The sequence below is a fragment of the Streptomyces sp. NPDC006743 genome (assembly GCF_040703815.1).
In the GTDB taxonomy this organism is placed as follows: domain Bacteria; phylum Actinomycetota; class Actinomycetes; order Streptomycetales; family Streptomycetaceae; genus Streptomyces.
This window is the reverse complement of the sequence record NZ_JBEYJA010000003.1, coordinates 112273-338732: the sequence shown is the minus strand read 5'-3', so window position 1 is coordinate 338732 and position 226460 is coordinate 112273. Positions and strand designations below refer to the sequence as shown.

210 protein-coding genes, 3 tRNA genes, 2 pseudogenes and 1 riboswitch (2 of these 216 only partly in view) are annotated in these 226460 nt (G+C 72.1%); of the genes and pseudogenes, 152 read left to right on the top strand and 63 right to left on the bottom strand.

The genetic code is table 11. The annotated features are described in order from the left end of the window. Both ABZ719_RS04650 and ABZ719_RS04645 read left to right on the top strand, forming a co-directional pair. On the top strand, nucleotides 1-34 hold the end of the coding sequence (locus ABZ719_RS04650) for a hypothetical protein (RefSeq protein ID WP_366723741.1). 479 nt of this gene lie to the left of the window's left edge; the window shows 34 of its 513 coding nt (coding positions 480-513); its start codon lies off the left edge, out of view; the stop codon is at nucleotides 32-34. A 96-nt stretch (nucleotides 35-130) separates the two neighbouring features. Next, the gene (locus ABZ719_RS04645; RefSeq protein WP_366723740.1) at nucleotides 131-349 is read left to right on the top strand and encodes a hypothetical protein; all 219 of its coding nucleotides are present in this window, start codon (nucleotides 131-133) and stop codon (nucleotides 347-349) included. A gap of 35 nt (nucleotides 350-384) precedes the next feature. Here ABZ719_RS04645 and ABZ719_RS04640 read toward each other — a convergent pair whose 3' ends face one another. Beyond that, nucleotides 385-1041, bottom strand: coding sequence for an SDR family oxidoreductase (locus ABZ719_RS04640; RefSeq protein WP_366723739.1), 657 nt, complete (start codon nucleotides 1039-1041; stop codon nucleotides 385-387). Nucleotides 1042-1495: 454 nt separating this feature from the next. Continuing rightward, complete coding sequence (locus ABZ719_RS04635) at nucleotides 1496-2851, bottom strand: amidohydrolase family protein (protein ID WP_366723738.1); 1356 nt, start codon at nucleotides 2849-2851, stop codon at nucleotides 1496-1498. Nucleotides 2852-3084: 233 nt separating this feature from the next. On the opposite strand from ABZ719_RS04635, the gene ABZ719_RS04630 reads away from it, so the two are divergent. The 7 genes from ABZ719_RS04630 to ABZ719_RS04600 all read left to right on the top strand — a co-directional run bounded on the left by ABZ719_RS04630 (nucleotide 3085) and on the right by ABZ719_RS04600 (nucleotide 6518). Beyond that, nucleotides 3085-3157 (top strand) — tRNA-Thr (locus tag ABZ719_RS04630). A gap of 46 nt (nucleotides 3158-3203) precedes the next feature. Continuing rightward, nucleotides 3204-3276: transfer RNA gene (locus ABZ719_RS04625), tRNA-Met, on the top strand. A 91-nt stretch (nucleotides 3277-3367) separates the two neighbouring features. Beyond that, a complete protein-coding gene (gene rpmG, locus ABZ719_RS04620; protein ID WP_003948671.1) occupies nucleotides 3368-3532 on the top strand; it encodes a 50S ribosomal protein L33 in 165 nt (54 codons plus the stop codon). A gap of 156 nt (nucleotides 3533-3688) precedes the next feature. Further along, complete coding sequence (locus tag ABZ719_RS04615) at nucleotides 3689-4141, top strand: MaoC family dehydratase N-terminal domain-containing protein (protein ID WP_037863549.1); 453 nt, start codon at nucleotides 3689-3691, stop codon at nucleotides 4139-4141. Nucleotides 4142-4148: 7 nt separating this feature from the next. Beyond that, complete coding sequence (locus tag ABZ719_RS04610) at nucleotides 4149-4577, top strand: MaoC family dehydratase (RefSeq protein ID WP_366723737.1); 429 nt, start codon at nucleotides 4149-4151, stop codon at nucleotides 4575-4577. A gap of 81 nt (nucleotides 4578-4658) precedes the next feature. Continuing rightward, a complete protein-coding gene (locus ABZ719_RS04605) occupies nucleotides 4659-5714 on the top strand; it encodes a UDP-N-acetylmuramate dehydrogenase (RefSeq protein WP_366723736.1) in 1056 nt (351 codons plus the stop codon). 54 nt (nucleotides 5715-5768) lie between these two features. After that, nucleotides 5769-6518: a thioredoxin domain-containing protein gene (locus tag ABZ719_RS04600; RefSeq protein ID WP_366723735.1), complete on the top strand. Its 750-nt coding sequence runs from the start codon at nucleotides 5769-5771 to the stop codon at nucleotides 6516-6518. A gap of 51 nt (nucleotides 6519-6569) precedes the next feature. On the opposite strand, the gene ABZ719_RS04595 is transcribed toward ABZ719_RS04600, so the two are convergent. Beyond that, nucleotides 6570-7601, bottom strand: a complete 1032-nt coding sequence (locus ABZ719_RS04595; RefSeq protein WP_366723734.1) for an adenosine deaminase — start codon at nucleotides 7599-7601, stop codon at nucleotides 6570-6572. Nucleotides 7602-7733: 132 nt separating this feature from the next. Beyond that, nucleotides 7734-8960, bottom strand: coding sequence for a pyridoxal phosphate-dependent aminotransferase (locus ABZ719_RS04590; RefSeq protein WP_366723733.1), 1227 nt, complete (start codon nucleotides 8958-8960; stop codon nucleotides 7734-7736). Between the two features lie 272 nt (nucleotides 8961-9232). On the opposite strand from ABZ719_RS04590, the gene ABZ719_RS04585 reads away from it, so the two are divergent. The 11 genes from ABZ719_RS04585 (at nucleotide 9233) to ABZ719_RS04535 (ending at nucleotide 23771) form a co-directional block, all read left to right on the top strand. Continuing rightward, nucleotides 9233-9305 (top strand) — tRNA-Trp (locus tag ABZ719_RS04585). A gap of 107 nt (nucleotides 9306-9412) precedes the next feature. After that, the gene (gene secE / locus ABZ719_RS04580; RefSeq protein ID WP_037858369.1) at nucleotides 9413-9700 is read left to right on the top strand and encodes a preprotein translocase subunit SecE; all 288 of its coding nucleotides are present in this window, start codon (nucleotides 9413-9415) and stop codon (nucleotides 9698-9700) included. A gap of 81 nt (nucleotides 9701-9781) precedes the next feature. Further along, the gene (gene nusG, locus ABZ719_RS04575) at nucleotides 9782-10678 is read left to right on the top strand and encodes a transcription termination/antitermination protein NusG (RefSeq protein WP_037858371.1); all 897 of its coding nucleotides are present in this window, start codon (nucleotides 9782-9784) and stop codon (nucleotides 10676-10678) included. A 168-nt stretch (nucleotides 10679-10846) separates the two neighbouring features. Further along, complete coding sequence (gene rplK / locus ABZ719_RS04570; RefSeq protein WP_037858373.1) at nucleotides 10847-11281, top strand: 50S ribosomal protein L11; 435 nt, start codon at nucleotides 10847-10849, stop codon at nucleotides 11279-11281. 88 nt (nucleotides 11282-11369) lie between these two features. After that, nucleotides 11370-12095 carry a 50S ribosomal protein L1 gene (gene rplA, locus ABZ719_RS04565; RefSeq protein ID WP_037858376.1) on the top strand — a complete coding sequence of 242 codons (726 nt, stop codon included), beginning with the start codon at nucleotides 11370-11372 and terminating at the stop codon, nucleotides 12093-12095. Nucleotides 12096-12356: 261 nt separating this feature from the next. Next, nucleotides 12357-13277, top strand: a complete 921-nt coding sequence (locus ABZ719_RS04560; protein ID WP_366723732.1) for a hypothetical protein — start codon at nucleotides 12357-12359, stop codon at nucleotides 13275-13277. A gap of 89 nt (nucleotides 13278-13366) precedes the next feature. Continuing rightward, on the top strand, nucleotides 13367-14317 hold the full coding sequence (locus ABZ719_RS04555) for an LppX_LprAFG lipoprotein (protein WP_366723731.1): 951 nt from the start codon (nucleotides 13367-13369) through the stop codon (nucleotides 14315-14317). A gap of 325 nt (nucleotides 14318-14642) precedes the next feature. Beyond that, nucleotides 14643-15173 (top strand): 50S ribosomal protein L10, encoded by a 531-nt coding sequence (gene rplJ / locus ABZ719_RS04550; RefSeq protein ID WP_018564784.1) that lies wholly within the window; start codon nucleotides 14643-14645, stop codon nucleotides 15171-15173. Between the two features lie 116 nt (nucleotides 15174-15289). Further along, nucleotides 15290-15676, top strand: coding sequence for a 50S ribosomal protein L7/L12 (rplL, locus tag ABZ719_RS04545; protein ID WP_366723730.1), 387 nt, complete (start codon nucleotides 15290-15292; stop codon nucleotides 15674-15676). A 607-nt stretch (nucleotides 15677-16283) separates the two neighbouring features. Continuing rightward, a complete protein-coding gene (rpoB, locus tag ABZ719_RS04540; protein WP_366723729.1) occupies nucleotides 16284-19769 on the top strand; it encodes a DNA-directed RNA polymerase subunit beta in 3486 nt (1161 codons plus the stop codon). Nucleotides 19770-19871: 102 nt separating this feature from the next. Then, nucleotides 19872-23771, top strand: a complete 3900-nt coding sequence (locus ABZ719_RS04535) for a DNA-directed RNA polymerase subunit beta' (RefSeq protein WP_366723728.1) — start codon at nucleotides 19872-19874, stop codon at nucleotides 23769-23771. Between the two features lie 234 nt (nucleotides 23772-24005). Here the strand turns inward: ABZ719_RS04535 and ABZ719_RS04530 are convergent, their stop codons facing one another. Next, complete coding sequence (locus ABZ719_RS04530; protein ID WP_366723727.1) at nucleotides 24006-25349, bottom strand: glycosyltransferase family 39 protein; 1344 nt, start codon at nucleotides 25347-25349, stop codon at nucleotides 24006-24008. A 134-nt stretch (nucleotides 25350-25483) separates the two neighbouring features. On the opposite strand from ABZ719_RS04530, the gene ABZ719_RS04525 reads away from it, so the two are divergent. From ABZ719_RS04525 to tuf, 5 genes are all read left to right on the top strand, one after another. Further along, on the top strand, nucleotides 25484-26614 hold the full coding sequence (locus ABZ719_RS04525; RefSeq protein WP_366723726.1) for a glycosyltransferase family 2 protein: 1131 nt from the start codon (nucleotides 25484-25486) through the stop codon (nucleotides 26612-26614). A 291-nt stretch (nucleotides 26615-26905) separates the two neighbouring features. Then, nucleotides 26906-27277, top strand: a complete 372-nt coding sequence (rpsL, locus tag ABZ719_RS04520; RefSeq protein WP_003948652.1) for a 30S ribosomal protein S12 — start codon at nucleotides 26906-26908, stop codon at nucleotides 27275-27277. A gap of 2 nt (nucleotides 27278-27279) precedes the next feature. Then, a complete protein-coding gene (gene rpsG, locus ABZ719_RS04515; protein WP_003992340.1) occupies nucleotides 27280-27750 on the top strand; it encodes a 30S ribosomal protein S7 in 471 nt (156 codons plus the stop codon). Between the two features lie 39 nt (nucleotides 27751-27789). Then, a complete protein-coding gene (gene fusA, locus ABZ719_RS04510) occupies nucleotides 27790-29916 on the top strand; it encodes an elongation factor G (RefSeq protein WP_037858394.1) in 2127 nt (708 codons plus the stop codon). 166 nt (nucleotides 29917-30082) lie between these two features. After that, entirely contained in the window at nucleotides 30083-31276 is a 1194-nt protein-coding gene (tuf, locus tag ABZ719_RS04505; protein WP_037858396.1) for an elongation factor Tu, read from the top strand. Nucleotides 31277-31551: 275 nt separating this feature from the next. Here tuf and ABZ719_RS04500 read toward each other — a convergent pair whose 3' ends face one another. Together ABZ719_RS04500 and ABZ719_RS04495 are read right to left on the bottom strand one after the other, a co-directional pair. Beyond that, the gene (locus ABZ719_RS04500; RefSeq protein ID WP_366723725.1) at nucleotides 31552-32925 is read right to left on the bottom strand and encodes an alpha-lytic protease prodomain-containing protein; all 1374 of its coding nucleotides are present in this window, start codon (nucleotides 32923-32925) and stop codon (nucleotides 31552-31554) included. Nucleotides 32926-33200: 275 nt separating this feature from the next. Next, entirely contained in the window at nucleotides 33201-34172 is a 972-nt protein-coding gene (locus ABZ719_RS04495) for a LysR family transcriptional regulator (protein ID WP_366723724.1), read from the bottom strand. Nucleotides 34173-34592: 420 nt separating this feature from the next. Here ABZ719_RS04495 and ABZ719_RS04490 point away from each other — a divergent pair, with 420 nt between their 5' ends. From ABZ719_RS04490 to gdhA, 3 genes are all read left to right on the top strand, one after another. After that, on the top strand, nucleotides 34593-35153 hold the full coding sequence (locus ABZ719_RS04490; protein WP_366723723.1) for a hypothetical protein: 561 nt from the start codon (nucleotides 34593-34595) through the stop codon (nucleotides 35151-35153). 1682 nt (nucleotides 35154-36835) lie between these two features. Next, complete coding sequence (gene mycP / locus ABZ719_RS04485; protein ID WP_366723722.1) at nucleotides 36836-38341, top strand: type VII secretion-associated serine protease mycosin; 1506 nt, start codon at nucleotides 36836-36838, stop codon at nucleotides 38339-38341. A 196-nt stretch (nucleotides 38342-38537) separates the two neighbouring features. Further along, nucleotides 38538-39896, top strand: coding sequence for an NADP-specific glutamate dehydrogenase (gene gdhA, locus ABZ719_RS04480; RefSeq protein ID WP_366723721.1), 1359 nt, complete (start codon nucleotides 38538-38540; stop codon nucleotides 39894-39896). A gap of 189 nt (nucleotides 39897-40085) precedes the next feature. Here gdhA and ABZ719_RS04475 read toward each other — a convergent pair whose 3' ends face one another. After that, nucleotides 40086-41615: an MFS transporter gene (locus ABZ719_RS04475; protein WP_366723720.1), complete on the bottom strand. Its 1530-nt coding sequence runs from the start codon at nucleotides 41613-41615 to the stop codon at nucleotides 40086-40088. A gap of 309 nt (nucleotides 41616-41924) precedes the next feature. On the opposite strand from ABZ719_RS04475, the gene ABZ719_RS04470 reads away from it, so the two are divergent. The 38 genes from ABZ719_RS04470 (at nucleotide 41925) to ABZ719_RS04285 (ending at nucleotide 66287) form a co-directional block, all read left to right on the top strand. Beyond that, complete coding sequence (locus ABZ719_RS04470) at nucleotides 41925-42440, top strand: MarR family winged helix-turn-helix transcriptional regulator (RefSeq protein ID WP_366723719.1); 516 nt, start codon at nucleotides 41925-41927, stop codon at nucleotides 42438-42440. Nucleotides 42441-42715: 275 nt separating this feature from the next. Further along, nucleotides 42716-43156 carry a hypothetical protein gene (locus ABZ719_RS04465; protein WP_366723718.1) on the top strand — a complete coding sequence of 147 codons (441 nt, stop codon included), beginning with the start codon at nucleotides 42716-42718 and terminating at the stop codon, nucleotides 43154-43156. A gap of 7 nt (nucleotides 43157-43163) precedes the next feature. Continuing rightward, nucleotides 43164-44954 (top strand): alpha/beta hydrolase, encoded by a 1791-nt coding sequence (locus ABZ719_RS04460; protein ID WP_366723717.1) that lies wholly within the window; start codon nucleotides 43164-43166, stop codon nucleotides 44952-44954. 109 nt (nucleotides 44955-45063) lie between these two features. After that, nucleotides 45064-45576 carry a hypothetical protein gene (locus ABZ719_RS04455; protein WP_366723716.1) on the top strand — a complete coding sequence of 171 codons (513 nt, stop codon included), beginning with the start codon at nucleotides 45064-45066 and terminating at the stop codon, nucleotides 45574-45576. A 23-nt stretch (nucleotides 45577-45599) separates the two neighbouring features. Further along, nucleotides 45600-46064, top strand: a complete 465-nt coding sequence (locus ABZ719_RS04450; RefSeq protein ID WP_366723715.1) for a hypothetical protein — start codon at nucleotides 45600-45602, stop codon at nucleotides 46062-46064. 499 nt (nucleotides 46065-46563) lie between these two features. Beyond that, a complete protein-coding gene (gene rpsJ / locus ABZ719_RS04445) occupies nucleotides 46564-46872 on the top strand; it encodes a 30S ribosomal protein S10 (RefSeq protein WP_003948644.1) in 309 nt (102 codons plus the stop codon). 17 nt (nucleotides 46873-46889) lie between these two features. Then, nucleotides 46890-47534, top strand: coding sequence for a 50S ribosomal protein L3 (gene rplC / locus ABZ719_RS04440; RefSeq protein WP_366723714.1), 645 nt, complete (start codon nucleotides 46890-46892; stop codon nucleotides 47532-47534). A gap of 8 nt (nucleotides 47535-47542) precedes the next feature. Continuing rightward, entirely contained in the window at nucleotides 47543-48202 is a 660-nt protein-coding gene (gene rplD, locus ABZ719_RS04435; RefSeq protein WP_037858415.1) for a 50S ribosomal protein L4, read from the top strand. Beyond that, nucleotides 48202-48621: a 50S ribosomal protein L23 gene (gene rplW, locus ABZ719_RS04430; protein ID WP_037858416.1), complete on the top strand. Its 420-nt coding sequence runs from the start codon at nucleotides 48202-48204 to the stop codon at nucleotides 48619-48621. The genes rplD and rplW overlap by 1 nt, the downstream gene beginning before the upstream one ends. Nucleotides 48622-48661: 40 nt before the next feature. Next, nucleotides 48662-49498: a 50S ribosomal protein L2 gene (gene rplB, locus ABZ719_RS04425; protein ID WP_018564806.1), complete on the top strand. Its 837-nt coding sequence runs from the start codon at nucleotides 48662-48664 to the stop codon at nucleotides 49496-49498. A 12-nt stretch (nucleotides 49499-49510) separates the two neighbouring features. After that, complete coding sequence (gene rpsS / locus ABZ719_RS04420) at nucleotides 49511-49792, top strand: 30S ribosomal protein S19 (protein ID WP_003948639.1); 282 nt, start codon at nucleotides 49511-49513, stop codon at nucleotides 49790-49792. A 44-nt stretch (nucleotides 49793-49836) separates the two neighbouring features. Further along, nucleotides 49837-50184, top strand: coding sequence for a 50S ribosomal protein L22 (gene rplV / locus ABZ719_RS04415; protein ID WP_037858419.1), 348 nt, complete (start codon nucleotides 49837-49839; stop codon nucleotides 50182-50184). Further along, on the top strand, nucleotides 50184-51014 hold the full coding sequence (rpsC, locus tag ABZ719_RS04410; RefSeq protein WP_028420771.1) for a 30S ribosomal protein S3: 831 nt from the start codon (nucleotides 50184-50186) through the stop codon (nucleotides 51012-51014). Before rplV ends, rpsC begins: the two co-directional genes overlap by 1 nt. 5 nt (nucleotides 51015-51019) lie before the next feature. After that, entirely contained in the window at nucleotides 51020-51439 is a 420-nt protein-coding gene (rplP, locus tag ABZ719_RS04405) for a 50S ribosomal protein L16 (protein ID WP_004927269.1), read from the top strand. Further along, a complete protein-coding gene (rpmC, locus tag ABZ719_RS04400) occupies nucleotides 51439-51663 on the top strand; it encodes a 50S ribosomal protein L29 (RefSeq protein ID WP_018564811.1) in 225 nt (74 codons plus the stop codon). The genes rplP and rpmC overlap by 1 nt, the downstream gene beginning before the upstream one ends. Continuing rightward, a complete protein-coding gene (gene rpsQ, locus ABZ719_RS04395) occupies nucleotides 51660-51947 on the top strand; it encodes a 30S ribosomal protein S17 (RefSeq protein ID WP_037858420.1) in 288 nt (95 codons plus the stop codon). The genes rpmC and rpsQ overlap by 4 nt, the downstream gene beginning before the upstream one ends. A 97-nt stretch (nucleotides 51948-52044) precedes the next feature. Beyond that, a complete protein-coding gene (rplN, locus tag ABZ719_RS04390) occupies nucleotides 52045-52413 on the top strand; it encodes a 50S ribosomal protein L14 (protein ID WP_003998823.1) in 369 nt (122 codons plus the stop codon). 2 nt (nucleotides 52414-52415) lie between these two features. Beyond that, complete coding sequence (gene rplX, locus ABZ719_RS04385; RefSeq protein ID WP_020941676.1) at nucleotides 52416-52739, top strand: 50S ribosomal protein L24; 324 nt, start codon at nucleotides 52416-52418, stop codon at nucleotides 52737-52739. Beyond that, the gene (gene rplE, locus ABZ719_RS04380) at nucleotides 52739-53296 is read left to right on the top strand and encodes a 50S ribosomal protein L5 (protein WP_366723713.1); all 558 of its coding nucleotides are present in this window, start codon (nucleotides 52739-52741) and stop codon (nucleotides 53294-53296) included. The genes rplX and rplE overlap by 1 nt, the downstream gene beginning before the upstream one ends. A gap of 5 nt (nucleotides 53297-53301) precedes the next feature. Further along, complete coding sequence (locus ABZ719_RS04375) at nucleotides 53302-53487, top strand: type Z 30S ribosomal protein S14 (RefSeq protein ID WP_003948630.1); 186 nt, start codon at nucleotides 53302-53304, stop codon at nucleotides 53485-53487. A 213-nt stretch (nucleotides 53488-53700) separates the two neighbouring features. Next, nucleotides 53701-54099 carry a 30S ribosomal protein S8 gene (gene rpsH / locus ABZ719_RS04370; protein ID WP_366723712.1) on the top strand — a complete coding sequence of 133 codons (399 nt, stop codon included), beginning with the start codon at nucleotides 53701-53703 and terminating at the stop codon, nucleotides 54097-54099. Nucleotides 54100-54123: 24 nt separating this feature from the next. After that, the gene (rplF, locus tag ABZ719_RS04365) at nucleotides 54124-54663 is read left to right on the top strand and encodes a 50S ribosomal protein L6 (RefSeq protein WP_366723711.1); all 540 of its coding nucleotides are present in this window, start codon (nucleotides 54124-54126) and stop codon (nucleotides 54661-54663) included. Between the two features lie 3 nt (nucleotides 54664-54666). Next, nucleotides 54667-55050 carry a 50S ribosomal protein L18 gene (gene rplR, locus ABZ719_RS04360; protein WP_030174556.1) on the top strand — a complete coding sequence of 128 codons (384 nt, stop codon included), beginning with the start codon at nucleotides 54667-54669 and terminating at the stop codon, nucleotides 55048-55050. Between the two features lie 40 nt (nucleotides 55051-55090). Continuing rightward, nucleotides 55091-55696 (top strand): 30S ribosomal protein S5, encoded by a 606-nt coding sequence (gene rpsE / locus ABZ719_RS04355; protein ID WP_009190144.1) that lies wholly within the window; start codon nucleotides 55091-55093, stop codon nucleotides 55694-55696. Nucleotides 55697-55698: 2 nt separating this feature from the next. Continuing rightward, nucleotides 55699-55881, top strand: a complete 183-nt coding sequence (gene rpmD / locus ABZ719_RS04350; protein ID WP_009190145.1) for a 50S ribosomal protein L30 — start codon at nucleotides 55699-55701, stop codon at nucleotides 55879-55881. Nucleotides 55882-55883: 2 nt separating this feature from the next. Continuing rightward, nucleotides 55884-56339 carry a 50S ribosomal protein L15 gene (gene rplO, locus ABZ719_RS04345; RefSeq protein ID WP_018564817.1) on the top strand — a complete coding sequence of 152 codons (456 nt, stop codon included), beginning with the start codon at nucleotides 55884-55886 and terminating at the stop codon, nucleotides 56337-56339. A 242-nt stretch (nucleotides 56340-56581) separates the two neighbouring features. After that, nucleotides 56582-57895: a preprotein translocase subunit SecY gene (secY, locus tag ABZ719_RS04340; RefSeq protein ID WP_366723710.1), complete on the top strand. Its 1314-nt coding sequence runs from the start codon at nucleotides 56582-56584 to the stop codon at nucleotides 57893-57895. Further along, nucleotides 57895-58557: an adenylate kinase gene (locus ABZ719_RS04335; RefSeq protein ID WP_366723709.1), complete on the top strand. Its 663-nt coding sequence runs from the start codon at nucleotides 57895-57897 to the stop codon at nucleotides 58555-58557. The genes secY and ABZ719_RS04335 overlap by 1 nt, the downstream gene beginning before the upstream one ends. Before the next feature lie 114 nt (nucleotides 58558-58671). Next, the gene (gene map, locus ABZ719_RS04330; RefSeq protein WP_366723708.1) at nucleotides 58672-59508 is read left to right on the top strand and encodes a type I methionyl aminopeptidase; all 837 of its coding nucleotides are present in this window, start codon (nucleotides 58672-58674) and stop codon (nucleotides 59506-59508) included. 271 nt (nucleotides 59509-59779) lie between these two features. Beyond that, nucleotides 59780-60001 carry a translation initiation factor IF-1 gene (gene infA / locus ABZ719_RS04325; protein WP_003948620.1) on the top strand — a complete coding sequence of 74 codons (222 nt, stop codon included), beginning with the start codon at nucleotides 59780-59782 and terminating at the stop codon, nucleotides 59999-60001. Between the two features lie 70 nt (nucleotides 60002-60071). Next, entirely contained in the window at nucleotides 60072-60185 is a 114-nt protein-coding gene (gene rpmJ / locus ABZ719_RS04320) for a 50S ribosomal protein L36 (protein WP_003998809.1), read from the top strand. 201 nt (nucleotides 60186-60386) lie between these two features. After that, complete coding sequence (gene rpsM / locus ABZ719_RS04315; protein ID WP_037858429.1) at nucleotides 60387-60767, top strand: 30S ribosomal protein S13; 381 nt, start codon at nucleotides 60387-60389, stop codon at nucleotides 60765-60767. 65 nt (nucleotides 60768-60832) lie between these two features. Next, nucleotides 60833-61237 (top strand): 30S ribosomal protein S11, encoded by a 405-nt coding sequence (gene rpsK, locus ABZ719_RS04310; protein WP_003956432.1) that lies wholly within the window; start codon nucleotides 60833-60835, stop codon nucleotides 61235-61237. A gap of 143 nt (nucleotides 61238-61380) precedes the next feature. After that, complete coding sequence (locus tag ABZ719_RS04305; protein ID WP_003966937.1) at nucleotides 61381-62403, top strand: DNA-directed RNA polymerase subunit alpha; 1023 nt, start codon at nucleotides 61381-61383, stop codon at nucleotides 62401-62403. 203 nt (nucleotides 62404-62606) lie between these two features. Then, nucleotides 62607-63092: a 50S ribosomal protein L17 gene (rplQ, locus tag ABZ719_RS04300; protein ID WP_037858430.1), complete on the top strand. Its 486-nt coding sequence runs from the start codon at nucleotides 62607-62609 to the stop codon at nucleotides 63090-63092. A 141-nt stretch (nucleotides 63093-63233) separates the two neighbouring features. After that, complete coding sequence (truA, locus tag ABZ719_RS04295) at nucleotides 63234-64088, top strand: tRNA pseudouridine(38-40) synthase TruA (RefSeq protein ID WP_366723707.1); 855 nt, start codon at nucleotides 63234-63236, stop codon at nucleotides 64086-64088. 112 nt (nucleotides 64089-64200) lie between these two features. Beyond that, nucleotides 64201-65511, top strand: coding sequence for a UDP-glucose/GDP-mannose dehydrogenase family protein (locus ABZ719_RS04290; protein ID WP_366723706.1), 1311 nt, complete (start codon nucleotides 64201-64203; stop codon nucleotides 65509-65511). After that, nucleotides 65508-66287, top strand: a complete 780-nt coding sequence (locus tag ABZ719_RS04285; RefSeq protein WP_366723705.1) for a polyprenol monophosphomannose synthase — start codon at nucleotides 65508-65510, stop codon at nucleotides 66285-66287. Before ABZ719_RS04290 ends, ABZ719_RS04285 begins: the two co-directional genes overlap by 4 nt. A 77-nt stretch (nucleotides 66288-66364) precedes the next feature. Here the strand turns inward: ABZ719_RS04285 and ABZ719_RS04280 are convergent, their stop codons facing one another. Then, on the bottom strand, nucleotides 66365-67234 hold the full coding sequence (locus ABZ719_RS04280) for a hypothetical protein (protein WP_366723704.1): 870 nt from the start codon (nucleotides 67232-67234) through the stop codon (nucleotides 66365-66367). 352 nt (nucleotides 67235-67586) lie between these two features. On the opposite strand from ABZ719_RS04280, the gene rplM reads away from it, so the two are divergent. The 3 genes from rplM (at nucleotide 67587) to glmM (ending at nucleotide 70220) form a co-directional block, all read left to right on the top strand. Next, nucleotides 67587-68030 (top strand): 50S ribosomal protein L13, encoded by a 444-nt coding sequence (rplM, locus tag ABZ719_RS04275; RefSeq protein WP_037858438.1) that lies wholly within the window; start codon nucleotides 67587-67589, stop codon nucleotides 68028-68030. A gap of 42 nt (nucleotides 68031-68072) precedes the next feature. After that, nucleotides 68073-68585, top strand: a complete 513-nt coding sequence (rpsI, locus tag ABZ719_RS04270) for a 30S ribosomal protein S9 (RefSeq protein WP_360972035.1) — start codon at nucleotides 68073-68075, stop codon at nucleotides 68583-68585. Nucleotides 68586-68861: 276 nt separating this feature from the next. Beyond that, nucleotides 68862-70220 carry a phosphoglucosamine mutase gene (glmM, locus tag ABZ719_RS04265; RefSeq protein ID WP_366723703.1) on the top strand — a complete coding sequence of 453 codons (1359 nt, stop codon included), beginning with the start codon at nucleotides 68862-68864 and terminating at the stop codon, nucleotides 70218-70220. A gap of 140 nt (nucleotides 70221-70360) precedes the next feature. Here the strand turns inward: glmM and ABZ719_RS04260 are convergent, their stop codons facing one another. Both ABZ719_RS04260 and coaA read right to left on the bottom strand, forming a co-directional pair. Beyond that, complete coding sequence (locus tag ABZ719_RS04260) at nucleotides 70361-71305, bottom strand: DUF389 domain-containing protein (protein WP_366723702.1); 945 nt, start codon at nucleotides 71303-71305, stop codon at nucleotides 70361-70363. A gap of 28 nt (nucleotides 71306-71333) precedes the next feature. Continuing rightward, the gene (gene coaA, locus ABZ719_RS04255) at nucleotides 71334-72302 is read right to left on the bottom strand and encodes a type I pantothenate kinase (protein WP_366723765.1); all 969 of its coding nucleotides are present in this window, start codon (nucleotides 72300-72302) and stop codon (nucleotides 71334-71336) included. Between the two features lie 311 nt (nucleotides 72303-72613). On the opposite strand from coaA, the gene glmS reads away from it, so the two are divergent. The 3 genes from glmS (at nucleotide 72614) to ABZ719_RS04240 (ending at nucleotide 75217) form a co-directional block, all read left to right on the top strand. Beyond that, nucleotides 72614-74461, top strand: coding sequence for a glutamine--fructose-6-phosphate transaminase (isomerizing) (glmS, locus tag ABZ719_RS04250; protein ID WP_366723701.1), 1848 nt, complete (start codon nucleotides 72614-72616; stop codon nucleotides 74459-74461). A gap of 137 nt (nucleotides 74462-74598) precedes the next feature. After that, complete coding sequence (locus ABZ719_RS04245; RefSeq protein ID WP_366723700.1) at nucleotides 74599-74811, top strand: DUF4287 domain-containing protein; 213 nt, start codon at nucleotides 74599-74601, stop codon at nucleotides 74809-74811. A 34-nt stretch (nucleotides 74812-74845) separates the two neighbouring features. Beyond that, complete coding sequence (locus ABZ719_RS04240; RefSeq protein ID WP_366723699.1) at nucleotides 74846-75217, top strand: holo-ACP synthase; 372 nt, start codon at nucleotides 74846-74848, stop codon at nucleotides 75215-75217. 178 nt (nucleotides 75218-75395) lie between these two features. Here the strand turns inward: ABZ719_RS04240 and ABZ719_RS04235 are convergent, their stop codons facing one another. Continuing rightward, nucleotides 75396-77363 (bottom strand): SpoIIE family protein phosphatase, encoded by a 1968-nt coding sequence (locus ABZ719_RS04235; RefSeq protein ID WP_366723698.1) that lies wholly within the window; start codon nucleotides 77361-77363, stop codon nucleotides 75396-75398. A 122-nt stretch (nucleotides 77364-77485) separates the two neighbouring features. Between ABZ719_RS04235 and ABZ719_RS04230 the strand changes: the two genes are divergently transcribed. The 5 genes from ABZ719_RS04230 (at nucleotide 77486) to ABZ719_RS04210 (ending at nucleotide 82633) form a co-directional block, all read left to right on the top strand. Beyond that, nucleotides 77486-78946, top strand: coding sequence for an NAD(P)H-hydrate dehydratase (locus ABZ719_RS04230; RefSeq protein WP_366723697.1), 1461 nt, complete (start codon nucleotides 77486-77488; stop codon nucleotides 78944-78946). Between the two features lie 44 nt (nucleotides 78947-78990). Continuing rightward, on the top strand, nucleotides 78991-80193 hold the full coding sequence (gene alr, locus ABZ719_RS04225) for an alanine racemase (protein WP_366723696.1): 1203 nt from the start codon (nucleotides 78991-78993) through the stop codon (nucleotides 80191-80193). Between the two features lie 134 nt (nucleotides 80194-80327). Continuing rightward, nucleotides 80328-81554: an alpha/beta hydrolase gene (locus tag ABZ719_RS04220; RefSeq protein ID WP_366723695.1), complete on the top strand. Its 1227-nt coding sequence runs from the start codon at nucleotides 80328-80330 to the stop codon at nucleotides 81552-81554. Beyond that, nucleotides 81520-82110 carry a tRNA (adenosine(37)-N6)-threonylcarbamoyltransferase complex ATPase subunit type 1 TsaE gene (gene tsaE / locus ABZ719_RS04215; RefSeq protein ID WP_366723694.1) on the top strand — a complete coding sequence of 197 codons (591 nt, stop codon included), beginning with the start codon at nucleotides 81520-81522 and terminating at the stop codon, nucleotides 82108-82110. Before ABZ719_RS04220 ends, tsaE begins: the two co-directional genes overlap by 35 nt. 349 nt (nucleotides 82111-82459) lie before the next feature. Further along, complete coding sequence (locus ABZ719_RS04210; RefSeq protein ID WP_366723693.1) at nucleotides 82460-82633, top strand: hypothetical protein; 174 nt, start codon at nucleotides 82460-82462, stop codon at nucleotides 82631-82633. A gap of 19 nt (nucleotides 82634-82652) precedes the next feature. Here the strand turns inward: ABZ719_RS04210 and ABZ719_RS04205 are convergent, their stop codons facing one another. Beyond that, nucleotides 82653-83213, bottom strand: coding sequence for a hypothetical protein (locus tag ABZ719_RS04205; RefSeq protein WP_366723692.1), 561 nt, complete (start codon nucleotides 83211-83213; stop codon nucleotides 82653-82655). A gap of 183 nt (nucleotides 83214-83396) precedes the next feature. Here ABZ719_RS04205 and tsaB point away from each other — a divergent pair, with 183 nt between their 5' ends. From tsaB to ABZ719_RS04185, 4 genes are read left to right on the top strand one after another with little or no spacing between them, the layout of a single operon-like run. Next, nucleotides 83397-84050 carry a tRNA (adenosine(37)-N6)-threonylcarbamoyltransferase complex dimerization subunit type 1 TsaB gene (gene tsaB / locus ABZ719_RS04200; protein WP_366723691.1) on the top strand — a complete coding sequence of 218 codons (654 nt, stop codon included), beginning with the start codon at nucleotides 83397-83399 and terminating at the stop codon, nucleotides 84048-84050. 44 nt (nucleotides 84051-84094) lie between these two features. Then, on the top strand, nucleotides 84095-84556 hold the full coding sequence (gene rimI, locus ABZ719_RS04195) for a ribosomal protein S18-alanine N-acetyltransferase (protein ID WP_366723764.1): 462 nt from the start codon (nucleotides 84095-84097) through the stop codon (nucleotides 84554-84556). Nucleotides 84557-84562: 6 nt separating this feature from the next. Next, nucleotides 84563-85684 carry a tRNA (adenosine(37)-N6)-threonylcarbamoyltransferase complex transferase subunit TsaD gene (gene tsaD / locus ABZ719_RS04190; RefSeq protein ID WP_366723690.1) on the top strand — a complete coding sequence of 374 codons (1122 nt, stop codon included), beginning with the start codon at nucleotides 84563-84565 and terminating at the stop codon, nucleotides 85682-85684. Next, nucleotides 85681-85950 carry a hypothetical protein gene (locus ABZ719_RS04185; protein ID WP_366723689.1) on the top strand — a complete coding sequence of 90 codons (270 nt, stop codon included), beginning with the start codon at nucleotides 85681-85683 and terminating at the stop codon, nucleotides 85948-85950. The genes tsaD and ABZ719_RS04185 overlap by 4 nt, the downstream gene beginning before the upstream one ends. Before the next feature lie 291 nt (nucleotides 85951-86241). Here ABZ719_RS04185 and ABZ719_RS04180 read toward each other — a convergent pair whose 3' ends face one another. The 4 genes from ABZ719_RS04180 to ABZ719_RS04165 are packed head-to-tail and all read right to left on the bottom strand — an operon-like array spanning nucleotide 86242 to nucleotide 91706. Beyond that, on the bottom strand, nucleotides 86242-88554 hold the full coding sequence (locus tag ABZ719_RS04180) for a glycoside hydrolase family 3 N-terminal domain-containing protein (RefSeq protein WP_366723688.1): 2313 nt from the start codon (nucleotides 88552-88554) through the stop codon (nucleotides 86242-86244). Between the two features lie 35 nt (nucleotides 88555-88589). Next, nucleotides 88590-89462, bottom strand: coding sequence for a carbohydrate ABC transporter permease (locus ABZ719_RS04175; protein ID WP_366723763.1), 873 nt, complete (start codon nucleotides 89460-89462; stop codon nucleotides 88590-88592). A 37-nt stretch (nucleotides 89463-89499) separates the two neighbouring features. Next, a complete protein-coding gene (locus ABZ719_RS04170) occupies nucleotides 89500-90396 on the bottom strand; it encodes a sugar ABC transporter permease (protein WP_366723687.1) in 897 nt (298 codons plus the stop codon). Beyond that, nucleotides 90393-91706, bottom strand: a complete 1314-nt coding sequence (locus tag ABZ719_RS04165) for an extracellular solute-binding protein (RefSeq protein ID WP_366723686.1) — start codon at nucleotides 91704-91706, stop codon at nucleotides 90393-90395. The genes ABZ719_RS04170 and ABZ719_RS04165 overlap by 4 nt, the downstream gene beginning before the upstream one ends. 164 nt (nucleotides 91707-91870) lie before the next feature. Here ABZ719_RS04165 and ABZ719_RS04160 point away from each other — a divergent pair, with 164 nt between their 5' ends. Then, nucleotides 91871-92899, top strand: coding sequence for a LacI family DNA-binding transcriptional regulator (locus tag ABZ719_RS04160; protein WP_366723685.1), 1029 nt, complete (start codon nucleotides 91871-91873; stop codon nucleotides 92897-92899). 183 nt (nucleotides 92900-93082) lie between these two features. Here the strand turns inward: ABZ719_RS04160 and ABZ719_RS04155 are convergent, their stop codons facing one another. After that, nucleotides 93083-94303: a class I SAM-dependent methyltransferase gene (locus ABZ719_RS04155; RefSeq protein WP_366723684.1), complete on the bottom strand. Its 1221-nt coding sequence runs from the start codon at nucleotides 94301-94303 to the stop codon at nucleotides 93083-93085. Nucleotides 94304-94393: 90 nt separating this feature from the next. Here ABZ719_RS04155 and ABZ719_RS04150 point away from each other — a divergent pair, with 90 nt between their 5' ends. The 4 genes from ABZ719_RS04150 (at nucleotide 94394) to groL (ending at nucleotide 98599) form a co-directional block, all read left to right on the top strand. Continuing rightward, nucleotides 94394-95377 carry a polysaccharide deacetylase family protein gene (locus ABZ719_RS04150; protein WP_366723683.1) on the top strand — a complete coding sequence of 328 codons (984 nt, stop codon included), beginning with the start codon at nucleotides 94394-94396 and terminating at the stop codon, nucleotides 95375-95377. Beyond that, the gene (locus tag ABZ719_RS04145) at nucleotides 95374-96222 is read left to right on the top strand and encodes a polysaccharide deacetylase family protein (RefSeq protein ID WP_366723682.1); all 849 of its coding nucleotides are present in this window, start codon (nucleotides 95374-95376) and stop codon (nucleotides 96220-96222) included. The genes ABZ719_RS04150 and ABZ719_RS04145 overlap by 4 nt, the downstream gene beginning before the upstream one ends. A 325-nt stretch (nucleotides 96223-96547) precedes the next feature. After that, nucleotides 96548-96856 (top strand): co-chaperone GroES, encoded by a 309-nt coding sequence (groES, locus tag ABZ719_RS04140; protein WP_009190181.1) that lies wholly within the window; start codon nucleotides 96548-96550, stop codon nucleotides 96854-96856. Between the two features lie 117 nt (nucleotides 96857-96973). Continuing rightward, nucleotides 96974-98599, top strand: coding sequence for a chaperonin GroEL (gene groL, locus ABZ719_RS04135; protein WP_037858470.1), 1626 nt, complete (start codon nucleotides 96974-96976; stop codon nucleotides 98597-98599). Between the two features lie 343 nt (nucleotides 98600-98942). On the opposite strand, the gene ABZ719_RS04130 is transcribed toward groL, so the two are convergent. The 5 genes from ABZ719_RS04130 to ABZ719_RS04110 form a co-directional block, all read right to left on the bottom strand. After that, nucleotides 98943-99632, bottom strand: coding sequence for a contact-dependent growth inhibition system immunity protein (locus ABZ719_RS04130; protein WP_366723681.1), 690 nt, complete (start codon nucleotides 99630-99632; stop codon nucleotides 98943-98945). A 16-nt stretch (nucleotides 99633-99648) separates the two neighbouring features. Beyond that, nucleotides 99649-100929, bottom strand: coding sequence for an RNase A-like domain-containing protein (locus ABZ719_RS04125; RefSeq protein ID WP_366723680.1), 1281 nt, complete (start codon nucleotides 100927-100929; stop codon nucleotides 99649-99651). Further along, a complete protein-coding gene (locus ABZ719_RS04120; protein WP_366723679.1) occupies nucleotides 100926-101279 on the bottom strand; it encodes a hypothetical protein in 354 nt (117 codons plus the stop codon). Before ABZ719_RS04120 ends, ABZ719_RS04125 begins: the two co-directional genes overlap by 4 nt. A 636-nt stretch (nucleotides 101280-101915) precedes the next feature. After that, on the bottom strand, nucleotides 101916-102689 hold the full coding sequence (locus tag ABZ719_RS04115; protein ID WP_366723678.1) for an SDR family oxidoreductase: 774 nt from the start codon (nucleotides 102687-102689) through the stop codon (nucleotides 101916-101918). 107 nt (nucleotides 102690-102796) lie between these two features. After that, a complete protein-coding gene (locus ABZ719_RS04110; RefSeq protein ID WP_366723677.1) occupies nucleotides 102797-103489 on the bottom strand; it encodes an MOSC domain-containing protein in 693 nt (230 codons plus the stop codon). Nucleotides 103490-103569: 80 nt separating this feature from the next. Between ABZ719_RS04110 and ABZ719_RS04105 the strand changes: the two genes are divergently transcribed. Further along, nucleotides 103570-104466 (top strand): LysR family transcriptional regulator, encoded by an 897-nt coding sequence (locus ABZ719_RS04105; protein WP_366723676.1) that lies wholly within the window; start codon nucleotides 103570-103572, stop codon nucleotides 104464-104466. A 94-nt stretch (nucleotides 104467-104560) separates the two neighbouring features. On the opposite strand, the gene ABZ719_RS04100 is transcribed toward ABZ719_RS04105, so the two are convergent. Beyond that, nucleotides 104561-104890 carry a WhiB family transcriptional regulator gene (locus ABZ719_RS04100; protein WP_037858476.1) on the bottom strand — a complete coding sequence of 110 codons (330 nt, stop codon included), beginning with the start codon at nucleotides 104888-104890 and terminating at the stop codon, nucleotides 104561-104563. A 382-nt stretch (nucleotides 104891-105272) separates the two neighbouring features. Here ABZ719_RS04100 and ABZ719_RS04095 point away from each other — a divergent pair, with 382 nt between their 5' ends. From ABZ719_RS04095 to ABZ719_RS04080, 4 genes are all read left to right on the top strand, one after another. Then, nucleotides 105273-105884, top strand: a complete 612-nt coding sequence (locus tag ABZ719_RS04095) for a response regulator transcription factor (RefSeq protein WP_003948568.1) — start codon at nucleotides 105273-105275, stop codon at nucleotides 105882-105884. Nucleotides 105885-106692: 808 nt separating this feature from the next. Further along, the gene (locus ABZ719_RS04090; protein ID WP_026252030.1) at nucleotides 106693-107280 is read left to right on the top strand and encodes a sigma-70 family RNA polymerase sigma factor; all 588 of its coding nucleotides are present in this window, start codon (nucleotides 106693-106695) and stop codon (nucleotides 107278-107280) included. A gap of 142 nt (nucleotides 107281-107422) precedes the next feature. Further along, nucleotides 107423-108928: an IMP dehydrogenase gene (gene guaB / locus ABZ719_RS04085; RefSeq protein WP_366723675.1), complete on the top strand. Its 1506-nt coding sequence runs from the start codon at nucleotides 107423-107425 to the stop codon at nucleotides 108926-108928. A 149-nt stretch (nucleotides 108929-109077) separates the two neighbouring features. After that, nucleotides 109078-110202, top strand: a complete 1125-nt coding sequence (locus tag ABZ719_RS04080) for a GuaB3 family IMP dehydrogenase-related protein (RefSeq protein ID WP_366723674.1) — start codon at nucleotides 109078-109080, stop codon at nucleotides 110200-110202. A gap of 453 nt (nucleotides 110203-110655) precedes the next feature. Here the strand turns inward: ABZ719_RS04080 and ABZ719_RS04075 are convergent, their stop codons facing one another. Continuing rightward, on the bottom strand, nucleotides 110656-111864 hold the full coding sequence (locus ABZ719_RS04075) for a nucleotide sugar dehydrogenase (protein WP_366723673.1): 1209 nt from the start codon (nucleotides 111862-111864) through the stop codon (nucleotides 110656-110658). A gap of 292 nt (nucleotides 111865-112156) precedes the next feature. On the opposite strand from ABZ719_RS04075, the gene ABZ719_RS04070 reads away from it, so the two are divergent. The 7 genes from ABZ719_RS04070 (at nucleotide 112157) to ABZ719_RS04040 (ending at nucleotide 127507) form a co-directional block, all read left to right on the top strand. Continuing rightward, nucleotides 112157-113863: a glycerol-3-phosphate dehydrogenase/oxidase gene (locus ABZ719_RS04070; RefSeq protein WP_366723672.1), complete on the top strand. Its 1707-nt coding sequence runs from the start codon at nucleotides 112157-112159 to the stop codon at nucleotides 113861-113863. Between the two features lie 448 nt (nucleotides 113864-114311). Then, complete coding sequence (locus tag ABZ719_RS04065; RefSeq protein WP_366723671.1) at nucleotides 114312-116510, top strand: serine/threonine-protein kinase; 2199 nt, start codon at nucleotides 114312-114314, stop codon at nucleotides 116508-116510. Between the two features lie 123 nt (nucleotides 116511-116633). Next, the gene (locus ABZ719_RS04060) at nucleotides 116634-119768 is read left to right on the top strand and encodes a protein kinase (RefSeq protein ID WP_366723670.1); all 3135 of its coding nucleotides are present in this window, start codon (nucleotides 116634-116636) and stop codon (nucleotides 119766-119768) included. A gap of 145 nt (nucleotides 119769-119913) precedes the next feature. Beyond that, the gene (locus ABZ719_RS04055; RefSeq protein WP_366723762.1) at nucleotides 119914-121827 is read left to right on the top strand and encodes a serine/threonine-protein kinase; all 1914 of its coding nucleotides are present in this window, start codon (nucleotides 119914-119916) and stop codon (nucleotides 121825-121827) included. Between the two features lie 93 nt (nucleotides 121828-121920). Next, nucleotides 121921-123807, top strand: a complete 1887-nt coding sequence (locus ABZ719_RS04050; protein ID WP_366723669.1) for a protein kinase — start codon at nucleotides 121921-121923, stop codon at nucleotides 123805-123807. Nucleotides 123808-124024: 217 nt separating this feature from the next. Beyond that, entirely contained in the window at nucleotides 124025-125638 is a 1614-nt protein-coding gene (locus ABZ719_RS04045; RefSeq protein WP_366723668.1) for a succinic semialdehyde dehydrogenase, read from the top strand. Nucleotides 125639-125725: 87 nt separating this feature from the next. Then, nucleotides 125726-127507 (top strand): GMC family oxidoreductase, encoded by a 1782-nt coding sequence (locus ABZ719_RS04040; protein WP_366723667.1) that lies wholly within the window; start codon nucleotides 125726-125728, stop codon nucleotides 127505-127507. Between the two features lie 62 nt (nucleotides 127508-127569). Here the strand turns inward: ABZ719_RS04040 and ABZ719_RS04035 are convergent, their stop codons facing one another. After that, nucleotides 127570-128244, bottom strand: a complete 675-nt coding sequence (locus ABZ719_RS04035) for an LAETG motif-containing sortase-dependent surface protein (protein ID WP_366723666.1) — start codon at nucleotides 128242-128244, stop codon at nucleotides 127570-127572. 10 nt (nucleotides 128245-128254) lie between these two features. Between ABZ719_RS04035 and ABZ719_RS04030 the strand changes: the two genes are divergently transcribed. Beyond that, nucleotides 128255-128623 carry a hypothetical protein gene (locus ABZ719_RS04030; RefSeq protein ID WP_366723665.1) on the top strand — a complete coding sequence of 123 codons (369 nt, stop codon included), beginning with the start codon at nucleotides 128255-128257 and terminating at the stop codon, nucleotides 128621-128623. 672 nt (nucleotides 128624-129295) lie between these two features. Here ABZ719_RS04030 and ABZ719_RS04025 read toward each other — a convergent pair. Next, nucleotides 129296-129613, bottom strand: a complete 318-nt coding sequence (locus ABZ719_RS04025) for a chorismate mutase (RefSeq protein ID WP_366723664.1) — start codon at nucleotides 129611-129613, stop codon at nucleotides 129296-129298. Nucleotides 129614-129964: 351 nt separating this feature from the next. Here ABZ719_RS04025 and guaA point away from each other — a divergent pair, with 351 nt between their 5' ends. Beyond that, on the top strand, nucleotides 129965-131545 hold the full coding sequence (gene guaA / locus ABZ719_RS04020; RefSeq protein WP_366723663.1) for a glutamine-hydrolyzing GMP synthase: 1581 nt from the start codon (nucleotides 129965-129967) through the stop codon (nucleotides 131543-131545). 17 nt (nucleotides 131546-131562) lie between these two features. On the opposite strand, the gene ABZ719_RS04015 is transcribed toward guaA, so the two are convergent. Further along, a complete protein-coding gene (locus tag ABZ719_RS04015; protein WP_366723662.1) occupies nucleotides 131563-132036 on the bottom strand; it encodes a pyridoxamine 5'-phosphate oxidase family protein in 474 nt (157 codons plus the stop codon). A gap of 151 nt (nucleotides 132037-132187) precedes the next feature. Here ABZ719_RS04015 and ABZ719_RS04010 point away from each other — a divergent pair, with 151 nt between their 5' ends. From ABZ719_RS04010 to ABZ719_RS04000, 3 genes are all read left to right on the top strand, one after another. Continuing rightward, entirely contained in the window at nucleotides 132188-132988 is an 801-nt protein-coding gene (locus tag ABZ719_RS04010) for a class II aldolase/adducin family protein (RefSeq protein WP_366723661.1), read from the top strand. Nucleotides 132989-133259: 271 nt separating this feature from the next. Further along, on the top strand, nucleotides 133260-134543 hold the full coding sequence (locus ABZ719_RS04005) for a hypothetical protein (protein WP_366723660.1): 1284 nt from the start codon (nucleotides 133260-133262) through the stop codon (nucleotides 134541-134543). A gap of 249 nt (nucleotides 134544-134792) precedes the next feature. Continuing rightward, nucleotides 134793-135326 carry a DoxX family membrane protein gene (locus ABZ719_RS04000; RefSeq protein WP_366723659.1) on the top strand — a complete coding sequence of 178 codons (534 nt, stop codon included), beginning with the start codon at nucleotides 134793-134795 and terminating at the stop codon, nucleotides 135324-135326. Nucleotides 135327-135382: 56 nt separating this feature from the next. Here the strand turns inward: ABZ719_RS04000 and ABZ719_RS03995 are convergent, their stop codons facing one another. Both ABZ719_RS03995 and ABZ719_RS03990 read right to left on the bottom strand, forming a co-directional pair. Continuing rightward, nucleotides 135383-135610, bottom strand: a complete 228-nt coding sequence (locus tag ABZ719_RS03995) for a hypothetical protein (protein ID WP_366723658.1) — start codon at nucleotides 135608-135610, stop codon at nucleotides 135383-135385. Beyond that, complete coding sequence (locus ABZ719_RS03990; RefSeq protein WP_366723657.1) at nucleotides 135597-136952, bottom strand: PspC domain-containing protein; 1356 nt, start codon at nucleotides 136950-136952, stop codon at nucleotides 135597-135599. Before ABZ719_RS03990 ends, ABZ719_RS03995 begins: the two co-directional genes overlap by 14 nt. Before the next feature lie 607 nt (nucleotides 136953-137559). Between ABZ719_RS03990 and ABZ719_RS03985 the strand changes: the two genes are divergently transcribed. After that, a complete protein-coding gene (locus ABZ719_RS03985) occupies nucleotides 137560-138849 on the top strand; it encodes a PspC domain-containing protein (protein WP_366723656.1) in 1290 nt (429 codons plus the stop codon). Then, nucleotides 138849-139589 carry a response regulator transcription factor gene (locus ABZ719_RS03980; protein WP_366723655.1) on the top strand — a complete coding sequence of 247 codons (741 nt, stop codon included), beginning with the start codon at nucleotides 138849-138851 and terminating at the stop codon, nucleotides 139587-139589. The genes ABZ719_RS03985 and ABZ719_RS03980 overlap by 1 nt, the downstream gene beginning before the upstream one ends. A gap of 28 nt (nucleotides 139590-139617) precedes the next feature. Here the strand turns inward: ABZ719_RS03980 and ABZ719_RS03975 are convergent, their stop codons facing one another. Then, a complete protein-coding gene (locus ABZ719_RS03975; RefSeq protein ID WP_366723761.1) occupies nucleotides 139618-140703 on the bottom strand; it encodes an NlpC/P60 family protein in 1086 nt (361 codons plus the stop codon). Nucleotides 140704-141268: 565 nt separating this feature from the next. On the opposite strand from ABZ719_RS03975, the gene ABZ719_RS03970 reads away from it, so the two are divergent. Next, nucleotides 141269-141622: a hypothetical protein gene (locus ABZ719_RS03970; RefSeq protein ID WP_366723654.1), complete on the top strand. Its 354-nt coding sequence runs from the start codon at nucleotides 141269-141271 to the stop codon at nucleotides 141620-141622. Nucleotides 141623-141646: 24 nt separating this feature from the next. Here the strand turns inward: ABZ719_RS03970 and ABZ719_RS03965 are convergent, their stop codons facing one another. Continuing rightward, entirely contained in the window at nucleotides 141647-142618 is a 972-nt protein-coding gene (locus ABZ719_RS03965; RefSeq protein ID WP_366723653.1) for a tellurite resistance/C4-dicarboxylate transporter family protein, read from the bottom strand. 254 nt (nucleotides 142619-142872) lie between these two features. On the opposite strand from ABZ719_RS03965, the gene pcrA reads away from it, so the two are divergent. Then, nucleotides 142873-145365, top strand: coding sequence for a DNA helicase PcrA (gene pcrA / locus ABZ719_RS03960; RefSeq protein WP_366723652.1), 2493 nt, complete (start codon nucleotides 142873-142875; stop codon nucleotides 145363-145365). 126 nt (nucleotides 145366-145491) lie between these two features. Here the strand turns inward: pcrA and ABZ719_RS03955 are convergent, their stop codons facing one another. Both ABZ719_RS03955 and ABZ719_RS03950 read right to left on the bottom strand, forming a co-directional pair. Next, nucleotides 145492-146925: a peptidoglycan DD-metalloendopeptidase family protein gene (locus ABZ719_RS03955; RefSeq protein ID WP_366723651.1), complete on the bottom strand. Its 1434-nt coding sequence runs from the start codon at nucleotides 146923-146925 to the stop codon at nucleotides 145492-145494. 212 nt (nucleotides 146926-147137) lie between these two features. Further along, nucleotides 147138-148004 (bottom strand): alpha/beta fold hydrolase, encoded by an 867-nt coding sequence (locus ABZ719_RS03950; RefSeq protein ID WP_366723650.1) that lies wholly within the window; start codon nucleotides 148002-148004, stop codon nucleotides 147138-147140. 614 nt (nucleotides 148005-148618) lie between these two features. On the opposite strand from ABZ719_RS03950, the gene ABZ719_RS03945 reads away from it, so the two are divergent. Then, on the top strand, nucleotides 148619-149035 hold the full coding sequence (locus ABZ719_RS03945) for a cobalamin B12-binding domain-containing protein (RefSeq protein ID WP_366723649.1): 417 nt from the start codon (nucleotides 148619-148621) through the stop codon (nucleotides 149033-149035). A gap of 239 nt (nucleotides 149036-149274) precedes the next feature. Here ABZ719_RS03945 and ABZ719_RS03940 read toward each other — a convergent pair whose 3' ends face one another. Next, a complete protein-coding gene (locus tag ABZ719_RS03940; RefSeq protein ID WP_366723648.1) occupies nucleotides 149275-150903 on the bottom strand; it encodes a DUF5691 domain-containing protein in 1629 nt (542 codons plus the stop codon). A gap of 253 nt (nucleotides 150904-151156) precedes the next feature. Then, a complete protein-coding gene (locus tag ABZ719_RS03935; RefSeq protein ID WP_366723647.1) occupies nucleotides 151157-152518 on the bottom strand; it encodes an SWIM zinc finger family protein in 1362 nt (453 codons plus the stop codon). A gap of 134 nt (nucleotides 152519-152652) precedes the next feature. Here ABZ719_RS03935 and ABZ719_RS03930 point away from each other — a divergent pair, with 134 nt between their 5' ends. From ABZ719_RS03930 to sucD, 5 genes are all read left to right on the top strand, one after another. Next, nucleotides 152653-153813: an AAA family ATPase gene (locus tag ABZ719_RS03930; protein ID WP_366723646.1), complete on the top strand. Its 1161-nt coding sequence runs from the start codon at nucleotides 152653-152655 to the stop codon at nucleotides 153811-153813. Between the two features lie 200 nt (nucleotides 153814-154013). Continuing rightward, nucleotides 154014-156689 carry a DUF5682 family protein gene (locus ABZ719_RS03925; protein WP_366723645.1) on the top strand — a complete coding sequence of 892 codons (2676 nt, stop codon included), beginning with the start codon at nucleotides 154014-154016 and terminating at the stop codon, nucleotides 156687-156689. Nucleotides 156690-156825: 136 nt separating this feature from the next. Beyond that, the gene (locus ABZ719_RS03920) at nucleotides 156826-158016 is read left to right on the top strand and encodes a VWA domain-containing protein (RefSeq protein WP_366723644.1); all 1191 of its coding nucleotides are present in this window, start codon (nucleotides 156826-156828) and stop codon (nucleotides 158014-158016) included. A gap of 677 nt (nucleotides 158017-158693) precedes the next feature. Continuing rightward, a complete protein-coding gene (gene sucC / locus ABZ719_RS03915) occupies nucleotides 158694-159875 on the top strand; it encodes an ADP-forming succinate--CoA ligase subunit beta (protein WP_366723643.1) in 1182 nt (393 codons plus the stop codon). 28 nt (nucleotides 159876-159903) lie between these two features. Then, on the top strand, nucleotides 159904-160788 hold the full coding sequence (gene sucD / locus ABZ719_RS03910; protein WP_366723642.1) for a succinate--CoA ligase subunit alpha: 885 nt from the start codon (nucleotides 159904-159906) through the stop codon (nucleotides 160786-160788). A gap of 381 nt (nucleotides 160789-161169) precedes the next feature. Here the strand turns inward: sucD and ABZ719_RS03905 are convergent, their stop codons facing one another. Beyond that, nucleotides 161170-162306, bottom strand: a complete 1137-nt coding sequence (locus ABZ719_RS03905) for a sigma factor-like helix-turn-helix DNA-binding protein (protein WP_366723641.1) — start codon at nucleotides 162304-162306, stop codon at nucleotides 161170-161172. Nucleotides 162307-162411: 105 nt separating this feature from the next. Here ABZ719_RS03905 and ABZ719_RS03900 point away from each other — a divergent pair, with 105 nt between their 5' ends. Further along, entirely contained in the window at nucleotides 162412-164505 is a 2094-nt protein-coding gene (locus ABZ719_RS03900) for a DUF6350 family protein (protein WP_366723640.1), read from the top strand. Between the two features lie 335 nt (nucleotides 164506-164840). On the opposite strand, the gene ABZ719_RS03895 is transcribed toward ABZ719_RS03900, so the two are convergent. After that, nucleotides 164841-165683 (bottom strand): hypothetical protein, encoded by an 843-nt coding sequence (locus ABZ719_RS03895; protein WP_366723639.1) that lies wholly within the window; start codon nucleotides 165681-165683, stop codon nucleotides 164841-164843. Nucleotides 165684-166093: 410 nt separating this feature from the next. Between ABZ719_RS03895 and purN the strand changes: the two genes are divergently transcribed. The 3 genes from purN to ABZ719_RS03880 all read left to right on the top strand — a co-directional run bounded on the left by purN (nucleotide 166094) and on the right by ABZ719_RS03880 (nucleotide 169889). Then, nucleotides 166094-166723 carry a phosphoribosylglycinamide formyltransferase gene (purN, locus tag ABZ719_RS03890; RefSeq protein ID WP_366723638.1) on the top strand — a complete coding sequence of 210 codons (630 nt, stop codon included), beginning with the start codon at nucleotides 166094-166096 and terminating at the stop codon, nucleotides 166721-166723. Continuing rightward, complete coding sequence (gene purH / locus ABZ719_RS03885) at nucleotides 166720-168285, top strand: bifunctional phosphoribosylaminoimidazolecarboxamide formyltransferase/IMP cyclohydrolase (protein WP_366723637.1); 1566 nt, start codon at nucleotides 166720-166722, stop codon at nucleotides 168283-168285. Before purN ends, purH begins: the two co-directional genes overlap by 4 nt. A 134-nt stretch (nucleotides 168286-168419) precedes the next feature. After that, nucleotides 168420-169889, top strand: coding sequence for a glycosyltransferase family 39 protein (locus tag ABZ719_RS03880; protein ID WP_366723636.1), 1470 nt, complete (start codon nucleotides 168420-168422; stop codon nucleotides 169887-169889). Here ABZ719_RS03880 and ABZ719_RS03875 read toward each other — a convergent pair. Next, on the bottom strand, nucleotides 169882-170187 hold the full coding sequence (locus tag ABZ719_RS03875) for an ATP-binding protein (RefSeq protein ID WP_366723635.1): 306 nt from the start codon (nucleotides 170185-170187) through the stop codon (nucleotides 169882-169884). The genes ABZ719_RS03880 and ABZ719_RS03875 overlap by 8 nt on opposite strands. A gap of 55 nt (nucleotides 170188-170242) precedes the next feature. Further along, nucleotides 170243-170452 (bottom strand): hypothetical protein, encoded by a 210-nt coding sequence (locus ABZ719_RS03870; RefSeq protein ID WP_366723634.1) that lies wholly within the window; start codon nucleotides 170450-170452, stop codon nucleotides 170243-170245. A 118-nt stretch (nucleotides 170453-170570) separates the two neighbouring features. Between ABZ719_RS03870 and ABZ719_RS03865 the strand changes: the two genes are divergently transcribed. Further along, on the top strand, nucleotides 170571-171425 hold the full coding sequence (locus tag ABZ719_RS03865; protein WP_366723633.1) for a helix-turn-helix transcriptional regulator: 855 nt from the start codon (nucleotides 170571-170573) through the stop codon (nucleotides 171423-171425). Further along, nucleotides 171403-171606: a DUF397 domain-containing protein gene (locus ABZ719_RS03860; RefSeq protein WP_366723632.1), complete on the top strand. Its 204-nt coding sequence runs from the start codon at nucleotides 171403-171405 to the stop codon at nucleotides 171604-171606. Before ABZ719_RS03865 ends, ABZ719_RS03860 begins: the two co-directional genes overlap by 23 nt. A gap of 68 nt (nucleotides 171607-171674) precedes the next feature. Here ABZ719_RS03860 and ABZ719_RS03855 read toward each other — a convergent pair whose 3' ends face one another. From ABZ719_RS03855 to ABZ719_RS03840, 4 genes are all read right to left on the bottom strand, one after another. Then, on the bottom strand, nucleotides 171675-172169 hold the full coding sequence (locus ABZ719_RS03855; RefSeq protein ID WP_366723631.1) for a hypothetical protein: 495 nt from the start codon (nucleotides 172167-172169) through the stop codon (nucleotides 171675-171677). 85 nt (nucleotides 172170-172254) lie between these two features. Then, nucleotides 172255-173868: a protein kinase gene (locus tag ABZ719_RS03850; protein WP_366723630.1), complete on the bottom strand. Its 1614-nt coding sequence runs from the start codon at nucleotides 173866-173868 to the stop codon at nucleotides 172255-172257. Further along, nucleotides 173865-174653, bottom strand: a complete 789-nt coding sequence (locus ABZ719_RS03845) for an FHA domain-containing protein (protein ID WP_366723629.1) — start codon at nucleotides 174651-174653, stop codon at nucleotides 173865-173867. The genes ABZ719_RS03850 and ABZ719_RS03845 overlap by 4 nt, the downstream gene beginning before the upstream one ends. Nucleotides 174654-174809: 156 nt before the next feature. Next, on the bottom strand, nucleotides 174810-175373 hold the full coding sequence (locus ABZ719_RS03840) for a hypothetical protein (protein ID WP_366723628.1): 564 nt from the start codon (nucleotides 175371-175373) through the stop codon (nucleotides 174810-174812). Between the two features lie 262 nt (nucleotides 175374-175635). Here ABZ719_RS03840 and ABZ719_RS03835 point away from each other — a divergent pair, with 262 nt between their 5' ends. The 9 genes and pseudogenes from ABZ719_RS03835 to ABZ719_RS03795 all read left to right on the top strand — a co-directional run bounded on the left by ABZ719_RS03835 (nucleotide 175636) and on the right by ABZ719_RS03795 (nucleotide 184993). After that, entirely contained in the window at nucleotides 175636-176490 is an 855-nt protein-coding gene (locus ABZ719_RS03835) for a bifunctional methylenetetrahydrofolate dehydrogenase/methenyltetrahydrofolate cyclohydrolase (protein WP_366723627.1), read from the top strand. 13 nt (nucleotides 176491-176503) lie between these two features. Continuing rightward, nucleotides 176504-177031 carry a DUF3017 domain-containing protein gene (locus ABZ719_RS03830; RefSeq protein WP_366723760.1) on the top strand — a complete coding sequence of 176 codons (528 nt, stop codon included), beginning with the start codon at nucleotides 176504-176506 and terminating at the stop codon, nucleotides 177029-177031. 296 nt (nucleotides 177032-177327) lie between these two features. Continuing rightward, nucleotides 177328-177882 carry a helix-turn-helix transcriptional regulator gene (locus ABZ719_RS03825; protein WP_366723626.1) on the top strand — a complete coding sequence of 185 codons (555 nt, stop codon included), beginning with the start codon at nucleotides 177328-177330 and terminating at the stop codon, nucleotides 177880-177882. 225 nt (nucleotides 177883-178107) lie between these two features. Continuing rightward, nucleotides 178108-178455: pseudogene (locus ABZ719_RS03820) on the top strand (helix-turn-helix transcriptional regulator); the annotation flags it as partial. A 252-nt stretch (nucleotides 178456-178707) separates the two neighbouring features. Further along, complete coding sequence (locus ABZ719_RS03815; protein WP_366723759.1) at nucleotides 178708-180099, top strand: DUF2690 domain-containing protein; 1392 nt, start codon at nucleotides 178708-178710, stop codon at nucleotides 180097-180099. Nucleotides 180100-180608: 509 nt separating this feature from the next. Continuing rightward, complete coding sequence (locus ABZ719_RS03810) at nucleotides 180609-181598, top strand: malate dehydrogenase (RefSeq protein WP_037860984.1); 990 nt, start codon at nucleotides 180609-180611, stop codon at nucleotides 181596-181598. A gap of 247 nt (nucleotides 181599-181845) precedes the next feature. Further along, entirely contained in the window at nucleotides 181846-183615 is a 1770-nt protein-coding gene (locus ABZ719_RS03805; protein WP_366723625.1) for a hypothetical protein, read from the top strand. Beyond that, entirely contained in the window at nucleotides 183599-183952 is a 354-nt protein-coding gene (locus tag ABZ719_RS03800; protein WP_366723624.1) for a hypothetical protein, read from the top strand. Before ABZ719_RS03805 ends, ABZ719_RS03800 begins: the two co-directional genes overlap by 17 nt. A 12-nt stretch (nucleotides 183953-183964) precedes the next feature. After that, nucleotides 183965-184993: a hypothetical protein gene (locus ABZ719_RS03795; protein WP_366723623.1), complete on the top strand. Its 1029-nt coding sequence runs from the start codon at nucleotides 183965-183967 to the stop codon at nucleotides 184991-184993. Nucleotides 184994-185222: 229 nt separating this feature from the next. Here ABZ719_RS03795 and ABZ719_RS03790 read toward each other — a convergent pair whose 3' ends face one another. Genes ABZ719_RS03790 through ABZ719_RS03780 form a run of 3 tightly spaced genes read right to left on the bottom strand, consistent with a single transcriptional unit; the run spans nucleotide 185223 to nucleotide 186957 of the window. Further along, entirely contained in the window at nucleotides 185223-186020 is a 798-nt protein-coding gene (locus ABZ719_RS03790; protein ID WP_366723622.1) for an isocitrate lyase/phosphoenolpyruvate mutase family protein, read from the bottom strand. Further along, entirely contained in the window at nucleotides 186017-186460 is a 444-nt protein-coding gene (locus ABZ719_RS03785) for a carboxymuconolactone decarboxylase family protein (protein WP_366723621.1), read from the bottom strand. The genes ABZ719_RS03790 and ABZ719_RS03785 overlap by 4 nt, the downstream gene beginning before the upstream one ends. Further along, nucleotides 186457-186957, bottom strand: coding sequence for a carboxymuconolactone decarboxylase family protein (locus tag ABZ719_RS03780; protein WP_366723620.1), 501 nt, complete (start codon nucleotides 186955-186957; stop codon nucleotides 186457-186459). Before ABZ719_RS03780 ends, ABZ719_RS03785 begins: the two co-directional genes overlap by 4 nt. 47 nt (nucleotides 186958-187004) lie before the next feature. Between ABZ719_RS03780 and ABZ719_RS03775 the strand changes: the two genes are divergently transcribed. Next, entirely contained in the window at nucleotides 187005-188393 is a 1389-nt protein-coding gene (locus ABZ719_RS03775; protein ID WP_366723619.1) for a PLP-dependent aminotransferase family protein, read from the top strand. A 140-nt stretch (nucleotides 188394-188533) separates the two neighbouring features. Here the strand turns inward: ABZ719_RS03775 and ABZ719_RS03770 are convergent, their stop codons facing one another. Then, nucleotides 188534-189400: a hypothetical protein gene (locus ABZ719_RS03770; RefSeq protein ID WP_366723758.1), complete on the bottom strand. Its 867-nt coding sequence runs from the start codon at nucleotides 189398-189400 to the stop codon at nucleotides 188534-188536. Between the two features lie 223 nt (nucleotides 189401-189623). Between ABZ719_RS03770 and ABZ719_RS03765 the strand changes: the two genes are divergently transcribed. The 6 genes from ABZ719_RS03765 to ABZ719_RS03740 all read left to right on the top strand — a co-directional run bounded on the left by ABZ719_RS03765 (nucleotide 189624) and on the right by ABZ719_RS03740 (nucleotide 195541). Further along, nucleotides 189624-189980: a hypothetical protein gene (locus ABZ719_RS03765; RefSeq protein WP_366723618.1), complete on the top strand. Its 357-nt coding sequence runs from the start codon at nucleotides 189624-189626 to the stop codon at nucleotides 189978-189980. Nucleotides 189981-189988: 8 nt separating this feature from the next. Further along, the gene (locus ABZ719_RS03760; protein ID WP_366723617.1) at nucleotides 189989-191212 is read left to right on the top strand and encodes a glutathionylspermidine synthase family protein; all 1224 of its coding nucleotides are present in this window, start codon (nucleotides 189989-189991) and stop codon (nucleotides 191210-191212) included. Between the two features lie 331 nt (nucleotides 191213-191543). After that, nucleotides 191544-191741: a hypothetical protein gene (locus ABZ719_RS03755; RefSeq protein ID WP_366723616.1), complete on the top strand. Its 198-nt coding sequence runs from the start codon at nucleotides 191544-191546 to the stop codon at nucleotides 191739-191741. A 57-nt stretch (nucleotides 191742-191798) separates the two neighbouring features. Continuing rightward, nucleotides 191799-191913: riboswitch (ZMP/ZTP riboswitch) on the top strand. 34 nt (nucleotides 191914-191947) lie between these two features. After that, on the top strand, nucleotides 191948-193393 hold the full coding sequence (locus tag ABZ719_RS03750) for a glycine hydroxymethyltransferase (protein WP_366723615.1): 1446 nt from the start codon (nucleotides 191948-191950) through the stop codon (nucleotides 193391-193393). Between the two features lie 236 nt (nucleotides 193394-193629). Next, nucleotides 193630-194640 carry a tryptophan--tRNA ligase gene (trpS, locus tag ABZ719_RS03745; RefSeq protein ID WP_037861004.1) on the top strand — a complete coding sequence of 337 codons (1011 nt, stop codon included), beginning with the start codon at nucleotides 193630-193632 and terminating at the stop codon, nucleotides 194638-194640. 319 nt (nucleotides 194641-194959) lie between these two features. Then, nucleotides 194960-195541, top strand: a complete 582-nt coding sequence (locus tag ABZ719_RS03740) for a 2'-5' RNA ligase family protein (protein WP_366723614.1) — start codon at nucleotides 194960-194962, stop codon at nucleotides 195539-195541. A gap of 11 nt (nucleotides 195542-195552) precedes the next feature. On the opposite strand, the gene ABZ719_RS03735 is transcribed toward ABZ719_RS03740, so the two are convergent. After that, complete coding sequence (locus ABZ719_RS03735; RefSeq protein ID WP_366723757.1) at nucleotides 195553-196278, bottom strand: SDR family NAD(P)-dependent oxidoreductase; 726 nt, start codon at nucleotides 196276-196278, stop codon at nucleotides 195553-195555. 209 nt (nucleotides 196279-196487) lie between these two features. Between ABZ719_RS03735 and ABZ719_RS03730 the strand changes: the two genes are divergently transcribed. Beyond that, nucleotides 196488-197432, top strand: a complete 945-nt coding sequence (locus tag ABZ719_RS03730) for a YihY/virulence factor BrkB family protein (RefSeq protein ID WP_366723613.1) — start codon at nucleotides 196488-196490, stop codon at nucleotides 197430-197432. Nucleotides 197433-197507: 75 nt separating this feature from the next. On the opposite strand, the gene ABZ719_RS03725 is transcribed toward ABZ719_RS03730, so the two are convergent. Then, the gene (locus tag ABZ719_RS03725; protein ID WP_366723612.1) at nucleotides 197508-198776 is read right to left on the bottom strand and encodes a D-alanyl-D-alanine carboxypeptidase; all 1269 of its coding nucleotides are present in this window, start codon (nucleotides 198774-198776) and stop codon (nucleotides 197508-197510) included. Nucleotides 198777-198879: 103 nt separating this feature from the next. On the opposite strand from ABZ719_RS03725, the gene ABZ719_RS03720 reads away from it, so the two are divergent. Then, nucleotides 198880-199119 (top strand): SCO4848 family membrane protein, encoded by a 240-nt coding sequence (locus ABZ719_RS03720; protein WP_037861093.1) that lies wholly within the window; start codon nucleotides 198880-198882, stop codon nucleotides 199117-199119. A gap of 332 nt (nucleotides 199120-199451) precedes the next feature. Beyond that, on the top strand, nucleotides 199452-200993 hold the full coding sequence (locus ABZ719_RS03715; protein WP_366723611.1) for an ABC transporter substrate-binding protein: 1542 nt from the start codon (nucleotides 199452-199454) through the stop codon (nucleotides 200991-200993). Between the two features lie 76 nt (nucleotides 200994-201069). Here ABZ719_RS03715 and ABZ719_RS03710 read toward each other — a convergent pair whose 3' ends face one another. From ABZ719_RS03710 to ABZ719_RS03680, 7 genes are all read right to left on the bottom strand, one after another. Then, entirely contained in the window at nucleotides 201070-201744 is a 675-nt protein-coding gene (locus ABZ719_RS03710; RefSeq protein WP_366723756.1) for a TetR family transcriptional regulator, read from the bottom strand. A gap of 168 nt (nucleotides 201745-201912) precedes the next feature. Further along, complete coding sequence (locus tag ABZ719_RS03705) at nucleotides 201913-202323, bottom strand: VOC family protein (RefSeq protein ID WP_366723610.1); 411 nt, start codon at nucleotides 202321-202323, stop codon at nucleotides 201913-201915. 147 nt (nucleotides 202324-202470) lie between these two features. Then, nucleotides 202471-203250 carry a succinate dehydrogenase iron-sulfur subunit gene (locus ABZ719_RS03700; protein WP_037861016.1) on the bottom strand — a complete coding sequence of 260 codons (780 nt, stop codon included), beginning with the start codon at nucleotides 203248-203250 and terminating at the stop codon, nucleotides 202471-202473. Further along, nucleotides 203250-205004: a succinate dehydrogenase flavoprotein subunit gene (sdhA, locus tag ABZ719_RS03695; RefSeq protein WP_366723609.1), complete on the bottom strand. Its 1755-nt coding sequence runs from the start codon at nucleotides 205002-205004 to the stop codon at nucleotides 203250-203252. Before sdhA ends, ABZ719_RS03700 begins: the two co-directional genes overlap by 1 nt. A 24-nt stretch (nucleotides 205005-205028) precedes the next feature. After that, the gene (locus tag ABZ719_RS03690; RefSeq protein WP_037861021.1) at nucleotides 205029-205508 is read right to left on the bottom strand and encodes a succinate dehydrogenase hydrophobic membrane anchor subunit; all 480 of its coding nucleotides are present in this window, start codon (nucleotides 205506-205508) and stop codon (nucleotides 205029-205031) included. Between the two features lie 6 nt (nucleotides 205509-205514). After that, nucleotides 205515-205895, bottom strand: coding sequence for a succinate dehydrogenase, cytochrome b556 subunit (sdhC, locus tag ABZ719_RS03685; RefSeq protein ID WP_366723608.1), 381 nt, complete (start codon nucleotides 205893-205895; stop codon nucleotides 205515-205517). Between the two features lie 202 nt (nucleotides 205896-206097). After that, on the bottom strand, nucleotides 206098-206604 hold the full coding sequence (locus ABZ719_RS03680; RefSeq protein ID WP_366723755.1) for a 2-oxo-4-hydroxy-4-carboxy-5-ureidoimidazoline decarboxylase: 507 nt from the start codon (nucleotides 206602-206604) through the stop codon (nucleotides 206098-206100). A 199-nt stretch (nucleotides 206605-206803) separates the two neighbouring features. Between ABZ719_RS03680 and ABZ719_RS03675 the strand changes: the two genes are divergently transcribed. The 5 genes from ABZ719_RS03675 to ABZ719_RS03655 all read left to right on the top strand — a co-directional run bounded on the left by ABZ719_RS03675 (nucleotide 206804) and on the right by ABZ719_RS03655 (nucleotide 212347). Continuing rightward, on the top strand, nucleotides 206804-208441 hold the full coding sequence (locus tag ABZ719_RS03675) for a glycoside hydrolase family 20 protein (RefSeq protein WP_366723607.1): 1638 nt from the start codon (nucleotides 206804-206806) through the stop codon (nucleotides 208439-208441). A 151-nt stretch (nucleotides 208442-208592) separates the two neighbouring features. Further along, a complete protein-coding gene (locus tag ABZ719_RS03670) occupies nucleotides 208593-209138 on the top strand; it encodes a hypothetical protein (protein WP_366723606.1) in 546 nt (181 codons plus the stop codon). Nucleotides 209139-209283: 145 nt separating this feature from the next. Further along, nucleotides 209284-209913 (top strand): RNA polymerase sigma factor, encoded by a 630-nt coding sequence (locus tag ABZ719_RS03665; RefSeq protein ID WP_366723605.1) that lies wholly within the window; start codon nucleotides 209284-209286, stop codon nucleotides 209911-209913. A 554-nt stretch (nucleotides 209914-210467) separates the two neighbouring features. Continuing rightward, entirely contained in the window at nucleotides 210468-211130 is a 663-nt protein-coding gene (locus ABZ719_RS03660) for an RNA polymerase sigma factor (protein WP_366723754.1), read from the top strand. Continuing rightward, entirely contained in the window at nucleotides 211130-212347 is a 1218-nt protein-coding gene (locus ABZ719_RS03655; RefSeq protein WP_366723604.1) for an extensin, read from the top strand. The genes ABZ719_RS03660 and ABZ719_RS03655 overlap by 1 nt, the downstream gene beginning before the upstream one ends. 211 nt (nucleotides 212348-212558) lie before the next feature. On the opposite strand, the gene ABZ719_RS03650 is transcribed toward ABZ719_RS03655, so the two are convergent. Then, the gene (locus ABZ719_RS03650) at nucleotides 212559-213497 is read right to left on the bottom strand and encodes a L,D-transpeptidase family protein (RefSeq protein ID WP_366723603.1); all 939 of its coding nucleotides are present in this window, start codon (nucleotides 213495-213497) and stop codon (nucleotides 212559-212561) included. A 339-nt stretch (nucleotides 213498-213836) separates the two neighbouring features. On the opposite strand from ABZ719_RS03650, the gene ABZ719_RS03645 reads away from it, so the two are divergent. Continuing rightward, a complete protein-coding gene (locus tag ABZ719_RS03645; protein WP_366723602.1) occupies nucleotides 213837-215417 on the top strand; it encodes a methylmalonyl-CoA mutase family protein in 1581 nt (526 codons plus the stop codon). 257 nt (nucleotides 215418-215674) lie between these two features. Further along, nucleotides 215675-216328, top strand: coding sequence for a leucine efflux protein LeuE (gene leuE, locus ABZ719_RS03640; protein WP_366723601.1), 654 nt, complete (start codon nucleotides 215675-215677; stop codon nucleotides 216326-216328). A gap of 255 nt (nucleotides 216329-216583) precedes the next feature. On the opposite strand, the gene ABZ719_RS03635 is transcribed toward leuE, so the two are convergent. From ABZ719_RS03635 to ABZ719_RS03625, 3 genes are all read right to left on the bottom strand, one after another. Continuing rightward, nucleotides 216584-217084, bottom strand: a complete 501-nt coding sequence (locus tag ABZ719_RS03635) for a hypothetical protein (RefSeq protein ID WP_366723600.1) — start codon at nucleotides 217082-217084, stop codon at nucleotides 216584-216586. A 78-nt stretch (nucleotides 217085-217162) separates the two neighbouring features. After that, complete coding sequence (locus ABZ719_RS03630) at nucleotides 217163-217393, bottom strand: DUF397 domain-containing protein (protein ID WP_366723599.1); 231 nt, start codon at nucleotides 217391-217393, stop codon at nucleotides 217163-217165. Between the two features lie 361 nt (nucleotides 217394-217754). Then, nucleotides 217755-218129, bottom strand: coding sequence for a hypothetical protein (locus tag ABZ719_RS03625; RefSeq protein ID WP_366723598.1), 375 nt, complete (start codon nucleotides 218127-218129; stop codon nucleotides 217755-217757). 162 nt (nucleotides 218130-218291) lie between these two features. Between ABZ719_RS03625 and ABZ719_RS03620 the strand changes: the two genes are divergently transcribed. From ABZ719_RS03620 to ABZ719_RS03600, 5 genes and pseudogenes are all read left to right on the top strand, one after another. After that, nucleotides 218292-219542: a helix-turn-helix domain-containing protein gene (locus ABZ719_RS03620; protein WP_366723597.1), complete on the top strand. Its 1251-nt coding sequence runs from the start codon at nucleotides 218292-218294 to the stop codon at nucleotides 219540-219542. Next, a complete protein-coding gene (locus ABZ719_RS03615; protein ID WP_124439674.1) occupies nucleotides 219539-219901 on the top strand; it encodes a hypothetical protein in 363 nt (120 codons plus the stop codon). The genes ABZ719_RS03620 and ABZ719_RS03615 overlap by 4 nt, the downstream gene beginning before the upstream one ends. 281 nt (nucleotides 219902-220182) lie before the next feature. Beyond that, nucleotides 220183-220389 (top strand): annotated as a pseudogene (locus ABZ719_RS03610) (replication initiator); the annotation flags it as partial. Between the two features lie 101 nt (nucleotides 220390-220490). Beyond that, nucleotides 220491-220667, top strand: a complete 177-nt coding sequence (locus ABZ719_RS03605; protein ID WP_366723753.1) for a hypothetical protein — start codon at nucleotides 220491-220493, stop codon at nucleotides 220665-220667. A 7-nt stretch (nucleotides 220668-220674) separates the two neighbouring features. Then, nucleotides 220675-220974: a replication initiator gene (locus ABZ719_RS03600; protein WP_366723752.1), complete on the top strand. Its 300-nt coding sequence runs from the start codon at nucleotides 220675-220677 to the stop codon at nucleotides 220972-220974. Nucleotides 220975-221130: 156 nt separating this feature from the next. Here ABZ719_RS03600 and ABZ719_RS03595 read toward each other — a convergent pair whose 3' ends face one another. Both ABZ719_RS03595 and ABZ719_RS03590 read right to left on the bottom strand, forming a co-directional pair. After that, nucleotides 221131-222516, bottom strand: coding sequence for a polysialyltransferase family glycosyltransferase (locus tag ABZ719_RS03595; RefSeq protein WP_366723596.1), 1386 nt, complete (start codon nucleotides 222514-222516; stop codon nucleotides 221131-221133). Beyond that, complete coding sequence (locus tag ABZ719_RS03590; protein ID WP_366723595.1) at nucleotides 222513-223490, bottom strand: glycosyltransferase family 2 protein; 978 nt, start codon at nucleotides 223488-223490, stop codon at nucleotides 222513-222515. Before ABZ719_RS03590 ends, ABZ719_RS03595 begins: the two co-directional genes overlap by 4 nt. 199 nt (nucleotides 223491-223689) lie before the next feature. Between ABZ719_RS03590 and ABZ719_RS03585 the strand changes: the two genes are divergently transcribed. Further along, complete coding sequence (locus ABZ719_RS03585; RefSeq protein ID WP_366723594.1) at nucleotides 223690-225018, top strand: DUF6716 putative glycosyltransferase; 1329 nt, start codon at nucleotides 223690-223692, stop codon at nucleotides 225016-225018. A gap of 32 nt (nucleotides 225019-225050) precedes the next feature. Then, nucleotides 225051-226460 carry the 5' portion of an N-acylneuraminate cytidylyltransferase gene (locus ABZ719_RS03580; protein WP_366723593.1) on the top strand. It continues 66 nt past the right edge of the window, so the window shows 1410 of its 1476 coding nt (coding positions 1-1410); it begins with the start codon at nucleotides 225051-225053; the stop codon falls past the right edge of the window.

The following is a 226460-nucleotide window of genomic DNA, read 5'->3' as shown; positions in this document are numbered from 1 at the left end:
GACCTGGCGGCCAGTGGTCTTCGGCAAGCTGTGAGGTCACGGGTCCGCCGCACGTGCCGGGCGGTCCCGCGAAGCGGTGGCCGCGTCCGGCCGCCCCGGCGTTGTCGGTGCCCCGGTGCACACTGGCCCCATGTCCTCGTCCTCGCGCCGTAGAGCCTGCCCCGTGTGCCGTCGGGAGATCGCTGTCGTCGCCGGGCGGTTCGCGCGGCACGACCCGCCTGGGGCGCGCGGCACCGGTGAGCTGACCTCGTGTCCCGGCTCGCGCCGGCCCGCGCAACTCGGGGCCGTACAGCCGTCGCTGGACGGATACGCCGTCCCCGACTTCCCCGGGCAGCTCCGCCTGTTCTGAGCGGACGGCGGGCGCGCCGCGTCCCGCCCGTGCGCTCAGTTCCCGGCCACCGACTTCACCGCCACCGCCACCGGGGTCGAACCGCCGACCAGTTCCAGTGTCAGGCCGGCTGTCGCCGGGGTGTCCACCAGTTCGGCCAGCACCGTGGCCACGTCGTCGCGGGACACCGATCCCCGGCCGGTGTGCGCCTCCAGCCGGACCTGGCCGGTGCCGGGTTCGTCCGTCAGCGAGCCCGGGCGCAGGATCGTCCAGTCGAGGCCCTCCTGCGCGCGCACGTGGTCGTCCGCCTCGCCCTTGGCGCGCAGGTACACGTCGAAGACGTCGTCGCCCTCGTGGCGCGCGTCCGCGCCCATCGAGGACACGACCACGTGACGCCGTACCCCCGCCCGGACCGCCGCGTCGGCGAACAGCACCGCCGCTCCCTTGTCCACCGTGTCCTTGCGGGCCGCGCCGCTGCCCGGTCCCGCACCCGCCGCGAACACCGCCGCGTCCGCGCCCCGCAGCCGCTGCGCGACCTCCTCGGCCGAGGCGGACTCCAGGTCCAGCACGACCGGTTCGGCGCCGGCCGCCCGCAGGTCGCCGGCCTGCTCGGCCCGGCGGATGATGCCCGCGACCTCGTCCCCCCGCGCGGCGAGCAACCGCTCCAGCCGCAGCGCGATCTGACCATGACCACCAGCGATGACAATGCGCATGTCTCCGACCGTACGCCCGGACGGCCGTATCCGCCGCACGGCTTCGGCACGCCCCGGCGGCGCACCAGCGATCACCCTCCCCGGTCCCGTACCCGGGGAACCCACCCCGGTCCCGTACCCGGGGAACCCACCCGGTCCCGTACCCGGGGGCCTCGCCCCGGTTTCGCACCCGGGGAACCCATCCCGGTCCCGCATTCCGGGGACCTCGCCCCGGCCCCGCAGCCGGGGACCTCGCCCCGGCCCCGCACTCGGGCACCCCGCCCCAGATCCGCCCCGCGCCCCCAGGGAACCCTCCCCGGCCACGCGCCCCCGACAACCCGACGACGCATCCCCGGATCCGCCCCGAACGCCCCACGCCCTCCCCGCAGGCACCCCGCCGCCCCGCCGGCCCGGACGGCGCCCCCACCGTCCCCCGCCCCGCCGGGCCCGGAAGGCGCCCTCACCGCCTCCGCCCCTACGACAACTCCCCCCGCCCCTGCCGCGGCAGCCCCAGTTCCACCGACGCCGCCGAGTCGCAGAACTCCCGTACCGCGCTGGTACGCGCCACCACGCGCCCCCGGTGCACCACGATGCGGCTGTACGCGAGCGACAGCGCCCCCGCGAGCCGGTCACCGCGCACCGCGAGCAGTTCGGCCGGGAACCCGGCCTCCACCCGCACCTCGGGCAGACCGAGCACCGCCCGGGCTGAGGCGCTCACCATCTCGTAGGCGTCCTCGGGACGCAGTCCGTACCGGGAGACCAGCAGGTAGGCCGCCTCCAGCGGGTCACCGCGGCCGACCGGGTTGGACACGTCCCGCAGGGCGCCGCTGCCCGCGGCCACCCGTACCCCGGCCGCCCGCAGCAGCCGTACCGGAGCCGTCCCCGGGCCCTCCGCGCCCGCGCACCCGCCCTGCGGCAGGCACACCACCGTCACGCCCGCCGCGGCCAGCTGGTCCGCGGTCCGGGCCGCCGCCTCGGCGGGCAGCCGGGCCAGGCCGCCGCAGGGGCTCAGCGTCACACCGGGACGGAGTCCGCCCGCCATCACCGCGATCCGGGCGAGGCGGGCCGGGTCGGTGCCGTCCGTGTGCAGGTCGACCGGGCAGCCGTGCTCGGAGGCCACCTCGAGGACGGCCTCCACGTACCCGGTGGGATCGGGATCGACGTCGGGGCAGCCGCCGACGACACAGGCGCCCATCTTGACCGCGTCGCGCAGCACCGCCAGGCCGTCCGCGCCGGCCGCACCGGTCAGCACCCGCGGCACCGCCACCGTCGTCAGCTCGGCCAGCCCGCGCAGCGCCCGGCGCGCCCGCAGCACCGCCGTCAGGGCGCCCAGCCCCTGGACGTCCCCCACGCGCACGTGCGCGCGCAGCGCGGTGGCGCCGTGCCCGAGCTGGAGCAGCGCCGCCTCGGTGGCCCGGCGCTGGACGTCCTCCGCGTCGTAGGAGAGGGGCCCGTCGGTGTCGGCGGTCAGGGCGGTGTCGGCATGCGCGTGGGGCTCGGCCGGGGCCGGCAGGAGCAGGTAGCCGCTGAGGTCCACGCGGGCCCCGCCGTCCCGCCCCCCGCCCCCGCGCGGCTCGTCCGCGCCGCGCTCACCGCCCCGGCCGGGGCCGCACTCCCGCTCCGCCGCACCGGGCCGGGCGGCGGGGCCGCCTGCCGGGCCCAGGCTGCCGGCCGTGCCCACCGCCTCGATGCGGCCGCCGGACAGCCGTACGTCCACGGTCCGGCCGTCGGTGAGCCGTGCTCCGCACAGCAGTAGGGTGTCCGGGTCCGGCCGGCCGGAGGGTCCCGGGGAGGACGACGAGTGGGGCGGCTGCGGCTGACCGGGGGGCATCGCACTCCAGGTACGACAGGTGAACACGGGACAGGGGCGCGCGGTGCGCACACCGGGGCACGCAAGATCACGCAGAGTGCGTCGAGCCTAGGGTGACCGCCCGCCGGGAAGCGGGAGGAGCGCAATAGTCGTACCGGTGTGGCCGCCCGGTCGGGGGGCGGCGGACACGGGAGGCGGGCCCGCGGAACGGATTTGGGCGAACGGCTGCGGACCGTGTAATGTCTTCATCGCTCGCCCCAATAGCTCAGTCGGCAGAGCGTCTCCATGGTAAGGAGAAGGTCTACGGTTCGATTCCGTATTGGGGCTCTGGTGTGAGAGGTTCCCGCCGCGAGGCGGGGCCCGATCTCATCAAAGCGGTGTAGCTCAGTCGGTAGAGCAAGCGGCTCATAATCGCTGTGTCACCGGTTCAAGTCCGGTCACCGCTACTGACAGTAGCCGATTGCGGGGTCGGTCCTTCGATCGGCTACTCTTTCTTGCGTTGAAGTTAGTCCACCCGTTCGTCTTAGGAGCACTCACGTGGCTGCCACCGACGTCCGCCCGAAGATCACGCTGGCCTGCGTGGAGTGCAAGGAGCGGAACTACATCACCAAGAAGAACCGGCGTAACAACCCGGATCGTCTTGAGATGAAGAAGCACTGCCCGCGTTGCAACGCGCACACCGCGCACCGCGAAACGCGATAAATCAGGCTCATACGTGAGGCCGCCCCCGCACCATGGGGGCGGCCTCACGTTGTTTCACCAGCTCCGCCGCTTCTCCGGCTCCGGTGGACCCGGCTCCCCGTCGTCTCCCCGGATCCCTCCGCACGACCGCAGCTGACACCAGGAGGTACCGAGCCCATGGCGCTCGACCAGTCCTTCGTGGGCCGTTCCTATCCGCCCACCGCCCCCTACGAGGTGGGCCGGGAGAAGATCCGCGAGTTCGCCCAGGCGGTGGGTGACGCCAACCCGGCGTACACGGACCCCGAGGCCGCCCGGGCGCTCGGCCACCCCGACGTGATCGCCCCGCCGACCTTCGTGTTCCTGATCACGTACCGGGCCGCCGGCGAGGTCGTCCAGGACCCGCGGCTCGGCCTCGACTACAGCCGCGTGGTGCACGGCGACCAGAAGTTCGCCTACCAGCGGCCCGTGCGCGCCGGTGACCGGCTGACCGTGACCTCGACCATCGAGGCGGTCAAGACCATGGCCGGCAGCGACATCCTGGACATCCGCGGCGAGGTGCACGACGCGGCGGGCGAGCACGTGGTGACCGCCTGGATGAAGCTGGTGGCCCGTGCGGCCGAGGAGGCGTGAGGAACCGATGACGGCGAAGATCTCCTACGACGACGTCGAGGTCGGCACCGAACTGCCGGGCCGTGCCTTCCCCGTGACCCGTACCACCCTCGTCCAGTACGCGGGTGCCTCCGGGGACTTCAACCCGATCCACTGGAACGAGAAGTTCGCCAAGGAGGTCGGACTGCCGGACGTGATCGCGCACGGCATGTTCACCATGGCCGAGGCGATCCGCGTCGTCACCGACTGGGCCGGGGACCCCGGCGCGGTCGTGGAGTACGGCGTCCGCTTCACCAAGCCCGTCGTCGTCCCGAACGACGACAAGGGGGCGCTCGTCGAGGTCGTCGGCAAGGTCGGCGCCAAGCTCGACGACCGCACCGTGCGGGTCGACCTGATCGCGACGTGCGGCGGCCAGAAGGTCCTCGGCAGGTCCCAGGCGGTCGTCCGACTGGCCTGACGCCGTCTGCCGTCTGCCGTCTGCCGTCCGCCGTCGCGGGCCGAGGCGGTGCTGTCGGCGGGGCCCCGTAGTCTTGGGCGCGTGCAGGAACTCCACGACGCGCCCCTCGCCCCGCTGACCACCTTCCGGCTGGGCGGTCCCGCGACCCGGCTGCTCACCGCGACCACCGACGCGGAGGTCGTCGACGCCGTCCGCGAGGCCGACGCCGCGGGCACCCCGCTGCTGGTCATCGGCGGCGGCTCCAACCTGGTCATCGGCGACAAGGGTTTCGACGGCACCGCGCTGCACATCGCCACCCGCGGCTTCGCCCTCCACGGGACGACGCTGGAGCTGGCCGCCGGCGAGGTGTGGTCCGACGCCGTCGCCCGCACCGTGGAGGTCGGGCTCGCGGGCATCGAGTGCCTCTCCGGCATCCCCGGCTCCGCCGGCGCCACCCCCGTCCAGAACGTCGGGGCGTACGGCCAGGAGGTCTCCGCCACCATCACCGAGGTCGTCGCCTACGACCGCGCGGCCGGCGAGACGGTGACCCTGGCCAACGCGGACTGCGCCTTCTCCTACCGGCACAGCCGCTTCAAGGAGCACCCCGACCGGTACGTCGTCCTGCGGGTCCGTTTCGCCCTGGAGGACGCGGGCGGGCTGTCGGCGCCCCTGAGATACGCCGAGACGGCGCGCGCCCTGGGCGTGTCCGCCGGCGACCGCGTTCCGCTGGGCACCGCCCGCGACACCGTGCTGAAGCTGCGCGCGGGCAAGGGCATGGTGCTGGACCCCGAGGACCACGACACCTGGTCGGCCGGGTCCTTCTTCACCAACCCCATCCTCACGGACGCCGAGTTCGGCGCGTTCCGCGCGCGCGTGCGGGAGCGGCTGGGCGAGGGTGCGGAGCCGCCCGCGTACCCGGCGGGTCAGGGGCGCACCAAGACCTCGGCGGCCTGGCTGATCGACAAGGCCGGCTTCACCAAGGGCTACGGCACGGGTCCGGCCCGCATCTCCGGCAAACACACGCTCGCCCTGACCAACCGCGGCGGCGCCACCACGGAGGACCTGCTGGCCCTCGCCCGCGAGGTCGTGGCGGGCGTCCGCGGGGCCTTCGGCATCACCCTGGTCAACGAGCCGGTGACGGTCGGAGTGAGCCTGTAGCCGCCCGGAGATCGCATAGGGTCGATCCCTGTTCCGACAGGGAGGGGAAGGACCATGCGGGGCGTACGAGGCCGGCGGGGCCGCCGGGGCGTCGTGATCGCGGTCGCGGCCGTACTGGTGGGCGCGCTCGCCACAGGGTGCGACCAGGGAGCCGACGGCGGCAAGGCGGCCGGCGGGGACGGGGAGCCCGCCGCCGCGGCCCCCGGTACGGTGGCCACCGGCACGGCGGCGGCCACACAGACGCTCGCGCCCGACGGCACCACCGTCCGCGTCGGTTCGCCGCGGGCCAAGACCGTCGTCCACGTCTACGAGGACATGCGCTGCCCGGTCTGCAAGAAGTTCGAGACCGAGGGCGGCGGCGAGGCCCTGCGCGACCTGGTCCGCTCCGGTGAGGTGCGGGCGGAGTACACCCTGGCCTCCTTCCTCGACCGCGACGGCGGCCACGGCTCGGAGAAGGCCGCGAACGCCCTGCGGGCCGCCCTGGACGCGGGCAGGTTCGCCGAGTTCCACGACGTCCTCTTCGCTCACCAGCCCGAGGAGAGCGTCGACGGCTACACCGACGCGTTCCTGCTGGACATGGCCTCCCGCGTGAAGGGCCTGCGCGGCCAGGAGTTCGACGCGGCGGTCAAGGGCATGAAGTACCGCGGTTTCGTGACCGCCTCCGCGCGCGCCTTCGACGCCTCCGGGGTGACCGGCACGCCCACGCTGAAGGTCAACGGCAGGACGGTCCCGCCGTCGATGAGCGGCGCGCTCTTCGACAAGTCGTCGCTGCCCATGGTGATCGGCGCCCTGTCGCAGTCGTGACCCCTCTCCCGGCGCTCCGCCCGGCCTTCCTTGCGCCCCTCCTGCCGTCCCTCAGCCGGCCAGCCAGTCGTCGACCCCGGACAGCAGCTTGGTCCGTACGTCCTCCGGGGCGGCCGAGCCGCGGATGGACTGACGGGCCAGTTCGGCCAGTTCGGCGTCGGTGAAGGCGTGGTGGCGGCGGGCGAACTCGTACTGGGCCGCCAGCCGGGAGCCGAAGAGCAGGGGGTCGTCGGCGCCGAGCGCCATCGGGACACCGGCGTCGTACAGGGTCCGCAGGGGGACGTCCGCGGGCTTCTCGTACACGCCGAGGGCCACGTTGGAGGCCGGGCAGACCTCACAGGTCACGCCGCGCTCGGCGAGGCGCCGCAGCAGACGCGGGTCGTCCGCCGCCCGCACGCCGTGGCCCACCCGGTGGGCGTGCAGGTCGTCCAGGCAGTCCCGGACCGAGGACGGGCCGGCCAGCTCGCCGCCGTGCGGGGCCGCGAACAGGCCGCCCTCCCGGGCGATCGCGAACGCCCGGTCGAAGTCCCGCGCCATGCCCCGGCGCTCGTCGTTGGACAGGCCGAAGCCGACCACGCCACGGTCGCGGTAGCGCACGGCCAGCCGGGCCAGCGTGCGGGCGTCCAGGGGGTGCTTCATGCGGTTGGCCGCGACCAGGACCCGCATCCCCAGGCCCGTCTCGCGCGAGGCCGCGTCGACCGCGTCCAGGATGATCTCCAGCGCCGGGATCAGCCCGCCCAGGCGCGGCGCGTACGAGGTCGGGTCGACCTGGATCTCCAGCCAGCCCGAGCCGTCCCTGACGTCCTCCTCGGCGGCCTCGCGCACCAGCCGCTGGATGTCCTCCGGCTCCCGCAGGCAGGAACGCGCCGCGTCGTACAGCCGCTGGAAGCGGAACCAGCCCCGCTCGTCCGTCGCCCGCAGTCTCGGCGGCTCCCCGCTGAACAGGGCCTCGGTCAGCGCGTCGGGCAGCCGTACGCCGTACTTGTCGGCCAGTTCCAGCAGGGTGGCGGGGCGCATCGACCCGGTGAAGTGCAGGTGCAGATGGGCCTTCGGCAGCTCAGAGACATCACGTACACGCTCCATCCCAGGATCCTGCCGTACGCCCCCCGGGTCCCGGTAGCCGTTTCCCCGTTCGTGGTCTTGCTCGCACAAAGGTCAGGGGCGCACCACCCCGGAACGTTCCCAGGTGATACGCCCCTTTTCCGGCGCTTCGCGTCAGTCCCGTGCTTCCGCGAGCAGCTTCTGCATCCGGCTCACGCCCTCCACCAGGTCCTCGTCACCGAGGGCGTAGGACAGCCGCAGGTAGCCCGGGGTGCCGAAGGCCTCGCCGGGGACGACCGCCACCTCGGCCTCCTCCAGGATGAGCGCGGCCAGCTCGACCGAGTTCTGCGGGCGCTTGCCGCGGATCTCCTTGCCGATCAGCTCCTTCACCGACGGGTAGGCGTAGAACGCGCCCTCCGGCTCGGGGCAGAGCACGCCGTCGATCTCGTTGAGCATCCGCACGATGGTCCTGCGGCGCCGGTCGAAGGCCTCGCGCATCGTCGCGACGGCCTCCAGGCCGCCGGAGACCGCGGCGAGGGCGGCCACCTGGGCGACGTTCGAGACGTTGGACGTGGCGTGCGACTGCAGGTTGGTCGCGGCCTTGATCACGTCCTTGGGGCCGATGACCCAGCCCACGCGCCAGCCGGTCATGGCGTACGTCTTGGCCACGCCGTTGACGACGACGCACTTGTCGCGCAGCTCGGGCAGGAGCGCCGGCAGGGAGACGGAGACCGCGTCGCCGTAGACCAGGTGCTCGTAGATCTCGTCGGTGAGCACCCACAGCCCGTGCTCGACGGCCCAGCGCCCGATCGCCTCGGTCTCGGCCTCGGAGTACACCGCGCCGGTCGGGTTGGACGGCGAGACGAACAGGACGACCTTGGTCTTCTCGGTGCGGGCGGCCTCCAGCTGCTCGACCGTGACGCGGTAGCCGGTGGTCTCGTCGGCGACGACCTCGACGGGGACCCCGCCGGCCAGGCGGATCGACTCCGGGTACGTCGTCCAGTACGGCGCCGGCACGATGACCTCGTCGCCCGGGTCGAGGATCGCGGCGAAGGCCTCGTAGATGGCCTGCTTGCCGCCGTTGGTGACCAGGATCTGCGAGACGTCCGGCTCCCAGCCGGAGTCGCGCAGCGTCTTCGCGGCGATCGCGGCCTTCAGCTCGGGCAGTCCGCCGGCCGGCGTGTACCGGTGGTACTTCGGGTTCTTGCAGGCCTCGACGGCCGCCTCGACGATGTAGTCCGGGGTGGGGAAGTCGGGCTCACCGGCGCCGAAGCCGATCACCGGACGCCCGGCGGCCTTCAGGGCCTTGGCCTTGGCGTCCACGGCGAGGGTGGCGGACTCGGAGATCGCGCCGATACGCGCGGAGACCCGGCGCTCGGTCGGAGGGGTTGCAGCGCTCATACCGTCCATGGTTCCAGACCCCCCTGGCGCCGGGCACACGGGTTTCACGGAGTGGGCAGGGACGGTGCACCTGGTGAACATCCGTCCGGATCCGGGCCCCGGACAGGCGATCTTCCGGCCCGATCCGCTTCCGCGGGCCGCGAAGAACACTTTCTGTTCGACGACCGGCCCCGGACCACGTACACTCTCACCTCGTTGGCCTTCAGCAGCCGCCGCCGCACCTGGTGCACACCGGGCCTACGGTCGGATGCGGTACGTTGGGGGACACACAAAGGGTCGTAGCTCAATTGGTAGAGCACTGGTCTCCAAAACCAGCGGTTGGGGGTTCAAGTCCCTCCGGCCCTGCTACACACACCTTCGCCAGGATGTGTGCGCATGTACGTACAGCAATGCACCGCCGTGCGGCTCGACCGGGCGCGGCACGGCCACGACCCGGAATCAGGTGAGGACGAATGACGGACGCCGTGGGCTCCATCGACACGCCTGATGCCCAGGACGAGATGGCGGAGTCCCAGAAGAAGCCCCGCAAGGGCGGCAAGCGTGCCAAGAAGGGCCCGCTGAAGCGTCTCGCTCTCTTCTACCGGCAGATCGTCGCGGAACTCCGCAAGGTCGTCTGGCCCTCACGTAACCAGCTGACGACCTACACCACCGTGGTGATCGTCTTCGTGGCCGTCATGATCGGCCTGGTGACCGTGATTGACTATGGGCTCAACCACGCGGCCAAGTACGTCTTCGGCTGAGCCAAGAGCGAAGGGCGCCGTGGTTACCGGCGCCCGTTTTCGCATGTTCCACCCCTATGTATCCAGGAAGAAGCAGCCACCGTGTCTGACCCGAACCTGAACGACGCCATCGAGCCGACCGAGTCCGTGGATGACGAGCTCGACATCGTCGAGGGTGCGGACGAGGCGGACGAGGCCGAGGCTGCCGACGCCGCCGCGGGCGAGCCGGCCGAGGAGGCCGCCGTCCACGTCGAGGACGAGGACGGCGAGGCCGCCGAGGACTCCGACGAGTCGGAGGACTCCGAGGAGGCCGCGGACGAGGCCGCCGAAGGGGAGGACGCCGAGGCCGCCGCGACCGAGGACGCCGAGGAGGAGCCCGACGTCGACCCGGTCACCAAGCTCCGCGAGGAACTGCGCACGCTGCCCGGCGAGTGGTACGTGATCCACACCTACGCGGGCTACGAGAAGCGCGTGAAGGCCAACCTGGAGCAGCGCGCCGTCTCGCTGAACGTCGAGGAGTTCATCTACCAGGCCGAGGTCCCCGAGGAGGAGATCGTCCAGATCAAGAACGGCGAGCGCAAGACCGTCCGGCAGAACAAGCTGCCCGGTTACGTCCTCGTCCGGATGGATCTGACGAACGAGTCCTGGGGCGTCGTCCGCAACACCCCGGGCGTCACGGGCTTCGTCGGCAACGCCTACGACCCCTACCCGCTGTCCCTGGACGAGATCGTGAAGATGCTCGCCCCGGAGGCGGAGGAGAAGGCCGCCCGCGAGGCTGCCGAGGCCGAGGGCAAGCCGGCGCCGCAGCGCAAGGTCGAGGTCCAGGTGCTGGACTTCGAGGTGGGCGACTCGGTCACCGTCACCGACGGCCCGTTCGCGACGCTGCAGGCCACGATCAACGAGATCAACCCGGACTCCAAGAAGGTCAAGGGTCTGGTGGAGATCTTCGGTCGCGAGACCCCGGTCGAGCTGAGCTTCGACCAGATCCAGAAGAACTAGTTCTTTCTGGGCGAACTGCTTCCGCGCAGGTCAGGCGCTCGCTCCGCGAGCGCCTGACCTGCGCGGTTTTCAGCCGCGCATCTATACCCGTTATCGTTGTGCGGTATGCCTGCGTCCGGGTGGTCCCCGAGCGCGGGCAGGACCCGAACCGAAAGGACCCGGAGAGCTATGCCTCCCAAGAAGAAGAAGGTCACGGGGCTCATCAAGCTCCAGATCAACGCCGGTGCGGCGAACCCGGCCCCGCCGGTCGGCCCGGCGCTGGGCCAGCACGGCGTCAACATCATGGAGTTCTGCAAGGCCTACAACGCCGCGACCGAGTCGCAGCGTGGCTGGGTCATCCCGGTGGAGATCACGGTCTACGAGGACCGTTCCTTCACCTTCGTGACCAAGACCCCGCCGGCCGCCAAGATGATCCTCAAGGCCGCGGGCGTGGAGAAGGGCTCCGGCGAGCCGCACAAGACCAAGGTCGCCAAGATCACCGAGGCGCAGGTCCGCGAGATCGCCCAGACCAAGCTGCCCGACCTCAACGCCAACGACCTGGACGCCGCGTCGAAGATCATCGCCGGCACCGCCCGCTCCATGGGCATCACGGTCGAGGGCTGAACCCCAGCCTCCGTCACACCCCCGTAGAACCGTGGCAGGGCCTGCTCGGCCCGTACCACGACTCCTTTCAGAACCCACAGGAGCAGTTGTGAGCAAGCGCAGCAAGGCTCTCCGCGCTGCGGACGCCAAGATCGACCGGGAGAAGCTGTACGCCCCGCTCGAGGCCGTCCGTCTCGCCAAGGAGACCTCCACGACCAAGTTCGACGGCACCGTCGAGGTCGCCTTCCGCCTGGGTGTCGACCCGCGCAAGGCCGACCAGATGGTCCGTGGCACCGTGAACCTTCCGCACGGCACCGGTAAGACCGCCCGGGTCCTGGTCTTCGCGACCGGTGACCGTGCCGAGGCCGCGCGTGCCGCGGGCGCCGACATCGTCGGCGCCGACGAGCTGATCGACGAGGTGGCGAAGGGCCGTCTGGACTTCGACGCCGTCGTCGCCACCCCGGACCTCATGGGCAAGGTCGGCCGCCTCGGCCGCGTCCTCGGCCCGCGTGGTCTGATGCCGAACCCGAAGACCGGCACCGTGACCCCGGACACCGCCAAGGCCGTGACCGAGATCAAGGGCGGCAAGATCGAGTTCCGCGTCGACAAGCACTCGAACCTGCACTTCATCATCGGCAAGACGTCCTTCGAGGACGACAAGCTGGTGGAGAACTACGGCGCCGCGCTGGAGGAGATCCTCCGTCTGAAGCCGTCCGCCGCCAAGGGTCGCTACATCAAGAAGGCCGCCATCAGCACCACGATGGGCCCCGGCATCCAGCTCGACCCGAACCGCACCCGCAACCTCCTCGTCGAGGAGGACCCGGCCGCGGTCTGAGCCACCGGCTCGCACAGGTCGGCACGAGCCCCGCAACCTTCCGAGGTGCGGGGCTCGTCCCTTTTCCCGGGCCGCCTCCCGCCCCCCACCCGTGGGAACCGCCGGGCCGCACCGTCAGAGCGCGCCCACGGGGCCGTGCGGGTCCGCCACGGACGGCCGGTCCATGCCGCCGGTACGGCGCGATCCGTACGGCCGTCCGGACGGCTGTCGGCGGCCTGCGCTAGCGTGCCAGGCACAGCAACCGCATAGGGGTGGGGACGAATGAAGAGCACGACGGTGCGCCGTACGACGCTGGCGATCGCGGTGACGGCCGCGCTGACGGGCGTGGCCGCCTGCGGCGCCGGGGGCACCTCGGGGGATCCCGGCAAGGAGGGCAAGGCGGCCGGGCAGGGCGTGACGCACGTCAGCCCGCTGGCGGCCCTGCGCCTCGCCGCGGCCTCCACCGACAAGGCGGACTCCGCCCGCGTCGACATGACGGTCAGCATGGGCTCGCTGATGTCCATGAAGGGCAGCGGCGCCTTCGCCTGGGGCAAGGCCGTGTCCGGAGCGATGACGCTGACGTACACCGGCGGCACCGTGGCCGACGCGATGCGCGCCACGGGGACCACCTCGATGCGCGCCCGCTACCTGTCCGACGCCTACTACGCCAGGATGAGCGACCAGTTCGCCCGGCAGGCGGGCGGCAAGCACTGGATCAGGTACGGCTACGACGACATGGCCAAGCTCGGCGGCGGCTCCGGCGCGTACATGAAGGACCAGATGCAGAACAACACGCCGAACCAGTCGGTGAAGCTGCTGCTGGCCTCGGGTGACGTGAAGAAGGCGGGGGAGGAGCAGGTCCTGGGTCAGCACACCACCCACTACCACGGCACGGTGAACGTGGCGGACCTCGCCGCCCGGACCAGCCGGACCCTCTCCGCCTCCCAGCTCGCCGACATCAAGAAGCAGCTGAGCCGGACCGGCATCACCACGGAGACCGTCGACCTCTGGGTCAACGACGAGAACCTGCTGGTCAAGAAGTCCGAGACGGCGGACACCAGGAACGGCACCCTGACCACCACCGCCTCCTACCGCGACTACGGCGTGGAGGTCTCGGTCATGGCGCCGCCGAAGAGGGACACGGTGGACATCAAGGCCCTGGCGGCGTCCCAGGGCGCGGCCGCCGGCGCCGGCACTTCCTGAGTCAAGAAACCCCCAAGACCGCCCGCTCGCGGCTCGGATAGGCTCGCGTCCCAACTGTGTGATCACCATCCGTTCCTTGGGGGGAATCCATGGACACCTCTGTCAGCACGCCCACCACGCCCACCACGCCCGGCTCGGCCCGTACGCGGCGCGCGTCCGCCCGCGCCGTCACGGGCCGCAGGGTCGCGACGGCCTCGCTGGCCGCGCTGGTCCTCGCCGCGGGCGCGGTGGGCTGTTCGGGAGACGACTCGAAGAGCGACTCCAAGAGCGCGGGCAAGAACGGCGCGGCCGAGTCGCCGAGGCTCTCGCCCGCCGCGGCCGTCGCCAAGGCGGCGAAGAACTCGCAGGAGATCACCTCTCTGCACTACCGCATGACCGGCCAGGTCCCCGAGGAGGGGCACGTCAAGGCCGAGGCGCAGATGCAGATGAAGCCCACGGTGTCGATGAGCATGAAGATGACGATGGCCGACCAGCCCTCGGCCGGCACCGTCGAGATCCGGCTCGTCGACAAGGCCATGTACCTCAACGGCGGTCCCGAGGCCGCCAAGGAGATGGACGGCAAGAGCTGGCTGAAGTTCGACCTGTCCCAGACCGACGCGGGCAAGCAGATGGACCAGATGGGCGCCGCCCAGGCCGATCAGAACCCGGCGACCGAGTCCACCTTCCTGACCGCGGCCAAGGACCTGCGCAAGGTCGGCTCCGAGAGCGTGGACGGCGTCGCCACCACCCACTACTCGGGCACCGTCGCCCTCGCCGACCTGGTCAAGGCGCAGAAGGGCGAGAGCCCGCAGACCGCCGAGACCCGCCAGAAGAGCCTGGAGCAGTACAAGAAGATGGGCGTCGACAAGGTCACCATGGACGCCTGGATCGACGGCCAGGACCACACCAAGCAGTTCCGGATGCGCGGTGACGCCACCAAGGGCCCGCTGGACATGACCATCACCTTCCTGGACACCAACAAGCCCGTGAAGGTCTCCGCCCCGCCGGCCGGGCAGGTCGCGGACCTGGCCGAGATGATGAAGGGCGCCCAGCAGAGCTGAGCCCGGCAGAGCTGAGCCCAGCAGGGCTGAGCCCCGGCAGGGGCGGATTTGCCCGACGGCGCCGTGTTCCCGTACTCTCCTACAGAAGCCAAAGACCGCTGGTCGTTGCCGTGCGCTCCCACGAGGGTGCGGTGGCCGAAGGATCCGCTGAAACTGCGGACGACCCGCGCAGGTGACTGTGGAAGAACTCCCGGAGTGTGCATGCCTACGGCATGTGTGCGGCCGGTCGAGTCCGCCCCGAGCGCCTGCGCCGGGGCGTTTCGTTTTCCCCAGTCCTCCTTCGGGTCCGCGCGGTCAGAATCACCCGGAAGGAGGCCGAGGCTCTATGGCGAGGCCCGACAAGGCTGCCGCAGTGGCGGAGTTGACGGAGCAGTTCCGCAACTCCAGCGCTGCCGTGCTGACCGAGTACCGCGGTCTCACCGTGGCGCAGCTCAAGACGCTGCGTCGTTCGCTCGGTGAGAACGCCCAGTACGCCGTGGTGAAGAACACGCTGACCAAGATTGCGGCCAACGAGGCCGGGATCACCACGCTGGACGACCTGTTCAACGGTCCGACGGCTGTCGCCTTCGTCACCGGTGACCCGGTGGAGTCGGCGAAGGGTCTCCGTGACTTCGCCAAGGACAACCCGAATCTCGTCATCAAGGGCGGTGTCCTTGACGGCAAGGCGCTGTCCGCCGACGAGATCAAGAAGCTTGCGGACCTCGAGTCCCGCGAGGTTCTGCTCTCCAAGCTGGCGGGTGCCTTCAAGGGCAAGCAGTCCCAGGCTGCTCAGCTCTTCCAGGCGCTTCCCTCGAAGCTCGTCCGCACCGTGGACGCTCTTCGTGCCAAGCGGGACGAGCAGGGCGGTGCCGAGTAACTCGGCTCGCTTTCTGACCCTGGCCGTCTAGGCGGCACGGGTCGCAGCGGGCCGACGTACGCCCGCCACACCCAGTACATCCGGCACCAGCCGAATCAGTGGAAGGATCGCCCCTCATGGCGAAGCTCAGCCAGGAAGACCTGCTCGCCCAGTTCGAGGAGATGACCCTCATCGAGCTCTCCGAGTTCGTGAAGGCCTTCGAGGACAAGTTCGACGTCACCGCCGCCGCCGCGGTCGCCGTCGCCGCGGGCCCGGCCCAGGGTGGCCCGGCCGCCGAGGCCGCCGAGGAGAAGGACGAGTTCGACGTCGTCCTCACCGGCGCCGGCGACAAGAAGATCCAGGTCATCAAGGTCGTGCGCGAGCTGACCTCCCTCGGCCTGAAGGAGGCCAAGGACCTGGTCGACGGTGCGCCGAAGCCGGTCCTGGAGAAGGTCAACAAGGAGGCCGCGGACAAGGCCAAGGAGTCCCTCGAGGGCGCCGGCGCCTCCGTCGAGGTCAAGTGACCCGACGAGTCCCCTCCGGACTCTCCTGCGCGCTGAACACGGCCCGATAGGGCTGTAACGCGAACGCACCGAAGAGCGATCATCCATCCGGGTGGTCGCTCTTCGGCGTTCCCGGGGGTGGCTGTGGCGGCCTTGCACCCGCGACCGGGAGGGGTATGGTGATCTTCGTTCGGCCTCGAGAGGCCCCCGGAGACAGGCCGCGAGTGACGATGGCAGCATCCGGTTCGGGTATGAGGGGCCTTGACGAACCGCACGCAGCGCGCAATTCTCAGGACGCGTCGTCACAACGATCCGAATCCGAGGCATGGATCGGCGGCGAAGAGGGCAGTATCAACGTGCGTTGAGGGTGACAGGCCGTAGGCGGTGACGACAACGAGGGTCGCGAAAAACCGGCGCTGGACATCAGTGGGCCAAGTGGCTACACTGACCCTTTGCGCTGCCTGTTAGCTGTCCCCTGCCCGTCACCAGGGGCATGCCCTCGCCCGAGCATCGACGACCGGACCGCACCTGACCTGGCCTTCGGCCACTTCAGGCACCGTCTGTCCCGGTGAGCGGAAGAGGGGCCGGTACGCGCGTAGTGAGTCCGAGCCCTCGGAAGGACCCCCTCTTGGCCGCCTCGCGCAATGCCTCGACCGCGAATACGAACACTGCTGCCAGCACCGCCCCGCTGCGCATCTCCTTTGCAAAGATCAAGGAGCCCCTCGAGGTTCCGAACCTTCTCGCGCTGCAAACCGAGAGCTTCGACTGGCTGCTCGGCAACGACGCGTGGAAGGCTCGCGTCGAGGCGGCTCTGGAGTCCGGTCAGGACGTCCCCACCAAGTCCGGTCTGGAGGAGATCTTCGAGGAGATCTCCCCGATCGAGGACTTCTCCGGGTCGATGTCGCTGACGTTCCGCGACCACCGCTTCGAGCCCCCGAAGAACAGCATCGACGAGTGCAAGGAGCGCGACTTCACGTACGCCGCCCCGCTCTTCGTCACGGCCGAGTTCACCAACAACGAGACCGGCGAGATCAAGTCCCAGACGGTCTTCATGGGCGACTTCCCGCTCATGACGAACAAGGGCACCTTCGTCATCAACGGCACCGAGCGTGTCGTCGTCTCGCAGCTGGTCCGCTCGCCCGGCGTCTACTTCGACTCGAGCATCGACAAGACGTCCGACAAGGACATCTTCTCCGCCAAGATCATCCCGTCCCGGGGTGCCTGGCTGGAGATGGAGATCGACAAGCGCGACATGGTCGGTGTGCGCATCGACCGCAAGCGCAAGCAGTCGGTCACCGTGCTGCTGAAGGCGCTCGGCTGGACCAACGAGCAGATCCTCGAGGAGTTCGGCGAGTACGAGTCGATGCGCGCCACCCTGGAGAAGGACCACACCCAGGGCCAGGACGACGCGCTGCTCGACATCTACCGCAAGCTGCGTCCGGGCGAGCCCCCCACGCGTGAGGCCGCGCAGACGCTGCTCGAGAACCTCTACTTCAACCCCAAGCGCTACGACCTCGCCAAGGTCGGCCGCTACAAGGTCAACAAGAAGCTGGGTGCGGACGCCCCGCTGGACGCGGGCATCCTGACCGTCGAGGACATCATCTCGACGATCAAGTACCTGGTGAAGCTGCACGCCGGTGAGACCGAGACCGCCGGGGACAACGGCGGCACGATCGTCGTCGAGACCGACGACATCGACCACTTCGGCAACCGCCGCCTGCGCAGCGTCGGCGAGCTGATCCAGAACCAGGTCCGTACGGGTCTCGCCCGTATGGAGCGCGTCGTGCGCGAGCGCATGACCACCCAGGACGTCGAGGCGATCACGCCGCAGACCCTGATCAACATCCGGCCGGTCGTCGCCTCCATCAAGGAGTTCTTCGGCACCAGCCAGCTGTCGCAGTTCATGGACCAGAACAACCCGCTGTCGGGTCTCACCCACAAGCGCCGTCTGTCGGCGCTCGGCCCGGGTGGTCTCTCCCGTGAGCGGGCCGGCTTCGAGGTCCGTGACGTGCACCCGTCGCACTACGGCCGCATGTGCCCGATTGAGACGCCCGAAGGCCCGAACATCGGCCTGATCGGCTCGCTCGCCTCCTACGGCCGGGTCAACGCGTTCGGTTTCGTCGAGACCCCGTACCGCAAGGTCGTCGACGGCCAGGTCACCGACGAGGTCGACTACCTGACCGCCGACGAGGAGGACCGCTTCGTCATCGCGCAGGCCAACGCCACGCTCGGCGACGACCTGCGGTTCGCCGAGGCGCGCGTCCTGGTCCGCCGCCGCGGCGGTGAGGTCGACTACGTCAGCCCCGAGGACGTCGACTACATGGACGTCTCGCCGCGCCAGATGGTGTCGGTCGCGACCGCCATGATCCCGTTCCTGGAGCACGACGACGCCAACCGTGCCCTCATGGGCGCGAACATGATGCGCCAGGCCGTCCCGCTCATCAAGAGCGAGGCCCCGCTCGTCGGCACCGGCATGGAGTACCGCTCCGCGGTCGACGCCGGCGACGTGGTCAAGGCCGAGAAGGCCGGTGTGGTCCAGGAGGTCTCCGCCGACTACATCACCACCGCCAACGACGACGGCACGTACATCACGTACCGCCTGGCCAAGTTCGCCCGCTCCAACCAGGGCACCTCGGTCAACCAGAAGGTCATCGTCAACGAGGGCGACCGCGTCATCGAGGGTCAGGTCCTCGCCGACGGTCCGGCCACCGAGAACGGCGAGATGGCGCTCGGCAAGAACCTGCTGGTCGCGTTCATGCCGTGGGAGGGTCACAACTACGAGGACGCGATCATCCTGTCGCAGCGCCTCGTGCAGGACGACGTCCTCTCCTCGATCCACATCGAGGAGCACGAGGTCGACGCCCGTGACACCAAGCTGGGCCCCGAGGAGATCACCCGGGACATCCCGAACGTCTCCGAGGAGGTCCTCGCCGACCTCGACGAGCGCGGCATCATCCGCATCGGCGCCGAGGTCATCGCCGGCGACATCCTGGTCGGCAAGGTCACGCCCAAGGGCGAGACCGAGCTGACCCCGGAGGAGCGCCTGCTGCGCGCGATCTTCGGTGAGAAGGCCCGTGAGGTCCGTGACACCTCGCTGAAGGTGCCGCACGGCGAGACCGGCAAGGTCATCGGCGTGCGCGTCTTCGACCGCGAGGAGGGCGACGAGCTGCCGCCGGGCGTGAACCAGCTGGTCCGCGTCTACGTCGCGCAGAAGCGCAAGATCACCGACGGTGACAAGCTCGCCGGCCGCCACGGCAACAAGGGCGTCATCTCCAAGATCAACCCGATCGAGGACATGCCGTTCCTGGAGGACGGCACCCCGGTCGACATCATCCTCAACCCGCTCGGTGTCCCGTCCCGGATGAACCCGGGACAGGTCCTGGAGATCCACCTCGGCTGGCTCGCCAGCCGCGGCTGGGACGTCTCCGGCCTCGCGGAGGAGTGGGCGCAGCGCCTCCAGGCGATCGGCGCCGACCAGGTCGACCCCGGCACCAACGTCGCGACCCCCGTCTTCGACGGTGCCCGCGAGGACGAGCTGGCGGGTCTGCTGCAGCACACCATCCCGAACCGGGACGGCGAGCGCATGGTGCTCCCGACCGGCAAGGCGCGGCTGTTCGACGGCCGCAGCGGTGAGCCGTTCCCGGACCCGATCTCGGTCGGCTACATGTACATCCTGAAGCTGCACCACCTGGTCGACGACAAGCTGCACGCGCGTTCGACCGGCCCGTACTCCATGATCACCCAGCAGCCGCTGGGTGGTAAGGCCCAGTTCGGTGGCCAGCGGTTCGGCGAGATGGAGGTGTGGGCACTCGAGGCGTACGGCGCCGCCTACGCCCTCCAGGAGCTGCTGACCATCAAGTCCGACGACGTCACCGGCCGCGTGAAGGTCTACGAGGCCATCGTCAAGGGCGAGAACATCCCCGAGCCCGGCATCCCCGAGTCCTTCAAGGTGCTCATCAAGGAGATGCAGTCCCTCTGCCTGAACGTGGAGGTGCTGTCCAGCGACGGTATGTCCATCGAGATGCGTGACACCGACGAGGATGTCTTCCGCGCCGCGGAGGAGCTCGGCATCGACCTGTCCCGGCGCGAGCCGAGCAGCGTCGAAGAGGTCTGACGGGAGTCCGGCAGGGGCCTCGCCGATGAGTGAGGCCCCCGCCGACCCCCAGGCCCCCGTTTCAGACCACAGACTTACAACCCTGAGAGGGATTGACGCATAGTGCTCGACGTCAACTTCTTCGATGAGCTCCGGATCGGTCTGGCCACCGCTGACGACATCCGTCAGTGGAGCCACGGCGAGGTCAAGAAGCCCGAGACCATCAACTACCGCACCCTCAAGCCGGAAAAGGACGGACTCTTCTGCGAGAAGATCTTCGGCCCCACCCGGGACTGGGAGTGCTACTGCGGCAAGTACAAGCGTGTCCGCTTCAAGGGCATCATCTGCGAGCGCTGTGGCGTCGAGGTCACGCGCGCCAAGGTGCGCCGTGAGCGGATGGGCCACATCGAGCTGGCCGCTCCCGTCACCCACATCTGGTACTTCAAGGGCGTCCCGTCGCGTCTGGGCTACCTGCTCGACCTCGCCCCGAAGGACCTGGAGAAGGTCATCTACTTCGCGGCGTACATGATCACGTACGTCGACGAGGAGCGCCGCACCCGCGACCTGCCCTCCCTGGAGGCGCACGTCTCCGTCGAGCGGCAGCAGATCGAGAACCGCCGCGACGCCGACCTGGAGGCCCGTGCCAAGAAGCTCGAGACCGACCTGGCCGAGCTGGAGGCCGAGGGCGCCAAGGCCGACGTGCGCCGCAAGGTGCGCGAGGGTGCCGAGCGCGAGATGAAGCAGCTGCGCGACCGCGCGCAGCGCGAGATCGACCGCCTCGACGAGGTGTGGACCCGGTTCAAGAACCTCAAGGTCCAGGACCTCGAGGGCGACGAGCTGCTCTACCGCGAGCTGCGCGACCGCTTCGGCACCTACTTCGACGGTTCGATGGGTGCCGCGGCGCTGCAGAAGCGCCTGGAGTCCTTCGACCTCGACGAGGAGGCCGAGAAGCTCCGCGAGATCATCCGCACGGGCAAGGGCCAGAAGAAGACCCGCGCCCTGAAGCGGCTGAAGGTCGTCTCCGCGTTCCTGCAGACCTCCAACAGCCCCAAGGGCATGGTCCTGGACTGCGTCCCGGTCATCCCGCCGGACCTGCGTCCGATGGTGCAGCTGGACGGTGGCCGCTTCGCGACCTCCGACCTGAACGACCTGTACCGCCGTGTCATCAACCGCAACAACCGCCTGAAGCGGCTTCTCGACCTCGGTGCGCCCGAGATCATCGTGAACAACGAGAAGCGCATGCTCCAGGAGGCCGTGGACGCCCTCTTCGACAACGGTCGTCGCGGTCGCCCGGTCACCGGTCCCGGCAACCGCCCGCTGAAGTCCCTGAGCGACATGCTCAAGGGCAAGCAGGGCCGTTTCCGTCAGAACCTGCTCGGCAAGCGAGTCGACTACTCGGCCCGTTCCGTCATCGTCGTCGGCCCGCAGCTCAAGCTGCACCAGTGCGGTCTGCCGAAGGCGATGGCGCTGGAGCTGTTCAAGCCGTTCGTGATGAAGCGCCTGGTCGACCTGAACCACGCGCAGAACATCAAGTCGGCCAAGCGGATGGTCGAGCGCGGCCGCACCGTCGTGTACGACGTGCTCGAAGAGGTCATCGCGGAGCACCCGGTCCTGCTGAACCGTGCGCCCACGCTGCACCGCCTCGGCATCCAGGCCTTCGAGCCGCAGCTGGTCGAGGGCAAGGCCATCCAGATCCACCCGCTCGTGTGCACCGCGTTCAACGCGGACTTCGACGGTGACCAGATGGCCGTGCACCTGCCGCTGTCCGCGGAGGCGCAGGCCGAGGCCCGCATCCTGATGCTGTCCTCGAACAACATCCTCAAGCCCGCCGACGGCCGTCCGGTGACGATGCCGACCCAGGACATGGTCCTCGGTCTGTTCTTCCTCACCACCGACGGCGAGATGCGGAACGTGAAGGGCGAGGACCGCTCCTTCGCGTCCGTGGCCGAGGCGATCATGGCGTTCGACGCCGGCGAGCTGTCGCTCCAGTCGCGCGTGGACATCCGCTTCCCGGTGGGCACCATCCCGCCGCGCGGCTGGACCCCGCCGGCGCGCGAGGAGGGCGAGCCGGAGTGGCAGCAGGGTGACACCTTCCGCCTGCGGACGACCCTGGGCCGCGCGCTCTTCAACGAGCTGCTGCCCGAGGACTACCCGTTCGTCGACTACGAGGTCGGCAAGAAGCAGCTCTCCGAGATCGTCAACGACCTCGCCGAGCGCTACCCGAAGGTCATCGTGGCGGCGACGCTCGACAACCTGAAGGCGGCTGGCTTCTTCTGGGCCACCCGTTCCGGCGTCACCGTCGCCATCTCCGACGTCGTCGTCCCCGACGCGAAGAAGGAGATCGTCGCCGGGTACGAGGCCAAGGACGAGAAGGTCCAGAAGCAGTACGAGCGCGGTCTGATCACCAAGGAAGAGCGCACGCAGGAGCTCATCCAGATCTGGACCCAGGCGACCAACGAGGTCGCCGAGGCGATGAACGACAACTTCCCGAAGACCAACCCGATCTTCATGATGGTGAACTCGGGTGCACGAGGCAACATGATGCAGATGCGTCAGATCGCCGGTATGCGTGGTCTGGTGTCGAACGCGAAGAACGAGACGATCCCGCGTCCGATCAAGGCGTCGTTCCGCGAGGGCCTGTCCGTGCTGGAGTACTTCATCTCCACGCACGGTGCCCGTAAGGGTCTGGCGGACACCGCCCTGCGTACCGCCGACTCGGGTTACCTCACCCGTCGTCTGGTGGACGTCTCGCAGGACGTCATCATCCGCGAGGAGGACTGCGGCACCGAGCGCGGCCTCAAGCTGCACATCGCCGAGCGCGGCGCCGACGGCGTGCTGCGCAAGGCGGACGACGTCGAGACGTCCGTGTACGCGCGCTGCCTCGCCGAGGACATCGTCGTCGACGGCAAGGTGCTGGCCCCGGCCGGCACCGACCTCGGTGACGTGCTCATCGACGAGCTGGTCAAGCACGGTGTCCAGGAGGTCAAGACCCGCTCGGTCCTGACCTGCGAGTCCGCCGTCGGCACCTGCGCGATGTGCTACGGCCGTTCGCTGGCCACCGGCAAGCTGGTCGACATCGGTGAGGCGGTCGGCATCATCGCCGCCCAGTCCATCGGTGAGCCCGGTACCCAGCTGACGATGCGTACCTTCCACACCGGTGGTGTGGCCGGTGACGACATCACCCAGGGTCTGCCCCGTGTCGTCGAGCTCTTCGAGGCCCGTACCCCGAAGGGTGTCGCCCCGATCTCCGAGGCCTCCGGCCGCATCCGGATCGAGGAGACCGAGAAGACCAAGAAGATCGTCGTCACCCCGGACGACGGCAGCGACGAGACGGCGTACCCGATCTCGAAGCGTGCCCGTCTGCTGGTCGGCGAGGGCGACCACGTCGAGGTGGGCCAGAAGCTCACCGTGGGTGCCACCAACCCGCACGACGTGCTGCGCATCCTGGGTCAGCGTGCCGTCCAGGTCCACCTGGTCGGCGAGGTCCAGAAGGTCTACAACTCGCAGGGTGTGTCGATCCACGACAAGCACATCGAGATCATCATCCGGCAGATGCTCCGCCGGGTGACGATCATCGAGTCCGGCGACGCCGAGCTGCTGCCCGGTGAGCTGGTCGAGCGCTCGAAGTTCGAGACCGAGAACCGTCGTGTGGTCCAGGAGGGCGGACACCCGGCCTCCGGCCGTCCGCAGCTGATGGGTATCACCAAGGCCTCGCTGGCGACGGAGTCCTGGCTGTCGGCCGCCTCCTTCCAGGAGACGACCCGAGTCCTGACGGACGCGGCGATCAACGCCAAGTCCGACAGCCTCATCGGCCTCAAGGAGAACGTCATCATCGGTAAGCTCATCCCGGCCGGTACGGGTCTGTCCCGCTACCGCAACATCCGGGTGGAGCCCACCGAGGAGGCCAAGGCCGCGATGTACTCGGCCGTCGGCTACGACGACATCGACTACTCGCCGTTCGGCACCGGCTCCGGCCAGGCCGTTCCGCTGGAGGACTACGACTACGGTCCGTACAACCAGTAGGCGAGCGTCGCGCTGAAGCACTGAAGGGCGGTCACCCCGGTGGGGGTGGCCGCCCTTCGGCGTACCGCGGGGAGGGCCCGCGGAAGCCGGACTGCGTGAGCCGGTCCGCGGAAGCCGGACCGCGTGAGCCGGTCCGCGGAAGCCGGACTGGGTGAGCCGGTCCGCACGAGCCCCGTCGACGGGTGCCGGCCCGCGGGCGGCCGGCCGATCCGAGCCGGTCCGTCGGCGGCCGGTCTACGGGACGCCCAGTTCGAAGATGACGTAGTGGGCGTACCAGCCGGAGGCGACGGCCGCGGTGCAGAAGAACACCGCCAGGGCGCCGGTCCGCAGCCGGTTCAGCGCGGCGGCCGGCGCGAGCAGCAGCGGGAAGGCGGGCAGCAGGTAGCGCATCGTGTTGCCGAACATCTGCTGGGTGCCCAGCACCGTGACGATCGTGGCCAGGGTGTACGCGACGAGCACCAGGGGCGGCCGCTTGCGCAGCATCAGGACGACCAGGAACGGCAGCGCGAGCACCAGCTGGAGGGAGAGCACGTCCGGGACGTCGAAGGCGAACACGTAGTCGTGGTGGCCGACGGCCAGGTTCTTCAGGACGCGCAGCGTGTAGGCGCCGTAGTCGAAGTAGTGCGCCCAGCCCTCGCGCTGGAGCGTGAAGTACGCGGTGGGCTCCCCGGTGGCGTAGCCGACCCAGGCGACGTAGCCGAGCAGGCCCAGCGGGGCGACGAGCATGGCGTACACGGGAGGGGCCACGCCGTGCTCGCGCCTGCTGTCGCGACGCGCCAGCGTCACCAGCGCGGCCAGGCCCACCGCGCCGATCAGCACCGCGGAGGTGGGCCGGTTGAGCCCGGCCACGCAGGCGAGCAGGCCGGCCGTCACCCAGCGCCGGGTCATCACGCAGTAGCAGCACCAGGCCGCGAGCGCGACGAACACCGACTCCGAGTACACCGCCCACTCGACGCCCGCGCCGGGCGCCACCGCCCACAGCCCGGCGGCGATCGTGCCCGCGCGCACGCCCGCGACCGTCTTGACCACGGCGTAGATCCCGGCGGCGGCGACGAACGACGACACGACGGACACGAGCATCCCGGCGCCGTACGGGCCGAGCCCGGTGACGGCCGAGACCATCCTGATGAGGGCCGGGTAGAGCGGGAAGAAGGCGACCGAGTTCTGCTGGACGGTGAAGAGGCCGTCGCCGCCGAGCCGCTCCAGCTTCGGGTCGTAGCCGTGCTGGGCGACCTGGAGGTACCACCAGCCGTCCCAGGTGGCCAGGACGTCCCACCAGTGGGCGCCGCCGCCGAAGCGCGGCGCCTTCGTGCGGTAGTCCCCGGCGTGTTCCAGCAGCCACGCGAAGACGGTGAGCCCGACGAGCTTGGTGATCCCGTACAGGAGGAGCGGGGGCAGGTAGGGGCGGGCGGCCGTGCGCAGGGCGTCGGCGTCGAACCGGCGGGAGCCGCCGGTGTGCTCCGGGGCCCGCTCCCCGGCCTCCTGGGCGGTCCGCCGCGCCGCCGGAGCGGCGGGTGGCCGGTCCGGGGCGGCACCCGCCGAGGAACCGGTCACCGCGTTGCCCGAACCCGTACTCATGTCCGTGTGTTCCCCTCGGTCCCCCGGTCCCGGCGCCCGCTCCGCCTGGTCGCGCCGGGACCGGGGGCCTGTGAACCGTCTGTCATAAGATCGCACCACGGTCGCACATCGGCGCGGGCCGAGGGGAGGCCCGGGTGGCACAACAGGTGGACGGCGCGGACGGCGGGACCGTGCTGTCGGTCGTCATACCCATGTACAACGAGGAAGAGGCCCTGCCCGCGCTGGTCAACCGGCTCCGCCCGGTGCTGGACGGTCTCGGACCGCGCTACGAGGTCGTCGCGGTCGACGACGGCAGCGGCGACCGGACCGCCGAACTGCTCGCCGCGTTCCGGCTCGGCTGGCCGGAACTGCGCGTGGTCGGCCTGCGCCGCAACTCCGGGCACCAGGCCGCCCTCACCGCGGGCCTGGACCGCGCGGTCGGGGACTACGTGGTGAGCCTGGACGCCGACTGCCAGGACCCGCCCGAGAAGATCCCCCAGATGCTCGCGCTGGCCCGCGACGAGGGGCTCGACGTCGTCTACGGCGTCCGCGCCGACCGCAGCAGCGACAGCGCGTTCAAGCGGGGCACGGCGGGCGTCTACTACCGGCTGCTGCGGCGCCTGGCGGGGCCGTCCGTGCCCGCGCACGCGGGGGACTTCCGGCTGCTCAGCCGGGCCGCCGTGGACGCCCTCAAGGCCCTGCCGGACCAGCAGCGGGTCTACCGGCTGCTGGTGCCGTGGCTCGGCTTCCCCAGCGGGCAGGTCACCTACGAGCGCGAGCTGCGTTCCGCCGGCCGGACGAAGTACCCGCTCGGGCGGATGATCCTGCTCGCCGCCGACAGCATCACCGGCTTCTCCGCCGCGCCGCTGCGGCTGGCGACCTGGCTGGGCGGCGGGGCGTTCGTGGTCTGCCTGGGCCTGCTGGTGTACACGTTCACCGGGTACGCCCTGGGGCACACCGTGCCCGGCTGGACCTCGCTGCTCACGGCGGTGGTCTTCATCGGCGCGGTCCAGCTGATCTGCGTGGGCCTGCTGGGGGAGTACGTCGCCCGGATCTACACCGCCGTCCAGAACCGGCCCGCGTACTTCGTGCGGGACGACACGGCCGAGGGCGCGGGGACGGGCGGTCCGGCCGCGGACGGCGCGCGAGACGGCCGTGCGCCGGCGGGCGGTGCGGAGGCGGGCCGTGCGGCCGCGGCCGGTGCGGGCGCGGTCCGTGCCGGGAGGGCCGACGCGGAGGAAGGTTCCGCCTCCTGCCGTCGCGGGGCGCGTCCGCCGGCCCGGTAGGGTACGGCGTGCGTGAAGCGGGTGAAAGTGGGATGGAGCGGGCGCGGGCGGCCGTCCCGCCCATTTGTTTTGACCGCAGCGAATGCGATAGGTACGCTCAGACCTTGTGCCTGGGGTGTGCCCTGGCTCTCGTGCGTGCCTACAACCGCCAGGGAGCCGTCATAGGCCACCGCAATCTGCGCTTCTTTCTGCCTTGCGCCGGGAGTCCGCGGGATTCGACACACCCGACCGCGTGGGTCGGCGACGTTCCAGGTTAGCTGTACCCATCGGCACACAGAAACCGGAGAAGTAGTGCCTACGATCCAGCAGCTGGTCCGCAAGGGCCGGCAGGACAAGGTCGAGAAGAACAAGACGCCGGCACTCGAGGGTTCGCCCCAGCGCCGTGGCGTCTGCACGCGTGTGTTCACGACCACCCCGAAGAAGCCGAACTCGGCCCTGCGTAAGGTCGCGCGTGTGCGTCTGACCAGCGGGATCGAGGTCACCGCTTACATTCCGGGTGAGGGACACAACCTGCAGGAGCACTCCATCGTGCTCGTGCGCGGCGGCCGTGTGAAGGACCTGCCGGGTGTTCGCTACAAGATCATCCGCGGTTCGCTCGACACCCAGGGTGTCAAGAACCGCAAGCAGGCTCGCAGCCGTTACGGCGCCAAGAAGGAGAAGTAAGAATGCCTCGTAAGGGCCCCGCCCCGAAGCGCCCGGTCATCATCGACCCGGTCTACGGTTCTCCTCTGGTGACCTCCCTCATCAACAAGGTGCTGCTCAACGGCAAGCGTTCCACCGCCGAGCGCATCGTCTACGGCGCCATGGAGGGTCTGCGTGAGAAGACGGGCAACGACCCGATCATCACGCTGAAGCGCGCGCTGGAGAACATCAAGCCGACCCTCGAGGTCAAGTCCCGCCGTGTCGGTGGTGCGACGTACCAGGTTCCGATCGAGGTCAAGCCCGGTCGTGCCAACACGCTCGCGCTGCGCTGGCTGGTCGGTTACTCCCGCGCCCGTCGCGAGAAGACCATGACCGAGCGTCTGCTCAACGAGCTCCTCGACGCCTCCAACGGCCTCGGCGCCGCTGTGAAGAAGCGCGAGGACACCCACAAGATGGCCGAGTCCAACAAGGCCTTCGCGCACTACCGCTGGTAGTCGCTTCCCCATCGAGAACCGAGAGAAGACTGAAGCCTTATGGCTACCACTTCACTTGACCTGGCCAAGGTGCGCAACATCGGCATCATGGCCCACATCGACGCGGGCAAGACGACCACCACCGAGCGGATCCTGTTCTACACCGGTGTGTCCTACAAGATCGGTGAGGTCCACGACGGCGCTGCCACCATGGACTGGATGGAGCAGGAGCAGGAGCGTGGCATCACGATCACCTCTGCTGCCACCACCTGTCACTGGTCGCTGGAAGACGTCGACCACACCATCAACATCATCGACACCCCGGGTCACGTCGACTTCACCGTCGAGGTGGAGCGCTCCCTGCGCGTGCTCGACGGTGCCGTGACGGTGTTCGACGGCGTCGCCGGTGTCGAGCCCCAGTCCGAGACGGTGTGGCGTCAGGCGGACCGCTACGGCGTCCCGCGTATCTGCTTCGTGAACAAGCTCGACCGCACCGGTGCCGAGTTCCACCGCTGCGTCGACATGATCAGCGACCGCCTGGGCGCGCAGCCGCTGGTCATGCAGCTGCCGATCGGTGCCGAGGCGGACTTCAAGGGCGTCGTCGACCTCGTCACGATGAAGGCCTTCGTGTGGTCCGCCGAGGCCACCAAGGGCGAGATGTACGACATCGTCGACATCCCGGACACCCACACCGAGGCTGCCGAGGAGTGGCGCGGCAAGCTGCTCGAGGCCGTCGCGGAGAACGACGAGGAGCTGATGGAGCTGTACCTGGAGGGCACCGAGCCCTCCGTGGAGCAGCTCTACGCGGCGATCCGCCGTATCACCATCGCCTCCGGCAAGGGCGACGGGACCACCGTCACCCCCGTGTTCTGCGGCACCGCGTTCAAGAACAAGGGTGTCCAGCCGCTGCTCGACGCGGTCGTGCGCTACCTGCCCTCCCCGCTCGACGTCGAGGCCATCGAGGGTCACGACGTCCGCGACGCGGAGAAGGTCGTCACCCGCAAGCCGTCGGACGACGAGCCGCTCGCCGCCCTGGCGTTCAAGATCATGAGCGACCCGCACCTCGGCAAGCTCACCTTCGTCCGGGTGTACTCCGGCCGCCTGGAGTCCGGCACGGCCGTGCTGAACTCCGTCAAGGGCCGCAAGGAGCGCATCGGCAAGATCTACCGCATGCACGCCAACAAGCGTGAGGAGATCGAGTCGGTGGGCGCCGGCGACATCGTCGCCGTCATGGGCCTGAAGCAGACCACCACCGGTGAGACGCTCGCGGACGAGAAGAACCCGGTCATCCTGGAGTCCATGGACTTCCCGGCGCCGGTCATCGAGGTCGCGATCGAGCCCAAGTCCAAGGGTGACCAGGAGAAGCTGGGTGTCGCCATCCAGCGTCTCGCGGAGGAGGACCCCTCCTTCCAGGTCAGCACCAACGAGGAGACCGGCCAGACCGTCATCGGCGGTATGGGCGAGCTGCACCTCGAGGTGCTCGTCGACCGCATGAAGCGCGAGTTCAAGGTCGAGGCCAACGTCGGCAAGCCGCAGGTCGCCTACCGCGAGACGATCCGCAAGGCCGTCGAGCGCGTGGACTACACCCACAAGAAGCAGACCGGTGGTACCGGTCAGTTCGCCAAGGTGCAGATCGCGATCGAGCCCATCGACAGCGGCGACACGGCGTACGAGTTCGTGAACAAGGTGACCGGTGGCCGCATCCCGAAGGAGTACATCCCTTCGGTGGACGCCGGTGCGCAGGAGGCCATGCAGTTCGGCATCCTCGCCGGCTACGAGATGACGGGCGTCCGCGTCACGCTTCTCGACGGTGGCTACCACGAGGTCGACTCCTCCGAGCTGGCGTTCAAGATCGCCGGTTCGCAGGCCTTCAAGGAGGCCGCGCGCAAGGCCAGCCCCGTGCTGCTCGAGCCGATGATGGCCGTCGAGGTCACCACGCCCGAGGACTACATGGGTGAGGTCATCGGCGACATCAACTCCCGCCGTGGTCAGATCCAGGCCATGGAGGAGCGGGCCGGTGCCCGTGTCGTGAAGGGCCTCGTGCCCCTCTCGGAGATGTTCGGCTACGTCGGAGACCTCCGCAGCAAGACGTCGGGTCGCGCCAGCTACTCGATGCAGTTCGACTCCTACGCCGAGGTTCCGCGGAACGTCGCCGAGGAGATCATCGCGAAGGCCAAGGGCGAGTAACTCTCCCGAGTTCCAGCCCGTAGGCTTGACTCCGGAGCCTCGTGGGGCATTCCGCCTCTTCCGCAGCGAAGCGGGAGGAATGCCCCCCGGGATCCGGGCCATCCAGCAAAGATCACCTGGCGCCGATGAAGTAAGGCGTACAGAACCACTCCACAGGAGGAACCCAGTGGCGAAGGCGAAGTTCGAGCGGACTAAGCCGCACGTCAACATCGGCACCATCGGTCACATCGACCACGGTAAGACGACCCTCACGGCCGCCATTACCAAGGTGCTGCACGACAAGTACCCGGACCTGAACGAGGCCTCGGCCTTCGACCAGATCGACAAGGCTCCCGAGGAGCGTCAGCGCGGTATCACCATCTCGATCGCGCACGTCGAGTACCAGACGGAGGCGCGTCACTACGCCCACGTCGACTGCCCGGGTCACGCGGACTACATCAAGAACATGATCACCGGTGCCGCGCAGATGGACGGCGCGATCCTCGTGGTCGCCGCCACCGACGGCCCGATGCCGCAGACCAAGGAGCACGTGCTCCTGGCCCGCCAGGTCGGCGTTCCGTACATCGTCGTCGCCCTGAACAAGGCCGACATGGTGGACGACGAGGAGATCCTGGAGCTCGTCGAGCTCGAGGTCCGTGAGCTCCTCTCCGAGTACGAGTTCCCGGGCGACGACGTTCCGGTCGTCAAGGTCTCCGCGCTCAAGGCGCTCGAGGGCGACGAGAAGTGGGGCCAGTCGGTCCTGGAGCTCATGGACGCCGTCGACAACGCGATCCCGGAGCCGGAGCGCGACGTCGACAAGCCCTTCCTGATGCCGATCGAGGACGTCTTCACGATCACCGGTCGCGGTACGGTCGTCACCGGCCGTATCGAGCGTGGTGTCCTCAAGGTCAACGAGACCGTCGACATCATCGGCATCAAGCAGGAGAAGACCACCACCACGGTCACCGGCATCGAGATGTTCCGGAAGCTCCTCGACGAGGGCCAGGCCGGTGAGAACGTCGGTCTGCTCCTCCGTGGCATCAAGCGCGAGGACGTCGAGCGCGGCCAGGTCATCATCAAGCCGGGCTCGGTCACCCCGCACACCGAGTTCGAGGCGCAGGCCTACATCCTGTCCAAGGACGAGGGTGGCCGCCACACGCCGTTCTTCAACAACTACCGTCCGCAGTTCTACTTCCGCACGACGGACGTGACCGGCGTGGTGACCCTCCCCGAGGGCACCGAGATGGTCATGCCGGGTGACAACACCGAGATGAAGGTGGAGCTCATCCAGCCCGTCGCCATGGAAGAGGGCCTGAAGTTCGCCATCCGTGAGGGTGGCCGCACCGTGGGCGCCGGCCAGGTCACCAAGATCAACAAGTGACCAAGGTCTGTGGCGCAGCGCACTAGCGTGAGCTGAGCCACCCGAAGGGCCCGTACGACTCCGGTCGTACGGGCCCTTTCGCGTGTCTGCTGCCGCTCGGGAAGGCGGGCCCCGGCCCGCGGGACGAGCTCGGCCGGGCTGAGGGGCGCCTGGGCGGACGCACGGTCCCGGCGCGCGGCCGGGCCGGTGGACACAAGAGCGGGCCCGGGCCCCCGGACGGGGACCCGGGCCCGCTCTCGCCCCCCTCGGGCGGACAGTGGTCGGGTGGGGCGGGTTCAGGCGCGGGACCAGAGGGCCGGGACGTTCGGCGGTTCCCAGCCGGGCTGGGCCTGGTGGCCCTGGAGGCAGCGGTAGGTGGCGCCGCCGTAGGTGACCGTGTCACCGGGCTGGTAGACGGTGCCGGCCGCCCACGTGCCGCCCGGGTTGCCGGGGCCGGGGCCCGGGTCGTCGCCCGTGGTCTTCAGGGTGAGGCCGTAGTTCGACAGGATCGGGTTGACCGGCTGGAAGTAGGTCGTCCCGCCGCTCGTGCAGTCGCCGGACCCGCCCGAGGTGACACCCTGGGCCTGGCTGCCGGAGATGAAGGAGCCGCCGGAGTCACCGGGTTCGGCGCACACCGAGGTGCGGGTGACACCCGAGACGGTGCCCTCCTGGTAGGTCACGCTGGTGTTCAGCTGCTGGACGGTGCCGCAGTGCCAGCCGGTCGTCGACCCGGAACGGCACACCGAGGCACCGACGGTCGCCACCGTGGAGCCGGTGACCTGGAGGTTCTGGCCGTTCTGGTTGACGTACGGCGTCGCGGTCCAGCTGGAGTTCGTGGCCACCCACGACATGTCGTTGCCGGGGAAGACCGACGCCTGGAAGGTGCCCTGCGCCACCTGGTTGGCGCCGGTGGTGGTGGAGCCCGCCTGTCCGCAGTGGCCGGCCGAGGCGAAGCCCTGCTGGGTGCCCCGGGTGACCGGGAAGCCGATCGAGCAGCGGGTGCTGCCGTTGATGTAGTACGCGTCGCCGCCGCGCAGGTCGTACAGCGGCCGGGGGCGCTCGGCCGACTTCACCACCTCGGCCAGCGACCGGTCCACCCCGGCGGCGGACAGCAGCTCACGGGCGGCGGCGGGCCGTACGGCCTGGACGACCAGCGTGTTGGTCCGGACGTCGACGTACCACACCGGGGTGTCGAGGGTGTCGCGGCGCGTGGCGGCACGGTCCAGGCGGGCCTTCGCGGCGTCCAGCGCGGCGAGGGAATGACGGACGACGACGGCCTCGGCGCCCTGGGCCCTGATCGCCGCGGCGTCGGCGGCGTCGGTCGTGGCCACGCTCAGCGCGCCGGAGTCCGCGCCGTGCACCCAGGCGCCCGCGTAGTCCGCGCCGAGCGCGGCCCGCAGCCGGCCCGCGGTGGCCCCCGCCTCGGCCTCGTTCGCCAGCCGGTGCTCGGCCTGCTGCCGGCCGATGCCCAGATCGCGCTGCATGGCGTTCAGGACCGCGGCGGAGGTGGCGGCGGTGTGCAGGGTGCGGGCGGCCGACGGCGCCGGCGTCCTCGCCCGCGCGGCGGTGGAGGCCGCCTCGGCGCCGGCCTGTCCGCTGAGCCCGGTCAGGACCAGTGCGCCCGTCGCCACCACCGCCGCGCAGGCGGCTCTCGTCTGTCTGTGGAGCATGGGGGATCTCCTCGGTCTCGGTGGGGAGTCCCGAAACCGTAGGGAGGGCCGCCCGGCGGGCGTAAGCCTTCGGCCGACCCCCTTGCCCGGTGTTATGGAAGGGCCGCGTCCGGCGGGGTGGGTGTACGAGTGGCCGCGTCCGCGGGTGCGGGGACCTTTGGACGGCGTACGGCGGGTCCATGGGGGCGGTGGCCGTGTGCGAGTGGCCGCCTCCGCGGGTGCGGGGACCTGTGGACGGCGTACGGCGGTTCCGTGGGGGCGGTGGCGTGCCGTGCTCACGGCGGCGCCGTCCCGCCGGGGCCGCCGCCACCGGCGAGCCAGTCGGCATAGGTGTCGCTGCGGGCGGCCACGGCCGCGTGGGCGCGGCGGGCCTGGGCCAGCACCGTGCCCGCGGTGTCGGCGCGCTGGGTCGCCGGGTGCCAGCCCAGCAGGTGCCGCCACAGCAGCGGGGTGCCGGCCAGCGGCCGGGTGGTGATGCCGGGGGTGGTCGGGAAGGTGGCCCGGCACAGCCCCACCGCCCGTCCCACCTGCACCAGGTGCACGCAGGAGGCGATGTCCGTCTCGTACATCCGTCCGGGCGCGAACCCGGCGCGGGCACAGGCCGCGGTGAAACAGTCGGCGAAACACCCGTCCCCGGGCACGCAGGCCCACTCCTCGTCCGCCAGCTTGGCCAGCTCCACTTCGGGTGTGCGGGCGAGGGGGTGGTCGCCGGCGAGCATGACGAAGACCGGGTCGACGGCGAACTCCTCCCACGCGAGGTGCTCGGTGCCGGGTGGCGCGGCGGTGCCGCAGGCGCCGGTGACGGCGTAGTCGAGGCGGCCCTCGGCGAGCAGGGCGGCGAGTTCACGCTCGGACCAGGAGGCGTGCGTCGACACGTGCACGTCCGGGACGGCGGCCGCCAGCAGGTCGATCAGGGCGCCCAGCAGCGGGCCGTGGGTGCCGCCGAGCCGCAGTCGTTCGGCCTCCCGTCCGCTCCGGCCCCGGGCGAACCGGACGGCTTCCTGCTGGAGCTCGGTCACCGCCGGCAGGACGATCCGTGCCCGTTCCAGTACCAGCTCGCCCAGCGCGGTGGCGCGCACACCGTGCCGCCCGCGCTCGAACAGTTCCCCGCCCAGGGCCCGTTCGATGCGCCTGAGCTGGGCGCTCAGCGCGGGCTGCGCGAGCCCGAGGGCCGTCGCGGCCCTGGTGAGGCTTCCCGCGTCGGCTATCGCCCGGACCGTCTTGAGATGCCGCAACTCCAGCTCCATGGAGGGAGCTTGCTGCGCGGGCGGCACAGGGGCAAGGGGTTGGTCCGGACCACTGGAAGCACCGGAGGCGCACAGCGGTGAGCGGGCCTCGGCCGCCGTGCGGCGGACCTGAGCAGAGACCGGCGGCCGGGGGTGGGGCCCGGTGAGGGGGCTGGACGGGGCCGGTGGCGCGGGTGGCGGGCTCGGACGGCGGCCCAGGGACCGTCCGGTGCGGACGACGGCGGCCCTCTCCGGGGCTCCGAATCTGGGTACGCGTGCTCATGCGCGCCTCTGCGAACGCCTGCTTGGATGAAGCGGAGCGGGCGGGCCCGGGTCGCCGGCACACCGTCAGAGGTGAAGCTGTCACTGAAGGTAGTTAGAGTTGTGACGGACGGGGCGGCCGCTGCGCGAACGGGTGAACGTACGGGGGAGGACGACGAGTTGACGAGCGATGCTGGGACCGGTGGGGCACTGGGGCCTCTGCTCGGCGGTCTGTTCGGTGCGGCGGGTTCCGCCGCCGCGGCCGTGGGCGCCCAGGCCGACATGGCCACGGAACTGTCCTCGTTCACCAACTTCCAGAAGCGGGTGGACGACCTGATCCGTGACCTCAAGGGATCGCAGGCAGGCCCCGCCAAGGTCGGCCAGGAGCAGCTCGTCCGTCACCAGTTCGGCGGGGGCGGCGGTGCCTGGTCGGAGGCGACCGGGCTCTATTCGGCGTACGAGTCGGTGATCAGCGAGCTGGAGACGCTCTCGAAGCTGCTGTCCGACTCGATGGAGGGCATGGCCATCGCGGTCATGGCCTCGCACAAGGGCTACCAGAACATCGACCTGGACATCCGTGACCGGATGGCGGCGATCAGCGCCGAGACGAGCAAGCACTACGGCGGGAACTACGACCCGGCACTGCCGAAGAAGAGCCACGACGGTGGAGGCCAGGGCGGAACGGGTGGGCACGACCACGCGGCACAGCCCTCGACGGGTGACACGGGCGGCACGATCTGATGGTTCGCACGGGGACGGGGGAGATCTGATGGCAGGCACGGGAAGCGGCGGCGGCACGTCCTTCGAGAACATGAGCCACGAACAGATGCTCGCGTGGCTGGACCAGGCGAACTCCGGCGAGGTCCAGGCCGCCGCGACTCGCCTGACCGCGGCCGCGAAGGAGATCCGGAAGATCGCGGAGGAGCTGAAGGTCCGTCCGCAGTGGGTGGAGTGGAAGGGCGAGGGCGCCGATGCCTTCCGCGCCTGGGCCAACGACCTGGCCAACTCGACGCACCGCCTCGGTGATTTCAGTGAGAACTCCGCGAAATGGCTGAGCGAGGCGTCCAACGCGATCGCCACCGCACAGGCCTCGATCCCGAGGGACACCAAGAGCGCCCACGCGAACCTGGTGGCGGCCACCGCCGCGCACAACGACCCTGACGCGGCGGCGATCCGCACGAAGTCCGCGGCCGAACTGGCCGCCCTCAAGGCGGACCAGGAGAAGGTCCGCCTCGAGGCGGCGGCCCAGATGCGGAAGCTGGGCCAGTCGTACGAGCACTCGGCGACCCAGATGAACGCCTTGCCGAGACCCAAGTTCCCACCACCGCCGGCGGTGATCGCGCCTCCAGCCCCCTACGGCTCAACCGAGGACGTGGCTCGTCCAGCGGGGTCTGCCGGGCATGGTGTCGGCAGCAGCGGTTCCTACTCCACCAATGCCGGAACTGCTGGCACCTTTGGCGTCGCAGAGCCAGGTCACGCTTATTCCGAGACCTCCGGGCACCCCGGGCACCCCTCTGACCTGCATACCGGTGCGGCTTCGACCCACCACTTGCGTCCGTTGGCGAGCGACCCGGTTACACATGTAGGCATCGACTCCGTGTCCGCCCCGCCGGAGGCGCACAAGTATTCACCCAGTCCCGTGGGAGTTCCCGCTGGTTCTGCGCATACGGATCCAGTCCCGCTGCCGTCGACCAGCGGCCAGGCGCCACCGCTGACACGTGGCTCCGTACGTGCTCGTGGCTCGGGGGGTGCCGGCAAGCCGGTCGCCGGGGTGCGCCTTCCGGCGGAGCCTACGGAAGCACCAACCGGGCGGGCGGTGGGCCGTGGTGGGACTGCTCCGACTCGTAACACGCCCGCTCCCAACGGCTTGGTCGGTCGGGCTGTTCCGGGCCAGGGCTCAGTATCCCGGCGCGAGGCTGTCTCCGGCTCGGGCATCACCGGTGGGCGGCCGGCTGTGCCCCCCGCAGCGGGCCGGTCGATGACCAGGGCCCCTGGCGGTCCCTTGGGTGGCACTCCCGCAGTCAATCGCGGGCCGACGAGTGGTTTGCCGAACACAGGTGTCACGCGTAAGCAGTCGACCAACGGGGTGCCTGGCTCCGCCGCCGGGCGTGGTGGAGCTGAGCCACGCGGCGGCATCGTCGGCGGAACTGCCCAGAGAACAGGGCGTCCTCCGGTACGACCCGGCGCTCCGGTGCCTTCCGCGTCGATGAGGGGAGGAATCTCCGGTGGTCTGCCCAATGAGGAGGGCCCGCAGAATCGTGCTCGCGGGGTTTCGAGCGGATCGGCCAATGGATCCAGACAGCGGGACCGCAAGCAGAAGAAGAGGCGCCGGAACGAGCCCCCCGCTTCCGAATAACGATTGAGGGAATAAGAGAATCATGCGCATGCCTGGGATTAAAACGTGGCAAAGAAAGGGCCATGTCATGGCCTGTGCGGCCCTCGGTCTGCTGCTGGTGGGCGGCACGGCTGCTGAGGCTCGCGCCGACACCACTCGATCCCAGCAGTGGTTTCTCGACGCTATGCATGCAGAGGATATGTGGCGGGCGAGCACCGGCAGTGGCGTCACGGTTGCAGTGATCGACACTGGAGTCGGCCTGGAGAACCCGGACCTGAAAGGTCGGGTTCTCGATGGAAAAGATCTGGCTTCACAGCGCGGTGGCGACGAGCACAGCGACTACGACGGCCACGGAACCGGAATGGCCGGGCTCATTGCTGGCACAGGGGCTTACAACGGCGGAAAGGGGGCGTTCGGTCTCGCACCGGGCGTCAAAATCCTCCCCATCCGTATGCCGGCCCAGAGTGATATCAACGGATTTGCTGGGCCGGCCTACTTCAGCAAGGCTATCCGTTACGCGGCGGATTCCGGCGCTCGGGTCATCAACATCTCCATGGGGGCACGACTCGGATCACCTCAGCTAACGGCTGCAGTGAAGTACGCCCTGGCCCGTGGTTCACTGATTTTTGCTGCTGTCGGGAATGATGGTGACAAGGGTAATCCGGTCGAATATCCGGCCGCTACACCCGGAGTGGTCGGCGTAGCGGCAGTCGGCAAGGACTTGCGTAGGACCGCAGAGTCTGAATACGGGTCCCAAACCGACATGGCGGCGCCCGGTGCGGAATTGGTTCATGCTTGTGGCGGCAAGACAGGTCTTTGCAAGAGCCACGGTACGAGTGGCGCCACCGCCCTCGCCTCCGCCAGTGCTGCTCTCATCTGGGCCAAGCATCCGGATTGGACCAATAACCAGGTCCTGCGGGTCATGCTGAACACCATCGGCGGGCCCACGGACGGGGCCAAGCGCAACGACTCCATCGGGTACGGCATCGTGCGGCCGCGTATCGCCTTGGAGAATCCCGGGGACCCCGGGCCGGCGGACGTCTATCCGCTCCCGGATCTGGCGGCCGCGGCGTCGCCTTCCCCGACGGCGACGGCGACGGCGCCCGGCGCCAAGGGTGCGGGCGGCGCGGACGACACCTCCTCGGCCAGGGGGGAAGCCGGCGCCTCGGCCGGGAGCGCCGACGGCGACGGCGACGGCCCGCTGTGGCTCGGCATCGGCCTCGCAGCGGTCGTGGTGATCGGCGGAGCCGCAGCAGCGTTCGTCCTCGCCAGGAAGCGGCGGCTTTCCGGCGCCAAGGTGAGCAGGGAAGCCGCAGCGGCGGCGGCCTCCCGGTATCTGAACACCGTCGCCTACCCGGACAGGGCGGGTTCCGTGACCGTCCTTCCGGAGGCAGGGACCGAGTTCGCGTACGGCTGGGCCTTCCGCTTCGAGTTCAGGGAACACAGCGGGGCAAGAACCCAGGCGAACCCCCAGTCCGACTACGTCATCGTCGTCCCCCACTCCGGAGCGGCCCCCCATTTCCCGCCGCCGGACATCCCCACGGCCCAGTACATGGAGCTGTGCGCCGGAAACGGCCGGCACCCGGCCGTCTGATCCACCGATCCCCCGATCCACCGATCCGCCCTGTCTCGCATCATGGACGCCCGGTGTTCGATCACTGGTCAGTACATTCACCTGCGGGTAACACTGGAGCGTCCTGCGCGCGGCAACGGCGCCGAGCGCTCAGCAAGCTCATCGACGCTCACCACCGGTCTCGTACCGGTGGCAGCCGTGCCAGAAGGGGACCTCCGTGACGACCCGACCGGACAGTCAGAACCAGCTCGACGCCCTGCGCAGCGAGATCGAGCGGCGCAACCCCGCCCAGCCGGAGTTCCACCAGGCCGTTCACGAGGTGCTGGACACGCTGGCGCCGGTGCTGGCGGCCCGGCCGGAGTACGCCGAACCCGGGCTGGTCGAGCGGCTGTGCGAGCCCGAGCGGCAGGTGATCTTCCGGGTGCCGTGGCAGGACGACCAGGGGCGGGTGCACGTCAACCGCGGTTTCCGGGTGGAGTTCAACAGCGCGCTCGGCCCGTACAAGGGCGGTCTGCGCTTCCACCCCTCCGTCAACCTCGGCATCGTCAAGTTCCTCGGCTTCGAGCAGATCTTCAAGAACGCCCTGACCGGTCTCGGCATCGGCGGCGGCAAGGGTGGCAGCGACTTCGACCCGCACGGCCGCAGCGACGCGGAGGTCATGCGGTTCTGCCAGTCCTTCATGACGGAGCTGTACCGGCACATCGGCGAGCACACCGACGTGCCCGCCGGGGACATCGGCGTCGGCGGCCGTGAGATCGGCTACCTCTTCGGCCAGTACCGGCGCATCACCAACCGGTGGGAGGCCGGGGTCCTCACCGGCAAGGGGCTCGGCTGGGGCGGCTCGGCGATCCGGCCCGAGGCCACCGGGTACGGCAACGTGCTGTTCGCGGAGGCGATGCTGCGCGAGCGGGGCGAGGACCTGGAGGGGCAGACGGCCGTCGTCTCCGGTTCCGGGAACGTCGCGATCTACACCGTCGAGAAGCTGCTCGCCCTCGGCGCCAACCCGCTGACCTGCTCGGACTCCAGCGGCTACGTCGTCGACGACAAGGGCATCGACCTGGACCTGCTCAAGCAGATCAAGGAGGTCGAGCGCGGACGGATCAGCGAGTACGCCGAGCGCCGGGGCGCCTCCGCGCGGTTCGTGCCGGGCGGCCGGGTGTGGGAGGTGCCGGCCGACGTCGCGCTGCCGTCCGCCACGCAGAACGAACTGGACGAGAACGACGCCGCCGCGCTCGTCCGCAACGGCGTGAAGGCCGTCTCCGAGGGCGCGAACATGCCGGCCACGCCCGAGGCCGTGCACCTGTTCCAGCGCGCGGGGGTCGCCTTCGGGCCCGGCAAGGCCGCCAACGCGGGCGGCGTCGCGGTCAGCGCCCTGGAGATGGCGCAGAACCACGCTCGTACGGCGTGGTCGCCGGCCCGGGTCGAGGAGGAGCTGGCGGGGATCATGAGCCACATCCACACCACCTGCCACGAGACCGCCGAGCGCTACGGCGCCCCCGGCGACTACGTGACCGGCGCGAACATCGCCGGCTTCGAGCGGGTCGCGGACGCCATGCTCGCCCAGGGCGTCATCTGACGGAAGCCGCGGGGGAGCGTCCGCGCCCCGCCCGCGCCCGGTACGCGTCCGCGCCCCGCCCCGGAGGTCGTACCTTCCGGGGCGGGGCGCGGACGTGTGTGCGTCAGCCGGGACGTGTGTCCGTCACCGCGACGTGTGTGTGTCGGCCGGGACCCGTGCCGTCACCAGGACCCGACGCGTCCGCCGTGGCTAGTGCGCGGCGGCTCCCGCCGGGACGCCGCCCCGTCCGTGACCGGCCGGGCGGGCGACCACCAGGACACCGGAGACCACCGCGGCGAGCAGCATCGCGGCCACACCCCACCAGATGGCCTGCGTGTAACCGTGGACGATGCCCTCACGCAGCACCTGCGCCTTCTGCGCGGGGTCGGTGAGGTGGCCACCGACGTACGTGGTGGTCGCCGAGGTGGCGATGGTGTTGAGCAGCGCCGTGCCCAGCGAACCGCCCACCTGCTGCGAGGTGTTCACCATCGCGGAGGTCACACCGGCGTCCTGCGGCCGCACACCCTGGGTCGCGGTGGAGAAGACGGGCATGAACGTCAGGCCCATGCCGAGGCCGAGCAGCAGTTCGGCGGGCAGGACGTGGGTGGTGTACGCCGAGTCGACGCCGAGCTGGGTCAGCACCAGCAGGCCCGAGGCGGCGAGCAGCATGCCGGGCACCATCAGCAGGCGCGGGGGCGTGCGGGGCAGCAGCCGGGCCGAGATCTGCGTGGAGCCGATGATGATCGACGCGGACATCGGCAGGAACGCCAGACCGCTCCTGACCGGGGTGTACCCGAGGATGCCCTGGAAGTAGTACGTCATGAACAGGAACAGGCCGAACATGCCGATGGTGGCGAGGCCCATGGTCAGGAAGCTGCCCGCGCGGTTGCGGTCGGAGACGATGCGCAGCGGCAGCAGCGGGTGCCTGGCCTTCATCTGCCACAGGACGAACGCCACCAGCAGCAGCACACCGCCGGCCAGCAGGGTCACCACCAGGCTGTCGTCCCAGCCGCGCGGCTCGGCCTCGGAGAAGCCGTAGACGACGGCGACCAGGCCGCCGCAGCCGAGGATCACGCCGGGGATGTCCAGCCGGGACTCGCTGTGGCCCGGGCGGTCGTGCAGCAGGATGACGGCGCCGATCACCGCGGCGGCGGCGATCGGGATGTTCACGTACAGGCACCAGCGCCAGTTCGCGTACGAGGTGAGGACACCGCCGAGCAGCAGGCCGATCGCGGCACCCGCGCCGGCGATGGCGCCGTAGATGCCGAACGCCTTCCCGCGCTCCCGCGGGTCGGTGAACGTCGTCGTCATCAGGGACAGCGCGGAGGGCGCGAGCACGGCGCCGAAGACGCCCTGCAGGGCGCGGGCGCCGAAGAGCATGCCCGGGCTCTCGGCCGCGCCGCCGATCGCGGAGGCGACGGCGAAGCCGACCAGACCGATGATGAAGGTGCGCTTGCGGCCGACCAGGTCGGCGATGCGGCCGCCGAGCAGCAGCAGGCCGCCGAAGGCGAGGGTGTAGGCGGTGATGACCCACTGCCGGTTGCCGTCGGACATGCCGAGGGCCTTCTGCGCGGACGGCAGTGCGATGTTCACGATGGTCGCGTCGAGGACCACCATCAACTGGGCCAGGGCGATGACGACCAGGCCCCACCAGCGGCGGGGATCCGGGGCGTCGGCGGGTGTGTGCTCGATGGCGGACGGAGCCGTCCGTATCGCCTCGATCGGAGGGGAGTCGCTCATTGCTTGGGCGTCGCTTCCTTGGCTGTGGTCAGGCGTGTGGTGGTGTGCGTGTGCGTGGTGTGCGATCGGTCGGAGGCCGGTGACCGCGCACGGACACGACCGGTGCGGTCGCCGTGCTCGCCGTGCCGGCACCGCCTCCGGCGCGGCGCTGCGCCGACAGCGATGTCCCTGAAGGCCCGGTTCTCCGGCCCCGTTTCCCCCTGCCCCGGGAGGCTGTTCCACGCCCCGCGGAGCTGCACGCCCCCACGCCATCGTCACCTTGGGAGATCGTCAGTGATCCTGATGGTCAGTCCACTGTACACTGCCCGCATGAACGACGTGCCTCCCCCTGATGTCCCGGCCCGGCCGCTCGGATATCTGCTGAAGCACGCCTACGCCACCCTGGCGACCGAACTGGGCCAGGCACTCGCCCCCTTCCGCCTCATCCCGCGGGAGCTGGGCGTCATGGGGGTGATCGCCGCGGCCCGGGAGCAGCCGTCCCAGCTGGAGATCGCCGCGCTCCTCGGCATCGACCGCACGACGATGGTCGGCATCATCGACGCCCTGGAGGGCAAGGGCTACGTCGAGCGCCGCCGCAGCGACCAGGACCGCCGCCGCAACGTCGTCACCCTCACCCCGGCCGGACAGGAGTCCCTGGAGGCGGCCGAACAGGTCCGCGCACGCGTCGAACGCGACTTCCTCGCCCCCCTCGACGAGCAGGCGGTCCAGGCCCTCACCGACGCCCTGCTCACCCTGCACCTGGCCCGCACGGACGCGGACACGACGGCCGCCGTGGGCCGGCTGGCCTGCGCGGAACACCTGCCCGCCCCGCACACCGGCCCCTGAACCCGCGCCGAACCCCCACCTCCGGCCACCGCACCCGACGGTCCCTCCGCACCTTCGCCCCAACGGCCCTGCGCGGGGAGGCCCGTGGACCACACCCCAGCGGCCGGCGAGGACGTCCACGAGGACCAGTTCTTCGCCCGCGGCCGCGTCCCCGTGAGCTGAGTACGCGTACTCACGTGGCCTTCCGCGCCAACCGATAAGCTCCGTCACCGCGGCAACACCAGTGGACCTGCGGCACAATCGCACCGCCGTCACGACAGGGGGAGGAACGGCCGATGGCGTGGGACGAGTGGGAACAGCTCAAGGCCGGGGCGGCTCAGCGGATGCGGATCGACCATCTGGCCGACCCGGGAGGCGGGGGAGGCGGGGGAGGCGGGGGAGGCGGGACGCCTGATCTGAAGGTGTCGCAGGGCCCCTGGACCAAAGCCTCCGGGGTGGCCCAGGACCTGAGAACCGCCACGAACACGGGCCTGACGGAACTCAAGTCCGCCCATGAGGGCGTGAAGAGCGGCACCGACGGCTTCACGAGCTCCGCCGCGCTGGACGAGATCCTCGGGACCTGGGAGAAGCGTCTGGCCTCGGTGCGCGACGAGTGCGACCGGCTGCACGGTGCGCTCGCCAAGACCGGCCGTGACTTCGGTGAGCTGGACCCCGCGGTCGCCCGCAAGGCCGACGGTGTGAACATCGGCGGCGGCAAGCCCGACTGGACGCGGTGAGGCGACCGTGCCCACATGGCAGCAACTGCGCGACGCGAAGTTCACGGAGTACGAGGACGCGGCCGACGGCTGGGGCACGGTCAGCAACCGGGCCGACGCCGCACGCATCCGGGTCGACCACGAGATGGCAGCCCCGATCCACACCACGCAGAAGGGCGAGGCGCAGAACGCCGCCAAGCGTGACCTGACCCGGCTGGGCCGGAACTACCAGTACATCCACGGGGAGTGCGGTCTCGTCCGCACGGCCCTGAACGGCCTCGCCTCGGAACTGGCCGGCGCCCAGAAGAAACTCAAACAGGCCCTCGACGAAGCGGCCGATCTCAAGTTCACGGTCCACGAGGACGGTTCGGTCGAGTACCCGCGCAGCACCCAGGTACCCATGGCGCCCAGCACGTCCACCGGCACCGGCAGGGCCGAGCCGGGGGCACCGGTCCCCCTGCTGCCGGGCGCGGGCGAGGCGAACGGCGACCCCAACAAGGGCAAGGCCGAGGACATCGCCGAGCGCATCTCGCAGGCGGTGAACAGTGCCGTCGAGATCGACAACCGGTACGCGAAGCTCCTGCGCGAACTGAAGGCGCCCGACGGCCTGGACGTGACCGACGCCATGCTTGTGGACGAGGCCCACGACATGGGCGACGTCCGGAAGGCGGTCGGCACCTACCTCGGCAAGGACGGCATTCCCCAGGGCAAGTCCCCGGCCGACAACAAGACATGGTGGGACGGGCTGAGCCAGGAGCAGCGCGAGGAGTACCAGACGCTGTACCCGGCCGAGATCGGCGCGCTCGACGGACTGCCGAGTGCCATCCGTGACTCGTCCAACCGGATCGTGCTGGACGAGGCCCGCGCCGATGTCCAGCAGAAGCTCGACCGGCTGGGCCCGGAGCCGGAGAAGCAGATCGTCACCGCGGGCGGGATCATCACGAACCCGGAATGGACCGCGTGGAACGCCCTGGGCGGGAACAAGTACAAGGACCAGATCAAGGGGATGGACGCGGTCCGGTCCCGGTTCGACCAGACCGGCGTCGACGGTCTGCCGCCGGCCTACCTGCTCGGCTTCGACCTCAAGGGCAACGGCCACGTCATCCTGGCCAACGGCGACCCGGACACGGCGGACAACACGGCCGTGTACGTGCCGGGCACGACGTCGAAGCTGTCGGGGGCCCACGGGGACATCACCCGCATGACACGGCTGTGGAACGACGCCCACAGCCTGTCGCCCGGCAAGACCACCTCGACCATCACGTGGATCGGTTACGACGCTCCGCAGAGCATCGTGCCTGAAGCCATGGAGAGGCACTGGGCCTATGACGGCGCGCCCCGACTCAACAGCTTCCTCGACGGACTGCAGACGGTGCAGGGCGGCCCGGACGCGAGCCACACCACCGTCATCGGCCACAGCTACGGCTCCACCACCGTGGGCGCCGCCTCCAAGGCCCCCGGCCACTTCGCGGCGGACGACATCGTCGTGGCGGGCAGTCCCGGCATGCTGGTCGGCGACGCGGGCGACCTGGACGTCGGCAAGAGCCACGTGTGGGCCGAGGCGGCACACGACGACCTGGTCCCGCTGGGCGGCAAGGCCGCGCACCTCGGCGGTTACAAGTGGGGGGTCCAGACCTGGCACGGACTGCCGTACGACGCCGGCCTGATCCAGACGGTCCCGTCGGACGAGGCGTTCGGCGCGCATCGCATGGCCGTCGACACAGGAGGGCACAGCGGCTACTGGGACGAGAATTCGACCAGTCTGCAGAACCAGGCGGCCGTGGTCACTGGTCGGTACAACCAAGTAGTGGATCCGTAAGGTGATGTCGATGCGCAGTCCAGCACGGAAGCGGTGTCGCAGGACCCCCGCCGGTCTCGCCACCGCACTAGTCGTTGCTTCCCTTCTCACGGCAGGATGCTCCAAGACCGTGGACCACAACGGATCCTCCTCCCCGACACCGCAGTCCTCCGGCCCGGCCACGGGCGCCGGGCATCCCACCCTGGATGTGGACCAGGCCCGCGCCAGGGCGAAGGCCGTCTCCAGTTCGATCTACGAGATGATCGGCATGCGCAGCGCCAAGGTCACGGAGCCGGGCCCCAACATCGCGGCCTGCGACGAGGACCCCGACCACCTCTACAAGACCGCTCATCCGTGGTCGGTCTACGGGGTCTCCGAGGACGAACTCAAAGCGGGCTTCCAGCGGCTGCGGGAGGAACTGCCGAAGCACGGGTGGAAGATCGTCCAGGACGGCCCCGAGAAGAGCGAGGCCCGATCGCCCGCTCTCACGGCAGACTCCGGCAAGGACCGCTTCTCGGTGCACGCCGTGCTGATGGTCTCCACCCCGACCAACCCGCACGAGAAGGACCCGCTGCTCTCCGTGAACATCGTCTCCGGCTGCTGGCGGGCACCCGAGGGCACCGACCTCAACACCCAGTACTGACCGATCGCGCACCGAGAGGGCCGATGGGCTTCTTCGACCTGTTCACCGGTACCAGGCACCCTGTCGCCGACGTCGCCCCGCTGTCGGCGCAGGAGGCCCGGGTCGCCCTGCTCGGTCTGAATGGTCCAGACGTGCCGTTCCGGGTGCGCAATGCCGCCCCCGGCGAGAAGGCCGATCTGGTGGCGGAGTGCGAGGTCCGGCGGGTGGGGGTGCGGCTCAGGACCCGGATGAGACTGGTCCCCGAGACGCGGGAGGTGCGCGTGCTGGAGGAACGGTGGGAGAACCGTTCGGCCGGACAGCCCTCCAGGCAGTACGGCCGCGGGCCCACGACGGCGGTCTACCGGCAATGGGAGACGCGGCAGGGCCCCGGCGGCCGCCCGCACAGGGTGGAGTCGTTCCGCTTCGACACCCGGGAGATGTCGGAACCCCTGCAGGACGCCGTCCTGGCCGCCGGATGGACCTGGCGCGGCGTCCTCTTCCGGCTCTGACCGCGGTCTCTCCCGGCTTCCCGTGATCGCTTTCCTGGCCCTGGCCGGGGAAGTGATCACCCGCCCGTCCCGCCCCGCGTTTGATCCCCGTCACCTTCGGGGTAATCTCTTCGGCTCGATTGGCCAGGCTGCCGTCGCGTATGGCAGACTGTCCGAGTTGCTCGGTCGAGTGTTGATGCTGCGCGCCTCCCGCCGGGAGGACCGGAAGCGAGTCCCACAGTACTCGTCGCCCTAACTGCCTCACGGCAGCGCTGGGGCGGACGTACGGGAATCTTCCGGGAAGCGTGGGCGCGGCACCGGCCAGGCACCCGGTGGGTCCTCGATCCCCGGTCCGCGGTACCGGCAGGGCCGTGTGCATTCCCGCAGGGATGTTCGAACAAGGGACATCCATGTCAGCGAGAGCGCGACACGCCCGACCGCGTGGGTCGGAGAAGACCAAGGGAAACCAGGCAGACACCGGGTTCCAGAGCGTGAGAAGAGACAGGACTACGAAGTAGCCATGGCGGGACAGAAGATCCGCATCCGGCTCAAGGCCTACGACCACGAGGTCATCGACTCCTCGGCGAAGAAGATCGTCGAGACGGTGACCCGCACTGGTGCGTCGGTCGCGGGCCCGGTGCCGCTGCCCACTGAGAAGAACGTGTACTGCGTCATCAAGTCGCCGCACAAGTACAAGGACTCGCGCGAGCACTTCGAGATGCGCACGCACAAGCGCCTGATCGACATCCTCGACCCGACCCCCAAGACCGTTGACTCTCTGATGCGACTCGACCTCCCGGCCGGTGTCGACATCGAGATCAAGCTCTGAGGCCGGTGATCTGAGAGATGACCAAGCAGATCAAGGGCATCCTGGGCGAGAAGCTCGGCATGACGCAGGTGTGGGACGAGAACAACCGTGTTGTTCCGGTCACCGTCGTCAAGGCCGGCCCCAACGTCGTCACCCAGGTCCGTACGAACGACGTCGACGGCTACGAGTCGGTCCAGATCGCCTTCGGCGAGATCGACCCGCGCAAGGTGAACAAGCCCCTCAAGGGTCACTTCGCCAAGGCCGACGTCACCCCCCGCCGCCACCTCGTCGAGATCCGCACCGCGGACGCGAGCGAGTACACCCTCGGCCAGGAAGTCACCGCCGAGGTGTTCGAGGCCGGCGTGAAGGTCGACGTCACCGGCAAGAGCAAGGGCAAGGGCTTCGCCGGTGTCATGAAGCGCCACAACTTCGGTGGCCTCGGCGCCGGTCACGGCACCCAGCGCAAGCACCGCTCGCCCGGTTCCATCGGTGGCTGCGCCACCCCGGGCCGTGTGTTCAAGGGCCTCCGCATGGCGGGTCGCATGGGCAACGAGCGGGTCACCACCCAGAACCTGACCGTCCACGCCGTTGACGCGGAGAAGGGTCTGCTGCTCATCAAGGGCGCGGTTCCCGGTCCGAACGGCGGCCTCGTCCTGGTCCGCACCGCGGCCAAGGGGGCCTGAGGTAACCGATGAGCACTGTTGACATCCTTTCGCCGGCGGGCGAGAAGGCCGGTACCGTCGAGCTCCCCGCGGAGATCTTCGGCGTTGAGAAGGTCAGCGTCCCGCTGATCCACCAGGTCGTCGTCGCACAGCTGGCCGCTGCCCGTCAGGGCACCCACAAGACCAAGACGCGTGGCGAGGTCCGCGGCGGTGGCAAGAAGCCGTACCGCCAGAAGGGCACCGGCCGTGCCCGTCAGGGCTCGACCCGCGCGCCGCAGTTCGCCGGTGGTGGCGTCGTGCACGGTCCCGTGCCGCGCGACTACTCGCAGCGGACCCCGAAGAAGATGAAGGCCGCGGCCCTGCGCCACGCCCTCACCGACCGGGCCCGCCACAACCGCATCCACGTCGTCTCCGGCGTGGTCGAGGGTGAGACCGCCTCCACCAAGGCCGCCCGGACGCTGTTCGGCAAGATCTCGGAGCGCAAGAACCTGCTCCTGGTCGTCGACCGCGCCGACGAGGCCGCGTGGCTGTCCGCCCGCAACCTGCCCCAGGTCCACATCCTGGAGCCGGGCCAGCTGAACACGTACGACGTTCTCGTCTCGGACGACGTGGTCTTCACCAAGGCCGCTTTCGAGTCCTTCGTCGCCGGCCCGAACAAGGCCAACGACACCGAAGGGAGCGAGGCCTGATGGCTACGCGTCACCCCTCCATCGCCTCGAAGGCCGCCAAGGCCGCGAAGGCCGCGCGCGTCGCCAAGGCGCGCCGCCACGCCACCGAGGGCAAGAACACGGTCGAGACCCCGCTGAGCAAGTCGTACACGGACCCCCGTGACGTCCTGGTCAAGCCGGTCGTCTCCGAGAAGAGCTACGCGCTCCTCGACGAGAACAAGTACACGTTCATCGTCGACCCGCGTGCCAACAAGACCCAGATCAAGGAGGCCGTCCAGGCGGTCTTCGAGGTCAAGGTCACCGGGGTCAACACGATCAACCGCCAGGGCAAGCGCAAGCGGACCCGCACCGGTTTCGGCCAGCGTGCCGCCACCAAGCGCGCGATCGTGACCCTCGCCGAGGGCGACCGTATCGACATCTTCGGCGGTCCGACCGCCTGACGGCGGTCCGGATCGTCCGATATCGGACGAGGACTGAGAAATGGGTATCCGCAAGTACAAGCCGACGACTCCTGGCCGTCGTGGCGCCAGCGTCGCCGACTTCGTCGAGGTCACGCGGTCCACGCCGGAGAAGTCGCTGGTCCGTCCCCTGCACAGCAAGGGCGGCCGTAACAATTCCGGTCGTGTGACCGTTCGCCACCAGGGTGGCGGACACAAGCGCGCCTACCGCGTGATCGACTTCCGTCGTCACGACAAGGACGGCGTGCCGGCGAAGGTCGCGCACATCGAGTACGACCCCAACCGCACCGCGCGCATCGCGCTGCTGCACTACGCCGACGGCGAGAAGCGCTACATCCTCGCCCCGCGCAACCTGCAGCAGGGCGACCGCGTGGAGAACGGTCCCGGGGCCGACATCAAGCCGGGCAACAACCTGGCTCTCCGCAACATCCCGGTCGGTACCACGATCCACGCGATCGAGCTCCGTCCCGGTGGCGGTGCCAAGTTCGCCCGCTCCGCCGGTGCCTCCGTGCAGCTGCTCGCGAAGGAGGGCACGATGGCCCACCTCCGCATGCCGTCCGGTGAGATCCGTCTGGTCGACCAGCGCTGCCGCGCCACGGTCGGCGAGGTCGGCAACGCCGAGCAGAGCAACATCAACTGGGGCAAGGCCGGCCGCAAGCGCTGGCTGGGCGTCCGCCCGACCGTTCGCGGTGTGGCGATGAACCCGGTTGACCACCCCCACGGTGGTGGTGAGGGCAAGACCTCGGGTGGCCGCCACCCGGTCAGCCCCTGGGGTCAGAAGGAAGGTCGTACTCGTTCTCCCAAGAAGGCGAGCAACAAGTACATCGTCCGCCGCCGCAAGACGAACAAGAAGCGCTAAGGACGGGTTGAGATGCCTCGTAGCTTGAAGAAGGGGCCTTTCGTCGACGACCACCTGATCAAGAAGGTGGACGTACAGAACGAAGCCGGCACCAAGAACGTCATCAAGACCTGGTCCCGCCGCTCGATGATCGTCCCGGCGATGCTGGGCCACACGATCGCGGTGCACAACGGCAAGACCCACATCCCGGTGTTTGTCACCGAGTCGATGGTCGGCCACAAGCTCGGCGAGTTCTCGCCGACGCGCACCTTCCGGGGTCACGTCAAGGACGACCGGAAGTCGAAGCGCCGCTAGTCAGCGGGGTGTGAAAGACCATGACAAACACTGAAGGGACAACCATGGAAGCCAGGGCCCAGGCGCGGTACATCCGCGTCACGCCCATGAAGGCCCGCCGCGTGGTGGACCTCATCCGTGGCATGAACGCCACGGAGGCTCAGGCGGTCCTGCGTTTCGCCCCGCAGGCCGCGAGCGTGCCGGTCGGCAAGGTGCTGGACAGCGCCATCGCCAACGCCGCGCACAACTACGACCACACCGACGCCGACAGCCTCTACATCTCCGAGGCCTACGTCGACGAGGGCCCGACCCTGAAGCGGTTCCGTCCGCGCGCCCAGGGCCGCGCCTACCGGATCCGCAAGCGGACCAGCCACATCACCGTGGTCGTCAGCAGCAAGGAAGGAACCCGGTAATGGGCCAGAAGGTAAACCCGCACGGGTTCCGGCTCGGTGTCACGACCGACTTCAAGTCGCGTTGGTACGCCGACAAGCTGTACAAGGACTACGTCAAGGAAGACGTCGCCATCCGTCGGATGATGACGTCCGGCATGGAGCGCGCCGGCATCTCCAAGGTCGAGATCGAGCGCACCCGTGACCGCGTGCGTGTGGACATCCACACCGCTCGTCCGGGCATCGTCATCGGCCGCCGCGGCGCCGAGGCCGACCGCATCCGCGGCGACCTCGAGAAGCTCACCGGCAAGCAGGTCCAGCTGAACATCCTCGAGGTCAAGAACCCCGAGACCGACGCTCAGCTGGTTGCCCAGGCCGTCGCCGAGCAGCTCTCCTCCCGCGTCTCCTTCCGCCGTGCCATGCGCAAGAGCATGCAGTCGGCGATGAAGGCCGGCGCCAAGGGCATCAAGATCCAGTGCGGTGGCCGCCTCGGCGGCGCCGAGATGTCCCGCTCGGAGTTCTACCGCGAGGGCCGTGTGCCCCTGCACACGCTCCGCGCGAACGTGGACTACGGCTTCTTCGAGGCCAAGACGACCTTCGGCCGCATCGGTGTGAAGGTCTGGATCTACAAGGGCGACGTGAAGAACATCGCCGAGGTCCGCGCCGAGAACGCTGCGGCCCGTGCGGGTAACCGCCCGGCCCGCGGTGGTGCCGACCGCCCGGCCCGTGGTGGCCGCGGTGGCGAGCGGCGCGGTCGCAAGCCGCAGCAGCAGCAGGCTCCGGCCGCCGAGGCCCCCAAGGCCGAGGCCCCGGCCGCTGCCGCTCCGGCTGAGAGCACCGGAACGGAGGCCTGACCGACATGCTGATCCCCCGTAGGGTCAAGCACCGCAAGCAGCACCACCCGAAGCGCCGTGGTCAGGCCAAGGGCGGTACGACGGTCGCGTTCGGCGAGTACGGCATCCAGGCCCTCACGCCGGCGTACGTGACCAACCGCCAGATCGAGGCGGCCCGTATCGCGATGACCCGCCACATCAAGCGTGGCGGCAAGGTCTGGATCAACATCTACCCGGACCGTCCGCTCACCAAGAAGCCTGCCGAGACCCGCATGGGTTCCGGTAAGGGTTCTCCGGAGTGGTGGATCGCGAACGTTCACCCCGGTCGGGTGATGTTCGAGCTGTCGTACCCCAACGAGAAGATCGCCCGTGAGGCGCTGACTCGTGCGGCCCACAAGCTGCCGATGAAGTGCCGGATCGTCAAGCGCGAGGCAGGTGAAGCGTGATGTCGGCCGGTACCAAGGCGTCCGAGCTGCGCGAGCTGGGCAACGAGGAGCTTCTGGGCAAGCTCCGCGAGGCCAAGGAAGAGCTGTTCAACCTCCGTTTCCAGGCGGCGACGGGCCAGCTCGAAAACCACGGCCGTCTCAAGGCGGTCCGCAAGGACATCGCGCGGATCTACACCCTGATGCGCGAGCGTGAGCTGGGCATCGAAACGGTGGAGAACGCATGAGCGAGAACAACGTGACTGAGCAGAACTCCGAGGCGCGCGGCTTCCGCAAGACCCGTGAGGGCCTCGTCGTCAGCGACAAGATGGACAAGACCGTCGTCGTCGCCGTCGAGGACCGCGTCAAGCACGCGCTGTACGGCAAGGTCATCCGCCGTACGAACAAGCTCAAGGCGCACGACGAGCAGAACGCCGCGGGCGTCGGCGACCGCGTCCTCCTGATGGAGACCCGGCCGCTGTCCGCGACGAAGCGCTGGCGCGTCGTCGAGATCCTCGAGAAGGCCAAGTAATTCCTGCGGGAGTTCCCTCGCAGGACAGTTCCGCCAGGCTCCGGGGGCCGCTCGGTGAGCGGCCCCCGGGGAACCGGCAGACAAACAGGAGATAGACGTGATCCAGCAGGAGTCGCGGCTGCGTGTCGCCGACAACACTGGTGCGAAGGAGATCCTTTGCATCCGTGTGCTCGGTGGCTCCGGTCGCCGCTACGCGGGCATCGGTGACGTCATCGTCGCCACCGTCAAGGACGCGATCCCCGGTGGCAACGTGAAGAAGGGTGACGTCGTCAAGGCGGTCATCGTTCGCACCGTCAAGGAGCGCCGCCGTCCGGACGGCTCGTACATCCGCTTCGACGAGAACGCCGCCGTCATTCTGAAGAACGACGGCGACCCTCGCGGCACCCGTATCTTCGGCCCCGTGGGCCGTGAGCTGCGCGAGAAGAAGTTCATGAAGATCATCTCGCTGGCTCCGGAGGTGCTGTAAGCATGAAGATCAAGAAGGGCGACCTGGTCCAGGTCATCACCGGTAAGGACAAGGGCAAGCAGGGCAAGGTCATCGCGGCCTTCCCCCGCGAGGACCGCGTCCTGGTCGAGGGTGTCAACCGGGTCAAGAAGCACACCAAGGCCGGTCCGACCGCCAGCGGTTCGCAGGCCGGCGGCATCGTCACGACCGAGGCTCCGATCCACGTCTCCAACGTCCAGCTGGTCGTGGAGAAGGACGGTCAGAAGGTCGTCACGCGTGTCGGTTACCGCTTCGACGACGAAGGCAACAAGATCCGCGTTGCCAAGCGGACGGGTGAGGACATCTGATGGCTACCACCACTGCCCCGCGTCTGAAGCAGAAGTACCGCAGCGAGATCGCCCCCAAGCTGCGTGACGAGTTCAAGTACGAGAACGTCATGCAGATCCCGGGCCTCGTCAAGATCGTGGTCAACATGGGTGTGGGCGACGCCGCCCGCGACTCCAAGCTGATCGAGGGCGCCATCCGCGACCTCACCACGATCACCGGCCAGAAGCCGGCGGTCACCAAGGCCCGCAAGTCCATCGCGCAGTTCAAGCTGCGTGAGGGCCAGCCGATCGGTGCCCACGTCACGCTCCGTGGCGACCGCATGTGGGAGTTCCTGGACCGCACCCTGTCGCTCGCGCTGCCGCGCATCCGCGACTTCCGCGGCCTGTCCCCCAAGCAGTTCGACGGCCGTGGCAACTACACCTTCGGTCTCACGGAGCAGGTCATGTTCCACGAGATCGACCAGGACAAGATCGACCGTGTCCGGGGTATGGACATCACCGTGGTCACCACGGCGACCAACGACGAAGAGGGCCGTGCCCTTCTCCGTCACCTCGGCTTCCCGTTCAAGGAGGCGTGAGCGAGATGGCGAAGAAGGCTCTCATCGCGAAGGCTGCTCGCAAGCCCAAGTTCGGAGTGCGCGGCTACACCCGCTGCCAGCGCTGCGGTCGTCCGCACTCCGTGTACCGCAAGTTCGGCCTGTGCCGCGTGTGCCTTCGTGAGATGGCTCACCGTGGCGAGCTGCCGGGCGTGACCAAGAGCTCCTGGTAACAGCCCACTTGGGTTGATACAGGACTCTCGGTAAGCAACCGGGGTCGGCAGGAGGCCCACCCCCCATGGCTTAGGCTTGTGGGGTTGGGCGCCTGCCGTGCCCTAAACGACTTACTACGCCGTAGGTCCACCGCGCCGCACCCGTCCCGTCTCGGATCGGGGAGAGGGATGGCGCACCAGGAAACCCCGGCGAGAGAGGCCGAAGGCCAATTCATGACCATGACTGATCCGATCGCAGACATGCTCACGCGTCTGCGGAACGCGAACTCGGCGTACCACGACACCGTGGCGATGCCGCACTCGAAGATCAAGTCGCACATCGCGGAGATCCTCCAGCAGGAGGGCTTCATCACGGGCTGGAAGACCGAGGACGCCGAGGTCGGCAAGAACCTCGTCCTCGAGCTGAAGTACGGCCCGAACCGTGAGCGCTCCATCGCGGGCATCAAGCGGATCTCGAAGCCCGGTCTCCGGGTCTACGCGAAGTCCACCAACCTGCCGAAGGTGCTCGGCGGCCTCGGCGTGGCGATCATCTCCACGTCCCACGGGCTCCTCACCGACAAGCAGGCCGGCAAGAAGGGCGTGGGTGGGGAAGTCCTCGCCTACGTCTGGTAACGGAAGGGAACGGAGGAAACAGCTATGTCGCGCATCGGCAAGCTCCCCATCGCGGTTCCCGCCGGCGTGGACGTCACCATCGACGGCCGCACGGTCAAGGTCAAGGGCCCCAAGGGCGAACTGACCCACACCGTCGCCGCGCCGATCGAGATCGTCAAGGCTGAGGACGGCGTTCTGAACGTCACCCGCCCCAACGACGAGCGTCAGAACAAGGCCCTGCACGGCCTGTCCCGCACGCTGGTGGCGAACATGATCACCGGCGTGACCCAGGGTTACGTGAAGAAGCTCGAGATCAGCGGTGTCGGTTACCGCGTGACGGCCAAGGGCTCGAACCTCGAGTTCGCGCTCGGCTACAGCCACCCGATCACCGTCGAGGCACCCGAGGGCATCACCTTCAAGGTGGAGGCCCCCACCCGCTTCTCGGTCGAGGGCATCGACAAGCAGAAGGTCGGCGAGGTTGCGGCCAACATCCGCAAGCTGCGCAAGCCCGACCCGTACAAGGCCAAGGGTGTCAAGTACGAGGGCGAAGTCATCCGCCGCAAGGTCGGAAAGGCGGGTAAGTAAGCCATGGCATACGGGCAGAAGATCCTCAAGGGCGACGCCTACAAGCGCGCCGCGATCAAGCGCCGTCACATCCGGATCCGCAAGCGGATCGCCGGTACGGCGGAGCGCCCCCGTCTGGTCGTGACCCGCTCCAACCGCCACATCGTGGCGCAGGTGATCGACGACCTCAAGGGTCACACCCTGGCGTCGGCGTCCACGCTGGACACGTCGATCCGCGGTGGCGAGGGCGACAAGTCCGCGCAGGCCAAGCAGGTCGGCGCCCTGGTCGCCGAGCGTGCCAAGGCCGCCGGTGTCGAGGCTGTCGTGTTCGACCGTGGTGGCAACCAGTACGCCGGGCGCATCGCCGCCCTGGCGGACGCCGCCCGCGAAGCCGGCCTGAAGTTCTGAGCCGGTTCCGAGCTAGCGGAAACAGAGAGAGGTAATTCCAATGGCTGGACCCCAGCGCCGCGGTGGCGGTGCCGGTGGCGGCGAGCGGCGGGACCGGAAGGGCCGTGACGGCGGCGCAGCTGCCGCCGAGAAGACCGCGTACGTTGAGCGCGTAGTCGCGATCAACCGCGTCGCCAAGGTTGTGAAGGGTGGTCGTCGCTTCAGCTTCACCGCGCTGGTCGTGGTGGGCGACGGTGACGGCACCGTGGGTGTCGGTTACGGCAAGGCCAAGGAGGTGCCGGCCGCCATCGCCAAGGGCGTTGAGGAGGCCAAGAAGCACTTCTTCAAGGTCCCCCGCATCCAGGGCACCATCCCGCACCCCATCCAGGGTGAGAAGGCTGCCGGCGTCGTGCTGCTCAAGCCCGCGTCCCCGGGTACCGGCGTGATCGCCGGTGGTCCGGTGCGTGCCGTGCTCGAGTGCGCCGGTATCCACGACGTGCTGTCGAAGTCGCTCGGCTCCGACAACGCCATCAACATCGTGCACGCCACCGTGGAGGCCCTCAAGGGCCTGCAGCGTCCCGAGGAGATCGCGGCCCGCCGTGGTCTGCCCCTCGAGGACGTCGCCCCCGCGGCTCTCCTGCGTGCGCGTGCCGGGGCGGGTGCGTAATCGTGGCGCAGCTCAAGATCACGCAGACGAAGTCCTACATCGGCAGCAAGCAGAACCACCGCGACACCCTGCGTTCCCTGGGCCTCAAGCGCCTGGGTGACGTGGTCGTCAAGGAGGACCGCCCCGAGTTCCGCGGCATGGTGCACACCGTCCGCCACCTCGTGACGGTCGAGGAGGTCGACTGATCATGGCGGAGCAGAACCCGCTCAAGATCCACAACCTCCGTCCCGCCCCGGGCGCCAAGACCGCCAAGACCCGTGTGGGTCGTGGTGAGGCGTCGAAGGGTAAGACGGCCGGTCGTGGTACCAAGGGCACCAAGGCCCGCTACCAGGTTCCGGAGCGCTTCGAGGGTGGGCAGATGCCCCTCCACATGCGCCTCCCGAAGCTGAAGGGCTTCAAGAACCCGTTCAAGACCGAGTACCAGGTCGTGAACCTCGACAAGCTGGCCGCCCTGTACCCCGAGGGTGGCGAGGTCACCGTCGAGGACCTGGTGGCCAAGGGTGCCGTTCGCAAGAACAGCCTCGTCAAGGTTCTCGGCCAGGGCGAGGTCTCCGTGGCGCTGCAGGTGACGGTCGACGCCGTCTCCGGCTCCGCCAAGGAGAAGATCACCGCCGCCGGCGGTAGCGTCACCGAGCTCGTCTGACACCGTCGGACGTCTCGATGACCTGAACGTCCCGACCGGGGATACCCACAAATGGGGTATCCCCGGTTGGTCGTTCCTAGGGGGGCGGTCTCGCCGGTAAGGTGGCCTGCACTGTCCACTTCCACCGGATGCCGCATCATGGGCACTCGGAGCGGCAGTCGTCCGTTGTCCATTCGTCGTTCTCAGTTGGAACCTCACAACCGTCACCCTGACGCACGTGCGCGGGGGTCGCAGGAGGCACCGTGCTCACCGGCTTCGCCCGGGCGTTCAGGACGCCCGACCTGCGCAAGAAGCTGCTCTTCACACTCGGCATCATCGTGGTGTACCGCGTCGGTACCCACATCCCGATCCCGGGCGTCAACTACAAGGCCGTACAGACGTGCGTGACCGAGGCCTCCGGCAGCCAGGGCCTCTTCGGACTGGTCAACATGTTCAGCGGCGGTGCGCTGCTGCAGATCACGATCTTCGCCCTCGGCATCCTGCCGTACATCACGGCGAGCATCATCCTGCAGCTGCTGACCGTGGTCATCCCGCGGCTGGAGGCCCTCAAGAAGGAGGGCCAGTCCGGCACCGCGAAGATCACTCAGTACACCCGCTACCTGACGGTGGCGCTGGCCATCCTGCAGGGCACCGGCCTGGTGGCCACCGCCCGCAGCGGCGCCCTGTTCTCCGGGTGCACGGCGGCCGCGGACATCGTCCCGGACCAGGCGATCTTCAACACCATCGTCATGGTGGTCTGCATGACCGCGGGCACCGTCCTGGTGATGTGGCTCGGCGAGCTGGTCACCGACCGCGGCATCGGCAACGGCATGTCGATCCTGATGTTCATCTCGATCGCCGCGACGTTCCCGTCCGCGCTGTGGTCCATCAAGAAGTCGGGCAAGCTGGCCGACGGCTGGATCGAGTTCGGCACCGTGCTCCTGGTCGGCCTGATCATGGTCGGCCTGGTCGTCTTCGTCGAGCAGGCCCAGCGCCGCATCCCGGTGCAGTACGCGAAGCGCATGATCGGCCGCCGTTCCTACGGCGGTACGTCGACGTACATCCCGCTCAAGGTGAACCAGGCGGGCGTGATCCCCGTGATCTTCGCCTCGTCGCTGCTCTACATCCCGGCTCTCGTCGCGCAGTTCTCCGGCGGCAACTCGGGCTGGAAGACCTGGGTCCAGCAGAACCTGACCAAGGGCGACCACCCGATCTACATCACCGCGTACTTCTTGCTCATCGTGTTCTTCGCGTTCTTCTACGTGGCGATCTCCTTCAACCCCGAGGAAGTCGCGGACAACATGAAGAAGTATGGTGGCTTCATCCCGGGCATCCGGGCTGGCCGACCGACCGCTGAGTACCTTTCGTACGTGCTCAACCGGATCACCTGGCCGGGTTCGCTGTATCTGGGTCTGATCGCTCTCGTACCAACAGTGGCGTTGGTTGGCTTCGGGGCAAGCCAGAACTTCCCGTTCGGCGGTACCAGCATCCTGATCATCGTGGGTGTCGGTCTCGAGACGGTGAAGCAGATCGAGAGCCAGCTCCAGCAGCGCAATTACGAAGGGTTCCTCCGCTGATGCGAATCGTCCTCGTCGGGCCGCCTGGCGCAGGCAAGGGTACGCAGGCAACGCGCCTGGCCGAGAAGCTGTCGATCCCGCACATCTCCACGGGCGACCTGTTCCGCGCCAACATCAGCAGGCAGACGGAGCTGGGCAAGCTCGCGAAGTCCTACATGGACGCGGGCAACCTGGTTCCCGACGAGGTCACCATCGCCATGGCGAAGGACCGCATGGAGCAGCCGGACGCCGCCGGCGGCTTCCTGCTCGACGGCTTCCCGCGCAACGTCTCGCAGGCCCAGGCGCTGGACGGGACGCTCGAGAGCGAGAGCATCAAGCTCGACGCGGTCCTCGACCTGGAGGTTCCCGAGGACGAGGTCGTCAAGCGGATCGCCGGCCGGCGCATCTGCCGCAACGACTCCAGCCACGTCTTCCACGTCTCGTACAGCAAGCCGAAGAAGGAAGGCGTCTGCGACGTCTGCGGCGGCGAGCTGTACCAGCGGGACGACGACCACGAGGACACCGTCCGCAAGCGGCTCGAGGTCTACCACACGCAGACCGAGCCGATCATCGACTACTACCGCAAGCAGGGCCTGGTCGTGACGATCTCGTCGCTCGGCCCGGTCGACGAGATCACGCGTCGCGCCCTTCAGGCGCTGAAGCGTGAGGACGTCACGCAGTAGTCGCACGCCGGTCGCAGCCGCGGTTCCTCCTGACGGGGGCCGCGGCTGCGCTGTGGGCGCGCCGGCGCCCGTATGGTTGAAGCAGTCGCCCGGTCCCAGAAAGGCCCTGTCCCCATGGTGCAGATCAAGACCCCCGAGCAGATCGCCACGATGCGTGCGGCGGGGCTGGTCGTCGCCGCGATCCACGCGGCCACCCGTGAGGCGGCCGTGCCGGGCGCGAGCACCAAGGACCTGGACCAGGTGGCCCGCAAGGTGCTGGCCGAGCACAACGCCAAGCCGAACTTCCTCGGTTACGGCGGCTTCCCGGCCACGATCTGCACCTCGGTCAACGAGGTCGTCGTCCACGGCATCCCCTCCGACGAGGTGGTCCTCAAGGACGGCGACATCATCTCCATCGACTGCGGCGCGATCGTCGACGGCTGGCACGGCGACGCGGCCTACACGGCGTTCGTCGGTTCCGGGCACGCCCCGGAGCTGGTCGAGCTGTCCCGGGTGACCGAGGAGTCGATGTGGGCGGGCATCGCGGCGATGAAGCAGGGCAACCGCCTGGTCGACATCTCCCGCGCCGTCGAGACGTACATCCGCCGCCAGCCCAAGCCGGGCGGCGGCCGTTACGGCATCATCGAGGACTACGGCGGCCACGGCATCGGCACCGAGATGCACATGGATCCGCACCTGCTGAACTACGTCGACCGCCGCCGCGGCAAGGGCCCCAAGCTGGTCCCCGGCTTCTGCCTGGCCATCGAGCCCATGGTCTCCCTCGGCACCCCGAGGACCCGGGTCCTGGACGACGAGTGGACGGTCATCACGACGGACGGCACCTGGTCCTCCCACTGGGAGCACTCGGTGGCCCTCACCGAGCAGGGCCCGCTGGTCCTGACGGCCCCGGACGGCGGCAAGGCGAAGCTGGCCGAGTACGGCATCACGGCCGCGCCGGATCCGCTCGCCTGACGCGGGGCCTTGCGCCGAGGGGCGCCCGGCCCGGCTCTCTTCTCTTCCTGCCGCCCGCTCCCGCGCCGTGTCCGGCGGCCTTCGCCGTGCCGCTCCGGCGACCGCGGACCGGCCTGCGTAACGATCACCCGAGCGGGGCAGACTCTCCCGATTCGTTTTTCCGGGTGCGCTGACGTAGACTGACTCGTCGGCTCTCGTGCACCCGCATGTCCGCATGCTCCCGCAAGGGAAGCAGAGAGTCGATCAAGGTAGTCGATTCGAAGGGCGAAGCGTGGCCAAGAAGCAAGGTGCCATCGAGATCGAGGGCACTGTCGTCGAGTCTCTGCCGAACGCCATGTTCAAGGTCGAGCTCCAGAACGGCCACCAGGTCCTGGCACACATCAGCGGCAAGATGCGTATGCACTACATCCGCATCCTCCCTGACGACCGGGTCGTGGTGGAGCTTTCTCCGTACGACCTGACGCGTGGCCGGATCGTCTACCGGTACAAGTAGATCTTGCCCACGTCCCGAGGCCGCGAGGCAGCGGGACCGCCGGCAACTGACCCGGAGAACCTCACATCCCATGAAGGTCAAGCCGAGCGTCAAGAAGATCTGCGACAAGTGCAGGGTGATCCGCCGTCACGGCCGGGTCATGGTCATCTGCGAGAACCCGCGCCACAAGCAGCGCCAGGGCTGACGCACGACCGACCGCTCCCTCTGCACCTGATCCGCAGAGTTTCGCGCGACGCGAGCTGAATGTGTACATACGCAGGACACAGGCGGAGTCTCCCTCCGTCTGACACCCCCGGTTCGGAGGCCGGGGACCCGGTTCGTACCTGGTACGGCGGCCGGGAACCTGTTCTGCGGAAGACCTCCGAAGATCAACTGGAGCCATTGAATGGCACGCGTTTCCGGTGTTGACATCCCGCGCGAAAAGCGCGTGGAGGTCGCCCTCACCTACGTGTTCGGCATCGGCCGGACCCTCTCCCAGCAGACGCTGGCCGCCACCGGCGTCGACCCGAACACCCGCGTCCGCGACCTCTCCGAGGAGCAGCTCGTCGCGATCCGCGAGTACGTCGACAACAACATCAAGACCGAGGGTGACCTCCGTCGCGAGATCCAGGCCGACATCCGCCGCAAGGTCGAGATCGGCTGCTACCAGGGTCTGCGGCACCGCCGCGGTCTGCCCGTCCGCGGTCAGCGCACCAGCACGAACGCCCGTACCCGCAAGGGCCCGCGTCGCGCCATCGCCGGCAAGAAGAAGCCGGGCAAGAAGTAGTCCGCAGCGGACTCGCCGTCCAGCGGTCTTCGCTGTAGGACCGACCACCTCCCGTAGGAGAAGACATGCCCCCCAAGGGACGTCAGGGCGCTGCCAAGAAGGTGCGCCGCAAGGAAAAGAAGAACGTCGCTCACGGCCACGCGCACATCAAGAGCACGTTCAACAACACGATCGTCTCGATCACGGACCCGTCGGGCAACGTGATCTCCTGGGCCTCCGCCGGCCACGTCGGCTTCAAGGGCTCCCGGAAGTCCACGCCGTTCGCCGCGCAGATGGCCGCCGAGTCGGCCGCCCGTCGCGCGCAGGAGCACGGCATGCGCAAGGTCGACGTGTTCGTCAAGGGCCCGGGTTCCGGTCGTGAGACCGCCATCCGTTCGCTCCAGGCGACCGGTCTCGAGGTCGGCTCCATCCAGGACGTCACCCCGACCCCCCACAACGGCTGCCGTCCGCCGAAGCGTCGTCGCGTCTGACGCCGGCCCGGTCGGTGGTTCGGGCGGTACGGCTCCTTCGGGCCGTGCCGCCCGTACCCTTGCAGTACCCGCACTTCTCATGGGTGCGGTTTCCGTCGGGCGTCAAATAGCGGGCGTCCACGAAAGAAGGATCTGATCCACAGATGCTGATCGCTCAGCGACCTTCGTTGACCGAAGAGGTCGTCGACGAGTTCCGCTCCCGGTTCGTGATCGAGCCGCTGGAGCCGGGCTTCGGCTACACCCTCGGCAACTCCCTGCGCCGTACGCTCCTCTCCTCGATCCCGGGTGCGGCGGTCACGTCCATCCGCATCGACGGTGTCCTGCACGAGTTCACCACCGTGCCGGGCGTCAAGGAGGACGTCACCGACCTGATCCTCAACATCAAGCAGCTGGTCGTCTCCTCGGAGCACGACGAGCCGGTCGTGATGTACCTGCGCAAGCAGGGCCCGGGTCTGGTCACCGCCGCCGACATCGCGCCCCCGGCCGGTGTCGAGGTGCACAACCCCGACCTCGTCCTCGCCACGCTCAACGGCAAGGGCAAGCTGGAGATGGAGCTGACCGTCGAGCGCGGCCGCGGTTACGTCTCCGCCGTGCAGAACAAGCAGGTGGGCCAGGAGATCGGCCGTATCCCGGTCGACTCCATCTACAGCCCCGTGCTCAAGGTCACGTACAAGGTCGAGGCCACGCGTGTCGAGCAGCGCACCGACTTCGACAAGCTGATCGTCGACGTCGAGACCAAGCAGGCGATGCGTCCGCGTGACGCCATGGCCTCCGCGGGCAAGACGCTGGTCGAGCTGTTCGGTCTCGCCCGCGAGCTGAACATCGACGCCGAGGGCATCGACATGGGCCCGTCCCCCACGGACGCCGCCCTCGCCGCCGACCTCGCGCTGCCGATCGAGGAGCTGGAGCTGACGGTCCGCTCCTACAACTGCCTCAAGCGTGAGGGCATCCACTCCGTGGGTGAGCTGGTCGCGCGCTCCGAGGCCGACCTGCTCGACATCCGCAACTTCGGTGCGAAGTCGATCGACGAGGTCAAGGCGAAGCTGGCCGGCATGGGCCTGGCCCTCAAGGACAGCCCGCCCGGATTCGACCCGACCGCCGCCGCGGACGCCTTCGGCGCCGACGACGACGCGGACGCCGGGTTCGTGGAGACCGAGCAGTACTGACAGCTCGGGACCGACGGTCCGAACCGGGGCGCGGGCGCACTGTGCTTGACGGCGCGGTTCCCCGCGCCCCTGTCGGGACGCCCTTCGGGCCGCCCCGACATCCTCCGGGGCTTGAGAGCCCCGGATCTCCGACAGGCGACCGCCTGCTCGGATACTGACTCCGGTACCTGATACGGCCGGGGCAGACACCTAGGAGAAACATCATGCCGAGGCCCACCAAGGGTGCCCGTCTGGGCGGCAGCGCCGCGCACGAGAAGCTCCTCCTCGCGAACCTCGCGAAGAGCCTCTTCGAGCACGGCCGCATCACCACCACCGAGGCGAAGGCCCGCCGCCTGCGCCCGTACGCCGAGCGTCTGGTCACCAAGGCGAAGAAGGGCGACCTTCACAACCGCCGTCAGGTGCTCCAGGTCATCACGGACAAGAGCGTCGTCCACACGCTCTTCACCGAGATCGGCCCGCGGTACGAGAACCGTCCCGGTGGCTACACCCGCATCACCAAGATCGGTAACCGCCGTGGCGACAACGCGCCCATGGCCGTCATCGAGCTGGTCGAGGCGCTGACGGTGCAGCAGCAGGCCACCGGCGAGGCCGAGGCCGCCACCAAGCGTGCGGTCAAGGAGGCCGAGGAGGCCAAGGCCGAGCAGACCGAGGCCACCGAGGCTCCTGCCGAGGAGTCCAAGGACGCGTAAGCGTTCTGCGGGGGGCTGGGCGATCGCGGCCGCGGCACCGTCGTGGCCTGTCGCGCAGTTCCCCGCGCCCCTTTGCGGCGTTCGCGGGCCCGTCCTTTTTCAAGGACGGGCCCGCTTTCGTGCGGGTGAGAGGATCTCTGGGTGAGTGACGAAGTACAGCCTGGTCATGTCCGTGTCCGCCTGGACCTGTCCTACGACGGCAGTGACTTCCACGGCTGGGCCAAGCAGGCCGGCGGGAAGCGCACCGTGCAGGGCGAGATCGAGGACGCGCTGCGCACGGTGACCCGCTCCCGCCGGACGTTCGAGCTGACCGTGGCCGGGCGCACCGACGCCGGGGTGCACGCGCGCGGCCAGGTGGCCCACGTGGACCTGCCGGAGGAGGTGTGGCGCGAGCACCACGAGAAGCTGCTCAAGCGGCTCGCCGGGCGGCTGCCCAAGGACGTGCGGGTGTGGGCGCTGAGGCCCGCGCCCAGCGGTTTCAACGCCCGCTTCGCCGCCGTCTGGCGCCGGTACGCCTACCGCGTCACCGACAACCCCGGCGGCGTCGACCCGCTGCTGCGCGGGCACGTGCTGTGGCACGACTGGCCGCTGGACGTCGACGCGATGAACGAGGCCGCCCGGCCGCTGCTCGGCGAGCACGACTTCGCCGCCTACTGCAAGAAGCGCGAGGGCGCGACCACCATCCGCACGCTCCAGGAGCTGAGCCTGGCGCGCGGGGCCGACGGGATCATCACGGCGACCGTCCGCGCGGACGCCTTCTGCCACAACATGGTGCGCTCGCTGATCGGGGCGCTGCTCTTCGTCGGCGACGGGCACCGCCCGCCCGGCTGGCCGGCCGAGGTGCTGGCCGCGGGCGTCCGGGACTCCGCGGTGCACGTCGTACGGCCGCACGGCCTGACCCTGGAGGAGGTCGGCTACCCGGCCGACGAACTGCTGGCCGCGCGCAGCCGTGAGGCGCGCAACAAGCGGTCGCTTCCGGCCACCGGCTGCTGCTGACCCTGCCCGGTCACCCACCGTGACGGTAGGGTCGGTGCCGGGCGGGAACTCGCAGGGACGGTCCGGCCGCCGTACGGCGGTGGCAGGGGGCGTACGGCGAGGAGGGCGGCCCATGCGGCTCACCGTCATCGGCACCGGCTACCTGGGTGCCACGCACGCCGCCTGCATGGCGGAACTCGGGCACGAGGTGGTCGGGGTCGACGTCGACGCGGGCAAGGTCGCCGCGCTGCGGGCGGGCCGGGTGCCGTTCCACGAGCCCGGGCTGGCCGCGATGATCGCCCGGCACACGGCGAGCGGGCGGCTGCGGTTCACGACCTGCTACGAGGAGGCCGGTGCCTTCGGGCAGGTGCACTTCGTGTGCGTGGGCACCCCGCAGCGCAAGGACGGCGACGCCGCCGACCTGACGTGCGTCGAGAGCGCCTTCGCCGCCCTCGCACGGCACGCGCGCAAGAACGCGCTGCTGGTGGGCAAGTCGACCGTGCCGGTCGGCACGGCCGCGCGGCTGGCCGCAGGCCACCGCGTCGAGATCGCCTGGAACCCGGAGTTCCTGCGGGAGGGCTTCGCCGTCGAGGACACGCTGCGCCCGGACCGGCTGGTGTTCGGGGTGCGCACGGCGCGTGCGCAGCGGCTGCTGCGGACCGTGTACGCGCCCGTCCTGGCCGCCGGGACACCGCTGGTCGTGACCGATTTCGCCACCGCCGAACTGGTGAAGACGGCCGCGAACTCCTTCCTCGCCACCAAGATCTCCTTCATCAACGCGATGGCCGAGGTGTGCGAGGCGGCGGGCGGCGATGTGGGCGAGCTGGCCGAGGCGCTGGGGTGCGACGAGCGGATCGGGCGGGCGTTCCTGCGGGCCGGGGCGGGGTTCGGCGGGGGCTGTCTGCCCAAGGACATCCGTGCCTTCGCGCATCGGGCCGCCGAGCTGGGCGTGGACCTGGGCTTCCTGCGCCAGGTCGACGCGATCAACATGCGGCAGCGGGACCGGGTGATCGCCCTGGCCCGGGAGCTGTGCGGGGGCACGGTGCTCGGGGCGCGGGTGGCGGTGCTGGGCGCGGCCTTCAAACCGGACTCCGACGACATCCGCGACTCGCCCGCGCTGAACGTGGCCGCGCGGCTGGATCTCGACGGTGCCGACGTGACGGTCTACGACCCCCGGGCGATGGACAACGCCCGCAAGGCGTTCCCGCTGCTCGGGTACGCGCTGTCGCTGGAGGAGGCGCTGCGCGGGGCGGAGCTGGTGCTGCACCTGACCGAGTGGCCGCAGTTCCGGCAGGTCGATCCGCGCCGGGCGGCGGCCCTGGTGTACCGTCCGCGGATCGTGGACGGGCGGGGCGTCCTGGACGCGCGGGCGTGGCGGGCGGCGGGCTGGCGGTTCCGGGCGCTGGGTGCTCCCGCGCCGGACGGGGAGGGCGAGGAGAGATGACGCAGCCGAAGGAGCGCCGTGCGGGCGAGGGCGGCGGGCACGCGGTCACGGTGGTCATGCCGACGTACAACGAGGCGGGGAACCTGGCGCGGCTGGCCGAGGCGGTGCTGGGGCTGCCGCTCGGCGGGCTCCGGCTGCTCGTCGTCGACGACGGCAGTCCGGACGGCACCGGGCGGATCGCCGACGAGCTGGCGGAGAAGTACGGCGTGGACGGGCCCTCGGGGCGCCGCCGGATGGGCGTGCTGCACCGCACCCGCAAGGACGGCCTGGGCCGGGCGTACACGGCGGGCATGACGGCCGCGCTGGCGGACGGCGCCGAGTACGTCGTGCAGATGGACGCCGACGGCAGTCACCCCGTGGAAGCGGTGCCGCGGATGCTGGACGCGGCGCTGTCGTCGGGGGCCGGGCTGGTGGTGGGCAGCCGGTACGTGGCGGGCGGCTCGCTGGACGAGCGGTGGGGCGCGCACCGGGTGCTGCTGTCCCGGTTCGCCAACGCCTACGCGCGGGCGGTGCTCGGCACCCGGATCAAGGACATCACCGCGGGCTTCAACCTGTGGTCGGCGGCCACGCTGCGGGACGTGGGCCTGTCGACCCTGGACAGCGCGGGCTACAGCTTCCAGGTCGAGCTGAAGTACCGCGCGGTGCGGGCGGGACACCGGGCGGTCGAGGTGCCGATCCGGTTCGGGGAGCGTACGGAGGGTGCGTCGAAGATGACGCTGCGCACCCAGCTGGAGTCGGCGGTGGTGCCGGTCAGGCTGCGTCTGAAGCGGCGGTAGCGGCCGGGGCCGGCCGCGCCTTCGCTCTCAGAGCCGCGGACAGGACGGACGCCCGGCCCGTCTTGTGTTCGCAGCTCTCACTGTCCGCTCGCGGCGGAGGCCTGGGCCTCGCCGCGCCGGCGGATCTGGCGGAACGTGTACTCGGCGAGGTCGTCGCCGGTGCGGAACACCTTGGTGTCCTTGGTCGTCACGTCCTTGCCGCCGGGGAAGCCGGTGAGGGTGAAGTAGGCGTAGCGGCCGTAGGAGTTGGTGGTGGAGCGGCAGACCGCGCCGTCGCAGAAGGCCTTGACGCCGCTGCCGGCGAGCGGCTTGACGATGCTCTTCTTGTCGGCCTGGCCCTTGGCCCTGGCGGCCTGTGTCTCGGTGTCGAAGACGGCGACGCCGACGGTGGCCGCGATGCCGCCGCGGGTGTAGGTCGCGCGGATCAGGCGGGTGCAGCCGTTGCCGGTGAGGACCTTGGCGAGGGTGCCCTGGACGGCGGAGGCGCAGTCACGGGTGTCGGCCGTGGGGCCCTTCGTGTAGACGGTCTGGCCCATGGTCAGCCGGGTGCCCCCGAAGAGGGTGCCGGGGCCGAGCGGGGCGGTGTCCTTCTTCGCGCTGGATATGAAGTCCTTCGGGTCCAGCGGCGGCGGGGCGCTGGTGGGTTCGAAGGAGGGGCCGGAGGCCGAGCCGCTGGGCCCGGCGGCGGTGGGCCGCGGGGAGGCGTGGCCGCCGGATCCGCCGCCGGCCGAGATCACGGCGGCGGCCACGGCCGCGCCGACGGCGACGGTGGCCAGCGCGCCCCCGCCGATGAACAGCAGCCGGCGCCGCTTGGCGCGCGTCTCGGAGGCCTCGGCGAGTGCCGCCCAGTCCGGGGTCCCGTCGCCGTCACCGTTCGACGGCTGCTGCGCGTTCGGTTTCCAGGGATCCCACTGGGACTGCGAGCCGCCCCCCTGCCCATAAGTCATGGGCGGCATCCTAACGGCGCCCCACGGCCCCCGGGCGCGCCGCGGCGGCCTCCCGTCCGCGGGGCCGCGGACGGCGGGGCGGCCGGGCCGGGGCGGACGTACACTGGGGCGGAACAGGCGGGACCGGCGCGGCGGCCGTCGTTTTGACCCACGGTGTGCCGCCCGGGTAGTCTGCTTGTTCGTTGTGTATTGGCTTGGCTCTTCTCACGGACCCGGCCCTTACACCGGTCCACCGGGCCGATGACCAGCGACCAGCACGCGGTTTGCGTCACCGCTGTGCGGTCAGGGCTGTCGTGATCGTCTTCGGTGACCTTGTCAGGACCATTCACTGAAGAAGCGAAGGCTACGAACCGTGCGTACGTACAGCCCCAAGCCCGGCGACATCACGCGCCAGTGGCACGTCATCGACGCCCAGGACGTCGTCCTGGGTCGCCTGGCGACCACCGCCGCCACCCTTCTGCGGGGCAAGCACAAGCCGATCTACGCGCCGCACGTCGACGCTGGTGACTTCGTCATCATCATCAACGCCGACAAGGTGCACCTCTCCGGCAACAAGCGGACCCAGAAGATGGCGTACCGCCACTCCGGCTACCCGGGCGGTCTGCGCTCCGTCCGCTACGACGACCTCCTCGCGAACAACCCGGAGAAGGCCGTCGAGAAGGCCGTCAAGGGCATGCTCCCGAAGAACTCCCTGGGCCGTCAGATGCTCTCGAAGCTGAAGGTCTACAAGGGTGACCAGCACCCGCACGGCGCCCAGCAGCCGGTGCCGTTCGAGATCACCCAGGTCGCGCAGTAAGTCCGGCCACCCCCTAAGACTGAACAGAATCTGAGGAGAATCGTGGCCGAGACCACTGCCGAGCAGCCGATCGAAGAGATCGACATCGAGAGCTACACCACCGAGTCCGAGGTCCCCGTCGAGGGCGAGTACACCTCGGAGTCCATGGCCTCCCGCTTCGGCGAGCCGCAGCCGGCCGCCGGCCTGGGCCGCCGCAAGAACGCCATCGCCCGCGTCCGGATCGTCCCGGGCACCGGCAAGTGGAAGATCAACGGTCGCACCCTCGAGGACTACTTCCCGAACAAGGTGCACCAGCAGGAAGTCAACGAGCCCTTCAAGGTGCTGGAGCTCGAGGGCCGTTACGACGTCGTCGCCCGCATCGCCGGCGGCGGTGTCTCCGGTCAGGCCGGCGCCCTGCGTCTCGGTGTCGCCCGTGCCCTGAACGAGGCCGACGTCGACAACAACCGCGGCCCGCTCAAGAAGGCCGGCTTCCTCAAGCGCGACGACCGTGCGGTCGAGCGCAAGAAGGCCGGTCTCAAGAAGGCCCGCAAGGCTCCGCAGTACAGCAAGCGCTAATCAGCGGCTGCCTGCGGACAGGCCTACTCCGAACGCCCCGGCGGCACGCCACTGTGCCGCCGGGGCGTTCGTTTATCACCGGCCTTGGGCGTATAACGGCACAAGGTGCTCTAGTGCTCAGGTGCTCAGCAGCTCAGCCGCTCAGCGGCTGGTGTGATCGGATGCCCGGCTCAGGGATCCGCGGGCGCACCGAGAACACCGAACCCAGTGAATGGTGAACGCGCGCTGAAAACCTCGGCACGGCTTCACGAACTGACGCTTCCTCAAGGAGGACAAGTGGGACGACTCTTCGGCACGGACGGCGTGCGTGGTGTCGCCAACGCGGACCTGACCGCCGAGATGGCGCTCGGCCTGTCCGTCGCCGCGGCGCACGTACTGGCCGAGGCGGGCACCTTCGAGGGGCACCGCCCGAAGGCCGTGGTCGGCCGGGACCCGCGCGCCTCCGGTGAGTTCCTGGAGGCCGCCGTGGTCGCGGGCCTGGCCAGTGCCGGCGTGGACGTGCTGCGGGTCGGCGTGCTGCCGACGCCCGCCGTGGCGTACCTGACCGGCTCGCTCGGCGCGGACCTCGGCGTGATGCTGTCGGCCAGCCACAACGCCATGCCGGACAACGGCGTCAAGTTCTTCGCCCGCGGCGGCCACAAGCTCGCCGACGAGCTGGAGGACCGCATCGAGAAGGTCTACGAGGAGCACCGCACCGGCGCGCCCTGGGACCGTCCGACCGGCGCGGGCGTCGGCCGGGTCCGCGACTACGACGAGGGCTTCGACAAGTACGTCGCCCATCTCGTCGGTGTCCTCCCGAACCGGCTCGACGGGCTGAAGATCGTCCTGGACGAGGCGCACGGCGCCGCCGCCCGGGTCTCGCCCGAGGCGTTCGCGCGGGCCGGCGCCGAGGTGATCACCATCGGGGCCGAACCCGACGGCCTCAACATCAACGACGGCTGCGGCTCCACCCACCTGGACCAGCTGAAGGCCGCCGTCGTCGCGCACGGCGCCCACCTCGGCATCGCGCACGACGGCGACGCCGACCGCTGCCTGGCCGTGGACCACACCGGCGACGAGGTCGACGGCGACCAGATCCTGGCCGTGCTCGCGCTGGCGATGCGAGAGCGTTCCGCGCTGCGCTCCGACACCGTCGTCGCGACCGTGATGTCCAACCTGGGCTTCAAGCTGGCCATGGAGCGCGAGGGCATCCACCTCGTGCAGACCGCCGTCGGCGACCGCTACGTCCTGGAGGAGATGAAGTCCGGTGGCTTCGCCCTCGGCGGCGAGCAGTCCGGCCACGTCATCATCCTCGACCACGCCACCACCGGCGACGGCACGCTCACCGGTCTGATGCTGGCCGCCCGGGTCGCCGCGACCGGCCGTACGCTGCGGGAGCTGGCGGGGGTGATGCAGCGCCTGCCGCAGGTCCTCATCAACGTCCCCGACGTCGACAAGTCCCGGGTGAAGACCTCCGCGGACCTGGCCACGGCGGTCGCCGAGGCCGAACACGAGCTGGGCGAGACCGGACGCGTGCTGCTGCGTCCCTCGGGCACCGAGCCGCTGGTGCGCGTGATGGTCGAGGCCGCGGACATCGAGCAGGCCCGCTCGGTGGCGGGGCGGCTGGCGGACGCGGTGAAGTCGGCCCTGGGCTGAGCACCGGACGGCGTCACCACGGGACGCTCACGCGGCTCGCGCCACCGCGAGCCGCGTGAGCGTCCCGTTCCCGTCCGGCGGTGCACCGCGTGAGCGTGCGGGGCGGGCGCGAGGCGGCCTCCCGGGGGAGCGTCCCGGTGCTATCCGGCGGTCTTGCGCATCCGTGCCCGCTGCGTCGACCAGAGCCACTTCTGGAAGAGCAGGGTGAGGGTGCCGGCGAGGACGATGCCGAGGAGGTTCAGCAGCAGCTGCTTGCTGGAGCCCCAGGTCTGGGCGGTGTCGCCGTAGGCGAACGCGACGGCCGCGTTGGCCGCGGCCGGGACGGTGGTCACGGAGATGGCGACGCCGACCAGGGCGCCGGACTTGGCCGAGGTCAGCGACAGCGTGCCGGCGATCCCGGCGAGGACCGCGACCACGAAGGAGAACCAGTCGGGGGCGTACACGAAGCCGGTGCTGGGCCGCGGGCCCTCCAGCTTCGCCTTGCTGAACAGACCGACGGCGTCCATGAACAGGCTGAAGCCCACGGTCACGGCCATCGCCAGCGCGAACCCCGCCAGCAGCGCCACCAGGGAGCGCAGCGCCAGTTTCGGCGCCCGCCGCACCAGGGCCGTGCTGATGCCGGCCAGCGGTCCGAACTCCGGCCCCACCGCCATCGCGCCGACGATCAGGACGGCGTTGTCGAGCACCACACCGCAGGCGGCGATCATCGTGGCCAGCGTGATGAACGCGAGGTAGGTGATCGACAGCGTCGACTCCTCGTGGGTGGCCTCGGTCAGCTCCTCCCACAGCACCGCGTCCGCGGCCTCGCCCGGCGCCTCCTCCTCGGCCTTGTCGGCCCGGTCGGACAGCGACAGGTCGATGCTCTCCACGGCGATGGAGCCGGTCCGGTCGATGCCCAACTCCCTGAGGCCGCCGAGCAGTTCGTCGGCGGCCTCGCGGGCGACGTCGCACATGACCACGTCACCGGAGGGGCTGCGAGCCGCGCCAGGCAGCACGACGAGGTGCGCGGTGCCGACCGTCCGGTGGATCAGCCCCGCCACCTCGTCGGTGCGGTCGGCGGGGGTGATCAGTCGCAGATGCAGCATGCGGGGCAGCGTAGACGCCCCGCCGCGGTCACAGCTTCCGCAGCCGCAGCCGCTGCACCTTGTGGTCGGGCCCCTTGCGCACGACGAGCGTGGCCCGGCCGCGGGTGGGGGCGATGTTCTCCACCAGGTTGGGCCGGTTGATGGTCCGCCACATGGTGCGGGCGTAGTCGAGGGCCTCGTCCTCGGAGACCTGCGTGTACCTGCGGAAGTACGAGGAGGGGTCCTGGAAGGCGGTGTCGCGCAGCTTGCGGAACCGGTTCAGGTACCAGCGCTCGACGTCCTCGGTGCGGGCGTCGACGTACACGCTGAAGTCGAAGTAGTCGGCGAGGCCGACCCGGGTGCGGCCGTCCTGGCCGGGCAGCGCGGGCTGCAGGACGTTCAGGCCCTCCACGATCAGGATGTCGGGGCGGCGCACGGTGAGCTTCTCGCCGGGCACGATGTCGTAGATCAGGTGCGAGTAGACGGGCGCGGTGACCTCCGCCTTCCCCGCCTTCACGTCGGCGACGAACCGGGTGAGCGCCCGGCGGTCGTACGACTCCGGGAACCCCTTGCGCGCCATCAGGCCGCGCGCCTGGAGTTCGCGGGTCGGCAGCAGGAACCCGTCGGTGGTCACCCGCTCCACGCGCGGATGCTCGGGCCAGCGCGACAGCAGCGCCTGGAGCAGCCGGGCCACGGTCGACTTGCCGACGGCGACCGATCCCGCCACCCCTATGACGAAGGGGGTGCCGGACTGGGAGCCCTGCTCACCGAGGAACGTGTTCAGCGCGCCGCGCAGCCCGTCGGTCGCGCCGACGTAGAGATTGAGCAGCCGGGACAGCGGCAGGTACACGTCCCGCACCTCGTCGAGGTCGATGACGTCCCCGAGCCCGCGCACCCGTTCCACCTCCTCCGCGGTGAGCGGCAGCGGCGTCTTGTCGCGCAGCGCACTCCACTCGGCACGGGTGAGGTCGACATAGGGAGTCGCCTCCGGCCTGGGCCGGTGGGCGCTCCGGGGCATCGAGGGGACCGGAGAGATCACAGTCCATTGTTAACGGAGTTCGAACGGCGTGGGGGGTGGGGTGGGTCACGTGCGCGTGCCCGCGTCCCGCCGGTGTCCCGGCCGGACACCGGCCGGCGGTACGGCTGATCGCCCGCGGGGCCGCTGTGCCGCGGGCGGCAGCTCACCGAGCCGCGGTGACGGTGCGAGGATTGGCGCCGGGGGGACGTACGGTCCGGGGCCGCGGGACCCTTCGTACCCCGGCGGGAATTTCCGATTTCGGGCACGCGGAGGCGGGTTTCGCCGGCTGACGGGCCGTAGGCTGCGGAGCCATGTGCGGAATCGTGGGATATGTGGGTTCGCAGTCGGCGCTCGACGTCGTGATGGCCGGGCTGAAACGGCTGGAGTACCGGGGGTACGACTCGGCGGGTGTCGCCGTTCTCGCGGACGGCGGCCTCGCGGCGGCCAAGAAGGCCGGGAAACTGGTCAACCTGGACAAGGAACTGGTCGAACGGCCGCTGCCGACCGGTTCCACCGGCATCGGGCACACCCGCTGGGCCACCCACGGCGGCCCCACGGACGCGAACGCGCACCCGCACCTCGACAACGCCGGACGCGTCGCCGTGGTCCACAACGGCATCATCGAGAACTTCGCCCTGCTGCGGGCGGAGCTGGCCGAGCGCGGACACGAACTGTCCTCCGAGACCGACACCGAGGTCGTCGCGCACCTGCTGGCCGAGGAGTTCTCCTCCTGCGCCGACCTCGCCGAGGCCATGCGCCTGGTGTGCCGGCGCCTGGAGGGCGCCTTCACCCTCGTCGCCGTGCACGCCGACGCGCCCGGCGTCGTCGTCGGCGCCCGCCGCAACTCCCCGCTCGTGGTGGGCGTCGGCGAGGGCGAGTCCTTCCTCGCCTCCGACGTCGCCGCGTTCATCGCCCACACCCGCTCCGCGATCGAACTCGGCCAGGACCAGGTCGTCGAACTGCGCCGGGACGGCGTCACCGTCACCGGCTTCGACGGGCGGCCCTCCGACGTCCGCTCCTACAACGTCGACTGGGACGCCGCGGCCGCCGAGAAGGGCGGCTACGACTACTTCATGCTCAAGGAGATCGCCGAGCAGCCCAAGGCGGTCGCCGACACCCTCCTCGGCCGCATCGACGCCGCCGGCTCCCTGACCCTGGACGAGGTGCGGATCAGCGCCGCCGAACTGCGCGAGACGGACAAGGTCGTCATCATCGCCTGCGGCACCGCCTTCCACGCGGGCATGATCGCCAAGTACGCCATCGAGCACTGGACCCGCATCCCCTGCGAGGTCGAACTCGCCAGCGAGTTCCGCTACCGGGACCCCATCCTGGACGCCCAGACCCTGGTCGTCGCCATCTCCCAGTCCGGCGAGACCATGGACACCCTGATGGCGCTGCGCCACGCCCGCGAGCAGGGCGCCAAGGTCCTCGCCATCTGCAACACCAACGGCTCCACCATCCCGCGCGAGTCCGACGCGGTGCTGTACACCCACGCCGGACCCGAGGTCGCCGTCGCCTCCACCAAGGCGTTCCTCACCCAGCTCGTCGCCTGCTACCTCGTCGCCCTCTACCTCGGCCAGGTGCGCGGCACCAAGTGGGGCGACGAGATCCGTGCCGTCATCCGCGACCTCTCGCAGATCGGCGGCGCGGTGGAGCGCGTCCTGGACACCATGGAGCCGGTACGGGAACTCGCCCGCTCCCTCGCCGGCAAGAACACGGTGCTCTTCCTCGGGCGGCACGTCGGCTATCCCGTGGCCCTGGAGGGCGCCCTCAAGCTCAAGGAACTCGCCTACATGCACGCCGAGGGCTTCGCCGCGGGCGAGCTGAAGCACGGCCCGATCGCGCTGATCGACGAGGACCTGCCCGTCGTCGTGGTCGTCCCGTCCCCGCGCGGCCGGTCCCTGCTCCACGACAAGATCGTCTCCAACATCCAGGAGATCCGGGCGAGGGGCGCGCGCACGATCGTGATCGCCGAGGAGGGCGACGAGGCGGTCGTCCCCTACGCCGACCACCTCATCCGCATCCCCGCCACCCCGACCCTGCTCCAGCCGATGGTCGCGACGGTGCCGTTGCAGGTCTTCGCCTGCGAACTGGCCACCGCCCGGGGCAACGAGGTGGACCAGCCCCGCAACCTCGCGAAGTCGGTGACGGTGGAGTAGCCGTCCGGGGCCGCACGGCGGCGGTGAAGGGTCCGGCGGGAGGGCGGCGATGAGTTTCCGCGCCGCTGTCAGTCCTATAAGCGACAGTTGACACTCGTAGGAGCGACAACGCCCCCGCACCGGAAGGACGTTCCGCCATGACCGCACCCGTCAAGGGCCCCGCCAGCTACTTCCCCTCCATCGAGAAGAAGTACGGCCGGCCGATCGCCGAGTGGCAGGACCTGGTCCGTTCCTCGCCGCTGACCCGGCACATGGAACTGGTCGGCTGGCTCAAGTCCGAGCACGGCATGGGCCACGGGCACGCCAACGCGCTGGTGGCCCACACCCTCGCCGAGGACAGCGCCGGGTGACCACCCGGCGGGCGCGCACCCGTAGGGTCGCCCCATGAGCATCATCGGGGTCGGCATCGACGTGGCCGAGATCGACCGGTTCGCGGCGTCGCTGGAGCGGACGCCCGCACTGGTCCGGCGGCTCTTCGTGGAACAGGAGTTGCTGCTGCCGAGCGGGGAGCGGCGGGGCATGGCCTCGCTGGCCGCCCGGTTCGCCGCGAAGGAGGCCGTCGCGAAGGCGCTGGGCGCCCCGGCCGGACTGCTGTGGACGGACGCGGAGGTGTACGTCGAGGACAGCGGGCGGCCACGGCTGCGGGTGAAGGGCTCGGTGGCGGCGCGGGCCGCCGAACTCGGCGTACGGTCCTGGCACCTCTCCCTCAGCCACGACGCGGGGGTGGCCTCCGCGGTGGTGATCGCGGAGGGGTAGCCCGGGGCGGGCCCGCGGGACGGGGTGGCGCGACGGGGCTCCTGGCACGCCGTCAGCCGCCGCCGGACCTCGCGTCCCCGCCCGGGTCTGTTGCGGTTCCCGTCTCCGCGTCCGTGCCCGTCCGCGTGCCCGTGTCCGGGTGCGTGCCCGGGTCTGTTGCCGTTCCCGTGCCCGCGTCCTACCCTGTGCCCGCGTCCGTCTCCGTCCGCGTGCCCGTGGACTCGTACGGGTCCGTGCCCGCCCCCGTGCCCGCGTCCGTCTCCCTGCGCGTGCCCGTCCCCGTCTCCTCTGTCTCCGCGTCCCTGGCGACCACGCGGAACGCCAGTACCGTCGCGTCGTCCTCCGTCTGCGGGCCGGTGAGGTGGGCGACCAGGTCGCGGACGAACGCGTCGAGCGCCTCGCCGCCCGGCGGGACGCCGTCCGCGGCGCAGTCCGCGACGGCGCGCAGCAGCCGCGAGGAGTCCCGGTCGAGGTCCGAGCCGCGCCGCTCGATCAGGCCGTCCGAGTAGAGCAGCACCACGTCCCCGGGGCGCAGCCACGTCTCGGCCGCCGTGTAGGTCTCGTCCGGCAGGACGCCCAGCGGCATGCCGGGGCCGCCCGGGGGCGGATCGAGCAGCACCGGCTCGCCGCCGCCGCGGACCAGGACCGGCGGGGGATGGCCCGCGCAGGTCCAGCGCAGCAGCCCGCGGTCGGGGTGGAAGCGGGCGATGACCGCCGTGGCGGTGGACTCCTCGCCGTCGTCGCAGGCGACCGTGTTGAGCCAGCCGGTCAGCCGCTCCACCCACTCGCCGGTGTACGCCAGCCCGGCCAGCGCGTACCGCAGCTTCGCCATCAGGGTGACCGCTTCGAGGCCGTGCCCGCGGGCGTCCCCGAGCGCGATGAGCACCTTCCCGGAGGGCAGGACACGGGTCTTGTACCAGTCACCGCCCACCCGCGCGGCGCCCGCCTCGGGACGGTAGGCGGCGGCGGCCTCGATGCCGTGCCGGGCCAGTTCCGCGGGGAAGGCGGGCAGCACCGCGTCCCGCAGCCGCTCCGCCACCTCCGCGACGGCGTCGGCCCGCTCCCGCTGCGCCCGCGCCTCCCGGGTCGCCTGCTCGGCCAGGGCACGGCTGCGCCGGTCGGCGGTGACGTCGTGGAGCACCGCGCGCACCGCCCACACCGGCCCCGAGGGCGGGCGGACCGGCTCGGCGACGAACCGCAGGATCCGGCCCTTTGGCCCGGCGAGCCGCAGGTCGCACTCGGCCACCGGCGCGCCCAGCAGGACGTCGTGGACCGCCCGGTACAGCGCGTCCAGGCTCTCGGGGGCCACCATGCGCCCCAGCTCCAGCAGACCGGGCGGCGGCTGCGAGGCGGACAGGCCGAGCGCGGGGGCGAATCCCGACGACGCCTCCACGCTCCCGTCGCCCAGGCTCCACTCGGCCCAGGACACCCCGACCAGGCGCTGCGCCTCCTGCGCCATCACGGACTCGCGCCCGCGCTCCCAGCTGAGCAGCAGCAGATCCCCGCAGGGGGTCACCCGTACTTCGCTGCTCACCCGGACGGTGACATCGCCGGGCCCCGGCAGCGGCCAGTCGGCGGGCTCGGGCCCCTGGGAACGTCCGGTGCGCAGGGCCTGCGTGAGCAGGCGGGGGACGGCCGTGCCCACGAGGGTGGGCAGGCGCTCGAACAGCGGCACCGGACCGGTCCAGGGAGGCAGGGCACCGGGCGGCAGATGCCGGGCACCGTACTCGCGGGCGGCCCGGTTCTGGCCGACGTACAGGAACTGCGGGGCGGGAAGGGCCGGGGCGGGGGAGCCCGGCTCGGGGAAGTCCGGGGCACCAGGGCCCGTACCGGGGGAGTGGGGCTCCGCCTCCGGGGGTACCGGGCCGGGGGAGGCGCGGATGATCGTGACGGGGACCGGCAGGGAGTCGAGCAGGCGCAGCACCGGCGCGTCCACGGTCGCGGGCCCGGGGAGCGCACTCGCCCGCGGGCCGCGCGCCGTGTGCTCGCGCCCGGCGTCGCCGCAGGCACTCACGTGCCGGCCGATCCTGAACCGCTGCTCGGTGAGCAGCAGCTCCAGGGACTTCAGCCGCAGCCGGCGCGACGCGTCCTGGCCGGGTGCCGCCCAGGGGTGCGGCGCGTCGAAGCCCGCCGGTTCGTCCGCCATCCGCTCGCGCCTTCTCCCTCGCTCCGCCCGGGAATCCCGGGTCCGCCGGCGTTTCCCAGTGGTTCGCCGGGACCACCGGGTTCCCGTGCGGCACCCGACGTATGCAGGGCAGACTCGACGGCATGCGTAACGCCTACAGCGTCGAGACGGTCAGGACAGCCGAGCGCGCCCTCATGGCGCGGCTCCCCGACGGCGCCCTCATGCAGCGGGCCGCCGCCGGGCTCGCCGCCGCCTGCGCGGACCTGCTCGGGCGGGTCTACGGCCGCCGGGTGGTGCTCCTGGTGGGCAGCGGTGACAACGGGGGTGACGCGCTGTACGCCGGGGCGCGGCTGGCCCGCCGCGGCGCCGGGGTCACCGCGGTCCTGCTCGCCCCCGGCCGCACGCATCCGGGCGGACTCGCGGCGCTGCGCCGCGCGGGCGGCACGGTCACCGGCGCCGAGGCGGCCGGTGCGCCCCTCGACCGGGCCGACCTGGTCGTCGACGGCGTCGTCGGCATCGGCGGCAAGGGCGGTCTGCGCCCCGAGGCCGTGCCTCTGGCCGAGCGTGTGGCCCGTTCCGGGGCCCCGGTCGTCGCCGTCGACCTGCCCAGCGGCGTCGAGGCGGACACCGGCGAGGTGCGCGGCGCCGCGGTCCGCGCCGACGTGACCGTCACCTTCGGCACGCACAAGCCGGCGCTGCTCGTCGACCCGGCCCGCGAGTACGCCGGCACGGTCCGGCTCGTCGACATCGGTCTGGGCGCCCACCTGCCCGCCGAGCCGGAGCTCCAGGCGCTGCAGCACGCCGACGTGGCCGCGCTGCTGCCGCGGCCCGCCGCCGAGAGCGACAAGTACCGCCGGGGCGTCGTCGGCATCGCGGCCGGCTCGGCCCGCTACCCCGGGGCGGCCGTGCTCGCCGTGTCCGGCGCGCTGCGCGGGGGAGCGGGCGCCGTACGGTACGTCGGCCCCGCCGGACAGGCCGTCATCGCCCGCTTCCCCGAGACCCTCGTCTCCGACCGGGGACCGCGCGAGGCGGGCCGGGTACAGGCCTGGGTGGTGGGTCCGGGCGCCGGTGACGACGCGGACACGGTGGCCGAGGTGCTGGCGGCCGACGTGCCCGTGCTGGTCGACGCCGACGGGCTGCGCCTGGCCGACCGGGCCGCCGTACGGGCCCGTACCGCGCCCACCCTGATGACGCCGCACGCTGGCGAGGCCGCCGCCCTGCTCGGGGTGGCGCGCGAGGAGGTCGAGGCGGCCCGGCTGTCCGCCGTACGGGAACTCGCCGCCGCATACCGGGCCACCGTCCTCCTGAAGGGCTCGACCACGCTCGTCGCCGGCCCGGACGGCGGTCCCGTCCGCGTCAACCCCACCGGCACCCCGTACCTCGCCACGGCCGGCAGCGGCGACGTGCTGTCCGGGCTGGCGGGTTCGCTGCTGGCGGCCGGGCTGTCCGCGGCGGACGCCGGCAGCGCCGGCGCCTACCTGCACGGCCTGGCCGGCCGCTTCGCCGCGGACGGCGCCCCGGCCGGCGCGCACGACGTGGCGGAGGCTCTCCCGCGGGCCTGGCGGGACGTACGGGACGCGGCGGCCCCGGGGCGGCTGCGGTAGGACTCCCCGCCGCCTCCACCGCCCTCTGAGACACTGGGGGCGCGATGAACGAGACAGCACACCCGCGGACGGCCCCGCTGCGCGCCCGCGCCGAGATCGATCTGGCCGCTCTGCGGGCCAACGTGCGGGCCCTGCGCGAGCGGGCGCCCGGCGCCGCGCTCATGGCCGTGGTCAAGTCCGACGCGTACGGCCACGGCGCGGTGCCGTGCGCCCGCGCGGCCGTCGCCGCCGGGGCGACCTGGCTCGGCACCGCCACGCCCGAGGAGGCGCTGGCGCTGCGCGCGGCCGGGCTGTCGCCGCGGCAGGTCCGGGTGATGTGCTGGCTGTGGACGCCGGGAGGCCCCTGGCGCGAGGCCGTCGAGGCCGACGTGGACGTGTCCGTGAGCGGGCTGTGGGCCATGGCGGAGGTGCGGGAGGCCGCGCGCGCCGCCGGGCGGCCCGCGCGGGTGCAGCTCAAGGCCGACACCGGGCTCGGGCGCAACGGCTGCCAGCCCGAGGACTGGCCCGCCCTGGTCGCCGAGGCGCTGCGCGCCGAGGCCGAGGGGCTGGTCCGCGTCACCGGGCTGTGGTCCCACTTCGCCTGCGCCGACGAGCCGGGGCACCCCTCGATCGCCGCGCAGCTCGCCCGGTTCCGCGAGATGACCGCGTACGCCGAGGCGCAGGGGGTGCGGCCCGAGGTACGGCACATCGCCAACTCGCCGGCCACGCTCACCCTGCCCGAGGCCCACTTCGACCTGGTCCGCACGGGCATCGCCGTCTACGGCATCTCGCCCAGCCCCGAACTGGGCACCCCGGCCGACTTCGGGCTGCGCCCGGTGATGACCCTGTCCGCCTCGCTGGCCCTGGTCAAGCGCGTCCCGGCCGGGCACGGCATCAGCTACGGGCACCACTACGTCACCGCCGGCGAGACCACCCTCGGCCTCGTGCCCGTCGGGTACGCCGACGGCATCCCGCGCCACGCCTCCGGCACGGGCCCGGTGCTGGTCGGCGGCAAGTGGCGCACGGTCGCGGGCCGGATCGCGATGGACCAGTTCGTCGTCGACCTCGGCGGCGACGAGCCGGAGACCGGGTCCGAGGCCGTGCTGTTCGGACCGGGCGACCGCGGCGAGCCGACCGCCGAGGACTGGGCGCAGGCGGCGGGCACCATCGCGTACGAGATCGTCACCCGCATCGGGACACGCGTCCCGCGCGTCCACGTGAACGCGACGGACGAGAGCGGCGGGGCGGAGGGCCCGGCGGACCTCTGAACCGGGCCCGGCCGACGAGGAGCGGCCCCGCCGCGTCCCCCAGGAGGCGGCCCACGGCCCCGGGTGTCCTTCCGGACAGCCGCCGGACCGGTCACACAGCCACACAGTCATACAGCCACACGGAGGAGCGGTAGGTGAGCGAGAGCAGTGCGGCGGCCGGCGCCTCGGGGGCGTTCGGCGGCTGGCGCAGGGCGACCGGCATCGCGGGCGCCGCGATAGGCGTCGTGGCGGCGGGCGCCGCCGCCACCGTCGCCGTCGAGCGGATGACCGTCGGCCGGGGCATGCGCAGGAAGGCCCGGCTCGCCCTGGACTCCGCCGGCCCGTACGGAACCCTGCGCGGCACCCCGGGCCGCGCGTACGCCGACGACGGCACCGAGCTGTACTACGAGGTCGACGACCTCGACCCCGTCCCTTCCGCGGATCTCTCCCCGCGCCGCCGCCGCCTCTTCGGACGCAAGGACCCCGCCCCCGTCACCGTCGTCTTCAGCCACGGCTACTGCCTCAGCCAGGACTCCTGGCACTTCCAGCGCGCCGCGCTGCGCGGGGTCGTGCGGACCGTGCACTGGGACCAGCGCAGCCACGGCCGCTCCGGGCGGGGCGTGGCCCAGAGCCGGGACGACGTGCCGCTGACCATCGACCAGCTGGGCCGCGACCTGAAGGCCGTGATCGACGCCGCCGCGCCCGAGGGGCCGATCGTGCTGGTCGGGCACTCCATGGGCGGCATGACCGTGATGGCCCTGGCCGCCCAGTACCCGGAGCTGATCCGCGACCGCGTCGTCGCCACCGCCTTCGTCGGCACTTCTTCCGGACGGCTCGGCGAGGTCAACTTCGGGCTGCCGGTCGCCGGGGTCAACGCGGTGCGGCGGGTGCTGCCCGGCGTGCTCAAGGCGCTCGGGCAGCGCGCGGAACTCGTGGAGAAGGGGCGCCGGGCCACCGCCGACCTGTTCGCGGGAATCATCAAGCGCTACTCCTTCGCCGGGCGGGACGTCGACCCGGCCGTCGCCCGGTTCGCCGAGCGCATGATCGAGAGCACCCCCATCGACGTGGTCGCCGAGTTCTACCCGGCCTTCACCGACCACGACAAGACCGGCGCGCTGGCCCTGTTCACCCGGATGCCGGTACTCGTCCTGGCCGGGGTGCAGGACCTGGTCACGCCCAGCGAGCACAGCGAGGCCATCGCCGACCTGCTGCCCGACGCGGAGCTGGTGCTCGTGCCGGACGCGGGCCACCTGGTGATGCTGGAGCACCCGGAGGCCGTCACCGACCGCCTCGCCGACCTGCTGACCCGCGCGGGGGCGGTCCCCGCAGGCGCTACCGTGGGTGGACATGGAAGCACCAGCAGCACCGCACAGCCCGGCTGACCCCGAGTCCGTCGAGATCACCCTCACCTCCGCCGAGCAGACGCGCGAGTGGGGCCGCCGCCTCGCCGAGCTGCTGCGGGCGGGGGACCTCGTGATGCTCAGCGGAGAACTCGGGGCGGGCAAGACCACGCTGACCCGCGGGCTCGGCGAGGGCCTCGGCGTGCGCGGCGCGGTCACCTCGCCGACCTTCGTGATCGCCCGCGTCCATCCCTCCCTCGGGGATGGCCCGCCGCTCGTCCACGTGGACGCCTACCGCCTGTCCGGCGGGCTGGACGAGATGGAGGACCTGGACCTCGACGTCTCGCTGCCGGACTCGGTGATCGTCGTGGAGTGGGGCGAGGGCAAGGTCGAGGAGCTGACCGACGAGCGGCTGCAGATCGTCATCCACCGGGCCGTCGGCGGCGCCCCCACGGGCGAGACGCCCGGCGCGGACACGGCGACGGACGGGCCGACGGCACCGGAGACGGCGACCGGGACGGACGAGGTGCGGCGCCTGACGGTGACCGGGATCGGCCCGCGCTGGTCGGCCGTCGACCTCGGCGTACTGACTGCTTGATCGCCTGGCCGCCTGCGCCTCACCGCCTGCTGATCGCCTGATTCCCTGACCGGCGTGCGCCGGCGCGCCCGCCTCACGCCCGCGGGCGGCCCGCCGGCCCGTCCCGGTTCCGTCAGCCGGCCCTGGCGCACGCCTCCGGCTCCGGCAGTCGTCCGGGTGCGCCGGGTGCCGTGTTCCCGTCCCCGGCCGGTTTCCCCCGGCCCCGGGGTTCCGGGACCGGAGCCCGGTCCTGCGTGCCGACAGCGTGTCGGCAAGCCTTGCGTCCGGTGCGCCGGGCGTGGTCACATGGGGTCCAGTCCGTGGTTAGGTCTGCCTAACCGCGCCCGCCCCCGAGCCCCAGGAGGCGTCCATGTCGGCTGCCGAGAACCAGCCACGGCCGTACCCGGTCGCCGGTGTGAGCATGCGGGACCTGCTGGCCTCCTGTGCCGCGGCGGAGGCGGTCTCGCGCCCGCCGCGCGCCCCGGAGCAGGCGCCCGCGCGGCCGGTCACCCGTTCGGGGCAGGGGCACCGGCGGGCGGCGTAGGGCCGCGGCCGCCCTCGCCCTATCGGATGACGACGACCTTCTGGCCGATCGTCGCGAACATCCACATCGTGTCGCCGTCCGGCCGGGACTCGCGGATGCCGCCCGTCTGCAGGGCCGGGTCGGGGTCGGGCTGCTCCGCGTTGTCCACCGCCGCGCTGAAACCGATGACGACGCCGTTGACACTGGCGAAACGCACCACGTGCTCGACGGGCACGCCGTCGGTCCCGGTGACCGCCTTCGACCGCGAGGTGACGGTGTAGGTGCCCGGCGCCGGGTCGACGGTGCCCGGCGTGACCTGGAAGGTGTTCTCCACCCGGCCGCCCGCGCCGACCAGCCAGACCCGGTCGTCGTCCACGGAGTACACGACCCGCTCGCCCGTCCCCGAGCCGGCGGGCAGCGCGGCCGGGTGGCGCCGGTCGCGGGGCGCCTTGCTGACGCCGGCCGCGGGGCTCGCCGAGGTGCCGGGCCTGCCGCCGAGGCCGGGCGGTACGTCCGCCTGCGCCCGGTAGGTGAGGAAGCCGATGGTGGCGACGGCGGTCGCGGTGAGCCCGGCCACGAATCCCGAGCTGCTCCTTGCCACGGTCGCCCACCTTCGTGTCGGTTGCTCCAGCACATGTCTGTCTTGCGACGGTAGCAGCCGGATTGTTCACCGCCGGGGCGGCCGTGCCGTCACCGGCGCCCGTGTCGGGCCGCGGGTCCCGCGCCGGGCCGCGCGGCCGCCCGCGGCGCCCGGCACGGCCCCCCGGCGCCGTAGGCTGTTCGCGTGCTCTTGCTCGCTCTGGATACCGCCACCCCCGCCGTCACCGTCGCCCTGCACGACGGCACGGCCGTCATCGCCTCCTCCAGCCAGGTCGACGCGCGCCGGCACGGGGAGCTGCTGCTGCCGGCCGTCGACCGGGTCCTCGCCGAGGCCGGGCTGAAGCTGGACGCCGTCACGGGCATCGTGGCCGGCATCGGTCCCGGCCCCTACACCGGACTGCGCGTCGGCCTGATGACCGCCGACACCTTCGGGCTCGCGCTCGGCGTCCCCGTGCACGGTGTGTGCACGCTCGACGGGCTCGCCTACGCCGCCGACGTCCCCGGCCCCTTCGTGGTGGCCACCGACGCCCGCCGCAAGGAGGTCTACTGGGCGCGCTACGCCGACTCCCGCACCCGGCTGACCGACCCGGCCGTGGACCGGCCCGCCGACATCGCCGCGCAGGTCGCGGGCCTGCCCGCGGTCGGCGCGGGCGCGCTGCTCTACCCGGACACGTTCCCGCAGGCGCACGAGCCCGAGCACGTCTCGGCCGCCGCGCTCGCCTCCCTGGCGGCGGAGCGGCTGGCCGCCGGCGAGGAACTGCCCGCCCCCCGTCCGCTGTACCTGCGCCGGCCCGACGCCCAGGTGCCCAAGAACTACAAGGTGGTCACCCCGAAGTGACCGGACCGACGACGAACCAGGCGGGCGGGCCCCAGCTGCGCGAGATGCGCTGGTGGGACATCGACCCGGTGCTGGAACTGGAGAAGGACCTCTTCCCCGAGGACGCCTGGTCACGGGGCATGTTCTGGTCCGAGCTGGCCCACTCGCGCGGCCCCGAGGCGACCCGGCGGTACGTCGTGGCCGAGCAGGACGGCCGGATCGTCGGCTACGCCGGACTGGTCGCCTCCGGTGACCAGGGCGACGTCCAGACCATCGCGGTCGCCCGCGAGCTGTGGGGCAGCGGGCTCGGTGCCCGGCTGCTGTCCGAGCTGCTGCGGGCCGCGACCGCCTTCGAGTGCACCGAGGTGATGCTGGAGTGCCGTGTGGACAACCTCCGCGCGCAGAAGCTCTACGAGCGCTTCGGCTTCGCCCCCATCGGCGTCCGGCGGGGCTACTACCAGCCGGGGAACGTGGACGCCCTGGTGATGCGCCTGTCCGACCCCTCCGCCTGCGTACAAGGAACCTGAAGACCCATGGCTGACCCACGCGACGAGCCTCTCGTACTCGGTATCGAGACCTCCTGCGACGAGACCGGCGTCGGCGTCGTCCGCGGCACCACCCTGCTGGCGGACGCCGTCGCCTCCAGCGTCGACGAGCACGCCCGCTTCGGCGGTGTCGTCCCCGAGGTCGCCTCGCGGGCGCACCTGGAGGCGATGGTGCCCACCATCGACCGCGCGCTGAAGGAGGCCGGGGTGAGCGCGAAGGACCTGGACGGCATCGCGGTCACCGCCGGCCCCGGCCTGGCCGGCGCCCTGCTGGTCGGCGTGTCGGCGGCGAAGGCGTACGCCTACGCGCTCGGCAAGCCCCTCTACGGCGTCAACCACCTCGCCTCGCACATCTGCGTGGACCAGCTGGAGCACGGCCCGCTGCCCGAGCCGACGATGGCGCTGCTGGTCTCCGGCGGTCACTCCTCGCTGCTGCTGTCCACGGACATCACCTCGGACGTGCGTCCGCTCGGCGCGACGATCGACGACGCGGCGGGCGAGGCCTTCGACAAGGTCGCCCGGGTGCTGAACCTGGGCTTCCCCGGCGGCCCGGTCATCGACCGGTACGCGCGCGAGGGCGACCCGGCGGCGATCTCCTTCCCGCGCGGCCTGACCGGTCCGCGCGACGCCGCCTACGACTTCTCCTTCTCCGGGCTGAAGACGGCCGTGGCCCGCTGGATCGAGGCCAGGCGGGCGGCGGGGGAGGAGGTCCCGGTGCGCGACGTCGCTGCCTCCTTCCAGGAGGCGGTCGTGGACGTCCTGACCCGCAAGGCCGTACGCGCCTGCAAGGACGAGGGCGTGGACCACCTGATGATCGGCGGCGGGGTGGCCGCCAACTCCCGGCTGCGCGCCCTCGCCCAGGAACGCTGCGAGGCCGCGGGTGTCCGGCTGCGCGTCCCCCGTCCCAAGCTGTGCACGGACAACGGCGCGATGGTGGCGGCCCTCGGCGCCGAGATGGTCGCCCGTAACCGCGCGGCCTCCGACTGGGAGCTGTCGGCGGACTCCTCCCTGCCGGTGACGGACCCGCACGTGCCGGGCGAGGCGCACCGCCGCCACTCGCACGGCCACGACCACGTGCACGAGGTCAGCAAGGAGAACCTGTACTCGTGACCGTCGCGCTGATGTGGGAGGCCCGCGCGGTCGCGGGCCGGGGCGGTGAACTCCTCGACTGGGCGCGCCGTCAGACGCTCGCCCAGGAGCCGTTGCGCCGCGAGACGTTCCGCGCCCCGCAGGACCGGGTGCTGGTCGTCACCTGGTGGGACGCGGCCTACGACGCCGAGCTGCCCGAACTGCCCGAGCCGGACGGCTCGTTGGTGACCCGGACCGTCCACCGCTGGCGGTTCGAGCAGGTCGCGGACGCGCCGGCGCCCGGTTAGCCGGGGCGGGGGCGGGTTCAGGGCGCCGAGTGGTGCGCGGCGCCTGCGGTGCGCTATGATCATCACACAGCAAGCGGCCGGAACAACGGCCCGCGAGCAGTGCGTTGGTGGTCCAAGGAAAGACGTCCCGCTTCCTGCGGGGAGATGCAGGTGCAAGGCCTGCCCGGCGCTCGACCAGACCCCGTCCCGGTTCTCCGGGGCGGGGTCTTGTGCGTGTCCGGCGCGCGGCCGCCGGGCGGGCCGGGTCCCGGTCCGCCCCCCCGTGGGTGATCGCGGACCGGGACCCGGGGCTCAGCCTTCCCGCGTGACGAGCGTGTCGCAGCGCAGCCGCCGCTCCGTCCCCACCTCCCGCACCGGGCCCGTCAGGGTCAGCCGGGCCGTGTGGCGGACGTCCGCGCTGGAGGCGGCCAGCCGCAGTTCCAGGTCGCCCGGCTCGACGATCCGGCGCCCCGACCGGTCGGTGAACGCCGACAGGTCCGCGTGGAAACGGAACGTCACCCGGCTCGACTCGCCGGGGGCCAGCTCCAGCCGCTGGTAGCCGACCAGCCGGACGTCGGGCCGGGTCACGGCGGCCACCGGGTCGTGCAGATAGAGCTGCACCACCTCGGCGCCCGCCCGCTCACCCGTGTTCCGCACCGTCAGCGAGAGGTCGTGGGCGCCGTCCGTGCCGATCACGGCGCTCTCCTGGCCGGTGAAGTCCTCCCAGGCGAACGTCGTGTACGAGCGGCCGTGCCCGAACGGGTACAGCGGTGTCGGGTCCAGGCTGCTCACCTCGTCGGCCAGGCCCAGCGGCGGCTGGAGGTAGGTCCAGGGCTGGCCCCCGGGACCGCGCGGCACGCTCACCGGGAGGCGGCCCGACGGGTTCACCCGGCCCGAGAGCACACCCGCGACCGCGGGGCCGCCCTCCTCGCCGGGGAAGAACGCCTGGACCACCGCGCCGAGCCGGCCCTCCCAGCGGCCCAGCGCGTAGGGGCGGCCGGTGAGCAGCACCAGGACGACGGGGACGCCGGTGGCGACCAGCGCGTCCAGCAGTTCGCCCTGCACACCGGGCAGCGCCAGGTCCGCCACGTCGCAGCCCTCGCCGGAGGTGCCGCGGCCGAACAGTCCCGACCGGTCGCCGAGCACCGCCACGCACACGTCGGCCTCCGCCGCGCGGGCCACCGCCCGGGCGAAGCCCGAGGTGTCCGCATCCGCCACGCCGCAGCCCTCGGTGAACGACACCTTGGCGTCCGGCAGTTCGCCGCGCAGCGCGTCCAGGACGGTGGGGATCTCGATGCCCAGCGGCACCTCGGGGTGCTGGGTGCCCACGTGGGAGGGGAAGGAGTAGCAGCCCAGCATCGCCAGCGCGTCGGCGGCGCGCGGCCCGACGACCGCGATCCGCGTGCCGGACGCGAGGGGCAGCACCCCCTCGGGGTTGGACAGGAGGACCACCGACTCCTCGGCCAGGCGGCGGGCCACGGCCCGGTTCCCGGCCGAGTCGAGGTCGACGGGCCCGGCGGGCACCTCGGGTTCCCAGCCGGCGTCCAGGAGGCCCAGTTCGCACTTCTGGAGCAGGACCCGGCGGGCGGCCCGGTCCACCAGCTCCTCGGGGACGGTGCCCGCGCGGACGGCGTCGGCCAGGCCGGTGCCGTAGCACTTGACGGTGGGCAGTTCCACGTCGATGCCGGCGGCGAGCGCCAGGTGCGCGGACTCGGCGGGGCTGCCGGCCACCCGGTGCAGGGTCTGCAGGAAGTCGATGCCGAAGTAGTCGGCGACCACCGTGCCCGTGAAGCCCCACCGTTCGCGCAGCAGCCCGGTGAGCAGGGCGGGGTCGGCCGAGGCGGGCACGCCGTCGGTCTCCGTGTACGCCGCCATCACCGAGCGGGCGCCGCCCTCGCGCAGCGCCATCTCGAAGGGCACCAGCGTGACGTCGGCGAACTCGCGGGTGCCCGCGCGGACCGGGGCCAGGTTGCGGGCGCCGGAGGAGGACGCGTATCCGGCGAAGTGCTTCAGGGTGGCGACGACGCCCGCCGACTGCAGGCCGCGCACGTAGGCGGTGCCGATCGTGCCGACGAGGTAGGGGTCCTCGCCGATGGTCTCCTCGACGCGGCCCCAGCGCGGGTCGCGGACCACGTCCAGGACCGGGGCGAGCCCCTGGTGGACGCCGAGCGCCCGCATGTCCCGGCCGATGCGCGCCGCCATCTCCTCCACCAGCGGCGCGTCGAAGCTCGCGCCCCAGGCCAGCGGGACCGGGTACGCCGTGGCGCCCCAGGCGGTGAAGCCGGCCAGGCACTCCTCGTGGGCGACGGCGGGGATGCCGAACCGGCCCGCCCGGGCGATGCGGCGCTGGGCCCGGCTCAGCGCGCGGGCCCCGGCCGCGGGGTCCACGGGCGCGGTGCCGAAGGAGCGGGTGAGCTGGCCCAGCCCCTGGGTGATCAGCTCGTCCCAGTCGTAGTCGGTGTTCATGTGCTGCTGGAGCGGGGCGACGCCCTCGCCGTCCGTGGCGGCACCCACCCACACGCCGTACAGCTGGGCCGTCTTCTCCTCCAGGGTCATCCGGGACAGGAGGTCGTCGACGCGGTCGGCGGCGGGCAGGGCGGGGTCCTGCCAGGAACGGGTGGTCATGGAACTCCTGTCGGAGACGTCGGTGGTGGGTGAGTTCACTTGCCGCCCACCCCCATCAGGCCTCCGACGAGGGCGCGCCGCGCCACCAGGTAGACGGCGAAGACCGGGATGCCGGAGAGGACGACCGAGGCGAGCAGGGCGGGGATGTTCACGCCGAACTGGCTCACGTAGTTGAACAGGCCGAGGGTGAGCACGCGCGGGCCGTCGGACTGGGTGAAGATCAGCGGGAAGAGGAAGCCGTTCCAGGCCTGCAGCGCGGCGTAGACGACGACCGTGCTGATGCCGCCCTTGGCCATCGGGATGACCAGCTGGAACAGCATGCGGGTGGTGGAGGCGCCGTCCAGCGCCATCGCCTCGTACATCTCCTCGGAGATGTCGCGCAGGGTGCCGGTGAGGATCAGCACCGAGACCGGCATGGCGAAGGCCGCCGTCGGCAGGACGACCGCGAGCAGGCTGTCGTACAGGTTCAGCTTGGCGATCATCAGGTAGAGCGGGACGACCACCGCCTGCGCGGGGATGGCCACGCCCAGCAGGAACAGCCGGAAGGAGGCGCCCGACCAGAAGGTGCGCGAGCGCACGGCCACGTAGGACAGCGGGACGCACAGGAGGAGGACGATGGCCACGACCGCGGCCGCGACGATCACCGTGTTGAGCAGCAGGTGGCCGAAGCCGTTGTGCAGGACGGTGTTGTAGTTGGCGAGGGTGGGGTGGGCCGGGGGCTTGAGGGCGTTGCCGCCCAGCGCCTCGTCCTGGCGGGTCAGCGAGGCCGAGATCATCGCGTAGACCGGGACGATGACGACGACCAGCCACACCACCGAGCCGAGTCCGGCGAGCGGGTTGGGGCGCCTGGTCCAGTGGCGGCGGCGGCGCGCGGGGCCGCCGGCCGGTGTGCGCGGTGCGGTCCGCACCGGACGCGGACGCCGCAGCGTGTCGTGTGTCACCGCGTCACATCCCTTCCCTGGTGCTGCGCATGGCGCCGAACCCGGAGAGCCGGACCAGCACGAGCGACAGTGCGGTGGCGGCCACGACGAGGAAGGAGGCGACGGCGCTCGCGTAGCCGAAGTCGTAGCTCTTGAAGCCCGCCTCGTACATCAGGTAGGGCAGGATCGCGGTGTCGGTGCCCGGGCCGCCCTGGGTGAGGATCAGCACGGTCTCGAAGTACGTCAGCGAGCCGACGACCATCAGCACGCCGGACGTGGTCGCCGTGTTGCGCAGCTGGGGCAGTGTGATCGAGAAGAACTGACGCAGGCGGCCGGCGCCGTCCATCGCCGCCGCCTGGTAGAGGACCTCGGGGATCTGCCGGGCCCCGCCCTGGTAGATCAGGGTGTGGAACGGGATGAACTGCCAGCCGCCGACGAAGACGATCGCCAGGAAGGCACCGGAGGTGGTGCCGAGCGTGTCGCCGTGGATGATGCCGAAGTTCGGGTCGAGCAGCGCGTAGAAGAGCAGCGAGATCGCCGTCGAGGAGAGCAGGAACGGCACGAAGAAGATCGCCGAGAGGATCGCGCGGTTGCGCTGGCGGCCCGCGGCCCAGACCCCGAGCAGCAGGGAGACCACCGTCTGGAAGGCCCAGCTGACCGCGGTCAGCACGACGGTCACCGTCAGGGACTGGGACAGGCGCGGGTCGTGGATCAGCTTCTGCCAGTTGGCGAGGCCGACGGGCTGGGGGTCGCCCAGGCCGTTCCACTTGGTGAAGGACAGGTAGAAGGCCAGCGCCATGGGGGCGACGGCGAAGACCGTGAAGAACAGGACGGCGGGCAGCGCCCAGGCGGCGTGCGGGCGGCCGGTCCGCACGCCCCCGCCCGGGCCGCCCTTCGTCCGGGTGGTGACCGCAGAACTCACTTCAGCCCCTTGAGCGCCGAGACGAACTGCTCCGGCGACGACTTGCCCACGAACAGCTTGTTGATCTCGGTGAGCATCGGCGTCTGCCAGCTCGGGTCGACCGCCTGGTCCCAGCTCAGGGTGAAGGCGGGTGCCTGCTGCACCATCTGGTACTGGAACTTGGCGAAGGCGGGGTTGGGGGAGGAGTCCAGCAGGGTGGCGGCCTTGGTCGTGGTCGGTACGTCACCGTTGGCGATCAGGTCCTTGGTGTAGGCCTCGGAGGCGCAGTCGCGCAGGAAGGCGACGGCCGCGTCCTTGTCGGAGACCCGGGTGTTCACGGACCAGTAGTTGGTGGGGTTGCCGACCACGTTGCGGATGTCGCCGGCACCGCCGTCGTACTTCGGGAAGGCGCACCAGCCGAGTTCCTTCCTGGCGAAGTCGGGGAACTTGCCGAGCTGCGTGGAGTACTCCCACGAGCCCATCAGGTGCATCGCCGCCTTGCCCTTGGCGAACACGGCGGGCGCGCCGCCGTTGTTGTACGACACCGAGCTGTAGCCCTTGCCGAAGGCGCCGTCGTCGATGAGCTGCTTGACGGTCTCGGCCGCCTTCAGCACGGCCGGGTCGCCCCAGGCCGAGGCGTCGCCGCTCCTGATCTTCTCGAAGACCTGCGGGCCGCCGATGCGGTCGAGCAGGTACTCCAGCCACATCAGCTCGGGCCAGGTGTCGGCGCCGCCGAGGGCGAACGGGGTGATGCCCGCCTTCGTCAGCTTGGCGTTGTTGTCGAGCAACTGGTCCCACGTGGTGGGCGGTTGCAGCTTGTGCTCGGCGAACAGGGACTTGTTGTAGAAGAGGATCACCGGCTGCATGCCGCGCATCGGGATCCCGTAGTTGCGGCCACCGAGCCCGCCCGCGGCGAGCACGGAGGGCAGGAAGCCGCCCTTGAGCGTCGCGTCGGACGTGATGACGTCGGTGAGGTCGACCAGTTGGCCGGCCTCCTGGTAGGCCTTGATGGAGCCGCCGCCCCAGTTGTAGAAGACGTCCGGCGCGTTGGGCGAGCCCATGGCGGTGCGCAGCTTGGCCGGGTAGTCGGAGGCGGGGATCTTCTGCAGTTCGACCTTGGCCTTGGCCTGCTTGGCCGTGGCCGACGCGTTGAACCGGTCGACCGCCTTGACCTGGATCTTCACCGCGTCGTCGCCGTACACCATCGCCGTGATGGTGCCGCCGCCCGAACCGCCCGAACCGCTGCCGGAACCGCAGGCCGTGAGCCCCGCGGCCGAGATCAGGGTGGTGGCGCCGGCGCCGAGGAACCAGCGCCTGCTGTAGGACTCCATGTGACGGCACCTCTCACGAAGGATCGCTCGGGCCGGACGCGGTGCCGTCGGCACCGGGAACACGCCGGTTGCCCGAATGTTTCGGATGTGATTTCGAATGTTCCGGGAACGTAAGGCGTGCCGGGGGGTTCGTCAAGGGGTCGCGCAGAGATACGATCCCGGCCATGAAGCCGACCAAGACCCCCGCAACCCGCACCGCCACCCTCGCCGAGATCGCCCGCGAGGCCGGGGTGTCGGCTCCGACTGTTTCGAAGGTCCTCAACGGGCGTGCCGACGTGGCCCCGGCGACCCGCAGCCGCGTCGAGGACCTGCTGCGCGCCCACGGCTACCGGCGCAGGCGCGCCGAGGCCACCCGCTCGCCACTGATCGACGTCGTCTTCCACGAGCTGGAGAGCGCCTGGGCGATGGAGGTCATCCGGGGCGTGGAGAACGTGGCGCGGGACGCGGGTCTGAGCGTCGTGCTCTCCGAGAGCGCGGGCCGGCTCACCCCCGGCCGGACCTGGGCGGACCAGGTCGCCGCCCGCCGCCCGCACGGCGTGGTCCTGGTCCTGTCCGACCTCGACGAGTCCCAGCGGGCGCTGCTGACCAGCCGCTCCATCCCGTTCGTGGTGATGGACCCGGCCGGCGACCCGGGCACCGACGTGCCCTCGATCGGCGCGACCAACTGGCAGGGCGGGCTCGCCGCCACCCGGCACCTGGTGGAGCTGGGCCACACCCGCATCGGCGCCATCAGCGGGCCGTCCCGGATGATGTGCAGCCGCGCCCGGGTCGACGGCTACCGGGCGGCGCTGGAGACGGCGGGGGTGCCGGTCGACCCGTCACTGATCGTCACCGGCGACTTCCACCACGAGGCCGGCTACCGCCTCGGCCTGGAGCTGCTGCGCCGCCCGGACCGCCCGAGCGCGGTCTTCGCGGGCAACGACCTCCAGGCGCTCGGCCTGTACGAGGCGGCGCGGGAGCTGGGCCTGCGCATCCCGGAGGACCTGAGCGTGGTGGGCTTCGACGACCTGCCCGTGGCGCGCTGGGTCGGGCCGCCGCTGACGACCGTACGGCAGCCGCTCACCGAGATGGCGGAGGCGGCGGCGCGGCTGGTGCTCGACCTCGGACGGGAGGAGGAGCCGCCGGCGGCGACCCGGGTCGAGCTGGCGACGAGCCTGGTGGTGCGCAGCAGCACCGCGCGGCCGGCGGAGTGAGAGGTCAGCGCCGTCTTCGAAACTTTCGAAGACGGCCGCCGGAAGACGCCGGGGGCGCCGGAACGTACAGGAAGGTGCAGGAAGGCGCCGGAAGAGCCACCGGCGGGCGGAGCCGGCGCCCGGCACGCCGTGGGGGTGGCCGCGGCGGGGAGGCCTCCCGCCGGGCGACGGCGAGGCCTTCCGCTACGCGGCAGGGGCGGGATGCCCCAGCAGCATCGTCGGGGCGCCCGCGACCCGGGTGAGGAACACCGTCATCGTGCCGCGCCCGTGCGGCTTCGGCAGCACCTTGCGGCGCAGCTCCTCCGGCTCCACGGCCGAGCCGCGTTTCTTCACGGTGAGCGTGCCGATCTCGTGCTCCCGCAGCAGCGCCTTCAGCTTCTTGACGTTGAAGGGCAGCCGGCCGGTGATCTCGTAGGCGGTGGCGTACGGGGTGGGGCGGAGCTCGTCGGCGGTGACGTAGGCGATGGTCTCGTCGACGAGGCCGCCGTCGAGTTCCTCGGCGACCTCGGCGACCAGGTGGGAGCGGATGACGGCGCCGTCGGGCTCGTACAGGTAGCGGCCCACCGGCCGCACCGGCGGGTCGGGCAGGCCGCGGCCGCGCAGGCTGTGCGGGCCGGGCAGCAGTGTCGCGCGCACCGTCCCCGGTTCGGTGCCGAACCACAGCACCGCTTCCTTCACGTCCCCGCCGTCGGAGATCCACTCGGCCTCGGCCTGCGGCGCGACCGCCTCGTGCGGGATGCCGGGGGCGACCTTCAGGGCGGCGTGCGGCGCCCTGAGCGCGGCCGCCACGGCCCAGGACAGCGGCGGTGAGTACGCCTCGGGATCGAAGATCCGCCCACCCGTCGCCCGGCCGCCCCCTCGTCCGCCGCCGCGCCGGGCGGGATCCACGAACACGGCGTCGTACGACGAGGTGTCGACCTCCGTGACGTCCGCCTCGCGGACCTCGATGAGGGCGTCGAGCCCGAGCGCCGCCGCGTTGGCGCGGGCCGCCGCGGCCGTCACAGGGTCCCGGTCCACGGCCAGGACGCGGATCCCGGCGCGGGCCAGCGCGATCGCGTCCCCGCCGATGCCGCAGCACAGATCCGCCAGGCAGGACACGCCCAGTTCCCTCAGCCGCGCCGCGCGGTAGGCCGCCACGCTCGCCCGGGTGGACTGCTCCACGCCGTTCGGGGTGAAGAACATCCGCTCCGCGTCCGCCGCCCCGAACTTCGCCGCCGCCCGCTGCCGCAGCCGGGCCTGTCCGAGCGCGGCCGAGACCAGGCCGGCGGGGTGCTCGCGGCGCAGCCGGGTGGCGACGGCGAGTTCGTCGGCGGGAGCGGTGCCGCGCACCTCCTCCAGGAGGGCGCGGCCCTCGGGGGTGAGGAGCGAGGCGAAGGCGTGCAGCGGGGCGAGTGGGTCGGTCACCGCCTCATTGTGGGCCAGTCGGTGGACGGTGCGGCGCCGGCCGCGGTGTCGCCGCGGGTTCGGGGCGGTGGCCTGCGAGGATCCGGCGCCATGAGTTCAGTAGTACAAAATGACAAAAATCGCCTCCCGTGCCTCGCGGGTCTCGCGGGTCTCTCGGGTCTCCTGGGCCGTCCTGGCCGTCCGGGACGCGGGGCCGCCGTCCGTGCCTCACTCGCCGCCCTCGCCGTCGCCGCCCTCGTCTGCGGCTGCGACCGGCCGGGCACGCCGGTGGCCCCCGCCCCGGGCCAGCAGCGCCTCCAGGCGCCCCCCGCCCGGGCCCTCGACTCCTACGCCACCCGGCTCAAGGTCTCCGCGGCGGCCCGCACCGCCGCCGCCAGGCGCTGGGGCCTGAGCCAGGCCCCGCTCCTGCCCCCGCCGCCACCCGCCGTCAAGCCGAGGATCCACGCCCGCCCCGGCTTCGAGGTGGACCACCAGGAGGAGTGGGACCTGCCCCCGGTCTTCACCACCGTGCCCACCAAGGACAAGATCCTCTTCCTCACCATCGACGACGGCGCCGAGAAGGACCCCGCCTTCCTGCGCATGATGAACGACCTGAAGGTCCCCTACACGGCCTTCCTCAGCGACTACCTCGTCAAGGACGACTACGGCTACTTCCGCAAGGCCCAGTCCCTCGGCAACACCCTGAACAACCACACGCTGCACCACCCGTACCTGCCGGGCCTGTCCTACGACGAGCAGCGGCACGAGATCTGCGACATGCAGGACATCATGCTCAAGCAGTTCGGCAGGCGCCCGCAGCTCCTGCGCCCGCCCTACGGCAACTACAACCAGGACACCCTGCGCGCCGCCAAGTCCTGCGGCATCAAGTACGCGCCGATCTGGAACGAGGAGGTCTACGTCGACCACTGGGAGTTCCGCGAGGACGACAAGCGGCTGCGCCCGGGCGACATCGTGCTCACCCACTTCCGCGGCCGCGGCGAGTGGGACGGCACCATGGTCGACGACATGCGCCGCTTCCTGAGCTACGCGACCGCCAAGGGGTACGCGGTGGCCCGGCTGGAGGACTACCTGTGAGACCGCGGCCGTGGCCGCGGCGCACGGCCGCGGCACTGCTCGCGGCCGTGCTGCTGCTCCTGGCCGGCTGCGCCTCGTCCGTCGACCCGATCGAACGGCTGGGCCGCAAGGCCGCCCAGCGGGTGCGGCCGACCGGCCCGGCCGCGCCCCCGCAGCCGTACCGCCGCTGGGGCCTGACCGCCCCGCTGCCCGCACCCCCGCAGCCGCCGGCCCGCCCCCTCTCCCGTGCGACGGCAGCCGCCGGCCGGGCCTTCGCGCCGCCCCCGGTTCTCGACCACGTCGACACGCCCGACCGGGTCGTCTTCCTCACCTACGACGACGGCGCCGAACGCGATCCGCGGTTCGTCGACATGGTCCGCGAACTGCGGCTGCCGGTCAGCATGTTCCTCACGGACAGCGTCATCGGGCCGGAGTACGGGCACTTCGCGCGCCTGCTGTCGGTCGGCGCGGCCCTGGAGAACCACACCCTGGAACACCCGGCCCTGCGCGGCCTGCCCTACGCCGGCCAGCGCGCCGAGATCTGCGGCCAGCGCGACAAGCTGCACGCCCGTTTCGGCGTCCGCCCCCGCCTCTTCCGGCCGCCCTACGGCGTCTACGACGACACGACCCTGCGCGCCGCCGCCGACTGCCAGGTCTCCGCCGTGGTGCTGTGGCGCGCCTCGATGACGGAGACCCGCCTGCGTTTCACCCGCGGCCGCCCCGCGCTGCGCCCCGGCGACATCCTCCTGGTCACCTCGGACGACGACGACCTGGACGGCCCGACGCTGCGCGAACGCACCACACGCCTGCTGCGCGACATCGAGGCGGAGGGGCTGACGGTCGGAAGGCTGCAGGACTACCTGTGACGGGTCAGCCCGTCCGGCCCTTGAGGACGAGGCCGTCCGGACCGGCAGCGGGGGACTGGGGGCGGCGGCTCCCGGGCTGCCCGCCGCAGTTGGACGGCACCTGCGCGAGCACCCCTGAAGAGCCCGTCCTCCTCCGACGCGCCGCACGGCAATTGGCACTCCGCTTGACCGAGTGCTAATCGCGGTCATAGTCTCGGCTCTGGCACTCCCCACCGGAGAGTGCCAACAACGCGACGGGCAGGTCCGGCACCCGCGACGACGGATCGACCTGGTCGCCACCTCAGACAGTTAACCCCGTGAGATCTCCGAAGGGGGAGGTCGGATCGTGACGACCGCCAGCTCCAAGGTTGCCATCAAGCCGCTCGAGGACCGCATCGTGGTCCAGCCGCTGGACGCCGAGCAGACCACGGCCTCTGGCCTGGTCATTCCGGACACCGCCAAGGAGAAGCCCCAGGAGGGCGTCGTCCTGGCCGTGGGCCCGGGCCGTTTCGAGGACGGCAACCGTCTTCCGCTCGACGTCAAGGTCGGCGACGTCGTGCTCTACAGCAAGTACGGCGGCACCGAGGTGAAGTACAACAACGAGGAGTACCTCGTCCTCTCGGCTCGCGACGTGCTCGCGATCATCGAGAAGTAAGTCACCTCAGCATTCCTGCTGTGAGCTGCGCCCCTGGCCCCCGCGACCGTTGAGAAGCCGGGCGTCCGGGGCGCAGTCTCTTTTTCACCCAAGATTTCCGAGAGGGCTCCCGCTGCCATGGCGAAGATCCTGAAGTTCGACGAGGACGCCCGTCGCGCCCTCGAGCGCGGCGTCAACAAGCTCGCCGACACGGTCAAGGTGACGATCGGCCCCAAGGGCCGCAACGTCGTCATCGACAAGAAGTTCGGCGCCCCGACCATCACCAACGACGGCGTCACCATCGCCCGTGAGGTGGAGATCGAGGACCCGTACGAGAACCTCGGCGCCCAGCTGGTGAAGGAGGTGGCGACCAAGACCAACGACATCGCGGGTGACGGCACCACCACCGCCACCGTGCTCGCCCAGGCGCTGGTGCGCGAGGGCCTGAAGAACGTCGCCGCGGGTGCCTCCCCGGCGCTGCTGAAGAAGGGCATCGACGCCGCGGTCAAGGCCGTCTCCGACGACCTGCTCGCCTCGGCCCGCCCGATCGACGAGAAGTCCGACATCGCCGCCGTGGCCGCGCTGTCCGCCCAGGACCAGCAGGTCGGCGAGCTGATCGCCGAGGCCATGGACAAGGTCGGCAAGGACGGCGTCATCACCGTCGAGGAGTCCAACACCTTCGGTCTGGAGCTGGACTTCACCGAGGGCATGGCCTTCGACAAGGGCTACCTCTCGCCGTACTTCGTCACCGACCAGGAGCGTATGGAGGCCGTCCTCGACGACCCGTACATCCTGATCAACCAGGGCAAGATCTCCTCGATCGCGGACCTGCTCCCGCTGCTCGAGAAGATCATCCAGGCGAACGCCTCCAAGCCGCTGCTGATCATCGCCGAGGACGTCGAGGGCGAGGCGCTCTCCACCCTCGTCGTCAACAAGATCCGCGGCACCTTCAACGCCACCGCGGTGAAGGCCCCCGGCTTCGGCGACCGCCGCAAGGCGATGCTCCAGGACATGGCCGTCCTCACCGGCGCCACCGTCATCTCCGAGGAGGTCGGCCTCAAGCTCGACCAGGTCGGTCTCGACGTGCTCGGCTCCGCCCGCCGCGTCACCGTCACCAAGGACGACACCACGATCGTCGACGGTGCCGGCAACAAGGCCGACGTCGAGGGCCGCGTCGCCCAGATCAAGGCCGAGATCGAGTCCACCGACTCCGACTGGGACCGCGAGAAGCTCCAGGAGCGCCTCGCGAAGCTGGCCGGCGGCGTGTGCGTGATCAAGGTCGGCGCCGCCACCGAGGTGGAGCTGAAGGAGAAGAAGCACCGTCTGGAGGACGCCATCTCCGCGACCCGCGCCGCGGTCGAGGAGGGCATCGTCTCCGGTGGTGGCTCCGCGCTGGTCCACGCCGTGAAGGTGCTCGAGGGCAACCTCGACAAGACCGGCGACGAGGCCACCGGTGTCTCGGTCGTCCGCCGCGCCGCCGTCGAGCCGCTGCGCTGGATCGCGGAGAACGCCGGCCTGGAGGGCTACGTCATCGTCTCCAAGGTCGCCGAGCTGGAGAAGGGCAGCGGCTACAACGCCGCCACCGGCGAGTACGGCGACCTGGTCAAGGCCGGCGTCATCGACCCGGTCAAGGTCACCCGCTCCGCCCTGGAGAACGCGGCCTCCATCGCCTCCCTCCTCCTGACGACCGAGACCCTGGTCGTCGAGAAGAAGGAAGAGGAAGAGCCGGCCGCCGCGGGCCACAGCCACGGCCACGCCCACTGAGGCAGCGCTCTGACCCGAGCCGCTCAGCGACTCGGGCGGACCACCGGTGCCCGGCACCCCTTCGGGGGGGTGCCGGGCACCGCGCGTTCGGCCGGCCGGCTAACGGGTCCGTGCGGCGGCTCTCGCACCGGCCGGGCGATCGCACCGTGAGCGGCGGGTGACCACGCTGCCCACCGGGCCGCCGCGGTCGTACGCGAAGAGCACGCGACGCCGCCCGCCCGCCACGGATCGGCGAGGGCGCCGCCCCGCTCACCACAGGCCCACGCACCCCCGTCGGCACACCGGCCCACCGGTCCTGTCGGCCCCTGCCCGGGGCCGCCCGCCGGACGACGCCGGCCCTCGGTCAGACCGCGCCTCGGCGCAGGCGGTGAGTGAGGATGCCCTGGACGTCCGTGAGCCACTGGCGCAGTGGGACGCCGTCGGGGGGGTAGACCATGAGGCCAAGGATCTCTGCAGCACGTTCCAGTTCCTTGTCCGATGAGACGCAGGAAAGGAAGGCGCCGAGTTCTTCGGCGGCTTCGGCGAGATATTCCTCCGGGTTTCCGTCGAGATAGTCGTCGAGGGCCTCCCGATGGGACCGGTAGAACCTCGGGTGGTCCTGGTGGAAGTAGCCGCCCAGCAAAGAGGAGAGCTCCGGGAACTGCTTTCTCCACTCCCAGTCGGTCTGGGGAAGCCGAGCCTGTTCCCAGACACCGGTCGTCCTGATTCGTTCCAGGTGCGAGCGGATGGTGGCGAGGCACTGCTCGACGCTGCGCCCGGCCGGGGGCTCGACGTGAGGCAGAAGGTCCACGTCGTCGGCGATGTCGTCGTTGAACAGGCCGGCCCGCAAGAGGTCGTCGATCTCTGCGATGACCGCGTCCAGGACTCCCGGCGTGCGCATGGCCTGTCGCACATACGCTTTGAGGGCTGCGCCGGGCTCATCGGGGGTGTCCGTGAAGGAGTTTCCGGAGAAGGCGTAGGAATCGAGCAGTTCGTGCAGCGCGGGAAACCGTTCGTCTCTGTCCAGGAACCCTTCCGGGTAGTGGTGGGTCACAGCGTGTTCCTTGCGCTCACGAGGTGGGATAAGACGTGTGGATACGGTAGCCGCTGGGCATGTCGGGGTCGCGTCGCAGGAGCAGGAAGACCTTGTGCACATTGTGCGGTCCTGTGCCCCTGATGAAGTCCTCTCGGGACAGGCTCCTCCCGGTGACCTCGTCCCCGAAGTCCACCCTGAACGTGAGTTCCGGCTTCCTGGTGTTCTCAAGCCAACGCCTGACCTCGTGCTGACGCTGGATGATCGCGCGGTCCGTCAGGTTCTGTGCGGCCTCGGGACTGACGAAGCTGGAACTGCCGGTGATCCTCTTCTCCGCGCGCAGGCGGGCCCGGAGTTCCCGGTCGGTCTTCTCGACGTGCTTCTCCAAGGTATGGGAGTGCGATTTGGCAGTCCCCTTGCCCTCGTCTCCCGCCAAGTCCGCCCGGTACCTCGGCTTGACCGCGCCCTTGCGTTTGCTGCGCGGCCAGGCGTTCGGTTCGCCGTCACCCTTCATCAGCAGGCCGAGGTCGTCCGCTGACGCCGTCACACCACCCGGCAGGGCGAACTCGGGGGACAGGCCGGGCAGCCGGACCCCGCCCAGGAGTTCGGTCCAGCCACCTTCCCTGTCGGCGGCCCTGACGGCGGCGCCTCCGCCGCCGAGGGCGCCGCCCAGGAGCGCGCCGTACACCCCGGCCTCGCGTGCCTCGTCGAGGCTGAGGCCCTTCTTCTCCCCCAGAGCGATGGACAGGGGCTGGGCGACGGCGAGGTCGACGGTGACGGACTCGATGCCCGCGAGGGCCGCGGTGGCCAGGGTGGTCCCCGCGATGGAGGCGACCTCGGCCGTTACGGTGACGCCTAGGCCGGCGGCGACCTCTGTGACAGTCGCCGCGGCCGCGACGGCCGCTCCTTCGGATAGGCCCGCGGTGAAGACGGCCAGGAGGGTTCCACCCACGAGGGTGGCGCCGACGATCTCCAGTTCGTGTTCGAGTTTCTTCTTCGCGGCGTGCACAGCGTCGGCGTAGGCGTCCAGGGCTTTCGCCATGTCGTGGGCGCCGTCGGACAGGTCCTTCAGCCAGCCGTGCTTGTCGTGGTAGTAGCGGCGCCAGAAGGGGTCCTCGAACGCGGAGATGGCCTCGCCCTTGTTGTTCTCGATCAGGGAGCGGGCGGCCTTGTTGACGGCAGCGGTGACGTCCTCGACGTCGTCGGCGAAGTCACGCCACGCCTTCGCGGCGTCCCGTAGCCCGTCGACATCGGCCGCGGGCCACCACATGCCCGTCAGGTCCTGGACGACCTTGCGGGCTTTGTCGGCGACGCTCACCTGTCGTGGCCCGTGGTGTCGTGGGGCACGTCGATCCGGCTGAACATCGAGCGGATCAATTGTTCGTTTTCGATGTGGCCGTCGGCCATGTCGTCCATCGCCGTGTGGATGCTCGCCAGGCCGGCGGCCAGAATCTGTGCGGACTGCTCGATCCGCTTGACCAAGGGGCCGTACGTCTCGTGGAACGTGGTGCCCTGCTCATCGTCGCCCCAGGGTGCGCCAGCCTCTGACAGACCGGTCTTCAGCTTGGTCAGCGCCTGTGCGAGCGCAACGCTCTCGTGGCTGAAATGAGGTGCTGTCCGCTTGATGTCGGCGGTCTTGATGTCGAGTATCTCGCCATTGTCACCCATGACTTGGTGTCCGCCCCCTCCGTCGGCCGCCCGGATCGTTCGACTCTAACCGGGAAGCACTGTGCGCAAGTTCGATCACCGCAAAGGGGAAGCAAAGGGGGCCGGTGAGTTCTGGACGGGTCAGTTGCTGCGGTTCGGAGAGGCGCTGTGTGATCCGGGTGTGGAGTGGGACACGCACTGTGGGCAGAGAACTTAGGAACCGAGGGGCCGGAAGAGAGTGGCCTGGACATGGTCGCCCTCGCATTCGCGGAGAGCGGTGAGCCGGGGCGAGAGGCCGGGGAGCTGCTACGGGGTGCGCGGAGGGTTGGTGCGCGGTGGCGACGAGGCGGGCGCGGGCTGCGCCGGCGGGACCTCGCCGAGCAGGTAGCGCAGGAGGCCGCCGGGGCGGTGGACGCGGGTCTCGTCCGCGGTTCATGAGCAGCTGCAGCACGGGGAATTGGGGGCGACTGCGGCGAGGCCGCGGAAGCCGGTACGGCCGTGCTGGTTCGTGGCTGCGAGCGGCCGGGGGAGCGTTCGTCTGCGTCGGCGCCGGTGAGCGGGCCGCGTTCGTGCGGGTGGCGGCGCGACGCCGAGGTGAGCGGGGAGGGGCGGCCGGCAACCGGCCGCCCCTCCCCGCTCACTCGGCCGGCAAGCGGCTCACCGCGGCCCGTACTTGCGGCCCGTCTTCGAGGTGACCCCGCCCAGCAGGCCCCGCGGCGTGACCTTGACCAGGCCCATCAGCGCCTTGTAGCGGGGGTCCGGGATCGACACCGTCCGGCCGCGGGCCAGGTCCGTCAGGGCCGCCGCGACCAGCTTGTCCGCGTCCAGCCACATCCAGCCGGGGATGTTGTCCGTGCCCATCCCGGCCCGCTGGTGGAACTCGGTGCGTACGAAGCCGGGGCACAGCGCCATCAGGCGTACGCCGCTGCCCGCCAGGTCCCGCGCCGCACCCTGGGTGAACTGCACGACCCACGCCTTCGACGCCCCGTAGGTGCCGCGCGGCACGAACGCCGCGACCGACGCCACGTTCACCACGCCGCCCCGGCCGCGCTCGCGCATCGCCGCGGTCGCCGCCGACGTCAGCCGCAGCACCGCCTCGACGTGCACCTTGAGCATCCTCAGCTCGTCGGCCATCTCCACGTCGAGGTAACGGCCCTTGTTGCCGAAGCCCGCGTTGTTGACCAGCAGGTCGACGGGGTTCTTCCGGTCGCCCAGCCGGGCGGCGACCTTCTCGATGCCCTCGTCCGTCGCCAGGTCGGCCGTCAGCACCTCGGCCTCGATGCCGTGCCGGTCGTGCAGCTCGGTCGCCTGCTCCGTCAGCCGTCCGGTGTCACGCGCCACCAGGACGAGGTTGTGGCCGTCCGCCGCCAGGCGCCGCGCGAACGCGGCGCCGATGCCCGCGGTCGATCCCGTAATCAGAGCCGTTGTCATGGCGAAAGGTTAGTGGCCCCGCCCCCTCGTCCCCGATCTCTGCACAGGGCCTGCCGATCGGTGACGGACCGGTGTGACCGGCCCGCCCGGCCACGCCTGACGATCCGTCAGTCAGCCTTCCCGGCGCCGTACCGAGCCGCGTACCGGCGGGCCGCGGCCAGCGACTCCGGGTGCAGCGCCGGACCGGCCGCCAGCAGGCGCGGCAGCAGGGAGCGCTCCGTGGTGGCGGCCCGGAACTCGAGGGCCACCGTCACGTCGTGGTCCGGGCGGTGCACGATCTCCACCGGGTCCCCGCGGCGGATCTCACCGGGCTCGATCACCCGCAGGTACGCACCCGGCGCACCCTTCCGCGTGAACCTCCTGACCCATCCCCGCTCGCCCAGATGGCCCTGGAAGGTCCGGCACGGGATCCGCCCGCAGGTGACCTCCAGCACCACCGAGGGACCCTCCGGCGATCCGAGGCGCCAGCGCTCCCCGATGCGCGCGCCGGATATGTCGATGCCCGTGGTGGTGAGGTTCTCGCCGAACGAGCCGTTGGGCAGCGCCCGGCCCAGCTCGCGCTCCCAGTCGTCCAGGTCCTCGCGCGCCACGGCGTACACCGCCTGGTCGTCACCGCCGTGGTGCCGCGTGTCGCACACCGCGTCCCCGGCCAGCCCGCTCCCGCCGACGCCCTTCGGGCCGGGCGCCGCGACCCGCACCGGGTGGTCCACCGGCTGCTTGCCGATACCGGTGAGACCCTCCGGCTGATCGGTGTACGGCACGGCCACGGCACGGCCCAGGTTGACCGAGAGAAGCTTCATGCCGGAACGGTAAAGGACCCGAAGTCAAAGTGTCGACGCGTTTTCCGCTGCTTCGCCCAAGCCTGCCTTATGCTCGAAGGGTGATCGAGGCCCGTCATCTGCGTGTCCTGCGCGCCGTCGCCGCCACCGGCTCCTTCTCCGCCGCCGCCCGCGAGCTGGGCTGCACCCAGCCCGCCGTCAGCCAGCAGATGAAGGCTCTGGAGGGATCGGCCGGCACCCCGCTGCTCGTGCGCACCGGCCGCGAGATGCGGCTGACCGAGGCCGGCGAGGCCCTGGTGCGGCACGCGGGCGGCATCCTCGCCGGGCTCACCGCCGCCGAGGAGGAGGTCGCCGCCATCGCCGGTCTGCGCGCCGGCCGCGTCCGCCTGGTCTCCTTCCCCAGCGGCAGCTCCACCCTGGTCCCCACGGCCCTCGCCGCCCTGCGCGCGGCGCACCCCGGCACCCGCGTCTCCCTGGAGGAGGCGGAACCGCCGCGCTCCGTGGAACTGCTGCGCGCCGGCGACTGCGACGTCGCCCTCGCCTTCCGCTACGAGGGCGCGGCGGGCGCCGAGGAATGGGCGGACCTGGTGGTGCGCCCGCTGCTCACCGACCGGCTCGTCGGACTCGTACCCGAAGGACACCCGCTGGCCCGGGCCGAGTCCGTCGCCATCGCGGAACTCGCCGACGAGCCGTGGATCGCGGGCTGCCCCCGCTGCCGGGGCCAGCTCGTGGAGGTGTGCGCGGGCGCCGGGTTCACGCCCCGCATCGACTTCGCCACGGACGACTACCCGGCCGTGGCCGGGCTGGTGGGCGCGGGGCTGGGCGTGGCCGTCCTGCCCCAGCTCGCCATCGAGTCCGTACGGCCCCGGGGCGCCAGCACCGTGGCACTGGAGCCCGCGGTGCGCCGCGAGATCGTCGCGCTCACCCTGCCCGACCTGGCCCAGGTGCCGGCCGTGGCGGCGACCCTCGACGAACTGGTGCGCGCCGGGTCCAGGTGAGCGCGGCGCACCGGCCGCGTACCGAAGCGAAGGGCACGCGCGTGCGTGCCCTGATCGCCGTAGTACGTCCGTATGGGTAAGAAGAAACGTTCCTTCAGGTATGTGAAGCGGTGTCGCCGCTTGATGACGAAGCCGTCACCAGTCGGTTCCGTGCCCGCCCCATGAGCTCCTCGCGCTCGTCCTCGGTGAGGCCGCCCCACACTCCGTACGGCTCGCGCACCGCCAGGGCGTGTGCCGCGCACTCCGCACGGACCGGGCACCTCATGCAGACCTCCTTGGCCGAGTTCTCTCGAGCGCTCCGAGCCGCCCCGCGCTCGCCCTCGGGATGGAAGAAGAGCGAGCTGTCCACTCCGCGGCAGGCAGCCAGCAGCTGCCAGTCCCACAGGTCCGCATTCGGTCCGGGAAGGCGGGAGAAATCTGCCATTGCGTGACCCCTTGTAGCCGTTCGGTGGCGGATACGGTGCCAACGACCGTACATCTCCGATCTAAGGAGATGAAAATATGACTCATTGCGAATCTAGCCCTAGACACCTAGAAACGGGAAGAAAAGGGGCTGAATGGGGCATAGCTTGTGATGAAAAGTTGAGGGTATGACGTCTGTGTCTGCACCGTGTCCGCTCCCTCACGTAGAGTGCCGAAAACGGCGTACGGCCCCGTAACTCTTTCGAGTGACCGTCGTTGAGAGTGCGGAGGCGGTTGAAAACACAAGTGCTCGGGCAGGCGTCCGAGACGGTCGACCGCACAGGTGACGATTTCGTACCAGCCTGGAGGCTCAAGGTGACGCGCATCAGCTGCGGAGGGCGGCCATGACATCCGTCCTCGTCTGCGACGACTCCCCGCTTGCCCGAGAGGCGCTCCGCCGCGCGGTCGCGACCGTGCCCGGCGTCGAGCGTGTGACGACGGCGGCCAACGGCGAGGAAGTCCTCCGCCGCTGGGGTGCCGACCGCTCGGACCTCATCCTCATGGACGTGCGCATGCCCGGACTGGGCGGTGTCGAGACGGTCCGGCGGCTGCTGTCCGCCGACCCCGGTGCGCGCATCATCATGCTCACGGTCGCCGAGGACCTCGACGGTGTCGCGCTCGCCGTGGCCGCCGGCGCCCGCGGCTATCTGCACAAGGACGCCTCCCGCGCGGAGTTGCGCGCCACGGTGACCCAGGCCCTCGCCGACCCCACCTGGCGGCTCGCCCCGCGCCGGCTGCGCTCGGCCGAGATGGGCGCCGCGCCCACGCTCACCGCGCGTGAGATCCAGGTCCTCGAAGGCATGAGTCACGGCCGCTCCAACGCGGAGATCGGCCGTGAGCTGTTCCTCTCCGAGGACACCGTCAAGACACACGCCCGGCGCCTGTTCAAGAAGCTCGGCGCCTCCGACCGCGCGCACGCGGTGGCCCTCGGTTTCCGGTGGGGCCTGGTCCGTTAGGGCCGTCCGGCGGATCAGGGCACGAAGCACGCACGGCAGGTGATCGGGCCAGGTCAGCCGGCTGGTGCGGGCAGCGGCAAGGCGGCGGAGGATGCCGGGCGAGAGGGGTCCTCCCGCGCGAGCGGAGTCGAGCGTCGGGGAACCGGCGAGTGACGACGCCGCCGCGGACGGGCGGGCCGCGCCTCACGTCCGCGGCATGAGCCGCCGGACCGGACCTGAGTCTCGCCGCGAGGACCCGGGATCCGCGCGGCGCGTGCCGCCCGGGCCCGCCCCCAGGGCGAGTCGCCGTGCAGCCAGCCGGCCAGCCGGTCGCGCGTACGCCTGTGCCGGTCGGGCGTACCACTGTGCCGGGCCGGGCCTGTACGGCTCCGCCGGTCGTGCGTACGCCTGCGTCCGTCGCGCGTATGCCTGTGCCGGTCGAGCGTACGGCTGTGCCGCGGTCGTGCGGACACGGGTGCCGCGGCCGCAGCCGCACCCCGGCCGCCGTCCGGACGGGGCGCCCTCCCGGGCACGCGCAGGCCGGCCGGGGGGCGAGGAGACGGGGCCCGCGAAGGGTCCTTGAGCGGGGGCCCGGCGGTGTCGCCCGTCGCACCCCGGGTACCACCGACCGTGCGGCCCGCCGGGCGGCCGGTGCTCGTTTCGCCGCGGATGCCGCATCCTTGGAGGTGTGGAGTTCCTCGGGGACGAGTCGGTCGAGCGGAATGGGAGGGTGCAGGGGATGGGTTCCGGCGCACCCGCTCATAACGCTTCGGTGCACAACCGCGAAGGCGGTGCCGCGGAGCAGACGACGCCAAGGCACGATGGACCGATGCGCGACGACGAGGCGGCAGTTGCCCCAGGGGCGATCGGTGCGCTGGTGCACCGGGCCGTCGACGGCGACGAGCAGGCCACGCACGACCTGCTCGCCCGCGTCCACCCCCTCGCGCTGCGCTACTGCCGCACCCGCCTGTCGCGGCTGCCGGGCGACGCGCGCCACTTCGTCGAGGACCTGGCCCAGGAGGTCTGCGTCGCCGTCCTCCTCGCCCTGCCGCGCTACCGCGACACCGGCCGCCCCTTCGAGGCGTTCGTCTTCGCCATCGCCTCCCACAAGGTGGCCGACCTCCAGCGCGCGGCGATGCGCCACCCCGGTTCGACGGCCGTGCCCTCCGACGAGATGCCCGAGCGCCCCGACGACTCCCTCGGCCCGGAAGAGCGCGCCCTGCTCAGCAGCGACGCCGAGTGGGCGAAGAAACTCCTCGCCAACCTCCCGGAGAACCAGCGCGAGCTGTTGCTCCTGCGCATCGCGGTCGGCTTGACCGCGGAGGAGACCGGGCAGATGTTGGGAATGTCACCGGGAGCCGTCCGGGTGGCCCAGCACCGGGCGCTGAGCAGGCTGCGGGCCCTCGCCGAGCAGTAGCCGGACGTCCGTTGGACCGGCCGCGCGCCGGTGTCGTAGGAAGATACGAAGCCCGGGGCGGTCCTTCGTCGTGGAATGAGACGCCTCCGCTTCCCGTTAGCATGGACATCCGCACCGATCAAGGCCATTTGGGGAAGGTGTCATGACTGCAAACGTCGACGGAGTGCCCGAGAAATTCGCGACACTCGGGCTGACCTACGACGACGTGCTGCTGCTGCCGGGCGCATCCGAGGTGCTCCCCAACGCGGTCGACACCTCGTCCCGCATCTCCCGCAACGTCCGGGTGAACATCCCGCTGCTGTCGGCGGCGATGGACAAGGTGACCGAGTCCCGCATGGCGATCGCGATGGCCCGGCTGGGCGGCGTCGGCGTGCTGCACCGCAACCTCTCCATCGAGGACCAGGCCAACCAGGTCGACCTGGTGAAGCGGTCGGAGTCCGGCATGGTCACCGACCCGATCACGGTGCACCCGGAGGCCACGCTCGCCGAGGCCGACGCCCTGTGCGCGAAGTTCCGCATCAGCGGTGTCCCGGTCACCGACCCGGCCGGCAAGCTGCTCGGCATCGTGACCAACCGCGACATGGCCTTCGAGAGCGACCGCGGCCGCCGCGTGCACGAGGTCATGACCCCGATGCCGCTGGTCACCGGCAAGGTGGGCATCTCCGGCCCCGACGCCATGGAGCTGCTGCGCAAGCACAAGATCGAGAAGCTGCCGCTGGTGGACGACGACGGCGTCCTCAAGGGCCTGATCACGGTCAAGGACTTCGTCAAGGCCGAGAAGTACCCCAACGCCGCGAAGGACGCCGAGGGCCGGCTGCTCGTCGGCGCCGCCGTCGGCGCCAGCCCGGAGGCGCTGGAGCGCGCCCAGGCGCTCACCGAGGCCGGTGCCGACTTCCTCGTCGTGGACACCTCGCACGGCCACAACAGCAACGCCCTGAGCTGGATGTCCAAGATCAAGTCGAGCGTGGGCGTCGACGTGATCGGCGGCAACGTCGCCACCCGCGACGGAGCCCAGGCACTGATCGACGCCGGCGTGGACGGCATCAAGGTGGGCGTGGGCCCGGGCTCCATCTGCACCACCCGCGTCGTCGCCGGCATCGGCGTTCCCCAGGTCACCGCCATCTACGAGGCCTCCCTCGCGGCCCGCGCCGCCGGCGTCCCGCTGATCGGTGACGGCGGTCTGCAGTACTCCGGTGACATCGGCAAGGCGCTGGCCGCCGGCGCCGACACGGTGATGCTGGGCAGCCTCCTCGCCGGCTGCGAGGAGTCCCCGGGCGAGCTGCTCTTCATCAACGGCAAGCAGTTCAAGTCGTACCGCGGCATGGGCTCGCTGGGCGCCATGCAGTCCCGCGGCCAGGGCAGGTCGTACTCGAAGGACCGCTACTTCCAGGCCGACGTGACCGCCGACGAGAAGCTCGTGCCCGAGGGCATCGAGGGCCAGGTCCCCTACCGCGGACCGCTCGCCAACGTGCTGCACCAGCTCGTCGGCGGCCTGCGCCAGACCATGGGGTACGTCGGTGCCGCCACCATCGAGGAGATGGAGTCCAAGGGCCGGTTCGTCCGGATCACCTCGGCGGGCCTCAAGGAGTCCCACCCGCACGACATCCAGATGACCGTCGAGGCGCCGAACTACAGCAGCAAGAAGTGAGCCGGAAGTCCTCCCCGCGCGCGTAGAGCCGCGCTCGGGGAGCACCGCCGGCGACGTGGAGGGCGGCCCCGGGCGCACCGGGGCCGCCCTTGTCATGGGTGTCGGCGATACTGGAAGACGCTGCAACGCATCAGGGAAAGGCCACAGACGTGACTGAGATCGAGATCGGGCGCGGCAAGCGCGGCCGCCGGGCGTACGCCTTCGACGACATCGCCGTCGTCCCCAGCCGCCGTACGCGGGACCCGAAGGAGGTCTCGATCGCCTGGCAGATCGACGCCTACCGGTTCGAGCTGCCCTTCCTGGCCGCCCCCATGGACTCCGTCGTCTCCCCGGCCACCGCGATCCGCATCGGTGAGCTGGGCGGCCTCGGCGTGCTCAACCTCGAAGGCCTGTGGACCCGCCACGAGGACCCGCAGCCGCTGCTGGACGAGATCACCGAGCTGCCCGCCGAGGCCGCGACCCGCCGCCTGCAGGAGATCTACGCCGCTCCCATCAAGGAGGAGCTGATCGGTGCGCGCATCAAGGAGGTGCGCGACTCCGGTGTGGTCACCGCCGCCGCGCTCTCCCCGCAGCGCACCGCCCAGTTCTCCAAGGCCGTCGTCGACGCGGGCGTGGACATCTTCGTCATCCGCGGCACCACGGTCTCCGCCGAGCACGTCTCCTCCTCGCACGAGCCGCTGAACCTGAAGCAGTTCATCTACGAGCTGGACGTCCCGGTGATCGTCGGCGGCTGCGCCACCTACACCGCGGCCCTGCACCTGATGCGCACCGGCGCGGCCGGCGTGCTGGTCGGCTTCGGCGGCGGCGCCGCGCACACCACGCGCAACGTGCTGGGCATCCAGGTCCCCATGGCCACCGCCGTCGCGGACGTGGCCGCCGCCCGCCGCGACTACATGGACGAGTCCGGCGGCCGATACGTGCACGTGATCGCGGACGGCGGCGTCGGCTGGTCCGGTGACCTGCCCAAGGCGATCGCCTGCGGCGCGGACGCCGTGATGATGGGCTCCCCGCTCGCCCGCGCGACCGACGCGCCCGGCAAGGGGCACCACTGGGGCATGGAGGCCGTCAACGTGGAGCTGCCGCGCGGCCAGAAGGTCGACCTCGGCACCGTCGGCACCATCGAGGAGGTCCTCACCGGCCCCTCGCACACCCCGGACGGCTCGATGAACTTCTTCGGCGCCCTGCGCCGCGCCATGGCCACGACCGGCTACAGCGAGCTGAAGGAGTTCCAGCGCGTCGAGGTGACGGTGGCGGACGCGCAGCACAAGCGGTGAGCGCCGAGATCGAGTGAGACCGGGAAGGGCCGGTCGCCCCGGGTGGGGCGACCGGCCCTTCCGCATGCCCGAGTGGCCCTGGTCGGGGGCGTGCCCATGGGCCGTCACCGCAGGCCCACCCGCTGGGATCGCCTCCGGCTTCGGCTGGTGAAGTTCCGGAGGAGGTGGATCTTGCGGATTACAGCCGCTGGGCGGCCACCCCTATGTCAACTAGGGGTGGACACTCCGAGTAGCGGCCAGGAGCCCGTTGCTGTAGCCCCTGCGGTGGGCTCCACCTTGTCGGCGTGATGGTGAGAGGCCGTCCCCGCGAGACCTGGGGGCGGACACTCCCTGATCCATCCGCGGGCCTGCCGTAGTGGCCTGTTCGACCGGCCCCGCCTGTCTCCGCAAGGTACCCGCGCAGCGCCCCGCGTGCCACCATCGCCGACCGCCCAAGCACCCACGCGCCCCCTTTCACAACCGATGCGCCGCCCCCAGCGGGGCCGCGCCGCGGGTGTCGAGGAGCAGCTGCGCCTTCACCGACAGGCCTTGCAGGTCGTACGTCCGGTGGTGCTGGAGCAGGATCGTCAGGTCGGCGTCGGCCACCGCCTCGTAGAGGGCGTCCGCGCGGGGGACGGGGCGGTCCTGGACGCTCCAGGCGGGCACGTACGGGTCGTGGTAGCTGACGCAGGCGCCCAGGCCCGTCAGGCGGTCGGCGATCTCCTCGGCAGGCGTGCCCTGGAGGTCGGCGAGGTCGGGCTTGTAGGTGACGCCCAGGAGGAGGACGCGGGCGCCGCGCGCCGACTTGCCGTGCTCGTTGAGCAGGGCGGCGGCGCGCTGGACGACGTAGCGGGGCATGCGGCTGTTGACCTGCTGGGCGAGTTCCACCATGCGCAGGCCGCGGCCGGCCGTGCCGGACATGTCCTGGGGAAGGCCGGGGCCGCCCACGCCGGGGCCCGGGCGGAAGGCCTGGAAGCCGAACGGTTTTGTCTCGGCGCAGCGGACCACGTCCCACAGGTCGACGCCGAGGTCGTGGCAGAGCACGGCCATCTCGTTGACGAGGGCGATGTTGACGTGCCGGTAGTTGGTCTCCAGGAGGTGGACCGTCTCCGCCTCCCGCAGGCCGCGCGCGCGGACCACCTTGTCGGTGAGGCGGCCGTAGAAGGCGGCGGCGGACTCGGTGCAGGCCGGGGTGAGGCCGCCGATCACCTTCGGCGTGTTGGCCGGGGTGACGTCGCGGTTGCCGGGGTCGACGCGGCTGGGGGAGTAGGCGAGGTGGAAGTCGCGGCCGGCGAGGAGCCCGGAGCCCTCCTCCAGGAGCGGGCGCAGGAAGGCGTCCGTGGTCCCGGGGTGGACGGGTGACTCCAGGATCACCGTGGTGTGCGGGCGCAGGTGTCCGGCCAGAGCGCGGGCGGCGGTCTCCACCTGCCCCAGGTCGAACCCGCCGTCGGCGCCGCGCGGGGTGGGCGCGCAGATCACGGCGGTGCGCACCCGGCCCAGCTCGGCGGGGTTGGTGGCCGGCCGGAAGCCCCCCGAGAGCATCCGGCGCAGTTCGGCGGCGCTGAGCGAGCCGGGTTCCTCCCCGATGCGGTACCCGAGCGTGGGGACACCGGCGGCTACGGCGGCCTGGGCCAGGGGCAGGCCGAGAGGACCGAGTCCGATGACGGCGAGATCTGCGGGCATGGCGTGGGCCGTCCTTCCCAATAACCGAGGTGGTGCGGGCACGCAAGTCCGGTGGACAGGACGAGCGATTGCAATGTCAGACTAGGAGTAAATATGACCGTTTTGCGGGATTGACCAGCGTGTTTCTGGGTGAACCGGTGGGAGTTGTCCACAGGCTGGGGGCGACTGGTGGCTGAAGACGGGCAACCCGGTCAGAATTTGGGCAGGGGAGAACGCGAGGGGTACTGGAGACGGATGGGACGGGGCTTCGCCCGACGGGTGCGGCCGGCTCGACCGAGAGCGGGAGGCAGCAGTGAGGACAGCGACACTGGGGCCGGCGCAGCGCGCCGAGTCACTGGCGGCAATGGCCGGGCGTGAGCTGGACATTCTGGTCGTGGGTGGCGGCGTGGTGGGCGCGGGCACGGCCCTGGACGCGGTCACGCGCGGTCTGTCCACCGGCATCGTCGAGGCGCGCGACTGGGCGTCCGGCACCTCCAGCCGGTCCAGCAAACTGATACACGGCGGCCTGCGCTACCTGGAGATGCTCGACTTCGCCCTGGTGCGCGAGGCGCTGAAGGAACGCGGCCTGCTGCTGGAACGGCTGGCTCCGCACCTGGTCAAGCCGGTGCCGTTCCTGTACCCGCTCCAGCACACCGGATGGGAGCGGCTGTACGCGGGCTCGGGCGTCGCGCTCTACGACGGCATGTCGATGGCCCGCGGCCACGGCCGCGGACTGCCCCTGCACCGCCACCTGAGCCGCCGTCACGCCCTGCGCGTGGCCCCCTGCCTGAAGAAGGATGCCCTGGTCGGCGCCCTGCAGTACTACGACGCCCAGATGGACGACGCCCGCTTCGTGGCGACCCTGGTGCGCACCGCCGTGTCGTACGGCGCGCTGGCCGCCAACCGCGCGCGGGTCACCGGGTTCCTGCGCGAGGGCGAGCGCGTGGTCGGCGCGCGGGTGCGGGACGTCGAGGGCGGCGACGAGTACGAGGTCCGCGCCCAGCAGGTCGTCAACGCGACCGGCGTGTGGACGGACGACACGCAGGCGATGGTGGGCGAGCGCGGCCAGTTCCACGTCCGCGCCTCCAAGGGCATCCACCTCGTCGTGCCCAAGGACCGCATCCACTCCTCCACCGGTCTGATCCTGCGCACCGAGAAGTCCGTCCTGTTCGTCATCCCCTGGGGGCGCCACTGGATCATCGGCACCACCGACACCGACTGGGACCTGGACAAGGCCCACCCGGCCGCCTCCAGCGCCGACATCGACTACCTGCTGGAGCACGTCAACTCGGTGCTCGCGGTGCCGCTGACCCGCGACGACGTGGAGGGCGTCTACGCGGGCCTGCGGCCCCTGCTGGCCGGCGAGTCCGACGCCACCAGCAAACTCTCGCGCGAGCACACCGTGGCGCACCCGGTGCCCGGGCTGGTGGTCGTCGCGGGCGGCAAGTACACCACCTACCGGGTGATGGCCAAGGACGCCGTCGACGAGGCGGTGCACGGCCTGGACATGCGCGTCGCCGACTGCGTCACCGAGGAGACCCCGCTGTTCGGCGCGGAGGGCTACCAGGCGCTGTGGAACGCGCGGGCGCGCATCGCCGCCGAGACCGGGATCCACGTGGTGCGCGTCGAGCACCTGCTGAACCGGTACGGGACGGCGGCGCGGGAAGTCCTCGACCTCATCGCCCAGGACCCCTCCCTCGGTGCGCCGCTGAAGGCCGCGGACGACTACCTGCGCGCCGAGGTCGTCTACGCGGCCTCCCACGAGGGCGCCCGGCACCTGGACGACGTGCTGACCCGGCGCACCCGCATATCCATCGAGACCTTCGACCGGGGCACGCGCAGCGCGCGCGAGGCCGCCGAGCTGATGGCGCCCGTCCTGGGCTGGGACGAGGACCAGATCGAACGCGAGGTGGAGCACTACCAGAAGCGGGTCGAGGCGGAGCGGGAGTCGCAGCGCCAGCCCGACGACCTGACGGCCGACGCGGCGCGGCTGGGGGCACCGGACATCGTGCCGCTGTAGGCGCGGGCCGCCGGGGCCGGGCCCGGAGGGCTCCGAGTCACTCCAGGGCCCGGCCGGAAGGGAATTCGACGCACTTCGAGGGCGGGTCTGAGGCACGGTTCGCAGGCGCGTCCCGGAGGCCGGTCCCGGGGTCGTGCGTACGTGGGTCCCGGATGCGGGTTCAGGGCGGTTCGGACGCAGGTCGGCGGGCGGTCGGCAGGGCGGTTAGGACGCCGGTTGCGGGGCGGTTCGCGGGACCGCCGGGGGAGGAGAGGGGGGAGGAAGCGGGAGAGAAGGGGGCGACGTAGAAGGGTTTCGTCACCGGCCGTCATCACGCCGTGTCACACGCGCTGTTCAGCGGCGGTCCCGCCGCGCCCCGGCGGGTCCGCACAGGGCACCCTGGGCGTCGAGCACTTGTCGGGTGAGGGACAATGGAGCCTCTGTCAGGGCGGGTTGCATGAGGGGACGCATGTCGGAGGCGGAGCGGGCGGGGGCATCCCGTCAGGACACTCGTCAGGACAACAGCGAGCGTCTTCTCGCCGGGCGGTACCGGCTGGGAGACGTGCTCGGCCGCGGCGGCATGGGCACGGTGTGGCGGGCCGAGGACGAGACCCTGGGGCGGACGGTCGCCGTCAAGGAACTGCGGTTCCCGTCGAACATCGACGAGGAGGAGAAGCGGCGCCTGATCACACGGACGCTGCGTGAGGCCAAGGCCATCGCGCGCATCCGCAACACCAGCGCCGTGACCGTCTTCGACGTGGTCGACGAGGACGACCGGCCGTGGATCGTCATGGAACTGGTCGAGGGCAAGTCCCTGGCCGAGGTGATCCGCGAGGACGGCCTGCTGGAGCCGCGGCGGGCCGCCGAGGTCGGGCTCGCCGTCCTCGACGTGCTGCGTTCCGCGCACCGTCAGGGCATCCTGCACCGCGACGTGAAGCCCTCCAACGTGCTCATCGCGGAGGACGGCCGGGTCGTGCTCACCGACTTCGGCATCGCCCAGGTCGAGGGCGACCCGTCCATCACCTCGACCGGCATGCTCGTCGGCGCGCCGTCCTACATCTCCCCGGAGCGGGCCCGCGGCCACAAGCCCGGCCCGGCGGCCGACCTGTGGTCGCTCGGCGGTCTGCTGTACGCGGCGGTGGAGGGCTCCCCGCCGTACGACAAGGGATCGGCCATCGCCACGCTGACCGCGGTGATGACCGAGCCCCTGGAGGAGCCCAAGAACGCGGGGCCGCTGCGGGACGTCATCTTCGGCCTGCTCAACAAGGACCCGGAGAAGCGCCTCGACGACGCGGGCGCCCGCGCGATGCTCAACGCCGTCATCAGGGCGCCCGAGCGCGGTGCGGCGGCGGAGCCCGAGCCCCCGGCGGACGCGACGAAGGTCGTACCGCTGCCCGGGCAGCCGGACCGGCGGTCGGGCAAGGGCGGTACGAAGAAGTCCGGGGCCGCTGCGGGGGCGGCAGGCACTGATTCCGGTTCCCGCTCGGGTGCCGGTGCGGGAGGCAAGCGGGGCGAGGAGGCGGCCGACCGGCTGCGCGGTGCGCTGCGGTCCGTGCGCAAGGCGGCCGGGACGGCGACCGCGGGCGCCGCGTCCCGTACCAAGCAGGCGGCGGACGGCCCCGGCACGGCGGCCTCGGGGGCGGCTGGCGCGGGCCGCGCGGCCGGCGGGACGGGGACCGCGGGCGGTTCCGCCGCCGGCGGTGCCACCGGAGCGACGGCCGGGAACACCACGGGCAGCGGCAGCGGGAAGGGAACCGGGAGCGGGGGCGCGGCCGGGACCGGCAAGGGGGCCGGTGCGGCGGCGGGCGGGACGCAGACCGGGCGGGCCGGTGGCGGCTGGCCCGTGGTACCGCCGCCGGACCTGGACCTGCCCCCGCGTCCGGTGCCCAGGGCGCCGCTCACGGACGTGGTGCCCAAGCGGACCCTGGTGATCATCGCCGTGGTCGTGGTGCTCGCCGTGATCGGCACGGTGCTGACCATCGCCTTCAGCGGCGACGACGACAAGGACTCCAAGAACGGCGGCGCCGGTACGTCGGCCGGCGCGACGGCCACCGGGAGCGCGGCGGCCGGGCACGGCAAGGGCAACGCCGGGGGGACGGACGGGAAGCAGACCGGTTCGGCGACGGCCACGGACGCCTCGCGGACCGCGGGCCAGGGCACCGGCACCCCGGGCGGCGACGCCTCCGGCACCTCGGACACCGGCTCCGGACCGGGCTCCGGCCACGGTTCCGGTGACGACGGCGCGGCCACCACGTACAAGGGCGACCAGGGCTTCTCCATCGGGCTGCCCAAGGGCTGGAAGTACACGACCACCGGGTCCTCGGGTGCCCGTTTCACCGGTCCGGACGGGCAGAAGCTGCTCGTCGCCTGGACGTCGACGCCCAAGGACGACCCCGTGGCCGACTGGCAGAGCCAGGAGGACTACATGCGGCGCTCCGACTACCACCGCGTCCGCATCGAGAAGGTGGGCTACCGGGGGTGGAACGCCGCGGACTGGGAGTTCACCTACACCGAGGACGGCACCAAGTACCGCACGGTGGACCGCGGTTTCGTGGTCGGCGACCACCTCGGCTACGCCCTCATGTACACGGCGAAGGCCGACAAGTGGGACAGCGACCTGCGCAGGAACACCTGGCGGACACTGGCGAAGACGTTCGAACCCAAGTGAGATCCGGCTTCCCCTCTTGCGGGTTGCCTGCGGCACGTATCGTGAGTGGTTGCGGACCGTGAGCATCGGGAACGGGACGCGTGGCGAACGCATTTGACCGAACGTGCGGCCGGGGGAGGCAACGTGGACGACTACGCGGGCCGGGTTCTCGCCGACCGCTACCGGCTGCCGCTGCCCCCGTCCGACGCGTACGAACTCACCGAGACGCGGGCCTTCGACACGTACAGCGGGCAGGAAGTCCTGCTGCGCCAGGTGCCGTTGCCCGAGGTCGTCGAGGCGGAGGTACTGGACGCGGACGGGCTGCCGGAAGGGTTCACGGCCCGCGACGGTGTCTTCCGCAGGCCCGGGGGGCCGGGTGAGCCCGCAGGCCCCGGCGGCCCTGGGGGGCGTACGGGGTGGGGCGCGCCCCCGGCGCGCGGCTCCCGCGCGGACTCCGGGGCCACGCGGCAGCCCGCCGACCCGGCGGTACGGCGGGCGGTAGAGGCCGCACAGGCCGCCGCGCGGATCCCCGACCATCCCCGGCTCGACCAGGTCTTCGACGTGTTCGCGGAGGGCGGCTCGCTGTGGATCGCCAGTGAGCTGGTCGCCGCGCGCCCGCTGGCGGCGCTGCTGGCCGAGCGGCCGCTGACGCCCTACCGTGCGGCCGAGGTGGCCTCCGACATACTCATGGCGCTCAGGGTCCTGCACGGCCACGGCTGGGTGCACCGCAACATCACCTCCCGCACGGTGATGGTCTGCGACGACGGCCGGGTGATGCTGACCGGCCTCGCGGTCGGCGCCGCGGAGGAGGCGCTGTGCGGGTACGACCCGGTCCCCGCCCCGGACGACGAGGCGGGCGCGGACGGCGGCCCGGCCGACGCGGTGGGGGCGGCCCCGCACCCGGCGGTGGGTCCGGGCGCAGAGCCCGGACCGTACGGCGGGCCCGGCGGCGCGGTCGCGGGCGGTGCACCGGCGGCCGCCGCGGGCGGTGAGGGTTTCGGCGGCGGTGCGGGACACGGCGCGACCGGCCGCGAGTGGGGGAGGACGGATGCTCCGGGCGGGGCGGGTGGCTGGGATGCAAGGGGTACCGGTGGTGCCGGTGGCCCGGGCCTGAGCGGCGCGGGCGGCCCCGGTGGCGCGGGCGGCCCGGGTACGAGTGGCGTCGGCGGTGCGGGTGGACCCGGTGGCTCGCGGGGCTTCGGCAAACCGGAGTCCGCCGCCGACCCCGAGGCGGCCCGGCGGGCCGCGATCGAGGCGCGGGCGGCCGGTGCGCTGCCGCTGCCCGGGGGAGAGACGGAAAGCGGCGCGGGCGCGGCGGGAGCGCTGGTGCGGCGCACGCCGGAGACCGGCGACGACATCAGGGCGGCGCGCGCCGGCGCGATCGCCGCGTACCGCGCGGGCGCGCGAGCGGCGGCCCGCGTCCAGGAGGCACAGCAGAGCCCACGCACCGCCCTGCCCGGCGCCCGCCCGCCCGCGGAGAGCCAGGGGCAGGGCACACCGCCCGGTGCCCGTCCGCCCGCCGGGAACCCGGGAGTTCACGGCGCGTTGCCCGGTGCCCGGACGCCGGACGGGGGTGCGGGGCGCGGTGTGCCGCCCGGTCAGATCGCCGATCCCTACGGGGTAGGGGCGGCGCCCTGGGGCGGAGCCGCGCCGCGGCCGGGGGGTGCCGAGGACGGCAGGACGCCCGCCGGGGGCCCCGGGAGCGGTGCGCAGGGACGTACGGCCCTCCCGGCGGCCGGCCCCGAGGGCGCCCCGCCGGGCGCGTCCGGCCCGGCCCGTTCCGTCTTCGAGCCGCCCGCCCTGGGCCCGGCCGTCGCGGACCGGCCGGCCGGAGGACGGCCCGCAGCCCACCCGCCCGCCGCCGCCCCGCCACCCGGCGCGCCGTACGCCGGCGGCCCGTCCGCGGGCGACCTGCCCACCGGTGCTGTGGCGCCCGGCGCCGGCACCCCCTCCGCCGCCCGCTGGGACGACCGCTCCACCGGGGGCGGCGGGGCCGCCGTACGGCGGGGGCCCGGGACCGCGCTGGCCGCCGAGCGGGCGCGGCAGGCGCGGATGACGGTGGTGGGACCGGTGACCGAGCGCTGGGCGCCCGAGCAGGCCGGGCCGGTCCACGCGAACTGGCAGCTCGCCGCGCCGATCGGGCCCGCCACCGACCTGTGGGCGCTGGGCGCGCTGCTCTTCCGGGCGGTGCAGGGGCACGCCCCCTACCCGGAGGAGTCGACCGCCGAGCTGGTGCAGATGGTGTGCGCCGAGCCGCCCGCCTTCGCGGAGGAGTGCGGTCCGCTGCGCCCGGTGGTGGAGTCGCTGCTGCGTCAGGATCCCACCGACCGGCTCGACTTCGAGGAACTGGGCGGCTGGCTGCGCTCGCTGGTGCGGTCCGCGCCCGAGCCGGAGGCGGGGGCGCATGTCGTGTCCGCACCGCCCGCCGACCCGGCCCGGCTGCCGATCGTGCGCCGCCGCGGCGAGCTGGTGCGCAGACGGCGCGCCGCGCTGCCCGCCCACCACGGGCGGCACAAGCGGGCCGGACAGGAGACCCGTTCGCCGCGCAGCCTGGGGCGGCTCCTGCTCCTGCTGGTGCTGGTCCTGCTGGCCGCGGCGGTCGCGTACGCGATGCTGTTCCTGCCGAAGTCCGACCGCTCCGGCGACGGCGGCAGGCCCGGCGGTGACCGTACGGGCGCCGCGGGACGGGAGAGTCCCGCGCCTGAGTCCTCGGGCGGCTCCGAGGTGAGCGGCGCGCCCGGGACCGGCCGGAGCACGGCCGACGGCGGCGGCAGTCCCTCGCGGTCGTCCGGCGCGGCCGGGACGCAGACCACCGGCGCCGGCGTGCCCGGCGGCTTCACCCTGCGCAAGGACGCCGCCGGATTCCGGATCGCCGTCGCGAACGGCTGGAGCCGTACGCCGAAGAACAGCCTGGGCCAGGTGGTCTACGCGCACGGGGACTTCGAGCTGATCGTGGTGCCCGGACGGGACAGCGCGGCCCGCTTCGGCAGCGACCCGATGGTGTACCAGCGGGAGTCGGAACGCGAACTGCAGGGCTACCGCGACTCCAGCTGGGCCACCTCGTCCGGGATGCGGACCATCCAGGTGGGCGGGAAGACCATGGCCGAGGGGCAGTTCACCTGGAGCGGCGCGGGCGGCCGGCAGCTGTTCGTGCGCAACCTCGCCGTCCTCCTCGACGGCCGCTACCACGTCGTGCAGGTGCGGGGTCCGGAGTCCCAGCGGGACCAGGTGAGCAAGTTGTACGACCAGGCGTCGGCGACGTACCGGTACACCGGGTGAACCCCAGGCGTCCCGTCAGTTCCCCCGAACCTCGGGAAGCGACAACTGTCACAGTGCGGTTTCTTGGCACCCCCGCCGGTTCCCTGCCGGAGGGCCGGTCCCTACGCTGGCTCCGTCAAGAACATTGCGGGGAAACGTGAATCAGATGCAGGGCCAGCTGCTCGCCGGACGCTACCGGCTCGCCGACTCGATCGGCAGCGGCGGCATGGGCCGGGTCTGGCGCGCGCACGACGAGGTGCTGCACCGGGCCGTGGCGATAAAGGAGTTGACCGCCGCGCTGTACGTCTCGGAGAGCGACCAGGCGGTCCTCCTGGCACGTACCCGGGCCGAGGCGCGCGCGGCGGCACGGATCAACCACTCCGCCGTGGTCACCGTGCACGACGTGCTCGAACACGACGGCCGCCCGTGGATCGTGATGGAGCTGGTCGAGGGCCAGTCGCTGGCGGACGCGGTCAAGGAGCAGGGCCGGCTGGAACCGGCCGAGGCCGCACGCGTCGGGCTGTGGGTGCTGCGCGCCCTGTGCGCCGCGCACGCGGCCGGTGTCCTGCACCGTGACGTCAAGCCCGGCAACGTCCTGCTCTCCCAGGACGGCCGGGTCCTGCTCACCGACTTCGGCATCGCCCAGATCGAGGGCGACACCACCATCACCCGCACCGGCGAGGTCGTCGGCTCGGTCGACTACCTCGCCCCCGAGCGGGTCCGCGGCCACGACCCGGGCCCGGCCTCCGACCTGTGGGCGCTGGGCGCCACGCTGTACACGGCGGTGGAGGGCCTGTCGCCGTTCCGCCGCACCTCCCCGCTGACCACCATGCAGGCGGTCGTCGACGAGGAGCCCCGTGAGACGACCCACGCCGGTCCGCTCACGCCGGTCATCGCCGCGCTGCTGCGCAAGGACCCGGCCGCCCGGCCGGACGCGGCGGCGGCCGAGCTGATGCTCGCGGAGGCCGCGGAGGGGCGGCGGCCGAGTCACGCACAGGCGTACGTCCCGACCACCCAGCAGTCCGGCTACCACCCGGGGACGGGGCAGCACGCGACGACCGGGCAGCACGGGACCACCGGCCAGCACGGGACGAACCCGCAGGGAGCGACCGGCGGCCACGACGGGACCGGGCCGTACGGGACCGCCGGTCAGCACGGCGCGGCCGGGCCGTACGGGACCGCGGGAGGGCACGGCGCGGCCGGGAGCCCCTACGGCGCCGCCCCCTTCGGGGAGGGCGGGCAGCCCGGCGGCGCACCGGGCGGTGCCCCGGCCTTCGATTCGGCAGCCTCCGCCGCTCAGGGCCAGGTCCCCGCCCCGGGGCCCGGGCCGCACCGGCCGGGGACCGGCGTCACCGTCGTGGGTCCCGGCCACGGCACGGCGAACGGCGGCGCCCGGCGCCGCAGGCTGCGCAACATCGCCCTCGTGGTGGTCCTCGCCGCGGTCGTCGGCGGCGGCACCGCGGTGGTGCTGCAGAAGTGGGGCCCGGGCGGCCGGCAGGGCGACGGCCCCTCCGCGTCCGCGCCCGCGCAGACGTCCCCCTCGCCCCACCCCACGAAGACGGGGAAGTCCGGCAAGTCCGGGAAGTCCGGGGGCGGCGCGGCGGACAGCCTCCCGGCCGGCTGGACGCGGGTCAAGGACCCCTACGGGTTCAGCATCGGCCTGCCCGGCCCGAACTGGCAGCGGGTGGTGTCCAACGAGGCGCTCCGCCAGGTCGACTACACCCCCGACGGCGGCCGGCACTTCATCCGCATCGCCGTCTCCGACTCGCCGCAGTTCCCCAGCGCGTACGACCACCAGGTCGACCTGGAGAAGCAGTTGCGGCGCCTGGTCGACTACCACCAGGTGACGCTGCGGGCCGAGACCTTCCGGGACCGTCCGGCCTCGCTGTGGGAGTACACCTGGACCGCACTGCCCAAGGACACGCCCTATCCGGGTCCGCGGCACGCCGTCGAGGAGACGTACTTCTCCCGCGACAACGTCGAGTACGCGATCTACATGTCCTCGCCCGAGGCGAGCTGGCCGGTCACGCGCAGTCAGTTCAAGTCGGTGCTCCAGAGCTGGCGGCCCACCTCCGGCTGACCCCGCCGACCGGGCAGAAAGGCCTGATGAAGCCCCCTGCTTGGCCGGTCGGCGCCCCGGAACCGGGCCGTCCGATGCGGCATCATGGGGCGCATGGGGACCGAGGGGGCCGACTGCCGTGTGATCGCGGGCCGTTACCGCCTTCAGGAACGGATCGGGCGCGGCGGCATGGGCGTCGTGTGGCGGGCGACCGACCAGCTGCTGGGACGGCGGGTCGCGGTCAAGGAACTCCCGTTCGACGAGACGCTGTCCGCACAGGAGGCCCGCCACCTGCGCGACCGCACGCTGCGCGAGGCGCGCGCGGTCGCCCAGTTGCGGCACCCCCACGTCATCGTGGTCCACGACATCGTGGAGCAGGACGGACGGCCCTACATCGTCATGGAGCTGATCGAGGGCGGCTCGCTCGCCGACCGGATCGCCGCGGACGGGCCGCTGGACGCCGCCGGGGCCGCCCGCGTCGGGATCGCCCTGCTGGGCGCTCTGCGCGCGGCGCACGCGGCCGGGGTGCTGCACCGCGACATCAAACCCGCGAACGTCCTGCTGGAGTCCGGCACCGGCCGGGCCGTCCTCACCGACTTCGGCATCGCGCAGGTGTCGGGCGCCCCCACGCTCACCGAGAGCGGGTCCTTCGTCGGTTCCCCGGAGTACACCGCGCCCGAACGGATGTCCGGCGCCGGTACCGGCCCGCAGTCCGACCTCTGGTCGCTGGGCGCGCTGCTGTGCACGGCGCTGAGCGGTGAGTCGCCCTTCCGGCGCGACTCGCTGGGCGGGATCCTGCACGCGGTCGTCTCCGACGAGATCCGGCCGCCCGCGCAGGCCGGGCCGATCCTGCCCGTCGTCCGCGGGCTGCTCGAACGCGACCCGCGACGGCGGCTGGAGAGCGCGGAGGCGGAGCGGATGCTGCGCGCCTTCCTCGACTCGGGCCGTACGCCCCAGCCGTCGGACCGGTGGACGCCGGCCCGGAGCCACGTGCCCGGGCCGACGCACCCGGTGCCGGGGCGGTACCGGTCGGTCCGGCCGCTGCGCCCCCGCTGGTTCGCCGGGCCGGCCGGCCGGGGCGGGCGGACCGGCTTCGGCGGGCGGACCGGGCCCGCCGAAGCCGCCCTCGCGCCCGCGATGCCCGGGACGCAGGGGACACCTGCGATCTCGGGGGCCCCCGCCACGCCTGCGCCCCCTCTGTTCTCCGGGGCGCCCGTCCCGGACACCGGCGCCGCGCAGCCGCCCGCCCGGCTCTCCACCCGGGGCCTGCTGATCGCCGCGCTGCTGGTGGCCGCGACGGCCGGAGCGGGGGTCTCGGCGGCGACGCTGCTGATGAACGGCGGCCCGAAGGGCTCCGGTACGCCGGCCAGTTCGGCACCGGGGCGCGGCCCGAGTGCCCCGGGCGGCGGCCCGGCGGCCACGTCCGCGGGAGCGTCGGCCGGGACCGGCTCCCCGGCGGCGCCCCGGTCGCCGGCCGCGTCGGGCCGTCCGTCCTCCACCGCGCCCCTCGGCCCGTCCTCCACCGCGCCGGCCGGGGCGGGCGCCGCCGGTGGTCCCGCCGCGCCCTCCGGCTACCACCTGGCGCAGGACCCGGCCGGCTTCTCGGTGGCCGTACCGGACGGCTTCACGCGCTCGCCGCAGGGCGTGCGGACCTTCTACCTGTCACCGGGCCAGGTCTTCCGCCTCGGCATCAAGGCGGCCGCCCCGGAAGGCGGCGGCCCGCTCGCGGTGATGCGCCGCGCCGACGCCGCCGGACCGCGCACCAACCCCGGCTACCACGACGGGCAGGTCACCGCCACCACGCACGACGGACACCCCGCCGCCCTCTGGGAGTTCACCTGGAACGGCTTCAGCGCGGCGGAGGGCGCCCGGCACACCTACGACCTGTGCTGGGAGCAGGACGGGCGGATGTACGACGTGTGGCTGTCGGCGCCGGTCGGCAAGGTGCGGGAGGCCCGGGAGCACTTCGACGTCGCCGTCGGCACCTTCAGGCCCGCCTGAGCGGCGGGCACGTACCCGCACGCCCGCCCCGCGCCCCCGCCCCGCGCCCGCCGTGCCCTCGTCCGGCGGCGGATGCGCGGCGGGGGCGCGTGATCCATGAAAGGACCCCCTGATCAGCGCATTCGTTGCCAGTGATCGCTGGCGCCGTGTGTGCACTCGGTGAATCCCCGTTACCGACGGGTACACAAAGTCCGGGACACGTCATACGCTGCGCTGCATGACGGACGCGCAGGCCCCGGCACAGACCGGCACGAATCCTCTGGCCCCCGCCCCCGCGGGCGCCCGTACCGCCGCCGACGTGGTGACGCCCGAGCTGGTCGCCCGGCTCACGAAGGGGGTCGCCGGATACGGCCGGACCGCCAACCACACCCCGTTCACCGGTGAGAAGCTGGCCGACCTGCCCGAGTCCACCCCCGAGGACGTGGCCCTCGCCTTCGAGCGCGCCCGGGCCGCGCAGGACGTCTGGGCGCGGACGCCGGTACGGCAGCGTGCCGCCGTCCTGCTCCGCTTCCACGACCTGGTGCTCGCCCGGCAGGCCGAGGTCCTCGACCTGATCCAGCTCGAGACCGGCAAGGCGCGCCTGCACGCGCACGAGGAGGTGCAGGCCGTCGCCGTCGCCGCCCGGCACTACGGCCGCCGCGCCGCGGCGTACTTGAAGCCCAGGCGGCACACCGGCGCCGTCCCGGCCCTGACGAAGGTGACCGAACTGCGCCATCCGCGCGGTGTCGTCGGCCAGATCGCCCCCTGGAACTACCCGCTGGAGCTGTCGGTCGGTGACGCGCTGCCCGCCTTCGTCGCGGGCAACGCGGTCGTGATGAAGCCGGACACGGAGACCTGCCTGACCGCCCTGTGGGCCCGGGACCTGCTCATCGAGGCGGGGCTGCCCGCCGAGGTCTTCCAGGTCGTCATCGGTGAGGGCCCGGTGGTCGGCCCCGCGGTCGTCCAGCACGCCGACTACGTCTCCTTCACCGGCTCCACCCGCACCGGCCGCGAGGTCGCCCAGGGCGCCGCGGCCCGCCTGGTCGGCGTCTCCCTCGAACTCGGCGGCAAGAACGCCATGCTCGTCCTGGAGGACGCCGACCTCGACAAGGCGGCGGCCGGCGCGGTCCGCGCCTGCTTCTCCTCCGCCGGGCAACTGTGCATCTCCATCGAGCGGCTGTACGTCCACGAGGCCGTCGCCGACGCGTTCCTGGAGCGCTTCACCGCCCGCACGAAGGCGATGCGGCTGGGCACCTCGCTCGCCTACGGCGCCGACATGGGCTCCCTCGTCGGAGAGCGCCAGCTGAAGACCGTCACCCGGCACGTGGAGGAGGCCGTCGCCAAGGGCGCCCGGGTGCTGGCCGGCGGCGTCGCCCGCCCGGACATCGGTCCGTACTTCTTCGAACCGACCGTCCTCGACGGCGTCGAGGACCCCATGGCGGTGTGCGCGGAGGAGACCTTCGGCCCGGTCGTCTCCGTCTACCGCTTCGCGAGCGACGACGAGGCGGTCGAACGCGCCAACGCCACGCCGTACGGCCTGAACTCGTCGGTGTGGACCAAGGACGCCCGCCGGGGCCGCGAGATCGCCACCCGCCTGCGCACCGGCACGGTCAACCTGAACGAGGGGTACGCGCCCGCCTACGGCAGCGTCCAGTCGCCCATGGGCGGCATGAAGGACTCCGGTCTCGGCCGCCGGCACGGCTCCGAGGGCATCCTCAAGTACACCGAGGCCCAGACCATCGCCCACCAGCGGCTGCTGCCCATGGCCCCGTCGCTCGGCATGGACGACGAGAAGTACGCCGCGTTCATGAGCCGGAGCCTGCGGGCGATGAAGGCACTGCGGCTGAAGTAGCCGCTTCCGGGGCGCGGGGAGCCGCGCCCCGCCGCAGCCGGCCCGCGGAGCACGTCCGAAAGCGCGCACACAAAGGGGAGAAGGCACGTGTCTCAAGACGGCTACGACTACGACGTCATCGTCGTGGGCTCCGGCTTCGGCGGCTCCGTCACCGCGCTGCGCCTGACCGAGAAGGGCTACCGCGTCGGCGTCCTGGAGGCGGGCCGCCGCTTCACCCGCGAGAGCCTGCCGAAGAACTCCTGGGACCTGAAGAACTACCTGTGGGCGCCCAGGCTCGGCATGTACGGCATCCAGCGCATCCACCTGCTGGGCAACGTCATGGTGCTGGCCGGCGCGGGGGTCGGCGGCGGCTCCCTCAACTACGCCAACACCCTCTACGTGCCGCCGAAGCCCTTCTTCGACGACCCCCAGTGGCGGCACATCACCGACTGGCAGGACGAACTCGCCCCCTACTACGACCAGGCCAGGCGCATGCTCGGCGTCCGGCTGAACCCGACGATGACCCCCTCCGACGTGCACCTGAAGGCCGCGGCGCAGCGCATGGGCGTCGGGGACACCTTCCACATGGCGCCGGTCGGGGTGTTCTTCGGGGACGGGAAGGACGCCGACGGCACGGCGAAGGCCCAGCCGGGCCGACAGGTCGCCGACCCGTACTTCGGCGGCGCCGGACCGGCCCGCAAGGCCTGCACCGAGTGCGGCGAGTGCATGACGGGCTGCCGGCACGGGGCGAAGAACACCCTGAACGAGAACTACCTGTACCTGGCCGAGAAGGCGGGCGCGGTGGTCCACCCCATGACGACGGTCGTCTCGGTCACCGACGACTCGCGCGGCGGATACGCGGTCGCCACCCTGCCGACGCACGACAGGAAGAAGGGCGCGGGACGGATCTACACCGCCCGCCGGGTGGTCCTGGCCGCCGGCACCTACGGCACGCAGACCCTGCTGCACCGCATGAAGGCCGGCCGGCAGCTGCCGCACCTGTCCGACCGGCTCGGTGAGCTGACCCGCACCAACTCCGAGGCGCTGGTGGGAGCGCAGACCGACGACCGGCGCTACCGCGCGGCGACCGGGCGGCCCCGGGCCGACTTCACCCGCGGCGTCGCCATCACCTCCTCCGTCCACCCGGACGAGAACACCCACATCGAGCCGGTCCGTTACGGCAGGGGATCCAACTCGATGGGCTCACTGTCCATCCTCCAGGTGCCGTTCACGGACGGCGGGTCCCGGGTCGCGGCCTGGCTGGCCAACGCAGCCCGCCATCCGATGCTGGTCCTGCGCTCCCTGTCCAACCGCCGCTGGTCGGAGCGCACCATCATCGGCCTGGTGATGCAGTCCCTGGACAACTCCCTGACGACGTACCTGAAGGCGGACGGCGTCGGCAAGGGCCTGCTCACCGCCCGCCAGGGCCACGGCTCACCCAACCCCAAGCAGATCAGGGCAGCCACCGAGGGAGCCTCCGCGCTCGCCGCCGAGATCAACGGCTTCGCCGGGTCCAACGTGGGCGAGCTGATGGGCACCCCGCTCACCGCGCACTTCCTCGGCGGCTGCCCGATCGGCGACTCGCCCGAGACCGGCGTCATCGACCCGTACCACCGCCTCTACGGCCATCCCGGCATCTCCGTCGTCGACGGTGCTGCGGTCTCCGCGAACCTCGGCGTGAACCCGTCCCTGACCATCACCGCGCAGGCCGAGCGGGCGATGTCGTACTGGCCGAACAAGGGCGAGACGGACCCGCGCCCGGCACAGGGCGCGGCCTACGAGCGGCTCGAGCCGGTGGAGCCCCGTGACCCGGTGGTCCCGGCGGACGCGTTCGGCGCCCTGCGCCTGCCGTTCCTCGGCATACCGGCGGTACCGCCGAAGAAGAAGTGAAGAAGGACCTGCGCCCCCCTCCTGGCGCAGGTCCTTCCCGTTCTGCCGGGCGACGGACCGCCCTACGCTCCGGCACCGCCCTTGCGGCGCCGCACCGCGACCAGCGCGCCGGCTCCGACCACGACCGCGAGGCCGCCGACGAGACCGATGGTCGGCACCATCGAGCTGGAACCCGTCTCGGCGAGGCTGCCGGTGGGCGGGATCTCCTCGGCCCCGCCCTGCGGACGCTTGCCGCCGGAGGGCTTGTCACCGTCCTGCGGCTTGGCGTCCCCGGGGTTGTCGTTGGTGCTGCCGGGCTTGAGCACGGTGAACGTGTAGTAGTCGAACGCGCTGTGGACGCAGTTCTTCTCCTGGTCGACGTATCCGCCCAGGCCCACGGTGTAGCCGTCGCCCACGGGCGCCTTCGCGGTGATGTTCACCCGCAGCTGGATGTCGACCGTCTGCTTCGGGCCGAGCGGCGTCTCACCGAAGTAGATGCCGCCCCCGATCTCGTCCGTGAGGGACTCCCACTTCTTGGTCGTGGGGTTGAGGTACTCGAGCAGCGCGTAGGTGCTCAGCCAGTCCTTCTCGTTCTCGCTCATCGAGTCGTTGTCGATGAGGGCGAGCCACTGCACCATGCCCAGGGAGCTGTCGCTGTGGTTGGCGGCGGTGAGCTTGAAGGCGTGCCAGCCGCTGCCCGCGACGATCTTGCCCGGCAGACCGGAGACCGAGATCGTCAGCTGGGAGTCGGGGTCCACGTCGTCCTCGGTGCAGGGCGTCGGCTCGTCCGAGGGTTCGGCGGACTGGCTCGGCGAGGCGGAGGCCGGTGCGGAAGCGGAAGCGGAAGCGGAGGCCGATGCCGAGGCGGACGCGGAGGCGGACGGCGAGGCCGAGCCGGTGGCGCCGGTCGACGGGGCGGTCTCCGCCGGGCTGGACGGCGGGGTGGACTCGGGCGTGCTGCCGGCCGGTGCCGACTCCGGGGCGCTGGGCGCAGTGGACTCGGAGGAGGCGGACGCGGACGCGGACGTCGGGGCGGTCGGTTCCTCGGCGAAGGCGGCGGGTGCCGACAGCAGCGCCAGCGGGGCTATAGCGGTCGTCGCGGCGGCGGCTGCCAGGGCGCGGCGAAGCTTCATGTAGACCTCGGGGAGTCCGGCGTGCTGCGGTGGACGCAGCACGGAGGTTGCGGAGGCCCCCGCGATGGGACGCGGGTGTGGCCGTGGGTTCCGCTGGTGTGACCCGGGGCTCACGTGAATGGTTGTGCGGTGTTTCACAGGATCCTTATGTGTCCTGCGTCACAGGCGGTGCGGCGGGGGTGCGCGGCCGGCCGGGTCCGGGTGCGGTGAGCACGGACGGCCGGGTGGACGGCCGGTCGCGGAGTGGGGTGGGCGCGGCCGCCCTGGAGGAGCGGGACAGCCCGCCACGCGGAGCGGGCGCGGCCGGCCCGGAGGAACGGGGGCGGGGCCGGTCGCGAGGTGCGGGGACGGCCGGTCCGGCGGGACCGGGCGGACAGCCCGGGTGGGCGGAAACAGCCTGCCGGGCAGGGGGTGGGGCCGGTCGCGTGGAGCGGGGGCGGCCGGCCCCGGGCGTCCCCGGAGCCGGCCGTCACCTGGTGACCGGGCTGCTGTCCCCTGCCGTCCGGTCACTTCCCCGGAGCGGGGTCCCACGACGCGCGGCACGATCCGCACGTCTCACCGCTCCGGAGAGCCACGCGTGGTCCTCTCGGTCCGTCCCTGGCTGGCACGGCCACCCCGACCAACGAGGCGGCGCCCGCCGCGGTAACGCACCGTACGGGTGAGAGATCCCGAGCGGTCAGATCTTGCCCCGGCACAGCTCCAGCAGGGTCATCGCCAGTGCCGTGCCCGGCTTGCCGAGGGCGTCCCGGTAGCGGCCGAGGATCTCCATCTCGCGGGAGAGGTTCACCCGTCGGCCGCCCGAACCGATCCGGGCCTCCTGGACCACGGCGGACACGGCCATCCGTTCCTGGACCAGACCCATGATCCGGTCGTCGAGCGCGTCGATGCGTTCTCGGGCGTCGGTGATGACGCCCACGGCCTCGTCGGTACGCGCGCCGGTCCTCTCGGCCGCGGTGACGGTCGTACCGGTCTTCTCTGCTGCGCTGGCGGTCATCTCGCCGGGCTCCTCACTGGAAGGCGGGTGCGGAGCCCCGGAGCGGCAAGGACCGGGAGAACGACAGGCGCCCCGGGCCTTGTCGGCCCGGGGCGCCTGGGAAGTCGCTTGTCAGTAGCTCAAGCAGCACGACCATGGCAGCCGGCGGGCCGGGTGCCATAGGTAAAGACGAAGGTCGTCGCGTACGTGAGCATGCTCCCAGTATGCCGCGGCGGACGCGGTCGTCCAAGGCGGTTCGGATGCTGAGACGGGCCGCGCGGGGCCGGCGGCCCGGAGCACGGGGCGGGTCCCGCCGCCGTCTCGGTAGAATCGCAGGTACAACGACCCGCCCGAACCGCCGGAAGGCACCCCGTGTCATCAGCGACTCCCGCTGCCGCCGCCCCCGACACCGTCCTGGTCGTCGACTTCGGCGCGCAGTACGCCCAGCTCATCGCCCGTCGCGTCCGCGAGGCCCGGGTCTACAGCGAGATCGTGCCGAGCACCATGCCGGTGGCGGACATGCTCGCCAAGAACCCGGCGGCGATCATCCTCTCCGGCGGACCCTCGTCGGTGTACGAAGAGGGCGCGCCCCGCCTGGACCGCGAGCTGTTCGAGGCCGGCGTCCCCGTCTTCGGCATGTGCTACGGCTTCCAGCTGATGGCGCAGGTCCTCGGCGGCACCGTCGACAACTCCGGAGCGCGCGAGTACGGCCGCACCTCGCTCGCCGTCTCCAAGCCCTCCTCCACCCTCTTCGAGGGCACCCCGGACGAGCAGGCCGTGTGGATGTCGCACGGCGACGCCTGCTCCGCCGCCCCCGAGGGCTTCACCGTCACGGCCGCCACGGACGTCGTCCCGGTCGCCGCCTTCGAGAACGACGAGAAGAAGCTCTACGGCGTCCAGTACCACCCCGAGGTCATGCACTCGACGCACGGCCAGCAGGTGCTGGAGCACTTCCTGTACCGCGGCGCCGGTCTCACCCCCTCCTGGACCACCGGGAACGTGATCGAGGAGCAGGTCGCCGCCATCCGCGAGCAGGTCGGCGACAAGCGCGCCATCTGCGGCCTGTCCGGCGGGGTGGACTCCGCGGTCGCCGCCGCCCTCGTCCAGAAGGCCATCGGCTCCCAGCTGACCTGCGTCTACGTCGACCACGGTCTGATGCGCAAGGGCGAGACCGAGCAGGTCGAGAAGGACTTCGTGGCCGCGACCGGCGTCCAGCTGAAGGTCGTCGACGCCGAGGAGCGCTTCCTCACCGCACTCAAGGGCGTCTCGGACCCCGAGGAGAAGCGGAAGATCATCGGCCGCGAGTTCATCCGGGTCTTCGAGCAGGCCCAGGCCGAGATCATCGCGGACGAGGGCCCGGCCGTCGAGTTCCTGGTCCAGGGCACGCTCTACCCGGACGTCGTGGAGTCCGGCGGCGGCACCGGCACCGCCAACATCAAGTCGCACCACAACGTCGGCGGCCTGCCCGAGGACCTGGAGTTCCAGCTCATCGAGCCGCTGCGCAAGCTGTTCAAGGACGAGGTCCGCATGGTCGGCCAGGAGCTGGGCCTGCCGGAGGAGATCGTCCAGCGCCAGCCCTTCCCCGGCCCCGGCCTCGGCATCCGCATCGTCGGCGAGGTCACCAAGGAACGGCTCGACCTGCTGCGCGAGGCCGACGCCATCGCCCGCGAGGAACTGACCGCGGCCGGTCTCGACCGGGACATCTGGCAGTGCCCCGTGGTCCTGCTCGCGGACGTCCGCAGTGTCGGCGTCCAGGGCGACGGCCGCACCTACGGCCATCCGATCGTGCTGCGCCCGGTCTCCAGCGAGGACGCGATGACCGCCGACTGGTCGCGGCTGCCCTACGACGTGCTCGCCCGGATCTCCACCCGGATCACCAACGAGGTCAGCGACGTCAACCGCGTCGTCCTCGACGTGACGAGCAAGCCGCCGGGCACCATCGAGTGGGAGTGACCCCCACCCGGTAGGGATCAGGTCCGCCTGAGCGCACGCACCGGCGCTCCGGGCCGCCAGACCTGGACGACCAGATACCGGTCGTCCTCGACGAAGGTCCGCACGACCTCCGTCAGCTCGGTGCGGAAGAGGTGGAACGGCTGCGGCGGTTCCACCTCTTTCACGTACGCGCCCTTCGCCTCCGGGTCCGTCACCTCGACCGCCCGGCCGCCGATCCGCACGTCGCCCTCCTCCATCCCGGTGCCGGACCCGGGATTCGACTGGAGCACGAACCTCGCGTCCCGCCGCAGGTCGCGCGCCTTCAGCGAGTCCTGCATCATGCCGAGCCACAGCTCGCCGCCCAGGAAGCGCACCTCCAGGCCGCTGGTGCGGGGCGAGCCGTCCGCGCGCAGCGTGACGAGCACATGGTGCCGGAAGGCACCGAAACGCTTCTCGGCCAGGCCGGCCAGTCCGGGTTCCGTCGCGGCGAAAGCCGCCCAGTTCGTCGCCATGCCGGTGAGTGTGGCGCGGAAACCGGACACCTCTTGTCGGGTATGGGAGAGGTCCGGCGGGGAGCACCGCATCTTCACGCACCGGCGCTGCCCTTCCCGGACGCCCACGGGTACCTTCCGCCCGTACGCCGATCACCCGCCGGAGGACCCCATGCACGGCCGCGGCCCCACACCGCCCCCACCCCTGCCCACCGACACGCTGCGCTTCGCCATGCCGCCGAGACACGAGTCGGTCGAGGACGAACGCCGGCACCGCAAGGAACGGCTCGCGGGCGCCCTGCGGGTCTTCGGCCGGTACGGCTTCGAGGACGGCGTCTCGGGACACATCACCGCCCGCGACCCCGAGTTCAGCGACTGCTTCTGGGTCAATCCCTTCGGAGTGCCCTTCCGGCACGTCACCGTGAGCGACCTCGTCCTCGCCAACCAGGACGGCCAGGTCGTCGAGGGGCGCTATCACGTCAACCAGGCGGCGTTCACCGTGCACGCCCAGGTGCACGCGGCCCGCCCGGACGTCGTCGCCGTCGCCCACTGCCACTCCGTGCACGGCCGGGCCCTGGCCGCCCTCGGCGAACTGCTCGACCCCCTCACCCAGGAGAGCTGCGCCTTCTACGAGGACCACGCCCTCTACGACGCCTACACCGGCGTCGTCGTCGACGCGGAGGAGGGCCGCCGGATCGCGGCGGTGCTGGGCTCCCGCAAGGCGCTGGTACTGCGCAACCACGGACTGCTCACCGTCGGTGGCTCGGTGGACGCGGCCGCCTGGTGGTTCCTGTCGATGGAACGCTCCGCCCAGGTGCAGCTGACCGCCCGCGCCGCCGGCCGGCCGGTCCTCATCGACCACAGGGCCGCGGTGTCCACCCGCGAACAGCTCGGCGGCGACCTGGTGGCCTGGATCAGCTACCAGCCCCTGTGGCAGGCCGTCTGCCGCAGCGAACCCGACCTGCTGGACTGACACCGCCGCCGCCGCCGCCTCCGCCGCCTCCGCCGCCGCGGCACCGGCACGATCCCCACCGCACCGCCGTCCGATGCCCGGGCCGCCTCCCGCCGGACGATCCCGGCCGTCCGCCGGCCGCCCCCACCGGGTCAACACGGTGGTCCGGACTTCACCCGCCCTGACCAGACCACGCGGACGCGCACGGCGTGGTGTAGGGCACAATGCGCAGTCGGCGTAGGGGTGTTGTCCGCAGGGCGGCTGCGGGTTCCGGGGAAGGCGGGCGTCGGGCGTGGCGGTGCAGGAAGCGAGAGACGGCGCGGGTTCGGGGGCGCACGCCCACGCGGGCGGCTGCACCTGCGGGGACTGTCCGCACGGGGCGCGTGCGGGACACCGGCAGGCCGTGGCCGCGTTCCTCCTCAAACGGGACGAGTTCGCCGCGGGGCAGGGGCTGCCGGCGGCCGTGGCCCACTCCGTGTCGGCCTCCCGGCAGTGGGTGTCGGAGGAGCTGACGCAGTCCGCCGAACTCGTCGCCGCCCGCCGCCGGGCCGAGGGCGACGCATGGCTGGTACGGCTGTGGCGCTGGACGGCGTACACGGTGTGGGCCGCGGTGGTCGTACTGCTTCTGGTGCAGGCGCTCACCGCGATCGGAGCGGGCTGGAGCAGCGCCCGCACGGCGGGCCTGCTGGCGGCGGTGACCGTGGCCGCGGCGCTGACGGCCGCCTCCTGGTTCCACCGGGCGCGCGGCGGCGCGCTGGCCCCGGTCATCGGTGAGGACAACAGACTCTCCACCTCTCGTTCGGTCGCCGCGTCGTGGGTGCTGTTCGTGGCGTACGCGGTGCTGGTGCTGGTGGGCCAGCTGGCGGCCGCCTCCGACCACGCGGAACGCGATGCCCTCATCTCGGGCCTGGAACTCGCCCGGGGCGCCGGTGCGGTCACCGTGCTCGCCGTGGTGTGCGGGATCGCCGTGCTGGTACGGCGGGTGGTCGGACTGCGGGTCCTGGGCCAGCGGCTGCAGAAGGTGCGGGCGGACCGGCCGCGCTCGGCCGACCTGCTGACCGACGACGCGGGACGCGGCGCCTTCGCGGACATCCAGTACGTCCTGATCAACGCCGTCGCCCTGGTCTTCGCCGCGGTGCGGCTGGCCAGACGGCCCGATCAGCTGCCCGACCTGCCCTGGGGGCTGGCGGTGGTGACGCTGGTGTCCGCCGCGACCTACCTGGCGGGCAAGTACGCGGAGGGCGGGCGCCCGGTGATCCTCTCGGTGGTCCGGGCCCGGGAGGCCGGCGACCTGGACGCACCGGTCCGCACCGGTGACGACATCGAGATCCGCGGCGCCGGATTCGTCCCACCGGGTGCGCAGGGCGCCGACCGGCTGTCGCGGATGGTGGTCCGCATCGGCGCGGTCCATGTCCACGTGCCCCTGGTGCCCGTCACCGGAGGGTTCAGCAACCCGACGGACACGGTGCTGACCGTGCCGGTCCCGGCGGACGTGGAGCCGGGCCGCGTCGAGGTGCAGCTGGTGACCGCGGCGGGCGTGGAGACCAACCGGTACGCGATCGACGTGACGGAGTGACCGGGCCGCCCGGGTGACCGAGGCCTCGCGGTGACCGCCGTGTCGCCGTGCGGGCGGCGCCGGGCGCGCACGGCGCCGGGGGAACCGGACCGAACACCGAGGGGTGAGTGCCCGGGGCCAACCGGACGCCGAATCCATACGGACGCCGCACAAAAGTCCGGCCGGGTTGAGCGACTCCTTTCTCGCACACGTATGGTCTGTCGAGGGGTGAACGGCAGTGCGGTGAGAGGCGAGAGGCGGCTGGTAACGATGACTCACAGCCTTCGTACGGACATGCACACCTCGTACCTCGACCGGCGCGGCACCTGGCGGGACACCGCCGGCCGCTACGCCCTCCTTCCTCTCCGTCTCTTCCTGGGCGTCACCTTCGTCTACGCGGGCCTGGACAAACTCACCGACAGTGCCTTCATGAGGGCCGCCGGTCCCGGGTCGCTCGGCGACACGATGCGCGCGGTCCGCGGCTCCTCCGCCGTCCCCGCCCTTGTCGACCTGGCCCTGAAGAACCCGGTGGGCTTCGGCTACGCCATCGCCTTCGGGGAACTCGCCGTCGGCATCGGCGTCCTGCTCGGTCTGCTGGGCCGCCTGGCCGCGCTCGGCGGCGCGCTCATCTCCCTCAGCCTGTGGCTCACGGTCAGCTGGGCCACCACCCCCTACTACTACGGCAACGACCTCGCCTACCTCATGGCCTGGATCCCCCTCGTCCTCGCCGGCACCCCCGTGTTCTCCCTGGACGCCGTCCTGCCGAGGCGACGACGCCGCCGGGGCTTCGGGAACTACCGTTAGGACCTCTCGTCCGGATCATGCCGGGCTCGCCGGGTCCCTGATCCGGTCGGAAGACCCTAGCGGGCCCGGTCGAAATCCGGGCCGCGCGGTGTTCTGCGGCGGCGTACGGATTGGTTGACCACCGCCACCGCGCCCGCCAGGCAGAGGCCGCCCACCACGACGGGCACGGCCACGAACCACGGCGTCTTCCAGAGGCCGCCCGCGTCCCCGGCGTAGGCGACGGCCGCGCCGATGAGACAGACGCCCGCCACCAGCTTCCCGGGCTGGAACTCATGAAGCAGCACGGCTCACCTCCGCCTGTCCCACACCCACGTGCAGATCGAGATCGACCGTCCCCGCGCTCTTGCCGCCCGCTGCCGGCACCAGCGTGACCTGCTGGTGCCTGCCCGGTGCCACGTCCACGTCCTGCGAGCCGTCGCCCGGCAACTGGATGTCGCCGACGCCCACGTCGATGTTCGCCCGCAGGGTCACGTCCTGCGGGAGGACGACCCGGAGCCGTCCCACGCCCACGTCGGCCCGCGTCGTCACCGTCCGGCCGTGTCCCGGGCGTATTCGGGTCAGGTCGAGGGTGCCTTCGCCGGTGCCCAGGTCGTACTTCGGGCGGACCTCTGTCACCGCGGCCGGTTTCCAGGTCGCGTGCGACCAGTGGGCGGTGACGTTGCCGGGCAGAGCGGTGGACGCGGCGAGGAGGGCCGCTGTGACGACGGCCAGCAGGACCGAGCCCGCGCCGGTCCTCCCGAGGAACGCGCTGACCGCGAGGCCCGCTCCGAAGACGCCGAGCGCGCAGGCCAGCCCGGTCTGCAGACTGCTGCCCAGCGTGTGGTCGCCCCAGGTCAGGCGCGTACCGAGGCCGCCGGCCACCACGGCGAGCAGGAAGACCCAGCCGCCGATCCAGCGAGGGCCCCGGGGCCGGGGCGGTTGTGGGCGGGGCGGGCGCGCGGTCTCTCTTCCGCGCCCGTCCCGGCTGATGTTCACGGCCGCCGCGACGTCCCGGTCGCGTGTGTCCCGCGGGCCCCACAGGTAGCCGGTTCCGCCGACGTGGGTGCCGTCCTTGACGATCGGCTCCCGCCACCAGGACGGGTAGGAGGCGGGGACCGGGGGTGCCTTGGCCTCCGGCGGCGCGTCGGCGGCGGCCTGGGCGGCCAGGGGGTCGGGATCGGCAGACCCGCGGTGCTGCGACCAGTACCCCGCCCCCGCGAGGAGCAGGGAGAGGACGACGGCGAAACTGAGCACGTCGCCGTTGGTCAGCATCGAGAGGAACACCCCGCAGCCGACCAGGGCGAAGAGCACCGCGGCCAGTGCGGGGCCGTCCACCCGCCCGGTGAGGAGCTTGCGCACCTCGTTCTCCTCCTCGTCGTCGAACGGCAGGAAGAGCCAGGCGAACCCGTAGAAGATGAGGCCTATGCCGCCCGTGGCGGCGAGCACGGCCAGGGTGATCCGGAAGATCACCGGATCCATGTCGCACCGCCGCCCGAGCCCCGAGCAGACCCCGGCGAGCACCTTGTGCCGCCGGTCCCGCCGGAACCCCGGCGAGCCGCCCCCGGTGCCTACCGGGCTCCCGGCGGTCGCGGAGCCCGCCTGGGCCCCCGCCTCCGGCCCGCCGGCCGTCCCCGCTGTCCCCGTCACGTCCGCCCCTCCGGTCGGGCCGGGCCCGCCGCCCGGCGGCTCCGGTCGTCCGCCTGCACTTGATGCTCCGCTCGTACGCGGTCGTCCGCCCGCACCCGCTTCCGCGCCACTACCAGGCTCTCCGCGTGTGCCCGGTGGTCCGTCCGCGCCCGGCTCTTCGCCGGTACTCCGTTCTCCGCGTGCGCCCGGTGGTTCCTGCGCGCCCGGTCGTCCTTCCGTACTCCGCGGGTGCGTCCGCTCGCGCGGGCGCGGTTCCTCACCCGCACTCGCGCCGGGCGCGGCGGCTCCGGGCCCCGCACCCTGGACCGGGCGAGGACCGGGGCCGGGTTCCGGACCCGTCGCGGCGTACTGGTGATTCGTCATGCGTCCATGGTGACGGGCGCGCCGCCGCGGCGGCAGTCGGGAAGACCCTGGCAGAACCCTGATTCGCCCCTGAGCCTCGCCCGGGATCCGTTCGACGGCCGGCGCGGAGCCCCCGGTACGAACCGCCCGGCGCCCGGCCCCCGAGCCCGTTCCCGGGCCGCCCCTGCAAGGGGCGGGAAGATCAGGGGAGTCTCGGGGGCGGACCCTGATGCCTCCGTCCGGCGGGCATGTGACCATCGTTGGCATGCCGGAAGCCGCAGCCCTGCCCCTCGACGACCCGCGGCCGCCGCGCAAGCTCTACCGCAGCAGCGACGGACGCTGGCTCGGCGGAGTGGCGCGGGGCCTCGCCGGGCATCTCGGGCTGCCCGTGGTCTGGGTGCGGCTGGTCTTCGTCGGACTGTTCATGGCCGACGGACTCGGCGCGCTGCTGTACGCGGCCTTCTGGTTCTTCGTCCCCCTCGGGGTCGGCGGTGTCGGCGGCCAGAGACCGCCGTCCCTCGTCACGACGGAGACGTCGCCTGACGGCCGCCGCAGGATCGTCACCCGCAGACCGGACAAGGGCCAGCTCGTCGCCCTGCTGCTCATGGTCGTGGTGGCGTCGGTCTTCGTCGGCAGCGTGAATCTGGGCGGCGGTGCGAAGGTCTACCTCCTGCCGGCCGTCCTCGTCGCCGCGGGCGTCGCCCTGGTCTGGCGCCAGGCGGACAACGCGCGGCGGGCCCGCTGGGTCGAGGTCGGCCGCCGTCGCCGTACGCTCACGCTGCTGCGCGCCGGTGCCGGCGTCCTGCTGGTCACCGCGGGTGTCTCGGCCATCTTCGTCCTGCAGGGATCCGCCGCCCACCTCGGCTCCGTCCTCCAGGCAGGACTCGCCGTCCTCGTCGGCATCACGCTGCTCGCCGGGCCGTACCTGGTCCGGATGACCCAGGACCTCTCCGAGGAGCGGCTGATGCGCATCCGTGCGCAGGAGCGTGCCGAGGTCGCCGCCCATGTCCACGACTCGGTGCTGCACACCCTGACCCTGATCCAGCGCAACGCGGACAACGCGGGCGAGGTGCGCCGGCTCGCCCGCGCACAGGAGCGTGACCTGCGCGCCTGGCTCTACAACCCGGAGGGCAACGGCAAGGACGAGGACGACGAGCCGGCGACCCTGGCGGAAGCCGTGAGGCGCAACGCCGCCGAGGTGGAGGACAAGCACGGTGTGCCCATAGAGGTGGTCGTGGTCGGCGACTGCCCGCTCGACGAGCGCGTCGGCGCCCAGATGCAGGCCGCGAGGGAAGCCATGGTGAACGCCGCCAAGTACGGTGGCGAGGGCGGCGCCGTACAGGTGTACGCCGAAGTCGAGGGCAGGACGGTCTTCGTGTCCGTCCGTGACCGGGGGCCCGGGTTCGATCTCGACGCGATACCCACCGACCGCATGGGTGTCAGAGAATCGATCATCGGCCGCATGGAGCGCAACGGGGGAACGGCCCGGTTGCGCGCGGTGCCGGACGGCGGCACGGAGGTCGAGCTGGAGATGGAGAGGGCGGAGAACACGTGATGAGCGACCCGACCGAGGCGAACGGCACGGCGTCAGCGGACAGCGCGGAGGCGGCCGGGGCCGCGGGCGGCGCGGGCGGGCGGCGCGTGCGCGTGGTCCTCGTCGACGACCACCGCATGTTCCGTACGGGGGTCCAGGCCGAGATCGGGCGGACCGACGAGACCGGTGTCGAGGTCGTCGGCGAGGCGCCGGACGTCGACCAGGCGGTCGCGGTCATCACCGAGACCCGTCCGGAGGTGGTCCTCCTCGACGTCCACCTGCCGGGCGGCGGCGGGGTGGAGGTGCTGCGCCGCTGTGCCGCGCTGATGGCGGACACCGAGCGTCCCGTCCGCTTCCTCGCGCTGTCCGTGTCGGACGCGGCGGAGGACGTGATCGGGGTGATCCGCGGCGGGGCCCGCGGATACGTGACGAAGACGATCACCGGCTCCGACCTCGTCGACTCGATCTTCCGGGTGCAGGAGGGCGACGCCGTCTTCTCCCCGCGGCTGGCCGGGTTCGTCCTGGACGCGTTCGCCTCCACCGACGCCCCGCCGGTCGACGAGGACCTGGACCGCCTCACCCAGCGCGAGCGTGAGGTGCTGAGGCTCATCGCCCGGGGGTACGCCTACAAGGAGATCGCCAAGCAGCTCTTCATCTCCGTGAAGACGGTGGAGTCCCACGTGTCGGCGGTGCTGCGCAAGCTGCAGCTGTCCAACCGTCACGAGCTGACCCGCTGGGCGACGGCGCGGCGCCTGGTCTGACGCGCGCGGGGCGCGGGAAGTCCCGCCGTCACGCCACCCGGGTCGCGCCGGCGAACGGCATCTGGTCGACGGGGGCCAGCCGGACCGGCGCCGACGGGTTCGGGGCGTGGATCATCTGCCCGTTGCCCACGTAGATGCCGACATGACTGATCCCGGAGTAGAAGAACACCAGGTCACCGGGGCGCAGTGCGGAGCGGGAGACCCGACGGCCGGCGCCGATCTGGGCGTAGGTGGTGCGGGGGAGCGCGATGCCCGCGGAGCGGTAGGCCGCCTGGACCAGTCCGGAGCAGTCGAAGGCGTCGGGCCCGGTGGCGCCCCACACATAGGGGCTGCCGAGCTTCTGGTAGGCGTAGGCGACGGCCGCCGCCGCCCGGGAGGTGGGGGCTCCGGCCGCACGGACCGCGGGGGCCGCATCAGGTCCCGGGGCGCCGAGCGTGAGCCGGGACCCGGCCGTGGACCGGGACGCCCGCCCCCCGGCCGGGTCCTCGCCGATCGCCAGGCGCTGCGGCGGGGTGAGCCGGGCCAGCAGCCGCCTGGCCTCGTCCAGTTTCGTGTTGATCGTCTTCTTGTGCCGCCGCAGTTCCGCCTGGCGTGAGCGGAGCGAGGCCAGCTCGGTGCGTGCCGCCCCGCGCACCTGGTCGAGCCTCCTCAGCTCCCGGTGCACCCCGGCCACGGCCGCGGTCTGGCGGGCCCCCGCCCGCTCCGCCAGTTCGGCGCCTTCCAGGTAGTGCCGGGGATCGTCGGAGAGCAGGAACTGGACGGTGGGATCGATCCCGCCGTTCCGGTACTGCTCCGCGGCGATCGAGCCCAGGGCGTCACGCGCCGCGTTGAGCCGGGCCTGTCCGCGCGCCGCCTCGTCACCCAGCGTCCGCAGCCGTTTCCCGGCAGCGTCCGCCTGCTCCTGGGCGCCGTCGTACTTCTCGGTGGCGGCCTCCGCCTCCTGGTACAGCCGGTCCACCCGGGCCCTGACCTGCTCGGGTGCCGGCTGCGGTGCGGCATGTCCGGTGCCGTCGAAGACCGTGGCCGTCGCCGCGCCCGTGAGGACGAGGGTGAGGGCCGTACGGGCCGTGCTGCCGCTGAGTGAGCGTGGTCGGGGCTTGCGGTGCGAGGCCACGTGGACCGTCACGTCCCTTCGTCCGGCCGGCCGTGGAGGCGGGCTCTGCGCGTCCGGCGGCGGCCCGCACAGGGGGGACGGTCCGCCGCCGGACTTCTTGGCGGTGGTGCCCGGCTGCCGCCCCCAGGCCCTGCCCTCACCTCCCCCTCTGCCTCGGGACGCGGTGCACGCACTCTCGGGGCGGACGAGGGGCAGGGGACGGCGGGACCTGGCCCGGACGGCGGTGGGAAGCCGGTCACCTGGGGAAGGACGCTAGGACCCGCCGTGCCGCAGGAGTGACAGGTTGTACGGAACTGCCGTGACTGGACCGACCCGCGACCGGAAGTGACCGCGAGCGCCACCCGACGGCATCGTCTTCACGGAGAGCGATGACCGATGTGCCGGTTCCGGGGCAGAGGGGACCGGCAGGTGCTATGTGGCGCATATATGCACACCGGCGCGGCTGCCGGGGCCGGGCCGGCGGGGACCGTGTGCCCCCGGACCGGGCGCCCCCGGACCGCCGGGGCGTGCCGGTGGCCGGGCCGGTGTCCGGCGGCTCGGAGGCCTCTCGTTAGGCTCCGGCCTCATGGACGTACTCATCCATCTCTTCGTCGGCCTGCACATCATCGGGATCGCCGCGCTGCTCGGCGGCTTCCTCACCCAGATGAAGGCGATGGGCCAGGGCACGGCCCGGTTCGTGCCCGGCATGCTGCACGGCGCACTGACCATGCTGGTCACCGGCGTCGTCCTCGTCGGCCTCAACCAGGCCGACGACCACCACGTCAACACCGTCAAGATCGGCCTGAAACTGGCGCTGCTGATCGTGATCCTCGGCCTCGTCTACGTCAAGCGCGACGACGAGAAGGTGGACAAGAGCATGTTCGGGCTGGTCGGCCTGCTGACCATGGCGAACATCTTCATCGCGGTGCTGTGGACCTGAGCACGCCCGCCGGGGGCGTGAGGCTCAGGCCGCAGCGCCTCTGAGTTCGGTGCGCGCCTCCGCGACCGCCCCCGCCGCGACGGCCAGCCACGCCGCCACCGCGACCCAGACCAGCACCTCCCCCAGCCCTCTGAACTCGGGGACGTGCAGGGCGGCGGCGACCGAGAGCGCCGCCGTGGCCGTCATGCCCAGGGGGAAGACGGTCGACCAGCGGCGCACGTCGTAACGCAGCCGGGGCCGTACCACCTCGGCCACGAGCAGGACGGCGTACCAGGCGAGATCGAGCACCAGGAGCCCGAGGGTGACCGTGTGCAGGACGCCGTGGTCGTCGCCGTTCCACAGGTAGTGCCCCGCGCTCTCCGCGCCGATCAGTTTCGCCCCGGCGACGGCGGAGATCGCCAGTGCGCCGCCCGCGACCCAGTGGTCGCCGTGCCCCTCGAACACCTGTCGCAGGTCGAAACGGGACAGGGCGAACAGGTAGAGCACCAGGCCCAGCCAGAAGAAGACGAGCGCCGTGTGCGCGAGCCAGGCCGTGGCCTGCGCCCGGGCCAGCGACGCGCCGAGCACGGCGAGCCCCTCCGTGGCCACGCAGCACAGGAAGACGGCCCCCGGCATGGGCCGCCGGGAGTTGCGGACGACCCGCCAGAGCAGCCACGGCCACAGCACCACGGCCAGCGCGAGCAGCGCCTCGGCGAGCGGCTGCCACCCCAGGTTCGAGAAGCGCGTGCCCAGCACCGCGGTCGCGGCGACCCCGGTGAGCGCCGCCGGTGTCCCCGCCTCGGCCGCCCAGCGCGTCCGTTCGCGCGTCAGCCGCAGGACGAAGTCCGCGGCCAGGGCCAGCCACGCGGCGCACGCCACGGCGAGGACGGCGAGGGACAGCACCTCGTGGCCCGTCAGCTCCAGTCCGATCGACACGATGCCGCAGGCCATCACGGCGGCCCCGGCCGCGGGCGGACGCTGCGCCAGCCAGGCGCGCAGAGATGAGGTGACGGGCATGATCCCGATGCTAGTGCGGGAGCACGTCGCGCGAACGGGGCGCGCACGCCGGGACGCGAACCGCGGGCGGCGCGCGTAACCGGCGCGGGCGCGGGTGCGCGTCCCGCCCGGGGTGGTCCCGGTCGGGGGGAGTGCGCGGTGGTGCGGCGGGGGGGCGCGGTGGGCGGCGGGGCGAGCGACCCCGGCCGGTGAAACCGGTCACCTTTCCGGGGCGGCCCCGGGTTGTCGGTGGGGAGCCCTAGACTCGTAGAGCGATGAGCAGCCTCTTTGACGACAGCTTCCTGGCGGACCTCCAGACCCCTCGGGGTCCCGAGGACGAGCCCCCGCCGCCGCCCGAGGACGAGCACGCTCCGGAGCCGGTTCCGGACGATCTGTTCGGCGGGAAGTTCGACCTGCCGCCGGACCGCGAGGCCCACCGGGACGCCTACTACCGCGACGGCGCCCCCCGCCCCGTCGTGGACCCGGCCGCCCTCCTGGACGGGCTGAACGAGAACCAGCGTGCCGCCGTCGTCCACTCCGGCTCCCCGCTGCTCATCGTGGCCGGCGCCGGTTCCGGCAAGACCCGCGTGCTCACCCACCGCATCGCCCACCTCCTTGGCGAGCGCGGCGTCCACCCCGGCCAGATCCTGGCGATCACCTTCACCAACAAGGCCGCCGGTGAGATGAAGGAGCGCGTCGAGCAGCTCGTCGGCCCGCGGGCCAACGCCATGTGGGTGATGACCTTCCACAGCGCGTGCGTGCGCATCCTGCGCCGCGAGTCGAAGAAGCTCGGCTTCACCTCCTCCTTCTCGATCTACGACGCCGCCGACTCCAAGCGCCTGATGGCGCTGGTCTGCCGTGACCTGGACCTCGACCCGAAGCGCTACCCGCCCAAGTCCTTCAGCGCCAAGATCAGCAACCTCAAGAACGAGCTGATCGACGAGGAGGACTTCGCCGCCCAGGCCACCGACGGCTTCGAGAAGACCCTCGCCCAGGCCTACGCCCTCTACCAGTCGCGGCTGCGCGAGGCCAACGCCCTCGACTTCGACGACCTGATCATGACGACGGTCAATCTGCTGCGCGCCTTCCCGGACGTGGCCGAGCACTACCGCCGCCGCTTCCGGCACGTCCTGGTCGACGAGTACCAGGACACCAACCACGCCCAGTACGCCCTCGTACGGGAACTCGTCGGCACCGGCGAGCACCCCGCGGACGTACCGCCCGGCCCGGACGACCTCCAGCCCGCCGAGCTGTGTGTGGTGGGTGACGCCGACCAGTCGATCTACGCCTTCCGCGGCGCGACCATCCGCAACATCCTCCAGTTCGAGGAGGACTACCCGGACGCGACGACGATCCTGCTGGAGCAGAACTACCGCTCCACGCAGACGATCCTGTCCGCCGCCAACGCGGTCATCGAGCGCAACGAGTCCCGCCGCCCGAAGAACCTGTGGACCAACGCGGGCACGGGCGCCCGGATCACCGGGTACGTCGCCGACACCGAGCACGACGAGGCGCAGTTCGTCGCCGAGGAGATAGACCGCCTCACGGACGCGGGTGACGCCAAGGCCGGAGACGTGGCCGTCTTCTACCGCACCAACGCCCAGTCCCGTGTCTTCGAGGAGATCTTCATCCGCGTCGGCCTGCCCTACAAGGTGGTCGGCGGCGTCCGCTTCTACGAGCGCAAGGAGGTCCGGGACGTCCTCGCCTACCTGCGCGTCCTGGCCAACCCCGAGGACTCCGTCCCGCTGCGCCGCATCCTCAACGTGCCCAAGCGGGGCATCGGCGAGCGCGCCGAGGCGATGATCGACGCCCTCGCCCAGCGGGAGAAGATCAGCTTCCCGCAGGCGCTGCGCCGCGTCGACGAGGCGTACGGGATGGCCGCTCGGTCGACGAACGCCGTCAAGCGGTTCAATACCCTGATGGAGGAGCTGCGCACCATCGTGGAGTCGGGCGCCGGACCGGCCACGGTCCTGGAGGCGGTCCTCGAACGCACGGGCTACCTGGCCGAGTTGCAGTCCTCCACCGACCCGCAGGACGAGACCCGCATCGAGAACCTCCAGGAACTCGCGGCCGTCGCCCTCGAGTTCGAACAGGAGCGCGGCGAAGGGGAGTCGGTCGCGCTGTCCGAGTTCCTGGAGCAGGTCGCCCTGGTCGCCGACTCCGACCAGATCCCCGACGAGGAGGACGGTGACGGCGTCATCACCCTGATGACCCTGCACACCGCCAAGGGCCTGGAGTTCCCGGTGGTCTTCCTCACCGGCATGGAGGACGGCGTCTTCCCGCACATGCGCGCCCTCGGTCAGGTCAAGGAGCTGGAGGAGGAGCGCCGTCTGGCCTACGTCGGCATCACGCGCGCGCGGGAGCGGCTGTACCTGACCCGTTCGGCGATGCGCAGCGCGTGGGGCCAGCCGTCGTACAACCCGCCCTCCCGGTTCCTGGAGGAGATCCCGGCCGTGCACGTGGACTGGAAGCGGACGGGCGGCTCCGCGCCGGTGTCCTCCGGTCCGGCCTCCGGGGTGGCCGCCTCGCTGTCGTCGTCCCGTTCCCGGTCGTCGGCGGCCGGTGCCTCGGGCTTCGCCACCCGGCGCGCCGCGGAGAAGCCGGTGGTCTCCCTGGCCGTCGGAGACCGGGTCACGCACGACCAGTTCGGCCTCGGCACGGTGGTCGCCGTCAAGGGCACCGGCGGCAACGCGGAGGCGACGATCGACTTCGGTGACGCCAAGCCCAAGCGGCTGCTGCTGCGCTACGCGCCGGTCGAGAAACTGTAGGACCGGCACACAAGGGGGCCGCGCGGGACGGCCGGATCCCGGGACCGGAGCGACGGCCCCCGCCGAAGGAGGACTCCGGGCGGGAGGGCCGGCCCGGGGCCGGGCCGGCCCTCGGCGCCGTCGGCCCTACGTCGGGTTCAGGCCGTGGCTGCGCAGCCACGGCAGCGGGTCGATCGGTGCCCCGCCGGCCGGGCGCACCTCGAAGTGCAGGTGCGGGCCTGTGGAGTTGCCGGACTTGCCCGAGTACGCGATCGGCTGCCCGGCCTTGACGGTGGCCCCGGTGACGACCTGGTAGCGGGAGAGGTGGCAGTACCACGTCTCCGTGCCGTCCTTGGCGGTGAGGATCAGCATGTTGCCGTACGCGCTGTTGAACTGGGTACGGACCGTGCCGTCGGTGGCGGCCATGACCGTCGTCCCGTACCAGACGGGGAAGTCGATGCCGGTGTGCACGGACATCCAGTTGACACCGGCCTGGCCGAAGTAGGCGCTGAGCCCCCTCTGCGCCACCGGCAGCGCGAACTTGGGCCGCAGCCGCTCCTTGCGCGCCGCCTCCTCCGCGGCCTTCTTCCGCTCGGCCTCCTGCTGCGCCTTGAGGTCGATGCGCTCCTGGGTGCGGCTGGCCCGGTCGGCGAAGTCGTTCGCCCCGGCCGACAGGCTCTGGAGCTGGGTGTCCAGCTTGTTGTTGGCGGTGGACGCCTGCACGGGATGTGTCTCGGTGGCGGACGCCGAGGTCTCCTGGTCGTCGCCGGTGAAGCTGCCGACCGAGGCCGCGGCGATTCCGGCGACGCCCACCACGCAGACCGAGGGCACCGCCACGGTCAGCAGCGCGGACCGCTTGGCGGGCCGGCGCCGGGAACGGCCGCCGCTGCGCGAGGCCGCGCGCGGCGCGGGCACCCCGGTGGCCTCCTCCTGGTCCTCCGGCTCGGGGAGGGCGGGCAGCTCACCGGTCGCGGCCGGATCGGGGCCGGCCGACGGCTCCTCCGGTAGCGGAAGGCCCTCGTCGGCCGCACCGGCGCTGTTCCACTGGGTGGCGTCGTAGGCGCCGGTGTCGAAGGTCTGGGTGCCCCAGTCCCACTGCTGGGTCTGCTCGGCCGGGGCCGCCGCGGCCGGGTCCTGGAGCCAGGCGTTGGTGTCCCACTGGCCGGTGGCTTCGACGGGCGCCGGCTGCTGCGGCACGGCGGACAGATGCTGGTAGCCGGTGGACCACGCGGTCGTGTCGTACGCGCCCGTGTCGTAGGCGGCGTGGTGCTGGGCCGCGTACGCGTCGTGGGTCAGGGTGTGGTGGCTGCCGGTGGACCACTGGGTGGTGTCGTACGCGCCGGTCGTCCCGGCGTGCGCCGCGTGGGCGTCGCCGGTGTGCAGGTCACCGAAGAGGGGATCGGCGGGGAAGGCCGCCGTGGTGTGGGTGCCGGTGTGGAATCCGGTGGCGTCGTAGTCGCCGTACGTGGTGAAGTCACCGTAGGCGGCTTCCTGTCCGCCGTACGGCGCACAGGGCGCCGAGGCGTCGTCGGAGGCCGGGGCCGGGGGCGTCGCGGTCCCCGACGGGTGGCGGTCGTTCACCAACTTCTCTTTCGCCTCGACAACAGGGGCTGCCAGAGCAGTGCGGCGACTGTACCCGGCGGTACGTGGGCGCGACAATCTTCAGCAGGTTTCCCGTTCGCGGGAAACGGGCAATCGGCCGTGATTCGGCGGACCGCGGACACGGCCTTGGGTTTGTGTTCGAGGCCATGTTCGACCCTGATGGGTCAATGCGGGGCGAGGCGAGGGCCTGATCAGGCCACGGTCAGCCCCCCGCCCTGCGCCGCCGACGGATCCCCCGGCCGTACGGTGTCCAGGGCCTGCCGTATCCCGCTCGCCACGGCGGGGTGCACGGGGAGGGCGAGATGGCCGATGCCGCTCACCCGGATGTTCTCCGCCCGCAGGTCCGGGTGGTCGATGCAGGCCGACTCCAGAGGGTCCATCACGTGGTCGAGGTCGCTCCAGAAACTGACGAAGTGGGTGCGGCAGCCGGGCGCGGGAGAGGACAGCTCCTCGATCAGCTCGGACCCGGGCCGCATCTGACGGACGATCGGGTGCGCGTTGGCCAGCGGCGCGACCCGGGTCCCCGCGTGCGGGGTGCCCAGGGTGACGAGGGTGCGGATGCGGGTGTCGCCGCCGAGCCGCTGCACGTAGTAGCGGGCTATCAGACCGCCGAGGCTGTGTCCGACGACGTCGACCCGCTCGCTGCCCGTGCGTTCGCAGATCTCCTCTATGTGCCGGCCGAGCAGCTCGGCCGCGGTGCGGATGTCGCAGGTCAGCGGCGAGTAGTTGAGGGACTCCACCCGCTGCCGGCCGTGCTGGGCGAGGTTGCGGCGCAGCAGCACGAAGACCGAACGGTTGTCGATGAAACCGTGCAGCAGCACCACCGGCGGCTTCGCCTCGGCCGGCAGCTGGGCGGCGGCGCCCGGGGCGGGCAGCGGGGTCTCGGCGGCGCGGCGCTCCTGGACGATCCCCGACGGGTAGAGGAGGACGTGACCGGCGAGGATCGCCAGCTCCAGGGCCGTCGCCTTCAGCAGGCCCACCGACACGCCCGCGATTCTGCCCGGGATGAGGCGCTGGCAGAACGGGAGGAGGGGATCTGCGACGCTGGTGACCTTCATGGCCGACCTCCTGTCGGCACGCGGGAGGACGGCTCTGTCCTCCGGGTGCCCTCGTGGGCAGTCGCGGCAGCGGCCCCGGACGGGGCGCGGGCGGGGCGCGCGGAGCGGACCACCCGGCGTGCGGCGCGCACGGTGCCGCTGGTACGGCGGTGAGCGCCGCCGGTGTCCTTCCGTACGCCCCCGCTGCCGCGCCCTGTCTGCCCGGTGTGTCCTTCGTGCCCCGCGCGACGCGCCGGGCCCGTATGGCGCGCCGGGGCCGAGCGGCCCGTCGCGCTCGCGCGGCGCCCGGTCCGCTCCGTGAGGGTGCCGGTGGTACCCGCGAAGGGGCCGGTGGTGCGGGAGACACGAAGGGGTCGGACGCCGAGCCGCGGCCGGTGCGACGCTTGTTCCCGCCGCGGTTCCCGGTCCGCGGCGGGGAACCGTGCGCCGGGTGAAGATCCCCCCTGCGCGAGACGCCCGGGGAACTGTCCCTGTGTGTGATTTCCCCCTCGCTGCGCACCGTGAAACTGCCGGGTGCGGGATGCTGGCGATAACGTTCGTTCACTTCCCCGGACGATGTGGTGCGGGGCGTCCGTCCCGTGGTGGACGTATGTAGTCGCTTCATGGAGGCAGTGATGGGTGTGGCAGCCGGTCCGATCCGCGTGGTGGTGGCCAAGCCGGGGCTCGACGGCCACGATCGCGGTGCGAAGGTGATCGCGCGGGCCCTGCGCGACGCCGGCATGGAGGTCATCTACACGGGCCTGCACCAGACGCCGGAGCAGATCGTCGACACGGCGATCCAGGAGGACGCCGACGCGATCGGCCTGTCCATCCTCTCCGGCGCGCACAACACGCTGTTCGCCGCCGTGATCGAACTGCTCCGGGAGCGCGACGCCGAGGACATCGTCGTCTTCGGGGGCGGCATCATCCCCGAGGCGGACATCCCGCCGCTGAAGGAGAAGGGCGTCGCGGAGATCTTCACCCCCGGCGCGACCACCCAGTCGATCGTGGACTGGGTGCGGGCGAACGTCCGCCAGCCGGCCCAGGCGTAGCACCCCGGCCGGGCGGGCGCCGCCGGGCCCCCGCGGGTGCGCTCCTCCGTCGCGCCCGCGCCCGCGCGGCTTCCCGCTACGGCCGTCTCCGGACGGCTTTCCGCCGGGGCAGCCCCCGCGCGGACTTCCGCCGCGGCCGTCCTCGGGCGGCCTTCCGGTCCGGACGCTCCCGGGCGGTCCGCACGCAGACGCGTCACGGGGCGGCTCTCCGGCGTGCCCGCCACCGGGCGGGGCGGGGGTCAGCCGGTGGGCGCGTCGAGTTCCGCGGCCATCGCGGCGCGCAGGCGCAAGGTCGTCACCAGCCGCTGGAACGCCTCCGCCCAGTAGCCGCCGGCTCCGGGCGACGCGTCCTCCGCCTCGTCCGGCACCGCCAGCAGCCCGTCGAGCCGGGCCGCCTCCGCGGGGTCCAGACACCGCTCGGCCAGCCCCATCACTCCACTGAAACTCCATGGGTAGCTCCCTGCGTCCCGCGCGATGTTGAGCGCGTCGACCACCGCCCGTCCGAGCGGCCCCGCCCACGGCACCGCGCACACCCCGAGCAGCTGAAAGGCCTCGGACAGTCCGTGCGCCGCGATGAAACCGGCGACCCACTCGGCCCGTTCCGCACCGCTCAGCGTGCCGAGCAGCTTGGCCCGCTCGGCCAGCGACACCGCACCCGGACCGCCGGCCTCGGGCGCCGCGGGCTCGCCGAGCAGCGCCCGCGCCCACCGGGCGTCCCGCTGCCGCACCGCCGCCCGGCACCAGGCCGCGTGCAGTTCGCCCTGCCAGTCGTCGGCCACCGGCAGCGCCACGATCTCCTGCGGGGTGCGCCCGCCCAGCCGCGGGGACCAGGTCCCGAGCGGAGCCGCCTCCAGCAGCTGACCCAGCCACCACGAGCGCTCACCCCTTCCCGACGGAGCCTTGGCCACCACACCGTCGCGCTCCATGCTCGCGTCGCACTCGTGCGGGGCCTCGACGGCGATCGTCGGCGTGTCACGGGTGTGGTCGACGGCCACACAGGCCGCGGCCCGCTCCGCCATCCGTGCCGCCAGCGCCGATCCGGGCAGCGCCGACAGCAGCTCGGCGGCGGTGGAGCGGACGTTGCGGCTGCGGTCCGCGAGGGCCTGTTCCAGGAACGGCTCGTCGTCCGGGCCCAGGCAGGCCCGCAGCGAGTCGAGGAACATCAGCCGGTCCTCGGCCCGCTCGGTCGCCCACGTGCCGGCGAGCAGTTCGCGCGCCGCCTCGGGCCGCTGCTGCCGTATCGCCGCCAGGAGCGCGACGCGCTCGGCGAACAGGCCCTCCTCCCACAGCCGCCGGATGCGGGCGGTGTCCTCGGGGCCGGGCAGTGCGGCGCCGCCGCCGGGGGCCGCCCGCAGCGCGAACCGCCAGTCCGGGTTCAGCCGGGCCAGCCACAGCGCGCGCGGGCCGGCGAAGGCCAGCGCGGCGGGCCGCAGGTCCGTACGCCCCCGGGCCGCGTCCAGCAGGGCGGGCAGCGCATGCGCGGGTGCCGCGTAGCCGCGGGCGTTCGCCGCGGCCAGCCACTGCGGCAGCAGTTCCATGAGGTCCGGTGCCGTGCCCCTGCGGCCGCCTCCGGCCGTCCCGGACCGGTCGGCCAGCAGCTGGGTGAGCCTGCGGGCCGCGGCCGGCGGCACGACGGGGCGGGGGTCCGCGGGCGCCGGCCGGGGGCGCTCGCCCGCCGGTGCCGGGAGCAGGCCCGCACGGCGGCTGACGGTGAGCGCGGCCGCCGCGTCCAGCAGCGCCACCGGCGCGTCCCGGCCGGGGACTCCCGCCGGGGGCCTGCGGCGGTCCGTGCCGAGCAGCGCGGTGGTGACCAGCTCCTCCCAGGCGCCCGCTGCGGGCGCGTCCACCGGGGCGGAGGTCGTGATCATGAGCGTCCTTTCCGTTGCCGGGTGCCCGAAGAGGGTGGTCGGAGGGTCACCCGGTCCGGGTTTCCCCTGGGGTGGAAGAAATGCGTGTAACCGGTGAGAAAGGGCGGGCTCGTGGGGTGTCGTCGGGGTGCGCCTTTCGGGTGAGACTTCCCGCTCTGCCCCGAAGCCCTCGCTCCGTACGCCGACGTCACTCCGATGCCGGACACGACACCCCTGCCGACCGGGGCGGATGTCGCAGACGGTGTACAGGTGATCAGCACAGGGTCACCGCCTCGCCGTCACCCTGCGGCCATGCCGTCAAGGGGGTGAACCCGCGGTGGCCGCACTCCCCGAAGACCGTGACCGGCGCTCCACCCGAAAGGGCGACCAGCCGCCACAGGCCGGGCCGGGAACGGGCCAGGGGGGTCAGGGGCAGTGCGTGGTCCGACTCCGCGTCGGCCAGCTGCCAGGAGTCGCCGGCCGGGACCGGTACCACCTCGCCCAGCGTCACCGGGACCGACTCCAGCCAGGGGTCGTCACGCAGCGCCTCGCCGTAGCGGGCCACCGCCTGCGCCGTGCTCACGCCGGGCGGGCGGGTACGCGTCGGGGCCGGGGGCGCGAACTGCTCGCCCAGCGCCGCGCGCAGCTGTCCCGCGCCGGGATAAGGCGTCACCTCCGCCTCCAGGTACAGCCCCACCGGCAGCGCCGGCTCGGGTGCGCGGCCGGCCGCGCCGTAGGACAGCAGCAGGACCGTACGGCCAGAACCGGTGCCGTGCAGCCAGATCCGGCGCGTGGTCAGCTTCGCGTCCGCCGTGTCGTACTGGGCGAGGACGAGCCAGCGGTCGCGCACCGGCGGCCCCTCGGCGGAACCCGGCAGGCCGACGCGGGAGCGGACCGTCGCCGCCAGGTCCTGCGGCAGCCGCTCGCGATGCAGCCAGCCCTGGTCCAGGAGGTGCAGCAGCGCGCACTCCTCCAGCAGCCGCACCGGCCAGCCCGGACCGGAGGACGGTATCGCGCCCAGCTCACGCACCCGGGCCGCGAGCCCCGGGGCCTGGGCGTCGACCATCCGGGCCGCCGTCTCCTCCCACAGTCCGTACCCCGCCTGCTCGGCCGTGGCCAGGCCGCCGCGCAGGAGGTCGGCCAGACGCTGCTCCAGTTCCGTCGCGCCCGCGGTGATCCGCTCGGCCCGGCGCTCCGCCCGGCGCAGCGCCGCCCGCGGGTCCGCGGCGCCGCCCGCGGGCCCCGCCGCCTGCTCCGTCTTCTCCGAGGCCCGCTTGCGCCGGCCGGCCAGCCACTGCTCGGCCCACTGCGGTGTTCCAGCGGCGGGCACGGTGGCGACCGCGTCCTCGCCGCCCGCCCACAGCAGCAGCAGTCCGAGCGCGTGCTTGCACGGGAACTTACGGCTCGGACAACTGCACTTGTACGCCGGACCCGACGCGTCGGCGAGGTCGACGACCGTCTGATACGGCTTGCTCCCGCTGCCCTTGCACAGCCCCCACACCGTCCCCTCGTCGGTACTCCCCGCCTCGGACCACGGACCCGCCGTGCCGAGTTTGCTTCCCGCTTTGCGTGACGCGACGTCAGGCGCCAGTGCCAGCACCTGGTCCGCACTCCAGCGCACCCCCTGCTGAGTCATGCCGTCGAAGGTAGGCGCCCCCACTGACAATCGGCCCCGGCGAGCGCGTTTGTGCAGGTCGGAACGCATTGTCAGTGCCGTGGTGCACGGTTGGTGACAGATCCGAACCGGCCGAGCTGGAGGGGGCCTCAGCCATGTCTGTGACCGTAGAACCCACGTCCGCGGAACCGATCCGCACCGACTCCGCGCCCGCGAACACGGGCGGCGAGCACAGCGAGCAGGCGCTGCGGCCGCACGCCGAGGACGCCTTCGCCGCCGAACTCGCGGCCCTGGCCGCACAGGACGACCGTCCGCGCCCGGCGCGGTGGAAGCTGTCGCCGTGGGCCGTGGCCACCTACCTCCTCGGCGGGACCCTGCCGGACGGCACGGTGATCACACCCAAGTACGTCGGCCCGCGCCGCATCGTCGAGGTCGCCGTCACCACCCTCGCCACCGACCGCGCCCTGCTCCTGCTCGGCGTGCCCGGCACCGCCAAGACCTGGGTGTCGGAGCACTTGGCCGCCGCGGTCAGCGGCGACTCCACGCTGCTGGTCCAGGGCACCGCGGGCACCCCGGAGGAGGCGATCCGCTACGGCTGGAACTACGCCCGGCTGCTGGCGCACGGACCGAGCCGGGACGCCCTGGTGCCCAGCCCCGTCATGCGGGCGATGGCCGAGGGGATGACCGCCCGCGTCGAGGAGCTGACCCGTATCCCGGCCGACGTCCAGGACACGCTGATCACGATCCTGTCGGAGAAGACCCTGCCGATACCGGAGCTGGGCCAGGAGGTGCAGGCGGTCCGCGGATTCAACCTGATCGCCACGGCCAACGACCGCGACCGCGGGGTCAACGACCTGTCCAGCGCCCTGCGCCGGCGGTTCAACACGGTGGTGCTGCCGCTGCCGGAGACCCCCGAGGCCGAGGTGGACATCGTCTCCCGGCGCGTCGACCAGATCGGCCGCTCCCTCGACCTGCCGTCCGTGCCGGACGGCGTCGACGAGATCCGCCGGGTCGTGACGGTCTTCCGCGAACTGCGCGACGGCGTCACCACGGACGGCCGGACGAAACTGAAGTCGCCCAGCGGCACGCTGTCGACGGCCGAGGCGATCTCCGTCGTCACCAACGGGCTCGCGCTGGCCGCGCACTTCGGCGACGGAGTGCTGCGGGCCGGTGATGTCGCGGCGGGCATCCTCGGCGCCGTCGTCCGCGACCCGGCGGCCGACCGGGTCATCTGGCAGGAGTACCTGGAGACCGTGGTCCGCGAGCGCGACGGCTGGAAGGACTTCTACCGGGCCTGCCGGGAGGTGAGCGCGTGAGCGACGGCGTGAGCGGCACGGGACCGGACCGGTGACGGACGTGAGCGGAAGGGGAGCGGTGACGGGCGTGCGGGGGACGGGAGCGGTGACGGGCGTGAGCGGGCCGGGAGCGGTGAGGGACGGCCTGGTGCGGGCCCGCGACGACGACGAGCCCAGCTGGACGGGCAGCCGGGGCGGACGACGGGCAGTGGGGGGACGGCGTGCCGGACGCTGAGCGCGACGAGGGGAAAGGCAGGCGCGGATCCGACGCGGGGCCGCTGCTGCTCGGGGTGCGGCACCACGGGCCGGGTTCCGCGCGGGCGGTGCGGGCGGCGCTGGAGGCGGCCCGGCCGTCGGTGGTGCTGATCGAGGGCCCACCGGAGGCCGACGCGCTCGTCCCGCTCGCCGCGGACGAGGGCATGCGGCCACCGGTCGCCCTGCTCGCCCACGCCGTGGACGAGCCCGGCCGCTGCGCGTTCTGGCCGATGGCCGGCTTCTCCCCGGAGTGGACCGCCCTCCGCTGGGCCCTGGAGCACGGCGTCCCGGCCCGCTTCATCGACCTCCCGGCCACGCACACGCTCGCCTGGGAGACCGGCACCACCGCGACGCCCGAGGACGGCGGGGCGCCCGAGGACGGCGGGACGTCCGCAGACGGCGGGGAGCCACGGGACGGCGGGGAGCGCACGGGCGGGGAGGGCTCCGCGGAGGAGGGGACCGCGGAGCCCTCGGGAGGGCCGGCCGGCGCCGAGGTGCGAGTCGATCCGCTCGCCGTGCTGGCGGAGGCCGCCGGGTACGACGACCCGGAGCGCTGGTGGGAGGACGTCGTCGAGCACCGCGGCGCGGGACGGAAGGACGCGTTCGCCCCGTTCCTGGTGCTGGAGGAGGCCATGGGGGCGCTGCGCGAGACGTACGGCAGCAGCGACCGCGATCTCGTGCGCGAGGCCCACATGCGGCTCCAGGTGCGGGTGGCGCAGCGGGAGTTCACCGGCACAGTGGCCGTGGTGTGCGGCGCCTGGCACGTGCCCGCGCTGCGGCGCAGGACCACCGTCACCGCGGACCGGGCGCTGCTGAAGGGGCTGCCGAAGGTCAAGGCCGACATGACGTGGGTGCCGTGGACGCACCGCAGGCTCTCCCGGTTCAGCGGATACGGGGCGGGCGTCGACGCGCCGGGCTGGTACGCCCATCTGTTCGACGTGCCGGACCGCCCGGTCGAGCGGTGGCTGACGAAGGTGGCGGGGCTGCTGCGCGAGGAGGACCGGATCGTGTCCTCCGCCCACGTCATCGAGGCGGTACGGCTGGCCGAGACGCTCGCGGCGATGCGGGGCCGGCCGCTCCCCGGGCTGAGCGAGACCACCGATGCCGTGCGGGCGGTGATGGGCGACGGCTCGGACGTGCCGCTGGCCCTGGTGCACGACCGGCTGGTGGTCGGGGACGTCCTCGGCGAGGTGCCGGAAGCGGCGCCCGCGGTGCCGCTGCAGCAGGACCTGAACCGCCTCCAGCGCAGGCTGCGCCTCAAACCCGAGGCTCCGGAGCGGGAGGTGGAACTGGACCTGCGCAAGGAGACCGACGCCGCGCGCAGCAGGCTGCTGCACCGGCTGCGGCTGCTGGGTGTCGGCTGGGGCGAGCCGGCGGCCTCCCGGGGGAGCACCGGCACCTTCCGGGAGACCTGGCGGCTGCGGTGGGAGCCGGAGCTGTCGGTGCGGGTCGCCGAGGCCGGGGTGTGGGGCACGACCGTGTCCGCCGCCGCCACCGCCAAGGCCGAGGCGGACGCGGTCGGCACGGACGTCCTCGCCGAGGTGACGGCGCTCGCCGAGCGCTGTCTGCTGGCCGGGCTGTCGGAGGCGCTGCCGGTGGTGATGCGCGTGCTCGCCGACCGGGCGGCGCTCGACACCGACGTCGGGCACCTCGCCCAGGCCCTGCCGGCCCTGGTCCGCTCGCTGCGCTACGGCGATGTGCGCGGCACGGACACAAAGGCCCTGGCGGAGGTGGCCGCGGGTCTTGCCGAGCGGGTCTTCGTCGGCCTGCCCCCGGCCTGCGCCGCCCTGGACGCGGACGCCGCCGAGGAGATGCGGCGCCACATGGACGCGGTCCACACGGCCGTGGGTCTGCTCGGTGACACCCTCGGGGCGGGCCGCGGCGATCTGCGGGCCCGCTGGCACGGCGTGCTCGGAGTCCTGTCGGGCCGGGAGAGCGTGGCCGGGGTCGTCCGGGGCAGGGCGGCGCGACTGCTGCTCGACGACGGCGCCCTCGCGCAGGAGCGGGCGGCGCGGCTCATGGGGCTCGCGCTCTCCCCGGGCACACCGCCGCCGGACGCGGCCGCCTGGATCGAGGGCTTCGTCGGCGGCGGGGGCGGGATGCTGCTGGTGCACGACGAGCGGCTGCTCGGGCTGGTCGACGCCTGGCTGTCCGGTGTGCCGGCGGACGCGTTCACCGACGTGCTGCCGCTGCTGCGGCGCACCTTCTCGGCGTACGAGCCGGGGGTGCGCCGGACGCTCGGGGAACTGGTCCGGCGCGGTCCGGGGCAGGACGACCGCTCGGCCGGGACGGCTGCGGCCGGCGCCCCCGGTTTCGCGGCCGTCCTCGACCAGGAGCGGGCCGCCGCGGTGCACCCGGTGGTGCGGCTGCTCCTGGGACTGGACAGCCCCGGCTCCGGCAGGGGCACCGAGTCCGGCCGGGACACGGAGTCCGGCCGGGAGGCCGCGCCCGGTCTGGACGCCGAGCGTGACCCGCACGCCACCCCCGGTCGGGAGGCCCAGCCCGGCCGAGACACCGGGCCCGGCCCGGACAGCGGTGCGGGTGTGGCCTCCGGGGCCGGCGCCGCGGGGAAGAGTGGCGACCGGTTCGCGGGGGCGGCGGTGAGGGCGATACCCGAGCGGTACGACGGGGTGGCGGTATGACGGGGCTGGAGAGCCATGACGGGGATGGCGGTGTGTGATGCCGGTGGGGCGTGACGGGATGGCGGTGTGGCGATGCCGGTAGAGCGTGACGGATGGCGGTACGGCGATGTCGGCAAGGCGTGACGGGGTGGGGGGTATGACCGTGGCAGAGGGGTACGGCGCGGGTGGGGCGGACGCGGACCGGGAGCGGTTGCGGCGCTGGCGGCTCGTGCTCGGCGGGGACACGGCCGACGGCACCGGATGCGCCCTCTCCGGGCGGGACGCGGCGATGGACGGGGCGCTGGCCGCGCTCTACGGCAAGGGCGAAAGACCGCAGACGGGCCGGGCCGGGCGGGAGCGTTCCGCCGGGCTCGGGGCCTCGGCACCCTCCGTGGCGCGCTGGCTCGGGGACATCCGGACGTACTTCCCGGCCTCCGTCGTCCAGGTGATGCAGCGGGACGCCATCGACCGGCTCGGGCTGTCCGCGCTGCTGCTGGAACCGGAGATGCTGGAGGCGGTGGAAGCGGACGTCCACCTGGTCGGCACGCTGCTCTCGCTCAACAAGGCGATGCCGGAGACGACGAAGGAGACGGCACGGGCCGTGGTGCGCAGGGTCGTGGAGGACCTGGAGAAGCGCCTCGCCACCCGTACCCGGGCCACCCTCACCGGCGCTCTCGACCGCAGCGCCCGCATCAACCGGCCGCGCCACCACGACATCGACTGGAACCGCACGATCGCGGCCAACCTCAAGCACTACCTGCCCGAGTACCGCACGATCGTGCCGGAGCGGCTCATCGGGTACGGGCGTGCGTCGCAGTCCGTGAAGAAGGAGGTCGTCCTCTGCATCGACCAGTCGGGGTCGATGGCGGCCTCGGTGGTGTACGCGTCGGTGTTCGGGGCGGTGCTGGCGTCCATGCGGTCGATCAGCACGCGGCTGGTCGTGTTCGACACGGCGGTCGTCGACCTGACCGACCAGCTCGACGACCCGGTGGACGTGCTCTTCGGTACCCAGCTCGGCGGCGGAACGGACATCAACCGGGCGCTGGCGTACTGCCAGTCGCAGATCACCCGGCCCGCCGAGACGGTGGTCGTGCTGATCAGCGACCTGTACGAGGGAGGCATACGCAACGAGATGCTGAAGCGGGTGGCGGCCATGCAGGCGTCGGGGGTGCAGTTCGTGACGCTGCTCGCGCTCTCCGACGAGGGGGCGCCGGCGTACGACAGGGAGCACGCCGCGGCGCTGGCGGCGCTCGGCGCCCCGGCGTTCGCCTGCACCCCCGACCTGTTCCCCGACGTGATGGCGGCGGCGATCGAGAAGCGTCCGCTGCCGGTCCCGGAGACGGCGTGAGGCGTACGGGCCGCGGGCGCGGCGGGCGGGCCGGCACAGCTCCCACCCCTCGGTGACAGGGGCTTGCGCGAGGGCGGGCGGAGCGTGCAAGGATCAGTGCCCCGTCGGCCCGCGCCCGGGTCCGGAGCGGCCCGCGGCAGCCCGCGAGACCTCGTGCGTACAAGGATCAGTGCCTCCTCGGCCCGCGCGCCGGGCCCGCGGCAGCCCGCGAGGCCTGGCGAACCCGGTGGGACCTGGCGAACCCCGTGGGACCGGTGGGCCCGGTCGGCCGAAAACCGTCGGTTTCTCCGGACGTCCGCCCGGCAACCCGCGGAAGGGCCGGCTGGTCCCCATTGGGGTGGGGATCAGCCGCCCGAGCCCCCAAGGGCTCTTCCAGGGGTCTCACCGGGTCAACCCCAGCCCGGTGAGATCCCGACGGAAGCCTCGCCGCAGGCCCGCCGCGACCTCACACGCGGCACGCGGTGCCAGTGAAGGCGGCATCATGTGACAGGTATCACCGCTCAGGTGTGACCCTCGATTTATGGCGCCCCCGCAAGCGGCGATAACCTGCGAGATGGACATGCCGCGCGCTCGGACACCGTGTGCGCCTCCCTTGTGACAAGCGGACGTCACGTTGCCCTTCGCGGCACGCCCACGCATCCAACGAACCGCGAGATCACTGATAGGGACGGAAGCGCGTGGACCTGTTCGAGTACCAGGCGAGGGACCTCTTCGCCAAGCACGATGTACCGGTGCTGGCCGGTGAAGTCATCGACACGCCTGAGGCGGCGCGCGAGATCACCGAGCGTCTGGGCGGCAAGTCCGTCGTCAAGGCGCAGGTGAAGGTCGGTGGTCGCGGCAAGGCCGGCGGCGTGAAGCTCGCCGCCACCCCGGACGAGGCCGTCGCCCGCTCGACGGACATCCTCGGCATGGACATCAAGGGCCACACGGTCCACAAGGTCATGATCGCCGAGACGGCCCCCGAGATCGTCGAGGAGTACTACGTCTCCTTCCTCCTCGACCGTGCGAACCGCACCTTCCTCTCCATCGCCTCCGTCGAGGGCGGCATGGAGATCGAGGAGGTCGCCGCGACCCGCCCCGAGGCCGTCGCCAAGACCCCGATCGACGCCATCGACGGTGTGACGCCGGAGAAGGCCCGCGAGATCGTCGAGGCCGCCAAGTTCCCGGCCGAGGTCGCCGACAAGGTCGCGAACGTCCTGGTCAGGCTCTGGGACACCTTCATCAAGGAGGACGCCCTCCTGGTCGAGGTCAACCCGCTGGCCAAGGTCGCCTCCGGTGAGGTCATCGCCCTGGACGGCAAGGTGTCGCTCGACGACAACGCCGAGTTCCGTCACCCCGACTTCGAGGCCCTCCACGACAAGGCCGCGGCCAACCCGCTCGAGGCCGCCGCCAAGGAGAAGAACCTCAACTACGTCAAGCTCGACGGTGAGGTCGGCATCATCGGCAACGGCGCGGGTCTCGTCATGAGCACCCTGGACGTCGTGGCGTACGCCGGTGAGAAGCACGGCAACGTCAAGCCCGCCAACTTCCTGGACATCGGCGGCGGCGCCTCCGCCCAGGTCATGGCGAACGGCCTGGAGATCATCCTGGGCGACCCGGACGTCAAGTCCGTCTTCGTCAACGTCTTCGGTGGCATCACCGCCTGCGACGAGGTCGCCAACGGCATCGTCCAGGCCCTGAAGCTCCTGGAGGACCGCGGCGAGAAGGTCGAGAAGCCGCTCGTCGTCCGCCTCGACGGCAACAACGCCGAGCTGGGCCGCAAGATCCTCACCGACGCCAACCACCCGCTGGTGCAGCGCGTCGACACCATGGACGGCGCGGCCGACAAGGCCGCCGAGCTGGCCCACGCCGCCAAGTAATCACTCAGGACGAGGACACCAACACACCATGGCTATCTGGCTCAACAAGGACAGCAAGGTCATCGTCCAGGGCATGACCGGCTCCACCGGCATGAAGCACACCAAGCTCATGCTCGGCGACGGCACCAACGTCGTGGGCGGCGTGAACCCGCGCAAGGCGGGTCAGACCGTGGACTTCGACGGCACCGAGGTACCGGTCTTCGGCACCGTCAAGGAGGCCATCGAGAAGACCGGCGCCGACGTCACCGTCATCTTCGTGCCGGAGAAGTTCACCAAGGACGCCGTCGTCGAGGCCATCGACGCCGAGATCCCGCTGGCCGTCGTGATCACCGAGGGCATCGCCGTGCACGACTCGGCCGCCTTCTGGGCGTACGCCGGCAAGAAGGGCAACAAGACCCGCATCATCGGCCCGAACTGCCCCGGCATCATCACCCCGGGCCAGTCGAACGTCGGCATCATCCCGGGCGACATCACCAAGCCGGGCCGTATCGGCCTGGTCTCGAAGTCCGGCACGCTGACGTACCAGATGATGTACGAGCTGCGTGACATCGGCTTCTCGACGGCCGTCGGCATCGGTGGCGACCCGATCATCGGCACCACGCACATCGACGCGCTCGCCGCGTTCGAGGCCGACCCCGAGACCGACCTGATCGTCATGATCGGCGAGATCGGCGGCGACGCCGAGGAGCGCGCGGCCGACTTCATCAAGGCCAACGTGACCAAGCCGGTCGTCGGCTACGTCGCGGGCTTCACCGCGCCCGAGGGCAAGACCATGGGCCACGCCGGCGCCATCGTCTCCGGTTCGTCCGGCACCGCCCAGGCGAAGAAGGAGGCCCTGGAGGCCGCGGGCGTCAAGGTCGGCAAGACCCCGACCGAGACGGCCAAGCTGGCGCGCGCCATCCTCAGCGCCTGAGTCCGGTTCCGCGCGGCGGAACGGCGGACATCGGTGGGCCCGTCCCCGGCGACACGCCGGGTGCGGGCCCACCGCCGTCTCCGGACCGCGAGCCCCGACCGGCGAGGACTGGCCGCGAGCCTCGACCGGCGAGGACCTGGCCGACGGGGTCCCGGTCGGCGAGCCCCGACCGGCGAGGACCGGCCGCGAGCCCCGGCCGACGCGGCCCTGACCGGCAAGGCCCTGGCCGCCGGGGCCCGACCGGCGCGGCCCTGGCCGGCCGAGCCTCGACCGGCGCGGCCCCGACCGCGAGCCCCACCAGCGTGGCCCCGGCCGGCGCCCCCGGCCGTGAGCCCTGGCCGGCGCCCCCCGGCCGTGCGCCCTGGTCGGTCCGTGGCCTGCCTACCGGGTCTCCGGTGCCAGTCGCTCCGGGCCTGACGTCACCTCCTTCTTCAGTTCGGTGCGCAGCTTCTGCTCCTGCTGCGACAGAGGGCCGAGCAGGCCCTGCACCGGCAGGCCCTGGACCGCGTGGCCGGGGGAGACCGGCGCGAAATAGCGCGTGGGCGCCGTCTGCAGGGTGAGCGCGGTGGCGCCGATGACGGTGACCGTGAACGCGATGGCGGACCGCGTCCAGAAGCGGGTGCTGCGCTCCCCGGCGGTCCGTACGGCAGCGGGCGCCGCGGGCCCCGCCGGACCCGGAACCGACCCCGCGGCCGGCACCCGCACCGCCGCCCCGGCGCAGGTCACCGCGGCCCCGGCGGAGGTCACCGCGGCCCCCGCCCCCACCGCGCCACCGGCCCCCGCCACGGCCCGGGCACCGGCACCGGCACCGGTCCCCGGCCCCACCACGACACCGGCCCCCGCGGCCACCGCGGCCCCCGCTCCCATCACCGTGCGCGTCGCGTCGCCGGCCAGGTGCCAGGCCGAGCCGAGCCGGACCAGGCGCCGGTGCAGTTCCGCCGGGTCGGCGAGTTCCGGCAGGCACGCGGCGACGGCCTCGCGGGCGTGCATCAGCCGGTTCGCCGCCGCCGGGGTGCTCGCCTCGGTCTCCGCCGCGGTCTCCGGCAGATCGAGGCCGACACCGTCGTAGAGGACCAGGGTGCGGCGGTACGAGGGCGGGAGCCGCAGCAGGGAGTGCTGGAGCGCGCGGTCGGCCGGGTCCGGGGGCGGGTCGGGGACGCGGTTGCGCGGCAGGCAGCGGTGCCAGGGGGAGAGCGCGCAGTCGTACGTCGTGGCCCTGACCCAGCCGGCCGGGTCGCGGTCGTGGGCCACCTCCGGCCAACGCTGCCAGGCCAGTTGGAAGGCCCGCTCCACCGCTTCGCGGGCCCGCTCGCGACGGCCGGTGAGCAGGTAGGCCTGGCGTACGAGGGCCGGTGCGCAGAAGGCGTAGAGCGCGTCGAAGGCCTGAGCGGGTGTCAGGGGCTCCGCCGCGCTCGCACCGGTCTTCCGTTCGATCTGAGTGCGCGTCAGCGTGGCGCCCGGACCCCGGTGTCGGTCCGCCGGGCGTGGTGGCCGTGGGTTCGCATGACTGGTCGTCACCGTGCGTCCCTCCGTGTGAATAGGCACATAAACGTATATTGAGCGACACTTCGGAGGTTCGCCTGTTGCGCCGGGAAAGCGTGTGACGTTGGGAGCATGGCGGGCGTGATCCAGACGACCCCTCGACGTCCGCCGTTGCCCCGCCTGCGCACCCGGGTACGGGACCGCTCACCCGGACTCGGCGCAGGTTTCCTGGGCGGCGTGGTCGCGGCGGGCCTCGGCCTCGGCTCGTTCGCCGTGCTCGACGTCGTGCTGTGGATCAGTTCGCCGTACCCCGACAGCGGGCCGAGCGGCGCGCTGCACGTCGCCGCGGCGCTGTGGCTGCTGGCGCACGGCGCCGAACTGGTCCGCACCGACACCCTCACCTCGGTGCCCGCGCCGATCGGCCTGACCCCGCTGCTGCTGTCCGTGGCGCCCGTCCTGCTGGTGCACCGGGCCGCGCGGGACGCGACCGACGGTGGTGACGGCGGGCCGCTCGTCCCCCCGCGCACCGCCTGGGCCGGTGTCCTCCTCGGGTACCTCGCCGTCGCCGTCGGCGCCGCGGTCTACGCGGCGGGCGGGGCGCTGCACCCGGCGTGGTTCTCGACGGTGGTGTGGGTGCCGTTCGTCGCCGCGGTGGCGGCGGCCAGCGGCGTCTGGGCGGCGTACGGCTGCCCGCGCGCGCCGCTGGACCGGGCGCTCGGCTCGCTCTCGCCCGGCGTACGGCGGCTGCTGCTCGGGCCGGGGCCACGGGCGCGGCTCGGTGCCTCGGCCCGTGCGGCCGGGGCGGGAGCGGTGGTGTTCGTCGGGGGCGGGGCGCTGGTGCTCGGGGTGTCACTGGTCGGGCACGGTCATGCGGCCCAGGGCGCGTTCCTGAAGCTGACGGAGGGCTGGTCGGGGCGGTTCGCCGTGCTGCTGCTGTGCCTGGCGCTGCTGCCGAACGCGGTGCTGTGGGCGGCGGCGTACACCCTCGGCCCCGGCTTCGTGCTCGGCGCCGGGCACACGGTCGACCCGTTCGTCTCCGCGCCGGCTCCGCTGCTGCCGCCGTTCCCGCTGCTCGCGGCGGTGCCGGACGCGGGGCGGGGCAGCCCGCTGCACCTGGTGACGGCAGCGGTGCCGGTGGCTGCCGGACTGTCCATCGGCTGGTTCGTCGCGTGCGCGGCGGCGCGGGAAGGCCGGGACCGGCGGGACGCGGGGGACGGGGGAGGCCCCGGGAACTCCGGGGACTCGCGGGACGGGGTGCGGGCGTGGTCCTTGCGGCGGACGGCGGGCGGGGCGGCTCTGGCGTGCCTGCTGTGCGCGATCGGACTCGGGGTCTTCGCCGAACTGGCGGGCGGCCCGCTGGGGAACGCCGTCCTCGACGACTTCGGGCCGGTGGGCTGGCAGGTCATGGGCGCCACCCTGCTGTGGACCTCGGCGGCGGCCGTGCCGACGGCGCTGGCCGTACGGATCTGGCACTGCCTGGGCGGCCGGATCCGCGGCGTAGGGGAGGCCGGGCAGGGGCTGATCGGGCGGCCCCGTCCCGGAGGGGGCGGGAAGGACGGCGTGAGCGGGGGGAGCGGCAAGGGCGGTGCTCGGCCGGTACGGGTCCCGGACACCGGCGGCTGGCTGCCCGCGCGGTACGACGCCGCCCTCGAACCGTACGACGTCCTGCCCCTCGACCCGCCGTCCCTCGACCCGCCCTCCTGGCAGACGGCCCCCGCGCGGCCGCAGCAGACGGCCTCCGCGAGGCCGGAGGGATCCGCGAAGCCACAGAGGTCGGCGAAGCCACAGGGGTCGGCGAAGCCACAGAGGTCGGCGAAGCCACAGGGGTCGGCGAAGCCGGACGGGGCCGGGAGGCCGGAGGGGCCGGCGGAACCGCAGAGGTCCGCGAGGCCGGACGGGGACGGGAAGCCGGGAGCGACGACCGCCGAGCCGCAAGGACGCGTACGATCCGGGCCCGCGACGGGACCGGGCCCCTCCGGCACCGGCCACAGCGGCAACGCCGGCAACACCGGGGAAAGCCGGAACACCGGCGCGGCGGCCGACGGCGCCGGCGTGTCCGAGGTCCACCGGCAGTGGAGCGCGGACGCCCGCCGGGCCACCGCGGCCAGCCCTCGGAACAAGGCGGACGGCTCCCTGGGCGGCGCGGACGGCCCCGTGGAGACGGCCGCGGCGCCCGCCGCCCTGCCCGCGCAGGACATCAGGCCGCCCGCCCCCACCGACGAGCCGGCCGGGTGACCCGGAGCCCCGGGTGAGCCGCCGACCTGTGTCCCGAGGAGCCCCGGGCGGCCCGCTGACGCAAGAACCGAGGGACTTGGCGGCCCGCTGACCCCGAGGGACCGGGCCGCTCGCCCACGCGGGACCCGAGGGGCCTGGGTGGTGGCCCGCTGACGTGGGATCCGAGGGACCTGGGCGGCTCGCCCACGCGGGCCCCGAGGGGCCTGACTGGTGGCCCGCCGACGTGGATCCGAGGGACCTGCGCGGCCCGCCGACGTGGGATCCAGGGGCCTGGGCGGGCCGGGGGCGAGGGTCCCGGCCGGCCCGGGGTACGACGCCTCCGCGGGGCGCCCGTCTCAGCCGTCCGTGCCCAGCATGCCCCGCAGTTCGCTCGGCAGGTGGCGGTCGCAGGACTGCTGGGCCTGGTGGGTGAGCGCGTCGTTCACACAGGAGTAGTAGTCGCGGTAGACGAACTGCGCGGCGAATCCCGCCGCGACCAGGGCGAGCGCCAGGGACGCGGTGACCAGGCCGCTGATCGCCGCCGTCAGCTGGGGCCGGTTGCTCTCGGGCGCCGGGGCCGGCGCCGCGTTGTCCGGGCCGGGCCTGCGCGGCTTGGTGCGCAGGGCGCTGATGCCCCAGTACAGGGCGAGCGCGCCGAGCAGCAGGGCGACGGGCGCCCAGCCGAACAGGACGAAGAAGAAGGCCCACATGCCGGACAGCAGAGAGAACCGGGCGCGGCGCTGCGCGGGATCGGCGGGGTCCCAGCGCATGCCGGGGCCGGGCCTGCCCTGGCCGCCGCCCGGCTGTCCGGGCCCGCCGCCGGGCCGCTCGGGCCGCTCGCCGAAACCGCCGGGGGAGCGGCCGGGCTGGCGGTCGCTCCACTGGCTGCCCCAGGGGGAACGGCCGTCACCGGAACCCTGACCTTGTCCCTGGCCTTCACCGGAGGATCCGGAGCCCTGCCCGGATGAGTCCTGCCCGGAGGGGTGGCGGGGCTGCCAGGGGCGGTCGGGCGTGCCCTCGGCGGGCGGGGCGAACGGGTTGTCGTCGGGAGCGGAGCCGCCTCGCCCGCCGCCGTCGTCACCGCCCGCGGGCGCGTGGGGCGGTGAGGCGGGGCGCTCCCGCAGCAGCACGGCGCCGCGCTCCCCTCCCTGCACCGACAGCGGAGGGAGCGTGAGGAGTCGCGGGCTGCGGTCGGGCATCAAGTGAGCGTCTTCCCCTTGGTGAGTCACGACTGGTCGACTGGTCGGGCGGTCCGCCGGGGGCCGCCGTCCGGTCCGCGAGACGGTTCGCAGGCGGTGCGAAGAACGAACCGGCAGACGAAACCGGCAGGCGAACCGACAAGCAGCCCGGGGCGATCCGACAGGCCCCTCACCCCTTGAACGCCCGGAGCGCGGAGTGCGTTCCCCCGCTCTCCCCAGGTGTCCCCGGCGCGGTCCCGTACCAGGTCTGTGCAGACGCTACCTTCCGGCCACGCCCCCGTCCCATGGGGGCCGCCGGGAGTGCCGGTATCGTTGCTGGCGGTCGGCCGTTTCGTAGGCTTCCCCGTATCCGGGGGCGCGAAGCATTCGTACGACCGTACAAAACAGCTTCCCCGAGAAAGGGCCCCACCGTGGCCGCCAAGCCCGTGGCCAAGCGCCTCGTCGTGCTGGTCTCCGGATCCGGCACCAATCTGCAGGCGCTCCTCGACGCGATCGCCGAGGCCGGAGCCGAGTCGTACGGTGCCGAGATCGTCGCCGTGGGCGCCGACCGCGACGGCATCGAGGGGCTGGCGCGCGCCGAGCGCGCCGGGCTGCCGACCTTCGTGCGGAAGGTCAAGGACCACGCCACCCGCGAGGAGTGGGACGCGGCGCTCACCGAGGCCGTCGCCGCCCACGAGCCCGACCTCGTCGTGTCCGCCGGGTTCATGAGGATCGTGGGGAAGGAGTTCCTCGCACGGTTCGGCGGGCGTTTCGTGAACACGCACCCCGCCCTGCTGCCCAGTTTCCCCGGGGCCCACGGCGTACGGGACGCGCTCGCGTACGGCGCGAAGGTCACCGGCTGCACCGTCCACTTCGTCGACGACGGCGTCGACACCGGCCCGATCATCGCCCAGGGCGTGGTCGAGATCCGGAACGAGGACGACGAGAGCGCGCTGCACGAGCGCATCAAGGAAGTCGAGCGAAGGCTGCTCGTCGAGGTCGTGAGCCGGCTCGCCCGCCACGGCTATCGCATCGAGGGACGAAAGGTAGTTATCCAGTGACCGCCGAGAGCAACAAGCGGCCCATCCGGCGCGCGCTCGTCAGCGTCTACGACAAGACCGGTCTGGAGCAGCTCGCGCGCGGGCTGCACGAGGCGGGCGTCGAACTCGTCTCCACCGGCTCCACCGCCGCGAAGATCGCCGCGGCCGGCGTGCCCGTCACCAAGGTCGAGGAGCTGACCGGCTTCCCCGAGTGCCTGGACGGCCGGGTCAAGACGCTGCACCCGAAGGTGCACGCGGGCATCCTCGCCGACCTGCGCCTGGAGGACCACCGGCGGCAGCTGGCCGAGCTGGGCGTGGAGCCCTTCGACCTGGTCGTCGTGAACCTCTACCCGTTCCGCGAGACGGTCGCCTCCGGCGCCTCGCCCGACGAGTGCGTGGAGCAGATCGACATCGGCGGTCCCTCCATGGTCCGCGCCGCCGCCAAGAACCACCCCTCGGTCGCGGTCGTCACCAGCCCCGAGCGCTACGCCGACGTCCTCGCCGCGGTGCAGGACGGCGGCTTCGACCTGGCCACCCGCAAGCGGCTCGCCGCCGAGGCCTTCCAGCACACCGCGTCGTACGACATCGCGGTGGCGGGCTGGTTCGCCTCCTCCTACGCGCCCGTCGACGACTCGGCCTTCCCCGACTTCCTCGGCGCCACCCTGGAGCGCAAGAGCACGCTGCGCTACGGCGAGAACCCGCACCAGCCCGCCGCGCTCTACGTCGACGGCACCGGCACCGGCCTCGCCGAGGCGGAGCAGCTGCACGGCAAGGAGATGTCGTACAACAACTACACGGACACGGACGCCGCCCGCCGTGCCGCGTACGACCACGACGAGCCGTGCGTGGCGATCATCAAGCACGCCAACCCGTGCGGCATCGCGGTCGGCGCGGACGTCGCCGAGGCGCACCGCAAGGCGCACGCCTGCGACCCGGTCTCCGCCTACGGCGGTGTCATCGCCGTGAACCGGCCGGTCAGCAAGGAGATGGCCGAGCAGGTCGCGGACATCTTCACCGAGGTCATCGTCGCCCCGGACTACGAGGACGGCGCGCTGGAGGCGCTCGCCAGGAAGAAGAACATCCGGGTCCTGAAGGCGCCGGGCGCGCCCTCCCACCCGGCCGAGGTCAAGCCGGTCGACGGCGGGGCGCTGCTCCAGGTCACCGACCGCCTCCAGGCCGACGGCGACGACCCCGCCCACTGGACCCTGGCCAGCGGCGAGGCCCTGTCCGCCGACGAGCTGGCCCAGCTCGCCTTCGCCTGGAAGGCCTGCCGGGCCGTCAAGTCCAACGCCATCCTGCTCGCCAAGGACGGCGCGTCGGTCGGCGTCGGCATGGGCCAGGTCAACCGCGTCGACTCCTGCAAGCTGGCGGTCGAGCGGGCCGGCGAGGAACGGGCGCGCGGCTCCTACGCCGCCTCGGACGCGTTCTTCCCCTTCCCGGACGGCCCCGAGATCCTGATCGCGGCAGGCGTGAAGGCGATCGTGCAGCCGGGCGGTTCGATCCGCGACGAACAGGTCGTGGAGGCCGCGAAGAAGGCGGGCGTGACCATGTACTTCACGGGCACGCGCCACTTCTTCCACTGAGCACCTCACCCCCGAGGCGCCCCTGTGCGCCACCTTTGGCCGGTTCTTTACGGTCGGTGGTCATCCGGGCCGGTGCCGCACGTACCCTGTGCGGCCCACCCGGATGATCACCGCTGCGAGGACCGGCCTTTTCCATGACCTCTCACCCGGCCGGTCCCCGGCCCCGCCCGCGCCTGCTCGTCCGGGCCGTCCCGGTGCTGTGGACCGTCCTGCTCGGCCTGTGGGGACTGTCCCGGGGCCACAGCGTGTGGCGGGACGAGGCCGCGACCTGGATCGTGGCGCAGCGGTCGGCCGGCGAGATCTGGCACACCCTCCAGCACGTGGACGCCGTGCACGGGCTCTACTACCTGTGGATGCACGCCCTCTTCGGCTGCTTCGGGCCCGGCATCACGACGCTCAGACTGCCGTCCGTGCTGGCCATGGCCGTCGCGGCGGCCTGCGTGACGGCCGTCGGGTGCCGCCTGCGCGGAACGCGGACGGGACTGGCGGGCGGCCTGGCCCTGGCGCTGCTCCCGGCGATCCAGTTCCAGCTCCAGGACGGCCGTTCCTACGCGCTGGTCGCGGCCGGTGCCGGAATCTCGACGCTGCTGCTGGTCACACTGCTCCAGGGGCGCGGCGGGGCGGGGCGATGGGCCGCCTACGGGGGCGTGGTCCTGGTGACCGGGCTGCTGCACTGGCTGTCCCTGCTGGTGCTTCCCGCGCACGCCGTGACCCTGCTCTGGACGCGCGCCGGGCGCGGGACGCGGGCCCGGTGGGCGGCGGCGTCGGTGTGCGCGGTGGCCGGGGTGCTGCCGCTGGTCCTCTACAGCCGGACCCAGGCGGGCCAGGTGGCCTGGATACCCCCGCTGACCTGGCACACGGTGACCGGCCCCGCCGTCCTGCTGGCGGTGGGCGTCCTCGCGGCCCTGGCGGACCGGCCGCGGGCGGGCCGGCTGTCGGTGGCGGCCGTCGGGCTGCCGCTGCTCGCGGTGCCCCAACTCGGTCTGATCGGCCTCTCGTTCGTCCAGCCGGTCTTCCTCGACCGGTACGTCGCGTTCAGCCAGCTCGGGCTGGCCCTGCTCATCGGCGCCGCCCTCGACGCGGCGGCACGGGCGGCGGCCCCGCGGTTCCCGGCCGCGTCCGCGTGGCTGGTCCCCGTGGCGCTCGTGGCAGCGGTGGCCGCACTGCTGCCGCAGTCCGTGGCCGTGCGCTCGCCGGGCAGCAGGGTGGACGACGTACTGGCGGTCTCCGGCCACGTGCGCAGGTTGCACCGGGACGGGGACGCGGTGCTCTTCGTTCCCGCGTTCCGGCGGGACACCGCGCTGGTCTCGCCCGGCGACTTCGCCGGTCTGCGGGACATCGCGCTGGTCCGCGGCCCCGCCGAGTCCGGGACGCTGGGCGGCGAGGAGGCGGATCCGGCCACGATCCATGCCCTGACCCTGGCCCAGCGGCGGGTCCTGCTGGTCACCGACGCGTCCCTGCCGCCCGGCCCGGCGCCCCTGGCCCGGGACGAGGCGAAACTGGCCGCCCTGCGCACGCACTTCACGGTCGTCGCCGACGAACGGGTGCGGGGGCGGCGGGTGACGGTCTACGAACGCCGGTCCGCCGGCTCCCGGATCAGCTGACGGGCACCTCGCACCAGACGGTCTTGCCGCCCGGCTCCTGCCGTACGCCCCAGCGCAGCGCGACCGAGTCGAGGAGGAGGAGCCCGCGCCCGGACTCCTCCTCGTCGCCCGCGTGCCGCACCACCAGCCACGCGTGCGGCTCCCGGTCCGTGACCTCCACCCGGACCCGGCCGCCGCCCGCGGCGTGCACCCGTACGGACACGGGGGTGCCCTCGCCGACGTGCCGGATCACGTTGGCCAGCAGCTCGCTCACGCACAGCTGCACGTCCGGGCACGGCCGCCCGAGGTACTCGCGCACCGCACCTCCGGTACGGCCTTGGGCAGCGCGAGCAGATCCAGCGTCAGCGCGGACCTCACCCCGCCGCCCCCTCGCGCAGCGCGGCGGCCAGGGCCCGCGCGGTGTCCAGGTTGCAGTTCCCGAGTGCGATGAGCGGGGCCGTGTACGACCCGGCGACCGAGGGCGCTTCGAGCCCCAGCGAGGGAAGTGTGATGCCGTGCGCGGCGAGTGCGGCGCGCAGTGCCTCCAGGTGGGCCTCGGCTTCCTGGACGTGGGGTTGAGGCACGGGCGTACGCCTTTCTGTGTGCGATGCGTGACGAATCACTCACACAGTGGCGTGGGGCGGCGTACCGTGAAAAGAGTTTGGGTTGCGCACGGTAACTGGTAAACGGCGGTGATGAGTTGTGCCTGCTCGCAAGGACCCCGACGCGTCGACGAGCGTCCCTTCCTTCTACGGCGCGGAGTTGCGCTTCAAGCGGGAGTCCGCGGGCCTGACGCTGGAGCAACTGGCCGAGGGGAGCTTCCGGGGGATCTCGTTCTTGAGTCAGATCGAACGGGGTGAGCGGCGGATGCCGGTCGATCTCGCCCGGCACGTGGACGACAGGCTGGGAACGGATGGGTTTTTCCAGCGGCGGTGTGAAGACGTCGCCAAGGCGCGGCAAGTAGGGCACCCGTGGTACTACGCCGATATCCCGGATCTGGAGAGGCAGGCCCAGACGCTGGAAGAGTGGGCGCCCAGTGTCGTCCCCGGGCTTTTGCAGACCGAGGCGTACTTCCATGCCCGCATCGAGTACGGAGCTCCTGAGACGCCGGTTGAGGTGGCCAAGGAGCTTGTCCAGGCGCGTTTGGCGCGTGCGGAGCTGTGGAGTCGTGCGGAACGCCCTTCCTACTGGGTGATCTTGAATGAGTCGGTCATCCGGCGGACGCCGCTCCCTCCGGCAGTGATGGCTGAGCAGCTGGAGTACATCCTCGACGTCGTGCAGTCCACTCGGAGCATTCTTCAGGTGGTTCCGGAAACCACCCCTTGGCCCCCGCTCGCTCATGCCATGGCCAAGATCATGACCTTCGCTGATGCCCCGCCATTGGTGTACACGGAGGGCGATTTCGCTGGGCAGCTCGTCGACTATCCGGCGCAGGTGAGGGAGTACCGTCGTAGGTACGATCTGCTGAGGGCCGTCGCCCTGCCGCCCAAGGCGTCCCTGGCCTTGATGAAAGAAGCAGTGAGGACCCTCAAAGATGAAGCACAGCAACGGGATTGACCCGGGCTCCGTCGCTTGGCGCAAGAGCAGCTACAGCAACGATGAGGGCGGTGACTGCGTCGAAGTAGCCGACGTTCCCGCCTTCGTCCCCGTCCGCGACTCCAAGAACCCCACAGGACCCGTCCTCCTCTTCCAGCGGAGCGCGTGGACACCGTTCCTCTCCGCGCTCAAGAACAGGTGAACGCATGACGGTGGCCTCCGGCCCTCCCCCAGGAGGGGCCGGAGGCCACCGTCGTCAGCGGGCCCGGCTCAGCAGGGGCGCAGTGACCAGATCGGGTCCCACGTGGCCGTACCGGCCTCGTAGGCCGTGGACGTCCAGCGGACGCTGCCGTCCTTGTTGAAGAACCTGGCGACCGTGCCGGGTGTCTGGTTGTTGGTGAAGGGGCCGTTGCCGGTCCAGTTGTTGAGGTTCCACGTCTGGCACTTGTAGAAGTCGAACTTCTGGCCGTTGACGAGCATGCAGAGGTGGCCGTACGCGCAGTCCAGGTCCTTCAGGGCGGCCTGGCCCTTGGGCGCGGCGGTGACCGTCAGGCCGTCGTAGCGGACGGCGTCGGCGGACACGTGCAGCGCCTTCGGGTGGCCGGCCAGGACCTGCTCGGCCTGCTGCTGGAGGCTGGTCACCCGGGTGCCGGCCGGGTCCGCGGCCGGGTCCGCGGCAGAGGCCGCGGCCGAGGCGCCGGCGATCAGTGCGGTCGCCGCGACGAACAGCGCGGCGGGCTTCTTCACGTTCACAGGTTCCCCCATGTGACGAAGGTGGTCGTTCCGCCGGAGCGGAGTGGTTCCACCGTCGCAGGGGCCGCGCGGCGCCGGTACCTCGGAAGTCTCAGGGTCACCTGCGGCCCGGGGGCGTGTACTCCTTGAGGTAGTGGGCGACGCGGGCGCAGTAGTCGCGGTACTTCGGGGGAACTCCGCCCGCGCCGTTCACCTTCCGGAACGACGTCCGGTAGGCGGCGGCGATCAGCACCCGCTTGTCACCGGGCAGGCCCGGTTCCAGGTTCGGGGCGATGAAGCACAGGTAGCGGCCCATGGCCGGGATGGACACGGCGGCCGGGAACGGGGGCCGGGGGGTCGTGGCCGCGGGCTGCCCGTCGGACCGGATCCACCAGCGCAGCACTCGGGGGGTCCAGCGGGCGATGCCGTACTCGTCCTTGGCGGGGTCGGACAGGTTGGGGTCGAAGTCGCTCTCCGCCTTCAGCATGGCGGCGATCAGGGCGGGGGTGACGTCCGGGTTCGGGCAGGCGTGCGCCGCGTCGACGATCAGCGGCCGGTAGGAGGGCGGGACGCCCTGGTCGGTACGGAGTTCGGGGGCGCCGTAGGTGGCGGGGGCGACGGCTCCCGGCAGGGCCGCGGTGTCCTCCGGGCGGAGCGTGGTGTTCGCGGCGGGGGGCGGCGGGTCGTGCGCCAGGGCGCCGATGCCGTAGCCGAGCGCGGCGACGGCGGCCCCGGCGAGCACGCCGCCGGTGAGCAGCCGGCCGCGGCGGCCCCGCACGGCGCCCCGCGGGCGCAGCCGCCGGACGCCGGACGGACGCGCGGTGCCCGCCGCGGCCTCCACACGCCGCAGCAGGGCCTCGGTGCCGATCCGGTCGGCGTGCGTGCGGGTCAGGCATTCCTGGAGGATCTCCCGCCAGGCGCACGGGAGTCCGGGGGACAGGGTGAGTCCGGCCGTGCCGCGGGCGTAGGCGACGGCGGCGTCCCGGCGGACCGTCGGGGTGCCGCCGGGCAGCGGGAAGGCGCCGGTGAGGGTCAGGTGGGCGAGGACGCCGAAGGCCCAGATGTCGGCGGACGGGCGGATCTGGCGCCCGCGTTCGCCGACCTCGGACCACAGCAGCTCGGGCGGGGTGTAGTCGGGGGTGGAGAAGGCGGGGGAGTAGGCATGGGTGCCTTCGAGTTCGGCGGCCATGTTGAAGTCGGCCAGGCGTGCCGAACCGTCGTGCATCAGCAGCACGTTGGCCGGTTTCAGGTCGCCGTGCACCCAGCCGGCCCGGTGCAGCTGGGCCAGGCCCTCGCAGATCTGGGCGAGCAGCGCGTCCTTCGCGGCGGGCCGGGGACCGGCGGCGAGCAGCGCGGCCAGCGAGCCCTCCGCCTTCTCCAGGACGAGGACGGTGGCGCCGTCGAGGCCGGGGTGGCCCGGGTCGTCGACGGTGAGGGTCTCGTACATCCGGATGAGCCGGGGGCGGCGCAGCCGGCGGTGCAACGTCACCTCCCGTTCGACGAGTTCCCGCAGATGGGCGAGGCGGCGCGGGGTGCCCGTGCCGGTGGGCAGGAACTTCAGCGCGGCCGTGCGCGGCAGGTCGGGCGGGGTGCCGCCGCCCGTACCGCCGGCCGCTCCGGTGCGCCGGGCCTCGTACACGCTGCCGAAGGCACCCGTGGCGATGGGCCGCCGCACCTCCCAGACGCCGACCCGGTAACCGCGGGGCACCGGTACGGCGTACGGCTCGCTCACCGCTGGTCCGGGCCGGGGACGGCCGGCTGCCCGGCCGGCACCGCCGGGCGCCGCGGTGGCGGCGCGGCGAGCACCACCAGGTCGTCCTCGCGCACCAGGTCGAAGCGGAGCGCGAGCGAGACCAGCGACTCCTTCTTGCCGTTGAGCCGCGGACCGGTCTCGGCGGTGTCCGGACCGGGTTTGAGGCGCAGCTTCACGGCCAGGTAGTCGATGTTCCACTGCACCGACGTACGGGACGCGGCGGGCCAGGCGGGCCGCAGCCGCTCCACGACCTGGTCGACGGTGGGCAGCGGCGCGTGCGGGTCGCCGCGCAGCCGGGGCTCGCACAGGGCGGCGAGCACCGCGAAGTAGCGCTTGGCCCGGTCCACGGAGAAGGCGGGCGCGGTGGGTTCGCCGTCCGGCCCGTCCGGTCCGGCCAGGTAGTCGTGCCGGGGCGCCCACACCTCGATCGGCAGCAGGTCACCGGCGGCGGGCAGCACGATCCGGGAGAACTCGAAGGGGACGGGGGCGTCCAGCCGTCCCGGCCCGACCTTGATGTGCTCGCCCGCGCCCTCGGGGTTCTCCACGACGTAGGTCTGGCGCGCGGAGAGGTTGCTGAGTATCCAGAAGGCGCCGTGCGCGGTGATCACACCGGCGCGGCGGGAGACCCCGTCGTGCCCGATCACCAGGTCGTTGCCGGCGGCGGAGCGCCCGAAGGCGAGGCGGTCGCCGGGCGCCAGCCGCAACTGGGTGCCGTTTCGCTCGTCCTCCGTGGTCGGCGGAGGTACCACGATGATGCTGTACAAGGTGCGTCTCCCCGTGCCTGACGGCTACGGACCCCAGAGTAGGGCGACGCACCAGGGCCGTGTCTCCCCTTGCACGGGGTGAGACACGGCCCTGGAGGTGAATGGCGTGAACCGGTCAGTCCTATGGTCGGACGGTCGGTCCGGCCGGTCCGCCGGTCAGTAGCGCGGGCGGTTGAACCAGGCCTTGCCCTTGGAACCGCCGACGAAACAGGCGATCAGGACCGCGAGGACCAGGTGGACGAGGCCCACGATCGTGAACGGCCACAGGCCGAGCACCGCGGTGATGATGCCGAAGACCAGGAGGGTGATCCGGGTACCGTTGCCGCCCGAGGTGAACTTGGTGGCCAGCACGGCCGCGAACACACCCCACGCGATCGCGAAGACCACCAGCGCCCACAGTCTGCCGGTCGAGTAGTCGGCGAGCTGCTGGAAGGCGGAGTTGTCCTTGAGGCTGTCGTCCTTCTGGGCGGCGTTGATGGTGGCCGCCGCGACGGCGAAGATGCCCGCGCCGATCACCTGGAGGCCGACGATCACCCACATCATCACGCGGGCCGCGCTCACGTTGCCCGGCATGGTCTGCGGGGCGCCGACACCGTAGGGCTGCTGGCCCAGCGGCGGGGCCTGCGGGTAGCCGTAACCGGGCGCCTGGCCCTGCGGCTGGCCGTAACCGGGCTGCTGCTGCGGGGCGCCGTAGGGGTTGTTCGGGTCGCCGTAACTCATGGCGGTGGTTTCCTCCGTGGATCAAGTGCGGGGACGACGCGCGGCACCGTACGGAGGAGATGTCTACAGAAAGCGGTCCGTCCCCCCGATGAGCTGCCCGCGGCACTGTGCTGCTCATCGTTCTTGACCGAATGCTTACTTGTCCAGTCGTATCAGTCATGTGTTGTGCAAGTGCAACATCACGATCATGGGAGCACACGACGGGCGGCGGCCGGACCGCCCTGATTGGAACCGGGGGCCGGTCATCCGCGAGGATGGGACCATGACCGCCCAGATTCTCGATGGCAAGGCCACCGCAGCCGCGATCAAGTCCGATCTGACCGCCCGCGTGGCGGCGCTGAAGGAGAAGGGCGTCACGCCCGGCCTCGGCACGATCCTGGTCGGTGACGACCCCGGCAGCCGCAAGTACGTCGCGGGCAAGCACCGCGACTGCGCCCAGGTCGGCATCGCCTCCATCCAGCGCGAGCTTCCGGCCACCGCCTCCCAGGAGGAGATCGAGGCGGCCGTCCGCGAGCTGAACGAGGACCCCTCCTGCACCGGCTACATCGTCCAACTGCCCCTGCCCAAGGGCATCGACGAGAACCGGATCCTGGAACTGATGGACCCGGACAAGGACGCCGACGGCCTGCACCCGATGAACCTCGGCCGCCTCGTCCTCAACGAGCCGGCCCCGCTGCCCTGCACCCCCAACGGCGTGCTGACCCTGCTGCGCCGCCACGGCGTGGAGATCAAGGGCGCCGAGGTCGTGGTCGTCGGCCGCGGCGTCACCATCGGCCGCCCGATGCCCCTGCTGCTCACCCGCCGCAGCGAGAACGCCACGGTCACCCAGTGCCACACCGGCACCCGTGACCTGTCCGCCCACCTGAAGCGGGCCGACATCATCGTCGCCGCGGCCGGTTCCCCGCACCTGATCCGCGCCGAGGACGTCAAGCCGGGCGCCGCCGTCCTCGACGTCGGCGTCTCCCGCAACGACGAGGGCAAGATCGTCGGGGACGTCCACCCGGACGTCGCCGAGGTGGCCGGCTGGCTCTCCCCGAACCCCGGCGGCGTCGGCCCGATGACCCGGGCCCAGCTGCTGGTGAACGTCGTCGAGGCGGCGGAGCGCAGTGTCGGCTGAGGCGGGCGGCGCCGTGCGCGAGACGGCCGGGGAGGGGTCCGGAGGACCGGCCCGGCGGAAGGCCCGGGAGGGCTCCGGGTCCGGTCCCGGATCCAGGGCCGGGACCGGGGCCGATGCCGGATCCGGGCAGCACAAGCGCCGTGCGCGCCGGGGCACGCGCCGCTTCCCCTTGTTCACCAAGGACACCGCACGCCCCGAGGGCGGCGGCCGGGCCGCCCCCGGTGACGCCCCGGCGCCCGCCCGGCAGTGGCCGCTGCTCACCGTGCTGATCGTGGTCGGCATCGGTCTGCTGGTGACCGCCCTCGACGCGTTCCGGGTGGGCCTGCTGCTGGTCGGCGCCGGTCTGCTGGGCGGGGCGGTGATGCGCTGGACGCTGCCCCGCGTCGGCATGCTCGCCGTCCGCTCCCGGTTCACCGACATCGTGACCTACGGGATCCTCGGCGTCGTCATCGTGCTGCTGGCCCTGATGGCGCAGCCCCGGCCGTGGCTGGAGATCCCGTTCCTGGACGACGTACTGCACTACACGGTCCGCAACCGCTGACGCGGTCCCTACACCCTCGGGCGTAGGGTGACGGCGGCCCATCCTCTCCCCCGAGTCAGGACGGGCCGCCGCCGGGATCAACCCTGCGGGACGGGAAGGGGCGGTTCAACGCCTGTCCGCGCGCTGTGGCACGGAAGTGACTGTTCCGCTACGGTGTCCGCGCTTCGCCACAGGCATGTCCGTGATCGGCGTGGGAACCGTTCGCCGCGCCTGCGTCGTCACTCGCCGCGAGGAGCGGTGCGGGAGCAGCGCGAGCAGCAGGGCGAGCGGCGGCGTGGGACGCCGGGAGGTGAGCGATGGGCGCCTGGCAGCCGTTGCCGCACGATCTGCCGCCGGAGGTACGGCACTTCGTGGAGCAACTGCGCCTCCTCAAGGACGGGACCGGCCTCAGCCTGGTCTCGCTCGGTGCGCGCACCGCGTACAGCAAGTCCTCATGGCAGCGCTACCTCAACGCCACCCAGCCCCCGCCCCGGCAGGCGGTCGCCGCGCTGTGCCGGGTGGCGGGCCTGGCCGGTGCGGAGGCCGAACGCCACACCGTGCGCTGGGAGATGGCCGTCAAGGTCTGGCCCAAGCCGACCGCGACGGCGGCTGCGGTCCCCGCGCAGGCGCACGCGCAGGTCCAGGCACAGGGGCAGGTGCTGGTTCCGGTGGCGCCGCCGGTGGCGGACGGGTCCGGCGGCGAGGTGCGGGAGGCCTACGAGGAGGTTCCCACCGTTCCGTGGTGGGACCGGCCGGAAGAGCGGCCGGGGGCGCCGCGACGCGGGCCCGGCGGGCGTCTGCTGGTGTACGCCGTCGCGCTGCTCGCCGCGCTGTTGGTGACCGCGGTCGTGGGCGCCGTCGCGCTGGGGTGACGCCACGACGGGCCGACGATGAGGCGACACCGGCGGGGTGTGTCCCGTGGTGTGTCGATGTGTTGACAAAATAGGGATCTGGAACGAAGTCGTCCGACGGCGGGGCCTGCTCCGAACGAGCGGCCCCGGCACGGGCGGTCAGCGCGACGGCGCGTGCCCCCGCCCGAACGGGCACCACGCGCGGGGAAGTACCGGCACGTACCGGGGGGAAGAGGGGAAGCAGCAATGCCTCGTTGGAAGGCCTTGCCCGAGGATCTGGATCCGCAGGTCAAGGAGTTCGCGAGCCAGTTGCGGCGGCTCGTGGACCGGGGCGGCCTCAGTGTCGCGGCGCTCGCCGACCGCACCGGCTACAGCAGGACGTCCTGGGAGCGCTACCTCAACGGCCGGCTCCTGGCGCCCAAGGGCGCGGTGGTCGCGCTCGCCGAGGTCACCGACACCAACCGGGTCCACCTGACCACGATGTGGGAGCTGGCCGAGCGTGCCTGGAGCCGCGCCGAGCTGCGCCACGACCGGACCATGGAAGCCATCCGTATCGCCCAGGCGCGCGCCGCGCTGGGGGAGTTCGGCGCACCCACGCCGGGGACGGAGGACGACGGCACCCTGCCGGACGGACGCCAGTCGAACGGTCGTCCGTCGAACGGCCCGCAGGGGGGCGGCCCGCAGTCGAAGGGCACGCAGGTGGGCGGCTCGTCGAAGGGCACGCCGTCCGGCGGCACGGATGCGAAGGGCACGCACGCGGGCGGGACCACGGCGCGGGGGACCGACGTGAACGGGACCACGGCGAGTGGGACCGACGTGAACGGGGTCGAGGCGAGCGGCATCACGATGAACGGGGTCGAGGCGAAGGGGGCCACGGCGAACGGGGTCGAGGCGAAGGGGGCCACGGCGAACGGGGTCGAGGCGCACGGCGGCCGGACGAGGAACGGTAGGACGGACAACGGTAGGACGAACGGCGGCAGGGCGAACGGCGGCAAGGCGAACGGCGGCAAGGTGAGGGTGCCGCGCTGGGGGAGCGCCCAGACGCCGGGCGGGCTCCTCGCGGGCATCGCGGGGCCGGCCGGGGTGTCCCCGACGGTTCCGCCGCAGCCGACGGCGTCCGACGCGGACGCGCGGGAGAGGGGCGTGGGGGAGCGGGAGGCGCGTGAGAGGGAGGCGCGCGCGCAGGGGCCGCGGGCGACGGCGCCGGCGTCCGGATCCCGTACCGGCGCCGACGGTGACGCCCGCACCGCTCCCGGGGCCGCTCCCGCCGCCGGGTCCCGCGCCGGCACCGCCGCGACGTCCGTCGTCAAGTCCTCCGCCGGGGCGCAAGGGACGCATGGCGACGCCGACGCCGACACCGACGCGGTCACCGACTCCGACTCCGAGTCCGTTTCCGGTTCGGGTTCCGGTGCGGATTCCGGCTCCCCCGCAGGTCCGGCCGCCCGGCCGGCCCCGAAGGTGAACTCGTGGGGTGTGGCCGGGTACCGGGGGCCGGCCCCGATGGGCGGGAAGCGCGAGTCCGGCGGCGCGGCCACCGCACCCGGCGTCGAACCGCCCCCGCCCCCGCCCCCGGCCGCCCCCACGCCCGGCACGACGGCAGCCGCCGTTCCGGCCGCCGCAACGGCCGCCGTCCCCGGCACCCGCACCGCGGCCACCCCCGGCGCCGGCACCGGCGTTTCTCCCACAGCCGCGCCCGCCCCCGCCCTTGTCCCCGCCTCCGCTCCGGCTCCCGCTCCCAGCGGGATGTTCCGGCGGCAGCTGGCGATGTTCTTCGCGGGCATGGCCGTGACGCTCCTGGTGATCGGGGTCGTCTTCTACTTCACGGGCGGCTTCGGCGGGACGAGGACGGGGAGCGCGGCCGCGTCCCCGTCGCCGTCCGCCACCACCGGCCCCAGCCTGCCGCCCGGCGTGAAGTGCGCCGGGGACGGCTGCACCGGCAAGGACGCCGAGGCCATGGGGTGCAGTGGCGAGCGGGGGACCACGGACCGCAGCGTCACCGTGGGCACGACCCTCGTCGAGGTCCGCTACAGCAAGACCTGCGGTGCCGCCTGGGGCCGTATCACGCAGGCTTCGCAGGGCGACGAGGTCAAGGTCACGGTCGGCACGCGGACGCGGTCCGACACGCTCGCGACCCCGGGCGACACCATCGCGTACACGCCGATGCTGCCCGTGAAGGACGCCGCCCAGGCGACGGTGTGCGTGACGCTCGCGACGGGCCAGCAGGGGTGCACGAGGTAGGCGGCGCCGCGACGGCGCGCCCGCCCCGGCAGCGCAGGGTCGGGCGCGCCATGGAGCGGAACCCCGGAAAGAGCCGGAAGGGAGGTGGCGGGCGCGCCATGGAGCGGGACACCGGAAAGAAGTGGCGGTGCGGCGTGCATGAGGTCCGCCGTTCGGGGCACCTGCACCTCACCCCCACGGGAGTCCGGTGCTCCGGTACCCCCATCCGGCGGCCGCCTTCGTCTCTCCTCTCCCGGACGGGCGGCCGCCTCCGGTGCCCTCTCTCCCCCCTCCCCTCCCCGTCACCTGCCCTTCTCGGGTCACTCTGTGGGACGGGCCACAGGGACCCGGCCGTGCGGGGTGCCGGATGCGCGATAGCCTGACCGCTGGATCTCTCTTGACGCCGAGAGATCGATCATCCTCACGCTTGATCGATCATCGCGGTGGGCGTACGGCCGCCAACCGGACGCGGGGATCCTGCACCCCGGGGCAGGGACGCCCCGACCGCCAGCTGTCATACGGAGAACGCCATGACCCGCACTCCCGTGAACGTCACCGTCACCGGCGCGGCCGGCCAGATCGGTTACGCCCTGCTCTTCCGCATCGCCTCCGGCCAGCTGCTCGGCGCGGACGTGCCGGTCAAGCTGCGCCTCCTGGAGATCACGCCGGCCCTGAAGGCCGCCGAGGGCACGGCCATGGAGCTGGACGACTGCGCGTTCCCGCTGCTCCAGGGCATCGACATCAGCGACGACCCGAACGTCGCCTTCGACGGCACCAACGTCGCCCTCCTCGTCGGCGCCCGCCCGCGCACCAAGGGCATGGAGCGCGGTGACCTCCTGGAGGCCAACGGCGGCATCTTCAAGCCGCAGGGCAAGGCCATCAACGACCACGCCGCGGACGACGTCAAGGTCCTGGTCGTCGGCAACCCGGCCAACACCAACGCGCTGATCGCCCAGGCCGCCGCCCCGGACGTACCGGCCGAGCGCTTCACCGCCATGACCCGCCTCGACCACAACCGCGCGCTGACCCAGCTCGCGAAGAAGACGGGCTCGACGGTCGCCGACATCAAGCGCCTGACCATCTGGGGCAACCACTCCGCCACCCAGTACCCGGACATCTTCCACGCCACGGTCGCCGGCAAGAACGCCGCCGAGGTCGTCAACGACGAGAAGTGGCTGGCCGAGGACTTCATCCCGACCGTCGCCAAGCGCGGCGCCGCCATCATCGAGGCCCGTGGCGCCTCGTCGGCCGCTTCCGCCGCCAACGCCGCCATCGACCACGTGCACACCTGGGTCAACGGCACCGCTGAGGGCGACTGGGTCTCCATGGGCATCCCGTCGGACGGCTCCTACGGCGTCCCGGAGGGCCTGATCTCCTCCTTCCCGGTCACCTGCAAGGACGGCAAGTACGAGATCGTCCAGGGCCTGGAGATCAACGACTTCTCCCGCGCCCGCATCGACGCCTCCGTCAAGGAGCTGGCCGAGGAGCGCGAGGCGGTCCGCGGCCTCGGCCTCATCTGAGTCACAGGCACAGCTCACGGGCCCCGTTCCGGTTCACCGGAACGGGGCCCGTGAGCTGTGTGCGCCGCGTTCCGCCGTCCGGTGCGCCGGACGACGGCGGCGCGGCAGGAGGCCACGGCGGCATGTGGCTGCTGTCACGATAGTGCCCACTTGACAATTCGCTTCCCTCGCGAGTTCAGGCGCCCCTATGCTGATGACCCATCAGCACCACGTGCACAGAGCATCGTTCACACCTCGGGGGAGTCGCGTGAGCACCGCATTCGTGCCCCAGCAACCGCAGCCCACGCCTCCGGACGCGCCGCCGTCCGTACCGCCGCACGCCAGCGAGGCCACCCGGTTGCTGTGCGCGGGCACCTACCTGGACCCTGCCTACCGAGACCGTGTCATCGAGGAGCTGGACCTCAACGAGCAGCGCATCGTCGCTCCCTCGCTGGGCTTCGACGCGGCCCGGGTCCTCGCCCACGCCCTGCGCGCCCGCCGGGTCGAGGTGGGATGGGCGGCGGGGATCGTGGGGCTGTGGATCGTGGGGTGGCCGCTGACCGGCGGGGCGATGGTGGCCTATCTGCTGCCCAGTCTGCTGCTCGCGGGGGGCGTGGCCGTCCGGAGCGACGATCCCGGCACGCCGGCCTCGCGCAGGGGGGCGGCGTTCGCCATGCGCTGGCTCGGCCGTCTGGTGTTCGGCCTCTTCCTGCTCGCCACGGTGGTCGCCGCGTTCTCCAGCGAGGAGGACGCCTACTACGCCACCGGGTTCAAGGCCTTCCTGCTGACCCTCCTGCCCTCCGTGTCCCGCCTGGCCGGCGGCCACGAAAGGGTGAGCGCGCTCCAGGCCTGGCTGGCCCTCGTCCTGTTCCTGGCCGTCGCGGTCTGCGCGGGCGTCCAGCGCAGCCAGTTCGCCCGGGCCCTGGGCGCCGAACTGGCCCCGGGGCGGTTCCCGGACGCCGCCTCGGACCCGGCGGAGCGTGCGGACAGCCCGCGCTTCCAGCGGCTGAAGGAGCGCATCCGGCTCGAACAGCACTCCCCGCTCATCATGTACCGCGAGACCCGTCCGTTCTGCGGCGCGGGACGGGCCCACGACACCTGGGTGCTCGCCGTCGAGATGCGGCCCGTCGAAGGACGGCAGCCGCGTCCGCTGCGCAACCGCACGGTCCTGGACACCGTGCGCCCGCTCCTGGAGGGGCTGCGGCTGCCTCCGGAGTACGCCGGGCACGCGGTGCGCGACCGGCTGCGCCGGCTCGAACTGGACGAGTGCGTGTTCCTGCCCGCCGAGGGCCTGACCCGCCGCGAGGACGCCCCCTACGACCGGAGGGCCTTCGAGGAACACCGGGAGCGGGCCGTCGAGGAGGGCGCCGAGAAGAGACGGCACTTCCTGCGGGTGCGGGTCGGCGGCTGGGAGGAGGAACTGGTCGTCACCGTGTACGTGCGCGTCCACACCCAGGGCCGCATGCTCATGCTGGAGATCGCACCTCATGTGCTGATGCCGGTCCGTGAGGACTTCAAGGACGCCGACCGGATGGCCCACCAGTTCCGCAACAACAGTGTCTTCGGCAGGATCACCTGGGCCGCCGGACAGGTCCCCGCCTCGGCGGTGCGTTCCCTCGTCACCCTCTGCCAGGCCGCCGGTCACGCCTGGCGGCTGGCCACGGGCGGCTACGGCAACGCCCTGCCCGACGGACCGGCGGTGTCCGTGCGGGAGCTGGGCGCGGCGGCCTCCGGGTCGTTGTTCCAGCAGATGGACGTCGACCGCTACCTGCGCAGCATCCAGGACCGCATCGCCCACGGCGTCCGTACGGCCCTGAGCGAACACGGCTACCAGACGGGCGAGTTCGTGCAGAAGGTCGTCAACATCAGTAACGGCGGGGTGCACATCGACTCCGTGGCGGGCAGTACGTTCGCGATCGGCACCCACGCCCAGGCGCACTCCGCGACGAGCGGAGCGCCCCCACGGCCCACCACCTCCCCGACCACCGGCGGTCCCGCACCGCAGAAGGGAACCGGCAGCGATGACCAGTCCGGATGAGCCGGGCGTCAGCATCGGCGACGTCTCCCACAGCACCTTCGCCATCGGCAGCCACGCGCACGCCGAGAGCCACCACCACGCGGCCCCGCGCGACCCCGCCGCCGAGGAACTGCTGGCAGCGGTACGGGAGTTGCGCGCCGACCTGGGCCGGGTCCGCGACACCGACCAGACCCGGGCCCTGGCCGCCACCCTGGCCGACACCGAGGACGAGATCACCCGCACCGGCACCGCCGGGGAGAGCCGGCGGCAGCGGCTGCGCGAGCTGCTCACCGACGCCCAGGCCGTACTGACCCTGTTCGCGTCGGCCGGGGCCGTGGCCGGCCTGCTCGGGATGTGAGAGGAGCACGGCGTGACGAACGGGGGCGGGCGGTACTGGAACGAAGAGACCCAGCGCTGGGAGAACGGCGACCGGGACACGGCCGCGGCGGTCACCCCGCCGCCGCCCGCCCGGCCGGCCCACGCGCCGGACGTGGCGGCACCCGGCCCGGTCCTGGACCCCGACGCGTCCGGCGTCCACCGGACCGCGACGGAACCGCCCACCGCGCCGGTGCCCTCGGCCCCGTCGGCCGGCCCACCGGCCACCCCGACGGCGTCGAGTCCGCCCGGCCCGCCGACGGTGGTCACCGCGCCGGGCCCGCCGGCCGCTCCCGCCGCGCCCGGCGGGTACAGCCGCCGTACCGTCTGGACCGTGCTCGTCGCGGCCGCCGGAGTCGGGGTCGTCGTCAGCCTGGTGGTGACGCTGGGCTTCGGCGGCGGGGGTGACGACGGCAAGGGCGCGCCGGTCGTGAGCACCTCCGCCGCGTCCACGGCGCCCGAGCCGTCGCCCTCGGCGGACGTCTCCGAGGAGGTCACCAGCGCCAGTCCGTCCCCCACCGCGACGGAACCGCCGACCGGCTACGCGCTGGAGGACGACCCGGAGGGATTCCGGATCGCCGTGCCCGAGGGCTGGGGGCGCCAGACCGTCGGTTCCCAGTTCGGGATGGACGTCGTCAACTACCGCAGCGGCTCGGGCGACCGGCGGATCCAGGTGTACGAGGTGGCGGAGACCTCGCCCGACGCGTCCTTCCAGCTGTACCTCTCCGACGAGGTCCCCAAGCCCCGCGGCTTCAAGAAACTCGCGCTGGACCACGTGGACGGCGACGGCGTGAGCGGGACCCGCATGGAGTACGTCGCCGCCGCCCTCAAGGGCGAGCCGGACATCGGCACCTGGCACGTCTTCGACGAGCGCTTCCGCGCCGCCGACGGCAAGATCTACGCGATCGCCTCCTACGGGCCCGACGCCGACGGAGCGGACGGCGAACTGCGGGACCTCACCACCGCGCTGGACTGGTTCTGCCCGCCCGACACGGTGTGCCAGGCACCCACCCCCACGAGCTGACCCACCCCGCCCCCGAGGAACTGCCCCGCCCCGCCCTCAACGGGCCGGCCCGTCCTGTGCGAGCTGCCCCGGCCCGCCGGCCCTCTGCGCTCCCGCCCTGCGGACCCACGCGGGGCGGCCCGTCCCCCTCCCGTCCGCCCGGCGGCCCGTGCCCCCGTCCCGCCCGGCGGCCCGGGTCCGTCCGGGTCCGTCCGGGCCCGGGCGGGGCAAGCGGCTGCCCCGAGCCGGGTCACCCCCGCTCGCCGGTGCTCCCGGGCAGCCCGGCGCCGCTCCCGCGCAGCTCGTCCGCGATGCCGCGCAGCGCCTGCGCGGCCCGTCGCTGGAGCCCCGGCCCGAAAGTGATCCGGGTGGCCCCGAGACCGCCCAGCTCCGCGGGCGAGGGGCCGGCGCCGTCCAGCCGGGCCAGCACGTTCAGCGGGCCCTGGATCCCGGCCCGCAGCAGGGGCAGGACGTCCACCGGGGCGAGGATCGGATACACGCAGTCGGCGCCCGCCGCCACGTACAACGCGGCCCGGCGGATGGCCTGTCCGGGATCACCGTCGCCGTGCACGAAGGTGTCGACGCGTGCGTTCACGAACAGCCGGTCCCCGGCGGCCGAACGCACCTCGGCGAGGAACTCGGCCTGCTCGTGCGGGTCCTTGAGGGCGCCGCCGCGCGAATCCTCCAGGTTGCAGCCCACGGCCCCCGCCTCCAGCAGCCGCTCCACCAGCTCCCCGGCCGGGAGCCCGTAACCGTCCTCGACGTCCGCCGACACCGGTACGTCCACGGCCCGGGCGATGCGCGCCACCGCGGCGAACATCTCCTGCGCCGGGGTGGCCCCGTCCGCGTGGCCGAGACAGGCGGCGACCCCGGCGCTGGGCGTGGCGAGCGCCGGGAACCCGGCCTCGGCGAACACCCGCGCGCTGGCCGCGTCCCAGGGGCCCGGCAGGACCAGGGGATCGTCGGGCAGCCGCCCGTGGTGCAGGGCGCGGAAGGCGTCCGCCCCGTCCCGGGCCCGCTCCGCGTCGGAACTCGCGTCCGTGTTCACTTCTGGAGGCCTCCGGGCGGGACACGGCGGCTGACCATCAGGCGGTTCCAGCCGTTGATGACGGTGATCAGCGCGATGAGATGGGCGAGTTCGGCCTCCTCGAAGTGCTCGGCGGCCTCCTCGTACACCGCGTCCGGCACGAAGCCGTCGGTCAGGACGGTGACCGCCTCGGTCAGGGCCAGCGCGGCGCGCTCACGCCCGGTGTAGAGGCCCTCGGCCTCCTCCCAGGCGTTGAGGAACTGGATCCGGTCCTCCGACTCGCCGTTCTTCCGGGCGAGCCGGAGGTGCATGTCCAGGCAGAAGGCGCAGTGGTTGACCTGCGAGGCCCGGATCATGACCAGCTCGGCGAGGACCGGGTCGCCCAGCCCCTTCTTCGCCGCCGCGCTCAGCGCGGACATCGCCTGGAACACCTGCGGGTCCAGCGCCTGCGAACGGTTCACTTGTGCTGCCCCGGCTGGTAGTGGCCCGGCGTCATGCGCGTGGTCACGCCGAACCGGTTCCAGGCGTTGATCACGGCGACGGCGGCGATCAGCTGGGCCAGCTCCGCCTCCTCGAAGTGCTTGGCCGCCTTCTCGTACACCGCGTCCGGCACGAAGCCGTCGGTCAGGACGGTGATCGCCTCCGTCAGCTCGATCGCCGCCAGCTCCTTCTCCGTGTAGAAGTGCCGCGACTCCTCCCACGCGCTGAGCTGCACGATCCGCTCGACGCTCTCGCCCGCGGCGAGCGCGTCCTTGGTGTGCATGTCGAGGCAGAAGGCGCAGTGGTTGATCTGCGAGGCCCGGATCTTCACCAGTTCGTACAGCCGGGGCTCCAGCCCCCGCTTCGCGGCGGTGTCCAGGCGGATCATCGCCTTGTAGACCTCGGGAGCGTGCTGGGCCCAGCTCATCCGGGGCGCCTGCTCGGTGGCGTACTCGGCGTTTTCCTCTTCAGTGGTCATGCGGTCGACCCTAGGCGGCAGGCGTCCCAGGAGTATGGTCCATTTCCATGGCAAGAACGTGGGCCACTCTGGGCATCGACCTCCATCTGGAACCCTCCGGACCGGGTGTGCGCCGCGGGCTGACCGACGCCCTGCGCGAGGCCGTCCGCACCGGCCGCCTCGCCCCCGGCACCCGGCTGCCCTCCTCCCGCAGCCTCGCCGCCGACCTGGGCCTCGCCCGCAACACGGTCGCCGACGCCTACGCCGACCTCGTCGCCGAGGGATGGCTCACCGCCCGCCAGGGCTCGGGCACCCGCGTCGCGGACCGGGCGCCGGCGGCCCCGCCCGGCACGCCGCCCGGCCCGCGCCGCACCCCCCACCGTCCCCGGCACGACCTGCGCCCCGGCAGCCCCGACCTGGCCTCCTTCCCCCGCGCCGAGTGGCTCAAGGCCGCCCGCCGCGCGCTGACCACCGCCCCCCACGACGCCCTCGGCTACGGCGACCCGCGCGGCCGTCCCGAACTGCGCACCGCCCTCGCCGGCTACCTCGCCCGGGCGCGCGGCGTACGGACCGACCCCGAACACATCGTGGTCTGCGCCGGGTTCGCCCACGGGCTGCGGATCCTCGGCGAGGTCCTGCGCGAGCGCGGGACGACCACCGTCGCCGTCGAGTCCTACGGCCTGGACCTGCACTGGGACATCCTGCACCGGTCCGGGCTGCGCACCCGCCCGCTGCCCTTCGACGACCACGGCACCGTCATCGGTGACCCCGCGGACACCGGAGCGGTCCTGCTCACCCCCTCGCACCAGTTCCCGATGGGCGTGGCGCTGCCGCCCGGCCGGCGCGCCGCCGTCACCGACTGGGCGCGGCGCACCGGCGGGCTGATCCTGGAGGACGACTACGACGGCGAGTTCCGCTACGACCGCCAGCCGGTCGGCGCCCTCCAGGGACTCGACCCCGACCACGTCGTCTACCTCGGCACGGCGAGCAAGTCCCTGGCCCCCGGGCTGCGCCTGGCCTGGATGGTGCTGCCGCCGTCGCTGGCGGTGGCGGCGGCCGGGGCCAAGGGCCACGCGGAGGTCTCGGGCGTGCTCGACCAGCTGACCCTGGCGGAGTTCATCACCTCCGGCGCCTACGACCGCCATGTGCGCGCGGCCCGCCTGCGCTACCGCCGCCGCCGTGACGCCCTGGTCGAGGCGCTGGCCGCCCGCGCCCCGCTGGTCCGTCCCACCGGCATCGCCGCCGGCCTGCACGCCGTCCTGCGCCTGCCCGCGGGCACCGAGCAGGGAGTGGTCCAGGCGGCCGCCTGGCAGGACCTCGCCCTCTACGGCCTCACCCGCTTCCGCCACGAGGCAGCCACCGTGCCGCCCCTGGACGCCCTGGTCGTCGGCTACGGCACCCCACCGGACCACGCCTGGACGGCAGCCCTGGACGCGCTGTGCCGGGTCCTGCCGTGATCTCGGTGACGGCGCGCCCGCCGTGATGACGGTGACCGGGCGCCCGCCGTGAGCGGCGCGCGGCGGGTCCTGCCGTGACCGCGGCGACGACGTGCCCGCCGTGAGCGGCGCGCGGGCACGTGCCCGCCGGCGGGCCGGGCTCAGGCCGACCCGGCGGTCTCCCGCTCGGCCGTCTCCTGCACCGGCGCCTCCCCGAACCGGGCCAGCGCCAGCGCCCCGGCCACCGCCACCGCGAAACCGAGCACCGCCAGCCAGGCCAGGCCGTCGCGGGTGCGGTCCCCGAGCCACACCACGCCGACCGCCGCCGGGCCGATCGTCTCGCCGATGACCAGGCCCGCGGTGGCCGTCGTCACCGAGCCGCGCTGGAGAGCGGTGGTGAGCAGCAGGAAGGCCGCGCCCCCGCCCAGAACGAGGGCGTACGTCGCCGGGTTGGTGAACAGCGTCGCCGGAGCGAGCGAGTCGATCAGCCGCACCGTCACCTCCACCACGCCGAAACCGAGGCCCGCCCCCAGGCCGAGCAGCAGCGCCCGGCCCCGTTCGGGCAGACGGCCGGCGACCGCGCCCAGGGCCAGCACGGCCAGACCGGCCGCGAGCATCGCCCACTTCAGCGCGGCGGAACCGGCCTGGTGGCCCTCGGCGCCGGACGCCAGCCCGAGCATGCCCAGGCCGGCGCAGACCACCCCCACCGCGGCCCACTCGGTGCCGCTCAGCCGCACTCGCAGCAGCCGCGCCGCCACCACCGCCGTCACCGCCAGGCTGGAGGCCAGCGCGGCGCCCACGGCGTAGATCGGCAGGGACCGCAGGGCCACGATCTGCAGGAGGAACCCGAGACCGTCCAGACCGAGGCCCAGCAGGTACCGCCACTGCCGCAGCGCCCGCAGCAGCAGCGCCGCGTCCCCGGCCGCCCCCGACTCCCCGTCGCCCGCACCGGCCGCGGCCCGGGCGGCGACCGCCTGGAAAACCGTCGCCGTACCGAAACACACCGCCGCGCCGAGCGCGCACACCATTCCAAAGAGCACGAAGCGACTGTAGGGGAGCGCGCGAGGGCGGGGCCGCCCGCACCGGTGTTCTCACCGCTCTCTAGGCTGTCGGACGCCGCGTCTGACAGGAACCGGCCAAACGCAACCCGGCCCGGCGGACGACGGCGACAGGAACGGCCACGGCACCGGCGGCACCAGCCACCCACGGCAAAAGCCACGGCCACGACAACGGCAACGGGGAGACACGGACATGGCGGAAACACGTCGCAGACTTCGCTCGGGAGCGGTCGTGCTCGGCGGCATGGGACTGCTCGCCGGCGCGCTCACCGCCTGCTCCTCCGACCCGGACAAGCGGTGCGTCGACCGCGACAGCTACTCGCTCTCCAAGGGCTACCGGGTCATCGCCGACAAGAACTGCAAGTCCGCCAAGTCCTCCTCCCACGCCACCTGGTACTACGGCGGCAAGAAGAGCGGCGGCTGGGTCGAGGGCGGCTCGTTCACCAAGCCGCGCAAGGGCTCCGGCGGATCGGGATCCGGTTCCGGCGGCGGCCACGGCGGTGTCGACCGCGGCGGCTTCGGCGGCGGCCACGGCTCGTCCGGCGGCTGAGGCCGGGCATGGAACGCCGCACCCTCGAACCCCGGCCCGGCTGGCAGCAGACCGTCGAGGCGCAGGGACTGATCTACCCGCTCACCCTCCCACCGGACTTCGAGGCCGCCCGCGCCGCGGGGACCCCCGTCCCCGCCGACGCCTGGGTGCCCTACTGGGACGAGAGCGCCTGCTACGTCTTCACGCTCCCCGAGGTGGAGGCGCTGGAGGACGTGGTCGAGGAACTGCACCGCATGTGCCTGGCCGCGGCCGGCCACATCGTCACCACCGGCCGCTTCGCCGACCTCGGCATCACCGACCCCCGGGTCGCCGCGGCCGTCACCGAGGCCTGGCACCGGCGCGCCGAACTCCCCTCCGTCTACGGTCGGTTCGACCTGCGCTACGACGGCACGGGTCCGGCCAAGATGCTGGAGTACAACGCGGACACCCCGACCTCCCTGGTCGAGGCCGCCTCGCCCCAGTGGTTCTGGATGGAGGACCGCTTCCCGGGCGCCGACCAGTGGAACTCCCTGCACGACCGCCTCGTCGCCGCCTGGCGGAAACAGGCCCGTCTGCTCCCGCCGGGCAGCCCGCTGCACTTCGCGCACTCCGCCGAGGACGAACTCGGGGAGGACCTGATGACGGTCGCCTACCTGAAGGAGACCGCCGAGCAGGCGGGGCTGGACACCGAGTGGATCTCCATGGAGGAGATCGGCTGGGACCCGCTGTCCGGCCGCTTCGTCGACAACGGCCTGCGTTTCATCCGCAGCATCTTCAAGCTCTACCCCTGGGAGTGGCTGACCACCGACCGCTTCGCGGGGCACGTCCTGGACACCCTCGACAACGGCGGCGGCACCGGCTCCACCCTGTGGATCGAGCCCGCCTGGAAGATGCTGCTGAGCAACAAGGCGCTGCTGGCGATCCTCTGGGAGCTGTATCCCGGCCACCCGAACCTGCTCCCCGCCTACCTCGACGGCCCGCGCGAACTGGCGGACACCACCGGCTACGCCGCCAAACCGCTGCTCGGCCGCGAGGGCGCCGGCGTGACCCTGCACGCACCGGGCGCCGCACCCGTCCCGCGTGACGAACCCTGCTGCTACCAGGCCCTCGCCCCGCTGCCCGCCTTCGACGGCAACCACGTGGTCCTCGGCGCCTGGGTCGTCGAGGACGAGTCCGCCGGCCTCGGCATCCGCGAGTCGTCCGGTCCGATCACCGACGAGTACGCGCGATTCCTCCCGCACGTGATCCTGTGACCGCACGCGGCACGGCCGCGTGACATGGCCGGGGCGTGCGGACAGCCGTGCGGCCCCGGCCCCGGCGGCCGGTCCGGCGCGCTCCCGGCCCTCCCCGCCGACCGCGCCGGCCCGGCGCGGCGCACCCGGACCCGGCTCCCCAGCCCCCTCCACCGTCCCTCCATCCAGCCCTTCCCTCCCTTTTGAGACTTTCTGGGTCCTGGCTCTGTTCGGTCAGCCGGAAAGGCGTCCGAAGTCTCAAGAAGCACCTCAATGAAACAATGGAGACCACAGGCTCACACAGGCCCGGACACCCGTGCGTCCGGGCCTCGCCAGAGGGGAGACGACGGACGTGAAGTTCCTGCTCGAAGTCACGGTGGACGACGCGCTGCCGGCCGAGGACAAGGCCCGCGAACTGGGCCGCATCCTGCGGTACTGGGGCGGCAACCTCCACCACTACGCACTCGTCCCTGGCGACGGCTCGCCGATCCACGACTCCGCCTACCAGGAGGTCGGCCACTGGCGCGTCACCGAGGCCCCCGGCGCCTGACCCCCGCTCGCATGGTGGACGCCGCGGCGTGACCGTGCGGGCCGCCCGGTAGGCTGACCTGCGGGCCGTGACTGGCGCGCTGGGCCCTGGCGTGGTGCCGGGGACCCGAAGATGGACCGACCATCGGGAAGCGGCCCGAGCAGAACGTGTGCCGTGCGCCTGGGCCGTACCGTGAACGCCGAACGCCACGTCCGGAGGTCCCCGAGATGTCTGCGCCCCTCTCCACCGAGTCCACCGCCTTCCGCGCCGCACTGGACGTGATCCGCGCCGTCGAGCCGCGCGTCGCCGACGCCATCGGCCAGGAGGTCACCGACCAGCGCGAGATGCTCAAGCTGATCGCCTCCGAGAACTACGCCTCCCCGGCCACCCTGCTGGCCATGGGCAACTGGTTCAGCGACAAGTACGCCGAGGGCACCATCGGCCGCCGCTTCTACGCCGGCTGCCGCAACGTCGACACCGTCGAGTCGCTGGCCGCCGAGCACGCCAAGGAACTCTTCGGCGCCCGCCACGCCTACGTCCAGCCGCACTCCGGCATCGACGCCAACCTCGTCGCCTTCTGGGCCGTCCTCGGCGCCCGGGTCGAGGTGCCCTTCCTGGAGAAGGCGGGCGCCCGCCAGGTCAACGACCTCACCGACGCCGACTGGGCCGAGCTGCGCCAGGCCTTCGGCAACCAGCGCATGCTCGGCATGTCCCTGGACGCCGGCGGCCACCTCACCCACGGCTTCCGCCCGAACATCTCCGGCAAGATGTTCGACCAGCGCTCCTACGGCACCGACCCGGCCACCGGCCTCCTCGACTACGAGGCCCTGCGCGCCACCGCCCGCGAGTTCAAGCCGCTGATCATCGTCGCCGGCTACTCCGCCTACCCCCGGCTCGTGAACTTCCGGATCATGCGCGAGATCGCCGACGAGGTCGGCGCCACGCTCATGGTCGACATGGCCCACTTCGCCGGTCTCGTCGCCGGCAAGGTCCTCACCGGTGACTTCGACCCGGTGCCGCACGCCCAGATCGTCACCACCACCACCCACAAGTCCCTGCGCGGCCCCCGCGGCGGCATGGTCCTGTGCGACGACTCCCTCAAGGACCAGGTCGACCGCGGCTGCCCCATGGTCCTGGGCGGCCCGCTCCCGCACGTCATGGCCGCCAAGGCCGTGGCCCTGGCCGAGGCCCGGCAGCCCTCCTTCCAGGACTACGCCCAGCGGATCGTCGACAACTCCCGCGCCCTCGCCGAAGGCCTGATGCGCCGGGGCGCCACCCTCGTGACCGGCGGCACCGACAACCACCTGAACCTGATCGACGTCGCCTCCTCCTACGGTCTCACCGGCCGCCAGGCCGAGGCCGCGCTGCTCGAGTCCGGCATCGTCACCAACCGCAACGCGATCCCCGCGGACCCCAACGGCGCCTGGTACACCTCCGGTGTCCGCATCGGTACGCCGGCCCTGACCACCCGGGGCCTGGGCACCGCCGAGATGGACGAGGTCGCGGGCCTGATCGACCGCGTCCTGACGGCCACCGAGCCCGGCACCACCGGCAAGGGCGCCCCTTCCAAGGCCCAGCACGTGCTCGACCCGAAGATCGCGGAGGAGGTCGCCCACCGGGCGACGGACCTCGTGGCGGGCTTCCCGCTCTACCCGGAGATCGACCTCGGCTGACCCGGGCGATCCGCCCCGCGCGACGGGTGTCCGCGGGGCCGGTGGTCCTCACCGGTCGGCCGGTTGTGACAAGAGCCCGGCGCGCGCCGGGCTCTTGTCACAGCGCGGCGGACGATTCGGTTCCGACCTGTTTCCGGCCCGTTCCGGATCGGGGTCTCTCACCTGAGAGAATGGTGAACATGGCCAACGACCGTCCGCCCGTCGCCCACCACCGCCCTCATGGGGATGGCTCCGCCATGCAGCGTCGTCCGCGTGTGCTCTCCGGGATCCAGCCCACCGCAGGCTCGTTCCACCTCGGCAACTACCTCGGTGCCGTCCGCCAGTGGGTGGCCCTGCAGGAGTCCCACGACGCCTTCTACATGGTCGTCGACCTGCACGCGATCACGGTCCCGCAGGACCCGGCCGAGCTGCGGGCCAACACCCGGCTGGCCGCGGCCCAGCTGCTGGCCGCGGGCCTCGACCCGGAGCGCTGCACGCTCTTCGTCCAGAGCCACGTCCCCGAGCACGCCCAGCTCGCCTGGGTCATGAACTGCCTCACCGGCTTCGGCGAGGCGTCGCGGATGACCCAGTTCAAGGACAAGTCCGCCAAGCAGGGCGCCGACCGGGCCTCCGTCGGCCTGTTCACGTACCCGGTCCTCCAGGTCGCCGACATCCTCCTGTACCAGGCCCACCAGGTGCCGGTCGGTGAGGACCAGCGCCAGCACATCGAGCTGACCCGCGACCTCGCCGAGCGCTTCAACGGCCGCTTCGGCGACACCTTCACCGTCCCCTCCGCGTACATCCTCAAGGAGACGGCGAAGATCTACGACCTGCAGGACCCGTCGATCAAGATGAGCAAGTCGGCGTCCACGCCGAAGGGCCTCATCAACCTGCTGGACGACCCGAAGACCACCGCGAAGAAGGTCAGGAGCGCGGTCACCGACACCGACACGGTCATCCGCTTCGACCCGCAGACCAAGCCCGGCGTCAGCAACCTCCTCTCCATCTACTCGACCCTCACCGGCACCGCCGTCGACGCCCTGGAACAGAAGTACGAGGGCAAGGGCTACGGCGCGCTCAAGACGGACCTCGCCGACGTCATGGTCGAGTTCGTCACACCGTTCCGGGAGCAGACCCAGCAGTACCTGGACGACCCGGAGACGCTGGACTCCATCCTGGCCAAGGGGGCGGAGAAGGCGCGCGCGGTCGCCGCGGAGACCCTCTCCCAGGCGTACGACAGGGTGGGCTTCCTGCCGGCCAAGCACTGAGGCACACCCCCGCTCGCGCCCGTCGCGGGCGGAGCGCCGCACATCACTGCGGCTGCGCCTGCCCATCGCGGGTCCGTGGTCGTACAGTCGATAGCCGGACGGCCGGGACGAAACGGCCGGGAACGCACGAGAGCGCGCGAGGCCGCACGAGACCACGCCGGGCCCCGCGCGCTCACGCGGGACCGCGCGCGACCGGGCGGGGCCGCACCGGAGCACGCCGGACGCACGCGAGAGCGCACGGGACGGGCGGGTCCGGGCGAGGCACACGACACAGGACAGCCTGCTCGACAGCGGGCACGGCACGACGACAGGAGACGACGTGGGGACCGTAACGATCGGCGTGTCGATCACGGTCCCGGAGCCCCACGGCAGCCTGCTCCAGGAGCGGCGCGCGGGCTTCGGCGACGCCGCGGCTCACAAGATCCCCACGCACGTCACCCTGCTGCCGCCGACCGAGGTGGACCGCGCCGACCTGCCGGCCGTCGAGGCCCACCTGACCGAGGTCGCGGCGGCCGGGCGGCCGTTCACCATGCGGCTGTCCGGCACCGACACCTTCCGGCCGCTGTCCCCGGTGGTGTACATCCGCGTCGTCGAGGGCGCCGAGGCGTGCAGCCGGTTGCAGGAGCGGGTGCGCGACGCCTCCGGGCCGGTGGCCCGCGAACTCCAGTTCCCCTACCATCCGCACGTCACCGTGGCGCACGGCATCGAGGAGGCGGCGATGGACCGCGCCTTCGAAGAACTCGCCGGGTACGAGGCCGAGTGGCCGTGCACCGGGTTCGCCCTGCACGAGCAGGGCCCCGACGGAGTGTGGCGCAAGCTGCGCGAGTTCTCCTTCGGCGGCCGTACGGTGGTGCCCCCGCAGGCGGCCCCCGTGGACCGCGGCACCCTGCCCGCCCGGTAGGGGCCCCGCCGCTACAGCGGCAGCCGCCGGTACACCCCGCGCGGCAGGTGCCGCAGCGCCGTCGTCACCACGCGCAGGACGCCGGGCACCCACACCGTCTCCGAGCGCCGCCGCAGGCCCAGTTCGACGGCGGTCGCCACCTCCTCGGGCGTGCTCGCCAGCGGCGGCACCGCCCGGCCCGCGGTGGCGCGGGACCGTACGAACCCGGGACGGACGACCATGACGTGCACACCCGTCCCGTACAGCGCGTCGCCCAGCCCCTGGGTGAAGGTGTCCAGACCCGCCTTGCTGGAGCCGTAGATGAAGTCGGCGCGGCGGGCCCGCTCGGCGGCGACGGAGGAGAGCACGACCAGCGAGCCGTGCCCCTGGTTCTGCAGGGCCCGCGCGGCCACCAGGCCCGCCGAGACCGCCCCGGTGTAGTTGGTCTGGGCGACGTGCACCGCGTTCAGCGGCTCCCTCTCGTCGTACGCCTGGTCGCCGAGGACGCCGAAGGCGAACAGCACCATGTCGATGGCGCCCTCGGCGAAGACCTTGCCCAGCACGGTCTCGTGGGCGCCGCAGTCGAGCGCCTCGAAGGCGACGGTGCGCACCCGCGCGCCCAGGGCGCGCAGGCGGGCCGCCTCCTCCTCCAGGGCGGGCGAGGGGCGGCCCGCCAGCCACACCGTGCGGGTGCGCCGCGCGATCAGCCGGCGGACGGTGGCGAGCGCGATCGAGGAGGTGCCGCCGAGCACGAGCACGGAGCGGGGGAGCCGGCCGGCCTCGGCACGCCCGCCGAGGCCGTCGAGGCCGGCGAGGGCCGCGGGCGGCAGGAGACGGCGGAGACGGGGCGGACGGGGCAGCGGCCCCGGGGCATCCTTCACGGCAGACGACTGTATCGCCCGCTTATGGGCGTTCTGTCGTAGAAACGCGGTGTTGGCGCGGTCCTGGAACGGGCACAAGTCGCTGCATGGACTGGCTGAAGAACCTCCCCGTGATCGGCCCGTGGCTGGCACGTCTGATGCGCACGCACGCGTGGCGGTCGTACGAGCGCCTGGACCGGGTGAAATGGACTCGGCTCGCCGCCGCCATGACGTTCGTCAGCTTCATCGCGCTGTTCCCGCTGCTGACGCTGGCCGCCGCGATCGGCACGGCCACGCTCAGCCCCAAGCAGCAGCACACGCTCGAGGGCAAGATCGCCCAGCAGTTCCCGGGCCTCGGCGACCAGCTGCACATCAGTTCCCTGGCGCAGAACGCGGGCACCGTCGGGATCATCGCGGCCGCCGCCCTGCTGTTCACCGGCATGGGCTGGGTCGGTCAGATGCGCGACTGTCTGCGGGCGGTGTGGGAGCTGCCGGACGCAGAGAAGAACCCGGTGGTGAGCAAGCTCCAGGACGCGGGGATCCTCGTCGGCTTCGGCGGCGCGGTGGTCGTCACGCTCGCCGTCTCCACCGTCGCCTCGGCCGCCGTCGGGTGGACGTCACGGCAGTTCGGCCTGGGTGAGGACGGGGTGGGCAGCGTCGTGCTGCGCGTCATCGCCTTCGCCGTCGCCGTCCTCGCCGACTTCCTGGTGCTGCTCTACGTCCTCACCCTGCTGCCCGGCGTCGAGCCGCCGCGCCGCCGGCTGCTGGTCGCCGCGCTGCTCGGGGCGATCGGCTTCGAGCTGCTGAAGCTGCTGCTCAGCGGCTACATCCAGGGCGTGGCGGCGAAGAGCATGTACGGCGCGTTCGGGGTCCCCGTCGCCCTGCTGCTGTGGATCAACTTCACGTCCAAGCTCGTCCTGTACTGCTCGTCCTGGACCGCGACCGGCAGCGCGCCGGACACCGGCGGGACCCGGCCCGGTGACGGCGGCGCGGCCGGCCCGGGCGACGGCGACCACGGCACGGGAGACACCCGCCGGCCGGCCGCGGCATAGACGGCCGCGGGGGGACGCTCCCGGCGGGGCCTTCTGGCGCAGCTCCAAGGGTGCGGGCCGCTCCCGGCGGCCGTCTCAGGGGCGCGGACGGCGGCGCATGAGTTCCGGCAGCGGCCAGCGGCGGTTGACCAGGAAGGCACCTGCCGCGAGCAGGACCAGCACACCGGCGGCGATGCCCGCGGCGACCCCCATGCCGCTGGAGCCGCTCCCGCTGGAGGCGCTCGCCGTCGAGCCGCCCCGGCCGCCGCCCGCCTGCCCGGCCGACGGTGTGGAACCCGGCTGCCCGCCGCCCGTCGAGGCGCTCCTCGGCGGTACCAGGGTGCCCACCGGCTGCACCTTGCCGGCCGCCTTGAAGCCCCAGTCGAAGAGCTGGGCGCTCTCCCGGTACACCTCGTCGTGGTCGGTCTTCTGCGGGTTCATGACCGTCACCAGCAGCACCTTGCCGTTGCGTTCGGCGACGCCGGTGAAGGTGTTGCCCGCGTTGGTGGTGTAGCCGTTCTTGACGCCCGCGATGCCCGGGTACACGGACAGGCCCGCGTCGCCGCTCAGCAGCCGGTTGGTGTTCTGGATCTCGAAGGAGGGCCGGGAGGACTTGCCCTTCTTGTCCTTCTTCGTCTCGCCGGGGAACTGGGCCCGCACGGTCGAGCAGTACTCCCGGAAGTCCTTCTTCTGCAGTCCGGAGCGGGCGAACAGGGTGAGGTCGTAGGCCGAGGAGACCTGGCCCGGCGCGTCGTAGCCGTCCGGGCTCACGACGTGGGTGTCGAGGGCCTGCAGCTCCTGGGCGTGGGCGTTCATGTCCTGGACGGTCCGGGCGACGCCGTTGTTCATGGCGGACAGCACGTGCACGGCGTCGTTGCCGGACCGCAGGAAGACGCCGAGCCACAGGTCGTGGACGGTGTAGGTCTCGTTCTCCTTGATCCCGACCAGGCTGGACCCCTCGCCCATCCCGGCCAGGTCGCTCGGGGCGACCTTGTGTGTCTGCGTCTTCGGGAACTTGGGCAGCACGGTGTCGGCGAACAGCATCTTCATGGTGCTGGCCGGGGGCAGCCGCCAGTGCGCGTTGTGGGAGGCGAGCACCTGGCCGGACTCGGCGTCGGCGACGATCCAGGAGCGCCCGCTGAGGTCCTTGGGCAGGACGGGCGCCCCGGGGCCCAGGCTGACCTGCGTCCCGGGCAGGCCGAGCCGGGCGCCGCCCACGCCGGACATGTGGGCCGGGGGCGTGGCGGAGGGGTTCTTCGGGGCCGTGGGCGCGGCGAGGGCGGCCGGCGCGGTCAGGGAGACGGACAGCAGGGCGGCGGAAGTGACCAGGAGGGAGCGGCGGGTGGTCCTGAAGGCTGCGGGCACGGTCGGAAACGTACCTGCCGGCCCCGCGGGAGCCCGGTCCCGGGTCCGGCTTCCGGCCCGACCCCGGCCACGGAGCCGGATGTCCGCCAGCGATACTGAAGGTATGAAGCTCAGCCGCCCCGTCTCCTGGTTCCTGCTCGCCTTCGGGGTGTGGAGCTGGGTCATCTGGGTCACTTTCGTCAAGAATCTCGTCAAGGACAGCAGCGGGCTCGCGTTCGACGACGGTCATCCGACGGCGTACTTCTGGGTGCACCTGACGCTGGCGGTCGTCTCCTTCGTATTGGGGACGGTCATCGGGGGCCTCGGGTTGCGCGGACTGCGTGCACTGCGCCGGACGTCATAACGCTCCCGGCGCTCCGGCGCGCTGACGGGACGTCCGGTCCGCACGCCCCTCCCGGGCGTCCGCCGGGGGTGTGGGACGTATCACTGCCCCTCACCGAAAAGGCGCTCAAAAGGGGTGAAAGGTGCACTCATCGTCTCCCTGGGGGGCAGCTGAGGACATCCTGTGAAACAAACAGAAAACACTTCTTCATAACGTCTTTTCATCCACTCCGGGATCCTCTTCCCCCAGGTGAACAACCTGTGATTATGTGTGCGCGGCCCCTAGGGGTGTGGCATATGCACAGCGGCTCGTGGAAGGGCCTGGGGAGGGCATCACCGATGCGGTCGGTTCGCATGCGGATTCTGCTGACGCTGCTGGTTCTGGCGGTGGTCGGCGTGGGCGGCTGGCAACTCCTGCCGTCGCAGGGCGACAAGAACAAGACGATCACCCTGGGCACCACGGACGCCGTCACCTCGCTGGACCCCGCGGGTGCCTACGACGCCGGTTCCTGGGCGCTGTACAGCAACGTCTTCCAGTCGCTGCTCACCTTCGAGCCCGACGGCACCCAGCCCGTGCCCGACGCGGCCAAGAACTGCGGCTTCGTCGGCAGCGGGCTGCGCACCTACCGCTGCACGGTGCGCGAGGGCCTCAAGTTCCCGAGCGGCCGGACGATGACCGCCGAGGACGTCAAGTACTCCTTCGACCGGGTCAAGAAGATCAACGCCCAGGTCGGCCCGTCGGCCCTGTTCTCCACCCTCGGCTCGGTGGACGCCGAGGGCATGACCGTCACCTTCCACCTCTCCACGCCCGACACCACCTTCCCGCTGAAGGTCGCCACCGGCGCCGGTTCCATCGTCGACCACACCCGCTACGCGCTGGACTCGCTGCGCACCGGCACCGAGGCCGACGGCACCGGGCCGTACCGCCTGACCGGGTACTCCAAGGACAAGAGCGCCGAGCTGAAGCCCAACGGCTCCTACAAGGGCGCCGTCGGCGGCACCGGACGGCCCGTGGAGGTGCGCTACTTCACCGAGGGCAGCGCGCTCGACAAGGCCTGGCAGGACAAGCAGGTCGACGTCGCCACCCGCACGCTGACGCCGAAGGTGCTCGCCGGGCTCAACCCGAGCGACCCGACCCAGCGTGTGTCGGAGTCCGACAGCGCCGAGACCCGCAACCTGTACCTCAACACGCACGCCTCCTCGCCGCTGCACGACGTCCGGGTCCGCCGCGCCCTCGCCTGGCTGATCAACCGCGAGCAGCTGGTCACCTCCGTCTACGACGGCACGGTGGACGCGCTGTACTCCCTGGTCCCGGCCGGCATCACCGGACACACCACGTCCTTCTTCGACGCCTACCCGGCCCAGAGCGTCAAGAAGGCCCGCCAGCTGCTGACCGACGCGGGGGTGCCGACCCCCGTGCGGTTCACCTACGGGTACGGCGAGGGCCGCGGCCAGGGTGCCGAGGAGGCCGCCGAGATCAAGCGGCAGCTGGAGGCGAGCGGCCTGTTCAAGGTCGACGTCAAGGGTTACGAGTGGACCGACTTCCAGAAGCGGTACACGGCAGGCAAGATCGACGCCTGGGCGGTGGGCTGGGTCGCCGACTACCCGGACCCCGACACCTTCGGCGGCCCGCTCGTCGGCACCGGCAGCAGCATGAACACCGGCTACAGCAACAAGGCCGTCGACGAACTCGTCTCCGACAGCCAGCGGTACACCGACCGCAGCCGGGCGGCGGCGGACTTCCGCGCCCTCCAGGAGAAGGTGGCCGCCGACGTGCCGCTGGTCCCGCTGTGGCAGCAGAAGGAGTACGTCGTCTCCACCGAGGACGTCGGCGGCGGCCAGTACCTGTCGGACGGCACCGGTGTCTTCCGGCTGTGGAAGCTCAACTGGATCTGAACCCCGGCCCCGCACGCCTCACAGCTGCGGACAGAAGGGGGGCCCGGCGCCCGTGACGGCGCGCCGGGCCGGGCCCTCACGCCTTCTTGCGGCCCCGGCCCGCCGGATCCGGCAGCGCCTTCGTCATCCCCGGCAGGAAGTCCGTGAACAGCTCGTGCACCTCGTGCACCAGCGGACGCAGCACCCGGAACCGGGCCAGCGACACCCCTCGCGCGGTGAGCCGCGCCCCCCGCTCGGCGAGTCGGTAGCTGCGCTCACGCCCCGGCGTGCGGTCGAACACCCAGTACAGGACGAGCCCCATCTGGGCCAGCCACATCAGCTCGGGCAGCGCCTCGCGCAGCTCGGCCGGAACCTTGGTCCGCGCCCCGTACAGCACCTGCCGGTGGACGCTGACGGCCTCCACGCGCGCGTGCTCCGACTCGGGCGAGAAGGGGCTGAGCGGACTGTCGGGATCGGCCGCGTTCTTGAAGAACTGGACGGCGAACTCGTGGTACGGCGTGGCGATGTCGAGCCAGGTCTTCAGCACGCCCGCCAGCCGCGCCTCCAGATCGCTCTCCCGGGCCAGGACACCGCGCACGGCCTCCTGGTGCTCGGCGGCGATCCGGTCGTAGAAGCCCTGGATCAGGTGCTCCTTGCCCGCGAAGTAGTAGTACGCGTTGCCGACGGAGACCCCGGCCTCCTGGGCGATGGCCCGCATGGTCGTCCTGTCGTAGCCGCGCTCCTGGAACAGCCGCATCGCCGTCTCCAGGATGAGGGCGCGGGTCTGCTCGGACTTGCTGGGGGCCGGGGCGGCGGGGGCCGGAGCGGCCGGCGCCGGGGGCGGGCCGTCGCCGTCGCTCGTGTTGCTGTCGGGGCTCTTCTTCTCGGGCACGGACAGAGCCTAGTCAGTGGCCCGGCGGCGGCCCGGGCGGGCGGCCGTTCAGGGGCGGCGGCCCAGTCCGGGGCGTTTGGTGTAGTCGGTGAAGCCCAGGACGTTGCCCCAGGGGTCGGCGACCTCCACGGTCCAGCCGGTGGCCTGCGCGGCGGGCTCGTCCAGGGGCTCGATCCCGGCCGCGGACAGCGCCCGGGCCGCCGCCCGCGCGTCGGGGACCTCCAGCCACAGCCGCGGCGTGTGCCAGGGCGGCGGCCGGTGCCCGAGCGCCTCCTCCTCGCGCAGCAGGATCCCCGGTGTCTCACCGCCCACCTTCAGCCCCGCGATCCCCGCCTCGTCCAGCCGGAACGCCACCGCGAACCCGGCCCGCTCGTAGAACCCCACGGCCTCGCCGAGATCGCCCACGGCCAGCAGCACGTTGTCGAACCCGAGCAGCTCGTACGACTCGTCATCTGACATGCGATCAGGTTAGGTACGGCCCCGCCGCGCGTCCTCGCGCACACCCCGCGCACGGGGCCGTCAGGTCACCCGCCCGGCGCAGGAACGCCGAAGGCCCCGCCCCCAGGGGGACAGGGCCTCGGCCGGACGTGCCGGAAGGCTACGGCCTCAGAAGCGGCGGGTGATCAGCGCCCGCTTGACCTCCGCGATCGCCTTCGTCACCTCGATGCCGCGGGGGCAGGCATCGGTGCAGTTGAAGGTGGTGCGGCAGCGCCACACGCCGTCCTTGTCGTTGAGGATCTCCAGGCGCTGCTCGCCCGCCTCGTCACGGCTGTCGAAGATGAAGCGGTGGGCGTTCACGATGGCGGCCGGACCGAAGTACTGGCCGTCGTTCCAGAACACCGGGCAGGAGGAGGTGCAGGCCGCGCACAGGATGCACTTCGTCGTGTCGTCGAAGCGCGCCCGGTCCTCGGCCGACTGCAGCCGCTCACGCGTGGGCTCGTTGGTGTCCTTCGTGATCAGGAAGGGCATCACGTCCCGGTACGCCTGGAAGAACGGGTCCATGTCGACCACGAGGTCCTTGAGCACCGTGAGGCCCTTGATGGGCTCCACCGTGATCGGCTTCTCGGGGTTGATGTCCTTGATCAGCGTCTTGCAGGCGAGGCGGTTCTTGCCGTTGATCCGCATCGCGTCCGAGCCGCAGATGCCGTGGGCGCAGGAGCGGCGGAAGGTGAGCGTGCCGTCGTGGTCCCACTTGATCTTGTGCAGCGCGTCGAGGACACGCTCCTTGGGGTCCATCTCCAGCTGGAAGTCTTCCCAGGTGGACTCCGCCGAGACCTCCGGGTTGAACCGGCGGACCCGCAGGGTGACGGTGATGTAGGGGGAGTCGGCGAATCCCGGCTCGGGCTGCCCGGCCGCGTCCGCCTTGTCCAGAACAGGGGTTGCCATCAGTACTTACGCTCCATCGGCTGGTAGCGGGTCTGGACGACCGGCTTGTAGTCGAGACGGATGGATTCGGACCCGTCGGCGCCGACCTCGCGGTACGCCATGGTGTGGCGCATGAAGTTGACGTCGTCGCGGTTCGGGTAGTCCTCGCGGTAGTGACCGCCGCGGGACTCCTTGCGGGCCAGGGCGGAGACCGCCATGACCTCGGCCAGGTCCAGCAGGTTGCCCAGCTCGATGGCCTCCAGGAGGTCGGTGTTGAACCGCTTGCCCTTGTCCTGGATCGCCACGTTCTTGTAGCGCTCGCGCAGCTCGGCGATCTTCTCGACCGCCGTCTTGATCGTCTGCTCGGTGCGGAAGACCATGACGTTGGCGTCCATGGTCTCCTGCAGCTCGCGGCGGAGGGTGGCCACCCGCTCGGTGCCCGTGGAGGAGCGCAGCCGCTCGATCTGCTCGACGACGAGGCTCTCCGGGTTCTCCGGCAGCTCGACGAAGTCCGCCTTCTGCGCGTACTCCGCGGCGGCGATGCCCGCGCGGCGGCCGAAGACGTTGATGTCCAGCAGCGAGTTGGTGCCCAGCCGGTTGGCGCCGTGCACGGAGACGCAGGCGACCTCGCCGGCCGCGTACAGGCCCGGGACGACGGTGGTGTTGTCCGCCAGGACCTCACCCTCGACGTTGGTCGGGATGCCGCCCATCGCGTAGTGCGCGGTCGGCTGGATCGGGATCGGGTCCGTGTACGGCTCGATGCCCAGGTAGGTCCGCGCGAACTCGGTGATGTCGGGCAGCTTGGCGTCCAGCTGCTCCGGCGGGAGGTGCGTGAGGTCGAGGTAGACGTGGTCGCCCTCGGGACCGCAGCCGCGGCCCTCACGGATCTCGGTGTAGATGGAGCGGGAGACGACGTCGCGGGAGGCGAGGTCCTTCATGACGGGCGCGTACTTCTCCATGAAGCGCTCGCCGTCCTTGTTGCGCAGGATGCCGCCCTCACCGCGGGCGCCCTCGGTGAGCAGGATGCCCATGCGCCAGATGCCGGTCGGGTGGAACTGGAAGAACTCCATGTCCTCCAGCGGCAGCCCGCGCCGGTACACGGCGGCCTGGCCGTCACCGGTCAGGGTGTGCGCGTTGGAGGTCACCTTGAAGAACTTGCCGGTGCCGCCGGAGGCGTAGATCACGGACTTCGCCTGGAAGACGTGGATCTCGCCGGTCGCCAGCTCGTACGCCACCACACCGGCCGACTTCCTGACGCCGTCGACCTCGGTGATCAGCTGGTCCAGGACGTAGAACTCGTTGAAGAACTCCACGCCCTCCTTGACGCAGTTCTGGTACAGCGTCTGGAGGATCATGTGGCCGGTGCGGTCGGCCGCGTAGCAGGAGCGGCGGACCGGGGCCTCGCCGTGGTTGCGGGAGTGCCCGCCGAAGCGGCGCTGGTCGATCGTGCCGTCCGGCGTCCGGTTGAACGGCAGGCCCATCTTCTCCAGGTCGAGGACCGAGTCGATGGCCTCCTTCGCCAGGATCTCGGCGGCGTCCTGGTCGACCAGGTAGTCACCGCCCTTGACCGTGTCGAAGGTGTGCCACTCCCAGTTGTCCTCCTCCACGTTGGCCAGCGCGGCGGCCATGCCGCCCTGCGCGGCGCCCGTGTGGGAGCGGGTGGGGTAGAGCTTGGTCAGCACGGCGGTGCGGCTGCGCTTGGTCGACTCGATGGCGGCGCGCATACCGGCGCCGCCGGCGCCGACGATGACGGTGTCGTACTTGTGGATCTTCATGAGTGGATTACCTCAGCCCCGTGCCTAGCGGATGTTCGGGTCGAAGGTGAAGATCACCAGCGTGCCCAGCAGGATGGTCCACACCGTGGCGGTGTAGAGCAGGCCCTTCAGCCACAGCCGCGTGTTAGCACGCTCCGCGTAGTCGTTGATGACGGTACGCAGGCCGTTGCAGCCGTGCAGCATGGCCAGCCACAGCATCAGCAGGTCCCAGACCTGCCACCAGGGCGAGGCCCAGCGGCCCGCGACGAAGGCGAAGCCGACCTTGGAGACACCGCCGTCCAGGACGAGCTGGATGAGCAGGTGGCCGATGACGAGGACGACCAGCACGACGCCGGACAGGCGCATGAACAGCCAGCCGTACATCTCGAAGTTGCCCCGGGTCGACCGGGGCGTCTTCTTGGTGCGCTTGCGCGGGGCCTCGATGAGCGGCGCCGGGTTGTCGACGTTGTAGGAGGCACCCTCGACCGGGCCGATGCCGGAAGCGGTGGTTTCAGTGGTGGACATGCGGCGTCAGCTCCCGAAGACGACTCGAGCGGCGTGGCCCAGGACGGGGTAGATCGCCCCGATCATGAGCACGAACCAGGCGATGACCACCGTCCAGAGCATCTGCTTCTGGTAGCGGGCGCCCTTGGCCCAGAAGTCGACGGCGATGACACGGAGACCGTTGAGCGCGTGGAAGAGGATGGCGGCGACGAGGCCGTACTCCAGGCACGCGACGATGGGGGTCTTGTACGTGGACACGACCTTGTCGTAGTCCTCGGGAGACACGCGGACGAGCGCGGTGTCCAGCACATGAACGAACAGGAAGAAGAAGATGAGGACGCCGGTGACTCGGTGAGCCACCCAGGACCACATTCCTTCCCGGCCGCGGTACAGCGTTCCAGCCGGCACGGAAGAACCCTCCGGGAGCGGGGACTAGGGCCGCGCCGGCTTCACTGTCGGTCGGGCCCGGCCGGGTACGGTCCACCGGCCCCCAGCATCGTAGCGACGTGTGCGAGCGGTGCTGACAGCGGGCCTGCCGGTGTGATCGAAGTGGCACTCAAAGGGGCACGTACGGGTGAGCGCCGGGCGGGTGCCGGGCGGGTGCGGCCGCTCACGCGCCGATCGCGGGCGCGTCGGGGCTGGTCGCGAGGTCGCGGCCCCGGGCGGCCCGCAGCAGCCGGTCCCGTGCCAGGCGGCGCAGCTCCTCCGCCGTCACCACCCGCTCGTCCTCCGGATCGTTCGTCAATCGTGACCGGATCGCCGCCAGGAGGTGGTCGAGGGTCTCGGCGGGGGAGACGGTGCCGAGGCAGATGACGAACGTGTGTCCGAATCGCGCCTCGTAGGCGGCGTACGCGGCGCTCAGGGCCGTGGAGGCGGCCAGGTATATGTCCTCGGGCAGCACGGGCAGGGGCTCCGCCGCCACCGCCTCCGCCAGCTCGGCCGCCGCCAGGTCGTACACCGCCTCGTCCGCCGCCGCCAGCAGGGCGGACAGGTCCGGGTAGGGGCGGTGGGCGGCGACGCGCCGGGCCCAGCGCGGACTGCGCAGGCAGGCCAGGAGGATGCGGCGGGCCTCGTCAGGCGGGACGGTGTTGAAGTGCTCCAGGTTCTGCGCGGGCAGCGTGGGTCCTCGGCGTGGGAAACCGGCGCGCCGCTGACGGGCGTTCCGGATGAGTCGGCAGGGGAGGGTGCGAACTGTGCCGCCACGTTACCGGGAGCGTTCCCGGCGTGTCCGGTCGGTGCCCGGATTTCACCCGGACGGGAGAGTCCGGGAACGGCTCCTGGACATCCGGCGCGGGACGAGGCCGTAGGTTGGCCGTGTGAGTCAGCACAGGCGGCGCCGTGCCCCGGCGCGCACACCGCGGCACGGATGGTTACTGGTCGGCGGGGTGTTCGCCGCCACGGTCGGTCTGGGCGCCGGACTCGGCGTGTGGGCCTGGGACGGCGACGACGGCGGACCGGCGGACGTGGCGAGCCCGGCCACGGCCTCCGCGTCCCCGACCCCGCCCGCTCCCCGCCCCACCAGGACCTACCCGCTCTCCCGGGCGCCGCAGACCATTCCCGCCGTGCGCTCGCACACCGCCGCCCGTGGCCCCGGCTGGCGCCCGGCACCGGGCCGGCGGGTGGTGGTCGGCGACGTGTCCCTCGCCGACGAGGGGAAGCTGCTGGCCGGCGAGCTGGGGCTGACCTACGCGGGGCGGGCGGGCGACGCGCGGGACGGCGACGTACGGCTGGCGCTGGGCGGCGGCCGGGGCGCGAACCCGGAGTCGTACTCCCTGACCGTGCGCGGCGGCCGGGTCACCGTCACCGCACCCTCCGACGCGGGCGTCTTCTACGGGACCCGGACCCTCAAACAGGAGGTGCACGCGGGCGGCACGGCCCCCGAGGGCGTCGTCGACGACGCGCCCGCCAAGCCGCGGCGCGGCTTCATGCTGGACATCGCGCGCAAGCCGTTCACCGCGGAGTGGGTGGAGGACCGCATACGGGAGCTGGGCGACCTCAAGTACAACGAGCTGGGCCTGCACTTCTCCGACGACCAGGCCTTCCGCCTCCAGTCCGACACGCACCCGGAGATCGTCTCCCCCGACCACCTGACCAAGGCGCAGGTCAAGCGGATCGTCGACCTCGCCGCCGGCCGGCACATCACCGTCGTGCCCGAGATCGACTCGCCCGGCCACCTGGGCGCGGTGATCGCCGCCCACCCCGATCTGCAGCTGCGCAACGCGCAGGGCGTGGCGACCAGGGGCGCGATCGACATCTCCAAGGACGGCGCGGCGCGGATCGTCGACGACCTCCTGAACGAGTTCGCGGGCGTCTTCCCCGGCGGCTACTGGCACCTGGGCGGCGACGAGTACCAGGCGCTGACCGTCCGCAGCCCCGAGGCGTCCTACCCGCAGCTGGCCGCCGCCGCGCGCAGGGCCTACGGTTCCGGCGCCACCGTGGCCGACCTGACGACCGGCTGGCTGAACGACCGGGCCGCCACGGTCCGCGGCCGCGGCCGCGCACCGCGCGCCTGGAACGACGGCTTCTTCCGGAACGCCTCGGTGCGGCCGGACAAGGACATCGAGGCCGCCTACTGGACCGGCAAGGAGCTGGGCGCCCGCCCGCCGGCCGAGTACCTGGCCGCCGGCCGCGCGGTGATCAACTACAACGACGAGTTCCTCTACTACGTCCTCGGCCAGCCGCAGACCTTCGTCTACCCGACCGGGCAGCGGATCTACGAGCAGTGGACCCCGCGGGTGCTGCGCGGCACCGAGGCGGTGCCCGCCCGGTACGACTCCCGGATCCTGGGCGGCAGCTTCGCCGTCTGGTGCGACCTGGCGCACTCCCAGTCCCAGGAGCAGGTGGCCGCCGGCATCCGCCTGCCGCTGCGGGCGACCGTGCAGAAGCTGTGGGACCCGGGCAGGCCACCGCTGTCCTGGACGGACTTCAAGGCCCTGGCGGACCGCCTGGACTGAGGGAAGCCCACGCAACCGGCTTGGCCGGAATCTTTTCTTCTGCGCTCCCCCTCGACGGGGTGTGACGGCCGTGTGACACTACGGGGCGGCCGCACGCAGCACCGGACGGTGCGGCCTTCACTGAGGTCGGCGGTCTGCCGAGGGGGCGTGGATGAGCCTGGTGGAACTGATCGCGCGGGCCGACGAACGCGGCCTCGCCGCCAGCGGTCTGGCTTGTTCGGACCGGTGCGTTCCGCTGCTCGGCGGCGACGACGAGGTGCTGCGCCCGCTGTGGGGGGCGCTCACGGACGAGGGCGGCGACTGGGGAGCGCGGCTGGAGCGGGCGCGCGGCACGCTCCGCGCGACCGTCCCCGGCGGCTCCGCCGGGGACGAGGCGGTGCTGCTGGCCCGCCGCATGCTCGACGCCGCACCGGCCGCCCGGTCCGCCGCCGCCGTACGGGAGTGGGCCGGCCTCTGCTCGGCCGCCTCCCTGCGGATCCACCGGCTCCTCGACCCCGCCGGGGCCGCCGCGCCGGCCGACGCCCCGGGCACGGACCTGTCGCCGCTGGTCGCGGCCGAACTGCGCCGTCAGATCACCGTCCTGGAACTCCTCACCGGGCACGGCGCCGCCGGGCTGCGGCAGGCCCGGGAGGTCTCGACGCAGGGGCGCCGGGTCCTGCGGGCGGTGGTGTCCCGCCGGGCCCGCGCCCAGGGGTGACCGCCGGACCCGGAGGGCGTCGGGGCCTGTGACACTTCGGTACGGCCCGGCGCTGATGACCATGGACGGTCACGCACGGTCCGTCCTGTGACACGGTGCGGGTCCGGCGCGGCCCGCCTCGCACCCGGTACGAACGAGGACAGCGTTGGGCCAGCGAGGGGAGCCCCGTCGCACGCACGCGTCGGACGGGGAACTGGGCGCGGCGGTCGCGCGGGCCCAGCAGGGCGACGAGGACGCGTTCGCGGTGGCGTACCGGATCGTGCACCCCGGGCTGCTCGGCTACCTCCGCGGGCTCGTCGGCGAGGACGCCGAGGACGTGGCGTCCGACGCCTGGCTGGAGATCGCCCGGGACCTGGCCCGGTTCGACGGCGACGGGGCGGGCTTCCGCGGCTGGACGGCGGCCATCGCCCGGCACCGCGCCCTGGACCACCTGCGGCGCCGGCGGGTACGGCCCCGGGCGGCGGCGTTGGACGAGGAGGACGTGCTCGGCCTGGCCGGTCCGCTGGACACGTACGAGCAGGCGCTGGAATCGCTGTCCACCGCGCGCGCTCTCGGCCTGGTGCGCACCCTGCCGCCCGACCAGGCGGAGGCCGTGCTGCTGCGGGTCGTCGTCGGCCTCGACGCCCCCGCCGCCGCCCGCGTCCTCGGCAAGCGGCCCGGCGCGGTGCGCACGGCCGCGTACCGGGGGCTGAAACGTCTCGCCGAGCGCCTCGCCGCGACCGGTGCGCCGCAGGACGAGCCGCGGCGGCCGGGTGAGTCGGCGGAGCCGGAGTGAACGAGCGGGGCGGCGCCCGGCTCGGGCGCGGGCCCGCGGAAAAGGGAGGGTGCAGGGAGCCCGGGCGGCACCCGGGCCAGCGAGGGCCCTGCGGCACCACGGCGTCACGGTCGTCCTGGCCGGAGCGACGGCCGGGGCCGCCACCCTCCAGCGCCCTGCTCACCGGTTGTGTCCTGCGTGCTGGGCCGAGCTCTTCCGGCTGGATGAGAACACGTGAGGCGTCTGGGCCCCCTGGTCACGGAATTCGCGCGAAACCCCAGGTGAGACTCTTGGAACCGAAGCAACGGCCGGGGCCGCCACCCCCCACAGGAGAGGCCCCGGCCGTCGCGCGGCACGGGCCGCGCGGCGGCCCGTATCTCCTTCAGCGCCATGAGTGCGTTTTCTGTCACACCTCGGCTCCCGAGTGGTTGGTTGCACGTTGTACGGTCATGGACGAGAGGCGGTTTCAGGCCGTAACGTGCCTTTCGCGCCGGGTGCGGAAGATGCATGATCACCGCACGTCCGACGGCCGCGATGCCGCGACGATCCTGCTCGATCTACTGAGGAACCACGGGGTGCTGGGGGACGACGCGGAGCTGACCGCCGCGGTGCTTGCCGCGCAGACCGGGGACGAGGGCGCGTTCCGGACTGTGTACCGCGCCGTGCACCCGCGGCTGCTCGGATACCTGCGCACCCTGGTCGGCGAACCGGACGCCGAGGACGTGGCCTCCGAGGCCTGGCTCCAGATCGCCCGCGACCTCGAGCGCTTCAGCGGCGACGCCGACCGCTTCCGCGGCTGGGCCGCGCGGATAGCCCGCAACCGCGCCCTGGACCACATACGCATGCGCGGGCGCCGCCCCGCCATCGGCGGCGACGAAACGGAACTGGCCGACCGGGCCGCCGCCTCCGACACCGCCGGTGAGGCCATCGAGGCGCTCACCACCGGCAGCACCCTCTCCCTCATCGCGCAACTGCCCCAGGACCAGGCCGAGGCCGTGGTGCTGCGCGTGGTCGTGGGTCTGGACGCCAAGACCGCCGCCGAGACGCTCGGCAAGCGGCCGGGCGCCGTGCGCACCGCCGCGCACCGCGGTCTGAAACGGCTCGCGGAGCTGCTCGGCGACGATCCGGAATCCGCCGGCGCGTTCAGCGCGATGTCGCCCCCGCGAGAACCGCGCGGCCACGCGGTGACGTCCGCCGGTGTGACGCATACGCGCGCCCGGACGCAGAAGGACATGTGATGGCCGACGAGCAGTACCGATGGCTGGACCGCGACACCGCGGAGCGCCTGCTCCGCGGAGAGCCACCGGACACCGTCGACGTCACCGTCCGTGACCAGGCGCAACGCCTCGCCGACGTACTGAGGGCGCTGTCCGCCGCGCCCGCCGCCCCTCCTTCCGACGGCGCGGCCGAACTGCCCGGCGAGGCGGCCGCGCTCGCCGCCTTCCGCAAGGTCCGCGCCGAGCGGGCCGACGCCCGCGCCGGGCAGGCCGTGGCCGCGTCGCCCGAGGCCGCGGGCCGGTACGGAGCAGCCCAGTCCGCCGACGCGGGGCTCGTCCGGCTCGCCGCGCGCACGCCCCGGAACGGGTCGCGGACGAACCCCGTCCGTTCCCGGCGCCCCGGTCCGCGGCTGGGCCGTCCTGTCCGCCTGGCCCTGTCCGCGACCCTGGCCGCGGGCGCCCTCGGCGGGGTGGCCGCCGCGGCCACGACCGGCGTGCTGCCGACCCCGTTCGGCGGCGACGAGCCCGCCCCTGCCGCGTCCGTCTCCCCCTCGGCCACGTCGGCCCGTCCCTCGCCGCCGTTCGCCGGGAGCGGGGAAGCGAGCGGCCCCGGCTCCGGGTCGCCGGCACCCGGTGGCGCCGGCGTCACGGCCGGTTCGTCCGCCGGTGACGCCTCGACGCCCGCCCGCGACGGCGCTCCCGGGGACGGCTCCTCGGCCGCCGGCGACGGGGACCGGGCCGGGCAGGGCGGCCAGGACGGCCAGGGCGGTCGCTGGGGCCGGCTGTCGGCCGCCTGCCGGGACCTGCGGGACGGCAAGGTGCTGGACACCGGCCGCAAGCACGTGCTGGACGGCGCGGCGGGCGGCTCCTCGCGGGTCTGGACGTACTGCAAGGGCATCCTGAAGTCGGCCGGCGGCCAAGGGGCGGGCCAGGGCAACGGCACCGGCCAGGGCGGGTCCGGCAACGGCGGCCAGAACGGCCAGGGGGACCAGAACGGCCAGGGGGACCAGAACGGCCAGGGCGGCAAGGGCGGCCACCAGGGGCGCGGCGACGGCAAGGGCGGCGGCCGGGGCGGTGACGACGACGCGGGTCACGCGGACGGTGGCCCCTCCGGCGGCGGTCTTCCCAGCGGCCATCCGGACGGCGCTCGTCCGCGCGAGGGTGTCCTGCCCCGCTCGTCCGCCGTACCGTCGCCCCCCGCGAAGGCGGCCTCCCCTCGCCCCTCGGCACACCTCTGACCTGCGCTTTCGCAGTCACCAGAAAGTTTTTCCGGCTAGGTGTGACGTTTTTGGCGGCGCCGACGCAGTACTGAGTGAGCCGACTGGTCATCGGCCCTTGCACGACGCCGGGGTTCCCCCCGTACCTACGGCTCGTGCATCTGGCGCGGGCGGGACACGTTCCCCCGGTCCCGCCCGCGCCCCCACTGCCTCCAGGGCCCGGGCGTCCGCCTCACCAGTGCACGACGACCTTGTCGCCCACCTCCACCTGCGCGAACATGTGGGCGATCGCCGCCTCGTCCCGTACGTTGACACAGCCGTGCGAGCCGCCGGCGTAACCCCGGGCCGCGAAGTCCGAGGAGTAGTGGACGGCCTGTCCGCCGCTGAAGAACATCGCGTACGGCATCGCCGAGTGGTAGATCGTCGACACATGGTGACGTGACTTCCAGTAGACCTGGAACACACCTTCACGGGTGGGTGTGGCCTCCGTACCGAACCGCACCGCCATCGTCGAGACGGTCCGCCCGTCGATCATCCAGCGCAGGGTCCGGGTCGTCTTGTCGATGCAGAGCACCCGGCCCGTCAGACAGCGCGGGTCCGGCGCGCCGGCGGGCTGGCCGCCCATGAGGTACAGCTCCCACCGGCCCGGCTCGTGCGTCATCCCGCGCAGCCGCTGCCAGGTGACGGTGTCGGTGCGTCCCGTGCGCGGCAGACCGCGCTTGCCCTGGAAGCCCCGGACCGCCCGCTCCGTCGCGGGGCCGTAGGTCCCCGTCGGCCCCTGGGACAGCCAGCCGATCTGCCGCAGACGGGCCTGGAGCTCCCGGACGGCCCGCCCGCTGTCGCCGCGCGACCACAGCACGGGGGCGGCGGCGGGCGGAACGGCCGGGGCGGTACGGGCGCCCCCACCCGGACCGCCGCCCCCGCCCGCGCTTCCGCTCCCGGCCTTGCCGTCGGCCTTCCCGCCGCCCGGCCGGGCGGCCGGCACCTCGATGTGCACGGGCGAGCGGTGCCGCCCGGCCGAGCCGGAACCGGACGCCGTAGCGGAACCCGGGCCCGCGCCCGTGGCACCGCCCGGCCCCCGGGCCGCGCCCGTACCCGTCGGCTGCACCGTGCAGCCGTAGACCCCCGTCAGCGCCACGGCCGCGGCCACGCCGACGGCCGCCCTCCTCATGCCCCCGACACCCATGCGGCCCCCCGCTGTCCCAGAGATCCTCGCGGCGCCCGGCTCCGCGGCGGCCCCGGCGCTCACGGAAAGTCTTTCCATCCGTGACCGGCGGCGAACCACGGGGCATGGTGGGAAACAGGAACGGAAGCGGAAAGCGCATCAGCACCACGAGCGGCGGCGGCCGCAGAAGCGGAACGCACGCGGCACGAGCCGGGCCAGGTCTGTGAGCAAGGTCCCAGCGTGGGCCCCTGCACCCGGCGCTCGGCCGCCGCTACAGTCCGTCGCGAGGGTCGGCCGTACCAGCGAGTAACTGGCAAGTAACCACAGAACGCGGAGGCACACACCATGGCGCGCGAGTCGGAGTCCGGTCTGCCCATCGAGCCGGTGTACGGGCCGGACGCCCTGGAGGGCTGGGACCCGGCGCAGAAGCTGGGGCGGCCGGGTGAGTTTCCGTTCACGCGAGGGGTGTATCCCTCGATGTACACGGGGCGTCCGTGGACGATGCGGCAGTACGCGGGCTTCGGTACGGCGTCGGAGTCGAACGCCCGGTACAAGCAGCTGATCGCGAACGGCACGATGGGCCTGTCGGTCGCCTTCGACCTGCCGACGCAGATGGGCCACGACTCCGACGCCCCGATCGCGCACGGTGAGGTCGGCAAGGTCGGTGTCGCCATCGACTCGATCGACGACATGCGGGTGCTGTTCGGCGGGATCCCCCTCGACCAGGTCTCCACGTCGATGACGATCAACGCGCCCGCGGCGCTGCTGCTCCTGCTCTACCAACTGGTGGCCGAGGAGCAGGGCGTCCCGGCCGGGAAGCTGACGGGCACGATCCAGAACGACGTGCTCAAGGAGTACATCGCGCGCGGCACGTACATCTTCCCGCCCAAGCCCTCGCTGCGCCTGATCGCGGACATCTTCAAGTACTGCAGGGCCGAGATCCCGAAGTGGAACACGATCTCGATCTCCGGCTACCACATGGCGGAGGCGGGTGCCTCGCCCGCGCAGGAGATCGCGTTCACGCTCGCGGACGGCATCGAGTACGTGCGTACGGCGGTCGCGGCCGGGATGGACGTGGACGACTTCGCACCCCGCCTGTCCTTCTTCTTCGTCGCCCGTACGACGATCCTGGAGGAGGTCGCCAAGTTCCGTGCCGCGCGCCGGATCTGGGCCCGGGTCATGAAGGAGGAGTTCGGCGCGAAGAACCCCAAGTCGCTGATGCTGCGCTTCCACACCCAGACCGCCGGGGTCCAGCTCACCGCCCAGCAGCCGGAGGTGAACCTGGTCCGCGTCGCCGTGCAGGGCCTGGCGGCGGTCCTCGGCGGCACGCAGTCGCTGCACACGAACTCCTTCGACGAGGCGATCGCGCTGCCCACCGACAAGAGCGCGCGGCTGGCCCTGCGCACGCAGCAGGTCCTCGCCTACGAGACCGACGTGACCGCGACCGTCGACCCCTTCGCGGGCTCCTACGTCGTGGAGAAGATGACCGACGACGTCGAGGCGGCCGTCCTGGAACTGATGCGGAAGGTCGAGGACCTCGGCGGCGCCGTCTCCGCGATCGAGCACGGCTTCCAGAAGAACGAGATCGAGCGCAGCGCCTACCGCATCGCGCAGGAGACCGACTCCGGCGAGCGGGTGGTCGTGGGCGTCAACCGCTTCCAGCTCGACGAGGAGGAACCGTACGAGCCGCTGCGCGTCGACCCCGCCATCGAGGCCCAGCAGGCGCAGCGCCTCGCCACGCTGCGCGCCGAACGCGACCAGGCCGCCGTCGACACCGCCCTGGCGGCCCTGAAGAAGGCCGCCGAGGGCGAGGACAACGTTCTCTACCCGATGAAGGACGCGCTGCGCGCCCGCGCCACGGTGGGCGAGGTGTGCAACGCGCTGCGCGAGGTGTGGGGGAACTACGTGCCGAGCGACGCCTTCTGAGCCGGCCCTGCGCTCGGAGGAGCGACCGGGGGCGGAGGACGTCCGCTCCCGGCCGGCGGCGTGCGGAGCGGGCCGGGAGTGCTCCCGGCGGCCGGCCGGTCCCGCCTGCCCGCCGCCCGCGGCGGCCGGTGCGACCCCCGGCCTCTCCGGGGCACTCTCCGTGACCGGGACGGCGAGGGGAACGGCGACGGCCGGCCGCCGGTCTCGGTACCCGGAACACCTCCCCGAGCGGCGCGCCCCCGTGCGACACTCCCGCCATGTTCGGCGTCATAGATCTCCCCACCTACCTGGCGGGTCTCGTCCTCATCGTCCTGCTCCCCGGCCCCAACTCGCTCTACGTGCTGTCCGTCGCCGCCCGGCGCGGCGTCCGGGCCGGGTACTCGGCGGCGGCGGGCGTCTGGTGCGGGGACACCGTGCTGATGACGCTGTCGGCCGCCGGCGTCGCCTCCCTGCTCAAGGGGAACGCCCTGCTCTTCGACATCGTGAAGTACGCGGGCGCCGGGTACCTCACCTGGCTGGCGATCGGCATGCTGCGCGCCGCCTGGGGCATGTGGCGCACCCGGCACGAGCGCGGCGCGCAGGACGCGCCCGCCGCGGCCGGCCCCGCCGACGAGCGGCCCTTCCGGCGGGCCCTCGTCGTCAGCCTGGTCAACCCGAAGGCGATCCTGTTCTTCATCGCCTTCTTCGTGCAGTTCGTCGACCCGGGTTACGCCTACCCGGCGCTGTCCTTCGTCGTCCTCGGCGTCTTCGCCCAGCTCGCCAGCTGCCTCTACCTGAGCGCCCTGATCTTCGGCGGCACCCGGCTGGCCGCCGCCTTCCGCCGCCGCAAGCGCCTGTCGGCGTGGGCGACCTCGGCGGCGGGCGCCCTGTTCCTGGGGTTCGCCGTCAAGCTGTCTCTGGCAAGCGCGTAGGGGGCTGGCATGTCCCACCTTGACGATGCTGTGGCCCTGTTCGCCCGCATGAGCCTCCAGGAGCAGCAGCGGGCACTAGGAGCCCTGGGCTTGCCTGAGAGGCCCCAGGAGGAGCCCAAGGAGCCTGGCGTCACCCCGTTCGCGGCTCTGGGCAGTAGGCCGAGCAGGCGGAAGCGGCAGCCGATCACCGTGACGGTGCTCAGAGGGTGATACCGGCCCGCTTGGCCAACTTGGTCAGCCGCTCGTTACTTCGCTTTAGGCGAGCGGGCACGTGAGGTCGGGGTGGTGACGGTTCGGGCAGCACACCAGATTGAGCGAGACGATATTGCCCGGCCGGTTGTAGTACACCCAGCTCACGTCCACGCCGACCGGCAGGACATCCAGCACGTATTCGCGTCTCGTGTCCAGGCTCGCGTACGCCTGACGCCCGTCCTCGCGCTGCATCGGGGGGTTGTCAAGGAGGTGCTTGACCATCCAGTCGAGAGCCGCTGTGGCGTCCGTCCAGGTGCGCTCATGGGCCGCCTGGTTCCGCTTCATCAGCCAGTGCCCGGACATCATGGGCGGCAGGTTCGAGGTCGGGAACTCGGCCATCACTTCGCGGTACCGCTGAAGGATGCGGATGGCCACCTTGTCGTCGTCGGAGGCGGGAGGAGCAGGGGGGTCAGGATGCGGAGGCCGCCGGTCACCTTCCCGGTGGTAGCTGTCGGGCGATCCGACCCACGGGCCGTAGCCGTGGAAGTGTCCTGTCCAGCTCATGCGCGCCTTCCGAGAGGGGGGGGCGGGCCGCCCTGGTGTGCGTAGGACGACCCGCCGGGGATGAGAGGTGTAGCAGGGTCAGGCGGTGAGGCCGCGGTTCTTCACCCAGCCGAGGGCGAAGTCGTCGAGCTCGGCCGCGGTGAACCGCAGTTCCTTGCCGGCGCCCTCGGGCTTGGAGTCGCGGACCACGTACGAGTCGGCGGCGCCGGGGATCGCGGCGAAGCCGACGCAGCCCTCGGTGCAGGGGCCTCCGCAGAAGTTCGTGGTCTCGACGCCGTCCACCGACAGGGTGTAGAGGTTGCCGTTCATCGGGTAGTCCTTCCTGGTGCACGTTGCGGAGATGCGGTCTCCGCGCCGTAGTGCACTTGCCGACCCACCCCGGCCCGGCCTTCCTGTTCCTGGCCGGGGTGGGCGCTTGGCTCCGCCCCCGAGGGTGTGGCCGTGGGGGAACGACCGGGGCGTCACCTCGGGGACGGACGTTCAGGTGGTGAGTTGCCAGTAGGCCGCCGGGATCGACACGGACGCTGCGATCAGGAGCCCTTGGAGAAGCCACTGGCACCAGCCGAGCGGACGCTTGTGCTTCCCTCTGGACCGGCGAGGATTCCGACCGCGAGAGCGACCATGAGTCCGAGCAGGGCGATCACGTAAATCACCTGCTGCGCCTTGGGGCTCACGCTGCACCCGTCCCGCTCCTCTGGGTGTAGATCCACAGCAGTCGGCGCGTCAGGTCGGCGACCTCGCGCATGAAGAAGTAGGCCGTGAAGGTCGGGGCCTCCGCGCTGGGGCGGTTCTTCAGGTCGAGCAGCGAGTACGCCTTGCGGAATTGCTGCATGACCAGCTCGTCGTCGGCGCCCAGTTCCTCACCGAGGAGCAATTGCAGGTGTCCGATCAAGGCCGGTGTCTTGGCGTCGATGTCGGCGCGGGTCGAGGTGCCGAGTCTCGCCGAGAGGGCGACGTCGGTGCTGTCTTGGATCAGCTCGATGTCGATCGGTACGCCGCCCTCGGTCGGCGCTGTCACTTCGAATCTGCTCGTCTCGGTCTTCACGGCGTGTCCCTCGCTGGCTGACGGCGGTTTCACCGGATGGAGACCAGCGTTCCGCGTGAATGGCGTGCGGACCACGGCGTTCATGGGCCAGTGTTGGGACATCTCTGGGACATGGGGCAGGCGGCATGTTGGGCACGGCGAGAACCCGGGAAGGGGGCCTGCATGAGCATCGCCGACAGGCGTAGGGCTCGGGGCCTCACCCAAGAAGGGTTTGCCTTCGCGGTAGGCGTCGACCGGCGCACCGTAGGCCGATGGGAGACGGGTAAATCCAAGCCCCAGCCTCCTCAGCGGGCCAAGGTCGCCGAGGTGTTACAGATGGACCTTGACGAACTCGATGCGTTGCTTACTTCAGCCGAGGTGCAGCCGAAGCCCGTACGGTCGGCGTCGAGTGCCCACCACAGCCCAGGGGACCCAGACGAGATGATCCGACGCGAGTTTCTGGGCCTCATGGCGGTGTCCGGCGCGGTCGCTGCCATACCTGCGGGCGAGGCGGAGGCCCTGGAGGACAGCGGCGACGACTTCGGGCGCATGAACGGTCATCTGTGGCAGGTCTACCAACTCGCCCGCGCGAAACACGCGGTGTACCCGGTAGTGCAGTCTCAGCTCACTGCCTTGAACGATGCGCTGCGCGATGGGCGGGCCCAGACAGGGACGCTCTGTTTCGCCGCTGGCGACCTGTTCCAGCTGGCGGGCGAGCTGGCCTTCGACGCCAACCGGTACCACGATGCCGCTGCCTCGTACTCGCTTGCGGCCAGCGCGAGCAAGGAGGCCGGCGCCTACGATCTTTGGGCGTGCGCCCTCATCCGGAGCGCCTACGCAGACCTCTCCGAGCGTCGTTACAAGCGTGCTGCGGACACACTTGGGGCCGCGCGCCGTGTCGCCCTGCGTGGAGACAGCAGCCTTGCGACCAAGCACTGGGCCGCAGCCGTGCAGGCTGAGGCGTTCGCCTGGCTCGGCGACTTCGACGCCTGCGAGGAGGCTTTGGACGAGGCCGAGAAGGTGGCCAGCCTGAGCGGCCAGGTGTCGAACGGCGGATGGCTGCGCTTCGATGGCTCGCGCTTGGCGGAGGAGCGAGGCGCCCGGTACCTGCAACTCAACCGACTCGGCCTGGCCGAGACCTCGTTGAAGGATGCGCTGACGCTCGCCCCTCTGGCCACTGGCCACTCTTTCCGACGTCGGGGAGCGGTACTTGTCGACCTGGCGACGATCGGCGCCAAGCGGAATGACTTGGAGCAGGTCATGCAGTACGGGCTCGAAGCCCTGCGGCTGGCGCGGGCCTCCGGGTCCGGTTACGTCGCCCGTAGACTCCATTCCCTGACTTCCGAGCTGGGCACCTTGGGACGTGACCGGCGTATCACCGAGTTGAAGGCCGAGATCGGCAGCCTGACGGCATCACGAGAGGGGATGGCATGACGACCGAGGGCGCGCGAGTCTTTCGTGAGGCGTGGATCGCTGGAGTGAGGAAGCACTTCCCTGGTGAGCCCAAGCCGAGCTACGTAACTCCGTGGGAAGAGACGCCTGAATGGGAGCGTGAGGCTGCGGGCGCCGTGTATGAGCAGGTTCGCCATTTCCTCAAACTGAGCGCCGGGCATGCCTCCCGCCTGTCGCGCGAGCAGAAGGGACGGTTCGTCGCGACGTGTTGGACGGCGCAGATGTTCAAGCACTTCAATGACCCGAAGCCGGGGTACGTAGCCGATTGGCCCGACCTGCCGGACTGGCAGAAGGAAACCGACTCAGGCATCTTCGAGGCCATTGAGAACAGTCTGAATTAACCCCTACCGATTCCTGCAAACCCAGCTGCGAGTCGGAGTTTCGCCCTGTAGTGACGCAGTTCTTGGCACGCCGCCGGCCGTAGAGGATTTTGGGCTGGAGCTGCCATGGGGCGAGTGAACAGGGGGCCTTACGCTCGCCAGCGGATCGGGCAGTCTTTGGTACCTGCCCGCAATAGCCCGATCGGCCCCCTGTTCTTCGAGGCTCGCCCCATGGTGGCTGCCTACAATCCTCGGAGACTGGCGGCCCCAGCCACAGAGGGTTTGCGTCGTGCGGTGCGGCTGTGTCGGTGCTGGCGTGGCGTGGCCTGTTCGAGCTTGCCTCGGCCGTAGGCATACCGCGCTCGAAGCTGCGTGATCACTTGGTGGTGTCCTTCGCCAAGGTTGCCGAGTACCAGAAGCGGGCGGCCCTCCACTTCCATGGGGTGGTGCGCCTGGACGGTCCGGCCGGTGCCGGCGATTCGTGCCCGGACTGGGCCACGGCCGAACTCCTCACTGACGCCGTGCACGCGGCTGCCGCAGCGGCGAACGTCCGCGTCCCGGAATCCGGCGCCTACGGCACCGAGTCCTTCTGTTCGGTGGGCAGTTGGACGTGCGGCCGATCCGGGCCTTCGCCGACGACGAGGGGCCCACCGATGACGCGGTCGCCGCCTATGTCGCCAAGTACGTCTCCAAGGGAACGCCGAGACCGGCGCCGGACTGGACTACCGCGTCACCAGCCCGGACGACATCCGCGCGGCCGTGGTCACGCCTCACGTACGGGCCCTGATGGACGTCTGCTGGCGTCTGGGCGGCCTGCCCGAGCTGGACACCTCCGGCTCCGCTCGTGGGCTCACAGCCTCGGCTACCGGGGCCATATCCTCACCAAATCACGCCGTTACTCCACAACGTACGGCGCACTGCGCGAGGAACGGACCGATCATCGCCGGGCGCTATCCCCATGGATGGCCCGGACGTGGTCACCGAATCGGCCTGGCGGTATGTCGGCTCCGGCCACACTGCTTCATGACGCCAAGGAATCTGGTGGGGCGGCGATTCTTCTCGTGGTGACGCTTGTTCTTCGCCCGGGTGGCTAGCGCTGCTTGTACGTTTTCGAATTCCTCGTCAGTCAGGATCGGTTCATCCGTGACCTTGATTTCCTGGCCCTGCTTGTCTAGTACTGGCGTGGATTTGTAGGTGGTCGCCTTTGTGCCCAGAAGCCCGGCCGGCGTCCGGCGGCGGTGCCCGGTGCGTCAGCGGCCCACCGCCCGGCCCAGTGAGCGGGCGCGGCGGGCCACCCGTCGTACCGTCGCGTTGCGCGGTATGAAGGCGAGTTGCTGCGGGACACCGCCGGGCAGCGCCAGCGCGGTCAGCCGGCGGCGCTTGAAGTAGCGCCGGGCGTGCGTGTCGAGGTGCGCGGCGAGGTACCGCTCGGCGGCCGGGCGCAGACCCGGGTAGATCTTCGGCTGCATCGCGAAGGAGACGGCCCGCACCAGCTCGCCCAGCGCTTCGGCGGCCGTGTCCCCGCCGTGGGCGGCGGGAGAGTCGCGGACGGTGTCCCGCCCCTGCTCCGCGGTCACCGGGGCCCCGCCGGCCAGGACCGCCAGGTCCGGCAGCAGCGCGTCGACGATCGTCACGGGGACACGGTTGCTGTTCTCGTACGGCGTCAGCCGCTCCAGCAGGGTGCCGGTGCCGGTACGGGCGACCGGGAGCCCGTACAGCGCCGAGGCGGTGAGCAGCGCGGTGGAGAAGCAGCCGACGACCAGGACGGGGCGTATCCGCTGGTACAGCACCTCGGCGAGGACGGGCGTGGCCAGCACGGTGAGGTCGGCGCCCAGCTTCCCGGCCTCCCGCTCCAGCGCGCGCGACCAGCGGGCGGGCGCCGAGGGGTGGGGTTTGAAGACGACGCGGGTGTGGCCGAGCGCGACGGCGCCGCGCAGCATCCGCACGTGCAGTGCCTCCTCCTCCTCGGCGGTGAGGATGTCCAGCGCGCTCAGGTACTGGCCGAGCAGCAGGGCGGGTTCGGCGGGCAGGTCCGGCAACGCCTCGCCCGTGTCCGCGAGTTCGGCCAGCACCTTGAGGAAGGCGTCCGTGGGGACGATCTGCGGCGCCACCCCGAACTCGGTGAGCAGCACCGGCCGCAGGCCGGGCACCAGATCGAGGTGGAGCAGGCGGTCGATGCGGGTGCCCACCAGCGGGTCGATCTTGCTGCGGGTGGGCCCGTAGCTCATCAGGCCGTCGGCGTAGACGGTGACGGGCGCGCCGGTGAAGATCTGGCAGACGGCGAGCGCGGGGTTGACCTGGATCGACTCGACGGCCAGTTCGACGGCGTCCTCGCCCAGGTCCCACAGCAGTCTCAGGTGCCGTTCCCACAGCGGCACGTCGTCCGGGCGCGGGGCCCAGCCGCCGGGGTGGAAGGGGGAGATGGCCTCGTTCCACGACACCACGTCGTCGAACCGTTCCCGCAGCCGTTCGAAGCCGGGCAGCTCGTCCACCGGGGGGGTGGTCTCCGGCGTCGCCGTGTTGTTGCAGACCACCAGGACGCGGCGGTCGGCGGGGCCGAAGCAGTCGGCGTCGAGGGCGGCGGCGAGGGTGGCGGTGCCGTACAGCGTCGACGCGAGGAAGATCCGGGTGGTCACGCGGCGGCCCCCGTGCCGGCGGGGCGGCGGCGCAGCCGGCGCAGCCGGGTGGCGCGCTGGACGTCCATGGAGTCCAGCGCCTCGTCCAGGACGCCCTGCGGCATGCGGCGCAGGGCGCGCGCGCTGAGCGACTTCAGTTTCCGTGCCACCGCCGGTTCGAACCTTTCGATGGAGCCCAGATGGTGGGCGATGATCGCGCAGTACGTACGGACCGCCTTGGGCAGCAGCAGGGCCGCCTCCCGGTCCCGGGCCGTCTCCTCGACGACCTGGTCGAACGCGCGGATGAAGTCCAGTTGGCGCACATCGCCGATCTGGGTGAGCGAGGAGGCCACCCCCCGCCGGTAGTGGACCCCCAGCAGACCGGTCACGGCGAAGGACTCCGCCTCCCGGTGCAGCTTCCAGATCCACGGCCGGTCCTCGGCCGTGCGCAGCCCGTCGGTGAAGTGCAGCAGCCCCCGCTCCAGCAGCCTGCGGTGGTAGACGCCCGCCCACGCGTAGGGGTAGTCCACCGAGGTGGAGCGGTCGGCGGGCAGGATCGCCGCCCGCGGGTCGAGCACCACTCCGCGCCGGCCGTGCGGCACCCGGTGGACGCCGCGCGCCCGGCCGGTGCACTGCACGTGGTCGGCGCGGACGAAGTCGCAGCCCAGCTCCTCGATCACGGCGAGCAGCCGCGGGTAGTAGCCGGGGGCCAGCCAGTCGTCGCCGTCCAGGAACGTCACGTACTCGCCGCGCGCCCGGTCGATCCCGGTGTTGCGTGCGGTCGCCAGCCCTCCGTTCTCCTCGCGCCGGACGAGGACGGCACCGGGCAGTTCCCGTTCCGCGCGCGCGAGAATGTCCGGGGTCTCATCGCGTGAACAGTCGTCGACGAGGACGAATTCGAAGTCGTCACGCGCGTTCGCACGCAGACTCTTCAAGGTGTCGGGTGCGTATTGCTGCACGTTGTAGAACGGCACGATGACGGAGAGCTTGACCACGTGTGCGACGTTAGGGCGCGGGCCCCGGTCCCGTCTTTACCTGGAGTTTGACCGCGAGTGAACGACACGTGGCGATGCCGTGAACCAGGCTTTCCGCGGCCTGTCCCGGGCGCCGGTTCCGCATTCGGCGGTGTGCTGTTAACCGTTTGTTGCATTCCGGTTGGGCGGGACCTAGAAATGCCTTCCTAGCGTCTGCGACGTGCCAGCAAGTGCAACGAAGACCCTGCGGGTCGCCGTTCTCGCGGATTCCGACACCCGGTGGAAATGGGGCGCGCTCACCGCGCAGCGCGTCGCCCCCGCCGGGGCCGGGATCCGGCTCGACGGCTACCTCCTGCGGGGCCGTGCCACCCCCACCGCCCGCCAGCTCACGGAGGTCGGCGTCCGCGCGGACTCGCTCCGCGAGGTGACCGCCGTCGAGTTCCTGCGCGCCATGACCCCCGGCGCGGCGGGCGAGGAGCCCTGCGACGTCCTCGTGCTCGCCCTCGTGGGCGGCGGCGTGCAGGCGGTGCTGCACGGACTGAAGCGGGCCTGGGACGGCGCCGGCCGGCGGCCCGTGGTCGTCACCGGGTACGTCGGCGTCGTCTACGAGAAGCTCGCCGACGGTCTGCTGCTGCGGCACGGCGCGGACCTGGTGCTCGCCAACTCCCGTCAGGACGCGGAGCGTTTCCGCGCCGTCTACGAAGGCGTGGGCGCCGACGCGTCCGCGGTCACCGAGGTGGCCCTGCCGTTCCTCGGCGGCGCTCCCTACAGCGGCGCGCACGACCCGTACACGGTGGTGTTCGCCGCGCAGCCCTCCGTCCCCGAGAGCCGCCGGGACCGTGCGTACCTGCTGGAGCGGCTGATCCGGCACGCCCGGCTGCACCCCGGCCGCGAGGTGCTGCTCAAGCTGCGCTCCCGGCCGGGCGAACACACCACGCACATCGAGGAGGTGCCGTACCAGAAGCTGGCGCAGCGGGCCGCGCTGCCGCCCAACCTGCGCCTGGTCTACGGGCACATGGGGGAGGTGCTCGACCGCACCGACCTGCTGGTGACGGTCAGCTCCACCGCCGCCCTGGAGGCGCTGCACCGCCGGATCCCCACCGTCGTCCTCACCGACCTCGGGGTGCGCGAGACGCTCGGCAACCACCACTTCACCGGGTCCGGCTGCCTCGCCTCCTGGGACCAGCTCGACTCCGGACACCGCCCGGTGCCCGAGGAGGACTGGGTGGCCCGGCAGGGCGTCGCCACCGGCGGCACCTACGCCACCGCCTTCGACACGGCCCGCGAGCGCATCGGGGAGCTGCTCCGGGCGCCCGGCGGCCTGCCCCCGCTCGACCCGTACTACACACCCGGGACCGCGCCCGGCTACCTGCCGGGCCTCCTCGCCCGCCACCACCTGGGACCCGACGGCGCGCCGCTGCCGGGGGCCCCGGCGGCCGACCGCGGCCCCGGACCGGTCCGGCAGATCGTCCGCCGGGCCGCCCGCGGCGCCTACCGCCACGGCGTGCAGCGCGTGGCGCCCGTCATCCGGCGGATGGGGGAGCTGTGAGCCGCCCGACCCCACCTCGAGGAGCAGATGTCATGTCCCACCCTGAAGCGGGCCTGGTCGCCCCGGTACGCCGTGTGCTCGCGGTGATACCCGCGCGCGGCGGCTCCAAGGGCGTGCCCGCGAAGAACCTCGCCCCCGTGGGCGGTGTGCCCCTGGTGGCGCGTGCGGTGCACGCGTGCCGGGCGGCGCGGTCCGTGACGGACGTCGTGGTCTCCACCGACGACCCGGCCATCGCGGCGGCGGCGCGCGAGGCCGGCGCCGAGGTCGTCCTGCGGCCGGCCGCGATCGCGGGGGACACGGCCACCTCCGAGGCGGCCGTCCTGCACGCGATGGACGCCCACGAGGCGCTGCACGGCGCGCGGGTGGACGTCGTGCTGCTGGTGCAGTGCACCAGCCCGTTCCTGACCCGCGAGGACGTCGACGGGGTCGCCCGCGCGGTCGCCGAGAGCGGCGCGGACACCGCGGTGACCGTGGCACCCTTCCACGGGTTCCTCTGGCGGGACGCCGGGGAGACGGCGGACGCCGCCGGCCCGGCCGGCGCCGGTGACCCGGGGGGCGCGGCGACCCGCCGCGCGGGTGTTGTCGGCGGGACCGGTGGTGTCGCTGGAACGTTTGGTGCAGGGGGTACGGGTGGGGCGGCCGCCGTGGCCGTCGCCGCACCGGCCGACGGCCCCGCACCGGCCCCCGTGACCGCACCGGCCGACCAGACCGCACCGGCCGCCGTGGCCGGCGGCTACGGCGTCAACCACGACAAGTCCTTCCGGCCGCGCCGCCAGGACCGTCCGCAGGACCTGCTGGAGACCGGCGCCGCCTACGCGATGGACGCCGCGGGCTTCCGCACCCACCGGCACCGCTTCTTCGGCCGTACCGAACTGGTGCGCACCGACCCGGCGCGCGTACTGGAGATCGACGACCCGCACGACCTCGCCCGCGCCCGCGCCCTCGCGCCGCTGTTCGACGCGGACCGCCCCCCGGCCCCGGGCCCCGGCCCGGCGGCGCGGACCCCCGGCGGTGCCCTGCCCACCGCCGAGGACATCGACGCGGTCGTGCTCGACTTCGACGGCACCCAGACCGACGACAGGGTGCTGATCGACTCCGACGGACGCGAGTTCGTCTCCGTGCACCGCGGGGACGGCCTCGGCATCGCGGCGCTGCGCAGGAGCGGCCTGCGCATGCTGATCCTGTCCACGGAGCAGAACCCGGTCGTCGCCGCCCGCGCCCGGAAGCTGAAGCTCCCGGTGCTGCACGGCATCGACCGCAAGGACCTCGCCCTCAAGCAGTGGTGCGAGGAGCAGGGCATCGCCCCCGAGCGTGTCCTCTACGTCGGCAACGACGTCAACGACCTCCCGTGCTTCTCCCTCGTCGGCTGGCCCGTGGCGGTCGCGAGCGCCCACGACGCCGTCCGCGGCGCCGCCCGCGCGGTCACCACCGTCCCCGGCGGC

Coding starts and splice junctions, on each gene's coding strand:
- rplV (WP_037858419.1), top strand. CDS start 49,837: ATGGAAGCCAGGGCCCAGGCGCGGTACATCCGCGTCACGCCCATGAAG.
- rpsQ (WP_037858420.1), top strand. CDS start 51,660: ATGAGCGAGAACAACGTGACTGAGCAGAACTCCGAGGCGCGCGGCTTC.
- ABZ719_RS03630 (WP_366723599.1), bottom strand. CDS start 217,393: ATGAACGGCAACCTCTACACCCTGTCGGTGGACGGCGTCGAGACCACG.
- rplP (WP_004927269.1), top strand. CDS start 51,020: ATGCTGATCCCCCGTAGGGTCAAGCACCGCAAGCAGCACCACCCGAAG.
- rpmJ (WP_003998809.1), top strand. CDS start 60,072: ATGAAGGTCAAGCCGAGCGTCAAGAAGATCTGCGACAAGTGCAGGGTG.
- rplR (WP_030174556.1), top strand. CDS start 54,667: ATGGCATACGGGCAGAAGATCCTCAAGGGCGACGCCTACAAGCGCGCC.
- ABZ719_RS04375 (WP_003948630.1), top strand. CDS start 53,302: ATGGCGAAGAAGGCTCTCATCGCGAAGGCTGCTCGCAAGCCCAAGTTC.
- ABZ719_RS03895 (WP_366723639.1), bottom strand. CDS start 165,683: ATGCCCGACCGCAGCCCGCGACTCCTCACGCTCCCTCCGCTGTCGGTG.
- rimI (WP_366723764.1), top strand. CDS start 84,095: ATGCGCTGGTGGGACATCGACCCGGTGCTGGAACTGGAGAAGGACCTC.
- rplK (WP_037858373.1), top strand. CDS start 10,847: ATGCCTCCCAAGAAGAAGAAGGTCACGGGGCTCATCAAGCTCCAGATC.
- ABZ719_RS03840 (WP_366723628.1), bottom strand. CDS start 175,373: ATGAGTTACGGCGACCCGAACAACCCCTACGGCGCCCCGCAGCAGCAG.
- pcrA (WP_366723652.1), top strand. CDS start 142,873: ATGAGCAGCCTCTTTGACGACAGCTTCCTGGCGGACCTCCAGACCCCT.
- tsaE (WP_366723694.1), top strand. CDS start 81,520: ATGGAAGCACCAGCAGCACCGCACAGCCCGGCTGACCCCGAGTCCGTC.
- ABZ719_RS04150 (WP_366723683.1), top strand. CDS start 94,394: ATGAGTTCAGTAGTACAAAATGACAAAAATCGCCTCCCGTGCCTCGCG.
- ABZ719_RS04050 (WP_366723669.1), top strand. CDS start 121,921: ATGGGGACCGAGGGGGCCGACTGCCGTGTGATCGCGGGCCGTTACCGC.
- ABZ719_RS03690 (WP_037861021.1), bottom strand. CDS start 205,508: ATGTCCACCACTGAAACCACCGCTTCCGGCATCGGCCCGGTCGAGGGT.
- rplL (WP_366723730.1), top strand. CDS start 15,290: ATGGCGAAGCTCAGCCAGGAAGACCTGCTCGCCCAGTTCGAGGAGATG.
- ABZ719_RS03935 (WP_366723647.1), bottom strand. CDS start 152,518: ATGACTCAGCAGGGGGTGCGCTGGAGTGCGGACCAGGTGCTGGCACTG.
- ABZ719_RS04160 (WP_366723685.1), top strand. CDS start 91,871: ATGAAGCCGACCAAGACCCCCGCAACCCGCACCGCCACCCTCGCCGAG.
- ABZ719_RS03750 (WP_366723615.1), top strand. CDS start 191,948: ATGTCTGCGCCCCTCTCCACCGAGTCCACCGCCTTCCGCGCCGCACTG.
- ABZ719_RS04280 (WP_366723704.1), bottom strand. CDS start 67,234: ATGACTTATGGGCAGGGGGGCGGCTCGCAGTCCCAGTGGGATCCCTGG.
- ABZ719_RS04000 (WP_366723659.1), top strand. CDS start 134,793: ATGACTCACAGCCTTCGTACGGACATGCACACCTCGTACCTCGACCGG.
- rpsC (WP_028420771.1), top strand. CDS start 50,184: ATGGGCCAGAAGGTAAACCCGCACGGGTTCCGGCTCGGTGTCACGACC.
- rplW (WP_037858416.1), top strand. CDS start 48,202: ATGGCTACGCGTCACCCCTCCATCGCCTCGAAGGCCGCCAAGGCCGCG.
- ABZ719_RS04560 (WP_366723732.1), top strand. CDS start 12,357: ATGAAGAGCACGACGGTGCGCCGTACGACGCTGGCGATCGCGGTGACG.
- rplO (WP_018564817.1), top strand. CDS start 55,884: ATGGCGGAGCAGAACCCGCTCAAGATCCACAACCTCCGTCCCGCCCCG.
- rpsH (WP_366723712.1), top strand. CDS start 53,701: ATGACCATGACTGATCCGATCGCAGACATGCTCACGCGTCTGCGGAAC.
- ABZ719_RS04290 (WP_366723706.1), top strand. CDS start 64,201: ATGCGGCTCACCGTCATCGGCACCGGCTACCTGGGTGCCACGCACGCC.
- secE (WP_037858369.1), top strand. CDS start 9,413: ATGACGGACGCCGTGGGCTCCATCGACACGCCTGATGCCCAGGACGAG.
- ABZ719_RS03645 (WP_366723602.1), top strand. CDS start 213,837: ATGGCGCGCGAGTCGGAGTCCGGTCTGCCCATCGAGCCGGTGTACGGG.
- glmS (WP_366723701.1), top strand. CDS start 72,614: ATGTGCGGAATCGTGGGATATGTGGGTTCGCAGTCGGCGCTCGACGTC.
- ABZ719_RS04240 (WP_366723699.1), top strand. CDS start 74,846: ATGAGCATCATCGGGGTCGGCATCGACGTGGCCGAGATCGACCGGTTC.
- rpsM (WP_037858429.1), top strand. CDS start 60,387: ATGGCACGCGTTTCCGGTGTTGACATCCCGCGCGAAAAGCGCGTGGAG.
- ABZ719_RS03970 (WP_366723654.1), top strand. CDS start 141,269: ATGGACGTACTCATCCATCTCTTCGTCGGCCTGCACATCATCGGGATC.
- ABZ719_RS04285 (WP_366723705.1), top strand. CDS start 65,508: ATGACGCAGCCGAAGGAGCGCCGTGCGGGCGAGGGCGGCGGGCACGCG.
- ABZ719_RS04090 (WP_026252030.1), top strand. CDS start 106,693: ATGCGCGACGACGAGGCGGCAGTTGCCCCAGGGGCGATCGGTGCGCTG.
- rplD (WP_037858415.1), top strand. CDS start 47,543: ATGAGCACTGTTGACATCCTTTCGCCGGCGGGCGAGAAGGCCGGTACC.
- ABZ719_RS03945 (WP_366723649.1), top strand. CDS start 148,619: ATGGGTGTGGCAGCCGGTCCGATCCGCGTGGTGGTGGCCAAGCCGGGG.
- ABZ719_RS03965 (WP_366723653.1), bottom strand. CDS start 142,618: ATGCCCGTCACCTCATCTCTGCGCGCCTGGCTGGCGCAGCGTCCGCCC.
- ABZ719_RS04095 (WP_003948568.1), top strand. CDS start 105,273: ATGACATCCGTCCTCGTCTGCGACGACTCCCCGCTTGCCCGAGAGGCG.
- ABZ719_RS03765 (WP_366723618.1), top strand. CDS start 189,624: ATGGCGGAAACACGTCGCAGACTTCGCTCGGGAGCGGTCGTGCTCGGC.
- ABZ719_RS04065 (WP_366723671.1), top strand. CDS start 114,312: ATGTCGGAGGCGGAGCGGGCGGGGGCATCCCGTCAGGACACTCGTCAG.
- map (WP_366723708.1), top strand. CDS start 58,672: ATGGTGCAGATCAAGACCCCCGAGCAGATCGCCACGATGCGTGCGGCG.
- ABZ719_RS04600 (WP_366723735.1), top strand. CDS start 5,769: ATGCGGGGCGTACGAGGCCGGCGGGGCCGCCGGGGCGTCGTGATCGCG.
- rplE (WP_366723713.1), top strand. CDS start 52,739: ATGGCTACCACCACTGCCCCGCGTCTGAAGCAGAAGTACCGCAGCGAG.
- ABZ719_RS04495 (WP_366723724.1), bottom strand. CDS start 34,172: ATGGAGCTGGAGTTGCGGCATCTCAAGACGGTCCGGGCGATAGCCGAC.
- rplF (WP_366723711.1), top strand. CDS start 54,124: ATGTCGCGCATCGGCAAGCTCCCCATCGCGGTTCCCGCCGGCGTGGAC.
- ABZ719_RS03815 (WP_366723759.1), top strand. CDS start 178,708: ATGAACGGGGTCGAGGCGAAGGGGGCCACGGCGAACGGGGTCGAGGCG.
- ABZ719_RS04590 (WP_366723733.1), bottom strand. CDS start 8,960: ATGAGCGCTGCAACCCCTCCGACCGAGCGCCGGGTCTCCGCGCGTATC.
- ABZ719_RS03940 (WP_366723648.1), bottom strand. CDS start 150,903: ATGATCACGACCTCCGCCCCGGTGGACGCGCCCGCAGCGGGCGCCTGG.
- ABZ719_RS04015 (WP_366723662.1), bottom strand. CDS start 132,036: ATGGCGACGAACTGGGCGGCTTTCGCCGCGACGGAACCCGGACTGGCC.
- rpsG (WP_003992340.1), top strand. CDS start 27,280: ATGCCTCGTAAGGGCCCCGCCCCGAAGCGCCCGGTCATCATCGACCCG.
- ABZ719_RS04110 (WP_366723677.1), bottom strand. CDS start 103,489: ATGAAGCTTCTCTCGGTCAACCTGGGCCGTGCCGTGGCCGTGCCGTAC.
- ABZ719_RS04640 (WP_366723739.1), bottom strand. CDS start 1,041: ATGCGCATTGTCATCGCTGGTGGTCATGGTCAGATCGCGCTGCGGCTG.
- rplQ (WP_037858430.1), top strand. CDS start 62,607: ATGCCGAGGCCCACCAAGGGTGCCCGTCTGGGCGGCAGCGCCGCGCAC.
- alr (WP_366723696.1), top strand. CDS start 78,991: ATGAACGAGACAGCACACCCGCGGACGGCCCCGCTGCGCGCCCGCGCC.
- ABZ719_RS03855 (WP_366723631.1), bottom strand. CDS start 172,169: ATGGGGGAACCTGTGAACGTGAAGAAGCCCGCCGCGCTGTTCGTCGCG.
- ABZ719_RS04115 (WP_366723678.1), bottom strand. CDS start 102,689: ATGACAACGGCTCTGATTACGGGATCGACCGCGGGCATCGGCGCCGCG.
- tsaD (WP_366723690.1), top strand. CDS start 84,563: ATGGCTGACCCACGCGACGAGCCTCTCGTACTCGGTATCGAGACCTCC.
- mycP (WP_366723722.1), top strand. CDS start 36,836: ATGGCCTGTGCGGCCCTCGGTCTGCTGCTGGTGGGCGGCACGGCTGCT.
- ABZ719_RS04500 (WP_366723725.1), bottom strand. CDS start 32,925: ATGCTCCACAGACAGACGAGAGCCGCCTGCGCGGCGGTGGTGGCGACG.
- ABZ719_RS04230 (WP_366723697.1), top strand. CDS start 77,486: ATGCGTAACGCCTACAGCGTCGAGACGGTCAGGACAGCCGAGCGCGCC.
- ABZ719_RS03775 (WP_366723619.1), top strand. CDS start 187,005: ATGGCAAGAACGTGGGCCACTCTGGGCATCGACCTCCATCTGGAACCC.
- ABZ719_RS03615 (WP_124439674.1), top strand. CDS start 219,539: ATGACGACCGAGGGCGCGCGAGTCTTTCGTGAGGCGTGGATCGCTGGA.
- ABZ719_RS03920 (WP_366723644.1), top strand. CDS start 156,826: ATGACCGTGGCAGAGGGGTACGGCGCGGGTGGGGCGGACGCGGACCGG.
- sdhA (WP_366723609.1), bottom strand. CDS start 205,004: ATGAAGATCCACAAGTACGACACCGTCATCGTCGGCGCCGGCGGCGCC.
- ABZ719_RS03670 (WP_366723606.1), top strand. CDS start 208,593: ATGAGCCTGGTGGAACTGATCGCGCGGGCCGACGAACGCGGCCTCGCC.
- ABZ719_RS04465 (WP_366723718.1), top strand. CDS start 42,716: ATGGCGTGGGACGAGTGGGAACAGCTCAAGGCCGGGGCGGCTCAGCGG.
- ABZ719_RS04010 (WP_366723661.1), top strand. CDS start 132,188: ATGCACGGCCGCGGCCCCACACCGCCCCCACCCCTGCCCACCGACACG.
- ABZ719_RS04100 (WP_037858476.1), bottom strand. CDS start 104,890: ATGGCAGATTTCTCCCGCCTTCCCGGACCGAATGCGGACCTGTGGGAC.
- ABZ719_RS03825 (WP_366723626.1), top strand. CDS start 177,328: ATGGGCGCCTGGCAGCCGTTGCCGCACGATCTGCCGCCGGAGGTACGG.
- ABZ719_RS03835 (WP_366723627.1), top strand. CDS start 175,636: ATGACCGCCCAGATTCTCGATGGCAAGGCCACCGCAGCCGCGATCAAG.
- ABZ719_RS03760 (WP_366723617.1), top strand. CDS start 189,989: ATGGAACGCCGCACCCTCGAACCCCGGCCCGGCTGGCAGCAGACCGTC.
- ABZ719_RS04025 (WP_366723664.1), bottom strand. CDS start 129,613: ATGACCGCCAGCGCAGCAGAGAAGACCGGTACGACCGTCACCGCGGCC.
- sucD (WP_366723642.1), top strand. CDS start 159,904: ATGGCTATCTGGCTCAACAAGGACAGCAAGGTCATCGTCCAGGGCATG.
- rpsE (WP_009190144.1), top strand. CDS start 55,091: ATGGCTGGACCCCAGCGCCGCGGTGGCGGTGCCGGTGGCGGCGAGCGG.
- rplC (WP_366723714.1), top strand. CDS start 46,890: ATGACCAAGCAGATCAAGGGCATCCTGGGCGAGAAGCTCGGCATGACG.
- rpmC (WP_018564811.1), top strand. CDS start 51,439: ATGTCGGCCGGTACCAAGGCGTCCGAGCTGCGCGAGCTGGGCAACGAG.
- ABZ719_RS04475 (WP_366723720.1), bottom strand. CDS start 41,615: ATGAGCGACTCCCCTCCGATCGAGGCGATACGGACGGCTCCGTCCGCC.
- ABZ719_RS04045 (WP_366723668.1), top strand. CDS start 124,025: ATGACGGACGCGCAGGCCCCGGCACAGACCGGCACGAATCCTCTGGCC.
- ABZ719_RS04595 (WP_366723734.1), bottom strand. CDS start 7,601: ATGGAGCGTGTACGTGATGTCTCTGAGCTGCCGAAGGCCCATCTGCAC.
- ABZ719_RS03650 (WP_366723603.1), bottom strand. CDS start 213,497: ATGAGGAGGGCGGCCGTCGGCGTGGCCGCGGCCGTGGCGCTGACGGGG.
- ABZ719_RS04645 (WP_366723740.1), top strand. CDS start 131: ATGTCCTCGTCCTCGCGCCGTAGAGCCTGCCCCGTGTGCCGTCGGGAG.
- coaA (WP_366723765.1), bottom strand. CDS start 72,302: ATGCCCCGGAGCGCCCACCGGCCCAGGCCGGAGGCGACTCCCTATGTC.
- ABZ719_RS03860 (WP_366723632.1), top strand. CDS start 171,403: ATGAAGCACAGCAACGGGATTGACCCGGGCTCCGTCGCTTGGCGCAAG.
- ABZ719_RS04075 (WP_366723673.1), bottom strand. CDS start 111,864: ATGCCCGCAGATCTCGCCGTCATCGGACTCGGTCCTCTCGGCCTGCCC.
- ABZ719_RS03655 (WP_366723604.1), top strand. CDS start 211,130: ATGGCCGACGAGCAGTACCGATGGCTGGACCGCGACACCGCGGAGCGC.
- ABZ719_RS04470 (WP_366723719.1), top strand. CDS start 41,925: ATGAACGACGTGCCTCCCCCTGATGTCCCGGCCCGGCCGCTCGGATAT.
- rpsJ (WP_003948644.1), top strand. CDS start 46,564: ATGGCGGGACAGAAGATCCGCATCCGGCTCAAGGCCTACGACCACGAG.
- ABZ719_RS04055 (WP_366723762.1), top strand. CDS start 119,914: ATGCAGGGCCAGCTGCTCGCCGGACGCTACCGGCTCGCCGACTCGATC.
- ABZ719_RS03620 (WP_366723597.1), top strand. CDS start 218,292: ATGAGCATCGCCGACAGGCGTAGGGCTCGGGGCCTCACCCAAGAAGGG.
- ABZ719_RS04235 (WP_366723698.1), bottom strand. CDS start 77,363: ATGGCGGACGAACCGGCGGGCTTCGACGCGCCGCACCCCTGGGCGGCA.
- ABZ719_RS04120 (WP_366723679.1), bottom strand. CDS start 101,279: ATGGGTGACAATGGCGAGATACTCGACATCAAGACCGCCGACATCAAG.
- ABZ719_RS03705 (WP_366723610.1), bottom strand. CDS start 202,323: ATGTCAGATGACGAGTCGTACGAGCTGCTCGGGTTCGACAACGTGCTG.
- ABZ719_RS03880 (WP_366723636.1), top strand. CDS start 168,420: ATGACCTCTCACCCGGCCGGTCCCCGGCCCCGCCCGCGCCTGCTCGTC.
- ABZ719_RS04555 (WP_366723731.1), top strand. CDS start 13,367: ATGGACACCTCTGTCAGCACGCCCACCACGCCCACCACGCCCGGCTCG.
- ABZ719_RS03730 (WP_366723613.1), top strand. CDS start 196,488: ATGGACTGGCTGAAGAACCTCCCCGTGATCGGCCCGTGGCTGGCACGT.
- trpS (WP_037861004.1), top strand. CDS start 193,630: ATGCAGCGTCGTCCGCGTGTGCTCTCCGGGATCCAGCCCACCGCAGGC.
- groL (WP_037858470.1), top strand. CDS start 96,974: ATGGCGAAGATCCTGAAGTTCGACGAGGACGCCCGTCGCGCCCTCGAG.
- rplJ (WP_018564784.1), top strand. CDS start 14,643: ATGGCGAGGCCCGACAAGGCTGCCGCAGTGGCGGAGTTGACGGAGCAG.
- ABZ719_RS03715 (WP_366723611.1), top strand. CDS start 199,452: ATGCGGATTCTGCTGACGCTGCTGGTTCTGGCGGTGGTCGGCGTGGGC.
- ABZ719_RS04335 (WP_366723709.1), top strand. CDS start 57,895: ATGCGAATCGTCCTCGTCGGGCCGCCTGGCGCAGGCAAGGGTACGCAG.
- ABZ719_RS03930 (WP_366723646.1), top strand. CDS start 152,653: ATGTCTGTGACCGTAGAACCCACGTCCGCGGAACCGATCCGCACCGAC.
- ABZ719_RS03770 (WP_366723758.1), bottom strand. CDS start 189,400: ATGGTGTGCGCGCTCGGCGCGGCGGTGTGTTTCGGTACGGCGACGGTT.
- guaB (WP_366723675.1), top strand. CDS start 107,423: ATGACTGCAAACGTCGACGGAGTGCCCGAGAAATTCGCGACACTCGGG.
- rplB (WP_018564806.1), top strand. CDS start 48,662: ATGGGTATCCGCAAGTACAAGCCGACGACTCCTGGCCGTCGTGGCGCC.
- rpsK (WP_003956432.1), top strand. CDS start 60,833: ATGCCCCCCAAGGGACGTCAGGGCGCTGCCAAGAAGGTGCGCCGCAAG.
- rpsS (WP_003948639.1), top strand. CDS start 49,511: ATGCCTCGTAGCTTGAAGAAGGGGCCTTTCGTCGACGACCACCTGATC.
- leuE (WP_366723601.1), top strand. CDS start 215,675: ATGTTCGGCGTCATAGATCTCCCCACCTACCTGGCGGGTCTCGTCCTC.
- ABZ719_RS03780 (WP_366723620.1), bottom strand. CDS start 186,957: ATGACCACTGAAGAGGAAAACGCCGAGTACGCCACCGAGCAGGCGCCC.
- ABZ719_RS04530 (WP_366723727.1), bottom strand. CDS start 25,349: ATGAGTACGGGTTCGGGCAACGCGGTGACCGGTTCCTCGGCGGGTGCC.
- ABZ719_RS04615 (WP_037863549.1), top strand. CDS start 3,689: ATGGCGCTCGACCAGTCCTTCGTGGGCCGTTCCTATCCGCCCACCGCC.
- ABZ719_RS03950 (WP_366723650.1), bottom strand. CDS start 148,004: ATGAAGGTCACCAGCGTCGCAGATCCCCTCCTCCCGTTCTGCCAGCGC.
- rplX (WP_020941676.1), top strand. CDS start 52,416: ATGAAGATCAAGAAGGGCGACCTGGTCCAGGTCATCACCGGTAAGGAC.
- ABZ719_RS04635 (WP_366723738.1), bottom strand. CDS start 2,851: ATGCCCCCCGGTCAGCCGCAGCCGCCCCACTCGTCGTCCTCCCCGGGA.
- ABZ719_RS03810 (WP_037860984.1), top strand. CDS start 180,609: ATGACCCGCACTCCCGTGAACGTCACCGTCACCGGCGCGGCCGGCCAG.
- ABZ719_RS04180 (WP_366723688.1), bottom strand. CDS start 88,554: ATGACCACCCGTTCCTGGCAGGACCCCGCCCTGCCCGCCGCCGACCGC.
- ABZ719_RS03700 (WP_037861016.1), bottom strand. CDS start 203,250: ATGGCAACCCCTGTTCTGGACAAGGCGGACGCGGCCGGGCAGCCCGAG.
- ABZ719_RS03985 (WP_366723656.1), top strand. CDS start 137,560: ATGCCGGAAGCCGCAGCCCTGCCCCTCGACGACCCGCGGCCGCCGCGC.
- ABZ719_RS03800 (WP_366723624.1), top strand. CDS start 183,599: ATGACCAGTCCGGATGAGCCGGGCGTCAGCATCGGCGACGTCTCCCAC.
- ABZ719_RS04305 (WP_003966937.1), top strand. CDS start 61,381: ATGCTGATCGCTCAGCGACCTTCGTTGACCGAAGAGGTCGTCGACGAG.
- ABZ719_RS03635 (WP_366723600.1), bottom strand. CDS start 217,084: ATGAGCTGGACAGGACACTTCCACGGCTACGGCCCGTGGGTCGGATCG.
- ABZ719_RS04450 (WP_366723715.1), top strand. CDS start 45,600: ATGGGCTTCTTCGACCTGTTCACCGGTACCAGGCACCCTGTCGCCGAC.
- ABZ719_RS04245 (WP_366723700.1), top strand. CDS start 74,599: ATGACCGCACCCGTCAAGGGCCCCGCCAGCTACTTCCCCTCCATCGAG.
- ABZ719_RS03720 (WP_037861093.1), top strand. CDS start 198,880: ATGAAGCTCAGCCGCCCCGTCTCCTGGTTCCTGCTCGCCTTCGGGGTG.
- ABZ719_RS04210 (WP_366723693.1), top strand. CDS start 82,460: ATGTCGGCTGCCGAGAACCAGCCACGGCCGTACCCGGTCGCCGGTGTG.
- ABZ719_RS04165 (WP_366723686.1), bottom strand. CDS start 91,706: ATGGAGTCCTACAGCAGGCGCTGGTTCCTCGGCGCCGGCGCCACCACC.
- ABZ719_RS04610 (WP_366723737.1), top strand. CDS start 4,149: ATGACGGCGAAGATCTCCTACGACGACGTCGAGGTCGGCACCGAACTG.
- ABZ719_RS04260 (WP_366723702.1), bottom strand. CDS start 71,305: ATGCTGCATCTGCGACTGATCACCCCCGCCGACCGCACCGACGAGGTG.
- fusA (WP_037858394.1), top strand. CDS start 27,790: ATGGCTACCACTTCACTTGACCTGGCCAAGGTGCGCAACATCGGCATC.
- ABZ719_RS03980 (WP_366723655.1), top strand. CDS start 138,849: ATGAGCGACCCGACCGAGGCGAACGGCACGGCGTCAGCGGACAGCGCG.